This is a genomic window from Bradyrhizobium sp. IAR9 (genome assembly GCF_013408065.1).
Classification (GTDB): Bacteria; Pseudomonadota; Alphaproteobacteria; order Rhizobiales; family Xanthobacteraceae; genus Bradyrhizobium.
Map to the genome: position 1 here is coordinate 226,603 of NZ_JACBZW010000006.1, position 180,048 is coordinate 406,650.

The 180,048-nt window shown below is 63.3% G+C and carries 176 protein-coding genes and 1 tRNA gene (1 of these 177 only partly in view); 88 read left to right on the forward strand and 89 right to left on the reverse strand.

The features are described 5' to 3' along the window. The 3 genes in view from GGD67_RS18515 to GGD67_RS18525 are tightly spaced (at most 2 nt apart) and all read right to left on the reverse strand, a layout consistent with a single transcriptional unit that may run on beyond the window. A protein-coding gene (locus GGD67_RS18515) for a terminase small subunit (RefSeq protein WP_179734825.1) crosses the window boundary here: on the reverse strand, positions 1-287 show its start. 298 nt of this gene lie to the left of the window's left edge; only the first 287 of its 585 coding nucleotides appear in the window; it begins with the start codon at positions 285-287; the stop codon falls past the left edge of the window. A gap of 2 nt (positions 288-289) precedes the next feature. Then, on the reverse strand, positions 290-871 hold the full coding sequence (locus GGD67_RS18520; RefSeq protein ID WP_179734827.1) for a deoxynucleotide monophosphate kinase: 582 nt from the start codon (positions 869-871) through the stop codon (positions 290-292). Next, positions 868-1,437 carry an HNH endonuclease gene (locus GGD67_RS18525; protein WP_179734829.1) on the reverse strand — a complete coding sequence of 190 codons (570 nt, stop codon included), beginning with the start codon at positions 1,435-1,437 and terminating at the stop codon, positions 868-870. The genes GGD67_RS18520 and GGD67_RS18525 overlap by 4 nt, the downstream gene beginning before the upstream one ends. Before the next feature lie 756 nt (positions 1,438-2,193). Between GGD67_RS18525 and GGD67_RS18530 the strand changes: the two genes are divergently transcribed. The 6 genes from GGD67_RS18530 (at position 2,194) to GGD67_RS18555 (ending at position 5,006) form a co-directional block, all read left to right on the forward strand. After that, positions 2,194-2,475, forward strand: a complete 282-nt coding sequence (locus GGD67_RS18530) for a hypothetical protein (RefSeq protein ID WP_179734831.1) — start codon at positions 2,194-2,196, stop codon at positions 2,473-2,475. Between the two features lie 16 nt (positions 2,476-2,491). After that, on the forward strand, positions 2,492-2,902 hold the full coding sequence (locus GGD67_RS18535) for a hypothetical protein (RefSeq protein ID WP_179734833.1): 411 nt from the start codon (positions 2,492-2,494) through the stop codon (positions 2,900-2,902). An 11-nt stretch (positions 2,903-2,913) separates the two neighbouring features. Then, positions 2,914-3,153 carry a hypothetical protein gene (locus GGD67_RS18540; RefSeq protein WP_179734835.1) on the forward strand — a complete coding sequence of 80 codons (240 nt, stop codon included), beginning with the start codon at positions 2,914-2,916 and terminating at the stop codon, positions 3,151-3,153. Between the two features lie 3 nt (positions 3,154-3,156). After that, a complete protein-coding gene (locus GGD67_RS18545; RefSeq protein ID WP_179734837.1) occupies positions 3,157-3,756 on the forward strand; it encodes a hypothetical protein in 600 nt (199 codons plus the stop codon). Next, the gene (locus GGD67_RS39090; RefSeq protein ID WP_210286532.1) at positions 3,756-4,385 is read left to right on the forward strand and encodes a hypothetical protein; all 630 of its coding nucleotides are present in this window, start codon (positions 3,756-3,758) and stop codon (positions 4,383-4,385) included. The genes GGD67_RS18545 and GGD67_RS39090 overlap by 1 nt, the downstream gene beginning before the upstream one ends. 411 nt (positions 4,386-4,796) lie before the next feature. After that, complete coding sequence (locus tag GGD67_RS18555; protein WP_179734839.1) at positions 4,797-5,006, forward strand: hypothetical protein; 210 nt, start codon at positions 4,797-4,799, stop codon at positions 5,004-5,006. Positions 5,007-5,622: 616 nt separating this feature from the next. Here the strand turns inward: GGD67_RS18555 and GGD67_RS18560 are convergent. The 7 genes from GGD67_RS18560 to GGD67_RS18590 form a co-directional block, all read right to left on the reverse strand. Further along, a complete protein-coding gene (locus tag GGD67_RS18560) occupies positions 5,623-5,946 on the reverse strand; it encodes a hypothetical protein (protein WP_179734842.1) in 324 nt (107 codons plus the stop codon). Positions 5,947-6,059: 113 nt separating this feature from the next. Then, a complete protein-coding gene (locus GGD67_RS18565; RefSeq protein ID WP_179734843.1) occupies positions 6,060-6,701 on the reverse strand; it encodes a hypothetical protein in 642 nt (213 codons plus the stop codon). Further along, a complete protein-coding gene (locus GGD67_RS18570) occupies positions 6,701-7,078 on the reverse strand; it encodes a VRR-NUC domain-containing protein (protein WP_179734845.1) in 378 nt (125 codons plus the stop codon). The genes GGD67_RS18565 and GGD67_RS18570 overlap by 1 nt, the downstream gene beginning before the upstream one ends. 145 nt (positions 7,079-7,223) lie before the next feature. Next, positions 7,224-7,451: a hypothetical protein gene (locus tag GGD67_RS18575; protein ID WP_179734484.1), complete on the reverse strand. Its 228-nt coding sequence runs from the start codon at positions 7,449-7,451 to the stop codon at positions 7,224-7,226. A gap of 271 nt (positions 7,452-7,722) precedes the next feature. Next, the gene (locus tag GGD67_RS18580) at positions 7,723-7,893 is read right to left on the reverse strand and encodes a hypothetical protein (RefSeq protein WP_179734486.1); all 171 of its coding nucleotides are present in this window, start codon (positions 7,891-7,893) and stop codon (positions 7,723-7,725) included. A gap of 318 nt (positions 7,894-8,211) precedes the next feature. Then, positions 8,212-8,442, reverse strand: a complete 231-nt coding sequence (locus tag GGD67_RS18585; protein ID WP_179734847.1) for a hypothetical protein — start codon at positions 8,440-8,442, stop codon at positions 8,212-8,214. Between the two features lie 102 nt (positions 8,443-8,544). Beyond that, a complete protein-coding gene (locus tag GGD67_RS18590) occupies positions 8,545-9,396 on the reverse strand; it encodes a hypothetical protein (RefSeq protein ID WP_179734849.1) in 852 nt (283 codons plus the stop codon). 495 nt (positions 9,397-9,891) lie between these two features. Here GGD67_RS18590 and GGD67_RS18595 point away from each other — a divergent pair, with 495 nt between their 5' ends. The 10 genes from GGD67_RS18595 (at position 9,892) to GGD67_RS18640 (ending at position 13,419) form a co-directional block, all read left to right on the forward strand. After that, on the forward strand, positions 9,892-10,278 hold the full coding sequence (locus GGD67_RS18595; protein ID WP_179734851.1) for a hypothetical protein: 387 nt from the start codon (positions 9,892-9,894) through the stop codon (positions 10,276-10,278). 11 nt (positions 10,279-10,289) lie between these two features. After that, the gene (locus tag GGD67_RS18600; RefSeq protein ID WP_179734853.1) at positions 10,290-10,565 is read left to right on the forward strand and encodes a hypothetical protein; all 276 of its coding nucleotides are present in this window, start codon (positions 10,290-10,292) and stop codon (positions 10,563-10,565) included. Positions 10,566-10,610: 45 nt separating this feature from the next. Further along, positions 10,611-11,066 carry a hypothetical protein gene (locus GGD67_RS18605; protein ID WP_179734855.1) on the forward strand — a complete coding sequence of 152 codons (456 nt, stop codon included), beginning with the start codon at positions 10,611-10,613 and terminating at the stop codon, positions 11,064-11,066. 2 nt (positions 11,067-11,068) lie between these two features. Then, the gene (locus GGD67_RS18610) at positions 11,069-11,350 is read left to right on the forward strand and encodes a hypothetical protein (protein WP_179734857.1); all 282 of its coding nucleotides are present in this window, start codon (positions 11,069-11,071) and stop codon (positions 11,348-11,350) included. Continuing rightward, positions 11,347-11,601, forward strand: a complete 255-nt coding sequence (locus tag GGD67_RS18615) for a hypothetical protein (protein ID WP_179734859.1) — start codon at positions 11,347-11,349, stop codon at positions 11,599-11,601. Before GGD67_RS18610 ends, GGD67_RS18615 begins: the two co-directional genes overlap by 4 nt. Then, positions 11,591-11,845: a hypothetical protein gene (locus GGD67_RS18620; RefSeq protein ID WP_179734861.1), complete on the forward strand. Its 255-nt coding sequence runs from the start codon at positions 11,591-11,593 to the stop codon at positions 11,843-11,845. Before GGD67_RS18615 ends, GGD67_RS18620 begins: the two co-directional genes overlap by 11 nt. Continuing rightward, positions 11,845-12,051 carry a hypothetical protein gene (locus tag GGD67_RS18625; RefSeq protein ID WP_179734863.1) on the forward strand — a complete coding sequence of 69 codons (207 nt, stop codon included), beginning with the start codon at positions 11,845-11,847 and terminating at the stop codon, positions 12,049-12,051. Before GGD67_RS18620 ends, GGD67_RS18625 begins: the two co-directional genes overlap by 1 nt. Before the next feature lie 10 nt (positions 12,052-12,061). Next, complete coding sequence (locus GGD67_RS18630) at positions 12,062-12,412, forward strand: HNH endonuclease signature motif containing protein (RefSeq protein ID WP_179734865.1); 351 nt, start codon at positions 12,062-12,064, stop codon at positions 12,410-12,412. Between the two features lie 12 nt (positions 12,413-12,424). Then, positions 12,425-12,844: a transglycosylase SLT domain-containing protein gene (locus GGD67_RS18635; protein WP_179734867.1), complete on the forward strand. Its 420-nt coding sequence runs from the start codon at positions 12,425-12,427 to the stop codon at positions 12,842-12,844. A gap of 278 nt (positions 12,845-13,122) precedes the next feature. Continuing rightward, positions 13,123-13,419, forward strand: a complete 297-nt coding sequence (locus tag GGD67_RS18640; RefSeq protein ID WP_179734869.1) for a hypothetical protein — start codon at positions 13,123-13,125, stop codon at positions 13,417-13,419. Between the two features lie 155 nt (positions 13,420-13,574). On the opposite strand, the gene GGD67_RS18645 is transcribed toward GGD67_RS18640, so the two are convergent. From GGD67_RS18645 to GGD67_RS18690, 10 genes are all read right to left on the reverse strand, one after another. Next, entirely contained in the window at positions 13,575-16,082 is a 2,508-nt protein-coding gene (locus GGD67_RS18645) for a bifunctional DNA primase/polymerase (protein WP_179734871.1), read from the reverse strand. Positions 16,083-16,094: 12 nt separating this feature from the next. Then, positions 16,095-16,445, reverse strand: coding sequence for a DUF6511 domain-containing protein (locus GGD67_RS18650; RefSeq protein ID WP_179734873.1), 351 nt, complete (start codon positions 16,443-16,445; stop codon positions 16,095-16,097). After that, on the reverse strand, positions 16,432-16,698 hold the full coding sequence (locus GGD67_RS18655; protein ID WP_179734875.1) for a hypothetical protein: 267 nt from the start codon (positions 16,696-16,698) through the stop codon (positions 16,432-16,434). The genes GGD67_RS18650 and GGD67_RS18655 overlap by 14 nt, the downstream gene beginning before the upstream one ends. An 11-nt stretch (positions 16,699-16,709) precedes the next feature. Continuing rightward, positions 16,710-18,659: a DEAD/DEAH box helicase gene (locus GGD67_RS18660; RefSeq protein WP_179734877.1), complete on the reverse strand. Its 1,950-nt coding sequence runs from the start codon at positions 18,657-18,659 to the stop codon at positions 16,710-16,712. Beyond that, positions 18,659-19,294 (reverse strand): MT-A70 family methyltransferase, encoded by a 636-nt coding sequence (locus tag GGD67_RS18665; RefSeq protein ID WP_179734879.1) that lies wholly within the window; start codon positions 19,292-19,294, stop codon positions 18,659-18,661. The genes GGD67_RS18660 and GGD67_RS18665 overlap by 1 nt, the downstream gene beginning before the upstream one ends. Next, the gene (locus GGD67_RS18670; RefSeq protein ID WP_179734881.1) at positions 19,291-19,548 is read right to left on the reverse strand and encodes a hypothetical protein; all 258 of its coding nucleotides are present in this window, start codon (positions 19,546-19,548) and stop codon (positions 19,291-19,293) included. Before GGD67_RS18670 ends, GGD67_RS18665 begins: the two co-directional genes overlap by 4 nt. Before the next feature lie 5 nt (positions 19,549-19,553). Beyond that, a complete protein-coding gene (locus GGD67_RS18675) occupies positions 19,554-20,666 on the reverse strand; it encodes a hypothetical protein (RefSeq protein ID WP_179734883.1) in 1,113 nt (370 codons plus the stop codon). A gap of 106 nt (positions 20,667-20,772) precedes the next feature. After that, positions 20,773-21,360: a DUF669 domain-containing protein gene (locus GGD67_RS18680; protein ID WP_179734886.1), complete on the reverse strand. Its 588-nt coding sequence runs from the start codon at positions 21,358-21,360 to the stop codon at positions 20,773-20,775. Between the two features lie 40 nt (positions 21,361-21,400). Beyond that, on the reverse strand, positions 21,401-22,183 hold the full coding sequence (locus GGD67_RS18685) for an ATP-binding protein (RefSeq protein WP_179734888.1): 783 nt from the start codon (positions 22,181-22,183) through the stop codon (positions 21,401-21,403). A 12-nt stretch (positions 22,184-22,195) separates the two neighbouring features. Continuing rightward, positions 22,196-22,597, reverse strand: coding sequence for a helix-turn-helix domain-containing protein (locus tag GGD67_RS18690; protein WP_312013750.1), 402 nt, complete (start codon positions 22,595-22,597; stop codon positions 22,196-22,198). A gap of 200 nt (positions 22,598-22,797) precedes the next feature. On the opposite strand from GGD67_RS18690, the gene GGD67_RS18695 reads away from it, so the two are divergent. From GGD67_RS18695 to GGD67_RS18730, 9 genes are all read left to right on the forward strand, one after another. Next, entirely contained in the window at positions 22,798-23,523 is a 726-nt protein-coding gene (locus tag GGD67_RS18695; protein WP_179734890.1) for a LexA family transcriptional regulator, read from the forward strand. Between the two features lie 90 nt (positions 23,524-23,613). Next, on the forward strand, positions 23,614-24,021 hold the full coding sequence (locus GGD67_RS18700) for a hypothetical protein (protein WP_179734892.1): 408 nt from the start codon (positions 23,614-23,616) through the stop codon (positions 24,019-24,021). Further along, complete coding sequence (locus tag GGD67_RS18705) at positions 24,011-24,292, forward strand: hypothetical protein (RefSeq protein ID WP_179734894.1); 282 nt, start codon at positions 24,011-24,013, stop codon at positions 24,290-24,292. The genes GGD67_RS18700 and GGD67_RS18705 overlap by 11 nt, the downstream gene beginning before the upstream one ends. Next, complete coding sequence (locus GGD67_RS18710) at positions 24,289-25,443, forward strand: DNA-directed DNA polymerase (RefSeq protein ID WP_179734897.1); 1,155 nt, start codon at positions 24,289-24,291, stop codon at positions 25,441-25,443. The genes GGD67_RS18705 and GGD67_RS18710 overlap by 4 nt, the downstream gene beginning before the upstream one ends. Further along, on the forward strand, positions 25,436-25,930 hold the full coding sequence (locus tag GGD67_RS18715) for a hypothetical protein (protein WP_179734899.1): 495 nt from the start codon (positions 25,436-25,438) through the stop codon (positions 25,928-25,930). Before GGD67_RS18710 ends, GGD67_RS18715 begins: the two co-directional genes overlap by 8 nt. After that, positions 25,917-26,123 (forward strand): hypothetical protein, encoded by a 207-nt coding sequence (locus GGD67_RS18720; protein ID WP_179734901.1) that lies wholly within the window; start codon positions 25,917-25,919, stop codon positions 26,121-26,123. Before GGD67_RS18715 ends, GGD67_RS18720 begins: the two co-directional genes overlap by 14 nt. A 158-nt stretch (positions 26,124-26,281) precedes the next feature. Further along, positions 26,282-26,428 (forward strand): hypothetical protein, encoded by a 147-nt coding sequence (locus GGD67_RS18725; protein ID WP_179734903.1) that lies wholly within the window; start codon positions 26,282-26,284, stop codon positions 26,426-26,428. Next, positions 26,425-26,748, forward strand: a complete 324-nt coding sequence (locus GGD67_RS40175; RefSeq protein ID WP_409411367.1) for a helix-turn-helix domain-containing protein — start codon at positions 26,425-26,427, stop codon at positions 26,746-26,748. Before GGD67_RS18725 ends, GGD67_RS40175 begins: the two co-directional genes overlap by 4 nt. Beyond that, positions 26,664-27,800: a tyrosine-type recombinase/integrase gene (locus tag GGD67_RS18730; RefSeq protein ID WP_409411368.1), complete on the forward strand. Its 1,137-nt coding sequence runs from the start codon at positions 26,664-26,666 to the stop codon at positions 27,798-27,800. The genes GGD67_RS40175 and GGD67_RS18730 overlap by 85 nt, the downstream gene beginning before the upstream one ends. 160 nt (positions 27,801-27,960) lie before the next feature. On the opposite strand, the gene GGD67_RS18735 is transcribed toward GGD67_RS18730, so the two are convergent. The 7 genes from GGD67_RS18735 to GGD67_RS18765 all read right to left on the reverse strand — a co-directional run bounded on the left by GGD67_RS18735 (position 27,961) and on the right by GGD67_RS18765 (position 41,505). Then, positions 27,961-30,795 (reverse strand): S1 RNA-binding domain-containing protein, encoded by a 2,835-nt coding sequence (locus tag GGD67_RS18735; RefSeq protein WP_179734907.1) that lies wholly within the window; start codon positions 30,793-30,795, stop codon positions 27,961-27,963. A gap of 328 nt (positions 30,796-31,123) precedes the next feature. Then, on the reverse strand, positions 31,124-31,963 hold the full coding sequence (locus tag GGD67_RS18740; protein ID WP_179734909.1) for a universal stress protein: 840 nt from the start codon (positions 31,961-31,963) through the stop codon (positions 31,124-31,126). A gap of 116 nt (positions 31,964-32,079) precedes the next feature. Continuing rightward, a complete protein-coding gene (locus GGD67_RS18745; protein ID WP_092260790.1) occupies positions 32,080-32,469 on the reverse strand; it encodes a response regulator in 390 nt (129 codons plus the stop codon). Further along, positions 32,466-36,575 carry a GAF domain-containing protein gene (locus tag GGD67_RS18750; protein WP_246784455.1) on the reverse strand — a complete coding sequence of 1,370 codons (4,110 nt, stop codon included), beginning with the start codon at positions 36,573-36,575 and terminating at the stop codon, positions 32,466-32,468. The genes GGD67_RS18745 and GGD67_RS18750 overlap by 4 nt, the downstream gene beginning before the upstream one ends. A gap of 2,183 nt (positions 36,576-38,758) precedes the next feature. Continuing rightward, a complete protein-coding gene (locus GGD67_RS18755; RefSeq protein WP_179734913.1) occupies positions 38,759-39,130 on the reverse strand; it encodes a hypothetical protein in 372 nt (123 codons plus the stop codon). Between the two features lie 579 nt (positions 39,131-39,709). Then, positions 39,710-40,387, reverse strand: a complete 678-nt coding sequence (locus GGD67_RS18760) for a membrane protein (protein WP_026201810.1) — start codon at positions 40,385-40,387, stop codon at positions 39,710-39,712. A gap of 218 nt (positions 40,388-40,605) precedes the next feature. Beyond that, the gene (locus GGD67_RS18765) at positions 40,606-41,505 is read right to left on the reverse strand and encodes a LysR family transcriptional regulator (RefSeq protein WP_179734915.1); all 900 of its coding nucleotides are present in this window, start codon (positions 41,503-41,505) and stop codon (positions 40,606-40,608) included. A gap of 99 nt (positions 41,506-41,604) precedes the next feature. Here GGD67_RS18765 and GGD67_RS18770 point away from each other — a divergent pair, with 99 nt between their 5' ends. The 4 genes from GGD67_RS18770 (at position 41,605) to GGD67_RS18785 (ending at position 44,939) form a co-directional block, all read left to right on the forward strand. Continuing rightward, positions 41,605-42,810 (forward strand): arabinose transporter, encoded by a 1,206-nt coding sequence (locus tag GGD67_RS18770; RefSeq protein WP_246784453.1) that lies wholly within the window; start codon positions 41,605-41,607, stop codon positions 42,808-42,810. Continuing rightward, positions 42,807-43,592: a carboxymuconolactone decarboxylase family protein gene (locus GGD67_RS18775; protein ID WP_179734917.1), complete on the forward strand. Its 786-nt coding sequence runs from the start codon at positions 42,807-42,809 to the stop codon at positions 43,590-43,592. Before GGD67_RS18770 ends, GGD67_RS18775 begins: the two co-directional genes overlap by 4 nt. A gap of 130 nt (positions 43,593-43,722) precedes the next feature. After that, entirely contained in the window at positions 43,723-44,118 is a 396-nt protein-coding gene (locus GGD67_RS18780; RefSeq protein ID WP_198293688.1) for a cupin domain-containing protein, read from the forward strand. 47 nt (positions 44,119-44,165) lie between these two features. Then, a complete protein-coding gene (locus GGD67_RS18785) occupies positions 44,166-44,939 on the forward strand; it encodes an SDR family NAD(P)-dependent oxidoreductase (RefSeq protein ID WP_179734919.1) in 774 nt (257 codons plus the stop codon). A 124-nt stretch (positions 44,940-45,063) separates the two neighbouring features. On the opposite strand, the gene greA is transcribed toward GGD67_RS18785, so the two are convergent. The 3 genes from greA to GGD67_RS18800 form a co-directional block, all read right to left on the reverse strand. Beyond that, positions 45,064-45,546, reverse strand: a complete 483-nt coding sequence (gene greA, locus GGD67_RS18790) for a transcription elongation factor GreA (RefSeq protein ID WP_179734921.1) — start codon at positions 45,544-45,546, stop codon at positions 45,064-45,066. A gap of 60 nt (positions 45,547-45,606) precedes the next feature. Beyond that, positions 45,607-46,092 (reverse strand): hypothetical protein, encoded by a 486-nt coding sequence (locus tag GGD67_RS18795; protein ID WP_179734923.1) that lies wholly within the window; start codon positions 46,090-46,092, stop codon positions 45,607-45,609. 172 nt (positions 46,093-46,264) lie between these two features. Further along, a complete protein-coding gene (locus tag GGD67_RS18800) occupies positions 46,265-46,600 on the reverse strand; it encodes a hypothetical protein (RefSeq protein ID WP_092260770.1) in 336 nt (111 codons plus the stop codon). Positions 46,601-46,857: 257 nt separating this feature from the next. Here GGD67_RS18800 and GGD67_RS18805 point away from each other — a divergent pair, with 257 nt between their 5' ends. Further along, a complete protein-coding gene (locus GGD67_RS18805) occupies positions 46,858-47,091 on the forward strand; it encodes a DUF3551 domain-containing protein (RefSeq protein WP_018317209.1) in 234 nt (77 codons plus the stop codon). A gap of 42 nt (positions 47,092-47,133) precedes the next feature. Here the strand turns inward: GGD67_RS18805 and GGD67_RS18810 are convergent, their stop codons facing one another. Both GGD67_RS18810 and GGD67_RS18815 read right to left on the reverse strand, forming a co-directional pair. Beyond that, the gene (locus GGD67_RS18810; RefSeq protein WP_179734925.1) at positions 47,134-47,652 is read right to left on the reverse strand and encodes a hypothetical protein; all 519 of its coding nucleotides are present in this window, start codon (positions 47,650-47,652) and stop codon (positions 47,134-47,136) included. A 189-nt stretch (positions 47,653-47,841) separates the two neighbouring features. Further along, positions 47,842-49,389, reverse strand: a complete 1,548-nt coding sequence (locus GGD67_RS18815) for an acetolactate synthase large subunit (RefSeq protein ID WP_179734927.1) — start codon at positions 49,387-49,389, stop codon at positions 47,842-47,844. Positions 49,390-49,656: 267 nt separating this feature from the next. On the opposite strand from GGD67_RS18815, the gene GGD67_RS18820 reads away from it, so the two are divergent. Further along, on the forward strand, positions 49,657-50,235 hold the full coding sequence (locus GGD67_RS18820; protein ID WP_179734929.1) for a L,D-transpeptidase: 579 nt from the start codon (positions 49,657-49,659) through the stop codon (positions 50,233-50,235). Between the two features lie 204 nt (positions 50,236-50,439). After that, positions 50,440-51,255, forward strand: coding sequence for a DUF2927 domain-containing protein (locus tag GGD67_RS18825; protein WP_179734931.1), 816 nt, complete (start codon positions 50,440-50,442; stop codon positions 51,253-51,255). 203 nt (positions 51,256-51,458) lie between these two features. On the opposite strand, the gene GGD67_RS18830 is transcribed toward GGD67_RS18825, so the two are convergent. Both GGD67_RS18830 and GGD67_RS18835 read right to left on the reverse strand, forming a co-directional pair. Beyond that, complete coding sequence (locus GGD67_RS18830) at positions 51,459-52,265, reverse strand: class I SAM-dependent methyltransferase (RefSeq protein WP_092260762.1); 807 nt, start codon at positions 52,263-52,265, stop codon at positions 51,459-51,461. Between the two features lie 162 nt (positions 52,266-52,427). Continuing rightward, positions 52,428-53,552, reverse strand: coding sequence for a threonine synthase (locus GGD67_RS18835; RefSeq protein ID WP_179734933.1), 1,125 nt, complete (start codon positions 53,550-53,552; stop codon positions 52,428-52,430). A gap of 261 nt (positions 53,553-53,813) precedes the next feature. Here GGD67_RS18835 and GGD67_RS18840 point away from each other — a divergent pair, with 261 nt between their 5' ends. The 4 genes from GGD67_RS18840 (at position 53,814) to upp (ending at position 58,025) form a co-directional block, all read left to right on the forward strand. Next, the gene (locus tag GGD67_RS18840) at positions 53,814-54,449 is read left to right on the forward strand and encodes a VOC family protein (RefSeq protein ID WP_179734935.1); all 636 of its coding nucleotides are present in this window, start codon (positions 53,814-53,816) and stop codon (positions 54,447-54,449) included. Positions 54,450-54,725: 276 nt separating this feature from the next. Further along, positions 54,726-55,982 carry a GTP cyclohydrolase II gene (locus GGD67_RS18845; protein ID WP_018317216.1) on the forward strand — a complete coding sequence of 419 codons (1,257 nt, stop codon included), beginning with the start codon at positions 54,726-54,728 and terminating at the stop codon, positions 55,980-55,982. 7 nt (positions 55,983-55,989) lie between these two features. Then, positions 55,990-57,228 (forward strand): URC4/urg3 family protein, encoded by a 1,239-nt coding sequence (locus GGD67_RS18850; protein ID WP_179734937.1) that lies wholly within the window; start codon positions 55,990-55,992, stop codon positions 57,226-57,228. A gap of 167 nt (positions 57,229-57,395) precedes the next feature. Beyond that, complete coding sequence (upp, locus tag GGD67_RS18855; protein WP_018317218.1) at positions 57,396-58,025, forward strand: uracil phosphoribosyltransferase; 630 nt, start codon at positions 57,396-57,398, stop codon at positions 58,023-58,025. Between the two features lie 69 nt (positions 58,026-58,094). On the opposite strand, the gene GGD67_RS18860 is transcribed toward upp, so the two are convergent. Together GGD67_RS18860 and GGD67_RS18865 are read right to left on the reverse strand one after the other, a co-directional pair. Then, on the reverse strand, positions 58,095-59,207 hold the full coding sequence (locus GGD67_RS18860; protein ID WP_179734939.1) for a M48 family metallopeptidase: 1,113 nt from the start codon (positions 59,205-59,207) through the stop codon (positions 58,095-58,097). 3 nt (positions 59,208-59,210) lie between these two features. After that, entirely contained in the window at positions 59,211-60,356 is a 1,146-nt protein-coding gene (locus tag GGD67_RS18865; protein ID WP_026201813.1) for a YjgN family protein, read from the reverse strand. A 410-nt stretch (positions 60,357-60,766) separates the two neighbouring features. On the opposite strand from GGD67_RS18865, the gene GGD67_RS18870 reads away from it, so the two are divergent. Both GGD67_RS18870 and GGD67_RS18875 read left to right on the forward strand, forming a co-directional pair. Then, positions 60,767-62,032: a cytochrome P450 gene (locus GGD67_RS18870; protein ID WP_179734941.1), complete on the forward strand. Its 1,266-nt coding sequence runs from the start codon at positions 60,767-60,769 to the stop codon at positions 62,030-62,032. A gap of 175 nt (positions 62,033-62,207) precedes the next feature. Then, complete coding sequence (locus tag GGD67_RS18875; protein ID WP_018317222.1) at positions 62,208-63,482, forward strand: cytochrome P450; 1,275 nt, start codon at positions 62,208-62,210, stop codon at positions 63,480-63,482. A gap of 279 nt (positions 63,483-63,761) precedes the next feature. On the opposite strand, the gene GGD67_RS18880 is transcribed toward GGD67_RS18875, so the two are convergent. Continuing rightward, the gene (locus tag GGD67_RS18880) at positions 63,762-64,682 is read right to left on the reverse strand and encodes a LysR substrate-binding domain-containing protein (protein WP_179734943.1); all 921 of its coding nucleotides are present in this window, start codon (positions 64,680-64,682) and stop codon (positions 63,762-63,764) included. Positions 64,683-64,807: 125 nt separating this feature from the next. Between GGD67_RS18880 and GGD67_RS18885 the strand changes: the two genes are divergently transcribed. The 4 genes from GGD67_RS18885 to mdlC all read left to right on the forward strand — a co-directional run bounded on the left by GGD67_RS18885 (position 64,808) and on the right by mdlC (position 69,770). After that, on the forward strand, positions 64,808-65,977 hold the full coding sequence (locus GGD67_RS18885) for an acyl-CoA dehydrogenase family protein (RefSeq protein WP_018317224.1): 1,170 nt from the start codon (positions 64,808-64,810) through the stop codon (positions 65,975-65,977). 10 nt (positions 65,978-65,987) lie between these two features. Next, positions 65,988-67,091, forward strand: a complete 1,104-nt coding sequence (locus GGD67_RS18890; RefSeq protein WP_179734945.1) for a CaiB/BaiF CoA-transferase family protein — start codon at positions 65,988-65,990, stop codon at positions 67,089-67,091. A 15-nt stretch (positions 67,092-67,106) separates the two neighbouring features. Further along, positions 67,107-67,958, forward strand: a complete 852-nt coding sequence (locus GGD67_RS18895; protein ID WP_179734947.1) for a MaoC family dehydratase N-terminal domain-containing protein — start codon at positions 67,107-67,109, stop codon at positions 67,956-67,958. 177 nt (positions 67,959-68,135) lie between these two features. Beyond that, complete coding sequence (gene mdlC, locus GGD67_RS18900; RefSeq protein ID WP_179734949.1) at positions 68,136-69,770, forward strand: benzoylformate decarboxylase; 1,635 nt, start codon at positions 68,136-68,138, stop codon at positions 69,768-69,770. 210 nt (positions 69,771-69,980) lie between these two features. On the opposite strand, the gene GGD67_RS18905 is transcribed toward mdlC, so the two are convergent. After that, positions 69,981-70,757: an SDR family NAD(P)-dependent oxidoreductase gene (locus tag GGD67_RS18905; RefSeq protein WP_179734951.1), complete on the reverse strand. Its 777-nt coding sequence runs from the start codon at positions 70,755-70,757 to the stop codon at positions 69,981-69,983. A 75-nt stretch (positions 70,758-70,832) separates the two neighbouring features. On the opposite strand from GGD67_RS18905, the gene GGD67_RS18910 reads away from it, so the two are divergent. Then, positions 70,833-71,291, forward strand: a complete 459-nt coding sequence (locus GGD67_RS18910) for a MarR family winged helix-turn-helix transcriptional regulator (protein ID WP_179734953.1) — start codon at positions 70,833-70,835, stop codon at positions 71,289-71,291. Between the two features lie 193 nt (positions 71,292-71,484). On the opposite strand, the gene GGD67_RS18915 is transcribed toward GGD67_RS18910, so the two are convergent. Both GGD67_RS18915 and trhA read right to left on the reverse strand, forming a co-directional pair. Continuing rightward, positions 71,485-72,279, reverse strand: a complete 795-nt coding sequence (locus GGD67_RS18915; RefSeq protein WP_018317230.1) for an SDR family oxidoreductase — start codon at positions 72,277-72,279, stop codon at positions 71,485-71,487. A 54-nt stretch (positions 72,280-72,333) separates the two neighbouring features. Further along, on the reverse strand, positions 72,334-73,029 hold the full coding sequence (trhA, locus tag GGD67_RS18920; RefSeq protein ID WP_092260740.1) for a PAQR family membrane homeostasis protein TrhA: 696 nt from the start codon (positions 73,027-73,029) through the stop codon (positions 72,334-72,336). Between the two features lie 178 nt (positions 73,030-73,207). Between trhA and GGD67_RS18925 the strand changes: the two genes are divergently transcribed. Together GGD67_RS18925 and GGD67_RS18930 are read left to right on the forward strand one after the other, a co-directional pair. Next, on the forward strand, positions 73,208-74,677 hold the full coding sequence (locus GGD67_RS18925; protein ID WP_179734955.1) for a YcjX family protein: 1,470 nt from the start codon (positions 73,208-73,210) through the stop codon (positions 74,675-74,677). Next, positions 74,674-75,702: a YcjF family protein gene (locus GGD67_RS18930; protein WP_179734957.1), complete on the forward strand. Its 1,029-nt coding sequence runs from the start codon at positions 74,674-74,676 to the stop codon at positions 75,700-75,702. Before GGD67_RS18925 ends, GGD67_RS18930 begins: the two co-directional genes overlap by 4 nt. A 155-nt stretch (positions 75,703-75,857) precedes the next feature. On the opposite strand, the gene GGD67_RS18935 is transcribed toward GGD67_RS18930, so the two are convergent. Next, positions 75,858-77,435, reverse strand: a complete 1,578-nt coding sequence (locus tag GGD67_RS18935; protein WP_179735105.1) for a glycosyltransferase family 39 protein — start codon at positions 77,433-77,435, stop codon at positions 75,858-75,860. A 290-nt stretch (positions 77,436-77,725) separates the two neighbouring features. On the opposite strand from GGD67_RS18935, the gene GGD67_RS18940 reads away from it, so the two are divergent. The 4 genes from GGD67_RS18940 to GGD67_RS18955 all read left to right on the forward strand — a co-directional run bounded on the left by GGD67_RS18940 (position 77,726) and on the right by GGD67_RS18955 (position 81,822). Next, on the forward strand, positions 77,726-79,459 hold the full coding sequence (locus tag GGD67_RS18940; RefSeq protein WP_179734959.1) for an adenylate/guanylate cyclase domain-containing protein: 1,734 nt from the start codon (positions 77,726-77,728) through the stop codon (positions 79,457-79,459). Between the two features lie 356 nt (positions 79,460-79,815). Continuing rightward, the gene (locus GGD67_RS18945; protein ID WP_179734961.1) at positions 79,816-81,015 is read left to right on the forward strand and encodes a molybdopterin-dependent oxidoreductase; all 1,200 of its coding nucleotides are present in this window, start codon (positions 79,816-79,818) and stop codon (positions 81,013-81,015) included. Between the two features lie 12 nt (positions 81,016-81,027). Beyond that, positions 81,028-81,336 carry a cytochrome c gene (locus GGD67_RS18950; protein WP_179734964.1) on the forward strand — a complete coding sequence of 103 codons (309 nt, stop codon included), beginning with the start codon at positions 81,028-81,030 and terminating at the stop codon, positions 81,334-81,336. A 285-nt stretch (positions 81,337-81,621) separates the two neighbouring features. Further along, the gene (locus tag GGD67_RS18955; protein WP_008134691.1) at positions 81,622-81,822 is read left to right on the forward strand and encodes a cold-shock protein; all 201 of its coding nucleotides are present in this window, start codon (positions 81,622-81,624) and stop codon (positions 81,820-81,822) included. A gap of 168 nt (positions 81,823-81,990) precedes the next feature. Here the strand turns inward: GGD67_RS18955 and GGD67_RS18960 are convergent, their stop codons facing one another. Next, a complete protein-coding gene (locus GGD67_RS18960) occupies positions 81,991-82,452 on the reverse strand; it encodes an Lrp/AsnC ligand binding domain-containing protein (protein ID WP_018317238.1) in 462 nt (153 codons plus the stop codon). A 113-nt stretch (positions 82,453-82,565) separates the two neighbouring features. Here GGD67_RS18960 and putA point away from each other — a divergent pair, with 113 nt between their 5' ends. The 3 genes from putA to GGD67_RS18975 all read left to right on the forward strand — a co-directional run bounded on the left by putA (position 82,566) and on the right by GGD67_RS18975 (position 87,825). Further along, positions 82,566-85,565: a bifunctional proline dehydrogenase/L-glutamate gamma-semialdehyde dehydrogenase PutA gene (gene putA, locus GGD67_RS18965; protein ID WP_179734966.1), complete on the forward strand. Its 3,000-nt coding sequence runs from the start codon at positions 82,566-82,568 to the stop codon at positions 85,563-85,565. A gap of 328 nt (positions 85,566-85,893) precedes the next feature. Continuing rightward, a complete protein-coding gene (locus tag GGD67_RS18970; protein WP_179734968.1) occupies positions 85,894-87,099 on the forward strand; it encodes a CaiB/BaiF CoA-transferase family protein in 1,206 nt (401 codons plus the stop codon). A 78-nt stretch (positions 87,100-87,177) separates the two neighbouring features. Next, a complete protein-coding gene (locus tag GGD67_RS18975) occupies positions 87,178-87,825 on the forward strand; it encodes a glutathione S-transferase family protein (RefSeq protein ID WP_018317241.1) in 648 nt (215 codons plus the stop codon). Between the two features lie 49 nt (positions 87,826-87,874). Here GGD67_RS18975 and GGD67_RS18980 read toward each other — a convergent pair whose 3' ends face one another. From GGD67_RS18980 to GGD67_RS19005, 6 genes are all read right to left on the reverse strand, one after another. Next, complete coding sequence (locus tag GGD67_RS18980; RefSeq protein WP_018317242.1) at positions 87,875-88,039, reverse strand: hypothetical protein; 165 nt, start codon at positions 88,037-88,039, stop codon at positions 87,875-87,877. Positions 88,040-88,064: 25 nt separating this feature from the next. After that, entirely contained in the window at positions 88,065-89,576 is a 1,512-nt protein-coding gene (locus GGD67_RS18985) for a hypothetical protein (RefSeq protein WP_179734970.1), read from the reverse strand. 92 nt (positions 89,577-89,668) lie between these two features. Continuing rightward, entirely contained in the window at positions 89,669-90,658 is a 990-nt protein-coding gene (locus GGD67_RS18990) for a hypothetical protein (protein ID WP_018317244.1), read from the reverse strand. Between the two features lie 371 nt (positions 90,659-91,029). Next, positions 91,030-91,527: a TPM domain-containing protein gene (locus GGD67_RS18995; RefSeq protein WP_179734972.1), complete on the reverse strand. Its 498-nt coding sequence runs from the start codon at positions 91,525-91,527 to the stop codon at positions 91,030-91,032. A 5-nt stretch (positions 91,528-91,532) separates the two neighbouring features. Further along, positions 91,533-92,429 (reverse strand): YgcG family protein, encoded by an 897-nt coding sequence (locus tag GGD67_RS19000; RefSeq protein WP_179734974.1) that lies wholly within the window; start codon positions 92,427-92,429, stop codon positions 91,533-91,535. Between the two features lie 198 nt (positions 92,430-92,627). Continuing rightward, complete coding sequence (locus tag GGD67_RS19005; RefSeq protein ID WP_018317247.1) at positions 92,628-93,236, reverse strand: LemA family protein; 609 nt, start codon at positions 93,234-93,236, stop codon at positions 92,628-92,630. 270 nt (positions 93,237-93,506) lie between these two features. On the opposite strand from GGD67_RS19005, the gene GGD67_RS19010 reads away from it, so the two are divergent. Genes GGD67_RS19010 through GGD67_RS19020 form a run of 3 tightly spaced genes read left to right on the forward strand, consistent with a single transcriptional unit; the run spans position 93,507 to position 96,718 of the window. Next, on the forward strand, positions 93,507-94,361 hold the full coding sequence (locus GGD67_RS19010) for an enoyl-CoA hydratase (protein WP_179734976.1): 855 nt from the start codon (positions 93,507-93,509) through the stop codon (positions 94,359-94,361). Positions 94,362-94,366: 5 nt separating this feature from the next. Continuing rightward, positions 94,367-95,506: an acyl-CoA dehydrogenase family protein gene (locus tag GGD67_RS19015; protein ID WP_179734978.1), complete on the forward strand. Its 1,140-nt coding sequence runs from the start codon at positions 94,367-94,369 to the stop codon at positions 95,504-95,506. 15 nt (positions 95,507-95,521) lie between these two features. Beyond that, a complete protein-coding gene (locus tag GGD67_RS19020; protein ID WP_018317250.1) occupies positions 95,522-96,718 on the forward strand; it encodes an acyl-CoA dehydrogenase family protein in 1,197 nt (398 codons plus the stop codon). A gap of 222 nt (positions 96,719-96,940) precedes the next feature. Here the strand turns inward: GGD67_RS19020 and GGD67_RS19025 are convergent, their stop codons facing one another. From GGD67_RS19025 to GGD67_RS19040, 4 genes are all read right to left on the reverse strand, one after another. After that, positions 96,941-99,265, reverse strand: a complete 2,325-nt coding sequence (locus GGD67_RS19025; RefSeq protein ID WP_179734979.1) for a xanthine dehydrogenase family protein molybdopterin-binding subunit — start codon at positions 99,263-99,265, stop codon at positions 96,941-96,943. Positions 99,266-99,391: 126 nt separating this feature from the next. Beyond that, on the reverse strand, positions 99,392-100,495 hold the full coding sequence (locus GGD67_RS19030) for a S1C family serine protease (protein WP_018317252.1): 1,104 nt from the start codon (positions 100,493-100,495) through the stop codon (positions 99,392-99,394). A gap of 169 nt (positions 100,496-100,664) precedes the next feature. Next, complete coding sequence (locus tag GGD67_RS19035; protein ID WP_179734981.1) at positions 100,665-101,540, reverse strand: dihydrodipicolinate synthase family protein; 876 nt, start codon at positions 101,538-101,540, stop codon at positions 100,665-100,667. A gap of 56 nt (positions 101,541-101,596) precedes the next feature. Then, entirely contained in the window at positions 101,597-102,562 is a 966-nt protein-coding gene (locus GGD67_RS19040) for a VOC family protein (protein ID WP_179734983.1), read from the reverse strand. A 184-nt stretch (positions 102,563-102,746) separates the two neighbouring features. Between GGD67_RS19040 and GGD67_RS19045 the strand changes: the two genes are divergently transcribed. Beyond that, on the forward strand, positions 102,747-103,613 hold the full coding sequence (locus GGD67_RS19045; protein ID WP_179734985.1) for a S1C family serine protease: 867 nt from the start codon (positions 102,747-102,749) through the stop codon (positions 103,611-103,613). Next, positions 103,610-103,981 carry a response regulator transcription factor gene (locus GGD67_RS19050; protein WP_018317256.1) on the forward strand — a complete coding sequence of 124 codons (372 nt, stop codon included), beginning with the start codon at positions 103,610-103,612 and terminating at the stop codon, positions 103,979-103,981. Before GGD67_RS19045 ends, GGD67_RS19050 begins: the two co-directional genes overlap by 4 nt. Here the strand turns inward: GGD67_RS19050 and GGD67_RS19055 are convergent. The 4 genes from GGD67_RS19055 to GGD67_RS19070 form a co-directional block, all read right to left on the reverse strand. After that, positions 103,976-105,046 (reverse strand): HAMP domain-containing sensor histidine kinase, encoded by a 1,071-nt coding sequence (locus GGD67_RS19055; protein ID WP_179734987.1) that lies wholly within the window; start codon positions 105,044-105,046, stop codon positions 103,976-103,978. The genes GGD67_RS19050 and GGD67_RS19055 overlap by 6 nt on opposite strands. Beyond that, complete coding sequence (locus GGD67_RS19060) at positions 105,033-105,725, reverse strand: response regulator transcription factor (protein ID WP_179734989.1); 693 nt, start codon at positions 105,723-105,725, stop codon at positions 105,033-105,035. Before GGD67_RS19060 ends, GGD67_RS19055 begins: the two co-directional genes overlap by 14 nt. 100 nt (positions 105,726-105,825) lie before the next feature. Continuing rightward, entirely contained in the window at positions 105,826-106,308 is a 483-nt protein-coding gene (locus GGD67_RS19065; protein WP_018317259.1) for a hypothetical protein, read from the reverse strand. Between the two features lie 328 nt (positions 106,309-106,636). Then, positions 106,637-108,973 carry a Tex family protein gene (locus tag GGD67_RS19070; RefSeq protein WP_179734991.1) on the reverse strand — a complete coding sequence of 779 codons (2,337 nt, stop codon included), beginning with the start codon at positions 108,971-108,973 and terminating at the stop codon, positions 106,637-106,639. Between the two features lie 1,211 nt (positions 108,974-110,184). Here GGD67_RS19070 and GGD67_RS19075 point away from each other — a divergent pair. Further along, positions 110,185-111,654 carry an amidase gene (locus tag GGD67_RS19075; RefSeq protein WP_179734994.1) on the forward strand — a complete coding sequence of 490 codons (1,470 nt, stop codon included), beginning with the start codon at positions 110,185-110,187 and terminating at the stop codon, positions 111,652-111,654. Between the two features lie 176 nt (positions 111,655-111,830). On the opposite strand, the gene GGD67_RS19080 is transcribed toward GGD67_RS19075, so the two are convergent. Continuing rightward, positions 111,831-112,151 (reverse strand): hypothetical protein, encoded by a 321-nt coding sequence (locus GGD67_RS19080; RefSeq protein ID WP_018317261.1) that lies wholly within the window; start codon positions 112,149-112,151, stop codon positions 111,831-111,833. Positions 112,152-112,267: 116 nt separating this feature from the next. Here GGD67_RS19080 and GGD67_RS19085 point away from each other — a divergent pair, with 116 nt between their 5' ends. Both GGD67_RS19085 and GGD67_RS19090 read left to right on the forward strand, forming a co-directional pair. Beyond that, positions 112,268-113,176, forward strand: a complete 909-nt coding sequence (locus tag GGD67_RS19085) for a PaaI family thioesterase (RefSeq protein ID WP_179734996.1) — start codon at positions 112,268-112,270, stop codon at positions 113,174-113,176. A 67-nt stretch (positions 113,177-113,243) separates the two neighbouring features. Beyond that, positions 113,244-113,609 (forward strand): hypothetical protein, encoded by a 366-nt coding sequence (locus tag GGD67_RS19090; RefSeq protein ID WP_179734997.1) that lies wholly within the window; start codon positions 113,244-113,246, stop codon positions 113,607-113,609. Here GGD67_RS19090 and poxB read toward each other — a convergent pair. The 3 genes from poxB to GGD67_RS19105 all read right to left on the reverse strand — a co-directional run bounded on the left by poxB (position 113,606) and on the right by GGD67_RS19105 (position 117,013). Then, complete coding sequence (gene poxB, locus GGD67_RS19095) at positions 113,606-115,342, reverse strand: ubiquinone-dependent pyruvate dehydrogenase (protein WP_179735000.1); 1,737 nt, start codon at positions 115,340-115,342, stop codon at positions 113,606-113,608. The two genes, GGD67_RS19090 and poxB, sit on opposite strands and share 4 nt — an antisense overlap. A 110-nt stretch (positions 115,343-115,452) precedes the next feature. Further along, positions 115,453-116,085 carry a 2-dehydro-3-deoxy-6-phosphogalactonate aldolase gene (locus GGD67_RS19100; protein WP_179735002.1) on the reverse strand — a complete coding sequence of 211 codons (633 nt, stop codon included), beginning with the start codon at positions 116,083-116,085 and terminating at the stop codon, positions 115,453-115,455. A 1-nt stretch (position 116,086) separates the two neighbouring features. Next, positions 116,087-117,013 (reverse strand): 2-dehydro-3-deoxygalactonokinase, encoded by a 927-nt coding sequence (locus tag GGD67_RS19105; protein WP_179735004.1) that lies wholly within the window; start codon positions 117,011-117,013, stop codon positions 116,087-116,089. Positions 117,014-117,227: 214 nt separating this feature from the next. Here GGD67_RS19105 and GGD67_RS19110 point away from each other — a divergent pair, with 214 nt between their 5' ends. Continuing rightward, positions 117,228-118,325, forward strand: coding sequence for an LLM class flavin-dependent oxidoreductase (locus GGD67_RS19110; RefSeq protein WP_092260687.1), 1,098 nt, complete (start codon positions 117,228-117,230; stop codon positions 118,323-118,325). A gap of 58 nt (positions 118,326-118,383) precedes the next feature. Then, positions 118,384-118,953: a flavin reductase family protein gene (locus GGD67_RS19115; protein WP_179735006.1), complete on the forward strand. Its 570-nt coding sequence runs from the start codon at positions 118,384-118,386 to the stop codon at positions 118,951-118,953. A gap of 161 nt (positions 118,954-119,114) precedes the next feature. On the opposite strand, the gene GGD67_RS19120 is transcribed toward GGD67_RS19115, so the two are convergent. The 4 genes from GGD67_RS19120 to GGD67_RS19135 form a co-directional block, all read right to left on the reverse strand. After that, positions 119,115-120,983 (reverse strand): sigma-54-dependent Fis family transcriptional regulator, encoded by a 1,869-nt coding sequence (locus tag GGD67_RS19120; protein ID WP_179735008.1) that lies wholly within the window; start codon positions 120,981-120,983, stop codon positions 119,115-119,117. A 226-nt stretch (positions 120,984-121,209) separates the two neighbouring features. Further along, positions 121,210-124,515 carry a carboxyl transferase domain-containing protein gene (locus tag GGD67_RS19125; protein ID WP_179735010.1) on the reverse strand — a complete coding sequence of 1,102 codons (3,306 nt, stop codon included), beginning with the start codon at positions 124,513-124,515 and terminating at the stop codon, positions 121,210-121,212. Between the two features lie 12 nt (positions 124,516-124,527). Next, the gene (locus GGD67_RS19130) at positions 124,528-126,249 is read right to left on the reverse strand and encodes an AMP-binding protein (protein ID WP_179735012.1); all 1,722 of its coding nucleotides are present in this window, start codon (positions 126,247-126,249) and stop codon (positions 124,528-124,530) included. Between the two features lie 160 nt (positions 126,250-126,409). Further along, a complete protein-coding gene (locus GGD67_RS19135; RefSeq protein WP_092260679.1) occupies positions 126,410-128,092 on the reverse strand; it encodes a methyl-accepting chemotaxis protein in 1,683 nt (560 codons plus the stop codon). Between the two features lie 284 nt (positions 128,093-128,376). Between GGD67_RS19135 and GGD67_RS19140 the strand changes: the two genes are divergently transcribed. Next, the gene (locus tag GGD67_RS19140) at positions 128,377-128,877 is read left to right on the forward strand and encodes a hypothetical protein (RefSeq protein ID WP_018317273.1); all 501 of its coding nucleotides are present in this window, start codon (positions 128,377-128,379) and stop codon (positions 128,875-128,877) included. Positions 128,878-128,888: 11 nt separating this feature from the next. Next, positions 128,889-129,356 carry a hypothetical protein gene (locus tag GGD67_RS19145; protein WP_092260675.1) on the forward strand — a complete coding sequence of 156 codons (468 nt, stop codon included), beginning with the start codon at positions 128,889-128,891 and terminating at the stop codon, positions 129,354-129,356. A 60-nt stretch (positions 129,357-129,416) separates the two neighbouring features. Here the strand turns inward: GGD67_RS19145 and GGD67_RS19150 are convergent, their stop codons facing one another. After that, positions 129,417-130,016, reverse strand: a complete 600-nt coding sequence (locus tag GGD67_RS19150; protein ID WP_179735014.1) for a TetR/AcrR family transcriptional regulator — start codon at positions 130,014-130,016, stop codon at positions 129,417-129,419. Positions 130,017-130,176: 160 nt separating this feature from the next. Between GGD67_RS19150 and GGD67_RS19155 the strand changes: the two genes are divergently transcribed. Next, positions 130,177-130,554 carry a tautomerase family protein gene (locus GGD67_RS19155; RefSeq protein WP_092260671.1) on the forward strand — a complete coding sequence of 126 codons (378 nt, stop codon included), beginning with the start codon at positions 130,177-130,179 and terminating at the stop codon, positions 130,552-130,554. A gap of 76 nt (positions 130,555-130,630) precedes the next feature. On the opposite strand, the gene GGD67_RS19160 is transcribed toward GGD67_RS19155, so the two are convergent. Continuing rightward, entirely contained in the window at positions 130,631-131,560 is a 930-nt protein-coding gene (locus GGD67_RS19160; RefSeq protein WP_179735016.1) for a GTP-binding protein, read from the reverse strand. 3 nt (positions 131,561-131,563) lie between these two features. Next, positions 131,564-133,054, reverse strand: a complete 1,491-nt coding sequence (locus tag GGD67_RS19165) for an amidohydrolase family protein (protein ID WP_179735018.1) — start codon at positions 133,052-133,054, stop codon at positions 131,564-131,566. Between the two features lie 868 nt (positions 133,055-133,922). Here GGD67_RS19165 and GGD67_RS19170 point away from each other — a divergent pair. From GGD67_RS19170 to GGD67_RS19190, 5 genes are all read left to right on the forward strand, one after another. Further along, complete coding sequence (locus tag GGD67_RS19170) at positions 133,923-134,186, forward strand: HigA family addiction module antitoxin (RefSeq protein ID WP_179735019.1); 264 nt, start codon at positions 133,923-133,925, stop codon at positions 134,184-134,186. 221 nt (positions 134,187-134,407) lie between these two features. Next, positions 134,408-135,361 (forward strand): alpha/beta hydrolase, encoded by a 954-nt coding sequence (locus tag GGD67_RS19175; RefSeq protein ID WP_179735020.1) that lies wholly within the window; start codon positions 134,408-134,410, stop codon positions 135,359-135,361. 217 nt (positions 135,362-135,578) lie between these two features. After that, positions 135,579-136,049, forward strand: coding sequence for an aminoacyl-tRNA deacylase (locus GGD67_RS19180; protein WP_179735021.1), 471 nt, complete (start codon positions 135,579-135,581; stop codon positions 136,047-136,049). Between the two features lie 182 nt (positions 136,050-136,231). Next, positions 136,232-136,651, forward strand: a complete 420-nt coding sequence (locus GGD67_RS19185) for a CBS domain-containing protein (RefSeq protein ID WP_018317283.1) — start codon at positions 136,232-136,234, stop codon at positions 136,649-136,651. 591 nt (positions 136,652-137,242) lie between these two features. After that, positions 137,243-137,971: a hypothetical protein gene (locus GGD67_RS19190; RefSeq protein WP_179735022.1), complete on the forward strand. Its 729-nt coding sequence runs from the start codon at positions 137,243-137,245 to the stop codon at positions 137,969-137,971. Between the two features lie 250 nt (positions 137,972-138,221). Here the strand turns inward: GGD67_RS19190 and GGD67_RS19195 are convergent, their stop codons facing one another. Beyond that, positions 138,222-138,965: a hypothetical protein gene (locus tag GGD67_RS19195; protein ID WP_179735023.1), complete on the reverse strand. Its 744-nt coding sequence runs from the start codon at positions 138,963-138,965 to the stop codon at positions 138,222-138,224. A gap of 188 nt (positions 138,966-139,153) precedes the next feature. Here GGD67_RS19195 and GGD67_RS19200 point away from each other — a divergent pair, with 188 nt between their 5' ends. Beyond that, entirely contained in the window at positions 139,154-143,578 is a 4,425-nt protein-coding gene (locus GGD67_RS19200; RefSeq protein ID WP_179735024.1) for an NACHT domain-containing NTPase, read from the forward strand. A gap of 440 nt (positions 143,579-144,018) precedes the next feature. Here GGD67_RS19200 and GGD67_RS19205 read toward each other — a convergent pair whose 3' ends face one another. Beyond that, positions 144,019-144,744 (reverse strand): recombinase family protein, encoded by a 726-nt coding sequence (locus GGD67_RS19205; protein ID WP_179735025.1) that lies wholly within the window; start codon positions 144,742-144,744, stop codon positions 144,019-144,021. A 335-nt stretch (positions 144,745-145,079) separates the two neighbouring features. On the opposite strand from GGD67_RS19205, the gene GGD67_RS19210 reads away from it, so the two are divergent. The 4 genes from GGD67_RS19210 (at position 145,080) to GGD67_RS19225 (ending at position 148,560) form a co-directional block, all read left to right on the forward strand. Beyond that, positions 145,080-145,742 carry a hypothetical protein gene (locus GGD67_RS19210; RefSeq protein WP_179735026.1) on the forward strand — a complete coding sequence of 221 codons (663 nt, stop codon included), beginning with the start codon at positions 145,080-145,082 and terminating at the stop codon, positions 145,740-145,742. Positions 145,743-145,909: 167 nt separating this feature from the next. Then, positions 145,910-146,434 (forward strand): RNase H family protein, encoded by a 525-nt coding sequence (locus GGD67_RS19215; protein WP_179735027.1) that lies wholly within the window; start codon positions 145,910-145,912, stop codon positions 146,432-146,434. A gap of 206 nt (positions 146,435-146,640) precedes the next feature. Beyond that, positions 146,641-147,174: a hypothetical protein gene (locus GGD67_RS19220; RefSeq protein ID WP_246790831.1), complete on the forward strand. Its 534-nt coding sequence runs from the start codon at positions 146,641-146,643 to the stop codon at positions 147,172-147,174. Between the two features lie 123 nt (positions 147,175-147,297). Next, positions 147,298-148,560 carry a hypothetical protein gene (locus GGD67_RS19225; protein WP_179735028.1) on the forward strand — a complete coding sequence of 421 codons (1,263 nt, stop codon included), beginning with the start codon at positions 147,298-147,300 and terminating at the stop codon, positions 148,558-148,560. A 610-nt stretch (positions 148,561-149,170) separates the two neighbouring features. On the opposite strand, the gene GGD67_RS19230 is transcribed toward GGD67_RS19225, so the two are convergent. Further along, positions 149,171-150,811: a caspase family protein gene (locus GGD67_RS19230; RefSeq protein ID WP_179735029.1), complete on the reverse strand. Its 1,641-nt coding sequence runs from the start codon at positions 150,809-150,811 to the stop codon at positions 149,171-149,173. A 649-nt stretch (positions 150,812-151,460) separates the two neighbouring features. Beyond that, positions 151,461-151,703, reverse strand: a complete 243-nt coding sequence (locus GGD67_RS19235; RefSeq protein WP_179735030.1) for a hypothetical protein — start codon at positions 151,701-151,703, stop codon at positions 151,461-151,463. Between the two features lie 490 nt (positions 151,704-152,193). Between GGD67_RS19235 and GGD67_RS19240 the strand changes: the two genes are divergently transcribed. Further along, positions 152,194-152,439, forward strand: a complete 246-nt coding sequence (locus GGD67_RS19240) for a hypothetical protein (protein ID WP_179735031.1) — start codon at positions 152,194-152,196, stop codon at positions 152,437-152,439. 1,079 nt (positions 152,440-153,518) lie between these two features. Here GGD67_RS19240 and GGD67_RS19245 read toward each other — a convergent pair. The 7 genes from GGD67_RS19245 to GGD67_RS19275 all read right to left on the reverse strand — a co-directional run bounded on the left by GGD67_RS19245 (position 153,519) and on the right by GGD67_RS19275 (position 158,723). Next, positions 153,519-153,758 (reverse strand): hypothetical protein, encoded by a 240-nt coding sequence (locus tag GGD67_RS19245; protein ID WP_179735032.1) that lies wholly within the window; start codon positions 153,756-153,758, stop codon positions 153,519-153,521. A gap of 227 nt (positions 153,759-153,985) precedes the next feature. Beyond that, entirely contained in the window at positions 153,986-154,195 is a 210-nt protein-coding gene (locus GGD67_RS19250) for a cold-shock protein (protein ID WP_018321049.1), read from the reverse strand. Between the two features lie 268 nt (positions 154,196-154,463). Next, the gene (locus GGD67_RS19255) at positions 154,464-154,805 is read right to left on the reverse strand and encodes a hypothetical protein (protein WP_312013759.1); all 342 of its coding nucleotides are present in this window, start codon (positions 154,803-154,805) and stop codon (positions 154,464-154,466) included. Between the two features lie 38 nt (positions 154,806-154,843). After that, positions 154,844-155,833 carry an HWE histidine kinase domain-containing protein gene (locus tag GGD67_RS19260; protein ID WP_179735033.1) on the reverse strand — a complete coding sequence of 330 codons (990 nt, stop codon included), beginning with the start codon at positions 155,831-155,833 and terminating at the stop codon, positions 154,844-154,846. Positions 155,834-156,314: 481 nt separating this feature from the next. After that, positions 156,315-158,147: a site-specific integrase gene (locus GGD67_RS19265; protein ID WP_179735034.1), complete on the reverse strand. Its 1,833-nt coding sequence runs from the start codon at positions 158,145-158,147 to the stop codon at positions 156,315-156,317. A 99-nt stretch (positions 158,148-158,246) separates the two neighbouring features. Next, positions 158,247-158,321 (reverse strand) — tRNA-Glu (locus tag GGD67_RS19270). 57 nt (positions 158,322-158,378) lie between these two features. Further along, the gene (locus GGD67_RS19275; RefSeq protein WP_179735035.1) at positions 158,379-158,723 is read right to left on the reverse strand and encodes a hypothetical protein; all 345 of its coding nucleotides are present in this window, start codon (positions 158,721-158,723) and stop codon (positions 158,379-158,381) included. Here GGD67_RS19275 and GGD67_RS19280 point away from each other — a divergent pair. From GGD67_RS19280 to GGD67_RS19290, 3 genes are all read left to right on the forward strand, one after another. Then, positions 158,722-159,729 carry an RluA family pseudouridine synthase gene (locus GGD67_RS19280; protein ID WP_179735037.1) on the forward strand — a complete coding sequence of 336 codons (1,008 nt, stop codon included), beginning with the start codon at positions 158,722-158,724 and terminating at the stop codon, positions 159,727-159,729. The two genes, GGD67_RS19275 and GGD67_RS19280, sit on opposite strands and share 2 nt — an antisense overlap. A gap of 217 nt (positions 159,730-159,946) precedes the next feature. Further along, positions 159,947-160,846, forward strand: coding sequence for an RNA polymerase sigma factor RpoH (gene rpoH, locus GGD67_RS19285; RefSeq protein WP_018318222.1), 900 nt, complete (start codon positions 159,947-159,949; stop codon positions 160,844-160,846). Positions 160,847-161,027: 181 nt separating this feature from the next. Further along, positions 161,028-161,369, forward strand: a complete 342-nt coding sequence (locus tag GGD67_RS19290; protein WP_018318223.1) for a hypothetical protein — start codon at positions 161,028-161,030, stop codon at positions 161,367-161,369. Between the two features lie 9 nt (positions 161,370-161,378). On the opposite strand, the gene GGD67_RS19295 is transcribed toward GGD67_RS19290, so the two are convergent. From GGD67_RS19295 to GGD67_RS19310, 4 genes are all read right to left on the reverse strand, one after another. After that, entirely contained in the window at positions 161,379-162,005 is a 627-nt protein-coding gene (locus tag GGD67_RS19295; RefSeq protein WP_179735039.1) for an N-acetylmuramoyl-L-alanine amidase, read from the reverse strand. Between the two features lie 34 nt (positions 162,006-162,039). Next, positions 162,040-163,251 carry a GGDEF domain-containing protein gene (locus GGD67_RS19300; RefSeq protein WP_026201983.1) on the reverse strand — a complete coding sequence of 404 codons (1,212 nt, stop codon included), beginning with the start codon at positions 163,249-163,251 and terminating at the stop codon, positions 162,040-162,042. A 665-nt stretch (positions 163,252-163,916) separates the two neighbouring features. Beyond that, positions 163,917-164,528 (reverse strand): LysE family translocator, encoded by a 612-nt coding sequence (locus GGD67_RS19305; protein ID WP_028140463.1) that lies wholly within the window; start codon positions 164,526-164,528, stop codon positions 163,917-163,919. A gap of 216 nt (positions 164,529-164,744) precedes the next feature. Continuing rightward, on the reverse strand, positions 164,745-165,119 hold the full coding sequence (locus GGD67_RS19310; RefSeq protein ID WP_018318227.1) for a response regulator: 375 nt from the start codon (positions 165,117-165,119) through the stop codon (positions 164,745-164,747). 121 nt (positions 165,120-165,240) lie between these two features. Here GGD67_RS19310 and GGD67_RS19315 point away from each other — a divergent pair, with 121 nt between their 5' ends. Then, positions 165,241-166,071, forward strand: coding sequence for an SDR family oxidoreductase (locus tag GGD67_RS19315; RefSeq protein ID WP_179735041.1), 831 nt, complete (start codon positions 165,241-165,243; stop codon positions 166,069-166,071). Between the two features lie 145 nt (positions 166,072-166,216). Here the strand turns inward: GGD67_RS19315 and GGD67_RS19320 are convergent, their stop codons facing one another. Further along, the gene (locus GGD67_RS19320; protein ID WP_179735111.1) at positions 166,217-167,020 is read right to left on the reverse strand and encodes a lytic murein transglycosylase; all 804 of its coding nucleotides are present in this window, start codon (positions 167,018-167,020) and stop codon (positions 166,217-166,219) included. Positions 167,021-167,288: 268 nt separating this feature from the next. Between GGD67_RS19320 and GGD67_RS19325 the strand changes: the two genes are divergently transcribed. Continuing rightward, on the forward strand, positions 167,289-167,633 hold the full coding sequence (locus GGD67_RS19325) for a hypothetical protein (RefSeq protein ID WP_179735043.1): 345 nt from the start codon (positions 167,289-167,291) through the stop codon (positions 167,631-167,633). Between the two features lie 461 nt (positions 167,634-168,094). Further along, a complete protein-coding gene (locus GGD67_RS19330) occupies positions 168,095-168,331 on the forward strand; it encodes a hypothetical protein (protein ID WP_018318231.1) in 237 nt (78 codons plus the stop codon). A gap of 18 nt (positions 168,332-168,349) precedes the next feature. On the opposite strand, the gene GGD67_RS19335 is transcribed toward GGD67_RS19330, so the two are convergent. The 3 genes from GGD67_RS19335 to dnaG form a co-directional block, all read right to left on the reverse strand. Further along, on the reverse strand, positions 168,350-168,730 hold the full coding sequence (locus tag GGD67_RS19335) for a thiol-disulfide oxidoreductase DCC family protein (protein WP_092260645.1): 381 nt from the start codon (positions 168,728-168,730) through the stop codon (positions 168,350-168,352). A gap of 184 nt (positions 168,731-168,914) precedes the next feature. After that, positions 168,915-171,056, reverse strand: a complete 2,142-nt coding sequence (gene rpoD / locus GGD67_RS19340; RefSeq protein ID WP_092260643.1) for an RNA polymerase sigma factor RpoD — start codon at positions 171,054-171,056, stop codon at positions 168,915-168,917. Between the two features lie 376 nt (positions 171,057-171,432). Beyond that, entirely contained in the window at positions 171,433-173,445 is a 2,013-nt protein-coding gene (dnaG, locus tag GGD67_RS19345; protein ID WP_179735045.1) for a DNA primase, read from the reverse strand. 309 nt (positions 173,446-173,754) lie between these two features. On the opposite strand from dnaG, the gene GGD67_RS19350 reads away from it, so the two are divergent. Continuing rightward, positions 173,755-174,318, forward strand: a complete 564-nt coding sequence (locus GGD67_RS19350) for a chlorite dismutase family protein (RefSeq protein ID WP_179735047.1) — start codon at positions 173,755-173,757, stop codon at positions 174,316-174,318. A gap of 56 nt (positions 174,319-174,374) precedes the next feature. On the opposite strand, the gene GGD67_RS19355 is transcribed toward GGD67_RS19350, so the two are convergent. Continuing rightward, positions 174,375-174,773 (reverse strand): gamma-glutamylcyclotransferase, encoded by a 399-nt coding sequence (locus GGD67_RS19355; RefSeq protein WP_179735049.1) that lies wholly within the window; start codon positions 174,771-174,773, stop codon positions 174,375-174,377. A 75-nt stretch (positions 174,774-174,848) separates the two neighbouring features. Here GGD67_RS19355 and GGD67_RS19360 point away from each other — a divergent pair, with 75 nt between their 5' ends. Continuing rightward, on the forward strand, positions 174,849-175,652 hold the full coding sequence (locus GGD67_RS19360) for an N-formylglutamate amidohydrolase (RefSeq protein WP_179735050.1): 804 nt from the start codon (positions 174,849-174,851) through the stop codon (positions 175,650-175,652). Positions 175,653-175,655: 3 nt separating this feature from the next. Here GGD67_RS19360 and GGD67_RS19365 read toward each other — a convergent pair whose 3' ends face one another. Together GGD67_RS19365 and GGD67_RS19370 are read right to left on the reverse strand one after the other, a co-directional pair. Further along, positions 175,656-176,276, reverse strand: a complete 621-nt coding sequence (locus tag GGD67_RS19365; protein ID WP_018318238.1) for a LysE family translocator — start codon at positions 176,274-176,276, stop codon at positions 175,656-175,658. Positions 176,277-176,532: 256 nt separating this feature from the next. After that, on the reverse strand, positions 176,533-177,978 hold the full coding sequence (locus tag GGD67_RS19370) for an LVIVD repeat-containing protein (protein WP_179735053.1): 1,446 nt from the start codon (positions 177,976-177,978) through the stop codon (positions 176,533-176,535). A gap of 116 nt (positions 177,979-178,094) precedes the next feature. Here GGD67_RS19370 and GGD67_RS19375 point away from each other — a divergent pair, with 116 nt between their 5' ends. The 4 genes from GGD67_RS19375 to GGD67_RS19390 form a co-directional block, all read left to right on the forward strand. Continuing rightward, positions 178,095-178,409 (forward strand): helix-turn-helix transcriptional regulator, encoded by a 315-nt coding sequence (locus tag GGD67_RS19375; protein ID WP_018318240.1) that lies wholly within the window; start codon positions 178,095-178,097, stop codon positions 178,407-178,409. After that, entirely contained in the window at positions 178,402-178,872 is a 471-nt protein-coding gene (locus GGD67_RS19380; RefSeq protein WP_179735055.1) for an SRPBCC family protein, read from the forward strand. Before GGD67_RS19375 ends, GGD67_RS19380 begins: the two co-directional genes overlap by 8 nt. After that, on the forward strand, positions 178,869-179,381 hold the full coding sequence (locus tag GGD67_RS19385) for an SRPBCC family protein (protein WP_018318242.1): 513 nt from the start codon (positions 178,869-178,871) through the stop codon (positions 179,379-179,381). The genes GGD67_RS19380 and GGD67_RS19385 overlap by 4 nt, the downstream gene beginning before the upstream one ends. Positions 179,382-179,480: 99 nt before the next feature. Next, on the forward strand, positions 179,481-180,048 hold a 568-nt coding region (locus GGD67_RS19390), incomplete at its 3' end, for an IS5 family transposase (RefSeq protein ID WP_246790832.1).

Below are 180,048 nucleotides of genomic sequence, written 5' to 3' on the forward strand. Positions count from 1 at the left end.
AACTCCAACTCGGATAGCTTCGCTTTCGCGATCTCATTGCGGAGCCGCGCCTTGTCGATGGTGATCTCTTCGCCGCCTTCCTTCAGCGTCGCGGCCGTATGCGCCTTGCGCTCTGCGCGCTCACGCGCGAGCAGCCACTTCAGCACGTCTTCCGTATCGAACTCGAACTGCTTGCCACGGCCGCCGTGCGACTTGACCGGCATTCCGTTCTCGACCCATGCGGAGATCGTCGGCAGCGAATAGCCGAAGATGTCCGCAAGCTCTTGTCGGTTGACGGTCTTGCCCATGATCAGCCGATCACGTTGCTGCGGTCGGTCCGTGCGATCAGATCGGTGACGACGATGTCCATCTGCCGATAGGTGGACGCCATGTCGCCTTGGTAGTTCATGACCGAGCGATGGGCCTTCACGTCGGCCTGCGCCTTCTCGGTGCGGTGTTCCTGGGGGATCAGGCCGGGGCGGACGATCTCGACCACCCAACCGCCCATGCGGTCGATGCCTTCACCCTCATTGGCGTACCGCACGTCCTCGAAGACGACGCGGGGCGGTGCCTGCATGTAGAGCCGGTCGGTCTCGGTGCCGATGAAGAAGTCCGAGCCCATGTGATCGCGGCCCCAAAGGCCCCCGAGCCCTTCCATGGCGTGTCGGGGTGACTTGCCGCCCAGCCAGGGCGACGGCTGTTCCTTCAGGTCGCCGTCGATCATGCGCTCGATGGTGGCTTCGTCGCAGCGCCGGTAACGCAGGTAGGCGCGCAGCATGTCCTTCAGCGCGCCAGCGAACCGGCCGCGTACAAACCCGTGGTTCTCGATGAGATGGCGGGCCACGGTGGTTTTGCCGGACCCGATAAGACCCTTGAGGCCAATGACGATCATGCTGCGATTGCTCCGATTTGGAGCGATACGGTCTCAGACCGGATGTTGTCGTTCGAGGCCGTTTCGGTATCCCAAGGCTCGAACTGCTCCGCAGAAGGCGTAAGCGTGTGCTCACGTTGCAGGCGGGTCTTGATCATGTGGCAGTTGGCGCAAAGAAGCTGCGCGTTGTCGTCCTCGCCGCGCAAGATGGCGCGATAGAAGTCGAGGTTCTGCCAATTGGTGATCCCGTTGGTGCGCCGATGCACCGGCTTGATGTGATCGACCTCAAGACAGAGCGGTTCGTCGAGACCGCACCATTCGCAACGGCCGCCCAGGCAGTCGATGACAAGATCGCGGAGCTTCCGGCGATGCCGAGCATTCTTGTCTTCGCTCGGCGGGTTCTTCTTGAGGTACGCAGCGATGTTCGCCCTGAACAGGCTCATGATGCGGTTCGCGAGCTTCTGCTTTTCGATCCGATTGGCCTCCGCTGCGGGCTTCCCTGCCCGGTATTTGCGGTGGTGCTCATTCTGGCGTTCGCGATTGGCTCTACGCCACGCGCGCTTGGCTTCAGGGTCCTTGAAGGGCATCTCGGTCGCTCCAAATTGCGACCTGAAGAGAGCGGACCCCAACGGACGTGTCGGGCCCGATCCGATCTCCCATCCGGCGTAAATCCGCCAAAGTTGCCTTCGAGGGCGTTCCGTGAGCAGGCCGGGGTGTTTGGGGCAAAACATCCGCTTAAGCCGGAAAAAATCGCCAATACTTGGTTTTTACAACCGCCTGGGTCCTCCCCCGCCACAACCCATCCGAGAACAGAAACTCACTTTTGAAATTTTGTATCTGGCGGGATCGGGCGGTCGCACGTCACCCGCATGGGGGTGCCGCTCAGAAGGACCCAAATACCGTTGTGCGCCGCAATATCAGAAGAATATTCTAGTGATTGACGTATTTATAGAAGATCGCTTCTGTCCCCTTTCGATTGATATCAAATCGGCTGTAACCATCGGTTGTATTCGGGCCACAACCGAGCACGTGCATAGGCCTGGCCTCACGCTAGATAACGCAATGATATCAACGATTTGAAAGCGCTTTCGCTTTCGATCTCGGCCGCTTTCCCTGCTATTCGAGCGGGCTCAAAACAGCCTGGTGAGTCGAGGTCTAGCGCATTGATATTGCTGCGCTTTCTTTTCAAAAACCGCTTTCTTTTACATTCTTTCCGGCTTTAGACCGGCCTGCCATGGCCCGTCCGTTTTTCATCCGTTGATAGCGATTGACGTCAGCCTGTTTTAATCGGTATGGACTGCCTAACGACGGATGGCCCGTCGCAATCAACGGATGGAAGGCCCATGCTGCACTCAATCAAGACAACCCGATTTAACGTCACGGTCCGCCGTATCGCGACGGGTTGCGACTTTCACATTTCCCTTTTCGCACGGGATGAGGCGACCGCTTGCGAGCGCGCAAAGGATCGCGCGCGCTTCGCGGAGGGTATCAGCCGCGCCAAGCTTGCGACCTTGGAAGCAAACGGCATTGCGGTTTTCCGCGTCGTTTCGAGCGGCATCAGCCCCGACCAATCGCGGCCCGTTGGCAAAGCGCCGCGTCCCCTCGCCTTTCCCCCTCTCAATTAACCCCAGGCATTCAATCATGACGACTCGTGACGACGGCGGACTCTCTCAGGCAATCGCGCAATTCCATTCAATCGTTGAAATGGTCTCTGCGCTCCGCAAAGCCGAAAACAACCGCGACGACGACGCGACCGATAAGGCGCGCCAAGCAATTGAGGATGACGCGCTTAGCGTAGAGGTCCGCACCGGATGGTTTAACCCGTACAGCCGCGACGCGGACCGCGCACCGGCGGAATATTGCATCCTGCTTTGCACCGGCGGACCTGCCGTCCGTATCGTCGGCAATCTATCGGAGCATTGCGAGCCCGAGTCCGCCGTCATCGAATACCAAGATTGGTTCAAGCCTTGGACGCGCTGGATTCCCGGCAACTCGCATAACGTCGAGTCGATCTTGCTCGACTACGCCCGCATTTTCCATTTCGGCGAATGAGGGCGCGACCAATGCGGATTGTTGGCCGCAAGGTGATTGTGTCACGGGCAGAGGTCGCGTCGTTCAACGCGCGATGGCCGTGCAGCACACTCCGCGCAACGCGCGCTTATTGGTTCGAATTTGATGCATCGGGCGACCTTGTCGATACCGACTGCCCCGAACAGGACGACGGTCCCGCCGCGCTCGCAATGTCTCAAGACTGCCACGCACTGCTTTTCGACAACGTTACAGCCGATTGGATGGAAGGCTAACCCATGCCCGAATTTATCTTGGAAATTGGCAGCGTAGAGCATCAGCGCACGTTCAACGCGCTAGACGGTTTCACGCGCGGTTATATTGAGGCGTTGTTTTTCACGGATGAGGAACAACTATGCGACGACAGCGACGGCGCGCGGGAAATGCCGTCTGTTGTGTTCAACATGGCGACCATGGAGTCGCGCTTTGAGGGCGGAAACTCGTTTGGCTTTTCCGACCTCGCGGCCGACACGCTCGAGTCCATCATTCGAGATTGTGAATCATTCCAACGCGACAACGCCGCGCTTTTGGACTCCGCTTATGAGCGCGACAACTACGACTCCGAGCAGGCCGGGCGGGATTATTGGTACACGCGCAACGGCCACGGTTGCGGCTATTGGGACCGCGCGCAACTTGAGAACGACTCCGACGAATACGAGTCGCTAACGGCGGAAATGGTCGCGGCTTCTAAGTCTGGCGACAATGCAGCATGGAACGCCGCATGTGCAAAGCGGTCCGCGCTCAAAGATCAATCACTAGGCGAACAACTGTCTAAGGCCGCGCGCGCGTGCGGCGGACGTGACTCCTATGTTGGCAGCGACGGAAAGGTTTATCTCTAATGGCTATCTCCGCAGAAACCGCGAACGATATCCGCAACCGCCTTTCCGCCTTCAATGATTGGCTTGGCGACCGCACAAGCTATCACCCTTCGGAGGTCCCCTCGCATCTTAACCCGCCCTCGAATGAGGAACGGAGCGCGTTAGAGGTATTCGAGTTTTCGCGCGACAAGCCGGACCGCTATTTCCTTTACATCAGCCGCGACAAGGCAATGGCGACGACTTGGACGGGCGAGGAACTAGGCCGCGTCACGTTCGGCCGCACATACCGCGACAACTTCGGAGGCGAGCGCGTCGCAATCACCGTGCAAGCCGTGTCTGGCGATACCTATCATGGGACCTATTACAAATCGTCTGGCGACTACGCGCGAGTCAAAAAATCCATCAAGCGCGAAACGTTCAAAATGGACGTTGAGTTGACCGATACGTTCGGAGGCGAGGCTAACTATTCATGGGTTAAGCGCGCGACTCTGACGTTCCCGGTTGGCGCTTCCGACCGTGCCATTATGCGCGCTGCAAAGCAGGCAATGGGGCTTAGCGCCGTGCGCGGCCGTCTCGACTCGCATGGAGATGCTTTCGAGTTTCGGCCGTATCGCACCGCGACCGTTATGTTTGTTTCCACCGTCTATTGAGGTCGGCACATGGTCGCAATTTATGCCGGTCAATTGATGCGCCTCGTTTGCGTCGCGCTCTGCACTGGAATCGTCCTCGTCGTCGCGGGCATTGCCTGCACTCCGCTCTAACTCGAAAGGCAATCAGACAATGCGTTATCGCGCGGATTATTCGGAACCCCAAAAAGACGGCGCGACCCTTTGGTTTGCGCGCTGGTTAGGAGGCCCGACGATTAGCAAGGTCCAAAACTGCCATTGGGAGTCGCACGCTGGCGACGTTCTCATAACGGCATTTGTCACGGGCGAGGCTGACACGGCGTTTAGCATCCCGGCCTATTGCAATTATCGCGGCTGCCGCGTGCGCGGCTATCTCACGTCAAGCGACGCTGGCGATATCGTTTTCCGTCACTGCTACTATTGAGGACTCCGACCATGGCAGAGATTTTTTCCGGTCCGGTTATCGGTATCGAATGGCAGCGCGACCCGGTTGAACCGGGTTTCGCTGTTTACACGCGGCACAACGACTCGGCTGATTTCAAGCCCGCTCAATACGTGGACTCGTTCCCTGATGCGACGACGGCCGAACGCGCGGCCATGACGCTAGGCGAGGCTTGTTCCGTTCCCGTGACGCGCGTCGATTAGCGTGACGTTTCCGGCTAGGGTCGCAACGCGGCCCTATGGGAAACGCCCCAGGCGATTCAGTCTCACAACAACGGGAGTGCCATGGCCCTAAAAGGATCTAGGACCGTGCTGATAGACGCATAGGAGAACGGCCGCGCCGCGTTGTGCGGCCGTTTCGCTATGCGCCGCGAGGCGTAGCAACGAAGGGAACCGAATCGTGCGCCGTCATTGGCGCGCGCTTGATCGAACGCGCGATGATTTGCGCGGCGATCGATACCGCGCGCGTGTTCACAAGGCTGTGACAAGTCGTCGCGTTGTCGCGCTTTCGAGCGGCCGCGACGCGGTCGCACGCGTGTTTTGCAGCCGTACGCCAATCGCGATTAGAGGCCCGTGCAGAGGCGCGCCGTTCGGCCGGTGTCGCGTAACTCCCGACTTGAGAACGCGCATAGGCGAGGCGTTTGCGCGCGATGGCGACGCATGCGGAAAGGTCGCGGTCGGTCGCGTCTCGATGACGACGATTAGTTGCAAGATGAAAATTCCCCATCAGATCGGCCGAAATTTTATTGTCGGTGACGACCTAGGGAGGAAAGTTGACACAACGTCGAGGCAGCGGATCGGTTTAAGGAAAAATCGTGGCCTAAAAATTTTTTTCCCCCGCGAATTTTTGGTGGTGGTCCGCGAGGTCCACGCCACACTCCAATAGCTGCCATTGCCTCTGACGACAATACGAGCGAACGCGCTCGATGCGCCATCCACGCATGTAGCGAATGATCGGCGCGACATTGCCTGACACGATCCCGTCGATGACTTCCGCCCCAGCACAGTAATGCGGCGCGCTGATCCTGAGCAGGCCGGGGGTCTTGGTCGAAGGGGCTGACATCGTTGGGATCGCCGTGGTCGTGGTTGTTTGCATTTTCTGCAAAGAAGTCAGTGTCGCTGTGCTGCTCGCCGCCTTGGTCATCGTCGAGGGATCGAGCGAGCGATGGTCTCAAGATCGCGGAGATCGCGAGCGCGAGCAGAACCGTGCGTCGCCTACGTGCGAGGGGGGTGGGAGTCGATTCGCTCATGGACCCTCTATCGCGTCGCTGCATGGACCACCGCCCGATAGAAGTGCTGCGGGAAGCGCGCCTGGACGACGCCGGACACGGTCCCGAGGAAATCCCAATGCTCATTGATCGTGGCGCTGCCCTGAAGCACGGCGAGCGTTTGCAGCGGCAGACGCTTCTTCGTGCGGCGACGAACGATCAGCACCTTGTCGTTGACGACGATCTGGAACGTCTTCCGCTTCTGGCCGTCCACGCGCTTCAACTGACGACGCACCACGGTATGGATCGGGGCGCTGCCAATTGAGCCGTAGGGTTTGATCAGGATGCCGCCGGTCGCGAGACGGCCGCTGCTATTGCGCTTCGAGTGGATCGAGAGCGCGTTGTCGGGATACTTCTCCTTGCCCGCACCGATGACATGGCGCTCCATGTACTTGTCGATGCTGCCGACGACGGCCATCAGGTTGCCGCCGTTCGCCGGGCGAATGCGGATGCCGCTGATCACCCAGGGACGACGCAGGACGAAGATGCCTGGGATTTGCACACGCAACGCTTGCTGCGCATCCTTCGCGGTGAAGGTCAGCGCTTTGGCAGTTGCGGTGTTGATGCTGCGATCACGAAGCTGATCCAGCCGTTCGAGCATTCCCTTCGTGAGCGTGAGCGTGATCTGCACTACAGATAGCTCCGCACGATCCGCTCGACTTCGTCCGCGAGCTCTTCGGGGGTGGGAGCCTTCGCCGTGATGACGGTGAAGCCGAGAGCCTGAAGCTTCGGATGGCGTTCCTTCTGCGCCTTCGAGCGCGATCCCTTCGGCGTCTTCAGTTCGATGCTGAGCAGGATGCCGCCGGTGATATAAACGCGAACGTCGGGCTCGCCCGCCGTAAGGCCCGTTACCTTGGCTTCCATGCGCTCGCGTCGCGAACGCTTGGCTCGGTTCATATCACCGGCACAGGTGATCGGAAGCCCGGCGTCTTCGAGCGCGTGTAGGCGAGCGATGACTTCCGCCTGATAGCGCCACTCGGGAATGGTATCGACGATCCGGGTTTCCACGCGCGAATGGTCGCGCAGATCACCGCATCGAGAGAGACCGATCCGGTAGCCGTCTCGCCGCAGATTGAAGGGTCAGAAATGGGCCACAGGAACTGACATCGCTTTCCTCAGGCGAAAATGAAGAGGCCCCCAAACTGAGGCGACCTCAATTCATCTTGCGGCGCAGCTTCTTGATGATCTCGCGCAAACTCTCAACGTACTCCTCAACGACCCGCCGTGCCTGCTCAAGGCGCGCGCGCTCGGGAGGTGGTTCCTGACCCGGAGATGGTTCGTCGGGCTTGCTCACGGACCGATGTTCGATCCAGTGCCGGCGGCGACCATTGAGGTAAATCAAAATTACTTCGGCGGCTGCAAGCCGGGCGACCGCAGCCATTCGCTCATGTGCGAGCCGGTCTCGGCCTGTCGGGCCTTTCGTAGCAGCTCCTCGCGAGCCGCCCCAGGTGGAAGCAATGCGGCTTTATTACGTAGTCGAGTCGCTTCTTCGGCAAGACGGACCTCTAGGGTGTTTGTCTGTTTGAACCGGCGCCGCTCACTCATCGCTCAACCTCCGAATACGGGTTCCTAACCCGTCAACGGGACTGCCGATATATGCAGATGCGCTGCTGTGGGTTCCAAAGTTGGAGTCAAATAAGCCACGGCGCTTACTAGGGCGGACTTACGCCAAGCTCTTCTATGGCCAAAGCCGACAATTGCTTCGCTTCGCGAACGCCGCGTTGCCCCAGTTCTATGATCTTTTTTGCGATCAGGTCTGCGATTGGGTCGTTGCGGTCAACCAGGCAAAGCGCGTGCAAAGTGCGCTCGTAGGCGTCCGTCAATATGGTTATTTCCTCCGGGCCCAACGGAGAGTTCTGTAACAGGACGGTAGATGGGCATTTTGGGTTCTAGCTCCGGACCCATTGTCGCGCCAAAAATCAAACTAGGACACACCTAAATTCAGCTTGGGACACTCGGGGTAATACGGATATCCCGCAGTGCAAAAAGAACGTTTAGACCTCGCAGCAATGGGTCGGTCATCGACCGGGACCGACGCAATGTCCGCCACGGAGTCACAAGCGCCTCTGGGCTTCACGGCGGGCGACTTCCGATCGACTCTGCACTCCGGATATATCCCTGTGCGGTGGCCCAAAAGCGACCTACCTGCTCAGCTTCGCTGATTTGATCTCATGGATGATGAGGTCACGATGCGCAATGTGCGAAGCCAGCGCAACCCGGAACGTGGCCAACAGTTCTAGCGCCAGTTCAGTCCCACAACCGGCGCGATCCAGGAAAGCTACGCGCTCTTCCTGATCCGCGATGTGTTGCTCGCCTTCGGCTACGTGCCGTTCGGCTTCTCGCAAATGACGCAGGTGCATCTCGCGATCCATCCGCGAAACGTACACGAGTTTCTGCGACCTAACTTGACCAAGATCAACGTTACTTCTCCTTAGCCCTCCCGGAAGCAGAGCAGCAAACTTGGCAACAAAATTTCAAACCATCACGAGCCGCCCGCCCTCACCGATCAACGGCTCACCGAACTTGCTCATGAAGTACCGCGTGCCCTTGCGACCGCGATCCGACGTGCGGACAAGAGCCGAGCGGATCATGCCCATGTTCTCGAACATCTCGCCGATGATGGCAACCCGGTCCCGAGCGATCTTGCCCTTGTTCGCGATCTCATAGGCGGCGATCCCCTGTGCGCCGGCGGCTTCGATGTAGGCGACCATTCGCTCTTCGTCGGTCAGGTTTCTCGAAAGCCGCTGCCGTCCCTTCGGTTGCTCGACGATCTGCTCTGAGCCAGCCATGGCGAGGTCGGGCTGCGTCTCCGCGACGACGGGCATCGTACGCGGCCTATCGAGCCAGAGCGCATCACGGAGCGCCGCAACGGGAATGGCGGGGTGCTTCTTGGCGAACGTCCGGCAGAGCGTCATCAGGTTCGTCGCCTCGACCGCGAGGGCGAACTTGATCTCGGCCTTGGCCGCCTGGTTCTCGTTCCATGCTCCGCCGGGATCGCGACCGAGCAACAGCCGCATCTTCAGGAACGTCGGATGTGCCTGGGTGAGGAAGCCAGCCAGTGTCGGGTCGATCATGGGCGGCTGCTCGACGCCCCTCGCCTTCGGCCTTCCTCGACCGGGACGCATCGCCGCCGGGAAGACCCTGCCGTGCCCAGCGCGCATCGAGAGCCAGATCAGCTTCTTCCGGTGCAGATACCGGGCGATGGTCTCTGCCTCACTAGGATGGCACGGCAAGGCGTTGGCGAAGCCAACGACTGACCATCCATCGTCCGGCACGGTTAGGAACGCCGCCTTGGCGTCCCACTCCGACATGACCTTCCTGCGCATCGGATAATATCCACTTCCATCCGTCGATTTGCGGTTTCCATCCGTCAGAGCGCATAACCTCAACTGACGATTTCGGGGTTTCGCCCCTAAATATAGATGTAACCACCTACACACATATCTTCTACAGAATATATTACAACTATATATTACATCTATATATATAGCAGATACCCTCCAATGGTCCCCCGGCCCCTATCAAAAGCAGGGGTTTAGTTTTGCGGGGGTTATCGCGCAAAACCCAAACCGACCTCAAAAGATAATATGGAGTTGGTGATTTCCATGCGTGGGATCGGCCTGCTCTTAACCGCTCGCCAACCGTCGGCCTGCGGCCATCCGTCAACATCCCTATCAAAACTCTTGCGCGACGGATCATCCATCGTGTATCCGTTGGTTCCAGCGGACCCGGCCTGATTCAGGCCGGAAGGGACGGGAAATCCACACCGCACATCGCCGATCTGAACAACGCCCTTCGGGGCGAACGGGAGAGCTTTGTCTATGTCTCAGAACTATCCGAACAAGCCGGGGTCGAAGGGCGGTGGCGCTTCGAAGGACGCCGCCGAGCAGGTCGTCACGCGAGCCGCCAAGCTGCGCATGGCGATCATCGTCCTGATGCTCAACGGCTACCGCCTGACCGCTGACGAGATCGCGTCGCAACTGAAGGAAAGCGTCCTCGCGATCCGTCCCCGCGTCTCGGAACTCGTCAAGGTCGGCACCCTGATCAAGCTCACGGATCGCCGCAAGAACGTCAGCGGCATGACGGCTCACGTCCTTCGCCACAAGGACAGCCTGACCGCCGTCGATCTCCCCCAGGCGGCCCCCGCAAAGCCGCGTCGCTCCGCGCCGCAGGCAATGCACAACGACCAAAACGCCTTGTTCGGTTGAGGGGGAGCGCCATGACTGACTTCCTGCTCACGCACAACGAAACGATGCTCACGCGCAAGGCGCTCGGGCTCGAACACTGCAACTCGGTCAACCGCAACTTCGTGGCGGCTCACGCCAACGGCGAAGACATCGGCACGGCCGATCGCCTTGTCGGCAAGGGCTACATGGTCCGCAACCCGGATCGCGACTTCGGCTCGATGCGCGTCTTCGCCGTGACGGCCGCCGGGGCCAAGGCCATCGGCAAGAAGCTGCCGCCCGCCCACGTCGTTCTGCCCGCCGCAGCCTGAACCCCTTCCCGAACCTGCAAGCGGTCCTTGCAGGGTCACCCTCTCATGAAAGCCACCACTATGCTTCGTCTCTTCGCCGTGCTCGTCACCGGCGGCTTCGGCCTCGCGCTCGCCCTCGACTCGACCCTCGCTGGCTACGCGCCGACCGCTGCCGTCTTCACCACCGCCGCCATGGTCCTCATGCTCTACGGTTGGTTCGATCTGCGTGCCTCGACCGCGACCAAGGCGCATACCGACATCCTTCGTCAGAACATCGACTGGCTGATCTCGGCGGGCGCTAAGCGCTCGGCCGACGCCGCGCTCTACGTGAAAGCCCTGCAAGAGGTCCGCACGTATCTTCACGCGGAAGCTCCCGACGCAGCAATCGAGATCGTCGAAGACGCGCTCGCCGAGTTTCACGATCCGGCGACCGCTGCGCAGTTCTGCATCGAGTGGCTGAAGTCGATGGGCGTCCCGCCGATGGTCTCCATCCCCGCGACGGTCGGCGGAAAGGCGGTCTGATCATGAACACGATCATCACTGCCGGCGAAACGCCCCCATCCAGCCTGCTCGCGCTTGCTCAGTCGTTCGTTGACCGCATCTATGTGCAGCAAGCCGATGCCCGGCAGAAGTCGATGGGCCTCGCCTACGTCACGGCAGAGCGCACCGACCTCGCTCGCGAGATCGCAGCGTTCACCCAGCGCGCTCAGAACGCGCGGATCGCCGAACTCGAAGCGAAGCTGGCCGAGAGCGAGAAGCGCATCAACGCCCTACGCTCGGCGGTGCGCGCGGAGGGCTTCGCGTGAGGACGCTAGTCCGCCTTCCGATCTCCCAGGCGGCGTTCGCCGAGATCGCCGCCAAGCTGCGCGCCGCTGACTACGGCCACTGCTTTCTGACCACCGGCGAGATCGCGATGGATGGCATCGCGGTCGAGCCCGATCCTAACGCCTTTATGCCGCCCGGCATCGTCGAGGTTGATCCGAGGGACATCAGCCGCGACCGCTTCCGCGAGATCTACAATCTCGACAACCTGGGGAACGACAACAGTGAAGCTTGAGAATTTCCATGCCGTCGCCGAACTGATCAAGGAACGCGACTACCTCGTTGGGCTGCTTATCCGTCTCGGCTCGGAAACGAAGATCACAATCAAAACGTCGATGCAGAGCAACCAAGACCTTCGTCCCGATATCGTCGAGCGCATGCTGCCCGAGATGAAGCTGGTCATCGAGCAGGCCATTGCCGTCGTCGGCGAGAAGCTGGCCGCGTTCGGCGTCACCACCCCTGATAAGGACGCTGCCTAATGGCGCGCATCCTGACCAACGTGGACGTGAAGATCGTCCCGCGCATGGCCACTAACGGCCATCCGTTCACCGAGTTGCTGCATAGCTGGGTCGAGGGCGGACAACGCCGCAACTCCCTCTCGCGCGTGGCGTGGTTCGTCTCCGATACGCCGCACATTCGCGCCTACCAGATCGAGGCGTTCAAGAAGCGCCAGTTGCGCAATTAGGGCGACTGGAATGAGCGCGCGCCGGGACAAGATTCGCGAGAAGGTGATGTCTCGCGTCGAGATCGTCCAAGGGACGGTGCTCGACACACCCTGTCACATTTGGACAGGACCAACGTCGGGAAGCAAAGGCAGAGGGAAGGACTACGCACGCATGTGTCTCGATGGCGGCACCGTGGCCGTCCATATCGTGATGTACGTGCTCGAACACGGTCCGATCCCTCCGCGCAAGCAACTCGATCATCTCTGCCGGTCACGCCGTTGCGTGAACCCGGATCACCTGGAAATGGTGACGCACAAAGAGAACATGCGTCGCCGAGACGAGGCCAAGCGCTTCGAGTGTGAAGCCGTAGCGGCCTTTTAGGAGAACGAATACATGAAGCGCCTTCTGAGCGCGGTCGCAGTCGCGGCCGTGATGGGAACCTCTTTGCCTGCGTTCGGGTCTGACCTTCGTTCCATGATCGACGCCGCCGCAGACGCGCAGGGCATCTCTCGCGCCCTCGCCCATGCCGTGGTCAAGATCGAGAGCAACTACAACTGCGCCCTTCGCGGCAGCGCTGGCGAGCGCGGGATCATGCAGGTCAAGCCTGCCACTGCCCACGCGGTCGGAGTCACCGGAAACCTGTTCGACTGCTCCACCGGCATTCGTGCTGGCATGGCTTACCTCCGCGTCGCGATCTCGCGCGGCGGTCCCGGCTGCGCTGGCGTCTCTCTCTATCAGCGGGGCGTCTACGCTCGACCGAATTGCACGGCCTACGGCCGCAAGGTTATGCGTGCATTTGCCGCGTATCACTGAACGCAATGCCCCGGGGCGTTAGCGCAACTCAGGTTTGATACGGAAACTTTCTACCCAGACTTTAACCGAGTGTTTCATTGACGGATCATCCGTTGGAACATTAAGACATTCAAGCCGCGACTAGAAACGTCGCGACTTGGAGCATCACCAAGGCAAAAGAGTCGGGAGATACCCGACAGAAAAGGACTACGAAAGTGACTAAACGGGGTGATCTGCTAGCGCTGGCTGTAGCGTTGAGCGGCGGGGACGAAGTGACTCTTGGGCCGACCGATAGCGCCATGTGCGCTGAAGCGCTCAAGTTCTACGCGAACGAGCAGTCGAAGGCGGGGATGGTGAAGGCGATGAAGATTCCCGCGATGATCGCCGCGGCCCTCCTGGGGACCGTGGCGCTTGGCGGATCGTCCGCCGTCATCGGCCAAGCCAATATGAAGGTTTCCACGATGGGACTGAGCGATGTGCCGGTCGAGCACTTCGCGACCGTCGTCCGTCGCCACGTCCGACCGGTTCCCTACTCCACGCCCGCGTCGCTAGCGATCCAGCGCTTCGCCACGTCGTTCCCCTTCGTTGACGGATAGCTGCCACTTCACCACTGGAATGAAAAAGCCCGCTTCGCAGCGGGCTTCTTTTTTGTCCTGGGGGAGCGGGACAAACTTTCTTCCCGATGCAAACTCACTAGGAAGGGTAACGCCGTCTCCACCGGAGACGGCCACCTTTTCTTGCGACCGCCCCGTTACAGTGCGAACCACCGATGCGAGGGACGGCCGCCGGTCTTGGTCGAGGCGAACCGCTGCTCGATCATCTTGGACTCGAGAAGCTGTTGGGTGATGTCGTTCAGGCGGCGCAGGTCGAACTCTCCGTTGACCATCTTCTTCAGGGTCGAGCTAGTCACGCCGTCCGATCCAGCTTCCTTAATCCAGCGGCGGACCTTCAGGTACTCGGCCTGCTTATCGTTGAGAGCCAGGCGGTCGCTGACCTCGACGATGCAGTGCCGGGTCGAAAGCTCCATCAGCTTCGCCGCCCAATCGACTAGATCGCGCGTGAGCACCGGCCGGACGGGATCGACGCCAATGGCGACGATATGGGCGATGCGCAGAGCCACTTCCATCGTGCGGGTCCACAGGGCCGCCAGATCGGGCGAGCACGCCTCGCCTCGCCGCTTGAACGCCAACCGCAGCTCCATCCACCGTTCCTTCGCCCCGACACCCCAATCCGCCACGCGAGGCCGCAGGATCGGACGCGACGACGAGTCGCCCAGGTTGCCCGCCCCGTTGTGGGTGATGATCGCGCGGCAATCCTCGATCAGCTTGGTCGGCGGTTCGAGCGACGCCTTCGGCTCAACGCCGTCCGCCGGGTCGCCGGTGACCGTGAGGACAAGCCAGCGCGGCAGGAAGCCGTCCGAGATGCCCTTGCCCGACATGGAAGGCCAAAAGTCGTGAGGCGTGGACGTGCCGTAGACAGAGAAGTTGGGGTTGTAGATCGGCACGGCGCTTTCGGCCGCCGACGCGGTGCCCTTGTAGAGGGAGTCCGCCGAAGTGAACATCTGCATGAGCATCTGACGAATGCTCGACTGATGCGTCCCGGCGCGCCGGTCCATGATCTTCGCGATGAAGGCCCCGAACTCGTCCATGAGCGACAACTGCGACGGGCTGTGCTCGATGGTCTTGCGAAGCGCAGAGTCGGACAGGAAGCCTTCCGGCCCGAGATAGCGATCGAGGCCCGCTTCCACGGCCAGCCGGGACAGTGCCTTGCGAGGATGGTCCTTGCCGTAGCCGGCGGGGGCCAGGGCGACGATGTAGAGGTTGGTGCGCAGGTTGGTCGGTCCCGCGTGATGACGGCCAGCGAGCGTCCCCACGAAGCCCAGAGCAGGTCCCAGGGCGAGCGGGCGCGACGGGCTCGACGTTGACGCGGCGATCCAATCCATGATGTCCCCGACCAATCCCGGCGGATGGCACAGCGCCTCCAATTCCGCCATCGTGGGCGTGACTTCGTTGTGGTCGGCATCCGTAGCAGGATCTTCAGCGACCTCGCCAGCGGGCTCCGCAGCCACCGTAGCGGGCACGCCAGTGATCAGTGCGAGCGACGCCACTTCATGAGGCGTCGGGTTCGTCTTGACCCACGGCGTTAACCCCGCCGACATCTGGCGCTCAACCCAGGACGACGGCTCCATGCTCGGCGCGGCCTCAATGATGGTCTTCTCGCGAGCCGCGATGCGGGCGACGTCACGCTCGGCAGCTTCGGCCATCTGCGCGGCTTCCTTCCGGCGCGAGCGCAGGTCGATCTCGACGCCGAAGTTATAGCCAAGCTGCTCGCCCAGCCATTGCACGGCCGCGTCACGCTGCGCCTCGCCAAGCTCCATCGTCCTCATGACGACGTTGATGGGCGTGAAGGTCTCCATGGTGCCGAAGTCCTGAATGCCGCTCGGATCGAACGACAGGTTCGGATGGCGCTTCGCCATCGAACGACCCGAGCCGGACGAACGCCACGGGGCGACGGCGCGGTACTTGGACCCGAGCCATCGGCCCTTCGGCAGCGCCAGCTTGCCGACCCACGAATGCAGGTTCGCCAGCGCGTCTTCATTCAGCTTGCGGAAGAAGTCCGTCGAATGGGTAAGGCTGACATCAGGGATGTCGGTCGGCGGCTCATAGCGCCGGTCCGCCTGGGGATCATAGCCATACGCCTTCAGGACTTCGCCGATGCGCTCAGCGATGTCATCGGGCAACTCGGTCAGTTGGTCGAGGCGAACGTCGAGCAGCGTGTCATCGGTCCACCAATAGTAAGGCTCGCCGGTGTCGGGGTGGATCGAGGGCGGCAACACGGTCTGCTTACCTTCGGCGAGCAGATCGACAAGGCCGACGCGCTCGGGCGTGCGGAAGTTGCGCGAACGAATGGAGTCGGTGTTGCCGCGATAGAAGAGCGAGATGCCCTTGCGGCCCTTCTTCTGCACGTTCGAGTGCGGCAGCATAGCAAGCAGCGCTTCCATCGCGGGCTCGAAGTCGATGTCGATGCAGATCAGCCCGAGGCCGCAAGCCACGCCGACACCCGCGTTCGGCCACTTAGACCAATAGTTGATCTGCAACTGGCTCGGCCGCGTGGTGCAGTAGTCGTTCCAACCCTTCGCGGGTTTCCAGCTATCGTCGGAGAACGTCCCCGGCAATTTGCTGTTCGGCATAATCGGGATCGGGTTGTAGCCGTTCTCATAGAGCCCCGGTCCGGCTTGGGTGAATGGCGTTTCGATCATCAGTGTGAATCCTTAGAACGGGGCGGTGCCAGCGGTGACACGCTTGCGCATGTTCTCGCCGTATGAGTTGAGGATGGTGGTCAGGAAGTTCGACCATTCCTTCTCGGACAGTTCGGACAGGTTGAACTTGCCCAGGCGTTCGAGGTAGGCGCCGGCATCGGAGCCAGCGTCTTGAAGGGCAAGATTCTCGGTCGCAGTCAGACTCTTCGGCGTCATGTGGAAGACGGCCTTTCCTAGTGAGATGCATTCAAGCTCTTCGCAGAGCCAAAGGATCGGCTTGCCACCCTTCGGGGCGTAGCCAATGCCGGTTGCCTCGCGGCGACACACGCCGCAGCAAATCGGTTCGGGATCAAACACGCGCATTGTTGTCATTGCTCGCTAGACGTTGACGGATCGCGCGCTTCATCTGCGACACGCAGTTGTCGGCTGACCGGACATCACTGGCGCTCGACGGGAAGAAGAACTTGAAGGACTTCCCCTCGCCTAGCTCCACAACAACATACGGATGCTTCCCCGCCATCGACGGCTCGAACGAGTAGCCGTGCTGCGTCAGGTAGGCGCTCAGTTTTTGATATGACTCATTGCGCCGAAGCGCCTTGTTGAAGTTGTTCCCCACCTTCGTCCCCCTCAGAACGGAATGTCATCGTCGAGATCGCCCTTGTCCCAAGGCGCGCGGGTCTGCATCAGCGGCGGCGTGATCTGCGCATTCCACGGAGCAGTGGTGCGAATCTGCGCGACCGGCTTCTGATGCCCAGGCATCACGGCCCGATTGTTGTCGTTCGCCACGGGCGCGTTCGTCGCCCAAGGCTTCGGCCTCGCGGCCACTTGAGCGCGGTACGCTGCCGCCTCATGCGGCTTGCCGTTCAGTTCGTAATTGCGAGCGATCATCTCGTCACGGTTCGGTGGCGGCGCTGCGACGAACGATTGCGACGCGCCTTCCGGCGCGATCTCGCCAAGCTTGCGAGCCGTAATCTCCCAATGTTTGCCGTTTGCGCGGATCATGATCTCGGCGGTCTCGCGAAGCTCTTTTGCGCGAGCGAAAGTGTCTGAGATCGTGAACGGCGCATCGTCCTTGCCGCCGTGCTGCCGCCACCACTTCTCGAACTTGACGCGCGCATAGCCCTGATGCTCGGGACAAATCCATTCCTTGTGAGAGACGGAACCGCACAGGTACTCGACGCGGATGCTCGGCGTTCCACCCGGCTTGTCATGGCGATAGAACGTGCGCCGCTTCACCGGCACCCAATCGGGCTTCGACGTAGACATGATCGGCGTTATGTCGGCGGTCTGCCTGATGTTCTTCTCAACATCGCGCTCGAACTTGTGACCGCAGTCGGGGCACTCGCTAAGACCGGCGAAGATCAACGAATGGCACGTCGGACATTCCTTCACCGGGGCCTCGCCCCCGCCCTTCCCCGGCTTACGAATCGTGACGCGATCAATGGGGCCGTGGCGTCGGACATTGCCGCCGAAGTCGAGAACGAGGCAATCTTCTTTGCCGTTGCGAATGGACTCTTCGTAAGTGTCGCCTAGGAGCCGCGTTCCGCGTCCGCACATCTGGACGTAAAGCTGCGTGCTATCCGTCGCACGCAACAGCGCGATCAGGTCGAGGCGCTTAATGTTGGTGCCGGTCGTGAGCACACCGAAGTTCGTGACAGACGTGAGTTTGCCAGACTTGAGATCATCGAGAATCCGGTTGCGATCACCTTTCTCCATGCCCCCGTGGATCGTTTCACACGAATAGCCGCGTTCGCGGATCGCATCGCGAACATTGAAAGCGTGTTCAACGCCAGCACAGAACAGAAGCCATGACCTTCGCGGCCTCTCGTTGCTGGCCGCGAAGCCAATGATTTCATCGACTGCCGCCTTCGTGATCTCGCCCTGATCGAAGACCGCCTTGAGCGACTTGTCGGTGAACTCGCCGCCAGATCGGCGAAGCTTGCTCAAATCGACCATCGTCTTCGCGGTGGCCGTGGCCTTCGAGACCAGCGGACAAAGGAAGCCCTTTTCGATTAGCTCGCGGATCGATATTTCGTAAACGATCGCGTCGAACAGCGCGTCGTCGCCATCCGTGAGCATGCCGGAGTTGGTCCGATAGGGCGTCGCGGTCAGGCCCAGGATCAACATTTTCGGGTTGATCAACTTCAGAGCGGCGATGAACTTGCCGTACATGGTCTCCGCATCTGGCGGCAGCATGTGCGCTTCGTCGATAATGAGAAGGTCAACGTGACCGATGCGGGCAGCGTGCCGCCACATCGTTTGGATGCCGCCAAAGACGATCTGCGCGTGCGCTTCTCTGCGGCCGAGGCCAGCCGAGAAGATGCCAGCCGGGGCGAACGGCCAAAGCCCCATAAGTTCGGCGTAGTTCTGTTCGATCAATTCGGAGACGTGCGTTGCCATGACAATGCGCGTCTGCGGCTCGAACCCGATCATCTCTTCTGTGATGGTGCCGAGCACCGGCGACTTGCCGCCGCCGGTGGGGATCACGATGAGCGGGTTTCCGTCCGGCTTTTCAGACCAATAGTCATAGACAGCGTCGATTGAGTCGCGCTGATAATAGCGAAGCTTGAAAGCCATCAGAGAACAGCCCCAAACAGTGAGTTGTCGTTGGATGCACGAGCCGGATGGCCCGGAAGGTGGAAAAGGTTCGGGGTGCCGCCGGTCTTGCCGACCTCGTTGCCCCATTGGCTCCAACCGGCGCGAGCGTGGCGCGCGAACAGTTCGATGTACGGGCCATCGAGCAGGCGTTCGATTCGGTTGTAGGCTTCGAGCGGCTTGGCCGAGTGCTCGCCGCGCGGCGCGAGGATCGTGCGATCATTCGGATCGAGATCGAGGATCAGGCGCTCAACGCCCTTCCCGTTGCGCTTCGGCTTCCCGCGTGTGCCGAACAGGCAAATCTCGGGGTTCGCACGAGTCCAATAGCCCATGCCCATGTGCGGGCGCAGAGCACGGCCGACCTTCACGTAGTAGAACAGGACGGTCTTGTAATCGAAGCCCCACTCGTTCAGCACCTTAATGCCTTCGTCGATCATCGTGTCGATGACCCAAAGGCCGCAGGCCGCGTCTTCCGGCACGATCTCGCGCACCGGCAGCGCCTTGATCTCGGGCAGCGGCATGCAGTCATAGTGCTCTTCGGGCGAGCGCTCTTTGCCTTCCTCGCTCCACGTCTCGAACATCCAAGCCGGGTCTGCATAGACGAACGGGAAGCTCATTGAAGAACCTCCGTCAGGTCGGGCTCATGGTCGGTGTCGTCGTCGAGCGATCCCGCCGACAGATCGAAGAAGGTGATCTTCCCCTTCTTGAGCGGCTGATGCGTTGCCTTGTGATGGCAGTCGCAGAACGACTTCTCGTCAGTCGCCGGCGCGCCGCAGACGAAGCCGTACATGCCGGACTGCCCAGGCAGGAAGAACATGCACTGACCGCGCGTCGTCTCGTTGAAGCGGGTCTTGAACGGATAGGCGGACATGCGCGTTATTCCCCTTGCGCTGCGTAGTGATCGGTCAGGCGGATGAACTCGGCGAAGGTGATCTCTTCGCAGAGGGGTTCAGTGTCGCGGGGATCGGGTTCGCCGGGCAGCGTGGCGAACAGGCTGCCGCTTTCGGGGTGGTGCCAGTATTGGCGCTCGGGCTCGGGCTTCACGCCATCGCGCCACTCGCGGCCGTCATGCAGCGTGTAAAGCGCCCACTCTTCTTCATCGCTCGCGTCGATCAGTTCGCCTGGGACAAGCGACGGCAGGAAGAGATGCGCGGGACAGGCTTGCTTCTGCTCGGCGAGCGAGAGCGGCTTATTCCAGCGGGCACACGACCACGCAGCGTCGCCGAACATCTCGGGCGTGGCGTGGATGCAGGTCCGGCAAGACAAGCGAGCGAAGGAATGCTCATGGCAGTTGGCGAGATGGTTGCACATCGTCCGGCACTTGAAGGCCATCTTCGCGTTCGGATCGTCGTGCAGACGCGGCGGCGGGTTCGCGTACTTGATGATGCGCTCGGCGCGAGCGAGCAGCCGGATCGCTTCAGCGTGGTCCGTCTCAATGCGCTCGCTGTAGACTTCGCCGGTGTTCTTGTTCCGGCAGATGTAAAGGCCGCGCTCGAAGCCGAAGAGATGGCAATAGGTGTTCAACTGAACCCAATGCGTGAAGTAACCCTCGCGGACACCGAGCTTCTTCACCTTGTCCCAATAGGTGTCCTTCATCGACTTGGCTTCGACGACGTGCCACGTCGCGGTAGCTTCCGGCAGGCCGAGCACCTTGCCGTCCGTCTTGCCGCGAACGTGGCCCGAGATTGCCGTGGCGCGATACTGCTTGCCGCGCGAGTCGAACTCGTCCACTTCGCAGCCGATCATGCGCAGCGCGTTGAGCAGCCGCGTTTCTTCGATCTCGCCGGTCTCGAACGTGATGGCCTTCAGGCCGTCGACCACTTCGGGCTTCGAGGCCCAGCGGAAGGTGTACCAAAGCGCTCGCTCGCACTCTTCACCGAGCAGCGAGATCGAAATGCCGAGAGAGTCCCAAGCTTGGCTACGCGACTTCGCGTAGGCGGCATAGATGGCTTCGGTCGTGGCGCTATGGGGTCTCGGCAACGGTGCCATCAGACAAGCCTCTATCGTTCGCGCCGAAGCGCGTTTTGCAGACTGGATTGTGAGGGGGAGGAAGAAGGTGCCGAGGCCGAAGCCCCGGCGTTAGTTCAGCGTGCCGTTAGGCGGTACGCTGCCAAGGCATCTGACGGCCGCCGCCGGAAGCTGCCCCGCCGCCGTTCTGCGTCGTGCGAGCGGTCAATGCGTTCGCCTGGGTGGTCGTAGCGGCCGTGGTCTTCTGGTTGTCGTTCGCGGCCGGGGCCTTGCTCGGCGGCGGCTCGTTCGCGTTGCCCGCATGGATGAACTTCTTGATCACCATGCGTTCCTTGTCGCTGCCGTCGCGAGCCTTGTAGGTCTCGACATCGAGATCGGCGTAGAACGGCTGGAAGAGAAGTTGATCGGTGTCGGTCAGGTTGGCCTTGCCGATACCGGTCGCTTCGGCGAGCGCTGCCAACTGAGCCTGACCGATCTTCTGCGCGGTCACGTTCTGATGGGTGACGTTGATGTTGCCGAACACCTTGACGCCAGCGAAGTCGCCCTCGACGACTTCGGTCTTGAACTCGAAGAGATCGCCGGTCTTCTTCGAGTTTTGCTTGACCTCGCCTTCGGTGATGTTGAGCAGATAACGGTCGCGCGGGATGATTACGCCACCGCCGCCTTCCGCGTCCTTTTCGTTCACGTCAGAGAGGTTCACGTTCAGTTGTGCCATGTTTATCTCCTATGGCGTTCGAGTGTTTCGGTGCTGGTGATTAGGCGGCTTCAGCGAGGGGCGCAGGCAGGTACTTGGCGAGCGCCGCGTAGCCTTCACCCTTCTTGAACTGCATCTCGGGCGGCATGCTGAAGCGGTTGCCAGCGATGAAGCCGGGACGCTCTTCAAGGAACATCCAACGAGTGCCGCCGCCTTCAGCGTGCGTAAGCTGCTTGTTGAAGCCCGCATCGACCTTCTTGATCGAAGCCTTGAAGTTGAGGAACGCGATCACGTCGCTGTTCGCCTCGACGATGTCGGCGGCGTCCTTGTGCAGATTGACACGATAGCGCGAGTACGGATCGGTCGTCGGCGATTCGAAGCGGCTGATATCGCAGTGACCGAGTTGCACCACTGCCATCTGCTTTTGCGAGCGCAGCGTCATGACGCCGTCGATGTATTCGAGGAAGATCGTTGCCGCGATCTTGTAGCCCTTGCCGTAGCCGGGCTCCTCGATGGTCTTCCAACCGTTGCGAGCGCAGGCTTCGGCACGGATGATGTTTTCGAGGCCCGTGGTCGAGTCGAAGATCGCCGTGGCGTAGTTGTGCTCTTCGTTGACGAGCGCACCGATGGCCTCGCACAGGTCGCTGTAGTTGCGAACTTCGATAGTGTCCGCGACGATGCCCGCCGGGACGCTTTCGCCTGCGGCCGTCTGAATGAAGACGGGACGCGGAAACTCGGCAGCCAGTGACGACTTGCCGATCTTCGGTACGCCATAGATCGTGATGATCGGTTGGTCTTCGGCAGCAGACTTCTTCTTGACGCTGCCCTTCAGTGAGATTGCCATGTGGCTCCCCGGTTAGTGCTCGACGGCGTCGAGCTTCAAAGTCTTCGTCCACACCAGCCGGTCAACAAGCCGGTAGCCGGTGCGATTGATGGTCTCGATGAGGACGGAATGATCTTCGGTCTTCGACCGGATGCGCGACATGAACACGTCCACGCTATGGGTTGGCCGATCAGCGGTGCCATAGAGAATGAGCATCGCCATCTGCTTCGTGACGATGTCGCTGGAGAGCAGCGCCAGGAACAGGTCCCGCTCCTTCGGCGTCAGCCGCCAGTTCGCCGGAAGAGCGGCGGACGCGAGCATGGATTTGCGCAGATCATCGAATTTACGTTCGAGCACGCCGACCCGCTCGGCCAGCGCTTCCTTCGTTTCGTGAGCCAAATCCATCCGTCGATACCGCTTGACATCCGTCGCCACTCCGGTTTAAAGCCGAATCAGCTGGCAACTTTTCCGTGAAACCGTTGAACTTTATCTAACGGACGGACCCAAGGATGTCAACGGATGGCAACGGACGTAGAACAGAAATCAGCGGACCGTCCGTTGCTGGACATGAGGCAGGGAAATAAGTGTTCGAGTAGCGAACCCCCATCCAATTGTTTAGAAAAGGGTTATTCGAAATGGCGATCATTAGTGGGCGCAAAGGGTTGGGAAGCATGAAGTCGCGAGCAGACGATAAGCGCACAAAGGCGCACCCGGCGCTCGAAACTATAAAGACCCGCGTCGAAGAGCGCGTGAACGCGGCGGGGGTCTCTAAAAACGAAGCGTCACGCCGGGCCGGTCTAGGACTAAGCTACGTTAACGATCTTCTTTCCGGTAAGTCACTAAACCCGACGCGCGAATCGTTGGCGAAGCTCGGACAAGTTTTAGATACCGACGCCGACTATTTCTTCGGCACGCAGAACACCCCGAAAACGAGCGCGCTTCCACCGTCCAACCTTCTCGCGGTGGAGACCCCTCCAATGGCAACGGGCACAATCCCGCTGTTCCGCATCGGCCTGCCCGATCCCGATGGCTTCTTTCCATTGGCCTCAGAGCGTAAAGCTTCGTGGACCTCGCCACTCACGGCAAGCCGAGACGTGTATGCCATCACTGTTCCCGATGATTGCATGGCTCCGCGCTACCGCATGGGTGAGGTCGCCATCGTGAGCGCGAACACGCCGGTGGTTCACGGGGGCTTCGCTGTTGTGAGGCAGACGGATGACCGCGTTGCGATTCGCCAGATCGTCGCGATCACCACTGACAAGATCATCGTGCGCTGCCTGAACGGCGAAACCGATGCCGATCTCCCCAGGGCGAAAGTAAAGGCGCTCGAACGAATTATCGGTTCTTGTGAATTAATCTGATTGTTTTGTCCGTTCCCATCCGTCGCTATCCGTTGACTTAACGGATAGATACCCATATGGTCCGTTGCTGCTCGGGAGAGGCAACGGACCATGCAAATCATCAAATTAGTAGTTTTGGAGTCGCCCTACGCTGGGGCGGTTAACGACAATGTCTCCTATGCGCGGCGTTGTCTGAAGGATTGCGCCCTGCGCGGCGAGAGCGCCCAGGCATCGCACCTTCTTCTCACTCAAGTCCTCGACGACACGAAGCCGGACGAGCGCGCGTTGGGGATCGCGCTCGGTCTCGCTTGGCGCTCCGTCGCCGAATACTCGGTCTTCTACACGGATCGGGGATGGTCGAACGGAATGAGCGCCGCGCTGAAGAGCGCGCTCGAAGAGCGGCGTCCGTTCAAGCTCCGCGCGCTCGACGGCCCGGTGAAATTTCCCAACCCCTACCTGCTGCCGCTCAACCTGTACGAAGCGGTCGATCACTCGAAGGCTCCCGCAAATGATGCGTGAGCCCTCGCCGACCGACAAGCTCGCGCTTCTGCGCGCACACGCCGCGTTGACCGTTGGCGATTCGATGATCGCACGCCGCCATCTCGCGACGCTCGATGCCGTTGCGATCCGTGACGAGATCGACGCGGTGATCCGCGCCGGTCTGCACGACGACGCCATGCATCTGCTGCGTCTCTTCACCCATCCGAAATTTCCGTCCATTGACGACTGCAAGGCGCACGTCGGCAGCGAGCGACACTTTCACACGACCAAGCAAGGGAGCCTTCTGTGAAGTTCAAGATCAACCGTGACACTCTCGCCGACATTGTAACGCGCGGCGTATCCAGCGCACCGAAGAACTCGCCCGCTGTGATCGCGAACAACGCGCGCATCATTGTGCAAGATGGCACGATCTCCATCGCCACGACCGACTTCGAGATGATGGTCGAGGCGACCGGCGCATGCGAGGTCGAGGCCAACGGCGCGACGACCGTCGATGCAACGAAGCTGAAGTCCGTCGTGGATCGTCTGCCCAAGGGCGTCGATGTCACGTTCACCATGGACACGGCGAAGTACGAACTGATCGCCAAGGCAGGCCGGTCGCGGACCACCTTCCCGACGCTCGCCGCCGTAGACTGGCCTGCTCGCGACTACGCCATGGACGGCGCACAGTTCGCGCTCGAAGGCTCCGATCTCGTTCGGCTGCTCGGCCATACCGCCCAAGCGCTTTCGACCGTGCCGAACTCGCCCATGCAGGGCGTCTTCCTTCACGTCGCAGATGACGGCAAGCGGCTCGCCGCCGTTGGCACCACCGGCACGATCCTGTTCAAGGCGACCGTCCCTGCGCCGGACGGTGCCGACGACATGCCGATGAACGACAACCGCCCCGGCGTTATCTTGTCCGCCGAGACGGTCAACTCCGTGTTGCGACTCTTCCGCAGCGCCGACGTTGTGAACGTCGTCGTCAACGCCAACTCGATCTTCTTCTACACCGACGCGACTCGGTTCTGCTCTTCGCTGTTGGTCGGCACCTATCCGAACTACCTGCCTCTCGTCTCGAACCCGGCGGCCGAGAGCGTCGTCGTCAGTCGTGAGTCTTGCGCGAGCACCGTCGCTCTTCTCGAAACCTTCGCGTCGAAGGAATTGGGCCATCGCTTGCAGTGCGCCGGTTCGGACGACGGTTTCGTGATCGCGGTGGGCAGCACGACCGGCGGCAGTGTTGACGTTGTCGAGGCGACCATCAACGGAGAGATCGTTGCCTTCGGCATCAACGGCATGTTCATGAAGACGATGCTCAACTCGTTCCGTGCGAGCAGCATCGCGCTCCATCCCGATCAGCGCAATCGTCGCATCTTGTTCAAGGCGGACGACGAACATCTGACCGGCGTCATCGCTATGATGAACATCGCGACCGATCTCGCGTCGGGGCCGAAGCATGAGTAGTCGCACTCGCGACCGCGCGAACCGACGCACCGTCACGATGCCGGACCGCGTCGGCCCTCATGTGAAGCTCGTCTTCGCAGAGATGGCGCGGCTCCGTGTCACCTATGACGAGACCGAGGAAGGCTCAGGCGTTCGCCGCGCGTCGATCAAGGCGTGGCGGCGCAAGAACAAGCCGGGCCTCGAATCACTCGAAGCGGTGCTCGGCTTCCTGGGGTGGGACTTCGTCGCGGTGCCTCGCGCGAAAGTTCTGCCCGACGAAGTCCGCGCGGAGCTTCAGCCCATCGCCGACAAGCTCGGCTTGACCATGCCGCAGACGGTGACGGCTCTGATCGAGATCGTCACCGGCATCCACGAACGCTTCCCATTCCTGCGCGACCCGACCGCGATCCGGCCGGTGCGCTTCAAAGCGAAGCGAAAAGAACGGCCGACGATCCACCCCGACCAACATTCACTCTTGCAGGAAGCTCCGACCCATGTCGCACACTGACATCCAAGACATCACGACCGAGCGCATGGTCGAAGCGTGCAGATCGCGCAACGCGAAGCCGACCCTCGACTCGGTCGCGCTTGCCCTGCTCGATGCTCGCTTCCGCGCCTTCGAGATCGACATGCGGATCGACGCCGTGATCGCGGCCGTGCGCGGCGTTTCCGGCACCCTCAAAGTAGACGCCGTCGCCTAAATCGCCCCGGTACGAGCCCGAAAATCCCAACGATTCCGGGTTCATACCAACCTCTTGCCCCCGGCGAATAACCGGCTTAAAACCGGATCATCCGTCGACCGACCCTGAATATCCAAATGACCCCGACTTCGAGCACTTCCCTAGAGCACCCCAGCGACGTGACACACAAGGTCGCATTCCGAGACGAACTTCGTCTCCGCGCCACCGATCCCGAGTTTGCCGAAGAGCGTCGCGTGATCATCGCAGCGAAGCAGGCCAAGCGCATGAGCGGCGTCGTCGTCGAGATCAGGCGCAAGCGGGCATGAAGGCCGCCAACGACAACGTGCCGCTCGGCACCATCTCGACCTCGGCCGAAGTCATGGTGCGCCTGCGCGTGTCGCGTAAGACGCTCTACTGTTTGGTGGCGAAGCATCTCCCCGGCGCGGCTCGCGTCGGACGCGACTACCGCTTCGAAGAAGCGGACATCCTCACTATCTGGCGTGGAATGAAATCATGCGACTCTATCTCTGGCAACGAACCCCAGGCAAATCGAACTGGATCATCCGGGGCACGGACGACAAAGGGCAAGAGGTCCACGAGTCTACAAAAACGACTGACAAAAAAACGGCCGAAGCTCTCCGCATAAAGCGCGAGGGCAAGCTGCTCACCGAGGTCGTCCACGGCAAGCAGTCCGTGGTGACATTCCATGAGGCCGTCGAGTCCTACCTCGATAACGGCGGCTCGCCTCGCTTCCTGGGGACGTTCGACGAAGAAACACGCCAGTGGTCCGGCCTGATGAAGGAATTGAACGGCGTCCTATTGAAGGACATCACCCAAGATAAGATGAACGGGATCGCGAAGACTCTCTATCCCAACTGCCAATATGACACGATCAACCGCCAGCTATGGACTCCATTCATCGCGATCTGGCGCAACGCCTGCCGCGCCGAGTGGGCGACACCGAAGCTATGGGTGCGCGCGAAGAAGCCGAAGGGAACGAACGTCGTCTCGATTAAGGCGAAGCGCGTCGGCTCCTATCCAGTCGATTACGCCACCGGCTGGGGCTTCATCCAAGGATTGGGCGTCGCTAACCAGATCATCATGACGATCCTGTTCTATACCGGATTGCGCCCCATCGAGCTTTTCGTGATGGAGACCTCCCAGGTCAACGTGCCCGGCCGGTGGATCACGATCACGAAGTCCAAGATCGGCGAGCCGCGCGGCGTCCCAATCCATGAGGCCATCGTTCCCTTGCTGACCGACATGGTCGAGAACCGGCCCGGTAAGTTGGTCCGCACGTGGGAGAGCGCTCCCTTCACCGTCTACGACGACAACGGCGGCCAGATGAAGAAGGCTATCGCCGCCGCCCGGCTGCGGACCCTTGTCTTCGACGTGGCCCCGTACACCGCTCGGCACTCGGTCTCGACCCAGCTAGTCGTCAACGGGGTGCATCCGCACATTAAGGATCAGATCATGGGGCACGCGGCCGACGACATGAGCCGCCTCTATACCAGCGTGCCGCAACCACCGCTGATCGCCGCCATCAACACGCTGCCGACCTTCCCCGATTGGCTCGCTGCCGATTGGATGAAGACGCCGGTTGCTTTGACCCATCGCCGAGCGAAGACGCTGAAGAAGGCGGAGCGGGCGGCGGGCGAGCGGGCATATGAAGCGTGGCGAGCGCGTCGAACGGCGTAGCGGTGCTCGTCACAAGAGGCTTTGAGCAACGCTAGATTGCAGTACAAATAAAAAGAGCCACACGTCAGTGTGGCCCTCCAGCCCCTCCTACTGCCGACGCCAAAACGGACGACATGGGGTGCATTTCGTGGGGGCGTTCAAGCACCTCGGAGCCAGGGTGTCAACCCGCTGGTGCAACATAGGCCAGCTCCATTCGCCGCCTTGGAGGGTCTGTTGAGACGATTTTGACGTCGATTTCCGCGCCAATGTCGAATTTTTCATTATTTTTGTAGTTCCTCGGCAGCTTCGAAACATGAAGCAAGCCAGTCACGCCGGGCGACATTTCGACAAACAACCCGTACGGTTGAAGGTTAACGATCTGTCCCTTCGTCACGAGGCCGGCAGGATATTTGTCAAAAACATCCGACCACGCTCCGGTCGTCAGGCTGCGTTGCATCTTCTGAATGCCCAGTCGAGCGGTAGACAAATCCGTCAGGCGCTCGAATTGATCTCCTTCGACCACAGCAGTCGTCAACTTGGCAGCTTTGGCGCGATGTGTCTCAAGGTAAGCCACGACATCCCGAGCATTGTATAGAACTGTGTCCGCGTCATACTGACGGGCAATGTCGCCGATGCGCTCTGCTATGTTCTTCGCTGAAAGGTCGTTGTCAAACCATGTATCCTCAGCTATGGCGCCCCAATAGTAGGCGTTCCCGACGAGTTCGAGGTGAACGAAACCGGCAGGAGCCAACCTCAGCAAATCATCCTCGCCGATTTTCTCAGTCCGAAAATCTTCAGTGACTATGCACTTGGCCTTGGCGAGGTATTCCACCTCGCGCCGGATCACCAATGGCTCGAGACCGTACGAGGTAAGTTCCTTTATTAGTGTCCGCAATGGATGGTAACCCTTCAGTCCAGTCGGGCCTGCCTCGGGAAATTTAGTATCCAACCATCGCAAAAGCATTAGCCGGGTGAAATAGGAGGGCCGGGCGTCCTTAATGTCGGCATCGCATAGGTTCTTTAGGTGGCCACGATCACTGTCGTAGAAACGGAAGCTCTTACGCAGCAGGATGGTGAGAACGACACTTAGAGGGAGCGTATAATCGCCCTGGCGTTGTCGGATGTTGACTATGTGGTCTTCGGAAATATGGCCGCTGCTACAGAACTCTTGAAACAGTTCGAACGCAAGGCGCAAATTGCGGCCCGACAGCCCGTCGAGCATCCGGCGTATCTGATAATCATATTCGAAGATCGACCTGACGATTGAGGTGAGATAGTAGGCCTGATCCGCTGCTGCATACTCGACCTTAAATCCGTTCGGCAGATCAAACTTAAGAGACTTAGGCGCGCTTTTTGCCAATTGGTTTAGCGCGAGCTGTATGCGCGTAACGAGCACATGATGAAACGGCGGCGACTCAATGCGGAAGACGAGATCCTTCTGCGCTGTATCCAAGGGAGGCCGATCTCGGAAATTGTCGTAGGTCTCGTCGCGCAGCGGCAGAACCACTAAGGCCCGAAATTCCTTCTGGACCCATTGCGCAGCTTCGAACATCAACAATTGCTCGCTCAGAGTGCGCTTGTCGCAGTTGTCCAGCACCAGAACGACCAGCTTGTTGCGTTCATTGCCCAAATGACGGCAATGGCAGATGGCTTTCGTGTGCAGATTGGTGTCGGCCTCTTTGAGAACCTTGTACAGCTCGTCGTTATATTTTGATGGATCACCTTCGAGGAGCTTTCCGAGGCCCTTTTTAAATCGGTTGGCTTCGACGCTGTAGATTGACTGCAGCGTCGTGAAGTCATCAAAATCCAGGTCTGAGTATGCGGTACGAAGACCAGTTACGATTTCCCGCCGCAAAAAATCATAGACTTCATTTGGGGAAATTGGCGCCGGGTTCATGTTTATGTGAACCCATACTGTGCCCTCCCTCACATCTTTGCTTAGCGAAACTTCTTGGAGGCGATCAATAAAAGTCGTCTTGCCTGCACCGGCTCCGCCAACGATCAAAAGGACCTGATGCTCAAGTTGACGTTGTTTTCCGAATGCGTTGTTGATCTCGTTTGGTGCGCCAGTATCGATGAGCTGAGCTTCAGCTTGTGACCGAGGACTGGAGGCGCGCATCACCTTGTCGATAGGCTCAACGTACCTATCTCGACGAACCGAAGGCACGTAACCTTCCTTCGCGACATATGCACGGTCTTCGCGTCGCACCGGATTAAACACGTGAGCAAAATCAGCCGATATTGTCGCTCCAAAGGAGTTCAACCCGACGACGTCATCTTGGATAGATGCGCCGCCAACAAGTCGTCGCGGCTTCCAATAGCGCGTTGGCTTTATGAGGGCACTGAGCCTTGTGAACTCGGCGTTGAGCGCGTCCCACCCCATGAACGTTTGAAGATCGGAAAACTTCTCGGAGTATGGGTCTATGTCTGCGTAGCTCAGCGAATGGACCGGAGTTCCCTGATCGAAGTGGCCGGCCCACAACTCGTCGCCGTTCGTGGCGATCACTCTGGTGAGCGGGTTCAAGCCCGATGGGAACATGGAGTTCATCTCGGCCGCGTATAGTCGCGCCTCGCGAAACGCTGCGTCGAGGTTGTCCCCGCGCTCTTTCGCTTCGACTACCAGAAGCGGCAGGCTCGCCTTAACGACCAAATAGTCCGGAAAATAGCTCTTCTGCGCCTTCCCCTTATCGATGACGTGCTTTCGAACATTTTGCTTTGTGACGATATTTTCGCTCGGAAATTGAAAGCCGTACGGTTTCTCGGCAACGAGGAGCGGAAAGATGAACTTCTGCTCTACGTCGCTTTCGTTCATCAGCTCCGACAACGATGGCTTCTTGTACGACATGAACCGGTCCCCCTCGACATATGCTATCTCGGCGGTGCTTGGCGACGCAATGATGCCCCTGGTCGTGGCCGTCTTCGGCACCGGCAGCCGATCCGCCTGCCTCGCTTCCCAGCTCGCCTGAGTATGGCTGTAGCGATCGATAAGAGCACGGCACATGCCCGCTTCTTTCACGGTGCAAACGCCGTGCGCGCAAATGCACGCCCCCCATAACACTTTGATAATACTATAGAATTAACATCGACCCGCAGCCTTCACACGGGAGAGGTCCAAGGTTCGATCCCTTGTGCGCCCACCATTCGTTTCCTGAACCCAGCCGGATGCGGACGATCGCCCAAGCCTCACGGCTGTCGGGACCGTCGGTATCAAAAATGTCGAAAACAACCCCATGCACAGTAGCCGGCCCCAGCCGGATCAATGGGTTGCGCCTTTACCGAACCCTGGTTTGGCTCGTCAGGCAAGACAGGAGCAGGACGGCATGATCTGAAGAGAGGCGCGCGTTCTAATGAGCCATCAGGACAGGCAGCTGCGCATGCTCCATGATATAGCTGGTCGCCCCGCCGAATATCATTTGCCGCAACCGGGTGCGGGTGAAGGCTCCCTTGATCAAGAGGTCGCAGCCTTCAGCTCTGCAGGCATCGAGCACTGCCTGTCCGGTATCACGATTCTCCAGTTCAACCGTTCTCGCCTGCGCTGCAATGTCATTGTACCGCAGTTGCTGGAGGATCTGATCGGCAGACGGTCCTGGTACCGCTTGGCCGCCAACGACGGTTAGGACCGATACCCTTTCGGCCAGACGAAGCAACGGCATGGCAAATGCGTTGGCCCGAGCTTGCTCGGTACTCCCGTTCCAGTGGATCATGATGTTTGTTGCGACGCTTCTCGGTGCATTCGATGGCACAAGTAGAACGGGCCTGCCGCTCTCGAACAGCGCGGACTCAATCGCGCGACGGTGAGGGCCCGCAGCATCAATGTCAGACCTTGCCATCACGATCAGGTCGAAGGCGCGCCCGTAACTTCCGACAAAGTCTTCGCCCTCAGGCGCGGTCTCCAGCCAGCCGAAGCACGGTCGACCCGATCCGGCAGGGGATCGAGGAACATCGTGCTTCAGCATGAATGCTTCGAAAAAGTCGCGCATGTCGTTCAATTCGGCTTCGCTCTTCACTTCATACGTATCTAACAGAATGCCGGTGGCCAATTCCGCGGCTAGATATTGCGGGATGCCGAACCGGAGCGGAAAGCCTTCGATATAGGCGCCGGTACGTTGCGCAAGGCGTACGGCGACATCGAGCGTGGATGTCATCATCGGAATATTCTGAAGTGGGACCAAGAGCGTCTTCATTTTCGACCTCCGGTGTTTGCAGTGAGCAGTGACGCAGGATGCCTAGTTTCGCTTGAATTGATGCCTACGATAATTTCACTTCGCCTCGTTCCGGTTGTCATCAACAATGCTTGCGGTCATGCGACCTGCTCAAGCCTCGCATCGATCTCCTGGCGAAGCGCCGCGAAGTCGATTGGCTTGGTCAACAGGTCGGCTGCGCCGTTCGCCAGCGCCTTGCGCCTGGTCTCGGCGTCACCATAGGCCGTGATCATGATGACCGGTACATCGGGGCGGGCCGAGCGCACGATAGGCAGCAGCTCCAGCCCGCTCATTCCGGGCATGTTGATGTCGGACAGGATCAGAATCAGGGTTGCATCCTCTGTCTCGGCCGCGCGCTGCAACGCCAGCGGTGCCGACGGTACAAATTCCATGCGAAAACGACCGCAGCGCAGATCGCGCCGAAACTGCTGGCGGAACAGCACCTCTACATCGGGCTCGTCGTCAACCACCATTATGAAGACGCTCAACTTCTGCCTCCGGTCTGCAATGGCGCCGCCAGCCTACGCGGCAGCCTGATGATGAACTCCGTATAATCGCCGGGCTCGGTATCGACCTCGATGCTGCCGCCGTGCTGTTTCACGATGATGTCGTGGCAGATTGAAAGGCCAAGGCCAGTTCCTTCGCCTGCGGGCTTGGTCGTGAAGAATGGGTTGAATATCTTCTCTCTCACGTCGGCCGGGATGCCGGCGCCATTGTCGCGAATCCGGATCTCGACGGCGCCGCCGAGGTTTGTGGTCGTCGCGCGCAGCCTTGGCTCGAAGCCGTCGCCGGCGGCGTCCTTTTGTTTGCTCGCCGCGTAGAAGCCATTTGAAACGAGATTGAGGAACACCCGCGTGATTTCCTGCGGATACAGATCGAGCGCGCCCGCAGACGGATCGAGGTCCCTTTCAAGCGTGATATTGAAGCCTGCTTTCTCGGCGCGCGCTCCGTGATAAGCAAGGTTGAGGCTTTCCTCGAGGATGGCGTTGATATCGGCCGCGCGGCGTTCGCCAGACCCTTCGCGAGAGTGCAGAAGCATATTCTTGACAATGGAATCGGCGCGCGTTCCGTGCTGCACGATCTTTTCCAGGTTGCCTTGCAGCATGTGTATCAGCGCGTCGATGTCCAGCCTTGCTGCCTCGCCGAGCCCGGCCGAGCGCAGCGCGTCGCCGAGTTCGTCGATGAGTTCGGAGGAAAGCGCAGCGAAATTGTTGACGAAATTGAGCGGGTTCTTGATCTCATGCGCAATGCCGGCGGTGAGTTGCCCGAGCGAGGCAAGCTTCTCGGTCTGGATCAACCGATCCTGCGCATTTCGCAATTCCTCGAGCGATTGCGACAGTTCCATAGTGCGCTCGCGCAGCTCGTTCAGCAGGCGTGCATTCTCGATCGCGATCACGCCCTGGTGCGCGAAATTGGACACGAGCTCGATCTGCTTGTCTGTGAAGGGTTTCACTTCCTGGCGAAAGATCGTGATGGTCCCGATCAGCTCATCTTCCCTGAGCATCGGCACGATGACGAGCGTCCTTGCGCCGGCAAGGTCGGCAAGCGCGCGAACGTTCGGGTTGCCTTCGACATAGGGCGGCTGAGTCCTGATATCGTCGATATGAACCGTCTGATGGGTTTTCTCGACGGTGCCGAGCCCGCTCGCCGGATGTGGGCGGATGCTCTGGTACAGCCGGGTATCAACATAAGCCTGTGGCGCGTTATGCAATGCGACCGTGCGAAAGCCGCCGTCCTCATAGAGATTCATGGTGCCGAAGCCGGCGCCGCAAATTCGCGTCGCGTTCTCCAGCATCTTGTCGAACACCGGAGTCAATGCGCCCGATGAAGCGCTTATGATCTCCAGCACCTCCGACGTTGCCGTCTGCCGCTCCAACGATTCGTTCAACTGCTCGAACAGACGCACGTTGCCGATGGCGATGACAGCTTGATCAGCAAAAGTCTGAAGCAGGGTGATCTGCTTGTCGTCGAATGGGCGTACCTCCATGCGACGCAGTACGATCGCCCCCATGCTCTCGCCTTCGCGCAAGAGCGGCACACTCAAAACAGTCCGAACGTTGGAGCGAACCGCATATTCGCGTCCTATCGGGTATTCCTCTCCATCGGGCCCAAGCAAGTCGCGCACTTGAACGGTGCGACGATCGATAATCGCCCGGCCGGTGGGCGATTTGACACTGATCGCCCGCCGGCTCCACACCACGGGAACTTGTCCATGATGGGCCTGGATCACGATGTCGTCGCCATCCCTCAGAACGACCAGCGCATCATATGCCTCGCAAAGTCCGCATGCGCTTTCCACGATCGCCTTGAGCACTGGACCGACTTCGGTCGGCGAGGAAGCGATAACCCGCAAGATATTGGCGCTGCCGGTCTGGTACGTCAGTGCCTCGGACAGGTCCCGCGTTCTGGTCTGCAATTGTTCGAACAGCCGTACATTCTCGATGGCGATCACGGCCTGGTCGGCAAAGGTCTGCACGATCTCAATCTGTCGCGGGGTAAACGGGCCCGGCTCCGGTCGCGCCAGACTGAGCACCCCGATCGCGGCGCCCTCGCGTACCAGAGGTATGTTGAGGGTCGCGCGATAGCCGCCGATTCTCGCGAGGTCATGCCGCGAGAAGTCGGGGTCTTTCATGAGATCGGCGACATGGTCGACCCGGCCAGTGAGCGCAGCCCGGCCGCTCGGCGTGTCGCGGCTCGGCGCAAGCGGTTGGCTCTTGCGTAGCGCGACCCATTCCGGTGGGTTGTTATGGGCGGCCTCCAGGTGCAGCAGACCATCGCGAATGAGATAGATCGCCGCTCTGGGGTCGCCGCAGAGCCGTGCGGCCGAACTGACAAGCGTTTCGAGAACATTGGGCAAGTCGAACGCCGAACGGCTGATTACCTTGAGTACGTCGGCCGTTGCGGTCTGCTGGCGCAGCGACTCGCTGAGATCCTCACTGCGTTGGCGCAACTCCTTGAGCAACCGCGCATTCTCGATGGCGATCACGGCCTGGTCGGCAAATGTGGCGACCAGCTCGATCTGTTTTTCCGTGAAGGGCTGCACGCGCTTGCGAGCGATCACGAGCGCGCCGATCGGCTCATTTTCGCGCATGAGGGGAACACCGAGCGCCGTGCGCTGACCAGCCATGGTCGTCGACTCGCGCAGTCCGTATTCGGGGTCGGCAGCGACATCGAGGATCTGCACCGGGCGGCGCTCGAGTACGGCCCGGCCTGTAACCGTGCTCCGGCCGGGCGTAATCGGGTGACCCTGCAGGAACGCGATGTATTCCTCGGAAAACCCCACCGCTGCTCCGGCCTGGTATTCATCGCCCTCGCGACGCATGATGAACGCCATCTCCGCTTCGCACAGCCGTGCCGCCGAATCGACCAGCGTGTTGAGCACGGTCTGCAGATCGAAGGTCGAGCGGCTGATCACCTTCAGCACGTCTGCAGTTGCGGTCTGCTGCTGGAGCGATTCGGCGAGATCGCGGGTCTTCGCTTGGACCTCATCGAACAGCCGGACATTCTCAATCGCGATCACGGCCTGATCGGCGAAAGTGGAGACCAGGTCGATCTGCTTGTCCGTGAACGAGTTCACGGCCTTGCGACCCAGGAACAGCACGCCGATCGTTTCTCCGGATCGAAGCAAAGGTACGCCCAGGAGGGTCCGGTAACCGCCGGCCCTCTGCTGCTCGGGATAAGCGTATTCGGGATCGGCCACGACATCCTGGATCTGGACAGCCTTGCCGGACAGCAGGACGCGCCCAACGACGCTGCCGCGTCCAGCATTGAGTCGAATGCCCGCCGAGACCTCGGCCCACTCGGGCGAGAAATTGTACCGAGTTGCATGATAGTAGCCGTCGGCGTCCTGCCGGACGATTGCCGCCATGTCGGCACCACTCAGCCACGCCGCCGATTCCGTGAGCGTGTCGAGGACGGTTTGCAAATCAAACGCGGAGCGGCTGATGACCTTCAACACATCGGCGGTCGCCGTCTGCTGCTGCAGCGATTCCCGCAAGTCGTCAGTGCGCGCCTGCACCTCATCGAACAGCCGCGCATTCTCGATGGCGATAACGGCCTGATCGGCGAAAGTCTGCAGAAGTTGCACATGATGCGGAGCGAAGTTACCGGGCTCGACCCGCGTTACGCTGATCATGCCGATCACCACGCCTCCGGTCGCGAGCGGAACGAACAACATGCTGCGAAAGCCGCGGGCGCGCGCGATGAATTTGATGTCGTTTGTCAGCGCTTCGGTATCGGGGGTCGGCACCACCTTACCGGCCCGCGTCCTTTCAAAACTCTCGAAATCGGCAATCGGCCGCGGAAACATCTGCTGCAAAGCATGATCGGCGGCAGAATTGGTCGGCGTGAAGGCCGCCAAATGGGCAGTGCCGTCGATGAAGCGGAATACGGTCGTCGAAAAGCCGCCGAGCAAGGCATTGGCGCGCCTCGCGATCGCATCGAATACCGGCTTTACCTCCGATGGCGAACTGGCAATGATTTTGAGGATGTCCGCGGTGGCGGTCTCGCGATCTTGTGCGGCGCGCAATTCGGCCAGGAGCCGCGCGTTCTCCTGCTGCAATTCCGCCACAACGCCCTGAGGAAGCGCGGCCATGATGAAAATCCAGGTCGCCAGCCGGTTCGCGGCCGACGTCAAAATCCAATCAAGAAAGCGTCGGAATTATTCCACCATCAGGTGCCTGCGACCAGACGTATCGTTAGTTGATTTTCAATCGACCACGCGTCAATTCGCCTCCTCGATCTACCGAAGCAGCCAGCTCCACAAGTCGCGCTGCTTTGGTCCACATGGTGGCAGATCGCCGGATCCAGGTGCGGCTATTGCGGCGGCTGATTTCGGACCGCCTCTGATCTCCCAATGCGAGATACGGGTTGATTTAATTTTGCGCTAGCTTTTTCCGCACCAATGCTTCAGACTTGCCTTTATTATGGATTTAATTTTAAGGGCGTTCCGATGGGAAAACCTGCCGTTTCCCGCGATGCTTTCCGTGGGCTGTTTGCTTTATATGCTGCGAGGGCGCGTCACGACCGTAAGACCGAGGGCGAACATTGTCTCTTGAAGCTGTTCGGATCTGCGGAAGATTTACCCGATGCTTTACTGCTGCAGTGTTCGGACAGAGCTGAGCTGCTCCGCTCTGAAACCGTTGGTCGCTTGGTGAGCCCGCGCGTCCGTCAAATCACGAACGGCAACGCTCAATATGACCATGCCAGCGACTTTCTGCACTCGCTACTGAGAGACCTTGAGCAAAAAGTGCACTAATCGATACTCGCTGCGCCATCGTCGCTGATCCAGGAGCAATTGAATCTGGTGATGCGAGCCAACTCATGCTGGGCGAAGCGGAGCGATCAATCAGCTGCACCAGATACCCGGAGCATGGCAGGGACGCCTACGGGCCAACGCGACGAGCCAAATGTTATGTCCGTTTACGATCCACTACGAGAAGAGCTACAGCGCACAGGAGCGCAAACGATTCGGCTCACGTTCTCGGAAATTGAAGCAATTCTCGGCAGACCGTTGCCGCCGTCAGCGTACAAGTTCAATGCCTGGTGGGGAAACAGTTTGCGCAAAGCTGGGCACACGCAATCTATGGCTTGGCTCCATGCCGGCTTTGCGGCCAGGGTTTCATTAAGACAGCGAGCCGTGGAGTTCATCGATCTTGAAGAACTTCATCGCGCTGGGCTGTGCGCTGCCCGTACCGACAAGGTCCATCAGAGATCATCTCCAGAAGCGCACGTCAGGAGCGCATCGCGTCAATCGCGTGGGCTATCAGGACCGCAACGCTGACGCCGATAAGAATAACGAGGACCCAGTTCAAAAACACGTTCGCCTCCACCTTTGGAATTGAACGCGAGCAACTGTGCACAGTCAAAAACAACCGGCCAAAATCATTAATTTCGGCTTGGGTTGAGGATTCAATGTAACTGTTGCGTCCGTTGTCGGCCCTATCGATGGAATGCCATGAATAGAAGAACCCCGACAACGCACGCCGCGAGCGAGAGCAAGTAAATACCCACGGCAAATCCCGACTCATCTCGAACTGGAGATTTAAATGGGAACTCGCATTATGCGTCGGTCAAGCCCAAAGCTTACTGGAAACGGTTGATATGACCTTTAAGCTTCCTGCTGCGGCAATCATGGCACGGCAGCCGAAAGTCTCTGCCGCGACACTCCAGCTTAAATGACTGAATTAAAGGCACTTTGCCACGGAAATCAGGTTTGATTTAATTCCGCTCTCACGCGACTGCAACCGGCGCATTCAAAGCAAGAAGCGCGCGATTTGCGTTGCTCGCACACGCCTTGCCGACGCCTTTTTCCACATTTATGACAAGCGACCTCGGTTTGGGGCCGAGGTCGCCAACCTTGGGGAAGGTTTGCTCCCGACGGGGGCTTTTGATTTGGGGACTTGCCGGGAGCTTGGATTCGACTCGGAATTGGGAAAGTCGTTCCGCTTACCGAGCAAATAAAAGCGGCCTCAGCGAACGGGTGCCGGGGCCGCTGCATTTCCGACCATTCATTCAGCTCACCTGTCCTATCGGGGCTCGTCCCAATAGTCATCGGACTTGTAAGCGCTATCGGTCCACAGCAGCCCTGGCCGCGCGCGTTCTTGGAGCAGTCTGGGCGGCTGAGGCCGGCTGGGCTCTGCTCCGGCTTAGAGAGCCCATGGGCCGGAGCAAAACAGCAATCCACACTTCACGGTCGCGTGCACGAAACCGTTTTGGCGGCCAAACGAAGCGACGCTGAAACATCGCCGTCCGATGCTGAGATGGAGTGAGGGAGGATTAAATGCGCAGCCTAATTTTCGGGGTAGTGCTCGTAGCGCTAGCAACGATCGGATCTTCATCGTTTGTTTCGGCCGCTCTTTCGGCAACGCGGGATGCGAAGTCCGCAACGATCTCAACGCGGTTTGCGCCAGCACCAAATGCTGCCACCTGCACTTTCGCCCCCAGGCCGCGGGCGGGTTTGAGCGTGCGTTCTTGAGTCGCTGTTTTCCAAACCATGGAACGGCACTCCGCTGGTCGATCAGAACCTGATTCAATCTCAACGGCTTGAACGAATAACAATTGCAACCAAGGATAATTGCGCATTGTGCGTAGCTTGGGGATACCTGCTACTAGGTCAACGCATCTGCATTTTCCGAATCGACGTTCCATGGTGGCTGGCTCATGCGTCGTATTCGGGGGTGTAGGTGTGAGCCAGTTTCTATCGATGCTGCTTCTTACAACAGCCGTGGTTCTAACCGTCTGCTTCGGGGTGGCGGCCTGGCGCCTCTCTGACGAAAAGGACACCGACATCACTGGCCAGATCGCGCGCCAGTCGTATGGATGGAAAGCGGCACCGGCCAGATAACCCTTTCGCTTGCCTCCTGCGCGCTCTCTGGCCTGAAATGCCGGTTGCGCTTCCCTGGCACGGTCCTTGCCAATCCCGGCCTATCTTTACCGGTCCTGGCAGGGAGCCGTTTCGCGATGAAACAGAAATCTCGAACCCCAAAGCCGCAAAGGCCTACTCTGGCACACATAGCTTCCGATTTGGTGAGATTGCTTAAGGCAATACAGGATCTCGAGGGCCTCAGAGAGAAAGTCCGGCTAGCAGAAGCCGCTCGCGTATTGCACTAAGCCTGGCGGGTAGAGGCGCATTATTAACGTGTGGCTAGATCAGCGCCGTCGTCCTGAAGCCTGTCGATCGCAGGCGATCACGGCGCCCGCCGGCGGAGGTGTAAGACGGAGCAAGCTTCAGGCGACCCGCTCCGGCCGCCAGGCCGCGTAGAGACCAACAAGCGTCCCCATGGCGGCCAGCGCTGCCGCCAGCAGCACCTGCAATTCGCCGTCATCGGTGGGGCCTACCGACGACACCAGTCTGGTCACGATCACGAACAGAATGCCCACGGCGGCCGCTGCACCCACACAGAGATAGGCGAGCTCCCGCGTCAGGCTGCGGCCGAGAAGTCCGAGCGCCGTGAAATACATCGCGCAGGCGTTGGGATGAACGAACAAGGCGATGCGGGCGTAAGCGCCATAGGCGTCGAACAGGGACTCACATCGGCGCAGGGCCGCCTTCGAGGCCACCCGCTGCAGGAACGGCCTGAAGAAACGAGCCTGTCCGTAACTCAAGACGGCGCCCAGGATGATGGCGAGCCACGCCACGACAAAGACGGAGCCATCCGCGGACTTCGGATTGAGCGCCACGGACATCAGGATGAGGGCGGTTCCGGGAAAATAGCCGAAATACGGGAAGACCGCTTCCAGCAGCACGCAGACGAACATGAAGACCAGAAACCATGACGACCCTGTCGCGCCATGGACGATGGCGTTCAGATCGAAAAGGTTCGTCCTGTACAGGACGAGGTACATGCACATGGCCAGTACAGCCAGCGCGTAGAACGGCAACGCTCCCGACAGAAACCGTCTCATCCAACCATCGGGCTTTGTTTCGCGGACACGGCGGAGACCATCGATATCAGGACAAGACAACGGAAACGCATGGCTCATGCTTTAGGCGAATGGGATTGCTCCTGCAATCCTCGTCTCACCCTGCACACCCCATGCAATCGATCAAATCTCCATGTTCTGCGCGCCTGAAGTGCCGGACGCGGGTCATTCCGTTCGACTTGCCGATTCGACTTGCCGTTCTACTTGCCGCGGTATCGCAGCGCCTCTACCAGCAGCGAGAAGGCCGGCGAAGGCTGGCGCCGGCTGGCATAGTAGAGATGGTATCCCGAGAACGGCGGACACCAATCCGAGAGCACGCGGACAAGACGTCCCTCTGACAAATACGGCTGCACATGTCCCTCGGTGAGGTAGGCAAGGCCGAGGCCCTTCAACGCTCCGTTCAAGAGAAGCCCCGCGCTGTTGAACACGAGCTGGCCCTCCACCCGCACATTGAGCTCCCGCCCGTTCTTCTCGAATTCCCAGGCATAGAGGCTGCCGCCGTGCGTGGGCAGGCGCAGATTGAGGCAATTATGCTGGGTCAGATCCTGCGGCGTCTTCGGGCGCTTGCGGCCAGCAAAGTAGGACGGAGAGCCGACGACGGCCATCCGGAGATCGGGGCTGACGCGCACGGCGATCATGTCCTTGGCGACAAGCTCGCCGGGACGGATGCCCGCATCGACCTGCTGCGCGACGATGTTGGTGAGCCCATAGTCGATGATGATCTCGACATGGATGTCGGGGTATTTCGGCAGGAGCTTTCCCAGCGCCGGCAGCAGGATTTCGCTGGCGGCATATTCCGTCGCGGTCAGCCGCACGGTTCCGGCAGGCTTTTCGCGAAACTCGCCGAGGGCAGCGAGATCGTTGTCCATCTCGGTGAACTTGGGGCCGATGCTCTGGAACAGCCGCTCGCCGGCCTGCGTCGGCGTGACGCTCCGCGTCGTTCGATTGAGCAGCCTGACACCCAGCCGCTCCTCCAGATTCCGGATGATCTGGCTCAGCGCGGACTGTGTCATGCCCAGCTTCGCCGCCGCGCGCGTGAAGTTGCGCTCCCGCGCCACGGCCAGGAAGGCAAGAAGGTCGCTCGCGTCGTCCCGATGCATTGATTAGTCACTCTAATAACTTCATTCGAAATCTATCACCTAATCAAGGCACGGCGAAGGTCCTAGGTTCGGAGCAGCCACCAGGAGCCCTGAATCAGCATGCCAGTGACAGCCATGCAGCCCGTCGCCTCGCTTCGCGTCACGGCGAATTTGCTGCCGATCATGGCGGTCGTCTTCGCAGCCTTCCTCGTCATCGGCATGGCGATGCCCGTGCTTCCGCTTCATGTGCACGACGGATTGGGGTTCGGCACGTTCGTGGTCGGCCTGGTCGCCGGCGGCCAGTTCGCGGCATCCCTGGTCTCGCGGCCATGGGCCGGCCACGTCTCGGACAGGAGCGGGGCGAAGCGCGGTGTCATCGCCGGCCTCATCGCGGCCGCGGCGTCCGGGCTGTTCTACCTGCTCTCGCTCGGCTTCACCGAGGCTCCACTGGCCTCGGTGACCATTCTGCTGCTGGGCCGCGGCCTGCTCGGCGCCGCCGAGAGCTTCATCATCACGGCCGCGGTCAGCTGGGGGCTGGTCCTCGTTGAGAGCGGCAACACCGGCAAGGTCATCGCCTGGGTCGGTTCGGCGATGTTCGCCGCCTTCGCTATCGGCGCCCCCGCAGGCTCAGCGCTTTATGCCGCCTACGGCTTTGCCGCGATCGCGCTCGCGACGACGGCAGCGCCGCTGCTGGCTCTGCTGTTCGTGGTGCAGCTTCCCGCGGTGGCGCCGGTGCAGCAAGTCCGCCTGTCGTTCGCCAAAGTGCTCGGCGCGGTATGGGTGCCGGGCCTCGGATCGGCCCTCGGCAGCGTCGGCTTCGGCGCGGTGACGACGTTCGTCGCCTTGCTGTTTGCCAGCCGCGGATGGGCCAATGGATGGCTTGCTTACACGGCCTATGCCCTCGCTTTCATCTTGGCGCGCGTCTTGTTCAGTCATCTGGCCGATGCGATCGGCGGCGCCAGGGTTGCGCTTCTCTGTGCCCTGGTCGAAGCCGCCGGGCAGGCCCTGATCTGGCTTGCGGCACGACCCGAGATGGCGCTGGCCGGTGCCGCGCTCACCGGATTCGGCTTTTCGCTGATCTATCCCGGCTTCGGCGTCGAGGCCGTGCGCCGCGTCCCCGTGCAGAACCGCGGCCTGGCCATGGGCGCCTACACCGCCTTTCTCGACCTGGCCCAGGGGATCGCGAGCCCGGCGCTTGGATTGATCGCCACCGGAGCAAGGCTGAACGTTTTGTTTTTCGCCAGCGCCGTCACCGTGCTCTGCGCCGCGCTGGTCGCCTGGTGGCTGCTGGCGCACCCGTTCACCGTCGAAGGACATCCGCAATGAGAACGCTCGCAACCACCTTGTTGTCATTCTGGCTCATCGCCGGCGGCCCGGTCGCCGCGGACACGGCAGCCGTCAAAGGAGCAAATCCCATGTCGACATCGGAAGTCATCCGCGCCGTTGCGCCGGCGCTCGAAGCCTACGCGCAAAAGTTCGTCATCGGCGATCTCTGGAAGCGTCCCGGTCTTTCGCCGCGAGACCGCAGCATCGTCACGGTCGCGGCGCTGATCGCGCGCAACCAGACCGTGGAGCTGCCCGACTATTTCGCACGCGCGCTCGACAACGGGGTGAAGCCGGCGGAGATATCGGAGATCATCACGCACCTCGCCTTCTACACCGGCTGGGCCAACGCGGTGGATGCGATCCCGGCGGCGCGCGACGTCTTCAAGAGCCGCAACATCGGGGCTGATCAGCTGCCGCCGGCCTCTGGGCCGCAACTGCCGCTCGACGAAGCCGCGGAGAAGCAGCGGGCGACCCGCGTCGGCGAGCAGTTCGGGCAGATCACGCCAAGCCTCGTCCAGTACACGACCGACGTGCTGTTTCGCGATCTCTGGCTGAGGCCGGCGCTGGCGCCACGCGACCGCAGCCTGGTCACCGTGAGCGCTCTCATCGCGACCGGTCAGGTCGCGCAGATCACCTATCATTTGAACCGCGCGATGGACAACGGGTTGACGCGGGAGGAAGCCGGCGAGGTGCTCGGCCATCTCGCCTTCTATGCCGGCTGGCCCAACGCATTCTCCGCGGCGCCGGTGATCAAGGACGTCGTCGAAAAGCGGCCGCGCTGAGCGGAGACGTGCCGTGATCAGGCGCAGGGACGTGCTCATTGGCGGCAGCACCGCCGTTATCATCGGAATTCGCCGCGCGCAGGCGCGCGCGTCGGACGCACAGGAGACGCACATGACCATGGACTTGGACATCGACATCAAGCGAAACGGATCGCGCCCGTCCCAGAAGGGTCCGCAGGACTGGTTCACCGGCACGGTACGCATCGACCCGCTGTTCCAGGCCCCTGATCCGGCTCGGGTCGGCGCGGGACAGGTCACGTTCGAGCCGGGTGCCCGCACCGCCTGGCACACGCATCCGCTCGGACAGACACTCATCGTCACCGCGGGACTGGGTTGGGTTCAGCGCGAAGGCGGAACCATCGAGGAGATCCGGCCGGGCGACGTCGTGTGGTTTCCGCCGGGACTGAAGCATTGGCATGGCGCCTCGCCGACGACGGCGATGACCCATATTGCCATCCAGGAATCCTCCGGCGGCAAGAACGTCGACTGGATGGAGAAAGTGAGCGACGAACAATATCGGAAGTGATGGCGGGCGCTGTAGAGTGCGTCCTGAAACATCCGGAGAAGCACCGCATGGCGATCATCTTCATCACCGGCAGCACGGACGGCCTCGGCCGGGCAGCGGCGCAATCGCTCGTCGATCAAGGTCACCGCGTGGTGCTGCACGCGCGGTCGGCGGATCGCGCCGCCGGTATCGGCGCGTTCGCGTCGCGTTGCGCCGGGATCGTGGTCGGCGATCTCCGCAGTGCCGCAGATGCAAGAAGCATCGCCGACCAAGTCAACGCGATCGGGCGCATGGATGCGATCATCCACAACGCCGGTGTCTACACACGGCCTAGCCGTGGCGCGACGCCGGAAGGCCATGCCGAAACCCTGGCGATCAACACGCTTGCGCCGTACATGCTGACGGCCCTGATCGAGCTGCCCGACCGATTGGTGTATCTCAGCAGCGGATTGCACCGCGGTGGAGAGGGCTCGCTCGACGACCTCGATTGGACAGAGCGGACCTGGGATTCGGCCAAGGCCTATGCCGAGAGCAAGCTGCACGTTGTCGCGCTCGCGTTCGGTCTGGCACGACGCTGGCCCAAGGTCCTGAGCAACGCCGTCGATCCCGGATGGGTACGCACCAAGATGGGCGGCTCGGGCGCCCCGGTCGATCTCCACACCGGACAACAGACGCAAGCCTGGCTCGCGGTGAGCGAGGAGCCCGCCGCTCTGGTCAGCGGGCGCTACTGGCATCATCTCCGGCGGGAGGAGCCGGCCGGTGAGGCGACCGATCCGGATTTTCAGGACGCACTCATCGAAAGATTGGGCAGGCTGACCGGAGTTCCGCTTCCGCAGGCCTAAAGCGCGATGCGATTTGGATGAATCATCGTCACGCTTTGGGTTGACGTTTGCGCATGATCTTTCCGGAAAACCGCTTCGCACTTTTCCGGATCATGCTTCAGGCAGACCGATACCGGCCCCGCCCCTACCCGATCGACAGGATCTCGATCTCCTGCGCACCCGTCCCTACGACGTCACCCGCCGCCTTCCCCATCAGCGATCGCGCCACCGGCGCGACGAACGAGATCGTCCCCGCCTTGGGGTCGGCTTCGTCCTCGCCGACGATGCGGTAGGTCTGCACGCGGCCGTCGGTGCGGCTGAAGGTCACGGTGCTGCCGAAGGCGACTGTTTCGGTCGAGGTCGGATCGGGAACGAGCTGCGCCGTGCGCAGCCGTTCGGTGAGATAGCGGGCGTCGCGCAACGGCACCGCCGACTGCCGGCGCTTTTCGTTGACGTCCTCAATGGCCTGCGCGGCCTCATAGGCCTCGCGGGCTTGCTGAAGCTGCGTCTGCAACGCCTGCAGCCCTGCTTCCGTCACGAGGTTGGGATGCGGCGAGATCGGGCGATCCGGCAACAGCGTCTCGGACGCGGTTTCGGCGCTTTCTTCCTTGGTAAAGGCGACGCTCAATTCAAAGATCCTGTCGAACTGTCCGGAGTGGCGGCGCCGCGCGCCGCCGATTGCCCTGGACTATATCTCAAGTTCGACGAAACGACGGAGCTTGAAGACGAGATCAGGCATGGCCTGGCGGAACCGCGTCGCGTTCTGGAAATTGGTCGAGAACGGGGCGAAGGTGATCATGGCGTTCCAGTGCCTGTAACCGTAGACCGTGACCGAGGCGCCGGTCGCCGGGAAATTCTCCAGCTTGCGGAGCTCGCCAAGCACGAGATCGGCGATCGCTTCTGCCGGCAACAACTGCTTGCCATCCCGGGTCGTGACGATTTTCGCAGGCAGCTCGACCGGTTCCACGGTGGCCGGCGTAGCGTTGACCGCATCCTCCTGCCCGGTCGACGTCGCCTCAGGGACGGGCGCCGCGACGGCGTCCGCTCCGTTCGACGGCACGGTCGGCGGGCCCTCGGTGAGCGGCGGCGGTGCAACACTGTCTGCGCGCTTGTTGCCTCCAAGGATGCTGCTGATCATGGCCACAAGGCCAGCATCCTTCACGTCGTCACTCATCACTCCCCCCGGGATTCGGCCTAATCTAGCACTGCGCTCGCAGATCGCCATCGGGGATGTGACCGGAAGCCGCCCGGCAGAGGCGGTTGGTCGCAGGCCGTTCGTCGAAGCGCCGGTTCTTCGAAAGCACCGGCGGCGCGAAGCTGAGCGTCCCGCGCCGCCATGCGATCCGTCACTGCTTAGCGAACGGAATATATTGCTGGTACTGCTTGGGCACCGAACTGCGATAGCGCGCGGGCACGGTGCCGGTGTCGACGGAGCGATCGATTTCCTGCTGCCGCGTCATCTTCTTCTTCGCCGGCTTCTTCGACGCACTCTTCTTGGAGTCGGTCGGCTGGCTGGAGCTGTCGGTGGTCGCGGCGGGCGCCGCCGTCGTTGCCGGCGCAGCGGTTGTCGCCGCAGGCGCAGCTGTTCCGCCGGCGGCCGGCGCGCTTTGGGCCAGGGCATGCGGCGTTTGCGTCATGAGCGCCAGTGCTGCCACCGCAGCCAGCAAATATGATTTCTGCATGAGAACCTCCAAATGCCTTGATCCGAACGAGGCAAGCCTAGTCCCACCGGATCGAGGCGTGCAAGTTCGCTGAGGATAGGTCGGAACCCGTGTGCGAACTGTGGCCGAGATCACAGTGCAAGGCGCCGGCTGCGTCACGATGGTCCTCGCTTCGAACGCATCCGGCGCCGGGGAGACCAACACAGCATGACCCCGCGTCAGACAAGCCACGGGAACGCCAAGGCTCGGCCGTTCCACCTACCATGAAGGAGATCGAAATGCGTCGCACCATCCTCACGCTTGCATCGTTCGCAACGCTGATCGCCGCGTCGTTGTCGGCGGCCCCGGCCCAGGCCGGAAGCGACAGATACTGCCTGCAAGGCCGCAACTGGGGTTATCCCGGCAACTGCCAGTTCGCCAGCTACCAGCAATGTGCGGCGACCGCCTCCGGCACATCGGCCTATTGCGGCATCAACCCGCGCTACGCCTACTCGCAGCCCTACGCCTACTGACCACGTCGCGGCGTGCGCGGCGATCGCGCACGCCGCACGTCTCTATGCGCGTGCTCCAAGACCGATCTCCTCGAGCCGTAACGCGAACCAGCGCGACAGCGGGTCGTCGACGGCGCCGCTGACATAGACCTCCGACATCGTCACCTGGTCCTTGTCCAGCACCAGCAGCAGGCCGACCCAGTAGGGAAACCAGACGTGGACGTCGGTCAGCGCCCTCAGCTTGTGCTGGTCGTGCTCCAGCGGGGTGTGATTGCTTGCCTTGCGGATCTCCACGCTGAGCAGATTGTTCGGGATCTCGCGCTGATGCACGACGACATCAGGGTAGATCGACTTGCCGAGATGGTCGTCGGTCGAGATGATGGTGCCGTGCGGCAGATGCAGAGTGCGCTCGCCGAGCCGGTCATAGTTGCAGTCGACCGACCAGCCGGAGAACTGCTTTTCCAGATGCACGGCGAAGCGGTGCGTGACCGCGCGTTCGCCGATGTCCTTCTCGAATAGGAAGCCTTCGTGGGCGTAGAAGTCCCGCAGCGCCGCGATTACCTTGTTCAGCTCGGTCTGCATCGTGCCTCCGGGCCCATCTCGCGCACCTGGTTCGGTGTCGTCCCGGCGAACGCCGGGACCCATACCGCGAGGTCTATCGAGTGTACACGGCGCACGTACCGAACTCCGAGTCTTCGCCAAACCTCTCCCTGGGGTGGGTCCCGGCGTTCGCCGGGACGACGTGGGGAGAGAGCTTGTTCAATCAACCCCCTACATCTGGACTTCGATCAGCCGCGGCCCCGGCTCGGCGACGGCTTCGGCCAGCGCCTTGTTGAACTCGTCGGCATTGGTGACGGCACGGCCGGGCACGCCCATGCCCTTGGCCAGCGCGACGAAATCCAGCGTGGGCCGGTCGAGGCGGAGCATGTCGTTGGCGCGCTGGCCGGGCTCGCCGGCGCCGACATTGTCGAACTCGCCGCGCAGGATCTGGTAGATGCGGTTGGCGAACACGATGGTGACGATATCAAGGTTCTCGCGCGCCTGGGTCCACAGCGACTGGATCGTGTACATCGCGCTGCCGTCGCCGACCATGGTGATGACCTTGCGGTCCGGGCAGGCGATCGCAGCGCCGATCGAGAGCGGCGTCGAGAAGCCGATCGAGCCGCCCATGTTCTGCAGCCAGTCGTGCGGCGCGGCAGCGGCCGTCGGCGGGAAGAAGCCACGGCCTGTGGTGAGGGATTCGTCGACCATGATCGCGTTCTCGGGGATCGCACAGGCGATCGCCTGCGCGATCGAGGCGAAGGTGAGCTCGCCGGTCGGCTTGATCAGCTCCTGCACGGCATGCGGCTTGACGTCCTTGGCGCTGGCCTTCACCGCACCCGCAAGCGCCTCGAGCGCTGCGACCGAGTTCTCGCCCCAGGAGGTCATGCGATGGACGTCGCAGCCCTCAGGCTTGAGCATGCTCGGCTTGTTCGGATAGGCGAAGAACGCCACGGGATCGTCAGACTCGACCAGCACGATGTGACGGAACTTGGCCAGCATCGGCAGCGCGTTCTCGATCACGTAATGGATGCGGTCGATCGAGTAGCGGCCGCGGCCGCGCGCCATCTTGGGGCGGAAGGTGGGGCCCATCACGGTGCAGCCGGTTTTGGCGGCGATGCGCTCGGCCAGCGCCAGGCCCTGCTCGCTGAGGGCGCTGCCGGTCATCAGCAGCAGCGTGCCCTCGCCGTCACCGTGCAGGATCTTCGCGGCCCGCTCGACCGCCTGCGGCGAATAGCTCGCGCGCTGCTGCTCGGCCGGAACCTCGGCGATGCCGTCGGCCTCGTTCCAGGCGGTGTCGGCGGGCAGGATCAGGGTCGCGATCTGACCCGGCGCGCTCTTGGCGGCGGCGATCGCGGCGGCGCCGTCGGCGGCCACCGATTTGGAGTTCGGCGAGGTCCGGACCCAGGACGACATCGGCCGGGCCAACCCCTCGATGTCGGAGGTCAGCGGCGCGTTGTAGTCGATGTGATAGACGGCATGCTGACCGACGATGTTGACGATGCCGGAATTGGCCTTCTTGGCGTTGTGCAGGTTGGCAAGACCGTTGGCGAGGCCGGGGCCGAGATGCAGCAGGGTCGAGGCCGGCGTACCCTTCATGCGATAGTAGCCGTCGGCCGCGCCCGTCACCACGCCCTCGAACAGGCCGAGCACGCAGCGCATGCCGGGGACCCGGTCGAGCGCTGCGACAAAATGCATCTCGGAGGTTCCCGGGTTGGAGAAGCAAATGTCCACCCCGCCCTTGACCATCGTCCGCACCAGGCTTTCCGCACCGTTCATTCTTCTTGCTCCCGCAACCGCCGATTTCGAGTGAGGTATCCGACCAATCATTGTTCGCAGGCCCCGTCAAAGCAATAGGGGCCATCGCGGCCCTGCCCCGCGCGAGGATGCGCTGGCTTGGATAACGCTTTTCGTCAAATTGGCGCGGTTGCGGATCTGGTGACGTCAATCGTTAAGCATGGCATCCCTCACGGGGCCGTGGCTTGCGAAAAGCCCGCAAATATGGCCTGTGGCCCTTGTTGAATCGATTTTTTGCTGGGGGAAACAATGATCCGGTTTTTTGCCGCGCCGATTGCCGCCATCGCACTGCTGTCGGCCATGGCGGGCGGCGCGTTCGCCGAAGAGTTCGACTCGCGCGACATCATGGGCGGCGGACCGAACTTCTTCCGTTCCGGCGCCAATCCGATCCCCCGCGCCACCGTCATGTATAACGGCAATTACGCCCCTGGCACGATCGTGGTGAACACCAGCGAGCGGCGGCTGTATCTGGTGCTGCAGAACGGCCAGGCGCTGCGCTACGGCATCGGCGTCGGCCGCGACGGCTTCCGCTGGGGCGGGGTCCACAGGATCACCGCCAAGAAGGAATGGCCGGACTGGACGCCGCCGTCGCAGATGCTGGCCCGCCGGCCGGACCTGCCGCGCCACATGAAGGGCGGCGTCGAGAATCCGCTCGGCGCGCGCGCGATGTATCTGGGCTCGACACTCTACCGCATCCACGGCTCCAACGAGCCGGAGACGATCGGCCAGGCGGTCTCCTCGGGCTGCTTCCGCATGACCAATGACGACGTCAGCGATCTCTACGGCCGCGTCTCGGTCGGTACCACGGTGGTGGTGCTGAACAACTGACGCACGCTTCCGTAGGGTGGGCAAAGCCGGAGGCATGCCCACCACTGACTGCGGTTGCGGCGCGATGGTGGGCACGGCGCTTTCGCGCCTTTGCCCACCCTACGACACTGTAACTCTCTTGTTACAGACAATGCCGGGAACCCGCAGGCCGCGTGAATCTGCGGCCTTGTGCGCGCGACGTGAATACGGCAGCGTCGCACGACGATGAGCGCATTCAATCCGTCCTCGGCTGCCCTTCGCATCGCCCTGCTGGCGCTCGCCGCGCTCACATGCGCGCCCGATCCCGCGACCACGGCGGTGGCGGGCGAGTTGCCCGCGGTCTCCTCGCGCCAGCGCTCCGAGAAGAAGAATTTTACCGACGGAGAGATCGTCGAGGGCTTCCTGAAGACGGCGTTCGGCGCCGAATATCACCTCGCCGGCCGCGTCGACCGCATTCGCAAATTCGACGGACCGGTGCGCGTGTACGCCGAGAGCGACCGCGCCGACCGCAAGACGCAGCTCGCCAAGGTCGTGGCCGACATCGCCCATCGCGTGCAGCATCTCGATATCGCCATGATCGCGACCGCCGAAGCGGCCAATGTGCGGGTGAAGCTGGTGCGCGACCGCGACCTCTTCCGCACCATCTCCAGCTTCTACGGCGCCGAGAAGGCGCGCGAGATCCGTACCTCGCTCGACCCGCAATGCCTGTCCGGCTTCCGCAAGAACGACAATTTCGAGATCGAGCATTCCGACGTCATCCTCACCGTCGACAACGGCGATTTCGTCTTTCTCGACTGCGCCTATGAGGAGCTGTTGCAATCGCTCGGGCCCATCAACGACACCGCGAGCGTGCCGTGGACGATGTTCAACGACAACGTCTCGATGGGCTATTTCGACGTCTACGACCAGTACATCCTCAATCTGCTGTACGATCCCCGCATCAAGCCCGGCATGACCGTGGCCGAGGTCAAGGCGGTGCTGCCCGCGGTGCTCGCCGACGTGCGCAGCTGGGTCAAGCAGGTGAATGATCTGAAGGAGTGAAGGCGCTTGCTCGCTGCACCCTCTCCCCCTGTGGGAGAGGGTGGCTCGCCGCATAGCGGCGAGACGGGTGAGGGGTCTCTCTCCGCAAGCTCAATTTCATTGAGTACGCGGAGAGAGACCCCTCATCCGGCGCTTCGCGCCACCTTCTCCCACAAGGGGAGAAGGAAGAGCACGTGCAATCGCGGCGGCTTATCGCTTCAGCCTCACACCTTGCTTGCCTTCGACATCAGGAACTGCTGGCGCATCACATTGTGGCCGGGGTCGAAATATTCCGAGATCAGCGCCTCGAATTCGGCTCGGAAGCTCTTGAGCTTGTCCGGCTCGTCCTTGTACTGGGCGACGAGCTTGATCAAAGGCCCGATCGTCGTTTCCATGGTGCGGCGGAAATGCTGCGGGCTGAGGGCGGACGGCGTCATCATGTCCATCTCGAAGGAGAGGTCCTTCGCTTTCCCCGCGAGACGCTCGGCGACGATCTTCGGATCGCCCCACAACACCGGCGATGCCACGCCCTCGGGCGGCGGCAGATGGCGGCCGATCAGCGCGAACATCCGCCCGACATACAGATGCGGCGGCCAGGTGGAGAAGGCGATGGTACCGCCGGGCTTCAGCACGCGCAGCATCTCGCCGATCGCGACGTCCGGGCGCGGCGCGAACATGTGGCCGAACTGGCTGAGCACCACGTCGAACTCGTTGTCGCCATAGGGCAGGCTTTCGGCATCGCCGTCCTTGAAGTCGACATCGAGGTTCATCAATTGCGCATGCTCGCGGGCGCGTTCGATCAGGACCGGCGACAGATCGAGACCCCTGACCTTCGCACCGCGGCGCGCCGCCGTGATCGCGACAACGCCGGTGCCGCATCCGACGTCGAGCAGGCGTTGGCCGGCGGCAACGCCGGCAAAACCGACGAGCTTGGCGGCGGTCGGTGTCGTGAAAACTTCCATCGGCGTGAACAGCGACCAGGCTTCCTTCTGGACTGCCTTGAAACCTGCAAACGGATCCTGCGCGGTCATGGAACTCTCCCCTTTGCGTGAGCTGGATCTTCATGAGGCTGGCGACGGGCGCCGAAGGTTCAACGCGGCCGCATGGCTCCGCGGCAACGCGGATGCCCGGGCCTTCTGCAACGCCCTCGTCCCGCGGCGGCCGCGCCGCAACACGGCCCAACAGATCGGACCCTACTGGACGAGATCGGCGACGGTGGTTGCGGCCTTCAGGCCGGTGCCGGTGAGGACGGCGACCGTGGTGTCGGTCGCGTTGATGGCGCCGGTGGCCGAGAGTTTGTCCAGCGCCGCAGCCGCGCTGGCGCTGGTCGGCTCGGCGAACAGGCCCTGCCGGGCCAGTCGCCGCAGGGCGGCGACGATCTCGTCCTCGGTGAGCGCGACGGTGCCGCCGCCGCTCTCGCGCAAGGCCGCGATGATCTCGCGCAGGCGCAGCGGGTGCTTGATGGCGGTGCCTTCGGCGATGGTCTTGTTGACCTCGCGCGCGACAGGCGTATCGACGCCGGCCTGAAAGCTCGCATCGATCGGCGAACAGTTGAGTGGCTGCGCCGCGAACAGCCGCGGCAGCTTCGCGATCTGGCCGGCCCTCAACAGCTCGCGGAAGCCGAAGGCGCACCCTAGAAGAGAGCTGCCGGCGCCAACGGGGACGATGATGTTATCGGGGGCGCGGAAGCCGAGATCTTCCCAGATTTCATAGGCGAGCGACTTGGTGCCTTCGAGGAAGAACGGCTGCCAATTGTGGCTGGCATAGAAGGTCTGTTGCGACTGGCGGATCGCCTCGGCCTCTGACTCCTCGCGCGGGCCCTCGACGAGCTGCACCTCGGCGCCGTAAGCGCGCACCTGCGCGATCTTCGCCGGCGACGTCGAGGCCGGCGCCAAAATCTTCACGCGCATGGCGCCGGCGGCCCCTAACCCCGCCATCGACGAGCCGCCATTGCCGGAAGAATCTTCGAGAATGGCATCGACGCCGATCTGGCGCAGGAAGGACAGCATCACGGCCGAGCCGCGGTCCTTGAAGCTGCCGGTCGGGTTGAACCATTCGAGCTTGAACAACGGCCGCAGATCGCCCCAGTCCTGCTGCACCAGCGGCGTGCACCCCTCGCCGAGCGTGATCGGAGTCTTGATCTCGACCGGCAGCGCCGCGCGGTAGCGCCAGAGCGAGCGCGTGCGGCCGTCGATGTCCTCACGCGAGATCCCCGCCCCCGGCGCCACCAGAAGCGGCGTGCGCTCGTCCGAGCACCAGCGCGGCTGGTCCAGCGCATAGAGCTTTCCGTTGCGGGGGTCGATGTAGCTGGCGGGCATGGGGGTCTCCGGGGCGGTCAACCGATCCAGTCGATATGTCTGAATATATGGGCTTTATCCAGTCACGCGTTTGCAAGGGTGTGGACGCAGCCCGATTTGTGCACGATACGCCGTCTCACTTGCAGGGAGCGCGGACAGGCGATGGCAGTTCGATGGACCAAAGGTTACAGTCAGCGCGAGCTCGACCGTGCGCAGATTCAACCTCGTCGCACGATATGGCCATAGCCTGGAAGAGCTCGAGAAGAAATCGGATCGCTAGCCATGCTTCGTCTTGACCACATCACCATCGCCGCGAACGACCTTGCCGAGGGCGTTGCCTATGTCGAGACCGCGCTCGGCATTGCGCCGCCGGCCGGCGGCGCGCATCCGCTGATGGGCACGCATAATCACCTGCTGCGGTTGAGCGAGACAGCGTTCCTCGAAGTCATCGCGCCGAACCCGTCGGCTCCCGCGCCCACCCGGCCGCGCTGGTTCGCGCTGGACGATGCACGGACGCGCGCGGCGCTCGCGGTTTCGCCGCGGCTCATGACCTGGGTCGTGAGCACGTCCGACATCACGTCCGCGCTCGCGACGATCCCGCATGTCGCAAAACCAGCCATCACGGTGACGCGCGGCCATCTCGAATGGCTGATCTCCGTCCCGCCCGACGGCTCGATGCCGTTCGACGGCGCGTTTCCGACCGTGATCGAGTGGCCGGCCGGACCGCATCCAGCATCGCGCATGGCCGATCTCGGCTGCTCCCTGGTGGAATTCGAGATACGGCACCCCGAGGCGGACACGATCGCCGCGTCGCTGGCGGGCTTTCTGGACGATCCGCGCATCCGCTTCAGTCACGATTCCGCGCCCTCGTTTCGCGCGGTGATCCGGACGCCGGGAGGCGACCGGCAGCTGGTCTAGCCGGCCTCGCCGGCCGGTGGCCCCTTCAAAAACACAAATAACTACATAGATATAGCCTGTATACCGGTGCCGTGCGCCATTCAGCTGGGCATGGCAATGGCTGGTGACCGGCATCGGCAGCGGAGGCCCTGCGCGCGCAGCACGATTAACTTGTCTGTCGCGTCTTGCCGCTACAATATGTTGGATTGAGCTTGCGTCGCCGATGTTCCGCGTCGGCAACGCGACCGAGCCAGGCCCGTCCGAGCGGCGGGCCGTTGGCTTTTTGGGAGTTTGGTCATGAGCCGCGCGAACCGTACCGACCACATCCGCCTGACTTCGCATCCGGAGCCGGGCCGGAAGTCCGCCTTCCCGATCCACTGGGGCGCCGCTGACGCGCGCGCCCGCGGACCGATCATCGGCACGGTCTCGCGCGCCGGGGATCGCAACGTGATCGGCAGCCATGGCGGGTCCTACGCGATGTACCGTGCGCTCGCGGTGTCCGCCGGCGCGCTCGATCCGATTCGCAGGCCCGACCTCACCAATACGTTTCCGGCGGCGACCATCGGACCGTTCGAGCAATGGCGCGATCCCGCCAAGATCGTCGCGCTCGATCCCTGGGGGCATCTGGTCGCGGAGAATTTCGGTAAGGAGATCGCAGAAGGCTCCGACATCCGCCCGAGCATCGCCGTGACGCGGGCGCGGCTCGACCTGCCGGAGATCCGCGAGGCGCTGGCCGCAAAACGGCTACGCGCCGACGGCGAGGTCGTGCATGCCAATGGCAGCGTCTCCGTCGTGAAAATCGCGATCGATCCGGTCTGGTACCTGCCGGGGCTTGCGGCGCGCTTCGGCACCGCCGAGACCGAGCTGCGGCGCACGCTGTTCGAGCAGACCGCCGGCATGTTCCCCGAGCTGGTGACGCGGCCGGACATGAAGGTGTTTTTGCCGCCGATCGGCGGTACCACCGTCTACATGTTCGGCGATGTGACGAAACTGCCGGACCATCGCACCAAGATCACCTGCCGCGTGCATGACGAGTGCAACGGGTCCGATGTGTTCGGCTCCGACATCTGCACCTGCCGTCCGTATCTCATCCACGGCATCGAGGAATCCGCGCGCGGCGCGCAGGAAGGCGGGCTCGGGCTCGTCGTCTACAATCGCAAGGAAGGCCGCGCGCTCGGCGAGGTCACCAAATTCCTGGTCTACAACGCGCGCAAGCGCCAGGAGGACGGCGATGCGGCCGCCGCCTATTTCGAGCGCACCGAATGCGTCGCCGGCGTGCAGGATGCCCGCTTCCAGCAATTGATGCCGGATACGATCCACTGGCTCGGTCTGAAGCGCATCGACCGCTTCCTGTCGATGAGCGACATGAAATACGACGCGCTGACCTCGCAAGGCATCGACATCGTCGAGCGCGTGCCGATCCCGCCGGAGCTGATTCCCGCCGACGCCTATGTCGAGATCGCCGCGAAGAAAGCCGCCGGCTATTACTCGACCGACATCGCGCCCGAGAAGGACGTGGACGGCGTGGTCGGGCGTTCGCTGGAAAAATACTGATCGCGCGATGCCGGAGGCTTTGGAATTGCAAGCACGCTCGCTGCTCACCGCAGATGCGGTGCGCGCGCGGGCCGCGCAGATGCTGGAGATCGGCCTTGCCGGCGGCCTCCGCCACTTCACGATCGATCTCGACCGGATGGATGGTGTCGCGGAGGCCGTGCTCGCGGTGACCCGCAAAGCCTATCCGGCGCTGGAGATTCCATTCCATGCGCGCTGGCGGCATTTTGTGCTTGGCGGCGCCGACCGCTGGGCGAAGCTTGCCGACGCGGCTTCGTGGCCGGACCGCGCCGCGCGGGCGCGCGCGGAGTTCGACCTCGCCATCGTCAGCGTGCTGCTCGATGCCGGCGCGGGCGCCGCGTGGCGCTATCGCGACGCAGTGACGAGACAAGGCATCGGCCGGTCCGAGGGGCTTGCGATCGCCAGCCTCGACATGTTTGCGAGCGGTCTTTTTTCGCGCGACGCCGGCTCGCCATTCAGGGCCGATGCGAACGTGCTCGCGCACCTGCCGCTCGCCGCACTCACCTCCGCTTTTCAGGTCAGCGACACCAATGCGCTGCTCGGGCTCGAGGGGCGCACGGATCTGTTGCGGCGTCTGGGCAAGCTGGTCGCGGAGCGCGCCGAGATTTTCGGCCTGCAAGATACACCGCGGCCGGGCGGGCTGTTTGATCACATCGCGGCGCAGGCGAAGGGCGGCGCCATTGCCGCACCGGCGATCCTGTCGGCGGTGCTGAACCAGCTCGGACCGATCTGGCCGTCGCGGCTGGAGCTTGCAAAGATTCCGCTCGGCGATTGCTGGCGCCATCCGGCGCTTAGGGCGGATGATGCGACCGCGGGCCTCGTGCCGCTGCACAAGCTGTCCCAATGGCTGAGCTATTCGCTGATCGAACCGCTGCAGCGCGCTGGCCTCGACGTCACCGACATCGACGGCCTGACGGGACTTGCGGAATATCGCAACGGCGGACTGTTCGTCGATTACGAGGTGCTGCGCCTGCGCGACGCCGCGGATGCCGAGCGCGCGCATGCGGTGGACTCGCTGCTTGTCGTGGAATGGCGTGCGCTGACGGTCGCGCTGCTGGACCAGCTTGCCGAGCTGGTTCGCGCCAAGCTCGGCCGCACGCCCGAGACATTGCCGCTCGCCAGCATTTTGGAAGGCGGCACCTGGGCCGCCGGCCGCGCCATTGCGTTTGCGCGCCGGCCCGACGGTTCACCGCCGCTCAAGGTGATCAGCGACGGCACGGTTTTCTAAACCCTCTCCCCTTATGGGAGAGGGTGGCTTCGCAAAAGCGAAGCCGGGTGAGGGGTCTCTCTCCGCGGGGGTCTCTCAATTGGAATACGCGGAAAGATACCCCTCATCCGGCGCTTCGCGCCACCTTCTCCCACAAGGGGAGAAGGGAAGAAGAAGAGCATCCCATCATGGAAGGCGTCACGATCGTCGATCATCCGCTGGTGCAGCACAAGCTGACGCTGGTGCGGGACAAATCGATCTCCACAAAGTCATTCAGGGAGCTGATCAAGGAGATCGGCATGCTGCTTTGCTACGAGGTGACGCGCGATTTGCCGCTCGCGGATACCGTGATCGAGACGCCGCTGGCGACGATGCACTCGGCCAAGATCGCCGGCAAGAAGCTGGTGTTCGTGCCGATGCTGCGCGCCGGCACCACCTTTGTCGACGGCATGATGGACCTGGTGCCGACTGCGCGCGTCGCCCATATCGGGCTCTACCGCGAGCCGCACAGCTTTGCGGCGGTGGAGTATTTCTTCAAATCGCCGTCCGACCTCGGCGAGCGCCTGGCAATCGTGGTGACCCCGGTGGTCGCCACCGCCAACACGGCCGTCGCCGCCATCGACCGCCTGAAGGAGCGCGGCGCCAGGGACATCCGCCTCGCCTGCCTGATCGCAGCGCCCGAAGGGCTCGAGCGGCTGCGCGGCTTGCATCCGGACGTGCCGATCTGGACCGCGGCGGTGGACGAAGGTCTCGACGAGAACGGGTTCATCCTGCCGGGCCTTGGCGATGCCGGCGACCGCGCTTACGGGACGCGGTAGGCGCGCTCTAATGCACCTCTCCCGCAAGCGGGAGAGGGAGCGCACCTCCGCCGTTGCAGCGATCAACCTTCAGATCTTCCCGCTGCCGCAGATTCCCTTCAGCGACTGCCATTCCTTGTCCGTCAGCAGCGGCGGGCCGCTGACGGGGCGATCTTCCCTGGTCATGCGGGCGAGGCGGTCCTCGGTCAGCGGGTGGCTGGCGAGGATCGACGTGAGCGTGGAGCCGCCTTCCTTGCCGGTGATGCGGTACATCAGCTCAAAAGCAGGCTTCGGCGAGCGGCCGAGCTTGTGCATGATCTCGATCGCGAACGTATCGGCAGCAGTCTCGGCCTCGCGCGAATAGGAGGCTTCGACGACGGTGCGCGAGGCAAAGATCACGGCGGATGAGCCGGTGACGTCGCCGAACAACAGGCCGATCAGGAATGAGGTGCCGCCGTTGTAGATCAGCCCGCGCATGTTGTCGTAATGCTTGAGATGGCCGAGCTCGTGCGCGAGGATGCCGGCGAGCTCGTCGGGGTTCTGCGCCTTGTCGAGCAGGCCCCTCAGCACGTAGACCTTGCCGCCGGGCAGCGCGAACGCGTTCGGCACCGCGGTTGGCAGCACGCCCGCTGTCATGGAATCGTCGTCGAGGCCGGCGGCATCGCGCAGGCGGTTGACCAGCTTTGTGAACGCGGCCTTGCCCGCGGGGTCTTCGCACACGCTGCGGCCGAAGATGGTCTTCACCTGGACTTCGGAGGCATCGCCGATGCGCCGCTCGATCGGTTTCGGCACCAGCGGTGCAAGCCGGTCGGCGGCGAGCGGCACGCCGAACAGCACGACGCAGACGATGGAGACGGTGGCAGCCACCGACCAGCCGACGATCTTTGCGACGCCGCGGCGCGAGGTTCGGTGCTCGTCGAGATGGGTGCAGCGGACGGTCACGTCCGCCGCGAGTACAGCGTCGCGGATTTCCAGCCGCGCCAATGGCGGCGCGGCGATGCAGGCAAGACGCAGGATTCCCGGCGGACTGTCGGCGCGGCGAATGTCGGCATAGGACCAGCGAACCGGCGTTCCGCCCTCCTCGAGGATCTCGAGCGCATCAGCGAACGTCAGCGTCACCTGCCGCCGGCGGCTCGACGTGCCGTCGAAGAAGATGGTCGGCTTGGCGGCCTGCGCCGGCGCCTCGGCAAATACGTCACTCACAGCTCAGAATCCCGCGACATCGAGCCCGTCAGCAAAACCTTCGCCGAGCGCACTGGCAAGTACGCCGCGCCCCTGCACATCCGACGCCGCGCCGATGTCGTGCACCTTGACCGTCTCCAGCACCTTGGCCCAGAGATCACGCTGAAGATAGACCCGCATGACGATGTTGATCGCAAGCGCCAGCGCGAGATAGCCTGCTACCATCATCACCACCATCGGGATGCTCCTGGCGGCATTGTCGGAGCCGAACACCTGATCGGCCGGAACGCCGCTCAGCTGGACGACCAGCAAGGCGGAGCCGCCGAGATAGGCGGAGAATACCATCGAGAGCAGCGTCCACCAGCCGATCACCTTCCAGTACAGGCCGTAGAAGGCATCGTGCGGCAGGTCCGAGGACAGGCTGACGCCGCCGATGCGGATGCCGTCGAGCCACCAGCGCCATTCGCGCGCCTTGAACTCCGCATAGAAGAACGGCGCGAGCGGGAAGATCACCAGCGCGATCGGGCTGAGCAGCCACAGCCACCAGCCACGCTTGAAGAAGGTCCAGCCGTTGCCCTCGAAATCGCCGCGAAGATCGCCGTAATGGGTGTGCTGCATCTTGTAGCGTTCGAGCGCGGCCTCGCGCCAGGGCAGCGCCAGGCCGAGCGTCAGGAATACGAGCAAGCCCCACGCCATGGCGCGGAACGAATAGGCCCAGCCCGAGCCGTCCATCCAGAATCGGACGCCGCGCCAAACGGTGCGCGTCAACCGGTAACGTCGCGCGCGAAAAATCGCGAACTGGCCGAAGGCGTAGAAGCCGATGAACAGCGGCGTCGAGGCAAAACCCTGCCAGCGCTCGAACTCGATGCCGATCAGGAAGTAGGCGAGATAGATCGGCACCAGAATCGCGAGCGCGAACAGGAAGCCGACCAGCAGCTCCTTGGCACGGCCGGTATATTCGGCGGCATCGCCGTCGATCGCGGTGTTCGCCCACAGATGACGACGGATGTCGGTGACGAGCCAGAACCGGTAGAAGCCGAAGGTGACGAGCTCCAGCATGGCCCCCTTGGTGACCATTTTCCGGAACTCGGAGCGGTCACCGCTGAAATCGACCCGCGTGGGCGGCAGCGGCGGCGGTAAGGGCTCGGAGCCGATGGGGGTCCATTGCATGTCGTTCACGGCGGCAACCTCGGGATGCGGTCTTGATCGGGTCAAACTATAGATCAGAGCTTGGTCGGTCCCCAAGATGGCGGGGTTCGATTTACCTTGATTCCAGTCGGTTTCTGGCACGATTTCACGACAAATGGTGTGCGGCGGGTCACGTTGATCGAGATCCCGTCTTCGCAATCCGGGATCTTGCCCCAAGTGACGCCGGCCCCGGATTACGCGGAGCCTGTCATCGGGCGGCGCTTTGCGCCGACCCGTTGGCTCCATCCGGGCTACGCGCCCGGCCACGCCCAAAGGTTGGTTGTGACAAAACTCTCCCTTGCCCCGGCGCAGACAACCGGCTGTAATTGCAAATCAAATACCGCAGCGCAGAATTCAACGAGAACGCGCGGTTCATGCCAGGGAGAGCGGTCATGCATGGGACCATGGAGAGCGCGGCAAAGCTCGACGCATTGCGCGAGCGCGCCAACTCACTGCCGCTGGAGCAGTACGATCCGGGCGACCCGGAATTGTTCAGGACCGATACGTTCTGGCCGTATTTCGATCGGCTGCGCCGGGAAGATCCCGTGCACTATTGCAAGGACTCGATGTTCGGGCCGTACTGGTCGGTGACGCGCTACAACGACATCATGGAGATCGAGACCAACCATTCGGTGTTCTCCTCGGCCTCCGCGCTCGGCGGCATCACCATCCGCGACATCGATCCGGACCTGCGCCGCGAGAGCTTCATCTCGATGGATCCGCCGCGCCATGCGGCGCAGCGCAAGACCGTGGCGCCGATGTTCACGCCGACGCATCTGGACAATCTCGCCCTCAACATCCGCAAGCGCTCGGCCGAGTGCCTGGACAACCTGCCCCGCGGCGAGGTGTTCGACTGGGTCGACCGCGTCTCGATCGAGCTCACCACGCAGATGCTCGCGGTGCTGTTCGACTTTCCCTGGGAGGACCGCCGCAAGCTGACGCGCTGGTCCGACATCGCCACCACCATCCCCGGCCCCGACGGCCTCGTCGCCACCGAAGACGAGCGTCAGGCCGAGCTGACCGAATGTGCCAGCTATTTCGCGCGGCTGTGGAAGGAGCGCATCGCGCAGCCGCCGAAGAGCGATCTGTTGTCGATGATGGCGCATGGCGCCGCGACGCGCGACATGGACGCCAAGAACTTCCTCGGCAATCTCGTGCTTTTGATCGTCGGCGGCAACGACACGACGCGCAACACCATGTCGGGCTCGCTCCACGCGCTGAGTCAGCATCCGGAACAGTATCGCAAGCTGCGCGAGAACCCCGCACTGCTCGATAGTTTCGTCCCCGAAGTGATCCGCTGGCAGACGCCGCTGGCGCATATGCGGCGCACCGCGCTCACGGACTTCGAGTTCCGGGGCAAAGAGATCAAGAAAGGTGACAAGGTCGTGATGTGGTACGTCTCGGGTAACCGCGACGAGGAGGCGATTGAGAAGCCCTACGACTTCATCATTGACCGCGCCCGCCCGCGCACGCATCTGTCCTTCGGCTTCGGAATCCACCGCTGCGTCGGCCTCAGGCTCGCCGAACTCCAGCTCAAGATTATTTGGGAAGAAATTCTCAGGCGGTTCGACCATATTGATGTGGTCGGCGAACCCAAGCGGGTCTATTCGAGTTTCGTGAAGGGTCTGGAAGAGCTGCCGGTGAAGATCGCGGCGTGAACTGCGAACTATGCCACGACAATGCTGCGCCCCCTCTCCCGCTTGCGGGAGAGGGTTGGGGAGAGGGTATCTCCGCAACGGGACAATCCCCTAGAGGAGAAAACCCTCACCCGCCGCTACGCGCCGACCTCTCCCGCAAGCGGGAGAGGTCCGACAACCAATTGGAGCCACGACGATGAACATCCAAGCGCCGGTTAAAGTGGACAAGGCCGAACGCATGCGCAGGGCCCGCGAGGAGGCCTATGCGACGCCGTTGTCCCAATTCCACCCCGGCGCGCCCCGGCTGTTCCAGGACGACACGCTGTGGCCGTGGTTCGAGCGGCTGCGCAAGGAAGAGCCGGTGCATTACTGCACCAACGCGCCGATCGAACCGTACTGGTCGGTGGTGAAGTACAACGACATCATGCATGTCGACACCAATCACGGCATCTTCTCCTCGGACTCTACGCTCGGCGGCATCTCGATCCGCGACGTGCCGGAAGGCTACGACTATCCGAGCTTCATCGCGATGGACCAGCCCAGGCATTCGTCGCAGCGCAAGACGGTGTCGCCGATGTTCACGCCGACACATCTGGACGAGCTGGCAAAGCTGATCCGCCAGCGCTCGCAGACGGTGCTCGACAATCTGCCGCGCAACGAGACCTTCAATTTCGTCGAGCGCGTCTCGATCGAGCTGACGACGCAGATGCTGGCGACCCTGTTCGACTTCCCCTGGGAGGAGCGGCGCAAGCTGACGCGCTGGTCGGATGTTTCGACCGCGCTGCCCAAGAGCGGCATCGTCGCCTCCGCCGAGGAACGCCGCCGCGAGATGGACGAGTGCTACGCCTACATGTCCAAGCTGTGGAACGAGCGCGTCAACTCGGCGCCGCGCAACGATCTGCTGTCGCTGATGGCCCACAACGACGCCACGCGGCACATGGACCCCGACAACCTCATGGGCAATATCATCCTGCTCATCGTCGGCGGCAACGACACCACGCGCAACACCATGACCGGCTCGGTGCTGGCGCTGAACGAGAACCCGGAGCAATACGACAGGCTACGCGCCAATCCGGAGCTGATCGACTCCATGGTGCCCGAAGTGATCCGCTGGCAGACGCCGCTGGCGCATATGCGCCGCACCGCGTTGCAAGACACCGAGGTCGGCGGCAAGCACATCAGGAAGGGCGACCGCGTCGTGATGTGGTACGTCTCCGGCAACCGCGACGAGGAGATGTTCGACAAGCCGAACGATTTCATCATCGACCGTCCGCGCCCGCGCACCCATCTCTCCTTCGGCTTCGGCATCCACCGCTGCGTCGGCATGCGCCTCGCCGAGCTGCAGCTGCGCATCGTCTGGGAAGAGATGCTGAAACGCTTCGACCGCATCGAGGTGGTCGGCGAGCCCAAGCGGATCTATTCGAGCTTCATCAAGGGATACGAGACGCTGCCGGTCAGGATTCCGGGGTAGGCTGCTAATCGACTGCCCTGGGGCAATCGATCTCCTCAATCTCCACTGTCATGCCCCGCGAAGGCGGGGCATCCAGTACGCCGCGGCTTCTCGATTCTAGCCGCGCGGCCTCTGGAATACTGGATTGCCCGCCTTCGCGGGCAATGACACCGAGTGTGAATAAAGAGCGCGCTCCGAACGCCCCTAGAGCTCGCACCGCAGCTATAAAATTTCGGCATGACAGCTCGCGCCAGATGCGAAGGCAAGGCGGCGCCTGACTGTTCTACGACGTCAGCGCATCTAACTCAATTTGATGTCCCAGACGCCTTCCTTGCGGCAGGCCGCGACTTCCTCGCGCAGCAGCGCCGTGACGGCGAGCGAGGCCGTCGAGACCGGGCGGTCGATCGGAGAAGCGAAAATGAGCTCGCGTGTCATCGGCTTGGATACCGGCGCGGTTTCCAGCCGCCCGTCCGCGACCTCGCCATGGACCGACGATGGCGGCAGCAGCGCGAAGCCGAGGCCCTCCTCGACCAGGCTCGTCAGCACGCGAAACGAATCCGCCTCGAGCTGGACGTCGAGCTTGATCTTGCGCTGGGCGGCCGCGTGCTCGATCAGCGCGCGGAGGCCGTGGGAATGACTGGGCAGCACCAGCCGTTGCCGGAGCAGCCAGCCGATGTCGACGCTCTTCTTGCGCGCGAGGCCGCAGCCGCGCGGGCCGACCGCGACGATGTTGTCGCGGCCGAGACTCTGCACGTTGAGATGCAGATCGGCGGAGCGGCCGTAGAGGATGGCGAGATCCATCTCGCCGCGATGCAGCCATTCGACGAGATGGCCGCTGTAGCTCTCGACGATGCGCAGCGAGATGCCGGGGAATTTTTCGACGCAGCGCCGCGCAAAGCGCGCCGACAGCACGCAGCTCACGGTTGGAACGAGGCCAAGCACGACCTGGCCCGACGGCGGCCCCTTGGACGACTGGATATCGTCGCGGATCTGGTCGATCTGCCGCACGATGCCGGAGGTGCGCGCCAGCAGCAGCCGGCCGGCTTCGGTCAACACCATGCCACGGCCGTTGCGGGTGAAGAGCTCGGTGCGCAGCTCATGTTCCAGCAGCTTGATCTGCCTGGAGAGCGCCGGCTGCGCCACGCGCAGCGTGTCGGAGGCCTTGGAGAGGCTGCCGAGCTCCGCCACGCAACTGAAGGTCCTGAGCTGCCGGAAATCCATGCTTGCCAATCCTGGAAGGCTACTCCATACGCTATAACAAATGAGCATAGGGGGCTGGCGTTGTTTTCACAACGCCTGAGGATCGGCCGGCGTTATCTTAACTGCCGCTGAGAACTGGAAACGCCATGAGTGAAGAACACCACACCGAAGACTACGCCGACATCCGTGAAGCCGTCGCCAAGCTCTGCGCCCAGTTCCCCGGCGAATATTGGCGCAAGCTCGATCGCGAGATGGCCTATCCCAAGGCCTTCGTCGACGCGCTGACAGCGGCCGGTTATCTCTCGGTACTGATCCCCGAGGAATATGGCGGCGCGGGGCTGAAGCTGTCCGCTGCGGCCGCGATCCTCGAAGAGATCCAGCGCGCGGGCTGCAACGGCGGCGGCTGCCACGCCCAGATGTACACGATGGGCACCGTGCTGCGGCACGGCAACGCCGAGCAGAAAGCAAAATATCTGCCGAAGATCGCGAGCGGCGAACTGCGACTTCAGGCCTTCGGCGTCACCGAGCCGACCAGCGGCACCGACACCTCCTCGCTGAAGACCTTCGCGCGCAAGGATGGCAACGACAGCTACATCGTCAACGGCCAGAAGATCTGGACCAGCCGCGCCGAGCATTCAGACCTGATGGTGCTGCTGGCGCGCACCACGCCGAAGGAGCAGGCCAAGAAGCGCACCGACGGTCTTTCAGTGTTCATCGTCGACATGCGCGAGGCCAAGAACAATGGCCTCGAGATCCGCCCGATCCGCACCATGATGAACCATGCCACCACCGAAGTGTTCTTTACCGACATGAAGGTGCCGGCGGAGAACCTGATCGGCGAGGAAGGCAAGGGCTTTCGCTACATCCTCTCCGGCATGAACGCCGAGCGCATTTTGATTGCGGCGGAATGCGTCGGCGACGCCAAATGGTTCATCGCCAAGGCAACGAACTACGCCAAGGAGCGCAGCGTGTTTGGCCGGCCAATCGGCCAGAACCAGGGCATCCAGTTCCCGATCGCCAAGGCCTATGCCTCGATGCGCGCGGCCGAGCTGATGGTGAAGGAAGCCACCCGCAAATACGAGGCCGGGCTCGACTGCGGCGCGGAGGCCAACATGGCCAAGATGCTGGCGGCGGATGCGTCCTGGGAAGCGGCGAACGCCTGCATCCAGACCCATGGCGGCTTCGGCTTTGCCGAGGAATACGACGTCGAGCGCAAATTCCGCGAGACGCGGCTCTATCAGGTGGCGCCGATCTCGACCAACCTCGTGCTGTCCTTCGTCGCCGAGCATGTGCTCGGCATGCCGCGCTCGTACTGAGGCCACCATCATGGGAGCATTGGACGGGATCAGGGTGATTGCGGTCGAGCAGGCGGTGGCGGCACCGTTCTGCTCCTCGCGCCTGGCGGATGCCGGCGCCGAGGTGATCAAGATCGAGCGGCCCGAAGGCGATTTCGCCCGCGGCTATGACGCGGCGGCCAAGGGCCAGAGCAGCTATTTCGTCTGGCTCAACCGCGGCAAGCAATCGGCGGTGGTCGATCTCGCGACGAAAGAAGGCTGTGCCGAGCTGGAGAAGCTGATCGCAAGCGCGGACGTACTGATCCAGAACCTCAAGCCGGGCTCGATGGACAAGCTCGGTTTTTCGCGCGAGCGGCTACTGAAGGACTATCCGAAGCTGATCTCCTGCACGATCACCGGCTATGGCGACGAGGGTCCCTATGCACATCGCAAGGCCTATGATTTGCTGATCCAGGCCGAGAGCGGCCTTGCCTCGATCACCGGCAATCCCGATGGCGCCTCGCGCGTCGGCATGTCGATCGTCGACGTAGCCACTGGCGCCACCGCGCATGCGGCGATCCTGGAAGCGCTGATCGGACGCGGGCGCACCGGCAAGGGCTGTGACATCCGCATCTCCATGTTCGACGTGATGGCGGATTGGTGCACAGTGCCGCTGCTCAACTCCGAGGCCGGCAATCCGCCCAAGCGCATGGGCCTGCGCCATCCCTCGATCGCGCCCTATGGCGTGTTCACCTCGAAGGACGGCAAGGACATCCTGATCTCGATCCAGAGCGAGCGCGAGTGGAAGACGCTGTGCGCGAAGGTGCTGGACCAGCCTGATCTGCCGGCCGATCCCCGCGTCGCCAATATGGTCGAGCGCGTGCGCAACCGCGACTTCACCGATACGACGGTGGCGGATATCTTCGCCAGGATGACGCGCGACGAGCTGCTCAAGCGCCTCTCGGACGCCGATATCGCCTTTGCCGAGGTCAACACCATGGCCGATCTCGCCAAGCATCCGCATCTGCGCCGCATCGAGGTCGACACGCCGAACGGCCGCGTCAGCTATCCCGCACCGGCGCCGATCATCGTCGGCGAGACGCGCGCTTACGGCGCTGTGCCCGCCATCGGCGAAAAGCCAAAGTCCAAGAAGTAAGAAGAGCGAGGCGTCATGACCGAGAAGCTCGACATCGATCATTTGCGGCAATGGATCGGCCGCAGCACCGAGGCTACCGACATCGTCACCGCGCAACTCGTCATGGGCCTGCGCGCGACGCTGTTCCAGGACGTCGGCGAGCCCAAAAAGGGTGACGCCGCGCCGTTCACGGTGCATTGGTGCCTGGCGCAGCCGGTGTTTCCGATGTCGATGCTAGGGCCCGACGGCCACCCGACCCGCGGCGGCTTCCTGCCGCCGGTGCCGCTGCCGCGCCGGATGTGGGCCGGCGGCGAGATCGAGTTCCTGCAGCCGCTGCAGGTCGGCGATGAATCGACGCGGACCTCGCGCATCGCCGACGTACAGGTGAAAACGGGCTCGACCGGCACGCTGTGCTTCGTCTCGGTCGAGCACAGTATCTCCTCGCCGCGCGGCGTTGCCATCCGCGAGCGGCAGGACATCGTCTATCGCGAGATGACGAGCAACGCGCCCGCTGGCGCCAAGGCCCCGCCTCCGCCGCCGACGGCGCAGCATCGCGAGACCCATGTCTCCGATCCCGTGCTGCTGTTTCGTTATTCGGCGCTGACCTTCAACGGCCACCGCATCCATTACGACCGCGACTACGTCACCAAGGTCGAGGGTTATCCGGGCCTGATCTTCCACGGCCCGCTGCAGGCGGCGCTGATCATCGAGATGGCTGCGAAGCTGCACGGCGGCAAGGCGCCGAAGAAGTTTTCGTATCGCGGCCTGCAGCCGCTGTTCGAGGGCACGGAGTTTTCGGTCAACGCCAACGAGACCGCTGGTGGCATGGAGCTGTGGACTGCGAATGCGGAGGGACAGCCGACGATGAAGGGGACGGCGGTGTGGTGACGGCCTCTCCTCGTCATTGCGAATGTAATGACGATGTAGGAAGTTAGACCCTCAGCCTGAGGAGCGCGCCTCTTCGCGCGCGTCTCGAAGGGCGAGGCCACCAGCCGGGCCTTCATCCTTCGAGACGCGCGAAGACGCGCGCTCCTCAGGATGAGGAATTGAGAAGGGACGGAAACCATGGCCAAGAACGGCAAGCCCGGCAGCAAGACCGGCAGCAAGTCCGTCACCGTCAAGCAGGCGACGCTCGACCTGCTGCGCTCGTTCGGCATCAACAGGGTGTTCGGCAACCCTGGTTCAACCGAGCTGCCGTTCCTCAGCGACTGGCCCGATGACATTGACTACGTGCTGGCGCTGCAGGAGGCCTCCGCCGTCGGCATGGCCGACGGCTATGCGCAGGCAACCCGCAATGCCGGCTTCGTCAATCTGCATTCGGCCGCCGGCGTCGGCAATGCGCTCGGCAACATCTACACCGCGCATCGTAACCAGACGCCGCTCGTGATCACCGCGGGCCAGCAGGCGCGATCGATCCTGCCGCTGCAGGCCTTCCTTTATGCCGAGCGCGCATCGGAATTTCCGCGGCCTTACGTGAAATACAGCGTCGAACCGGCGCGGCCCGAGGACGTGCCGGCCGCGATCGCGCGCGCCTATTACACCGCGATGCAGCCGCCCTGCGGGCCGACCTTCGTCTCGATCCCGATCGACGACTGGGCCCATGCCTGCGCGCCGGTCGAGGCGCGCAAGGTCAGCCGCGAGACCGGCCCCGAGCCGGAGGCGATGAAGGCGCTGGCGGCCGCGCTCGGTTCGGCCAAGCACCCTGCCCTCGTCGTCGGTCCCGGCGTCGACCGCGCCGGCGCGGTCGACCTGATGGTGCGCGTCGCCGAGAAGGCCAAGGCCAGCGTCTGGGTCAGCCCGTTCTCGGCGCGATGCTCGTTCCCCGAGCGGCACCCGCAGTTCGCCGGTTTCCTGCATGCCTCGCCGGCGCAGCTCTCCGACGCGCTGCGCGAGCACGACCTCGTCGTCGTCATCGGCGCGCCGGTGTTCACCTTCCATGTCGAGGGCCATGCCGCGATCTTCGATGGCGGCGCGACGATCTTCCAGATCACCGATGATGCGGATGCCGCGGCGGTGACGCCGGTCGGCACCAGCATCATCGCGACGATGAAACCGGCGCTGAGCCTGCTGCTCGACCTGCTGCCGGAGACCAAACGCGCGGCGCCAAAGGGCCGCACGCTGCCGCCGGCGCCGCAGGCCGCCGATCCGCTGCCGGTCGAGTTCCTGCTGCATTCGCTGTCGCAGGCGATGCCCGACGGCACGTCGCTGGTCGAGGAAGTGCCCTCGCACCGGCCGGCGATGCAGAAATTCATGCCGATGCGCGGCCAGGACAGTTTTTACACCATGGCGAGCGGCGGCCTCGGCTATTCCCTGCCCGCCGCCGTCGGCATGGCGCTGGGCAAGCCGAAGCAGCGCACCGTGTGCCTGATCGGCGATGGCTCGGCGATGTACTCGATCCAGGCGCTGTGGACCGCCGCGCAGCGCAAGCTGCCGCTGACCATCATCGTCATCAACAATTCCGGCTACGGCGCGATGCGCTCGTTCAGCCAGGTCATGCAGGTGCGCAACGTGCCGGGGCTGGAGCTGCCGGGGATCGATTTCGTGAAGATCGCCGAAGGCATGGGGTGTCACGCGGTGCGGGTGACGAGGGCAGCCGAGCTCGGCGAGGCGCTCAAGCGCGGGATGGCATTCGAGGGCACGAGCCTGGTCGAGGTCATCGTGGATTCGGCGGTGCCGGTGCTGTACGGGCAGAAGCATTGACGCTGTCGTCCCTGCCTAGTGCGCAATTGCGCACGGGGCGCAGGGACCCATACCGCGTGATCTATCGGTAAGGCGCGGTGTCAGTACCGCGGGCAAAAACACGACCAGTCTTCGCCAAACTTCTCCCTGGGGTTATGGGTCCCCGCGCCCCGTGCGCAATTGCGCACTAGGCGGGGACGACACTGAGTTTGTTGCACCACCGTCCAAAAACTACGACGCCAAAAATCCCCCGTCCGCCGCGAGCACGTGCCCGACCACATAGGACGACGCATCCGACGACAGCCACACCACGGCCTCCGCCACCTCCTCCGGGCTCCCCATCCGCCGCAGCGGCAGGCCGGCGCTGACGGTTGCGACGTCGCCGACGCCGGCGCGCAGCATCATGTCGGTGACGACGCGGCCGGGGGCGATGGCGTTGATGCGGATGCCGCGCGGGGCGTTCTCCAGCGCGGCCGAGCGCGTCAGCGAGATCGCGGCGGCCTTCGAGGCCGAATAGAGCGAGAAGCCGGGGTTGGGATTGCGCACGCCGCTGACGGAAGCGTTGACGACGATGCTGCCGCGGCCCTGCGCCAGCATCGCCGGCAGCTGATGGCGCAGGCACAGGAACAGCGCGCGGACATTGGTGTCGAACACGCTGTCGTAGATATCAGCGCCCTGCTCTTCGAGCGGCGCGCGGCGCTCCTGGAAGCCGGCATTGTTGAAGGCGACGTCGAGCCTGCCGCAACGTTCAATGGCGGTGCCGACGAGGCGCGCGACGTCGTCCTCGCGCGTGATGTCGGTCTTGAGCGGGATCGCCTCCGCGCCGAGTTCGCGGCATGAAGCGGCGGTGGCCTCGATCTCGGCCTCGCGCCGTCCCGCCACGATGATCGCCTCGGCGCCTTCGGTCGCCATCCGCAACGCTGTGGCGCGGCCGATGCCGCTGCCGCCGCCCGTGACGAGGCAGACCTTGCCCCGCATCCGCTGACCTGACGGCAAAGCTCCGCTCATGGCTCACTCCAAAACGCTTGCACGCGCCGCTGCGCGCATATAGTTGTATGATACAACTATATGCCGGGAGTCAAGATGGCCGAGCTTGCGTTGATCGACGACATCCGCGCCGCCTCGCGGTTGATGGTGCGCGAGCTCGGCTTCATGGATGCGACGGTGGCGGCCTCGGACTATCCGCCGTCGGCCGTGCACACCATCCTGGAGATCGGCATCCGCGGTCCGATGACCTCAGCCGAGCTCGGCGATTTCCTGCGGCTGGAGAAGTCCAGCGTCAGCCGCCTGGTGCGCAAGCTGATCGACTGCGGCGAGCTCAGGGAGACGCCGGATGAGAATGATGCCCGCAGCAAGCTATTGTCGCTGACGGCGAAGGGCCGGCGCACGCTGGAGGCGCTGCACGCGTTCGGCCGGCAGCAGGTCCGCGGCGCGCTGGCGGCGTTGACGGCGGCGGAACAGCGCACCGTGCGCGAGGGCATGATGCTCTATGCGCGGGCGTTGCGGGCAAGCCGGGGGGAGGATGAGGCGTTGCCTCCGTAACCACCGGTGTCGTCCCTGCGAACGCAGGGACCGATACCGCGTGATTTATCCGTAAAGCGCAGGTGTCAGTACCGCGCGCAAGAACATCTATCAGTCTTCGCCAAACTTCTCCCTGTGGTTATGGGTCCCTGCTTTCGCAGGGACGACAGCAAGTGTTTGGCGCGAGTGTGCCTCAATCGCACCGACCTCACGGCTACTTCCCGAACTCCTCCCGCATCTTCGCCTGGATCTTGGCCATGCCGCCGATCCAGCGATCGTAATTCTCGGTCTTCTTGCGCATGTAGCCGAGCACCTGCGGATGCGGCAGGATCAGGAACGTCTCCTGCTCGAGGCCGGCGAGCACGTCTTTCGCCACCTGCTCCGGCGTGAGATCGCCGTCGCCGGATTGCGGGCCCTTCGGGATCGAGCGCAGCATGTTGGTGTCGACACCCTGCGGGCAGAGGATCGAGACCTTGATGTTGTCGGCCTTGTGCGAGATCGCGAGATTCTCGGCAAAGCCGACCGCGGCGTGCTTGGTGGTGGAATAAGCGGGGCTGCCGACCTGGGACAGCAGGCCCGCGGCCGAGATGGTGTTGAGGAAATAGCCGCCGCCGCGCGCCTTCATGCGCGGGATCAGATGCCGCGCCGCATAGACATGGGCCATGACGTGGATCGCCCAGCTGCGCTGCCACGGTTCATCCGAGGCGCCGCCGGCATTGACCGACATCGGATCGAAGCCGCCGCCGATGCCGGCGTTGGAGCAGAACAGGGCGATGGGGCCGAACTGCCGCTCGGTCTCCTCGATGACGTGCGAGATGTCTTTCTCCTGCGCGACATCGCATTTGAAGGCCGCGCCATCCACCATGGCCGCGACCGCCCGCGCATTGGCGGCGTCCATATCCGCGACAACGACCTTGGCTGCGCCCGCATTGTAAAACGCCTCGCACAGCGCCTTGCCGATGCCGTTTGCGCCGCCCGTGACGACCACGACCTTGCCGGTCACCTGCATGCGACGTCTCCTCTTGTCTTATACCGCTTCCTGGAAGACCCCTTTGGGTCTTGCTCAGCTCAACATGAGGTCGAGCACCGCAGTATAATGGCACGCCGCGCCGGCCAACACAAAGCCGTGCCAGATCGCATTCTGAAAGCGCAGCCGCCGCCAGGCATGGAAGATCACGCCAAAGCTGTAGAGCAGTCCGCCCGCAAGGATGAAGCCCAGCACCAGCGCGGGCAGCGCCCGGACCACGGCGTCGTAGAGCATCACGCCGCTCCAGCCCATCGCGAGATAGATGCCGACCGAGACGCGGTCGAACCGGCCGGGATAAAAGAGCTTCAGCACGATGCCGAGGATGGCGACACACCAGACGCCGGCGAGCAGCACCAGCGCGAATCCACTGTCCTTCACCTCGAGGATGAACGGCGTATAGGTCGCCGCGATCAGCAGATAGATCGCGGAGTGGTCGAACCGCCGCAGCAGCCATTTGGCTGGCGACACCGGCCAGAGATTATAAGTTGCCGACAGCACCAGCATCGAGAGCAGGCCGGCGACGTAGATCGAGACGCCGACGATGTCGATCGTATTGGCATAGACCACCGTCAGCACCACCAGCACGGTCGCGGCGATGAGGCCGAAGAGGACGCCGATCGCGTGGATGACGCCGTCGGCGATCAGCTCGGCGCGGTCGTAATTCCAGCCGATCACGTCGGCTGCGGCGTGGACGGAGGTGGATGCGAACTCTTTCAGTTGGAAGACGGTCATGGCAATCCGCAAGATGAGGCAATGTCCTCTTGTATGGGTCTTTCGGGATCGGCGCGTCGTTCAAACGGCTGATTTTCCGACAAAGACGGTGGAAGTATGGAGCTTGATTTTCTTCACGCAATTGCCACTTTTGTGATCGGTCACACAGTCCCGCCGCCCCCGATCCATTAACGTTCATATGGCATTCAGTTTCCAGGATATGGTCGAAGAAGCGCGCTTGTCCGCGCAGGCGCTGATCGACTATGGCGAGCACTTCTTCAACCCGACGGTGCGGTTAGGCGTTACCGGCCTGTCGCGGGCCGGCAAGACCGTGTTCATCACCGCGCTGATCCACGGCCTCACCCGCGGCGGCCGGTTTCCGGTGTTCGACGCTTACGCCTCGGGCCGGATCGCGCGCGCGCATCTGGCGCCGCAGCCCGACGACGCCGTGCCGCGTTTTGCATATGAGAGCCATCTGCGCGCGCTGGTCGAGGAGCGACGCTGGCCGAACTCGACCGTCGACATCAGCGAGCTCAGGCTCGTCATCGACTATCAGCGCCCGAACGGCGCCGATCGCACGCTGACCCTCGACATCGTCGACTATCCCGGCGAATGGTTGCTCGACCTGCCGCTGCTGCAGAAGAGCTTTGAGCAATGGTCGGCGGAGAGCCTTGCGCTGTCGCGCGAGGCGCCGCGCGCGCATCTCGCCAGCGAATGGCACGCGCATCTGGCAACGCTCAAGCCCGACGCACGCGAGGACGAGCAGGCGACGCTGACGGCCGCAAGCCTCTTCACCGATTATTTGCGCGCCTGCCGCGACGAGCGCTTTGCGATGAGCCTGTTGCCGCCCGGCCGCTTCCTGATGCCCGGCAATCTCGCAGGCTCCCCGGCACTGACCTTCGCGCCGCTCGACGTGCCGATCGGCGGGCAGGCGCCGGAGGGATCGCTGTGGGCGATGATGGTGCGCCGCTTCGAGGCCTACAAGGACGTCGTGGTGCGGCCGTTCTTTAGGGATCATTTTGCCCGGCTCGATCGCCAGATCGTGCTGGCCGACGCACTGTCCGCGTTCAACTCCGGACCCGAGGCGCTGCACGATCTCGAAGCCGCCCTCGCCGGCATTCTCGATTGCTTCAACATCGGCCGCAGCACGTTTCTCTCCAGCCTGTTCCGCCCGCGCATCGACCGCATCCTGTTCGCGGCGACCAAGGCCGACCATCTGCACCATTCCAGCCACGACCGGCTCGAGGCCGTGCTGCGCCGCGCCGTCTCGGGCGCCGTTGCGCGCGCGGAAAATACCGGCGCGGCGATCGACGTGGTGGCGCTCGCCGCGGTGCGTGCCACACGAGAAGCCCAAGTCGCGCGCGGCCGCGACAAATTGCCGTCGATCCTGGGAACACCGGCCGCGGGCGAAAGCGCCGGCGGTGAATTCTTCGACGGCAACACGGAAGTAGCGACCTTTCCGGGCGATTTGCCACTGGATCCAGAGCCGCTGTTCAACGGCAATGCCGCGTTCCGCGGCCTCGCAACCGAGACCGCCGGGACAAGCGACTTTCGCTTCCTGCGCTTCCGCCCGCCTACACTCGACCGCGAAGGCACGGAGCCGCCGACGCTGCCTCACATTCGCCTCGACCGTGCCTTGCAGTTCCTGATCGGAGACAAGCTCGCATGAACGACCGATCGAAGCCACGGCGGCCGGCAACGTTCCGGCTCGACGATCCCGGCGTCGTCGTCACCGAAGCCGACGAGACGGCACGGCTTGGCCGCGCCACGATCCAGATCACGCCGGAGCACGATCCGCAGGCACTGCCGGTGCCGATCGAGGCCGCGCGGCCGACGCGGCGCGGATTTCCCTGGGGTACGCTGTTCTGGTCAGGCCTCGCCGGGCTGACGCTGCTCGGCACCGGGCTCGGCGTGGTGCATCTGATCGAGGACCTGTTCGCGCGCAGCGAAACGCTCGGCTACTTCGGTCTCGCCTTTGCGCTCGTCACCGCGCTGGCGCTTGCGGTGGTGATCGGCCGCGAGGCACTCGGCCTGGCGCGGCTGGCGACGATCGAGCAGTTGCATGCGCGCGCCGCCGCGGTGCTCGCCAGCGACGACCGCAAGGAAAGCCGCGTCATCGTCCAGGATCTGCTCAAGCTCGCGCACCAGAATCCGCAGCTCGCACGCGCCCGCGCGACGCTGGAGAGCCACACCGGCGAGATCATCGACGGCGCCGACATGATCCGGCTCGCCGAGCGCGAGCTGATGTCGCCGCTGGATGCGGAGGCACGGCGGCTGGTATCGTCGGCGGCGCAAAAGGTTTCGATCGTGACCGCGGTCTCGCCCCGTGCCGCGATCGATGTGATGTTCGTGTTCGTCGCCGCACTGCGCCTGATCCGCCAGCTCGCTTATCTCTACGGCGGCCGCCCCGGCGCGCTCGGCATGATCCGCCTGCTCCGCCACGTCATCGCCCATCTCGCCATCACCGGCGGCATGGCCGCGAGCGACAGCCTGGTGCAGCAGATGCTCGGCCACGGTATCGCGGCAAAGCTGTCGCAGCGCTTGGGCGAAGGCGTGCTGAACGGATTGCTGACGGCACGGCTGGGACTGGCGGCAATCGCCGTCACAAGGCCGCTGCCGTTTGCGGCATTGCCGCCGCCGAAGCTGTCGGACCTCGCGACGGATCTGCTGCGGAAGAAGGACGAGGAAGAGTAGCGGCAAGACGGGTGAGGGCTCTCTCCGCAAGACCGGAATCGTAGGGTGGGCAAAGGCGCGCTTGCGCCGTGCCCACCATCTCTCTCGATCGCAAAGATGCGTGGGCACGCTCGCTTTGCCCACCCTACGATACTGCCCGTGTGGAGAAATCACCCCTACACCGCTCGCGCTGCGCGCACTCGCTTTTCAAACTCCCCCGCCAGCACCTTCCACCAAAACAGCGGCGAATCCTTCGGCGGTGACAACTCCGGCGTCCAATCGGTGAGCTTTTCGATCACATAGGTATCCGCGAGAACACCGCGCCAGCGGCGCTCGACTTCGTCGAGATGCTCGCGGTTCGCGGGGATGTTCTCCCACAGCGAGGAACGATTGTCCGGCTCGCGCCCGACATAGATGCCGGCATGGCCCTTGATCCGGTCCATGCCGGGATCGCGGAAATCCTGGAAGCGGCCGCGCTCGTTGATCTCGATGACGGGCACGCGGCCCCGGAACAGCCAGCGCATCATGGCGTAGGTGCGGTAGTCCGTCGTCGCGATCCAGGTCGCGCCGGTTTCGTCGAGCGCGGCCTGCGCGCGCGCGGCGACCTGCTCGTAGCCGGCTTCCGCGCCGATCGGGTCGATCTTGCCGAGCAGATTCCAGGGCGCGGCGACGTAATAGAGGAACACGATCACGACGAAGGCGATGCCGGAGACGACAGCGGTCTTGGCCCAGAACAGCGACGACCTCAGCATGCGTGGCGACCAATCCTCCTTCATCATCGCCGTGAGGTTCACGGCCGCAGCCGCGAAACCGACCGGCCACATGAACATCGGCCAGGTGTCGCCGACCCGAAGCGTGGTCGACTTAAAGAGGAAATAGGCGAACGGCACCAGCACCGCCGTCGACAAGAGAATTCCAACGGGCTCGCGCGTGCGATAGCCGCGCCATGCCGTCAGCACCAGGCCGGTCAGCACCACCGGCAGCATGACGAAGCCGACCAGGCCGAACTGCAGGCCGATGAAGTCGCCGATGGTCCGCAGCGAGATGCCGTAATTGGCGGTGGCGCGTACCCCCTGGAAACGAAACGAGGCCCAGTCGTGCTGCGCGTTCCAGATCAGCACCGGCGAGAACACGGCGATTGCGACCAGCACCGCGAGATAAGGATAGGGGCTGCGCAACCAGCGCCAGCGCCAATCCGGTACCAGCAGGAAGGCGGCAACCGCCGGAGCGAACATGATCGCGGTGAATTTCGACAGCATCGAGAGGCCGGCGAACAGACCGGCCGCGAGCCACCAGCGTCCGTCGCCGCTCTGCGCCAGCCGCACCAGCGACCACAGCATCGCCACCGCGAACGGGATCATGGCGACATCGGGCGCCACCTTGGCCATCAGCAGGCCGTAGTAAAGTGCAGCTTCCGGCATCAGCACCGCGAACAATACGGCGCGTACATCATGGGTGAGGCGGCGGACAATGTCGGCGAGCAGCAGCTGCGTGACGAGCATCGCGACGATGCCGCCGAAGCGGACCCCGAGCGTGGTGTCGCCGAAGATCGCGGTTCCGAAACGGATCAGCCAGGCGATGCCCGGGGGATGATCGAGGAAGCTCAGCGCCCCCTCCTTCGACCAGGTCCAATAATAGGCCTCGTCGGTGCGCAGCTCGATCGCGGAGGCGTAGACGATGCGCAGCAGCGTCATTGCGGCGATGATCGCTACGGCCATGACGAGGGGACGGCGCGAGGCGCTGCCGGCGGGCATGGTGATGTCAGGGGCTGTCGTCACGGCCGCGCTTTTCGCCAACCTGGGAGGGGGAGTCAATGCGGGGGGATGGGCAAGCGGCGATCCCAGCCTCAACGCGGACGCCGCAAAGCGAAGCGTGCCCACCAGCAGGATATGATAGAAAAACGGTGGGCACGGCGCGCAAGGGCGCGCCTTTGCCCACCCTACGATTTCGTAACCTTACCGCGCATGTGATCCCGCAGCCTGTCCACATCGGGAATTAAACGCTACGCTGGCTGTTCTCCTTCATGAACTGATACAACCGAATCATGGCCACCGCTGCTGCATCCATCTCCGAACTCGTCCGCGGGACCAGCGTGCGGCAGGTGCGACTCGTCTGCGGCGTGATCCTGTTCTGTTATGTGATCAGCCATTTCCTCAACCACGCGCTCGGCAATATCTCGGTCGAGGCCATGGAGGCTGGGGTCTACTACCACACCGCCTTCTGGCAGTTTCTCCCCGTCTCGATCGTGTTCTACACCGCCGCGCTCACGCATATGGGGCTCGGCATCTATGCGCTGTACCAGCGCCGGCAGTTCCGCTGGCGGACGGTCGAGCCGCTGCAGCTCGTGCTGGGCCTCAGCATCCCCGCACTGGTCATGGCGCACGTGGTCGGGGTGCGGCTCGGCTATACGCTGTACGATCACCAGAAGCTCTATCCGCAGGAGCTCTATCTGTTCTTCGTCGCAGCGCCCGGCCGGCTCTGGCAGATGACGATCCTGCTGCTCATTGCCTGGGTGCACGGCTGCATCGGAATTTATTTCTGGCTCCGCCTCAAGCCGTTCTTCACGCGCGCCGCGCCCTATCTGCTTGCCGCCGCGGTGCTGGTCCCGACGCTGTCGCTGCTCGGCATCTACCAGGGCGGCCGCAGCGTCGCGATCGAGGCCGATGATGGGGAATGGCGCACGCACAATCTCACGCGACGCCAGGTCGGCACGGTCGCGGAAGGCAACACGCTTGATCGCATCACCGGCGCCTTCACCATCACCTATTTTGGGCTGCTTGGCCTGGCGCTGGCCGCGCGCGGCGTGCGGGCCTGGCGCGAGCGGCGCGGCGGCATGATCGCGCTGTCCTACGGCAACGGCAGGACGGTGCGGGTTCCCAAGGGCCTCTCCGTGCTGGAAGCGAGCCTGCGCCATAATCTGCCGCATGCCAGCGTCTGCGGCGGCCGCGCCCGCTGCTCGACCTGCCGCATCCGTGTCATCGGCGATCATGGCGTCCTGCCCGAGCCGTCGCAGCGCGAGGCCTTCGTGCTGACCCGCGTCGGCACCAACGACCCCTCGATCAGGCTGGCCTGCCAGCTGCGGCCGACGTCGGATCTCTCCTTCTTCCAGCTGTTCACCCCGCAAACGTCGTCGGCCAACGCGCACGCCTCGGCGCCGGCGCGGATCGGCCAGGAGCGCTATCTCGTCAGCCTGTTCGTGGACATGCGCGGCTCGACCCAGCTCGCCGAGAAGCGGCTGCCGTTCGACACCGTCTTCATCGTCAACCGCTTCCTCGGCGCGGTGTCGCAGGCGGTGATCGAGAATGGCGGCCAGCCGAACCAGTTCGTCGGCGACGGCATGCTGGCGCTGTTCGGGCTCACGGCCGATCCGCAAACCGCCTGCCGGCAGGCGCTGAAGGCTGCCAGCGGCATCGCCACGCATATCGACGAGCTGAACCAGCTGTTGAGCCACGATCTTCGCCAGCCGATCCGCTTCGGCATCGGCATTCACGGCGGCGAGGTCATCATCGGCGACATCGGCTATCGCGATCACATCGTCTTCACGGCGCTGGGCGATGCCGTCAACGTCGCCGCCCGGCTGCAGGACATGACCAAGACGCTGGCCTGCGAGGCGATCGTCTCGGACGAAATCCGCAGCACGGCGGGCCTCGCCGACGATACGCTGCCGCAACAGGAGGTCGCGATCCGCGGCCGCGACGAGCCGATGGCGGTGCGGGTCGTCGCGGATGCGCGGGAGCTGACGGCGCTGGTCGATCGCAGCGAGCGCGTCGCAGCGTGATTTGTGAGCTACGGAGGCGGTGAGCTCCCTCCCCCGCTTGCGGGGGAGGGTTGGGGAGAGGGTGTCTCCGCAATGGGACACTCCCCTAGAGGAGAAAGCCCTCACCCGCGCGCGGGACGATGCTTCGCATCGCCCCGGGGGCGCGACCTCTCCCGCAAGCGGGAGAGGTGCAGCGAGCGCGCGGCGACATTGAGTTAAACGACCAGCCTCGTCCCCGCGTAACACCGGCCTGCTGCAGCGCAGCGGCATGGGCCTGCTGCGAAAGCACGAATTGACTTCGTTCAAATCGTTGCGACAGATGAACGCGGTTCGCGGTGATGACCGCGAGCCATCGAAAAGCTCCGGGAGGGGACCAGATGTTCGATCGACGCGACCTGCTCAAAGGAGCGGGGCTTGCCACACTTGCGGCCACACTCAATTCCACCAGGGCACTGGCACTCGATACCGTGACCCTGCCCTTCGCCAATGGCGAACGGCCGCTGGTGAAATATCCGCAGAAGCGAGCGATGATTGGGCTAACCAGCCGGCCGCCGCAGCTCGAGACGCCGTTCGCGATCTTCAACGACGGTCCGATCACGCCAAACAATGCGTTCTTCGTGCGCTATCACCTCTCGGACCTGCCCTACAATCTCGACCCCGACAAGTTCACGCTCGAGGTCAAGGGCAAGGTCGACAAGCCGCAGAAACTTTCGCTGAAAGACATCAGGAAGATGAAGGCGACCGAGATCGTCGCCGTCAACCAGTGCTCCGGCAACAGCCGCGGCTTCTTCGAGCCGCGCGTTGCCGGCGGCCAGCTCGCCAACGGAGCGATGGGCAATGCGCGCTGGCGCGGCGTGCCGCTGAAAGCGGTGCTGGAGATGGCCGGTGTGCAGAGCGGCGCCAGGCAGGTCACCTTCAACGGCATGGACGGGCCGGTCAGCGACAAGACGCCTGACTTCGTCAAGGCACTCGACATCGATCACGCCAGAGACGGCGAGGCGATGCTGGCCTATGGCATGAACGGCGAAGATTTGCCGTTCCTCAACGGCTTCCCGCTGCGCCTGATCGTGCCGGGCTATTATGGCACCTACTGGGTCAAGCACCTCAACGAGATCACCGTCATCGACAACGTCTATGAAGGCTTCTGGATGAAGTCGGCCTATCGCATTCCGGACACGCCTGATAACGCGATCGAGCCCGGCACTACGCCGAAGGCGACGATCCCGATCAACCGCTTCACCATCCGCTCTTTCATCACCAGCGTGCCTGATGGCGCCAAGCTCAAGGCCGGAGCTACGACCCTGCGCGGCATCGCCTTCGACGGCGGCAAGGGCATCAAGGAGGTCCAGGTCTCCACCGACGGCGGCAAGACCTGGACGAGCGCCAAGCTCGGCAAGGATCTCGGCAAATATTCGTTCCGCGAATGGAAGCTGCCGGTGAAGCTCGCGGCAGGCAGCGTTGAGCTCAAGGTGCGTGCCACCGGCAATGGCGGCGAGACGCAGCCGGATACGCCGCGCTGGAACCCGGCGGGTTATCTACGCAACGTCGTCGAAACCGTCCGCGTCACCGTGGCCTGAAGGAGAATGACCATGCGGCGTACCGTTCTCCTCGCTATCACGCTCGCCCTCGCCACCGGTCTCGGCGCTGTGACCGCGGCCCCCGTCAACTACCAGCTTCCGGACGAGGTCGCCGCATTCAAGCCCGGGCCCAATCTCGAAGTGGTCCAGGGCAATTGCAGCGCCTGCCACTCGGCCGACTACATCAAGACGCAGCCGCCGATGAAGGACAAGAAAAGCTTCTGGCAGGCCGAGGTGACCAAGATGATCAAGGTCTATGGCGCGCCGATCGACGATGCCGATGTCGGCAAGATCGTCGATTACCTGGCCGCGACGTATTGAAGGACCGGAGCGCTTTCTCTTTACCCTCCCCTGGAGGGGGAGGGTAAGGAAGAGTGGCTGCTCGCTCCTTCTGTCTACAGTACATCCGCCGCGCTCCGGCCATTTGACCGCGAAACGGGCAAAACCGGCAAAAACGCCGCGAAGTTGAGCGGAATTCGGCAAAAGGCCGATGTGGTTTGAGCTACCAAGCCGGCCACATTCCGCGTATCCTGTTAGGACCGAACCGGCCGGTTGGCGGGGACTGGCGGTTCGAGATCTCGGAGGAAGACCCGCGGAGAAGTCGTGATGGCTAAAGGTACGGTCAAGTGGTTCAACCCGACGAAGGGTTATGGATTTATCCAGCCTGCGTCGGGCGGCAAGGATGTGTTCGTGCATATCTCGGCAGTGCAGAAAGCCGGTCTGTCGTCCCTGAACGAAGGACAGACGGTGGAATACGAAGAGATCGCAAACCGGGGCAAGACCTCCGCAGAGAACCTCAAAGTATAAGCCCGCCAGCTTTTGCTGCCTCCCGGACCCTTCCGGGAGCCGGGCCAAGAAAATTTTAGAAGACGGCCAGTGCATTCGACGACAGGCGTTGCGACTGCACACGGAGAGCTATTTCCCGCGAGGACCCTCGTTCAACGCCTCAGCAATGACAATCGCGACGGCACTTCGTCAGCCCACCGGTAACGGTGCGTCGCGCTTGATCTCCTCCATCACCGCATAGGTCCGCGTCTCGCGCACGCCCGGCATCGACAGCAGGGTCTCACCGAGGAAGCGTCGATACGCCGCCATGTCGGCTAGCCGCGCCTTCACAAGATAGTCGAAGCCCCCGGCAACCATGTGACACTCCAGCACCTCGGGCGCGAGTTTCACCGCGCGCGCAAAACGTTCGAAATTGTCCGGCGTGGTCTTGTCGAGCAGCACCTCGACGAACACCAACAAACCGAGGCCGAGCCGGTGCGGGTTGAGCCGCGCGCCATAGCCTTCGACAAAGCCCTCGCGCTGCAAGCGCTTCAGCCGCTCGCCGATCGAGGTCGGCGACAGCCCGATGCGCTCGGCAAGCTCGACATTGGCGATGCGCCCATCCTCCTGCAAAATCGAGAGGATCTTCCGGTCGATTCGATCGAGTTCCATAGTTTATCAGGTCAGATCGCTTCCGATCTTCATTTTCTAAGGCAAATCGGCTAGATTGTCTATCGAACCACGGTCATGCGAGCCTTATCCTGGATTGAGCCACAGGACATGCCATGCCGAACATCCCACCGCCCTTCACCGCCGCCTACGCGCCCGATGATGCCGAGATCGCCGCGCGGCTGTTGCCGGCGTCGCATCTGTCCCCGCCACAGGAAGCCCGGATCGACCGCACTGCGACGCGGCTGATCGAGGCGATCCGCAAGCGCGACGACCGGCTCGGTGGGGTCGAGGACATGCTGCGGGAGTTTGCGCTCTCGACCAAGGAAGGGCTCGCGCTGATGGTGCTGGCGGAGGCACTGCTGCGCGTGCCGGATGCGCGCACTGCCGACCAGTTCATCGAGGACAAGCTCGGCGAGGGCGACTTCATCCACCACGAGACCAAGTCCACGGCGTTCCTGGTCAACGCCTCGGCCTGGGCGCTCGGCCTGTCAGCGCGGGTGATCCAGCCCGGCGAGACGCCCGACGGCACCATCGGCCGTCTGGTGAAGCGGCTGGGGGCGCCTGCGGTGCGCACCGCCACGCGCCAGGCGATGCGGCTGATGGGCAATCATTTCGTGCTGGGCGAGACCATCGAGCAGGCGCTGGAGCGGGGCAAGCCGCGCTCCGGCCAGAAGCCGCGCTATTCCTTCGACATGCTCGGCGAAGGCGCGCGCACGGCGGCGGATGCCAAGCGTTACTTCGATGCCTATGCGAGTGCGATCGAGACGATCGGCAAGGCTGCGGGTCCCCATCCCCTGCCCGACCGGCCCGGCATCTCGGTCAAGCTCTCGGCACTGCATCCGCGCTTCGAGGCGATCAGCCACGAGCGCGTGATGGCCGAACTGGTGCCGCTGCTGCTCGATCTCGCGCAGCGCGCCAAGGCACATGACCTCAACTTCACCGTCGATGCCGAGGAGGCCGACCGGCTGGAACTGTCGCTCGACGTGATCGCGGCAACGCTCGCCGATCCCTCGCTGGCCGGCTGGGACGGATTTGGCCTCGCAATCCAAGCCTATCAGAAGCGCGCCAGCGCGGTGATCGACTATGTCGACGCGCTCGCCCGCGCGCATGACCGCAAGCTGATGGTGCGGCTGGTCAAGGGCGCCTATTGGGACACCGAGATCAAGCGCGCGCAGGAACGCGGGCTCGACGGGTATCCCGTGTTCACGCGCAAGGCGATGACGGATCTGAACTACGTCGCCTGCGCGACGAAGCTTTTGAGCTTGCGGCCGCGCATCTTCCCGCAATTCGCTACCCACAATGCGCTGACGGTCGCGACCGTGCTGGAGCTTGCCGGGAAGAGCGGCGGGTTCGAATTCCAGCGCCTGCACGGCATGGGCGAAGCGCTGTACGAGCAGCTCGCCAAGGATCATCCCGAGACCGCCTACCGCACCTATGCCCCGGTCGGCAGCCATCGCGACCTGCTCGCCTATCTGGTGCGGCGCCTGCTGGAGAACGGCGCCAACTCGTCGTTCGTGGCGCAGGCCGCCGATTACCGCGTGCCTGTTACGGCGCTATTGCAGCGTCCGGCGGACGCCATCGTCCGGCCGCAAGCGGCGGCGCATCCGAAAATCCCATTGCCGGGCGATCTGTTCGCGCCGGAGCGGCGCAATTCGCGCGGCGTCGAATTCGGCGCGCGCGTCGCGCTCGACCGGTTGCTCGCTGACGTCAAAGCCGAGGCGACCGATCTCGAGCCGATTGCGGACGCCACTCCGGATCAAGCCAATGCGGCGGTGGCCGCGGTACGCGCTGGCTTCGCCGCCTGGAGCCGGACGCCGGCGGCCACGCGCGCGGCGGCGCTGGAGCAAGCCGCGCATCTCCTGGAGAGCCGCAGCGCCCGCTTCATCGCGCTGCTGCAAAGCGAGGGCGGCAAGACGCTCGACGATTCGCTGTCGGAGCTGCGCGAGGCCGCCGATTTCTGCCGCTATTACGCTGCGCAAGGCCGCAAGCTGTTTGGCGGTGATGCCGCGATGCCGGGCCCGACCGGTGAGAGCAACGCGCTCGCGATGCGCGGCCGCGGCGTCTTCGTCGCGATCTCGCCGTGGAATTTTCCGCTGGCGATCTTCCTCGGCCAGGTCACGGCGGCGCTGATGGCCGGCAACAGCGTGGTGGCAAAGCCCGCCGAGCAGACCCCGCGCATCGCGCGCGAAGCTGTCGCCCTGCTGCACGAAGCCGGCATCCCGAAAGATGCGCTGCATCTCGTTGTCGGCGACGGCAAGATCGGTGCAGCCTTGACCGCGCACGTTGATATTGCCGGTGTCGTCTTCACCGGCTCGACCGAGGTCGCCCGCAGCATCAACCGGACGCTCGCCGCCAAGGATGGGCCGATCGTGCCGCTGATCGCGGAGACCGGCGGCATCAATGCCATGATCGCGGATGCGACCGCGCTGCCCGAACAGGTCGCCGACGACGTCGTGACCTCGGCGTTCCGCTCCGCCGGCCAGCGTTGCTCGGCGCTACGACTCTTGTTCGTGCAGGAGGACGTCGCCGACCGCATGATCGAGATGATCGCGGGCGCCGCGCGCGAGTTGAAAATCGGCGATCCCTGTGACGCCGCGACCCATGTCGGCCCTGTGATCGACGCGGAGGCCAAGCAGCGCCTCGTTGCCCATATTGCGCGGATGAAGAGTGAGGCGCGGCTGCACTTTGCCGGCCATGCGCCGCGAGGCTGCTTCGTGGCACCGCACATCTTCGAGCTCAGGGACGCCGGCCAGCTCACCGAGGAGGTGTTCGGCCCGATCCTCCACGTCGTGCGCTACCGCGCCGAAAACCTCGAACGCGTGCTGCAGGCGATCGAGCGCTCCGGTTACGGGCTCACCCTCGGCGTCCATTCCCGCATCGACGACACCATCGAAGCCATCATCGACCGCGTGCAGGTCGGCAACATCTACGTCAACCGCAACATGATCGGCGCCGTCGTCGGCGTGCAGCCGTTCGGCGGCAACGGCCTGTCCGGAACCGGCCCCAAGGCCGGCGGCCCGCACTACCTCGCCCGCTTCGCGACCGAGCAGACCGTGACGATCAACACGGCCGCGGCGGGCGGCAACGCGGCGTTGCTTGCGGGGGAGGAGTGAGCGGCAAGTCCGGATTCGGATCTCACAGTATCGCAATAGCAGTTCCGTCATCCTGAGGCGCGAGTGGCGCGATGCCAGGCATCGCGCCGGGAGCCTCGAAGGATGAACGGCCCCGATACAGCCGGGCCGTTCGAGGGCCGCTGAAGAAGCGGCCACCTCAGGGTGACGGGGATGGAATTAGCGCCCACCGGACGCACGCCGACCGCCGCAATGGGCCCTGCGCCGGGCGCCGTTGCATCCCGGCAAAACATCAGTCTAATTGCTCCATCACCTGCCCGCGCCAATTCCAGCGCGCGGGAAACGACAAGAGCGAGGGAGCAACGCCGCGATGGAAAAAGGCATTTTTGCGGGCCTGAAGGTTTTGGACTGCGCGAGCTTTATCGCAGCGCCCGCGGCCGCGACCGTGCTGTCGGATTTCGGCGCCGATGTCATCAAGATCGAGCCGCCCGGCGCCGGCGATCCCTACCGCAATCTGCCGAACCTGCCTGGCTATCCCACCGGCGAGCACAATTTCGCCTGGCTGCTGGAGGCCCGCAACAAGAAGAGCATCGCGCTCGACCTCGCCAAGCCGGAAGCGCAGGCCGTGCTCTACAAGCTGGTCGCAGAGGCCGACGTCTTCATCACCAACATGCCGCCGCCGGTGCGCGCCAAGCTCGGCATCACCCACGATCACCTGGCCCATCTCAACGACCGGCTGATCTACGCCTCCTTCACCGGCTATGGCGAGAAGGGCGAGGAGGCCAACAAGCCCGGCTTCGACAGCAACGCCTATTGGGCGCGCTCCGGCCTGATGGACCTGGTTCGTGCCGACACCGACACCACGCCGGCCCGCTCGGTCGCCGGCATGGGCGACCACCCCTGCGCCATGGCGTTCTACGGCGCCATCGTCACTGCGCTCTATCAGCGCGAGAAGACCGGCAAGGGCTCGCACGTCGCCTCCAATCTGATGGCGAACGGCGTGTGGGCCGCGAGCGTGCTGGCGCAGGCAAAACTCTGCGGCGCCAAGTTCGGCGAGCGGCGTCCGCGTGAGCGCGCGCTGAACGCGGTCGCCAACCACTATCAATGCAGGGACGGCCGCTGGCTGATCCTGTCGCTGCTGAGCGAGGAGAAGCAGTTTCCGACGCTGGCGAAGTGCCTGGGACGCGAAGACCTCATCACCGATCCGCGCTTCGCCACCAAACCCGACCGTCACGCCCGCTCGGTGGAGCTGATCAAGATCCTCGACGAGACCTTCGCGACCAGGGACCTGGCCGAATGGCGCAAGATTCTCGACGGCAACGGCCTCGTGTTCGGCGTCGTCGCCATTCTTGATGACATCCCCAACGACAAGCAGATGCTCGACAACGAGGTGCTGGTGCCGTTCGAGAACGACACCATGCTCACCATCTCCAGCCCGATCTGGATCGACGGCACCAAGAAGGTCCAGCCGCGCAAGCCGCCCGCTGTAGGCGAGCACAGTGACGAGATTTTGCGCGAGGCGGGATACGACGAGACCGCGATCAAGCAACTGCGGTCGTCGGGGGCTGTGGGATAGGAGCGCGCTAGATACTCGCAATGACGATGCCGGGCGATCTCGCTATAAGCTACCGGCAAAACAACGCCGCGAGGTCCCATGCCCAGCTACCGCCTGCACTACTTCCCCGAATCCGGCAACAGTTACAAGCTGGCGCTGATGCTGACGCTTTGCGGCGAGAGGTTCGAGCCGGTCTGGACCGATTTCGGCGGCGGCGTCACGCGCACGGCGGAATGGCGCAAGGCCGTCAACGAGATGGGCGAGATTCCGGTGCTCGAAGTCGACGGCGTGAAGATGACGCAGACCGCGCCGCTGCTCTTGAAGCTCGGCGAGCAATATGGGCGTTTCGGTGCCGACACGGAGGACGAGAAGTTCGAGCTGCTGCGCTGGCTGTTCTGGGACAACCACAAGCTCACCGGCTACATGGCGACCTATCGCTTCATGCGCGCCTTCACCGAGAAGAACGATCCGCAGGTGCTGAAGCACTTTCGCCGCCGGCTCGAGGACTTCCTTGGCATCCTCGACGGACATCTCCAGCACAACGAATTCGCGATCGGCGCAAAGCCGACGGTCGCTGATATCTCGATGATGGCCTATCTGCATTATCCGAGCGACGAGCACGGCTTCGATTTCGCGGCGAGCCATCCGGCCATCCACGCCTGGCTCGGCCGCATGGCCGCGCTACCTGGCTGGAAGCCGGCGTATGAGCTGCTGCCGGGCAAGCGGATGACGAATTACGCGAAGTGAAGACTCCTTCTTTCCCCTCTCCCCGCACGCGGGGAGAGGCGAAGGGAAACTACCTCAACGACAGCCAGCCGAGCGTGAACAGGATGCCGCCGACGATCACGGCCATCGCGATTGCCCAGATGCTGACGCGGGCGCTGCCGGTGACCTGCTTGACTTCCTCATTGCGCGCAATCTCGCGATTGCGCTCCTTGTTGGCGTCGCCAGTATTCGTCATGAATCATCCAAATCGCTTTGCGGGCTCAACGCGTCTTGATGAAGCACATGCCGATGCGGCGCGAGGCCGCGGCAGCCTGACAGGTGAGACCGTTAGCACAGCTCCATGACGTAAAACTCTCATCCCGCGTTCCCGATCCCGCCTCCTGCAGGGAACAATGCGCGCCCCAGCCGTCCTGATACTCGCTCCCGGCGAGCTCCCGGCTGCCGCGGGTCTGCGGCCGGCCGGCAAATCCGCGGGAGAAATCAGGGCGTTTGCCCGCGGCGAATGCGGTCAGGATGTCGCGGCGGCGGGGCTGGTCGCCGAGAAAGTGCGGCGAGGCCGGCACGATGGCGGAATTCGACGGCCTGTCCGCCAGCCAATCGACGCCCGGAAAGTGAAAGCCGCCGATGCCGCGGGTCTGGTGGCAGCCTGAGCAGGTGACGTCGTTGAGACGGCGCTGGAAGCCCGCGACCGATCGGATGTTCTGCAGGTCGCCGCGCGCGGCCGCCTGCTTCAACGCACCGACCACGTCGTTGTCGGTGAAGACCGCTTTGCCCTCCCCTTCAGCCTGCATCATGCCGAACTCCGGCTGCAGCACTGATGCATCGAGGCCGGCCGGCGTCGGCACCACCGCACTCCTGGCCAGGAATTTCTCGGGGATCAGCACGGTGCCGCGATCGAACTCGCGAAGATGCTCTGGTGCGAGCAGCCAATCCTTGAAGTCGCGCCGAAGCGCATCGTCAGCCATGATCCGGTCGCGGTCGATCTGGTTCTCCAGCGTCGATTCCTCGAAGGCCTTCGTGGCGGAATTGTACTTGAACACCTTGAGCAGATAGTCGGAGCGGAAATCATGCAGCGCCGACTTCGCCGCGACCGAGAGCTGGATGTTGGTCTCGATGCGGTCGAGCATGGCGTCGTCCCGGCTGCCGATCAGCTCCTGCCAATTGCCGTTGTCGAGCCAGCGCCGCGCGAGTTCAGCGCAGCTGATCGGCTTGCCGTTCGCGTCCGTCTGGCGCGCATCCCGTGCCTTCATCACCAGATTGAGCGTCATCGGCATCCGCGTCGCGGTTGTGCCGTCGAAGCGCGCCAGCCGATAGATCAGCCGGATCTCGCCGCAGGACTCCTCCGAGGCGTAGGCGCGGTCCATGCGGTTGACGATGCCGGCCAGCACGAAGCGCGTGTCGCGAGAATTCAGCACGGCCCGATCGAACAGCTGCACGTCAAAGCCCTCGCCGACGCCGATGGTCTCGCTCGGATAGGCCGCCTTTTGCCCTTTGACGTAGCGGTCGACCTCCGCATCGATCGCCGACGGAATGTCCTTGAGCTGGGACAGCTCTGAAAACAGCCGGTCGGTCGTCAGCGGCGCATCCGCCTTGCGCTCCGGCGCCAACAGGCGCTGGAGCGTGAGAGCGTCACCCTCATCGAGCCTGCGCAGGAGATCGGGATCGGTGATGGCGGTGCCGCGCGTCAGCGGCGCGGTCTCCGCGGCCGATAGCGCGGCGGTGCCGCCAAACAAGACGGCGGCAGCAAGGAGAATTCGCAACGCGCGGCTCATGCCTGAGGTAACACCGCGGCGGTCCGCCTATTCAAGCAAAAAGGCGCTTCACATGGTGGTGAAGCGCCTTTCGAAAGTCGTATCTGGGCCGCTCAGCGCGCGACGATCAGGCCCTTGCTGGTGACGACCACCCAGCGGCCGTCCTGGCGACGGATCGCATCGACGCGGCCGAGGCCGGGAATGGGATCGCCGGGATAGACCTCGTAGAGGCCGTCACGGCCCTCGATCAGCGCGCCGCCATTGGCGGCGTTGCGCAGCCGCCAGCCTTCGACCGTCGGCAGGCGGCCGACCTCGGTCTTGGGCGCGGCAGCCACTGGGGCCGGTGCGGCGGCGGCGGTCGCGACCTGGGTCGGCGCGATCGAGCCGGTGGTCTCCTTGGGCACCGCTGCTGCGGCCTGCGCAGGGGCGGCAGGCGGCGCGGCGCGGAGCTTGTCGACGGTCTCGGACAGCTTTGCGATTTTGGCCATCGGCTCGGCCTGCGCCTTCTCGAGCTTGTCGAGGCGGTCGTTGGCGCGGTTGAACTGGGTGACACCGGTTTTCGAGCTGTGCTCGACATTGGCCTTGAGCGCGACGAGGTCGGCATCGATCCGGGCGACCGACGCATCGAGCGCGCTGGTGTCGGCGACCTGCACCGGCGCCTGAGCCGGGGCGGCGAAATGCATCATGCCCGCGGTCGCGAGCGCGCCGCTGATGGCGCCGACGCTCGCCGCGATCGCCACCACCGCGGCCATCGCCGACAGGCGGCGCTTGCTGCCGGTCTCACGCGGCTCTTCCGCCTTCACATGCGGGGCAAAATCCTCACGGTCCCAGGAGCGTTCCGACGGCGCCATGACGATGAGCTTGCCGGGCTTCGGCTCAGGCTTGGCTTCGGCTTTGGCTTCGAGCTTCGGCACCTCGATCCGGGATGCCTCGATCTTTGGCGGCTCGACCTTGATCGGATCGGGCTTGACCGGATCAGGTTTGGGCGGCGCCTCATGGTCCGGGGCAATCGAGGGAGCCTCGATCCCAGCGGCCTCGACGGCCTGCGGCGCGGTCGCAGCAGCCTCGACGACGCCGGTGTCCTGGGCAGCCTGCTCGGGCATTGGTTCGCTCACGGCTCAAATACTCCAGTCTGGGTTGACCTTTTGGTAACTTTCATTGCTTGCGAAATCCTTACCTGCGGACCCGCTTACCGAAATTTTAGGAAGTTATCCGGGGCCGAATTTGGCCGGGAAAGTGGAACCGGTGTGGCGGGCATCAAACAATTCGTAATCGGGTGAAGATGAACGGCCGCGGAATGAGCGCCTCTGTCGCTACCGTCATCCTGAGGTGCGAGGCTTGCGATGCGATGCATCGCAAGTGGAGCCTCGAAGGATGAACGGCCGAGCTGCAGCAGCCGGGCCGTCGCCCTTCGAGGCTCGCCGAAGAGGCGAGCACCTCAGGGTGACGGTGCGAGAGTTGACCTAGCTCCTCGTCACATCACGACCGGCGCATCCGGCAGCTCGTTCGCATGCGATGCGCCGGGCGGAAAATGCCGCGCCAGTTCGCGCGACACCGCCGTGATGCCGGCGATGACGCCGCGCTCGAACTGGCCGGAGCCGAACTCGGCCTCCATCGCGCGGCAGATGCTTTCCCATCCTTCGGCACCAACCTTCGCGTGGATGCCGCGGTCGGCCACGATCTCGACGTCACGGTCGGCGAGCAGGAGATAGATCAGGACACCGTTGTTGTGTGCGGTGTCCCAGATGCGCTGATGCGCGAACACGTCGAGCGCGCGCTCGCGGGCCGGCTGGTTGCGGAACAGCGGCGCGCCGTCGAGTGCGCCTTCGACCACGAAGCGGACCTGACCGGAATGGGTGGTCTCGCCCTGCTTGATCGCCTGCTCGATGCGGGCGAGCACGGCCGACGGAAAGATCTGCTTTGCGCGCCAATGATGCTGCACGAGATGTCTGGCAATGCGCTTGATGCTCATGACCGCTACCAGCTCCCCGAGGCGCCGCCGCCGCCGAAACTGCCGCCACCGCCGCTGAAGCTGCCGCTGTCACTGGAAGACGACCCGCTGCTCCAGCCACCCGACGAAGAGCCGCTCGACCACGAGCCGCCGCGCGAACGGCCAGTGCCCGGCGCGATCGCCGAAAACAGATCGGCGACGAATCCGATGACGAAGCCGAGGACTCCGACAGCGATGGCGAGCGCGAAGGAGCCGAGAATGAGCCAGGTCAGCCCTGCGATGATGCCGCCGGTCACCAGGGATCCGAGCAGCCGCCCCAGCATGGCCCGGAAGAACCCGCCGACCCCGATCGAGGCGAACAGCGTCACGATGAATACCGGCGCGAGGTCGTCCAGATGACCGAAGCTCACCGTGGGTGACGGAACCGGCAGCGGCTCGCCGTCGATGACCCGGATCATGCGATCGACGCCATCCGAGATGCCGCCGCCGAAATCGCCTGCCCGGAATTTCGGTGTAATGATCTCATCGATGATCCGCCGCGAGGTGACGTCGGTGAGCGCGCCTTCGAGACCATAGCCGACCTCGATGCGCAAATGCCGGTCATTCTTGGCGACGACGAGGATCGCGCCGTCGTCGACCTTCTTGCGACCGATCTTCCAGGCCTCCGCAACCCGGATCGAGAATTGCTCGATCGTCTCCGGCTGCGTGGTCGGCACGATCAGGACGGCGATCTGGCTGCCCTTGCGCGTCTCGAAGTCGCGCAGCCTTTGCGACAACGCGGCGAGGCTACTGCTGGACAGCGTCCCGGTCTGGTCGACTACGCGGCCGGTGAGCTCGGGGATGGCGACGTCGGCTGAGGCGGGGAGCGCGAAGGCGAGGACGAGCGCCGCAACGAAAGCCGCGCGCCACACCCTCAGTGTCATCGCCCGGCTTGCCGTCTTCGCTGACGCTTCGCCGGCCCAATACCGCTGTGCCCGGCGAAGCCCTTGGCGTAGCCGGGACCGGGCGATCCAGTATTCCAGAGACGCCAGAGGCCTACGGAGAGGCCGCGGCGTACTGGATCCCCCGCCTTCGCGGGGAATGACGGCAGAGGGCGTGGCGCGCATCGGGATCTGGGGCGCTTACTTCGACGGCGCCGGCGCCGGGTTGAAATCGACCTTCGGCGCGGTCGAGATTTCCTTCTCGTTTGCGACCGAGAAGTTCGGCTTCTCCTTGTAGCCGAACATCATCGCGGTGAGGTTGCTCGGGAACGAGCGGATGGTAACGTTATAATCCTGCACCGCCTTGATGTAACGGTTGCGCGCCACCGTGATGCGGTTCTCGGTGCCCTCGAGCTGCGACATCAAATCCTTGAACAGTGCGTCCGACTTGAGCTGCGGGTAGTTCTCGGTGACGACCAGCAGCCGCGACAGCGCGCTGGAGAGCTCGCCCTGCGCAGCCTGGAACTTCTGGAAGGCGGCCGGATCGTTCAGCACCTCGGGCGTCGCCTGGATGCTGCCGACCTTGGCGCGCGCATTGGTGACGCCCAGCAGCACATCCTTCTCCTGCTGGGCAAAGCCCTTCACCGAGTTGACGAGATTGGGCACGAGATCGGCGCGGCGCTGATACTGGTTCACGACCTCGGACCAGTTGGACTTGATCTGCTCGTCCTCGCTCTGGATCGCGTTGTAGCCGCAATTGGTGAGACTCAGCGAGGCCAGCGCCGCCAGCACGGTCAGGATCTTGCGCATTAAATTTCTCCCGGTGGAATCCTGTAACTCAATATCAGATAGCGATAACGCGGTACCAGCTTTTCGGGTTCATTCCGGGGCGCGAAGCGAGCTATGGTGCGCCCTTGCGCACCTGAAAATCTCGAGATTCCAGGTCTGGTCCTTCGGACCATCCCGGAATGACTGCGCCGGATGAGCGCATCTCAGCCGACTGACGCAAGCCTCTTGCCTATCCCTGACCGACATAGTCAACTCGACGAAACAATAAGACAGAACACCGGGGGAAACGCGATGACCTCGTTCGAGACCATCCTCGTGGAGAGGCCGGATCCGGCGATCACCCGGATCGTGATGAACCGGCCCGAGGCGCGTAACGCGCAGAACCTGCAAATGACCTACGACCTCAACGCCGCCTTCGACGCGGCGGTGCAGGACGATACGGTCAAGGTGATCATCCTCGCCGGCAACGGTCCGCACTTCTCCTCCGGCCATGACCTGCGTCCCGGCAGCAAGAATACCGCCGGCGTCGATTTTCCACCGATCGGAAATTGGGGCGGCTTTGCCGAGCCGAATGCCCATGGCCGCTTCGCGCGCGAGCAGGAAATCTATCTCCAGATCACCCGGCGCTGGCGCAATCTCGCAAAACCGACCATTGCCGAGGTGCACGGCAAGTGTATCGCCGGCGGGCTGATGCTGGCCTGGGCCTGCGACCTCATCGTGGCCAGCGACGATGCGCAGTTCTGCGATCCCGTGGTGACCATGGGCGTCTGCGGCGTCGAATGGTTCGTGCATCCCTGGGAGCTCGGCGCGCGCAAGGCCAAGGAATTCCTGTTCACCGCCGACAATTGGGGCGCCGAAGTGGCGCATCAGCTCGGCATGGTCAACCAAGTGGTGCCGCGCGCAGAGCTTTCTGCGCGCACGCTGGAGCTGGCGCGCAGGATTGCGGCAAAGCCGGCCTTCGCGCTGAAGATGACCAAGGAAGCGGTGAACCGCTCGGTCGATGTGATGGGCCAGCCCGCCGCAATCGACCAGGCCTTTGCGCTGCATCAGCTCTGCCACGCGCACAATCTTCAGGAGTTCGGCATGATCGTCGATCCCTCGGGCCTGCATCCCTCCGTGCGCAAGCCGCCGGCGGCCGCGGAGTAATTGCGATGGATCTCAATCTCAGCGACGAACAAAGGCTGCTGCGCGAGAGCGCGGAGCGCTTCGTGGCCGGAAGCTACGATGCCGATCACCGCCGCAAGATGGCGAACGATCCGCTCGGCTTTAGCCCGGCGGTGTGGAAGCAGTTCGCCGAGCTCGGCTGGCTGGCTCTGCCGATCGCAGAAGAGTTCGGGGGGCTCGGCGGCGGCGCCGTCGAGATCGGCATCCTGATGGAGGCGTTCGGCCGTGGGCTGGTGACGGAGCCCTATGTCGCGACCGTGGTGCTGGGTGCTGCACTGATCGACTGCTGCGGCACCAATGAGCAGAAGCAGGAGAGCCTGCCGAAGATCGCGGATGGATCCTTGAAGCTTGCGTTTGCGCATTCCGAGCGCGCGGCGAGGTTCGATCTCGCCAAGGTCGCAACCGCCGCCGACCGGACCGCACAGGGCTGGCGCCTTGCGGGCAGCAAGATCGCCGTGCTCGACGGCCATGCCGCCGATGAGATCATCGTCTCCGCGCACATTCATGATCATCAGAGGCCTTCGGGACGGACCGGCCTGTTCCTCGTCCCCGCGACGACGCCTGGCCTCGTCGTCAGCGACTTTCCGCGCCTCGGCGGCGGGCGCGCCTGCAACCTCGAGCTATGCGACGTGCATCTGCCCGAGGACGCCCTGCTCGGCGACGGCAGCGACGCACTGCCGGCGATCGAATGGGCGGTCGATCGCGCCATGGCCGCGCTCGGCGCAGAAGCCGTCGGCATCATGCAGACGCTGCTGGACACCACGCTCGAATACACCAAGATCCGAAAGCAGTTCGGACGGCCGCTGTCGGCCAACCAGGTGATCCGCCATCGCCTCGCCGACATGGCGATGCAGGTCGACGAGGCGCGCTCGATGGCACTGCGCGCTGCGCTCAAGGCAGATGCCGCGCCAGTCGAGCGGGCACGGGCCGCGTCCGGCGCCAAAGCCAAGATCGGCAAATGCGCGCGCTTCGTCGGCGAGCAGTCGATCCAGCTCCACGGCGGCATGGGCGTCACCGAGGAGCTCGAGGTCGGCGCCTATTTCAAGCGCCTCGCCGCCTTCGACACGCTGTTCGGCGGCAGCGCGCACCACTATGCCCGTCACGCCGAACTTGGCCGCAAGGCCTGATACCGGGAGAGCCTCATGGACCTGTCGTTCAATGCCGAAGAGCGCGCCTTCCAGGACGAGGTACGCAGCTTCATTGCCAAGAATCTCACCGAGGAGATGAAGCGCGCGACCGCGCTGACGCCCTCGGTGTTCTCCGACCCTGATATCGGCATGGCCTGGCAGCGCGCGCTACACAGGCAGGGCTGGGGCGCGCCGGGCTGGCCGGTCGAGCATGGCGGGCCGGCCTGGACGCCGGCGCAGCGCTGGATCTTCGAGACAGAGTCCGCGCGGGCCGGCGTGCCCAATGTGAATGTCATGGGCGTGAAGATGGTCGGGCCGGTCATCATCGGCTTCGGCTCGCCCGAGCAGAAGAACTTCTACCTGCCGCGGATTCTCTCCGGCGAGGATTACTGGTGCCAGGGCTATTCCGAGCCGGGCTCCGGCTCCGACCTCTCTTCGCTGAAGACGCGCGCGGTGCGCGACGGCGACGACTACATCATCAACGGCACAAAAATCTGGACCACGCATGCGCATCACGCCAATCGCATGTTCGCGCTGGTGCGCACCAGCGACGGGCCGCGGCAGCAGGACGGCATCAGCTTCATCCTGATCGACATGAAGACGCCTGGCATCACCACGCGTCCCATCCTCACCATCGGCGGCGACCACGAGGTCAACCAGGTGTTCTTCGACGACGTCCGCGTGCCCGTGGCCAACCGGGTCGGCGAGGAAGGCAAGGGCTGGACCTACGGCAAATATCTGCTCGAGTTCGAGCGCGGCTCGGGCATTGCCTCGGCCAAGCTGCGCGAGGGCTTGAAGGCGATCGCCGACCTCGCCGAGTCCGACCTGACCGGCCGCGCCATCGACAGTCCCGATATCGCCGCGCGCATCTCGGAGGTGGAAGTCGATATCGACGCGCTTGAAATGACCGAGCTGCGCGTGCTCTCCGCGCTGCAGACCGGACAAAACCCCGGCGCGGTGTCGTCGATCCTGAAGCTGCGCAACAGCGAAATCCGCCAGGCCGTGACGCGGCTCGGCGTCGACGTCATCGGCCACGACGCCCTCGCCGTCGAGCCGATGCGCCCGCTCTACAAGCTCAACCACGAGCCGCCGACGCCGGAGGAGATGCTGACAATGGTGCCGGAATATCTCAACGGCCGCGCCTACACCATCTTCGGCGGCACCTCGGAGATCCAGCGCGACATTATTGCGAAGATGATGCTGGGGATTTGAGGTCTAGGACTTCAGCTCGAGTTGGCGCGGCATCCTCCGCTGTCGTCCCCGCGAAGGCGGGGACCCATAACCACAGGGAGATGTGGTTGCGGGGACTCGGAATTACCAGTTTTGCGCCAAACTCCTCCCTGTGGTGATGGGTCCCGGATCGGCGCGCGCTTGGGCGCGCTTGTCCGGGACGACAGCGGAGTGTGTGGCAGCAGCTAGCGCAATAACTCGACGCTAACCCGCCGCCTTCGCCTCCCGGATCGCCTGCCAGATCTTCTGCGGTGTCAGCGGCGTATTGAGCTGGGTGACGCCGAGCTCGGCGAGCGCGTCCATCACGCCGTTGGTGACGCAAGGCGGGCCGCCGATGGCGCCGGACTCGCCGCAGCCCTTGGCCCCGAGCGGATTGGTGCGGCAGGGCGCGGAATCATCCAGCGTCACCACGATCGGCGGCACGTCGTCGGCGCGCGGGATGCAATAGTCCTGATAGCTCGCGGTGAGGAGCTGCCCGTCGGCATCATACGAGACGCCTTCATACAGCGCCTGACCGATGCCCTGCGCGACGCCGCCATGGATCTGACCCGTCACCAGCATCGGGTTCACGGCGACTCCGACATCGTCGACCGTGGTGTAGCGCACGACCTTGGAGACGCCGGTTTCGGGATCGATCTCGACCTCGCAGATATGCGTGCCGTTCGGCCAGCTCGGACCATCGACCTCGCCCTCGGAATCGACGCTGAGCTTGGCGCCGCTCTCCTTTTCGGCGATGTCGAACAGGCTGATACGGCGGTCGGTGCCGACCACGGTCAGCATGCCGCCCTGATATTCGATGTCGTCGACCGAGGTCTCCAGCACGTTCGCCGCCTTCTCGCGTGCCTTCTGGATCAGGTCGTTGGAGGAGACCGCGACCGCCGTGCCGCCGACGAACAGCGAGCGCGAGCCGACGCTGCCAAAGCCCATCGCGAGATCGGTGTCGCCTTGCACGACATCGATCTTGTCCATGGCAATGCCGAGCGTGTCGGAGATCATCTGGGTGTAGGTGGTCTGCAGCCCCTGCCCCATCGCCATGGTGCCGGAATGCAACACGACGCGCCCTTGAGAGGTCGCGTGCAGGCTGACCTTCTCGGTATGAGCGCGGCCGCCGGTCCATTCGATGTAGGAGGTGAGGCCGCGGCCGTAGAGCAAGCCCTTCTTCTTCGCCGCCTTCTTGCGCGCGGCAAAGCCGTCCCAGTCGGCCAGCTTCACGGCGCGGTCGAGCATATGCGCGAAGGCGCCGGAATCGTAAACCTGGCCCGCCGCATTGGTATAAGGCAGCTGCGCCGGCTTGATGTAGTTGGCTTTGCGGATCGCGCGCGGATCGATGCCGATCTTTCGCGCGGCGGCGTCGAACAGGCGCTCGACGATGAAGACCGCTTCGGGCCGGCCGGCGCCGCGATAGGCACCGACGGGCGCGGTGTGGGTCATCACTGATTGCACCTCGAAATGCACCAGCGGCAGGTCGTAGACGCCGGTCTGCACGAACGGGCCGAGCACCAGCGGGATGATGTTCGCCGCGCCCGAGGAATAGGCGCCGGTGCAGCCGATCGACTTGACGCGATAGGCCAGCACCTTGCCCTTCTCGTCCAGCGCAAAGGACGCAGTCGAGGTGAGATCGCGGCCGTGGGTGCCACCGACGAATTCGTCGGTGCGATCGCCGCGCCAGCGGATCTTCTTGCTCAGCTTGGTCGCGGCATAAGCGACGATGCCGTCCTCTGGATAGAGATTGGTCTTCTGGCCAAAGCCGCCGCCGATATCGCCGACCAGCACACGCACACTGTCCTTGGGACGCTTCAGCACGGCCTCGGCGAGCACGTCGCGGGTCGAGGCCGGGGTCTGCGATTGCACATGCAGCAGCAGACGGCCGGTCTTCTTGTCGATCTCGGCAATGGTCGAGCGCGGCTCCATCGCCGACGGCACGAGGCGCTGGCTGACGAGATCGAGCTCGACGGTGTGCGCGGCCTTGGCGAACGCCTCGTCCACCTTGGCGGCATCGCCGTAAGCCATCGCGCCGACGATGTTGTCGGGCGCCTCCGGCCACACCACGGGCGCGCCGGGCTTGACGGCCTCGACAGGGTCGACCACCGCAGGCTGCACGTCATACTCGACCACGATCGCCTCGGCTGCGCTCTGCGCCTCGACGCGGGACGACGCCACAACGGCAGCCACGGCCTCGCCGGCGTAGCGGACGACCTCATGGGCGAGCAGCCGGCGCGGCGGCACCGTCATCGGCTTGCCGTCGGGGCGCTTGAAGATGCTCAGCGTCGGGATGCTGCCGACATCGTCCTTGACGAGGTCGGCGCCGGTGTAGATCGCGGCAACGCCCGGCATCGCGGCAGCCCCGCTGGTGTCGATCGAGACGATGTTGGCGTGGGCATGCGGCGAGCGCAGCACGTACAACCACAGGGCGCCGTCGCCTGGCTTGTCGTCGATGAATTGCCCCTTCCCGGTCAGCAGCCGCTGGTCTTCCAAACGCTTGACGGGCTGCCCCGCTCCGAAACGCAAATTGCCGGGAAGAATGTTCATTCCGTGGGGTCCTCGAAATCCGCAAAAACGACCGCGGCGGTTTTAACCGATTTTGCGCGCCAGACAACCGAGCCGCGACACATCTGCAATGCGCGTCTGCCCCCCTTGCGGGCGCGGAATTCGCCGTCAGGAACGCTCGATATCGATGATGCCTACATTGACGTCGCGGCTGTCCGAGCCGCGTTTGACCGTGAGGCGAACGGTCTTGCCCGCTCCGGCCTGCTCGAGCGCATCGGTCAAATCGGAGAGGCGCCGCACCGGCTTCCCTTCCACCGCGGTGATGATGTCTCCGACCGCTCCCGTCGAAAAGTTGACGCCGCGAATCCCCGCCCGCTCGGCGGGGCTGCCGGGGGCCGTCCGCACCACGATGACGCCTTCGACGCCAAGCCGCGTCGACACATCCTCGCCGGCGGCGACGATGCCGATGCCGGGCGTCGGCACGCGGCCGTTGCGGATGAGCTCGGGGACAATCCGGTTCACAACATCGACCGGCACGGCGAAGCCGATGCCGGCATTCGAGCCGGACGGCGATATGATCGCCGTAGTCACGCCGATCAGCCGGCCGGCGGAGTCCAGCAGCGGCCCGCCTGAATTGCCCGGATTGATCGCAGCATCGGTCTGGATGACGTTGGCGATCTCCCGGCCGCCATGGGTTGGAAGCCGGCGCTTGAGCGCGCTGATGATGCCAGAGGTCATCGATTGATCGAGCCCGAAGGGGTTGCCGATCGCAAAGGCGGATTGGCCGACCTTCAGGTCGTTCGAACTGCCGAGCGCCACCGGCTGCGGGAGCTCGCGCACGCTGCGGATCCTCAGCACCGCGAGGTCGTAATTGGGCGCCGTGCCGACGAGGTCGACCTGCGCGACTTCACCTGAGGCGAAGCGCACCGCGATCTCGCCACCATTGGCCACGACGTGATTGTTCGTCACGAGATGGCCCTCGCGGTCCCAGACGAATCCCGTTCCGGACGCGCCGCCGCCCTGGCCTTCCTCGCCCATGAGCGGACTCGCCGCCGATTTCACCGCCACCTGAACGACCGAGGGCGACACGCGTTCAAAGATGTCGATGGTCGCCTTTTCGCCATCGGACAGCGGGCCGCGCTGCTCGACGGCGCGTGCGGAGGGTGCCGCCCATGGGGCATAGGAGACCGGGACATGCAGGATTTTCGCGGCCGTGACGGCGAGCAGCAGGGCGGCGAAGGCTGCCGCGGCAATCGCGTAGCGACGATTCATGGGTGATCACCGTGTCTTGTGCTGAATGCGGGCTCTGAGATGCACATTGCATGGACAGAAATCGCTCACGCGGCAACGTCGCAAACGCCCGGAAGTTTCTCGATTGCGCAGGTTGGGACTTTTGGGGCTCCCGCACGAGCGCCGGGGCATATTGCCGCGTGACAACGAGCTATGTCAGCTCGCGCAGCGCCGCCTCCACCACCTTGCGCGCATCAGCCGTCAGCGCCGCCTGCGGCGGGACGGGGTCGCCTACGTCGTAGCCCTGGATCGAAAGCCCCGCCTTGATGCAGGCTGCGAGGTTGAAGCGGGCGAAGGCTTCGTTGATGCGCCACAGCCTGCGCTGCAGCGCCATGGCCTCGTCCCAGCGGCCGGCCTTGCAGAGGTCGTAGAGCGCGACACTCTGGCGCGGGATGATGCAGGCCGGTCCCGCCATCCAGCCAAGCCCGCCGATCAGCATCACCGCGGCCGGGATGTGGGCGGAGGCCGAGAACACCCGCAAGGCATCGCCGCAGCGGTTCATGATCGAGAGCAGCCGGCCGGTGTTGGTCGAGGCGTCCTTGATGTAGCCGATGCGCGGGTGCTCGGCGAGGCGCGCGATGGTGTCGAGGGTGAGGTCGGAGCGCTGGAATTGCGGGTTGGTGTAGATGACGACGGGAATGTCGACGGCGTCAGCGATGGCCCGGAAGTAGGATTCGATTTGGCCGTCAGTGAGCGGAAAATACGCTTCCAGGATCGCGAGGATGCCGTCGGCCCCACATTTCTGGTAGGCCCTCGCCTGCGCCACCGCATCCGCCGTCGAGGTCGAGGCGACGCCAGCGACAACAGGCACGCGGCCCTGCGCGGCTTCGATCGTGGTCTGCACGACCGCGGTGCGCTGCGCGGCATTGAGATAGGCGAACTCGCCGGTCGAACCCAGCGGCGTCAGCCCGTGCACGCCGGCGCCGATCAGATCGTCACAGAGCTTTGCGAGCACGTTCGTCCGCACTGTGCCGTCCGCAGCGACGGGCGAGACGAGATAGGGGAAGACGCCGTGGAATTCGGACATGTCGGGGGCTCCGGAAGCTGGCACCCGACGGGTCTTAGCAATGCCCGCCCCCGCGATCAAACCTTGAGCAAGCGTACTCGCGTGCCCCAGGGATCAATCGCCTCCACGCCGTCGGCAAGCGCCGTGACCTTCGCACCGCCTTTGCGCAGGCGCTCTTCCTGCGCGGCGAGCAGCTCCGGCTTGGCCATGACCAGCGAGAACCAGGCGAGACCCGTCATCTGGTCGTCGCGCTGGCCCGCGCCCTGGCTCTGCCAGACGTTGATGCCGAGGTGATGATGATAGCGGCCCGACGACAGGAACGCGGCGCCGCTGCGGCTGCGGGTCGGATCGAGGCCAATCGCGCCATGATAGAAGCCTCCGGCCTGCGCGAGATCGCCGACCCGCAGATGCATGTGGCCGATGCGCATTCCGTCCGGCGCCCTGGCGTAATCAGGCACGCGCGTATTGGTCAGCGACAACAGGTCGGGGATGTTGAGCTCGTCGGACGCCATCTTCACGCTGCCCTCGCTCCATTGCCATTGCGAGGGATCGCGGTCGGCATAGACCTCGATGCCGTTGCCTTCGGGATCGTCGAGATAGACGGATTCGCTGACGAGGTGATCGGCAAAGCCCGACAGCTTCACGCGGTGCGAGGCCGCGTGCACAAGCCAGCGCGCCAGGTCCTTGCGGGTCGGCATCAGGAAGGCGGTGTGGTAAAGGCCGGCGGCATTGCGCGGCTCGATTTCCGCATTGGGGCGGGCCTCCAGCACCAGCAGCGTGACGCCTGATGTGCCGAGCTTCGCCGCAGTCGCCGAGCGTTCCATCACCGTGAGGCCGATCACATCGCGGTAATAGTCGGCGACCTTGTCGAGATTCTTCACCCGCAGCGTCACCATGCCGACCCGCATCGGCGTTCGGCTGGCATAGGTCGGCCCGCCGCCCTGCGGGGTGCCCTCGGCCCGTGCGGCAGCTGCGGCGGCTATGGCAAGCGAGGTCGCGCCGGCGAGTTGCAGCAGGGTGCGGCGGGTGAGGTCGATGGTCATCGGTCAGGGCTCGCTGAAACTGGTTGAGGCCGTGCGGCGCAATGTCGGGCCGATTGCTACACGTTCCCGTGAGCGGCTCCCAATCACATGTTCGTCGGCCGTAACAGGCGGTGTCCTGACCACCCGGCCAGTTTCGCGATTCCCCGCGACATCCCAGATTGAGGGCAGCTTATAGGAGCCAGCTATGACTGACCCAACTCCCCTGTCCTCACTATCGTCCGCCCTCGCGGATGTGGTGGCGCGCACTGCGCCCGCAATCGTCTCTGTGCACTCGCATCGCTCCCGTGCGACCGGCTTCGTCTGGAAAGGGGGGCTGATCGTCACCGCCGACGAGGCGCTGGCCGACGAGGGCGAGGTCGAGATCGGCCTTGCCGACGGCAGCCGCGTGGCTGCCACGATCGCCGGCCGCGACCACACCACCGACATCGCGCTGCTGCGCACTGAGGCCGCTGCTACGCCGGTCAAGCTCGCCGCGACCGTTCCGCCGCTGGGCACGTTGTCGATCGTGGTCGCCACCAACCGCGAGACGCCGAGTGCCGCGCTGGGGATGGTATCGGCGTCCGGCAGTGGCTGGCGCTTCTTGCGCGGCGGCGAGATCGATGCGCGGATCGAGCTCGATGTCCGCCTGCGCGGCAGCCAGCAGGGCGGCCTTGCGCTCGATGCATCGGGCGAAGCCTTTGGCATGGCCGTGCTCGGGCCGCGGCGCGTGCTGGTGATCCCGACGGCGACGATCGAGCGCGTCGCGGCGCAACTCGATACGCGCGGCCGCATCGCGCGCGGATATCTCGGCCTCGGGCTCCAGCCGGTCCGGCTCGACGATGGCATCGGCGCCATGGTGATGAATGTCGACAAGGCCGGCCCTTCGGCCGCGGCCGGCATCCGCCAGGGCGACGTCATTGTGGCAGTTAACGACCAGAAGCTGTCAGGCGTGCGCGCGCTGTCGCGAACGCTGGGTCCTTCGAGCGTCGGCGCGGTGGTCGACGTCGCGGCGCGCCGCGGCGGCGAGCCGATCAGCTTCAAGGTCACGGTCGGCGAGAGGCCGGAGGCGTGAGCGAGGACCGGACGCCGGAGATCGTGCTTGCCCTGGAGATTGACGATCCCGCCCTCGCCGATCGCCTGGCGGCCTTGCTCGGCAGCGTCGCCGGGCTTCGCCTTGCCGCGCCCGGCGAGGCTGCCACGGCGACCGTTGTCGCCCGTGATCCGCGCGTGATGCCCGCCGACATCGCGCTGACGCAGCGCGAGCTCGACGTGCTGGCGCTGATGGCCGAGGGTGCCTCCAACAAGATGATAGCCCGCCGGCTCGGCATCTCCGTGCACACCGTCAAATTCCATGTCGGCTCGCTGCTCGACAAGCTGGACGCCACCGGCCGTACCGACGCGGTGGCGCATGCGGCACGCCGCGGCGTGATCGAGCTATGATGTCACGGGGAAGCGGAGCTCGACCGTCAGGCCCGGCGCATTGTCATGCAGCGCTACGCCCGCGCCGTGAAGGCGCGCGACCGCGGCGACGAGGCTGAGGCCAAGGCCGTTGCCCGGCGTGTAGCGGCTCTGCTCGAGCCGGTAGAAGCGCTTGAAGACGTGATCGCGCTCCTCAGTGGGAATGCCCGGACCATCGTCGGCGATGGCGATCACCGCACCGCCATCGGCGCTGCGGCACGTCACGGTCACCTGCCCACCTTTGCAGCCGTGCTTGATCGAATTGTCGACGAGATTGGCGATGGCATCGAACAGCAGGTCGCGATCGCCGGTGATCGGCACCTCGCGGTCTCCGGCGAGGCTGAGGCGCGTTGAGACCTGCTCGGCGGCGGCGTCGTAGAGCTCGACGACTTCTCCCGCGATCTCGGCGAGGTCGAGCGCGCGGAAGGCGCCGGTGCGGGCGCGGGTCTCGATCTCGGAGATCCGGGTGATGGAGGCGAACATGCCGAGCACGGCGTCGAGATCGGCGATGGTGTCGCCGATCAGCGCGGCATCCGCCTCGCTGTTGCGTTGGTGGTGATAGGCCTTCTCCAGCCGGCCGCGCATCCGCGTCAGCGGCGTGCGCAGATCATGGGCGACGTTGTCGCTGACCTGCTTGACCTCACCCATCAGCGTCTCGATGCGGTCGAGCATCTGGTTGAGGTTCTCGGCGACGCGGTCCCATTCGTCATGGCTGCCGCGCAAGGGGATGCGCTGGTCGAGGCCTGAGAGCATGATGGCGCGGCTGGTGGCGTTGATCTCCTCGATCCGCCCGACCGTGCGCCGGGTCACCAGCACGGCGGCAAGCCCGGCGAGCACCAGCAGCAGCACGGCAACCGCCGCCATTGCAAGCTCGATCATCGCGGTGAAACCGCTGTGATCGCCGGCGTCGCCGACCCGGCTCTCCACATAGGCCAGCGTGCCGAAATAGACATAGGCCATGATCGCCGCGACGATCAGCCCGAACGCCGCGATCGCGATCAGCGCCAGGCGGAAAGTCGAGGAGCGGAGCGTCTTAACCAGGAGCACGGAGGCAATATCCGATGCCGCGGATGGTGTGGATCAGCGGATAGGCCTGGGCATCATCGACCTTGCGACGGATGCGCCCGACATAGACGTCGATGATGTTGGTGGAGGGGTCGAAATGCAGGTCCCAGACGTGCTGGAGCAGCATCGCGCGGGAGACGACGCGGCCCTCGTTGCGGACGAGATATTCGAGCAGCTGGAACTCGCGCGGCAGCAGCGGGATCTTGCGGCCGCGGCGGCTGGCGTTGCGCGCGATCAGGTCGATGGCGAGATCGCCGACCCGCAGCAGCGTCTCCTTGGCGATGGTCTCGCTGCGGCGGCCCAGCGCCTCGAGCCGCGCCAGCAATTCGGTGAAGGAGAACGGCTTGACGAGATAGTCGTCGCCGCCGGCGCGCAGGCCGCGCACGCGATCATCGACCTCGCCGAGCGCGGAGATGATCAGGAACGGCGCGGCAACGCCGTCGTCCCGCAATTGCCGCATCACGCTGATGCCGTCGATATCGGGCAGCATCCGGTCGATCGTAATCACGGCATAGTCGCGCGCGGCGCCGTGGCTGAGGGCTTCGCGGCCGCTGGCTGCGAGATCGACGTCGTAGCCGGAGGTCGTCAATTCCTCGACGAGCTGGCCTGCGGTTTCCGGATCGTCCTCGACGACCAGGATGCGACGGTGACCTCCGGTCATGCAAAACTCCGCGCGACAATCGCCACCAGACTATCCCGTTCCGGGGCTGGACGGAACCGCCCGGTGGCGATCGCGACAATGGTGCGGTACGGCGATGCGACTACCAATAGTCTCCGCACACATTGACCCATTGCCATCCATAGGGCGTCCAGCTCCTGCGCCAGCAGCCATCGTTGTAGCCGGCGTAAATGAAGGGCGCGCCGAAGACGGCGAAACGACGGAAATGGTGATGATGGTGGAAGCCGCGATGGCCGTGCCAGCCGGCCCCGGCGAAACGCGGCCCGATCGCCGCATGGGCGAAGCGTGCGCCGCCAAAAGCGGGACCGCCGGCATGGGCGAAGCGTGCACCGCCAAAGGCAGGACCGCCGACATGGGCGAAGCGCGCACCGCCCATCCCGCCGGCGCGCATGCCGCCGAAGCCGCCTGCGTGCATGCCGCCACCGAAATGTCCACCGCCGCCGAAATGACCGCCGCCGCCGAAGCCGCCATGTCCGCCGCCGCCACGGGCGAGCACCGGTGAAGCGAGCGCCATCGCCGCGGCGATCGTCACCGCGGTGAGGCCTTTGAGAAGCCTGTTGTTCATCGAAGCATCCTCCTTGCAGTGCGGCGGTTAGCGCGTCGCACGAGGATGATCAGATGAGAGCAAGAGATCGGCGCCTTCAACTTACAAACGCGCCAGATTCTGACGCGAGTGTTAGGGAGGCGACGCTCTATCACTTCCTCTCCCCGTTCTTACGGGGAGAGGGTGGGGTGAGGGGCTGCTTCCGCGAATGCGATTTGAATTGAGGGCGTGTGCGGGAGCCGGGGGGGACCATCGATTCGGCGCGCAGGTTGCCACGCCCCTCACCCGAAATCCGCGCTACGCGCGAATTCCGACCTCTCCCCGCAAAGGGCGGGGAGAGGTCAAGATGTCACGCCCGCTTGCCGTTGTTCTTCTCCGCCGCGCGGCGCAGCGCTTCGGCGAGGGCGCCGCCGCCGGAGGATTCCTGCTTGCGCGGTGCGGCCGAGGTCATGCGCGAGGGATTGCGCGCGCTGTTGTCGCGCTGCATGCCGGGGGCGTCCTTCTTGGCACCGACCTCGTCGTCGAGACGTAAGGTCAGCGAGATGCGCTTGCGGGCGACCTCGAAGTCCAGCACCTTGACCTTGACGATGTCGCCGGGCTTCACCACCTCGCGCGGGTCCTTGATGTAGGTCTTGGACATCGCGGAGATGTGCACGAGGCCGTCCTGGTGCACGCCGATATCGACGAAGGCGCCGAAGGCGGCGACGTTGGTCACGGTGCCCTCGAGGATCATGCCCTTCTGGAGATGCTTGATCTCCTCGACGCCCTCCTTGAACACGGCGGCCTTGAACGCCGGACGCGGATCGCGGCCGGGCTTCTCCAATTCCTTCAAGATGTCGGTGACGGTCGGCAGACCGAAGGTCTCGTCGACGAAATCCTTCGGCTTCAAGGTGCGCACGATCTCGCTGCTGCCGATCAGCGCCTTGATGTCGCTCTTGGTGGCGCTGAGGATCCGGCGCACCACCGGATAGGCTTCCGGATGCACGCCGGAGGCGTCGAGCGGGTCCTCGCCGCCGAGAATGCGCAGGAAGCCGGCGCACTGCTCGAACGCTTTCGGTCCGAGCCGCGGCACGTCCTTGAGTGCCTTGCGCGACTTGAACGGGCCGTTGGCGTCACGATGCGCCACGATGCTCTGCGCCAGGCCTGAGCCGACGCCCGACACGCGGGCAAGCAGCGGTGCGGACGCGGTGTTGACGTCGACACCGACGGCGTTCACGCAGTCCTCGACCACGGCATCGAGCGATTTTGCGAGCTTGGCCTGGCCGAGATCGTGCTGATACTGGCCGACGCCGATCGCCTTGGGCTCGATCTTGACGAGCTCGGCGAGCGGATCCTGCAGACGCCGCGCGATCGAGACCGCGCCGCGCAGGGTGACGTCGAGACCGGGCAATTCCTCCGAGGCGAAAGCCGAGGCCGAATAGACCGACGCGCCGGCTTCCGACACCACGATCTTGGTCATCTTCAGCTCGGCCAGCCCCTTGACGAGATCACCTGCGAGCTTGTCGGTCTCGCGCGAGGCGGTGCCGTTGCCGATCGCGATCAGCTCGACGCGATGCTTCAATGCGAGCTTGCCGAGGATCGCAAGCGACTCGTTCCATTGCCGCTGCGGCTCGTGCGGATAGATCACGGCAGTATCGACGACCTTGCCGGTGGCATCGGTGACGGCAACCTTGACGCCGGTGCGATAGCCGGGGTCGAGCCCCATGGTGACGCGGGTGCCGGCCGGCGCGGCCAGCAGGAGATCGCGCAAATTGGAGGCGAACACGCGCACGGCCTCGGTCTCGGCGGCGTTCCACAGCCGCATGCGCAGGTCGATGTTGAGATGCACCTGGATCTTGGTGCGCCAGGCCCAGCGCACAGTGTCGATCAGCCAGCGGTCGCCGGCGCGCTTGAGGTCGGCGATGCCGAACCGCTTCATGATCTTCAGTTCATAGGCGCTGGGCACGCCCGGCGGCGGCGCCTCGGCCTCGGCCTGGATCTGCAGGTCGAGAATCTCCTCCTTCTCGCCGCGGAACATCGCGAGGATGCGGTGCGAGGGCAGCTTGGTCAGCGGCTCGGAGAACTCGAAATAGTCGGCGAACTTCTCGCCCTCGGTCTTCTTGCCGTCGCGCACCTTGGAGGCCATGCGCGCATTGGTCCACATCTCCTCGCGAAGCGCGCCGATCAGGTCGGCGTCCTCGTCGAAGCGTTCGACCAGGATGGCGCGGGCGCCGTCGAGCGCGGCGGCGGCATCCGCAACGCCCTTCTCGGCGTTGATGAAGCCTTCGGCCACCACCTTCGGATCGTTGGTGGGCTCCGCCATCAGCTGGTTGGCGAGCGGCTCGAGGCCGGCCTCCTTGGCGATCTCCGCCTTGGTGCGGCGCTTCGGCTTGAACGGCAGATAGATGTCTTCGAGACGGGCCTTGCTGTCGGCGGCGAGAATGGAGGCCTCGAGCGCCGCATCGAGCTTGCCTTGCTCGCGGACTGATTCGAGGATGGCCTTGCGGCGATCCTCGAGCTCGCGCAGGTAACCCAGGCGCTCCTCCAGGGTGCGCAATTGCGCGTCGTCGAGCGCACCGGTCGCTTCCTTGCGGTAGCGGGCGATGAAGGGAACCGTGGCGCCGCCATCGAGCAGCGTCACCGTCGCCTCGACCTGCTCCGCCCGAACCCCAAGCTCCTGCGCAATTTTCTGGTTGATATTTGCCACGCGAGAATTCCTCTATCCAAGCACGCAACGCGGGGGCGAACCACCGGCCACGGGACGCCGCTTATGGACCAACCGGGGTTGATTCATCAAGGTACTGCGGCGGACCGTCGACAGGGGATTTTTTGTCGAACCGATGCGATCTCGCCACATTCGTGGGGACGGCGCGCGAACACCCTCGCGGATCCCGGATGCGCCTGCGCGGGCGATGACACCGAGTGTATGCGGCAGACACGGTGCCGTAGGGTAGGCAAAGGCGCACCGCGCCGTGCCCACCAAATTCAAACGCGGCACGAGATGCGTGGGCACGCTTCCGCCGTCGCTCTTTGAGCTATGGCGGACAAGTCGCTTTGCCCACCCTACGACGCCGGTTGTGTGTTGCAGACATGCCTTCACCTCCTCGCGGCACTTCCGCCCGAGCTTTGCGCTCCGCATCGCGCCCTCAACGAAAGGGCGCAGGGAAGGCCGGGCGCCGGCTGGCACCCGCGGGTCCGTCGTGCGATGAGATGCACACGCAATGCACAACGGATCAACAGGTGAAGCCGAAACGTCCGGCCTTCCCTGCGCGATGTTTGACGGCCTATGGCGCGCTCTCCCCGGAGACGAGTTCCTGCTTGCCTCCGTCACCTCACGGATGGCGGCGCGCTTCGCCCGGTCGGGCTCGGCGCACCTCCGCAAGGCTTGGCTGTAGCAACGACAGCCAGGACCACGCGATTTGGCCGTACGCTTGAAGCGCCGTTCGTCCGCACGAAGCCTGGACCTCACGGGGGTCATCCCGCCCTGCTCCCGCCTCTCGTGCACGACGCTGCGCGTCCACCGCTCCCCGATCCGCGGCTCGTGACGACGTACGACCGCCCCTTTCGCCGGATCAGGATGGCCGACACATACGCCGAAACCGAATTTCGGTAAAGTGGAATATTTTTGTGCGCGGCAATTGACAGCGGGCGACACAGCAACGATGGCGTAGCCCGGATGGAGCGCCAGCGTAATCCGGGACGGTGCCAGATGCCGGGCGAGCGGCCCCGGATTACGCTAACGCTCCATCCGGGCTACAGGCTCCTCCGGGTTGCAACGATCGGACAACTGCCGGATTGGGATGACGCCGCCTTGCGACCTCTCCGCCCCGTGCAACCCTGCCCCTCGTGCCGGCTCAGTTGATTCAAGCGGTCCCTTGCGAAAAAGGTGGCGCCGCATCTTAAGGAGATCAGGACTTCATGACGTTGCCGATGAGCTGGACGGAATGGGCGCAGCACGATGGCATCGCGCTGGCGGGGCGTGTCCGCAAGGGCGAGCTGACGGCAAAGGAGCTGGCGCGCCAGGCTGCCGCGGGTGTCGCCAAGGTCAATCCGGCGCTGTCGGGCGTGGTCGAGCTGTTCGAGGACGTGATCGCCGATCCGGCCAAGGACGGCGCCAATCTCGCAGGTCCGTTCGCCGGCCTGCCGTTCCTGATGAAGGACCTCGGGCCGACCATGAAGGGCCGGCTGCAGGAAATGGGCTCGCTGCTGATGCGCGGCAATCGCGCCGCGGCCGATACGTTCCTCACCGGTAAATTCCGCCAGGCCGGGCTCAATTTGATCGGGCGCACCACGACGCCGGAGTTCGGCGTGTGCTCCTCGGCCGATAATCCCGCAGTCTACGTCACCCGCAATCCCTGGAATACCGACTACACCACCTGCGGCTCCTCGGCAGGCAGCGCCGCGATGGTCGCGGCGGGCGTGGTGCCGATCGCGCATGCGACCGACGGCGGCGGCTCGATCCGCATTCCCGCCGGCGTCAACGGCAATATCGGGCTGAAAGTCTCGCGCGGCGTGTTCTCGCTGGCCCCGCACATGTCCGACCTCACCGGCCTCGTCTCGATCCAGGGCTGCCAGTCGCGCAGCGTGCGCGACACCGCCGCCTTCGTCGATCATGCGCGGGGGCCCGCGCCCGGCGAGTTCATGCCGTTCTGGACCACGGCGCAGCCTTATTCCGAGATGATCAAGCGCGATCCCTCGAAGCTGCGCATCGCGTTGTCCCATACATGGGGCAACTACACCGCGACGCCCGAGATCGCAGCCGAGTTGGAGAAGGCCGGACGCTTCCTCGAAGGCCTCGGCCATCACGTCGACTATGCGCTGCCGGAGATCGACCTTCCCGCTGCATTCGAGGCGCAGACCACCTGCTACATTTCGAATTTCGCCGTGGTGATCTCCAACATGCTCGCCGCCCGCGGGCTGGAAAAGCCGCCGGAAGATCTGATCGAGCCGATGAACATCCGGATCTGGGAAGCCGGCCGGCACACCAGTTTCGCCGAGCGTGCCAAGATGCAGGGCGTATTCAACACCACATCGCGCGGCTTCGGCGCCTTCTTCGAGCAGTGGGACGTGATCCTGACGCCGATCACGGCGCTGCCGACACCGAAGGTCGGCACCAGGGAATATCTCACCATTTCCGATAATCCTGATGTGCGCGACTGGTTCGACAATCTCTGGCGCTTCTTCGCCTTCACGCCGCTGGCCAATCTCTGCGGCATGCCGGCGATCTCGATGCCGATGGCGACGCAAGACCACGGCCTGCCGCTGGGCATCCAGGCCATCGCCAAGCAGGCCAATGACGGCCTGCTGCTGCAACTCGCCGCCCAGATCGAGCGCGCGCTCGACGGCAAGTGGAACGGCGGCAAGAAGCCGAAGGTGCATGTAGGCTGAGGCTTGGCTGTTTGTTTCAGCCTTGCGCTTGCGGCCATCCTTCGAGACGCCCGCCGTTGGCGGGCTCCTCAGGATGAGGTCTGATTTCGCAGCGATATCTTAGACCCTCATGGTGAGGAGCGCCGCATTGCGGCGCGTCTCGAACCATGAAGGCCGACGCAGTCGCACCACCAGCTTCAATTCTTCACCGCCGGGATCTCCTCCGTCACCGGCTGCTGCTGGCCCTGCCGGTACATCGCCAGCGCCTTGTCGAGGGCTTCGCGCAGCGCCAGCGCGGCGGCCACGCTGCAGCGCAGGTGCGCGGTCTGGATCACGTCGACCCTGACCGCGGCGCCGACCGGCATCAGGAGGTTCGCGGCGAGCTCGATCTGGATCGCGCCGTTGTGATGACCGAAGCAGGACGCGCCGTCGAAATAGATGATCGGCGCCCGCTCCGAGCTGGAGCTCGAAATGGTGACGGGCCCCTGATTGTTGGCAGGCGTTTCGGGGTCGGCCATGGGCGCTCCTTGCGGCTAGTCGGCGAACGGAGCGCCCACCATCGGTGCTTCGGCCCGCTCTGTCGAGGCCAATTCGGGGTTTTGCGCGGCGCCCGACACTGGTCTAGAACGTCCCCATGAGCACCATACCGACCACGCTCCCATTCGAGGAACTCGCCGACGCCATCAAGGGCCGCCGCTCCGATTACGGCCATATCAGCGGGCTCCAGCTCGATCGCTTTGCACCAGCTGAGGCCTGGTCGAGCCTGCCCTACCGGCCCGTCTTCGTCGGCGACACCGAGACCGGCGTGCTGCATGGCGGTGTCGTCACCGCGATGCTGGACGAGAGCTGCGGCATGGCGGTGCAACTTGCGCTCGACGGCACGCGCGCGATCGCCACCCTCGACCTGCGCATCGACTATCAGAAGCCGGCGACGCCGGGCCTCGACATCAAGGCGCATTCGGTGTGCTACCGCACCACGCGCTCGATCGCCTTCGTGCGCTCCACCGCCTATCAGGAGTCCGAGGACGATCCGGTAGCGACTGCGACCGCCTGCTTCATGATCGGCGCCAACCGCACCAACATGCTCGCCGACCGCAGGATGGATGCGCGCAGCATCCCGGTGCTGGAGGCGCCGGAAGATCCGGATGGCCCGTTCGCGCGCAGCCCGTTCGCGCGCGCGCTCGGCATCCGCGTCAATGACGACGGCACGCTAACGATGCCGTTCTCGCCAATAATCATCGGCAACCCGATCCTGCCCGCGATCCACGGCGGCATGACTGGGGCCTTCCTCGAGACCACGGCCATCATCGGCGTCGCGCGCGAGCTCGGCGCCGCCGCGCCGCCGAAGCCGATCGGGCTCACCGTCAACTATCTGCGCTCCGGCCGTGCGCTCGATACGTTTGCCAACGTTTCGATCGTCAAGCAGGGCCGGCGCATCGTCGCCTTCGAGGCGCGCGCCTGGCAGGACGATGCGGACAAGCCGATCGCCACCGCCTTCGGCCATTTCATGCTGCGCCCGACGCCCGGAAGTGACGAGGAATAAGCGCATTTTGACTTGACGGCCGCAGCCCCGGCCACAACGATAGCACGTCCCCGCGAGAGGTATTGGATTGCGGCATCCGCTCGACATCGTCGCCATGTTCGCCGCACTCTGGCTGCTGGCCTCGATGATGCTCGACGCGTTGACGCCGAAGGAGCTGACCGCGATCATGATCGGCGTGGCGATCGGACCCGCGATCGTCATCACCGCCGTGTTCTACTACCTGCGCTGCCCGCGAACGGACTTTGCGGTGATGTTCGCGGCGCTCTGGCTGATCTCGGACATCGCCATCGCCTTCGTCTCGCCGAAGGAGCTGCCGCACTTCCTGATCGTGCTCGGCTTCGTGCCGGCCCTGCTGATCGGCTCAGTGATGCACTGGCAACGCTTCCAGAACCGCCACGAGCGACTGCCCGCGCCTTCGGTGAAGCGGGGCTAACGCGGCAATAGGTTCGTCTTCGCGAGATCGAGCACCTCGTCGCCGCGGCCGTTCATCACCGCGCGCAGAACCCAGAGGCTGAAACCCTTGATCTGTTCGGGCGTGATGGTCGGCGGCATCGACAGCTCCTGCTTGGCGGTGACGACGTCGAGCAGCGCCGGGCCGTTATGGGCCAGCATCTCCTTCGCCGCGCCCGGAAGCTCGCCGGGGTCCTCGACGCGTTTGGCGAAGATGCCCATTGCGCGCGCCATCGCCGCGAAATCGGGATTCTCCAGGTCGACATTGGTGTCGACGAAACCCGCCGCCTTCATCTCCAGCGCGACGAAGCCGAGCACGCCGTTGTTGAAGATCACGACCTTCACCGGTAGCTTCATTTGCGTCAGCGTGATGAGATCGCCCATCAGCATGGAGAAACCGCCGTCGCCCGACAGCGAGATCACCTGGCGGCCGGGCTGGGCGGCCTGCGCACCGATCGCCTGCGGCATGGCGTTGGCCATCGAGCCGTGCACGAAGGAGCCGACCAGCCGGCGGCGGCCGTTCATGTCGAGATAGCGCGCGGCCCACACCGTGGGCGTGCCGACATCGGCGGTGAAGACCGCATCGTCGGATGCGTGGTCGCTGATGACTTTTGCGAGATATTGCGGGTGGATCGGCTTGCTTCCCGGCGTGCCTTTGGCCAGCGAATCCAGGCCCTCGCGCGCCTTCTTGTAGTGCGCGACGGCGTCGTCGAGATGCTTGCGCTGCGTCTTTGCCTTCAGCAAGGGCAGCAGCGCCTCGATGGTCAGCTTGACGTCGCCGACGAGGCCGAGATCGATCTTGCAGCGTCGTCCCAGATTTTCCGGGCGGATGTCGACCTGCGCGATCTTCGCATCGGTCGGAAAGAATTGCTTGTAGGGAAAATCGGTGCCGAGCATCACCAGGGCGTCGCAGGCGTGCATGGCCGCATAGCCCGAGGAGAAGCCGATGAAGCCGGTCATGCCGACGTCATAGGGATTGTCGTACTCGACATGCTCCTTGCCGCCGAGCGCATGCACGATCGGACTCTTCAGCGCTTCGGCGAGCTGCATCAGGGGCGCATGCGCGCCGGCGCAGCCGCGGCCGCAGAACAGGGTGACGCGCTCGGTGCCGTTGAGGAGTTCGGCGAGCGCCTGCAGCTCATCGGCCTGCGGCACCACCTTCGGCGCCGACAGCGCGAGTCCGCGCGTCGTCGACAGCGCGCGCTTGGGCGGGCTACGGAATGCGACGTCGCCGGGCATGGCGACGACGGCGACGCCGCGCAGGCCCACCGCCGCGCGGATGGCATTCTCCAGCACGTAAGGAAGCTGGCTCGGGTCGGACACCAGCTCGCAATAATGGCTGCACTCACGGAACAGGTTTTGCGGATGGGTCTCCTGGAAATAACCGCCGCCGATCTCGGCGGTCGGGATCTGCGCCGCGATCGCCAGCACGGGAACGCGGCTGCGATGCGCGTCGAACAGGCCGTTGATCAGATGCAGATTGCCGGGACCGCAGGAGCCCGCGCACACCGCAAGGCTTCCGGTCATCTCGGCTTCGCCGGCGGCGGCGAACGCGGCGACCTCCTCGTGGCGGACATGGATCCATTCGATCGTGCCGCGGCGGCGCAGCGATTCGGTCAAGGCGTTCAAGCTGTCGCCGACGATACCGTAGATGCGCTTGACGCCGGCCTGCTCGAGCGTTGCCACGAACAGATCGGCCACGTTGTTGATCGCCATGTCGGTCTCCTGATTCAGCCAGTCACATAATACGATGCGCAAAACGTCAGCATCGCGACACTATGTGGCACAATAGGCCATGTCAGGATCACGGCTAGTTTATTGTCCGTTCAATCTTTCTGAATTGCCCGATCGTAAGCCGCGATCGTTGCCTTCGCTCGGCCTGCGACATCGGCCGCGCTCATGCCGGGCTTGTAGAGGCTGGAGCCGAGCCCGAAGGCGGTGACGCCGCCCCCGATGTACTCCGCAAAATTCTGATCGGAGACGCCGCCGACCGCGGCGATCATGACGCCTGGCGGCAGCACGGCGCGGATCGCTGCAATGCCGGATGCGCCGAGCACGTTGGCCGGAAAGAATTTCAGGCCCGATGCGCCCGAGCGCGCCGCGAGCAGCGCCTCGGTCGGCGAGAACACGCCAGGCAAGGTCACCATGCCGTGCTGATGCGCACGCGCGAGCACCTGCGTGTCCACATTCGGCGAGACCATCAGCCTGCCGCCGACGTCGTTGAGACGATCGACATCCGCGGTGGTCAGCACCGTGCCGGCGCCGATCAGCACGCCTGAAGGCGCCTGCTTCACGGCCGTTGCGATGGAGCGGAACGGATCGGGCGAGTTCAGGGGAATTTCGATCGCGGTCATGCCGGCCTCGATCAGCACGGCGACGATCGCCTCGGTCTCCTCCGGCTTGACGCCGCGCAGGATCGCAACCAGCGGCCGCTTCATCGGCGGAAAGGGAACGCTCATCTCAAAAGTCCTTCTGCTTCGTCCAGATCGCGGCAGCCGCCATCGACAGGCCGCGGCGGACGGCCTCATCCGCGTCGACCGGAATTGCGTTGACCGACAGCGCCTCGAACGCCAGCCGGTACAGCATCGCAAGCCGCCCCGATGCAATCAGCTCGACGCCCGCTTGGGGAACGGGGCCGGAGAGCCCCGCCGCCAGCTCGGCGCCGATCAACGTGCCCGACAGCGTCTCGCGCGCCGCGGCCGGCGTGCCGCCGAACAGCAGCTGGCGCGAGCGCGCGCCGAACAAGTGATTGGCGACAAAGGCGGGCGCCTCATACGCGGCTTTCACCGCCGCCTTGAAGCTCGCGACATCCTCGGCCTCGTCGGCGCCGGCGACCGCGAGCGACAGGATGGTCTCGCGCGAGACGGCGCTGAACAGCTCGCCTGTCATGAAGGTGGAGAAGCGTTCGACCACGCCGTCCTTCACGCGCACCCATTTCGAATGCGTGCCGGGCATGCAGACCAACGCCTCGCCCGCGGCCTTGAGGCCGAGCGCGCCGAGCAGCTGCGTTTCCTCGCCGCGCATCACGTCCGGCGCTTTTGTCTCGCGCTGCGCGATGCCGGGCAGGATGCGGATGTCGCGCGCTTCGCCGGGGACGCGCACGGCCTGTTTCAGGATGGCGGCCAGCGGCGCCGGCGTGTCGACATAGCCGGCTTCGACCCAGCCGTTCCTGGCGCCGGCCATGCCGCAGACGAGAACCGGCAGATGATCCGGCGCCTCGACCGCGGCAAGATGCGATTGCAGCACGGCGGGAAAGCCGGTCTTCGCCGCGGCGAGCATGCCCTCGCCGCTGCGGCGCTCAGTCAGTACCTGGCCGGCACGATCGACCAGCCACAGCCGGAAGCTGCTGGTGCCCCAGTCCACCGCGACATAAGCGGGTTCGGTCATGCGAAACTGTCCTCGTCTCACGGCTGGGACGCCGTCTCGCGACAGTGAGACGACGTCTTGCAAGTCTGTGCCGAGATACCGGCTATTGCGCGGGCAAACCAGCCCTTTCTCCGCAATTCGAGGCTCCGCCGTGCTGGCACAGCGCTTGCTGAAGCTTCGGCGCTCAACTTCGTCAACGCGCGACAAGACGCGTCAACATCAGATGAGGAAACCCATGGAGATCGGCTATTTCACGATGCCTTCGCATCCGCCGGAGTGCGGCCTGAAGGAAGGGAACGACTGGGACCTGCAGGTCATGCGCTGGCTCGACGAGCTCGGCTATCAGGAAGCCTGGGTCGGCGAGCACCACACCGCGCCCTGGGAACCCAATCCCACGCCGGACCTCCTGATCGCGCAGGCCCTGATGCAGACCAAAAAGCTGCGCATCGGACCCGGCGGCTTCCTGCTGCCCTATCACCATCCGGCCGAGCTCGCCAACCGCGTCGCGATGCTCGACCATCTCTCCGAGGGCCGGCTCAATTTCGGCGTCGCAGCTTCGGGGCTACCGAGCGACTGGGCGATGTTCAACGTTGACGGCATGAGCGGGCAGAACCGCGACATGACCCGCGAGGCGCTGGAGATCATCCTGAAGCTGTGGACCGAGCCGGCACCCTTTACTCACAAGGGCAAATTCTGGACGGTGACCAAGCCGGACACGATGTTCGACTTCCTCAAGCCCCACATCAAGCCGTTGCAGGCGCCGCATCCGCCGATCGGCGTTGCCGGGCTGTCGAAGAACTCGGACACGCTGAAGCTCGCCGGCGAGCGCGGCTTCATCCCGATGAGCCTCAACCTCAACCCGGCCTATGTCTCCAGCCATTGGGACTCGGTCGAGATCGGCGCCGCCAAGACCGGGCGCAAGCCGAACCGGCAGGACTGGCGCCTGGTGCGCGAGGTGTTCGTCGCCGACACCGACGAGGAAGCCTGGAAGCTCTCGACCGGCGACATGATGGGCCGGATGATGAGCGAGTACTTCCTGCCGCTGCTCGGCCATTTCGGCTTCAAGGATTATCTCAAGCACGCCCCTGATGTCCCCGACAGCGACGTCACGGTCGAATATTGCGCCAAGCGGAACTGGATCGTCGGCTCGCCCGCGACCGTCGCCGAGAAGATCGAGAAGATCTACGACGAGGTCGGCGGCTTCGGCGTGCTGCTGGTGTTCGGCTTCGACTACAAGCACAAGGCGGAAGCCTGGCACCACTCGCTCTCGCTGCTGAAGAACGAGGTGATGCCGCGCCTTGCGCATCTCGGCTCCGCGAAGAAGGCGGCTTGACGCTCAGCGGGTGCGGCGCGATCGTGTCGCACCCGCTTCTGTTTTCGGAGATTTCCGCGTGACGGTCGACGCCAATCCTCTCGACGCAAAGGATTTCAAGCAGGCGATGCGCCAATGTGCCGGCGCTGTCGCGCTGGTCACGGTCGGCGCCGAGCACGGCAAGCGCACGGGATTGACGGTGACCTCGGCCTGCTCGCTGTCGGATAGCCCGCCCTCGCTGATCGTCTGCGTCAACCGCAACGCCAGCGCACATGCGCGCATCCGCGAGGAAGGCGCGTTCGCGATCAACTTCCTGCACGAGGACCACGCCCTGCTCGCGCTGACCTTCAGCGGCCAGAAGGGCGTCAACGGCGACGACCGTTTTGCGTTCGGGCAATGGACGCGCGGCGCGACTGGAGCGCCGGTGCTGACGGATGCGGTGGCCGCGTTCGACTGCGTGCTGGCCCAGGAGTTCGAGACCAGGACGCATTCGATCTTCGTCGGCGAGGTGCGCGGCGTCTCGCATTCGGATGCGGCCGGGCCGCTGGTGTACTTGCGCAGCAGTTTTCACACGCCGCATGAGATGCGCGAAACGGTGACGGTCGGCGACCTCGATTCACGGCATCTGAGCTGGACGGATTTTTCTTAATCGTCACTCTCGCTGCGAATACAGTATCGTAGGGTGGGCAAAGCGAAGCGTGCCCACGTACTGCAACATTCGGTTAGAGATGGTGGGCACGGCGCAAGCGCGCCTTTGCCCACCCTACGATTCCGAGCCAGCGGAGAACGCGCGCCACGTGCAGCTGATCCCTACTGCGCCGTCTCGATCTTCAGCTGCTTGATCTTGCGATACAGCGTGGCGCGGCTGAGCTTCAGCGCGCGGGCCGCCGCCGTCACGCGGCCGCCATGCTGGCGCAAGGCTTCCACGACCGTGGCGCGTTCGGCCGCTGCAAGATCAGGCTCCGCCGCCCTCCCTCCGAACGGCGGCAGATCCAGATCCGCCTCGGTGATGACCCCGTTCTCCGCCGTGCAGCCGGCGAGCCGCAGCACGTGGCGGAGCTGGCGCATGTTGCCGGGATAGGAATAGGCCGCAAGCAGCGCCCAAGCCTCGTCCGACAGGCGGCAGTCCGGCGCCTCCTCGCGTGCGATCTGGCGGACGATGTCGTCGCGGTCGGCGCGCTCGCGGAGCGCCGGTAGCCGCACCTCCATGCCGCGCAGGCGGAAATAGAGGTCGGCGCGGAAGCCGCCTTCTTCGGCCATGCGGCCGAGATCGCGGTGGGTGGCGCTGATGAGGCGGATGTCGACGGCCACAGGCTTGAGCGCGCCAAGCGGCCAGACCTCGCGGTTTTCCAGCACGCGCAACAAGCGAGTCTGCAGCGCGATCGGCATATCGCCGATTTCGTCGAGGAACAGCGTGCCGCCGTCGGCCTGCACGATCAGGCCCTTCGAGCCGTCGCGCCGCGCGCCGGTGAAGGCGCCGGCCTCGTAGCCGAACAGCTCGGCGTCGATCAGGCTCTCCGGCATCGCCGCGCAGTTCAGCGCCACATAATTGCTGCGCGCGCGGTTGCTGGCGGCGTGAATGGCGCGCGCGAACACATCCTTGCCGACGCCGGTCTCGCCATGGAGCAGCACCGGCAGATTGTGATCGCCGATGCTTCGGAGCCGCTTCACGCTTCTGATCAGCCCGGGATCGCGGCCGGCGAGCCGATGCAGGGCATCGAAGCGATCGACAGGTGCATCGCGGCGCGGTGCGAGCGGGCGCGCCGATGATCTCGCCCGCAGCGGCGGCGCAACATGCCCTCGCCCTAACGCACTGCCATCGGCGCGGCGCAACTCGACCGTCTCGTCCGCGCCGCGGCCGGCATGATGATCGAACTTGACGTAGCGCGACAGATCGATGCCGGATGCGATCAGGCCGTCGGTGAGACCCAGCAGTGCGCGCGCCGAACGGCAGGCGCCGACGATGCGGCGATCGTCGTCATAGGCGAGCAGACCGCTGCCGCCGTCGCCCGGCACAGTCGCGATCCAGGCGTTGCGGAAATGACCGCGGAAGATCGCACCCTCCATGCGCCGCGTCGCCTCCATCGTCACCGCGAGCGCGAGCTGATGCGCGGCGCGCTCGAGATCCTCGCGGCATGAGGTGATGTTCACGGCACCGGCGAGGCGACCGGCCTGGTCGAACAGCGGCGCCACGGCGCACGAGAACATGTGCCACTGCGCGCGAAAATGCTCGTCACGATGCACCAGAATCGGCTTCTGCTCCGCAAGTGCGGTGCCGAGCCCGTTGGTGCCCTCAAAAGCCTCGGAAAAATTCGAGCCGGTATAGACCTTCCAGCGCATGAATATTTCAGTATCGGCCGGGCCGGGCAGTCGGCTCCACAGCATCGTGGCGCTAGGGTCGGCGAGATTGACGCAATAGCCGGCCTCGCGCAGCACCCGCGCGAGGTCTTCGAGCTCCGGCGTCGCCAGCCGGATCAGCTGCTCCATCGGTTCGGCGACATGCCGGACCTCGGCTTCAGTCAGCGTCTGCGGCGGTCCCTGGCGGGCGGGGTCGAGCTTGTGGCTGATCAGGCAGCGCCGCCAGGAATCGGCAATGCGCGAGGAGGCATCGACGTCGGCCAATTGATTGGCGACGGACAAGACACGGGCGACATGGTTCGAGGCCGACAGGCTGGCCATCGCGGACGTCTCCACCCTGTATTATTGTGCAAAGTCTGGCACCACAGGCGGGGATGTCAATCGGGAACCGGGAACGGCTTGGAGGCACGCGGCCTCTTCTCGTCATCCCGGGGGCGATGCGAGGCATCGAACCAGGGTGCGCCCTTGCGCACCCGAGAATCTCGAGATTCCGGGTTCGCGCTGCGCGCGCCCCGGAATGACGGGCTCAGCTATTGCTGCACCGCCCTCACCACGTATCGATGCATGGCCGCTTCTTCCCGACCCTGGCCGCCGGCTTCGGCACCGAGCGCAGGCCGGCCATGATCCAGCGGCGCGTCTCGGCGGGATCGATGACGTTGTCGATCTCGAACACCGATGCGATCGAGACCGCCTTGCCGTTGGCATAGAGCTCGGCGACCTTGTTGCGGTAATAGGTCTCGCGCTCCTCGGGATCAGTGATCGCCTCCATCTCCTTGCGGAAGCCGAGGCGGACGTAGCCCTCCAGGCCCATGCCGCCGAATTCGCCGGTCGGCCAGGCCGCGGTGAAGAACGAGGCGTGGAAGCCGCCGCCGATCATCGACTGCGCGCCGAGACCGTAGCCCTTGCGCAGCACGATGCCGAACAGCGGCACAGTGAGGCTCGCGCCCGTCACGAACATGCGCGAGACGTGACGCACGATCGCGGTCTTCTCGGCTTCCGGGCCGACCATGAAGCCGGGCGTGTCGCAGAGCGAAACGACGGGCAGGTCGAACGCGTCGCAGAGCTGGAGGAAGCGGGCAGCCTTATCGCCGGCATCGGCATCGATCGCGCCGCCGAGATGGCGCGGATTGTTGGCGATCAGGCCGAACGGCTTTCCTTCGATGCGGATCAGCGCGGTGATCATGCCGACGCCGTAGTCGCGGCGCAGCTCCAGCACGGAATCCTTGTCGGCGACGAGATCGATGACGCTGCGGATGTCGTAGACGCGCAGCCGGTTCTCGGGGATGGCGCGTCGGAGCAGGCGCTGGTCGGCGGCCTCCCACTCCGTCACCGCGCCCTGGAAATAGGACAGATACTTTTGCGCGACGGATGTCGCCTCCTCCTCGTCTTCGACGAGGATGTCGATGACGCCGTTCGGCGACTGGAACGAGACCGGGCCGACCTCGGCCGGATGATAGACGCCGAGACCGCCGCCTTCGATCATCGCAGGGCCGCCCATTCCGATCGAGGCGTTCTTGGTGGCGATGATCACGTCGCAGCAGCCAAGCATCGCGGCGTTGCCGGCGAAGCAATAGCCGGAGACGACACCAATCACGGGCACGAGGCCGGAGAGCCTTGCGAATTGCACGAAGGACGGACCGTCGAGCCCGGTCATACCGAGCCGGTCGGTGTCGCCGGGCCGGCCGCCGCCGCCTTCGGCATAGAACACCAGCGGCACGCGCCAGTCTTCCGCAAGGGTCAGCATGCGGTCGATCTTCTTGTGGTTCATGTGGCCCTGCGTGCCCGCGAGCACGGTGTAGTCATAGGCCACAACGATGCAGCGCGCGCCCTCGGGTCCGAACTTCTCGCCATTCACCGTGGCGACGCCCATGACGAGGCCGTCGGCCGGCGTGTTCTTGATGAGATCGTCGAGTTTGCGCCGGCGGCGCTGCGCCGCGATGGCGAGGCTGCCATATTCCATGAACGAACCGTCGTCGACGAGCTGGGCGACGTTCTCGCGCGCGGTGCGCTGGTTGGTGTTGCGGCGGCGCTCGACCGAGGCGGGGCGATTCCCATCCAGCGTGTTGGCCTGGCGGGCGATCAGCTCGGCGAGGTCGGGGCGGACGTGGTCGAGATCGATGTCGGCTTCCGCCGCTGTGCTGTCGGCCGCAACGTCGAGCGGCTCCAGATAGAGGATTGCCTCGCCATGCATCAGCGTGGCGCCATCACTGGCAACGAGCGTCATGATCCGGCCGCCCTGCTCGGCCATCACCAGATGCTCCATCTTCATGGACTCGATCACGGCGAGCTGCTGGCCGGGGCGCACGATCTCGCCCTCCTTCACCTGAATGGTGACGATGGTCCCCTGCAACGGTGCGGCGACCATCACCGTGCCTTCAGGCACCACTTGCGCGACGTGCGTCTCGGCACCGTGAACGCCACTTCCTTCGGTTGGCGCAAAGTAAAGCGGCTTGGCCGCGCCATCGGCGGCATCGACGAGCTTTGCGATATTACGATCGATGAAATCGGTCGCGATGTGGTTGGTCCTGAAATCAGGATGCGCCAGCACCGCCTGGAGGAAGGCGATGTTGGTGACCACGCCGTCGATCCGGAACTCGCGCAGGGCACGCGATGCCTTCGCGACCACATCATGCCAGGCTTCGCCCGGCGTATGCACGATGACTTTTGCGAGTAGCGAGTCAAAGGCCGCGCTGGTCTTGTAGCCGGCGTAACCAAAACTATCGACACGAACTCCGGGGCCTGACGGGGGTTCGAAAACGGCGAGCACGCCGCCGGTCGGATGCGTCGCGCCCGTCTCGTCCAGCGTTTCCATGTTGACGCGGAGCTGCATGGCATGGCCGCGCGGCTTCGGGATCGATCCCTGCGCAAGGTCGAGCGAGGCGAGCGTGCTGCCCGCCGCGACCGCGAGCTGGGCGCGGACGAGGTCGAGCCCGAGCACTTCTTCGGTGACGGTGTGCTCGACCTGCAGCCGCGGATTGGCCTCGATGAAGGCAAAACTGTCCTCGGCCGTGCCGTCGACCAGGAACTCGAACGTGCCGAGATTGTCGTAAGCCGCCGCCGCCGCAAGTTGCTTGGCCGCCTCGATGATGCGGCCGCGCAAGGGATCACTCAGCGACGGGCTCGGCGCCACCTCGATCAGCTTCTGGTGCCGGCGCTGGATGGTGCATTCACGCTCCCAGAGATGAGAGATCGCGCCGTGACGATCGCCGATGATCTGCACCTCGATATGGCGCGCCTGCCGGATCAGCCGCTCGGCATAGACGCCGTCGAAGCCGAAGGCCGCCTTGGCCTCGGACTGGCAGCGTGCATAGGCTTCCGCGAGATCGGCCGCGTTCTCGACCACGCGCATGCCGCGCCCACCGCCGCCGGCCATGGCCTTGATCACGATCGCAGCATGGCTGCCGAGCGAAGCGAAGAACGCCGTGATCTCCTCCAACGAGGACGGCCCGCTGGTGCCGGCAATGATCGGCACGCCGCAACGCTTTGCCAGTTGCCGCGCCGCGACCTTGTCGCCGAACAATTCGAGCGCCGCCGGCTTCGGCCCGACGAAGGTGAGGCCCACGTCCGCGCACGCCTCGGCGAATGCGGCGTTCTCGCTGAGGAAGCCGTAGCCGGGATGCACGGCATCGCACCCGACGCTTTTCGCCGCCGTCACCACCGCATCGATGTCGAGATAGGCCCGGGCGCCGCGGCCGGGGATTTCGACCGCCTCGTCGGCCACGCGCACGTGCAGCGACAGCGCATCATCAATGGGTTGGATCGCAACGGTCGCGATGCCGGCATCGGCCGCCGCGCGCGCGATGCGGATGGCGATCTCGCCGCGATTGGCGATCAGGAGTTTCTTGAACGACATCGTCTCTCTCATTCAGACAGCAGCAGGAAGATTCGGATCGAGGTCCTGCTTCTTCACCTTGCCCGTCGCCGTCAGCGGCAGGGCATCGATAATACGCACTTCCGGGATCTTGTAGACGGCCATGCGCTCGGCGCACCAGGCGCGCAGATCTTCCGCAGAGATGGTGCCGACCGCCTCCGGCTTGAGCTGGATATAGGCCACCGGCACCTGCCCCTTGTCAGGATCGTCGCGCCCGACCACGCCCGATCCCAGCACTTTCGGATGCTGGCCGAGCAGCGCCTCGATCTCCGGCGGAAACACGCTCATGCCCTTGACCTTCAGCATCTCCTTGCGGCGGCCGAGGAAGTGCAGAAAACCGTCCTTGTCGATGTTGCCGATATCGCCGGTGCGCAGCCAACCGTCGACGAGCGACTCGGCGGTCGCCTCCGGCTTGTTCCAGTAGCTCTTCAGCAACGAGGGCGTCCGCACGCGGATCTCGCCTTCCGCGCCGAGCGGCAGCAATGCGCCGGTCTCGAAATCGGTGATCTTGAACTCGGCGCCGGGGACCGGCAGGCCGACGAAGATCGGCTGATTGTTGAGGTCGAAATCGTCATCCTGGAAGCCCGCCGTGAAGGTGTTGGAGGTGTGGGTCTCGGTCATGCCCCATGCCGCCTCCATCAGGATCGTGCCGGTGAGATCCTTCCAGCGCTTGCGATAATCGGCGTTGAGCTTCTTGACGAAGGAGACGACGCGGACCTGTTGCAGCGACGACAGGTCGAACTCGCTCCAGCGCGGATGATCCATCAGCTCGACCGCGCCGTCGACCGGCATCGCGGTGATGGTGACCTTGTACTTGTCGATCGCCGCCATCGCGCCGACGGCATCCCAGCGCGCCAGCAGCACCAGCGTCGCGCCGGAGAACAGCGGGAAGATCAGGCCAAAGTTCTCGCCGGCGATCCAGAACTCCGGAAAGAACGACAGGAACACGCTGCTCTCGTCCGACAGCACCGAGATGCCGTAATTGGCCGCGGCCGTGTAGACCATGTCGCGATGGGTATGGACGCAGCCCTTGGGCATGCCCGTGGTGCCACCGGTGTAGTTGAGCGCGGCCACATCATCGAGCCCAGGCGGCGGCAGCGGCAGAGGTGTGGGCATTGCCGCCAGCGTCGGCAGCAGATCGGTCGCGTCCGGGACCGCAACGCGCGGCGCGCGGATCGAGTCCGGCGTGGGGAACGCGGGCGTTACCGGAATGACGTCGGCGAAGCTGGTGACGATGATTTGGCGCAGGCGCACCTCGCCGCGGACCTGCTCGACGACGGGGACGAGCTGGTCGAGCGCCACGATCACATCGGCCTGGGTGTCGTTCAGTTCGTAGGACAGCTCGAACGCGCGCGACAGCGGGCTGACGGGGACATGGATCGCGCCGAGCTTCAAAATGCCGAAGAACACGATGTGGAATTGCGGGCAGTTCGGCAGGAACACGGCGACGCGGTCACCCTTGCTGACGCCCTTGGCTTGCAGCAGCGCCGCAAACCGGTCGCTCTGCCGGTCGAGCTCCGCGTAGGTGGTGACGTGGCCGTAGAAGATGATTGCGGGCCGCTCCGGGCTGCGCTTCGCCCAGGCGCGCAGATATTCCGTCAAGGGAACTTCGCCGTGCAGATAATTCGGCGAACGCGGCATGCCGTTCGGCCAGGCCTTCTCCCACAGGCCACGCAATGTGGCGAGATAATCCTTCTCGTTGAGGCCCGCGCTCATGACGTCTTTCCCGTGTTGCTTTTCTTTTCGAAGGCACGCACGTGCCGTCAATCGACATCGCTACACGTCGAGCACGGCGGAGGTCATGTCAAGAAAAACAGCATCGGCTCGCGGCCGATGCCGCGACGCGGAAAAAGAAAGTCTCTCGCAGCGCGTTTCGTTACGCTGCGCGCACGCCCGCGACGAAAGCGCTGACCTCGTTTTCGAGCGATTGCAGCTTCTGCGTCAGCCGGCCGCTCGATTGCAGCACGAGGCCTGCGGCTTGGCCGGTCGCCGCGGTCGCGTCGGTGACGCCGGAGATGTTCTGCGAGACCTGATCGGTGCCGGAGGCCGCCTCCTGCACGCTGTGTGCGATCGCCTGCGTCGCGGCGCCCTGCTCCTCGACCGCGGCGGCGATCGACGAGGAGATCTCGTTGACCTCCATGATGGTGGCGCGGATGCTCTCGATGTTGCCGACGACCTGGTTGGTCTCGGCCTGGATCGCGGTGATCTGCGCACCGATCTCGTCGGTCGCCTTCGCGGTCTGGCTCGCCAGCGACTTCACTTCGCTCGCGACCACCGCAAAGCCCTTGCCGGCTTCGCCGGCGCGCGCCGCCTCGATCGTGGCGTTGAGCGCGAGCAGATTGGTCTGCGAGGCGATCTGGTTGATGAGGTCGATGACCTCGCCGATCTTGTGCGCGGCCGCTGCCAGCCCCTGCACGGTGTCGTTGGTGCGCTGGCCGTCGGCGGCGGCCTTGTCGGCCACCGTCGCGGCCTGTGCGACGCGCTGGCTGATCTCCGAGATCGAGGACGACAGCTGGCCGGCGGCGGAGGCCACCGTCTGCACGTTGCTCGAGGCCTGCTGGCAGGCGGAGGCGACGAAGCTCGCGCGGTCGGTCGCCTTGTCCGCGGTTTCCGACATGCCCTGCGCGGCCTGCTGCATCGCGCGCGCCTCGTTGAAGACGTCGCGGACGACGGCCTGGACGCTCGCCTCGAACTTGCCGGCGAGGTCAGTCATGGCCTTGCGCTTCTCGTCGTCGGCCCTCTGCTTCAGTTCCTGCTGCTCGGCATGCATGCGGCCGACGGCCGAGGCATTGTCCTTGAACACGGCCAGCGCCTTGGCGAGCGCGCCGACCTCGTTGTTGCGGTCGGTATAGGGCACCTCGAACGCGCTGTCGCCGGCGGCAAGCCGCTCGGTCAGCGCGGTGATTTTTGCCAGCGGCCGGGTCACGCTGCGGCCGATCACGAAGGACGCGCCGAGGACCAGGACCAGCACGGCCAGACAGACATAGCCGAACGTCGTCGCGGCCTGGCGGAAGACGGCGTCGACATCGTCGAGATAGATGCCGGTGCCGATGATCCAGCCCCAGGGCGCAAAGCCCTTCACATAGGAGATTTTCCCGACCGGCTGGTCGAAGCCGGGCTTCGGCCAGAGGTAGCCGTAGAAGCCCGCGCCCTGCTTCTTGACGACGTCGACGAAGCCCATGAACAGCGCGTTGCCGGCGGGATCCTTCATCCCGGAGAGATCCTTGCCGTCGAGCTCCGGCTTGATCGGATGCATGACCATCTTGGGGGCCATGTCGTTGATCCAGAAATACTCGACCTTGTCGTAGCGCAGGCTCTTGATCTCGGCGATCGCGGCGGCCTGGGCCTGCTCGCGCGGGAGTTTCCCCTCGCTCTCGAGCTTTTGGTAGTGGGCGAGAATGCCGTAGCCGACATCGACCATCTGCTGCGTCTTGGCCTGGCGATCGGCGACCATCTGCGTGCGCAGCGTCGACAGGGCGATCGGTGCCAGCGCGATCATGCCGAGGAGGCTGATGCCGACAATCAGGACCAGCTTGAAACTGATGCGGGAGAAAATCATCGGAGCTCACGAAATTTGGCGGGACAGACATGCCAGATTATCCCGATCCCCTTAGCAAAGCTTTAAGCATTCGGGTTCCCAGGCGGCCGCCGAAGCCCGGCGGCCGCGCACGGTTTTCGCACCCTCGCGGCGCCGCGCCCGTCTTCGAATATAAACCTCTTCAAAACTAGAAGACCTCGATATCGCCCCTGCGAGCGTTGACTTGGAGAGGGCTCCGGCAGAACGATCGATGCAGACAATCAGCGCCAGCTGTGGCGTGAGCGCAGCCAAGGGCCAGAGGTTTCATGCATCAATCGACATCATCAGGATCTCTCGACCTTCCCGCGCTCAGTGCGGCGGAACGGCTCTTCATCTGGGGATTCCGGGCCAAGGCACGCAGCGGAGGCGCCGTTCCGACTGCAGCCGATATCCAGGAAGTGTACGACCATTTCCGCGTGGGCGATGCCGTGCTCTCGCTGGAATCCATCATCGAGATCTTCGCCTGCACGGCCCATACCGCGATCGAAGTGCACTGCCCGACCTGTCCGCGCATGTCGGACAGCGAGCGCGGGATTCTGCAGGCCATCGCCGCGGCCCAACAGGATCGCATCGACATCGTGCGCGAACGATTCGAGAGCTGGCTGCCGCCGGTTGGCGCCGATTGGGCGCTGGCGCCCGTGCGGGGGCTCGCCACGATCTTCCGCATGGCAGGCCTCATCCTGCCCGACCGGCAGGTGCGATCCCTCGACCATGACCGCACCATGGCGATGAAGAGCTGGCTGGTCGGAAGCCCGACATTGCACTGACGAGATCGGTCATGACCCCAGCTATTTGCGCCTCGGTGCCGGAAGCCGGCCCATCGCGGCTCTGTCCGCTCCAGGCCGCGCTTGGAGCGCGCCCCTGCGTCGACAGCTATGATGATTTCTGCCGCGTCGCGCTGTCGCTGTTCCGCTTCATCGGGGCGGCCTACACCACCGGCGCCTCCGATTGCTGGGAAGCCGCCTATCGCTTTGCCGACGAGGCGACTGGCGTTGCCGACAGTCCGCTGCTGGTCGCGCGCGTGGCAGCGCTGGTCAGGATCCTGCGCAGCGGCCGGCCATGCGAACTGTGCTTCATGCCGCCGTCCTGCCGTCGGCTGTCGAAGGACGAGACGGAATTGATGCGATTGCTGGCGGTCGCGCGAAGCAAGCAGCCGGGCGAGCTCGAATCCATCGTCTGCGCGTTCGTCGGCTCCGGCAAGGAAGCTGCGGCGACGCGGGCGGTCAACGCGCTCGCCTTGTGCTGAGGGTTGTTGTTTGCGCATGATCTTTCCGGAAAACCGCTTCACACTTTTCCGGATCATGCGCTAGCCGCCTTTCCTGCCGAGCACGAGATCGATGGTGTGCGCGGCGATCTTGCGCAATTGCGGCTCGTCGCCGAAGGCACGTTCGAGCACGGCGAGACCGCGCGTCACGGTGACGATGTGCAGCGCCGCGGCCGCGGCATTGCCGTTGAACTCGCCGCGCTCGGCGCCTGCCGACAACGTGTCCTGAACCAGTGCTGTGATGCGCGAGATAAGGCCCGCAAAAGCCTGGCGCGCTTCTTCGTCCAACCCCTCGCCTTCCGCGGCGCCGAGCTCCATCAGGCCGCGCGTGGTCGGACATCCGCGCGGCGGCGTGCCGGAGCGAAAGTTGGTGATGGTCAGATCGAAGAAAGCGGTGAGGCGCTTTCGCAGGCTGCCCGTCCCGAGCGCCTTCTGCAGCGCGAGGAGATAATCCCCCGCATAGCGTTCATAGGCCTGCAGGAACAGCGCTTCCTTGCTGCCGAAGGCGTTGTAAAGGCTGCCGCGCTGGACGCCGGCATCGCGCGCGATGTCCGACAGCGAGGTGCCGCGCACGCCCTTGCGCCAGAACTGGTCGAACGCAATGCGCAGGACATCGTCATGGTCGAATTCGCGCGGCCGCAAGCTCGGCTCCTTTGGGAAGTATTTGACACGACGTCAAGAACATGCTTTCTCGACATCGTGTCAAAAACCAATTGGAATTGATAGCCCGTTTCAACACTGGACCGAACAGCGGCGTACGCATTCGCCTTGCTGGTCGGACCCGCATGCAAAGGGACGCGCGATGCCTCTGCTCCACATCTCGATGCGCGCCGGCAAGCCGCAAGCCTACCGGCAGGCGATTCTCGACGGCCTCTACCGCGCCATGCGCGAGGCGCTGAATGTGCCCGTGGACGACGCGTTCATGGCCATCACCGAGCATGAGCCGGCGAATTTCCGCTGCGGCAATGCCTACGGCGTCGAGCGCAGCGACGACGCGGTGCTGATCCAGATCACCGTGTTCGCCTCGCGCACTCCCGAGCAGAAGAAGGCATTGTATCGCCGGATCGCGGACCTTCTCGGCGAAAGCCCGGGTATCCGGCCCGAGGACGTGTTCGTGAACGTGCTCGATGCCCCCAAGGAGAACTGGTCCGTCGGTCATGGGCTGGCGCAGTTCGCGTGAGCTGGGCGGACCTGCCGGTGCCCTGCCGATCGAGGATTGAGGCGCCTGATACGCCCTGCGATCGGCGCGGATTGCCCTACTCGCCAGCAACGCACGCTTCCATGATGCCGTCGAGCTCGGCTTTCGACAGCACCCCGAGCTCGGCGATGAAGACGATCCGTGCGCGCGGCGCCCCCGGCGCGGGCGCATCGCCGGGGGCGAGCGTGGCGCGGCCGGCGGCGAATTGAAACACCATCTGGCGGCCGGGCTGCTCGACCGTCTCGAACAGGCCTTTCGCACGCGCCAGCTTCGGCGCGAGACGGCCGATGGCCTGCTGCAGGCGCGGCAGCGAGATCGGGCGGTCCGAGGTCCAGCTCAGCGTCTCGAAGCGCTCTTCTGCCGGTCGTTTCGGGCCCGGATCACGCGGCGCGGGCGCACGCTCGACGTTCGCGGGGAACAGCAGCGCGGACGGAATCTCGCCATGTGGCGCATCGACCACCACGGCGGGAAGGCGCAAGGCGCGGATGGCTTGACGCATCCGCGCCCCCGCGCCCTCGTCCGCCAGATCCAGCTTGGTCAAGGCCACGATATCGGCGACGCGCAATTGCGAGCGCTGGAGAGCGTCGTCCAGTGCGGCCGGCGGTGTCGCGGCGTCGATCACGCACAGCACCGTCTCCAGCGGCGCCTCGCGCAGGATCACGGGGTCCATCAGATTGCGGACGATGTCGGCGGGATCAGCAACGCCGCTGGTCTCGATGACGATATGCTCGGGCTTCGGCTCTCGCCGCAGCAGCGTCGAGAGCGTGCGCAGCAGATCGCCTTCGAGCGAGCAGCAGATGCAGCCATTGGCGAGGCTGACCACGCCGTCGCTGGCGCCCGCGATCAGTTCCGCATCGATGTTGATGGCGCCGAAATCGTTGACGATCGCGGCGATCCGCCGCCCCTCCGCATGCGCCAGGAGATGGTTCACGACCGTGGTCTTGCCCGCCCCCAGAAAGCCCGTCACCAGGAGAATGGGGACCGGCACGGGTCAACCCCCGACGACGGGGCGGCGCACCGGCTGACCCGGCCGCACCGCGAGGTCCAGCACGCCGTCGCTGATCAGCACCTGGCCGCTGACCACGAGATGCCGCACGCCTTCGGACGGACGGTTCATCGCCGTGAAGGTCGCGCGGTCCGAGAGTTTTTCGTAGTCGAACACGACGATGTCGGCGTCCGCGCCCTTCGTTAGCCGGCCCTTGGCGCGCATCGCCGGCGTGCTCTGCGACAGGATTTCCGCCGGGATCAGCGCGCATTTGCGCACGCCTTCGAGCAGCGACACGGTCTTGCGCTCGCGCACCCATTCGCGGATGAAGCGGGTGAAGCAGCCGGCCGAGCGCGGATGCGAGGTGGCATCGTCAGGCAGCGGCCAGGCATCGCCGGTGTAGGTCTTGCCGTCCGACGTCGTCCACGGCATCGCATCGGACGCGATCGCGCCGCCGGGATACAGCACCGACATGTCGAGCAGGTCGCGGTGATGCGAATTGTTCTCGATGTCGAGGATGTGCCAGAGCACCAGCGAGGACGGCTCTTCGGCCTGCGCCTTCAGGAGCTCCTCGCGGTCGTGGAAGCGATAGCCGTCGGTCACGCGCTGCACCGAGTCGTAGCCGGTGCCGTTGCGTTCGACGAATTCGGGGTCGCTGAAGAAGGCGGCGGCCAGCACGGTCGAGCCGGTGCCATAAGGATAGGCCTCGACCGTGATGGGCAGGCCCTGCGCCTGCGCCTTCGCGATCAGCACGCGGCAACGCTCGACGTCGGTCTTGCTCGACGAGTTGAAATGGCAGATGTGCATGTGCGCGCCGGTGGCGCCGGCATAGCCGATCAGACGGATATAGGCTTCCACCGCACTCTCGGGGTCGATGCGCGACATGAAGGCGACGTGGGTGAAGGTCGGCACGTCCTTGGCGGCGGCGAGCTGGCAGACCGCGGTCAGCTCCTGCACGCCGGCGCCCGGCGCGTAGGCATTGAGGATGCCGATACCGATGCCGCCTTCGTCGAGACCGCGCCCGAGACGCTCGAGAATGCCGGCGACCTCCGCATCGCTCGCCACGTTGTCCATCCAGCGGCGGTCGCGCATGGCGTTGCCGAACGCCTCCAGCGAGCTCTCCGCATTGGAGCCGGTCATTGCGCCGATGCGCGCAAACGCCCAGTTGGTGGCGGCGCCGTAGTTCAGCACGCGGCCTTTTCTCGCCTGGCGCTCGTACCAGGACCCGACCGGCAGCACGCCGGCCTCGAGATCGAGCGTCGTCGTCACCCCATCGAACGCCTGCATGCGGTCCGCCGGGATCGATTGGCCGTGGGCGTGCAGGTCGATGAAGCCGGGGGCGACCACGAGCCCGGTCGCGTCGATCACGCGCTCGGCGCCGCCAAGGCCCGTGCCGACCGCGGCGATCCTGCCATCCACCACCGCCACGTCGCCGACGGCGTCCATCCCACCCGCGGGATCTACCACCCGGCCGCCAGAGATCACCAAGCCGCTCATATCGTCACTCCCTCCACCTCGAAATCGCATCAAGGCAGATTCCGGAAGCGACGACCACCTCCACTGAAGCCGACGCAGCATGCTCGCACGGAAGGTCATTTCGCAGGCAACCTGCGGACGCGCGCCCGCGTCCTCGCGGCATGTTTTGCCCGAGTGATGCTGCTCTCCTCACCCTCTCGAAGGAAAGGGCGCAGGGAAGGCCGGGCGCCAGCTGGCACCCGTAAAGACCCCCGTGCTGAACAGATTGCACACGCAATGCACAGGGGAGACACAGGGCAGCCGAAACCAGGCCTTCCCTGCGCGATGGTCTGACGGCCAATATGCCGCGCTCTCCCGGGAGCCGAACTTTCCTTCTGGCCTCCCTCGCCCCGCGAATTGGATGATGCAGTCTGCCCGGTTGGGCTCGCTCGCATCTCCGCGAAAGGCTTGACCGTAGCAACGACGGCCAGGACCACACGGTTTTGCCGTACGCAGGCCATCCGGCTTCGCCAAGAGGCTCCGCCGGACATGGGCGCCGTTCGTCTTCGCAGGTCACACATGCTCACGAGGTTCTCTCGCCCTGCACACGCAAGCTCCGCCTTAACGCCGCCCGCGTCCACCGCAACTCCCAGCCCGCGCTCGAAACGACGTACGACCGCCCCTTTGGTGGGCTGGAATGGCCGACACATACGACAAATCCGAATTTCGGTAAAGTGGAATATTTTTGTGGAGAGGGGTTGACAGAACTTTGGCCTGTTTCGCTTGACGGGCGCCGATCGATCTGTGGCACGCCTCGAATGCACGGTCCCGTCTTGAGAAGCAAACGGCCGGCGAGTAACCTCCGTGGTCTCCGGTCGGCCGCCCGTGGCCGACCAAAAGGAGTACGCAGATGGCAAGGAAACTCCCGCCGATTCATCCGGGAGAAATCCTACGGAAAGAATTTCTCGTTCCGCTGAAGTTGACGCCCTACGCGGTCGCGGCGGCTCTGAACGTGCCACGCACTCGGATCGAGCGCCTTGCGCGCGAAGAAAAACCCGTCACGGCCGACACTGCGCTGCGGCTCGGAAAGTTCTTCAAGACAGGCGCCGCGCTCTGGATGAACATTCAGACCCGCTTCGACCTCGAAACGGCAGAGGACGTGCTCGCACCTTAGATCTAGAAAATTACGTCCTACGAGGCCGTTTGAGAGTGCGCCATGACTTGAACCCGCCGCGAACCGGCTCCGCCGTCTTCTCGCCTGCATTGTCATTCAGTGAGCTAGGCGGGGCGGCGTGAGGTGGGCAAAGTTCCCAAAGGTTCCCAGTGATCGTCCGACGTCCTCTGCAACGCGACTCCCGTCATTCCGTTTCGCGCCGCGCTTTCCTCGGCGGACTTATGTCGGCAGGGAGCGCCCTCGCGCTCGGCGGATGCGCCGGCCTTGGTGCGACCGGCGCGCGCTTCGACGCCTCGTCCCTCTCCGTTGACCCGACCGTGCTTGTCACCACCACGCGCAAGCCCGTCAACGGCGCCCGTGCCAAACCCTGGTTTGGGCCGGAACGCGCGACGGCCATGACGGTCGCGCGGGCCAAGCTTGCGGCGCCGGACGAGAGCCGTCTTTCCCTCGCCTCCGTTGGACTTGGCGATTGGCGCCTTGATCGGGTCGAACCGGTGCCGGCCGACGCTGGCGATCTTGCTGCGCAGGCCGGGACAGGAGACGTGCTGATCTATGTGCACGGCTTCAAGCAGACATTCGAGACGGCCGTGCTGGACGGCGCCCATCTCTCTGACGGGATCAAGTTCCGCGGCCGGACCATGGTGTTCTCCTGGCCCTCCAAGGCCGGCCTGTTCGACTACGCCTATGACCGCGACAGCGCGATGTGGTCGCGCGACGATTTCGAACGCGTACTCTCTGCGCTGGTGTCGGCGCCAAGCGCCGGCCGCGTGCACATCGTCGCCCACAGCATGGGAACCATGCTGACGCTCGAAAGCCTGCGGCAGCTCCACGCTCGTTACGGCGACACGGTCACGAGCAAGATCGGCGCCGTGGTGTTTGCCGCGCCTGATATCGACATGGACGTGTTCTCGTCGGCGATCCAGCGCATCGGCCCGCTGGCCGGCAAGATCACAGTGATCGCCGCGACGAACGATCGCGCACTCGCGCTGTCGGGACAGCTCGCAGGTGGCATGACGCGGGTCGGCGCGGCCGAGAAAGCGGTCATCGCGCGGCTCGGTGTGCGTGTGGTCGATGCCTCCCAGGAAGGCTGGGGCATCATCAACCACGATCTGTTCCTGTCGAATTCGGAGGTGCAGAAAGTGATCCGCCGCTCGATCGACGGCACGACGGCGTGAGAGAGTGGCTGTGCCGAGCCATGCGCGAAGCTTGCCCCTGAGTGCCAGTCTCGACCGATGGCGCTCCGCGCAGAAGAAAACCGCGAACGCTGAATTGCAGCTTGCGGATGGAAGACCTATGTTGGGTCTCTAGTCAGGCAGCCGCCCATCGTATGGCGAGAGTCTGCAGGGTCGACCTCGCGGTGGATGGTTTGCATTCCGCATCGGAGGTGATGCCATGGCCATTGCTCCCACGCTCCAGAAATACCTCGCCGCTGAGAACATCCAGTACGAGGTGATCCCGCACGAACTCAGCATGACGTCCGCTCGAACGGCCGAGGCATGCCATATCTCGGGCGACCGCCTCGCCAAGGGCATCGTGTTGCGGCGCGACGGCGGATACATGCTGGCCATCCTGCCCGCATCGCATCACCTCCGCCTGTCGGACCTGAGGACAAGCCTCGGCGACAATGTCCAAATGGCCAATGAAACCGAGGTCAATCGGCTGTTCAGCGACTGTGCACACGGTGCGGTTCCCGCCGTCGGCAAATGCTACGGATTGGACATGATCGTCGAGGACAGCATCGAGGCACAGCCAGACATCTATATGGAAGCCGGCGATCATGAGACGCTGCTCCATATGGGTCACGCGCAGTTTGCGCGCCTGACGGCCAACGCACCGCACGGGCGCTTCAGCGCGCATGACTGAGGTTTTGTAGACCGCCGATTGCCGTTGCGATCCTGGGCGGGAACTCTGGCCGTGAGGTTGCCGTCATACTGTTCCGCAGGGTGGCGGCGAGAGTGTCTGCGCTTGTCTGGTCGGAGTTCGGAAGATTGGGGGTGCCGTTGCATTGCATCAACGCACTTGAAACCCACGAACGGAGGCTCGCCATGAAAGTCAAAGACGTGATGCACAAGGGTGTCGACTGGGTCAGCCCCAACACCCCAATCACCGAGATTGCCAAACTGATGCGGGCGCATGACATCGGCTGCATTCCGATTGGCGAGGATGACAAGCTGGTCGGAATGGTGACCGACCGCGATATCGTCTGCAAAGGGCTCGCGAGCCACAGCTTCGATGCCGGCCGCGCGACGGCAAGCGACGTGATGACCGAGGGCATCCATTGCTGCCGCGAGGACGATGACCTCGCCAAGGCGATGCATCACATGGAGAAGCTGCAGGTCCGCAGGCTGCCGGTGATCAACAAGAGCAAGCGGATGGTCGGCATCATCAGCCTGGGCGACGTCGGCCATTCCGCGTCCGGTGATATGCTCACCGAGACCGTCAGGAGCATTTCGGCGCATCACTGAACTTGCGGCCAAGGCTTACGGCCAGGGCTTGCGGTCAGGGCTCTCTCGCGATCGCCGCTCAAACGGGCGTTGAGGGGAGCCCGAGCCACGCGCTCGTCATCCAACCATCGCGCGGCACAGAAGCGACGGCGCGATGTGGCTTACTTTGCGCCGGCGTGAATGTCAGGGGCGGGTTCACTCGACCGCTTCATCAGCGTCGACGCTGCGGCGCGCAACTATGACCAAGCGAGATCGCGCGGCCGGACCGGGCCGCCGTCGGATGGGGTCGCAGCAAAAAGTCGAGGAATATCGCGGATTTGGCGCTCCCTAGGGGAAACACCCATCCTCACCATAAGCAATTGAAAAATCTGACCTATTGAGCGACCCGCAAGGCTCATGTGTAGCAGCATCCGCGCCGAGGGTCGAGAACCATGATTGACCAAAGGCGGATCGAAATCCGCAACATCTCCAACGTTGCGAATAGCGACCGATCCACTGCTCGTTGTTGCCCGCCCAATCGGCGCTGCGGAAGTCTCGGCAGTACCGCGCCGGTTGGGGAAGGTATCCAACGGATCGGCTGAACTTCGTCGGAGATTCAGCTAATCTCTTCCCGTGAAAATCGTCTATCTCGACCAAAACAAATGGATTGAGCTGGCCCGTGCGGTGAAGTCTCCTAATGATTTCCCGGCGTATTACGCCGTGCTCCAATCTCTGGTGACCGAAGCCAACGCCGGCCGCCTTCTTGTCCCACTCACTTCAACTAATCTGTACGAAACGCAGAAGATCGCCATCCCGGAACGGCGCGAGCATCTGGCATGGGTCCAATCGACCTTGAGCCAGGGCATGGTTTTTCGTGGCCGCCATAAACGACTTGAGGTCGAAGTCATTGACCACCTCCGGGCACAATACGGGCTTGATGCATTGCCGCGCGATCCGCGATGGTTTCTCTCGAACGTGTTTTTTGAGTCAACGGCGGAGATTGGCGATGACCGTATCCCTCAGCCGTCAGCGAGCGTTCTTGAAGCCATTCGCGGCAATCCACCGCGCTTCATGTTCGAGTATCTCACAAAATTGCCGGAAGACCTCCGAGCCGTGGCCGTGTCGAATTTCTCCGGGGGCTCCGAAAAGCTTCGACTGTCCATCGAGGAAAAGCGCACTCGGGACGCAAGCGAGACTGAAGCCATGCGGCGGCGTCTTGCCGGCGCTCGCCTCATGATCAGTGAACTTGATCTGATCCTGTCATTCATCCGCCTTGCGGCGGCTGCCAGAGTTCGAAGAGAGCGCAATACTTCGGAGGTTTTCCCCAAGCATTATCAACGAATGTCCGACCTATTTTATTGAGCGCGAGATCGGCATTCGCATCGAACAGCAGGTCCGCCCCATCGAAGAGAATGACTTCAGGGACATGCAGTCGTTTTGCGCGGTCGTCGCTTATGCCGACATCGTGGTGGCCGAGAATATGTTCTCAAACCTCGCGACGCAGTCCAGCCTGCACAAAAAATATCGAACGCTCATCACTACGAAGCTGGCCGACATCCCAAACGCATTGCGAGTGGCGTAACCAGACTCTGGGCGACCAAAACTCGCCGCGCTATGTCGATCCCGCTGACTTTAAACCCTCGGCAATTGTGTAGATTGCTGAAAGTGCCGTGAGTGCCGTTGCTCTGCTGCATGTTGCACCGGAACGTGTCGCCTTTCCGGGGTGAATCAGGTTACGGGCATCTTTGGCCAGATCAGCTAGTTGCTTACATTCCGGTGTGATCAAACCACGCTTGCTGGCCTCGGAGATCAAATCGTGCAAGTGAAGCTCATCCGGCGGCTTTTTGAATGGCACATCTCCACCCCTCTTCTTCACGGCCCATAGCAGGAGGGCCTCGATAACATGCCCGGCGATGATGGTTGCCCCCATCCATTCACGCACATTGAAATCGGTCCATGCCGCTTGAATCCGATCTTCGAGGCCCAGGCGTACATCGTCCTCTGCGATGAATGGCAGTTCGGGCTCCGGTGGCGGAAGCTGATCTCGGCATTTCAGCATCAGGCGTCGGATGCGCTCGATCACGTCCTTTCCGCCCACACTGTTCGCTGGCGCAATATCGCCGAGATTCCAAGCCGGTAGTTTCGTGGCCAAGACGGCGCGGCACTGGCTATATTCTAGATAGTCCTGCGCGTTAAGATCGATGAGTGCTGGGGGCACCTCATTGAGCATGGTAAGCAGCGCGTGCACCTGCACTTTATGAATGTGCTTGACCGCTCGACCGTCTATCTCGTTTCGATCGACTCCAAACATGCTGTCGATCGCAGCGACAATTTGGCTCGGAAGGATGGACGGCATTGGGCTCCAAAGTGACGTGAGGTCGGCACACCACGATGGGCGCGAGCTTATGGCGGATATTGACTTCGGCGCTTGAAGAACAAATGCAGAATAAGCATATTCCGGCCCGGTTACTACAACGACTTTGCCTGAATCGCAGGCAATCACGTAGTATCAGATGAAACAACCGTTCCCGAATCGGGCAACACGTGCGCGATGACTTTCTAAAACAGACTGTTACCGAGATTGCGAAGGGTGTGGGCTACCGATGCTCAAACCCCAATTGTTCACGACCCACGGTTGCCGCGAATGCCGAGCAGACGGGCACCGTTGTCATCGGGGTAGCAGCACATATTTGCGCTGCTTCGCCTGGCGGCCCCCGCTACAATCCCGTTCAGACCCGTGATGCCCGGCGCAGCAAAGAGAATGGCATCTGGCTTTGCCAGAATTGCGGGCGGCTGATCGACGCTGATCCAAGTAAATTCACGGTGGAACTGTTGGTAGGGTGGAAGCGCTCCGGCCAAGAACGTGCGTTCCGCGAACTCGTATCACCAGGCATTCCAGCACCGACGGAAGAAGCAACGCGCATTGGCCTGCTGGCGGCGTCCGACAATGCTGGCGCGACCGACACCGAATTCGGTGCACGCTTCCGGAGAGTTCACGCTGCGGCTGCTGATGATCTGGTTACGTACACCCGCGGGCCGCTGTGGGACCGAACGCAGGTTGAGTTGACGTTGAAGCTGCTCGATGAGGCCGGCGCACCACCTTTCAGTATCGGCAAGCTTCCCCCGGCTTTAGAGGTCGCACCGGAGATTACGCTTGTCGCGCCGCCGGGCACAGGAAAGACAACCACCGTGCTGCAGCTCGCCCGCTATGTTCTCGCGAGCAACACGATTGTGCCTTTGTATTTCCGATTGAGCGACGTACTGGACGGAAACAGTGACCTGTTCGCTTCGCTGTCGCGGCGAGCCGCATTTAAAGATGTCGGCCACGATGATCTTGTGGCACTTGCCGAACGTGGGCGCCTGTTACTGGCGCTGGACGGTTGGAACGAGCTTGACGCAGCGGCCCGCAAGCGAATCCGGCTCGACCTCGACCGTATTCGGCTTGACTGGCCTCATGTTCGTGTCGTGGTGACAACCCGCCGACAGGCGCTCGACGTGCCGATTGGGGGTCCACGCATCGCCATTGACTCGCTATCGGAAGATCAGCAAATGGCCATTGCGAGAGCCCAGTCCGGCGACGCAGGAGCAAAGATCGTCGATGATGCATGGCGCACCGGCGGCGTGCGCCAGCTCATCGCCACACCGCTGTATCTTTCTGCCCTGCTCGGGGGCGCTTCGCGCGGCATACGTCCGATCACGAAAGAAGAAGTCTTGCGATTGTTCGTGGAGCAACACGAGCATGCAACCGAGCACGCCGAAGCGCTGAACGCGATATTGTTGGGTTGCCATGCTTCGGTTCTAAGGGCGTTGGCGCATCAACTGAACGCTGCGTCATCGACGGCCATGGCTGAGTCTCAAGCCCGCCGAGTAGTAGTTGGGGCCCTAAACGAACTTCGCCAGCAAGGTCAGATGACCGGACAATTGGAGCCATCGGCAGCTCTGGACGTCCTAACGAGCCACCACGTCTTGATACGGTCTGGTTCAGGCAACGGCACGATTTCATTTCAGCATCAACAATTCCAAGAGTGGTTCGCCAGCTACGATGTGGAAGACCTCATGCGCAGGAGCGTAGGCGGTGAAGCGGGCACGCAAGTTCGATTGCGCGCGGCTGTTCTCGATCAACCAGCATGGGAGGAGTCGGTCCTTTTTGCGGTTGAACGAGTTTCGCGGGAAACGGATGGAGCTGCCATCATCGCGCATGCTGTTCGTCTGGCGCTCGCGATTGACCCAATGCTTGCAGCAGAAATCATTTATCGCTCGGGCGCTGGGGTCTGGGAGCTGGTTCGCACCGATGTAATGGCCTTTGTCGATCGTTGGCATAAACCAGGAGACGTAGATCGGGCAGTCCGCTTTATGATTATCACAGGGCAACCTGAATTCGCGCCGCGCATATGGCCGTTGGCTTCCAGCACGAATTCTCAAATTCAGCTTCCGACGTTGCGCATAGCTCCGCGCTTCCGGCCTTCCGTGCTTGGGGCTGATCTCGCGTCCAAGGTGGCGGCGCTGCCCGACGAGACTCGTGAGCACCTTCTCGCCTTGATCGCATCCGAAAGCGGCGTCGATGGCATGGAACTGGCGACGGAGCTTGGCAAGGTGGATCCAAGCCCGAAAGTGCAAGCTGAGGTCGTTCAATACTTGCTATTTCGCCGTGCCGAAAGGCATGCCTCTGCTCTGCTTGCAGCAGCGCACGAGGAAACTTGGGCACTAGTCGCTTCTCGTGGTTATGACGATGAAGTGAGCGATCCGGTGACAGCCAAGCGACTTGCGCAAGAGCGCGCCAAACTAATTGCAGCTGCAAAGACGCCAAGCGAACGATTGCGCTTCTTGCTGGATGATTCGGTGAACGATCCCGATCGCGATGCGAAGATTGCAGCGACTATCTCCGATCCTGAATTCTCTGTGAAGTACGGGCAAAGTAGTTCATCATCATTGTACTTCGCGCAGGAGCGGGCACCTGCGGCCGTGCTGCAAGGATTGAGGCAGCGCATCGAGGCTGGGCTCGAACTCCCTCTTCATGCCGACGACTTCCTTGATCAACTTGGCGTAGTCGATGATGGCCCCTCCGCCGCTGTTATCCTCGACACGCGTCAGGACAACCGCGCTAACGACAAGCTTGCGGCTTTTGCCGGGCCCAAGACGACGGGTACATTGATCGACAGGTACCTGGAATGCACGAGAGCGCTCCGAGCCGATCGCAACAACAGACAATTGAGCGACGAGCATTACCGCATCAGGACCCGCATCAGAGCCACGCGACCATCCGCCTTTGTCGAAGCGTTCATCGCGCGTGCAGACACGGACGATCTGACGCTGATTCACGACCTTTGCGACCTCGCTGCGGCGCACGGCGACACAAATGGAAAATGCCAGACCATTCCACTCGATCCGGAAGCGAGAACGGCGTTGGTTGGCATTTTGCGGCGCTGGGTGGACGCTGTCGCTACGTTACCGAAATCGAGGCGCGAAGACCTATGCGAGGTATCGAATGCAATAGGCCGTTTCGGCCTTCATGAGCTCTTGCCCGAGCAAATCCGGCTGCTTGACGAGGAACTGGTGAGGCTCACGAAAGCGCGTGATGGCTTTCTTATGGCGCAGCAGCGAGGCGATATTGAAGCAACCTCCGAAGCACGCATGCGATACGGCAATCAGTATCAGCGCGCTTTTTCGCTCATCGGGAGCGGCGATGTCGCACGCGCGGTCGTCAAGTATTTGGAGCATCCGGAGTTTGGATTGGAGGCCGCACTTGTTATTAAGAGCGTCTCGGACAAGCAGCTAAGAGTCCCAGAGCCAGATTTATTCCAGCGTTGGCCATGGTTTGATGAGGTGGCAGCGGCACGTTCGGCAAGGAGCGCGGCACCGGCTGAACTCGCGAATAGCTACGGCGATCCGATTTGGGCCGCGATTGATCGCCTTGCTCACCTCGAAAACCAGAAGCCCCAACACGCCCTAGCCATCACGATATCTCGGGTCGCACTCGCGATGCCGCACCGCAATCAGGACGCTTTGATCGCTCGGGTGATTGCTCTACCGCAACCGCTGACATCGAAGCGAGAATTGTTGGCTGCGGTGGCGATGGACGGACAAGTCCTCGATGCCCACCTTGTCATGCGGGCTATTGACGATTGGATCGCGGACGCCGGGGCCGATCAGACCAAGGCGTGGCACAAGCGGCAAAATACATGGGAAATAGAACCGTGGCTGGAACTTCTGCCTTACACGGACAATCCTGATGCGGTGATCGAGGGCCTAACCAAGGTCAAAGCGTTTTATCAGAGTGGTTGGGCACAACCCTGGGAACGGGTTTTGACCGCGGTTTCAGTTGTGCCAGGACCGGCCGGCGACACTCTACTGGCCAATCTTGCGCGTGCGCACAGAGACATCGCAACCGAATTTGATTGGATGAGGCGTATTCTCCGACGCAACACTGCATCATCCGCGCTCTTATACGTTGATCTGTTCTTAGAGGGCGTCCTGGGAACCGAGCGGGAAGCGCCTGACCCCTGGTCGATTGGCCGCGAGTTGGCACAGTATGCAGAAGAGTTCTCAGAGTTGAAGACTGAACTCAAGAGGCGTTACGAAACAGCCTCTGGAAAGGGGCGAACGATGCTTGAACACCTTTTCGGCGAAATCGGAGACGAAGCCGACCTTATGACAATGATCGAGAAGTATGCTGCCGAAGGACGGCCGTACGACCAACGCATGGGCCAAGTCGTCTATGCCGTTACAGTTCGGGAAGTTCCCGTATCGGAGGGCTCCAATAGCTACAACATTTACCCTGCATCGGTGGGTGCTGTGCGGAAGACGCTATTTAGCATGCTGGATGGAGAAGCCAGCAAGGCCGCGCTGGCGAAGCAGTGCCTTTCGGCAATCGATCACCATCGAGACGCCTATGGCATCGCAGCAAACGATCCACGCCATCCCGACGTAATGTCGGACAAGCCATGGCCGGAAGAAGCAGCATCAGTTTAGTGAGAGTGGCTTTTTCGTCCGCTTGAGTTCTCCGCGTGCCATTCGGACGCGAAACAGGCCGCCGCGCACTCTCGGGAAAGCTATTAAAAGAAGCCTTTGCTTGTCCAAGCTGAGCCGACAATGCCTCACGGAAGCTGGCAATCATTGCGAATGTTCAGCACTGGTTACGGCCACAGATGAGCTTGCCGGGAAGCCATGCACGAAGATAAAGGAAGGTCTTATTTGAGAAGGCGATGGCCTTCATTGAGCGACATGGGACACGTAACGACGATCTTCGGCCTCAGGCCATATCACAACACGCGGAGTTCGACGGGGGAAGATGGTGCGGTCCAAGGCTCGGACCCCGGGCAGAAAATGGTTGTGGGTTACAAATGTAAGACGTGATCTCGGGGCGGCGACGTGAGATTCTTCCCCCCGTGGCAGGGCTGAAGACCCACCAGTTAGAGCACTTTTAGACGGCTCTCCAGATTTGCGACGGACGAAGCATGCCATTTCCGGCCGCGTGCGGTTACGATCTCACGCCGATTGAGTTCATGTGCCACAGCAGCTAACGTTGCAGCGCCGCCTGCGCGGATGGCTTCGATCTCCGATGCGAGGTCTTTGGCCCGTTGGTCGGCCCGACGACGTATCTGGATCACCGCCGCCGAGTTACCCCTCTGAGCCCGCCGCAGCGCTTCCGCACCATTAGGATTGCCGAGACGTTTGATCTCCGGACGTGATCGCTGACCCGTCTCGGCTATCCGCTTACGGGCCGCCCCCAGTGCATCACGTGTCCGCCGCGAGATAGCCTCCGCTTCCGCCTGCGCAACCACGGCCAGCACGCCAATGGTCAGGTCGTTGGCCTCCGGCATATCGCAGCAGAGGAACCTCACCCCGCTATCGCGCAAAGTCAGCGTAAATGAAGCCGAGCGGGAAAGCCGGTCAAGCTTAGCGATCACCAGCACTGCTCCGGTGATCTTGGCATAGCGGATGGCCTTCAATAGTTCGCCACGGTCGCTATTCTTGCCGCTTTCCACTTCGGTAAATTCGGCAACGATCCTTCCGCCCCTCGCCAGCGCGAAGTTCTCTATGTCAGCCTTCTGGGCTTCAAGTCCTAATCCGCTGCGCCCCTGCTTCTGTGTGGACACGCGCGTGTAGGCAACAAGTTTCAATTCTTTCGCTTCCATCCATCCTCGCGCAATGGTCGTTAGGCGATTATGTAATTTGGGGCCCTAGCCTAAAATTGACAACTGCGTCACCTTGACTCGCCCCCCAAACTGGGCGCCACCCACTTCAGCACAATCGAACTCGAATGCCCCCCACGCGCAGAATAGGAAAGCCACCGCCATACACTGAGTGGCATGGCAACCATTACAGAGCAAAACTGCGCATCCCCGAGCAGCTCCGTTTTCGCTTCCCACTCGACGGGTCCGGCACTCGATTCAAAAAGTTCGTTTACAAAAACCTCCGAACCGATGATCCCAGAGAAGCAGCTCCAGCTGCTCAAGCTTTCGTTGACCAAATGCAAAGACGGTTCAGGAGATTCGCGCGTCGAGATCGAACTCCGCCGGGGCTGCTATCGGAGGCGCAACGTTGGCGAAACAACATCCCCGCCGAAGACAATCCGCTAACCGCAAGTGGATCGCCTGCGTCCGGCCAACCAATAAATGCAGAAGACCTACACGCACTTGGCCTCGAACAGCGGTACTCCGAATTCGATGCTCTGGTCGATCGGGCATACGAGCTTGACGATAAAATAGGCAACGCCCGCGCCCTGCGGTTTTTCAATCTGGCCTCGGGCCGAACGACATCTATAGCTGCCAGTGCAGAGAGTTGGCTGCGATCCGAATCGTATTCTGCGGCCACCCGTGACCGATATCGCAGAACCGTTGAAGACTTGATCAACTGGTGCCGCTCCTGTCGAATTCCGGCTGAAATGGAAGCAATCAACGCCCGACGAGCACGTCGCTTCCTGTCGCGTCGCATCAATCGAGATCAGAAGGCTATCGTCAACGAGAAGGCGACCTTAAGCCGCTTTTGGGACTGGTCCAACTTTCATCTCGTGGCCGATTTGATGTCTCGCACTGGCGACCTCGAAGCCTGGTCGGGGGACCGCGGTGACAATCCATGGCGCGATGTTGGGGCACACGTTTCCTCCAACAAAAAAAAGCGATCAGGTAAATAGTGCATTGTTGGCCTGTACTTCCAGATTGTGCGATCAATGTAAAAGCTGCGAAAGGAAGGAGCATAGCTTCTCCTGATCGTTCGTTACGACTTGCACCGCGCCCTGAAGAGTTCAAATGTCTCTTGCCGCTGCTTTTGGCGGCGTCGCAAAGCTAATCAGGAGCCAACGTGAAAGCCGCCTCGCAGAGTACGCCTGCACTTCCCTTACCGAGAAACGAACCTTTCTTGCCAACTGCTGACTACGTCATCTTTTTGGATTCTTCTGATCTCCCAAATGAAGACGGATCGGGGCCTTCCGCATGTGTCTGGCAAATTCGGACAATGGACGGGAGGATAGTCAATGACAGCGAAGCTAAGCAGAGCCGTACCAAATGTAGCGATGAGAAACGTGCCCTGGTTGCAGCCCTGGTCGGAGCTTTGGAAGCGGTAGGCGATGGATCTTTTTGCCTCGTCTATGCGACGGGCACGTACATCACGGATGGCGTGAAGCATGCATGCAATTGGAAAGCTCGCGGCTGGCGAAACAGTCACAACGAGCCAGTTGCAAGTCCCGACATTTGGGACCGTTATTTGGAGCTTTTAGACAATCGCGATCTCGAAGTCCGTGCGCGGAGTTGGAAGAAGGAATATTGCACTGAGCTTCGGCGTCATCTGAACGAACGAGCAAAAGGAGCCTGCGGGGATAGAAACTGATGCCCAGCGGCGAAAGACGGCTCAAGGCAAGGATATCCAAGATTGCCTTTGTTGACCGTTGCACAATACCTGGTTGTCGCAACTCCACGATGGGAGCGACTGGAGCTGGCCTTGCCGCCTTCCATTGCCGCAAACATGTCGAGCACAAAGCCCGGCATGGATCGCACTGGCACGGGACATACAGCGCCGCGGAGTTGAGGCCTTACTTGGCGGCTGCTGCTTCGTATCTCCGGCCCCGAGCCAAATCCGATCGGTTCTTCAAGGCGGCTCTTAGCGCCATCGCGCTGCTCCTCGAAGAAGCCGGCCCAACGGAGATCGCCACTCGGCTGCGCGGCATGTCCCCAAGTAGACGGGCGCGGATCGCCTTAGCGCGGCTCCGTGTCGCAGGCATCAAACCAGAGCGCTTCGTCGCCATCGTGCTGGCTGTCACAGCATTAATTGAGGAAGACCCCGGCTCACATCGGACCGAAGAGTTTCGCACGGTCCAAATCGCAAAGGCCCTGCATCGCCTTGCGAGTGGCACCCATAAGCGCTGGCCATTCGTGGACCATCAAGGCAGACAGAGCCAAACCGAACTCCACGCCTTTCCCAGGTCGTCTGGGCCGGTGTTGCGCCTGATCGGACGGACCGTCGAGCAACCGTGCGAATGGGTGGTGGAAAAGCACCTTCCCGCAGTCCTCGCCCTGAAGGTTAAAAGGTATGGACGCCATCCCGTGCTTCGGGCAGCAGGCCTTGGATAATTTGCAGTAACAGGCTCTCGCACGGCATATCTGGTGGGCGGATAAAGGTACGCACATGTTGGGACATCAAGCCGGTCATTTTGAGCACAGATTCTTCGGACCATGGCACTAAGTAATCAGCACATGCGTTTCGATCCGCAGTTGCGGGCGAGAACCCCGGAGCTAAGGGCAGCCATCGGCCGGCTCACACAGCATCTGATCACCCAGGAAGATAGGCTCTGTCTTCGCTCTCGCGCCCGCAAGGATGAAGACCGACGCAAATTCATCATCGCTATTGAGGCTGTTGCCTGCAATCTGCTGATTCAGGGCCTCCTTCGCGAAGATGCGGCGCTCGCCGTTCCGCTCGACAACAACATGATGTGGGGTGCAAACCGCTACCGGAACCCTGTCTACGGCCAGCACTTCCTTGGCTTGATCGACCTGTTGGAGCGGCTGAAGCTGCTCAAGCCCATCACGAAAGGCTACCGGTTCTCGAAAACGGCTAAAGCCCCGTCTCTCTTCAGCACGACAACCCGCCTCCGGAAGCACCTTCCGAAAGTGGCGCCGAACTCCTTCCGTCGCGAGCAAGAGCCGGAAGTCCTCATCCTTAAGTCCGGCAGGGACGATGACGGCAACGCGACCTTAATCGACTACTCAGAGAGCAAGAAAACGCGGACGTTACGCAGACAAGTCCAACGAATCAATGATTGGCTCCTCGACGCTGACATCGAATTGGTCGGCACTCGCGATGCAGCCCGACTCGGCAGGGAGGGCGAAGTCATCGCCTCCTATCGCCGGACGCTCCGCAGGACGTTCAACAATAAGAGCTGGCAACAGGGCGGCAGGCTTTCGGGCGGCTTCTGGATGACGATGCCTCGCGAGAATCGCTTCCGGCAGATACGCATGAACGGCATGCCGGTGGCCGATGTCGACTACCAACAACTCTTTCCCCGTCTCGCCTACGTCCGCGCCAGAGCACCGCAGCCTACCGGAGATCTTTACGATGCGATGGGAGACGGCACCGGGCGAGATGGCTTTAAGCTACTGCTCAACGCCTTGCTATTCACGCGAGGTCCTCTGATGCGTTGGCCCCGCGATTGCAGTCCATTGCTTCCCCAGTTGAACCTTAAGCAAGCGCTTGCCCGGCTAGAGCAAAAGCACGAGCCGATTGCCCATCTGTTCGGAACCGGCATCGGTTTTGAACTCATGTTCCTCGAAAGCGAACTGCTGATTGCCGTGGTCACGCACCTCTTTGAGAGCGGCATCCCGGCGCTGCCCCTTCATGACGCCGTACTCGTGGCGGAGCCGAATGCCGAAGCTGCCAAGGCCGCTATGAAGCATGCCTTTTGCGCTGGCTCGGCCCAGTCGCGCGCGTTCATAAAAGTCGAGTTTAGCCCTACAAAATAGACCTTTTCCGTCTTACGCCTCTGCTAAAGGACTAGGAGGTCTGGGAGGACTGGGAGGACTGGAGGACTTGGAGGGAGGAACTTGGCGGGGGACTGCCTTACGGTGCGCTTGGCGCTGATCCCTCCAAAGCGGCGAAGCCTGCCAGACCATCATCAGCCGGGCCTTCCCTAGTAGAGGACCTATAGGGGGGAGAGCGCGGTGGGCACACGACTTTCACCATCCCTACCCTTGAAGGTAGACCTCCATGCCCGCCACGACACGCCCTAGGGTAACCTTCGAGCGATGATGCCAACCCGGCCATCACCACCACTAGGTCCCCTGACGGAGCACCTTGAAGAGATAAGCAGGAGCCCCGCTACCTACCGCCCCCAAAGGGATGACCTTCAGGCCCCCGGGGGCTTTGGCGGCATGCTCGGAATGGCGGAAGACCAAGAAGGTCATCATCACCCTAACGCCTGCTCTTACGGCGACTGCAGGGGTCTGAGGACGAGCGTCCTTAGCGAGGAGGGAGTACACGGGCTATCAACGGCCTTAGAGGCTTTCCCTTGGCTATCAGAAGCGCATCAGGATCCCACCTTAGTGCTCAAAGCTCCCGGCTCGGCACCGAACGCTACGTTCTGCCGGCTCGGAGTTGGCACCGAACAAACGCCTCATTGGGTGGATCACTCGTGTGGCGCTTCGACCACCAACTTTTGCCATCCGGCGAGAGTCCGCCTCCGTTTTGGACCGCGCAGAGACAACCTAGCCGGTCACGCATCCTGTCGCATCGAGAGTCCCCGCTAGGCTGTTGCGCTTGTTTCGCCGCTCGCGTCTGATCTTCGCGATTAACACTTGAAGACGGGGCGCTGGTGTCCCTTGGCTTTTGGGAGCGCTCTTTATTGTTCGACGGGTCGCCAACCACAGGTGCTGGCTTATTCAGTTGCCACACCGGGTAGAGGTCGATCGTGGGCCTCTCAGTCGGATGGTCGGGATTAGAGTTCGACAATCTGATCACGTTCTTCCCGTCCAGCTTTACGGCAATCGTCTCGCGGAAATTCAGTGAGAAGCCGTTCCCTTCAATGTACTCGGCAAATTTGGAGTAACCGGCCGGCGTTTGCTGCCAAGACGCCTTTGTAGGCGGGCCCCAGAGCCAGTACCCACTGGCCAAGCCGGTTGCTGAAACAGCCGTAATAATCAACATCCCGTGACGGCCTCTGCCTTTCTCCCAGCCTTGCTTGCTAGACCACACGCCGACGAACCTCGCATTCGCTCCAGATGAGGCTGACCTATCGGCTGAGATGGTGAACTCGGGCATTTTCAATTGCTGCTTGGTCCCTATTGCCGCTACCCGCTGACTGTCCTCAGGCGTGAATTCACGGTGATCAGTCGCTATCGCGCTCGCCGTCGCTGCTTCCTTCGGGGCGCTAGTGTCTGTGTTAAGTGTGGACACGGTGGGCGCTGGCACAACGGGCGATGTGGGGACGCTAGAAGTGGGAGCACTCGGAGGACTTACAGTCGGTCCTTTAAGGTAGATCTCCTCCTTTGACAGCGACCCATACACAAAGGGCTGCTGTCCGCGCTTTGTCGCGGTCATGACATCATCACGCACTCGACGAAATAGAAATGACACTTCCAACCCGGGTGTCTCGATGTGCCGAAGGAGCGCGGTCGTGAATGGACTGTTTCTTCCGTCACCGTCGCTGGCAGTTGTCCCATCACGAGCCGCATATGCAACGAGTACATTATCCGTTGGTTCTGTAGCAGCCAATCCACGGGCTACCGCGCGGGTGGCCAAGGAACGCTTCATTTTTGCTTCAAATGGGTTGTTGCGGCACGCGTCCAGAATGACCAATCCTAGCTGTCGCGCCTTGCCGACCTGAAGATTGACCGACCTCAGACTGACTGCTTCGCTCTCAACATCTGTGTCGCTCCTCAACTCAGCGTCCGTTGGAATCAGCCAGTTTTCTCCTCCGGCTTCCATTCCATGTCCGGCATAGAAAACAACCGCCATCATTGAGCCTTCTGCGGAACGGCCAAACTCGACTAGCGCCTTGCGCATATCGGCAGCGGTCCCATTGCTCAACTGAGTGACCTTAAAGTCTAGACGTTCCAATGCACGAGCGACGTCGGTCGCATCTCGTGTAGGGTTCGGGAGGATAGGCACGCGTAAGTATGCACCATTACCAATGACCAGCGCGACTCGCTCGGCAGCAAGTGCCGGCGCCGCGGCCAGAAGTAAAACGAACATCATGAAAATGAAGCGCGGTCGCATCGCTGCCCCCTAGGCTGCACCTTAGGTAATCGACTTCTGAAACGCTGAGCAGACTAAACGATGATTCGAAACGGCGCCACCAAAGGGGAACCGGACGACCGGCTGTGCACCAGGAGACCTCCCGCGACGGTTCGCCGTAATGTTGGCGGCCAAGGGGTCGCCACCCGGCAATCCGGCCAGGACAGTGATCGTGCGTTACGGGTGCACTGCTCGACTTGGCTCACGTAGGTGCGATCCGGCCCGCTCCAGAGCCAAATCCTGTTGATCAGCCCAAGTCCCTTGCAGACTGGACCATGCCTGCTCACTGTGAGAGGTCCGCTCGTGACCCATTTGCGGGCCTCGCCTGTGGCTAACCTGATGCCGCTCTTGGCAGCCGGAGAAACCGTGAGCAATTAGATCGGGCGGCAATTAGCGCCTGTCTACCGTTTGACCGTTGGCCTTCTTCTCGAGTTCATCGATTCTGTCGAGCGCCTTGCTGAGGAGCTCGCCTAACACCAGCAGTGTTGAGTAGAGCTGCTGCGACATACCGGGTGTTGCAGCATGTATTACTCGCTTTATTTCCTCTCGCATTGCCATGGCCGTTCTCGTTGTGCATTTCGTGATCGGAACAAAGATAGACGCGACTTCATCGGCTCTGTGCAAGTCGAAGTCACTTGCGGCGATCCTGCTCCATCCGGTTAGCAGTCGCGAGTTTTCTCGCGATGTACTGCTTTAGATCACCGACCTCTTTCTCCAGAGCCTCTCGCGAGATGTTTTGAGTCTTGGCCCCTTCAATGAGGCGGCCAACCAATTCGTCCACGCTTTGTGAAGCCCCCGGCGTCCCATATTGCTCCGAGGGGTGAACGCTGTTCTCGACCCAAAAATCAATGTACTCGCCTGTCGTCGTTGGCATGTGAAGTTTCTGCCAGTATCGGATTGAGTCTCCGCGTGGAGAGTAACCAGTGGAGAGTAACCAGTGGAGAGTAACCAGTGGAGAGTAATTATATGCAGAGCTGGGGGCAAGGCGGCGGGCGCACAGCGGTGCTTAGCTATCGGACATTCCAGTTGTGGGCCTGTGTCTCCCTCGGCTCACCGGCTATCCTGCTTCCATCGTCAGCGGCCTAGTTCTATTTTCGCAGTGGCCTGTTTCGCCTTTTGAGCGCATAAACCGGGATGCCCGATTCCCACTACCGAACCTGCCAGTGTGGAGCGGTCTATAGCCGAACCGAGGCGATGGCCCCAAGTCGGCAGATCGCCAGCTTCGAGTGCTCGGTTTGCGGTGCGACCATGGAATCGTGGAACACTGCTTGGGTGCCCATCTATCGATTAATTGCTGGCCCCATCCGTCTTCCGCGACCCAGCTAGTTATTGCAACTTTTGGCAATTCCGCGGATTGGCCACGGATGGCAGAGTCGTTCGGCACTTCATTCACTATCGTTGAGGTGACCTCGGACGGCGCTTCGCAGCCAACGAAGCAGATGTGGCTCGCCTTAGCCAAGCCTAATCAGGCATTGACTCTAGTCCTTGCTGCCGTTTCCGAAGGCTGGACTGCGGAAGTTGTACCAGCGGTCCTCACTGAGAAGCAGCAGAGGATGTTCGAGGAACTCAACCTCAAACCCGGCGATGTTTACAGGATCGCTCCTGAGTAAGACATGCTCGGTCAGGCGGGCGGCTCTGCTATTTGCTCCAAGCCGAAACACGGCGCAACGGGGTTCCCTTTTCGGCGGCCTTCCTACATAGTTCGGCATGGCAAAAATAAAAGTGAATTTCAGACCAGTTCGTAAATCCGAGGGCGACTGGGCGATCATCGCCGAATACCCGGGCGCAGAAGCGCGAGAGATTTCCGGCTTCACGAGCAAAGCCGAAATTGACGATTGGATGAATGGAGAGCGTCGGATCGCTTGGCTCCGGTCACAGGGTTATGCGAAGTGACTGGATGATCCCTTCAGGCGTACGTCCGGTGCTTCTGGCGTGCCCTTCCAGCTCCACAACCGAAGCGCCATTCTCGCGGGCGACGAGACTCTCTGGCGGCAAGCGAGGTGCTGAACGCTGACCCCTTTGACAATTCCCAGCGGCCGGTAGCCCGACGTGTCGACCTATAAAGAAGTGTCGAGCTTGCTTTCAGGCTGGAGGCGGCCTTGAAGCGGACCATCAGCGTTGTTACGCGAGTCGGCCATGATCGATGAGAGTAAGAGTCCTATGCAAACGGCGGGATATCGACCAGCGTTCCGATCAATCGCAACAATGCTTGCTGTTCTGGTCCTTTCCCGTCACGCAAGAACTCGCCCAACTCGATGTGAGATAGCCGGCCGCCAGAGGGCGCATTGGGCTGGTGGATTATAAAAGCGTAACCGTTTGTAGGCTCGCGCGCGATGAACCATGCGTCCCCGTTTGGGCTCCGATAGAGCTCCCGGCGATCTGACATTTTTTCCTCCCTGCTGCCTACACACTGTCTGACGGACGCTTGCGGGAAAGATGCAGAGATCAGTGAAAATACGAAAGCTGATCTTCCGTGACGACGCGCTCAATGTTCTCGGACCTGCACTTGATGCGATACCTTACTCGTCCATCGGACTCGATCGGCATGCATTGTACGATCGTGTAGATCCTCGGCAATTCAGTTGCTGCGCGTCCTTGCGGACCTTGAGCGTGGTGCCGAACCTCTTCATTTAGCTTATAGGCGTATAACATATTTTCCTCCTCGTTTACGGCTCTATCGATGCCCTTGCTAGTCTTCAAGAATGGATTTTGTAGCTTCGAATATCTGTTCCGCCGTGCCCTTGATCGTGCCCTTTGCCCAAGCTTGGAACACTGTGACATATGCGTTCTTGTAAGCCGCTTCGTCCGCGGAGAAGTAGACTTCGTCTGTGGCAGTATCCAGGACAAGCGCCCCTGTATCGATGCAGATTTCCTCGATCAGGACCATGCGTTCTTCTTGCTCGGCTAGATGACGTCTAACGATGCTCATTGGGTCTCCTGCTTGGCACCGAGGAGTCTCGTTCCCGATGCGGTTGGTGAACATGCTGACGTAGTCCACCGGACACAGGCGCAACAGGAAGCCGCAGTGGCGCCCGCTTTTCGATCGTCTTACCTGCTTGAATGAAAAACCCCGCCCCGATAACTCGAGAGCGGGGCAGGACCACAAGCTCTGCCAGTACATCCGTGGCTAGAGCGACAGGTCTGTCGTGCTCTTAACTAAGCAGCACGAAGATTTTCGGCAGCGGACTTGCCAGTACGACGGTCCGCAACGACATCGTAAGATAGCGTCTGACCTTCCGTCAGAGTTCCCATACCGGCGCGTTCGACCGCGCTGATGTGAACAAAGACGTCATTGGTGCCGTTTGATGGCTGGATAAAGCCGAAGCCCTTTTGGGTATTAAACCACTTCACTGTACCGGTGTTCATCAGGTTTCCTTCTTATGCGCGCAGGACCTAGCCCGCAGAGTTGCGGCCAGCCGTCCGATTAGTCGATGATGGAGAATGTCTGAAACGTGCGCGCCATCAGGATCTGAGGCGAAAGCGGAACAGTTGTTCGGCCAGTATCGATATGCGCGATAGTACACTAGCGGTTGACAGATTTCAAGAAGAAAGCCAGCCGCGTGCACCGATTGAAGCGACTAGCGTGAAGCACCCGCAAGTGACGATATAGGCCGGAGCGACCAAGTAAACATCCTTACGTTTCCCCCAGGGCGCTCCGAAGGGTCTTGAGTAGATACTCCCGCCTCCATGACTTTCCGACATTGACCGCGTCTCGCAGGGCGGGATGAGCTTGGAGGTCGGCGGCAACGTAGCCGCTGGCGAGTATGAACGGGACTGCCATCGCCCGGAGTGTCTCCGCGACCGGGGTAATCCATTGTCCAGCTAAGTTGACGTCGAGGATGGCGGCGTCAGGCCGGTCTACCTTCAATAGCTGCAGAGCGCCCTCGATGTCAGCGACCGGACCGACTACGCGGTACCCAGCAGTCCTCAACTCGGCGTCTAGCTCCAACGCGATAAGGTACTCGTCCTCGACCACCAGTATTCGGGGAGTTTCCGGCACAATTGTCCCCGTGTTCAAGACTCCACAGGCGCAGTGATGTGAACCCTTAAACCGGTTGGCTCATAATTCAGTTCCACCGCGCCGCGTAAGCCTTGCACGGCGCTAAGATCGATCAGTCTGGAGCCGAAGCCGGAGCGAGTTGGCGCAGTCACCGGCGGGCCATTTTCCTCGCGCCAGTCTATGTGCAGGAAGGTGTTGCCCCGCTCTTCCGACGTGCGCCAGCTCAGGTGGACTAGCCCTTCAGTGTTGGAGAACGCTCCGTACTTCCAAGCGTTGGTGACCAGTTCGTGCAGAATGAGGCTCATCGGCATGATCTGCCGTGGGCTGAGACGCACCGCTGGTCCGGGGGTGATCCGGTATCGCTCCGCGCTCGCGGCCGCCAACGACTGCTCCACAAGGGCACTCAGATTGACTTCAGCGCTGCCGGCAAGCGCGATCGTCTCGGCTTCGGCCACGGCCTGGAACCTTCCCAAGAAGGCGTCGCGATATTCCTTGGCTGTGCGGCCCTCCACATCTGTCTGATTGGCAAGCGACCGTACAATCCCCAGAAGGTTCTTCATCCGGTGGCGCGTTTCAGCGAGGAGAATGTCCTTCTGGACGTCTCGTTGCCGCCTGTCGGTCACATCCTCAAAAAGGATCAGGAGGCTGGTGCTGTTATTGTCGGGGTGGACGAGACGACGTGCGCTGACCAGCATTGTGCGCGGACCAATGATCGGGAACTCGGCTGTCACCTCATATCCGACGACGGCGGCAGACCGGGGAATGATCTCGCCGACGAGGCGTCTGAGTTCGGGTATGTCCCATTGACCTCCGCCCAGGTCGAACAGGCTGCGCCCAACCGTCTCATCCCGAACCACTCTGAAGGTTTCGTAGAATCCGCGGTTGGCCGTAAGGACGCAGCCCGCCTGGTCAAGTACCAGAAGGGGCTCCTCAAGCGTGTCAACGATCCCTTGCGCTTGGACATGCTCGCTGCGCAGAAGCCGGTACAAGTCTTCGAGATTCATCTGCCCGCTCACTTAGAAGGTTCCTCATAAGCTAATACGGGGCGCGGTCGTTCACAAAGGAAATTGGCCAGTGTGCTGGTAACAATGTCCGCACTTGAGCGCAGACCCGCAACAGCTAGACACAATGAATGTAGCCAAAGCTTCCCTTTAGTTCGTTCAGGGCACCTGTGAGCGCTTCCGCTGAATGCCTCGGCGCGATCCCGCTTGTCAGAGGATGTCTCCTCCTGGCCGGCCCTTACCGGACCTATGTTCGCCCGAAGGGTTTGTCAGCTATCGGTGAGTGATGCGATCTCGATGGCGGGAAATTTCGCGATGGCGTTCGCCTTTGCCTTAATGGTCACATCACCGTAGCCCTCCTACCGCTAATACTGAGAACATGCTGGATGGCAATAATCGACCGCGACTTCTACGAACGGGTGCGGAAGATCAATGGACGGCAGTATCAGATCGACGAGGCTGAAGCTCAGAGGTATCGCGCGGCCTAAGCTCGGGCGGCGTTCGGTCTGGACCAACTCAGTTGGCGCAGGTCGGTGGGAGCTTGAACCTCATCTATAGCCTTCGCGAGTGGCTTCAGCGAAAAGCCCTTGCCGTACGAACGGCCAACCCCACCGCTGGAGTGACCTGTGAGGGCATCATGCATTTCTTCGGGAATGCCAGCGTCACGGGTCATCCGCTTAAAGGTATGACGGAAGGAATGAAAAACCTTAGCGGTATCCGCCACGCCGCATGTCGATCGCAGATAGCGACCGAACCACTTTGACCATGCTGATGAACGTGTCCGCTCACCCTCGGCATTGACCTCCGGCCACAGCGGGCTCTCCAAGCTGGCACCTTGCTTTAGCAGCGCCTCCCGGTACTTCAGCAACCCGATGCGCTTCAATTCCCTGTGCAGCGGCACATGGCGGATGGATGAGTTGGTCTTCGTGGAGCGTCCGCCAGTCCGGTCGATGTCGAAATACCACCGCTTCGTGTCTTCGTCCTTCCGGAGATCGCATATCCGCAACTGTGCGATTTCGTCGAGGCGCATCCCGGAGAGGAGACCGATGAGCGGAAACCAGAAAGCTGCTTCCCCGCCACCACCGGTAGGACGATCATTATTCGCATATACAGGTGATGCGAAGATTGTCTTCAGGTCGAGCTTCTCGAAATGCTTGCGCCGCGTCTGGTGGTTGTCGACTGACAACCGAATGGCCTTCCCAAACGGATTTACAAAGCCTGTCACCTTATCAAGGAAGCCTTCGCGTTCAGCCCGAGAGATAATCCCACCAAGCACCTGAACGATCTTATTCACGGTGGTTGCCTCTCGGGGCTTGAACCCGGATAGGTCCCGCTTGAGCAACTCGGGCAGGGGCAGCCTGCGGAAATCGCGCGGCAATGCGGCGGGCACCATGGCGACCGCATCACGAAATTCGCGGGCCTTCTCGCGGGTAATCTCGCCAAGCCGCAGATCGCCGTGCAGTTCCTTGAAGTACCGGATGGCTTGCTCCGCCTCCGTCACCGTGTTGGCATTCGGCTTCTTAGTATTGTGCGCCGAACCACCGGCAGCCCATGACGCCAGCGCCTCGGAGAGCTTTGGCCCCCGCTCATCGGTAGACGGCTCGGCCACTATCGGAGTCGGTATGATTTCCCCGCGCTGCCGTTTCCTCATGGCATCGTAAGCCCGCACATGGGCTTCAAGGACCACGAGAGCGGCCTTTTGAAACTCCGGCGAGGATTTGCTCAGGTAGATGCCACGCGCTTTCAGGGCGACGTTGGTCTCGGGATAGACGATCTTCGGATCACGTCGGGCGTAGGCGGCTCGGAACTCGTCTTCAAACACCGGCAGCAGTTCACCGTACATGTGAGCATGATCAGCGGACATTCCCATCTGTGTGCTGGGCGGCACCGCCACGAGGTCGGGCCACTCTGCTCGCTGCTCAGAAGTTTGCAGATGTCGCCGGTCATCGCCCTCCGTCCGCTCGACTTCGTCCTCCGCAAGCAAGGCAGCAAAGACACCCTCGCCTAATTGCTTCAGATCGAACTTTACCGGCTGCTCCGTGACAGTGGACGGTGTAAGGGCTTCCATTGCCGCGTCGAACAACTGGGTTGCCTTCAAGGCCTCCTGATGGTCGCGCCGTTTCGCCTGCTTCAATTCCTTCGTCCCGAGCGAGCGAACAAGTTCACGCTTGAAGCAACGCGTTTTCTGATTGACGAGGTCCGGGAAAGCATCGCGCATATGAGAAGGCACAGGCTTTCCGGCCAGCGCTTCAGGCAGCCTTCTGCGAAACTCGTAGGTGCCGGATGCACGCCGTTGCATGTAAGTCAGAGCCGCCATTGTGGACCACCCTTGTGGGCTACGATTGTGTAGCAGGGCGGCCTCTCTAAGCTCATGATTGCTTAGAGTTTTCAGCTTTTCAATGGCTTAGGATTTGGCTGGCGCTCCCTAGGGGAATCGAACCCCTGTTTCAGCCTTGAGAGGGCCGCGTCCTAACCGCTAGACGAAGGGAGCGTGAGGGCTAGCCAATAGCCTCGAAATTTGTCCGCCGCAAGGACCCCGAGGAGCCTTTTACGGCTCATTGGCGAATTTCAGCCGTCCGGCCGGCTTGAGGGTATGGGCGTCGAAGGTGCGGATCTCGATGATGCCGCCGACATCCAGGCTGACCACGAGGCGGTCGCCGGCGAGGCCGGTGGAGACGATTTTGGCGCCCTTCGGCAGGATGGCGGTGACGTCACTGGCCGCCTCGGCCGCCCTTCCCTCCGACTTGAAAAGGCGGTAGCCCACCGCGATCAGCACGGCGCAGATCGCCAGCGCCGTGGTCAACCCCGCGATCAGCATCATCCGCCGCACCCGCGCGAACAGCGCGGCCTGCTCGGGGCTCGGTTCGGGAACAGCGGTATCAGTCGTCGTCATGGAAAATTTTGGCTCTGCGCAAAGGTTGGAGGTTGTCGTCGCCGGCAACGAGGGGTCGGCCCGGCTCGACCGCGTGCTGGCGGCACACCTCACCGACCTGTCGCGATCGCGGCTGAAAGCCCTGATCCTGGCGGGCGCGGTGAGCCTGAAGGCCTCCGCGGTCCGCGACCCCGCTTATCACGTCACATCCGGCGATACGATCATAATCGACGTGCCGGAGGCGGCCCCGCCGGAGCCGAAGGGGGAGGATATCGCCCTCGATATCGTGTTCGAGGACGATGACATCGTCGTCCTCAACAAGCCGAAGGGGCTGGTGGTGCACCCCGCGGCCGGCCACGAGACCGGTACGCTGGTGAACGCGCTGATCGCCCATTGCGGCTCTTCGCTGTCGGGCATCGGCGGGGTGCGCCGGCCCGGCATCGTGCACCGACTCGACAAGGACACCACAGGGCTGATGGTGGTCGCCAAGAACGACCTCGCCCATGCCTCGCTGACCGCGCAATTCGCCGACCACGGCCGCACCGGCGCGATGCGCCGCGGCTACGTGGCCTTTGCCTGGGGTGTGCCGGGCCGCCATCGCGGCACCGTCGACGCGCCGATCGACCGCCATCCGCATGCACGCGAGAAGATGGCGGTGCGCCAGGGCGGCCGCGAGGCGGTGACGCATTGGGAGATTCTGGAGACTTTTAACGGACGCGACGGCAAGCCGATCGCGACGCTGCTCGCCTGCGAGCTCGAGACCGGGCGCACCCACCAGATCCGCGTCCACCTCGCTCATATCGGCCATCCCCTGATGGGCGATGCCGTCTATGGCCCGCATTTCAAGACCAAGGCGAACCAGCTGGCGCCCTCGTCGCAGGCCGCTCTGGCCGCGCTTGGGCGGCAGGCCCTGCATGCGTATTTGCTGGTATTGGAGCACCCGAGGACCGGAGAATTACTCCACTGGGAGGCGCCTTTGCCGGAGGATTTGCTTCTCCTCCAGAGCTCCCTGAAAGCGGCGGTATGACGCAGGCCCTTTAAGAAAAGCGTTACATTACAAAAGATTATAGCTGCCACACGGGGTCGTGACGTCAGCAATCCTTCCCTTTTTGCCCCCCCATGGGGTATATTGCGGCTGCGTTGGAAATGACCAACGGAACATCGCAGCTACGGCCGGCTTTAACACAGCGGTCGTCTGCCTGGCCCGCCGCTATCGGGGGCCTGAACCTTTGGAGGGCTTCAGTATGGCCCGTACCGCTGCTTTGCCGGTCCTCAATGGAGAATCCGGCCTTTCCCGTTACCTCGCCGAGATCCGCAAGTTCCCGATGCTGGAACCCCAGCAGGAATACATGCTCGCCAAGCGTTGGCGCGAGCATGACGATCGCGACGCGGCGCACCAACTCGTCACCAGCCACCTCCGGCTCGTGGCCAAGATCGCCATGGGCTATCGCGGCTACGGCCTGCCGATCTCCGAGGTCGTCTCGGAAGGCAATGTCGGCCTGATGCAGGCGGTGAAACGTTTCGAACCCGAGAAGGGGTTCCGTCTCGCCACCTATGCGATGTGGTGGATCAAGGCGTCGATTCAAGAGTACATTCTGCGTTCCTGGTCGCTCGTGAAGATGGGCACCACCGCGAACCAGAAGAAGCTGTTCTTCAACCTGCGCAAGGCGAAGAGCAAGATCAACGCGCTGGACGAGGGCGATCTGCGTCCCGACCAGGTGAAGATCATTGCCAAGCGCCTCGGCGTCACCGATCAGGACGTGATCGACATGAACCGCCGCCTCGGTGGCGACGCGTCGCTCAACGCACCGATCCGCGACGACGGCGAAGCCGGCGAATGGCAGGACTGGCTGGTCGACAATACGCCCAACCAGGAAGCCATGCTGGCCGAGCACGAGGAGTACGACGAACGCCGCGACGCGCTGAACGGCGCCATGGGCGTGCTCAACCCGCGCGAACGCCGCATCTTCGAGGCTCGCCGCCTCGCCGATGAGCCGATGACGCTGGAAGACCTTGCTGCCGAGTTCGGCGTGTCGCGCGAGCGCGTCCGCCAGATCGAGGTCCGCGCCTTTGAGAAGGTGCAGTCCGCGGTCAAGGGCACGATCGCAAGGGCCGAACAGGCCGCGCTGGAAGCCGCGCACTAAGCGGGGCGTTGCCGCGGCAAGAGATTGGCGGATCGAGAAAGAGAAAAAGCCGGCGGCAACGCCGGCTTTTTTGTTGGGTGAGCTGCGGCAGCTTCGCGAAGCTGGCGGGGCACCTTGAACGCCTATGACGGGTCGCCCGACACATGATGGTCGGATCACATCACAAGAACGGACACGCACCGTGTCGATCATCCTGCAATCCACCGTCGGCGGCTTCTCTCCCCAGTTCATGCGCAAGCTGCCGCTGGTCGAGCAGGCGATGCGCGAGCACGGGCTCGAGCCGTCGGAGTTCGTGATCTCCAAGGACTATGCAGGCACGGCGACGATCCCGCTGATGGGGCCGTTCTTCTTCAGTTACAGCGTGTTCTTCGGCGAGGAGACATTCACCGTCACCGAGCCGAACGACATGGTGTTTCTGGATTACTTCTTCAAACGCGTGCTGGCGGTCGATGATCCGCCGGAATTGCCGCAGCGGCCGGGGTTGATGCGACGGTTCTTCGGTTGGATGGCGCAGGCGGTTTAACGCCTGCCGTCACTCCCCCCACATCCTCGCCAGCGTCGCGAGCCAGCAGCCTTCGCAATAGCGCGCGTCCTTGTAGTCGATCCAGTTGTGGGCATAGACGCGGTCGAGCGGGATGTCGTAGCGCGCGCGCAGGACCTGAACGAGCACGCGCCACGCCGCGACCTGCGCGTCGGTCGGACCGGTCGTCACATCAGGATAATTGCCGGCGAACTCGACGCCGATCGAATTGTCGCGCACCACTTGCCGATAGGTCGCGCTGTTGTCGATGTACTTGTTGTCGTTGCGGTTGGCGCCGTCGCCATGGGTCGGCACCAGGTTTTCCGCGACCGCCCAATAGACCGTGCCGTCGGTTTCCACCCACACGGTGACGCCGCGCCGCGTCGGGGTCTTCGCTTGCGCTTGCGCGCCGCCGCGCGCCGAGCCCGCCGGTCCTTCGGTCTGGTGCACGATGATGTTGCGCCAGGGTCTTGCGCTCCGGACGTCACCCCATGGCGCCAGCCAGACCAGCTTCAGGCCGGGAATGTCGGGCGTGCCGGAGGCGCGTGCGAGCTTTGCGAGCTCGGCATCCTCGGCAGCGGCGGGGGCGATCAGAAAGAAAGCGGCCAGAACGGCCGCGAGCAGGCGAGCGATCATCATGCGGGTCCAACGGTGACCGCAACCTAGCATGGCCTCAGGCGAAATGGCGCGCGGTCTCGCCCCGGCCGATCGGCTCAGGCGAGAGCGGCGGCGACGGATCGTAGACGGCAAAATCGTTCTTGCCGTTCTTCTTGGCGGCATAGAGGGCGTGGTCGGCATTGGCCATCAGGCGATCCGGGAATTCGCCGATGCCGCGATCCCACTGCGCGACGCCGATCGAGATCGCGATCGGGATCTCGCTGCCGGTGCAGGCCTCGGCATCCTGACGGCAGACCTCGAGCACGCGGCGGGCGATCGCGGCGGCCTCGCGCAAGGACGAGGACGGCAGCACGACGCAGAACTCGTCGCCACCGGTGCGGGCCAGCATGTCGCCGGGCCGCAGCCGCGTCTGCGCCATCAGTGTGAAGTGCTGCAGGCAGGCATCGCCGGCGGCATGGCCGTGGGTGTCGTTGATGGTCTTGAAGCCGTCGAGATCGATCACTAGCAGCGAGAACGGCGCGCCGCTGCGCTCCGAGCGGGCGCATTCCTCGGTCAGGCGCTGCAACAGATGCCGCCGGTTGGCGACGCCGGTGAGATCGTCGAGCAGCGCGAGGTCGGCGACCTCGCCCCGCAGCCGGTCCATCGCCATCAGCAGGAAGCCGAAATTGAGCGTCATCGACAGGAACAGCAGCCCCAGCACCATCACGGCATGGGTCTGGCCGCCGGCTTTTGCCGACAGATCGTGGCCGAGCAGATTGCCGATCGTGCGGGCAATGAGGATCGCGATGATGGTGAGGATGACGATGCCGGACAGCCGCGCGCCCGGGCTGACGCGCCCTTCCGGCGGCGACAGCAGCAGACGCAGCGCCAGCATCAGCGGCAGGGCCTGACCGAGCGTGTAGCTGAGCATCCGCAGCTGCATGTGCTCGAAGCCGACCATGAAGACCACGACGCCGGCAAGGCTCAAGCCTCCCGTCGCCGTCATCAGGCGCCAAGAGACCGGCCGGCCATAGAAGCGCTGAATGCCCATCGCGGCGAGGCAGCTCGCGGCGATGACACCGGCCGCGCCGAGCAGAAGCGGGAGGGGAGACGCGACGAACAGGCGCACCAGCGCCGTCATCGCTCCGATCGCGCCGACGAAGGACGATGCCATCCAGAACCGCGCGGCGGCGAATTTCGGATAGGAGCGCGTCACGTAGGCCCAGATCACGCCGAGCGCCAGGAAGTTGACGACGAAGACGGTCCAGAGCGTCGGTACGTTCAGCATGACGCGTGCGGCATGCGCAGCGTCGCGCCCCCCGTCCCTGGCAGCCGTCCGTCCATGACCCATCCCCGTTTTCTTGCGGAGAAGAATGCGGCCTTCGCGCTTAATGGAGTCTCACCGCGTTCCGGCAAAACGCGCCTTTGGTTTTGGATTCATGAACGGCGCCGCTCCGTTGTCGGATCGTTAGGGATGTCGGCGGCGACGCCGCTTCGACGCTGCGATGCGGATTCGCGCACCAAAATCACCCGAAAATGCATCTGAGCTGTGGATAACGCGATGACACGGATGTGACAGCGCGGGGCAGGAAGGCGCGAATCTGCTGAGTTTGTCGTCGAGGATGTTGCGAGGCTGGCCCTCCGCCGAGCATCCCTCGTGTCGCGTTCCACCATTAACCCTTAAGAGGATCCTATGGCTAAGAAAGCGAAGAAGGCGACGAAGAAGAAGGCGAAGAAGGCCAAGAAGGCGAAGAAGAAGTAACGAGGCTTGTTCTTTGCCCGGGTGGAGCTTGCTCCGCCCGGGCGTCGGGTAAGTTTGAAGGTGGCGGGCGCGAGGCCCGCTTTTTTATTGGGTGGTGTTGAGAACGCTGCCCCTCCTGGACGCCGCATCAAGAACGTGGATGCCCGGGACAAGCCCGGGCATGACGAACCTTTCAAAAGGTGAAGGAGAAACTACCTTTCCGCAAAGGCCAGCTTGGCGCCGAGCGCGGCGAAACCAGCGGCGAAGCTGCGGCGCAGCCAGGCCATGATGCGCGGGCGGGAGATGACGTGCTCGCGCACCGAGGCGGCGCAGAGGCCGTAGACCACGAACACCGCAAGGGTCATCGCCATGAAGGCACCGCTCAATTCCAGCATGCGCGCCAGCACATGGGCTTCGTCCGCCGCGATGAACTGCGGCAAGAAGGCGAGAAAGAAGATCGACAGTTTTGGATTGAGGATGTTGATCAGAAAGCCGGTGACGATGACGCGGCCGACCGAACGCTCGCGGATCTCGCCCTCCACCGCCAGCGCACCTTGCTCGCGCAGCGCCTGCCAGGACATGTAGAGCAGATAGAGCACCCCGCCCCATTTCAGCGCGGCAAAGGCGAGCGCGCTGGTGTGGAGCACGGCGGCGAGCCCGAGCATGGCCGCCATCATGTGCGGCACGATCCCGAGCGTGCAGCCGAAGGCGGCGGCGAGACTGGCACGCGAGCCGCGCGTCAGCGCCGCAGCCAGGGTGTAGAGCACGCCGGTGCCGGGCGAGGCGACGACGATGAGCGAGGTGAGCAGGAAGGACCAGGACATGGGCGGACGCTAGCACCCGGCATCGCGGCGGGGAAGCCAGGTCTCGGGCCTTCAGTCTCTGACCGTCACCCTGAGGTGCTCGTCCGCTTGGGCGAGCCTCGAAGGGCGACGGCCCGGCTGCGTCTCGGCCGTGCATCCTTCGAGGCTTCCCATCGGGCGCTTTGCGCCCGATGCCTCGCACCTCAGGATGACGGATTTGATAGCGAAACCTTCGCTTCACGCCAGCTGCGCGAGCTCGGCTTCGCGCAGCACATCGAGCGGCGCCCAGGGTTTGGCCCAGAACTTTGCGCCGTCGGGCAAGGGCTGCATCAGGGGGCGGCCGGAGGTGACGACGACGTCGAGCTTGGGATTGCGGTCCTTGGCGACGTGCGCGAGCTCGACGCCGTTCATGCGCCCCGCGAGCTGGACGTCGGTCATCATCAGGCAGAGCGCGCCGGCGCTCTTGTCGAGGACGCGCTCGGCGGCCTCGGCGCTTTCGCACTGGATGACCTGGTAGCCGCTCTCCTCCAGCAGCAGGCTCAGCATCTCCCGCTGCATGACGTCGTCTTCAACGATCAGCGCAGTTGCACGAAATGGCTGTGCCTGTCCCATCAGCGTCTCCCAATGATCGCTTGCGTAACGTATGTTAAGGAGCCAGGGCGCCTGCGGTTCAGTTCCATTCTGAAAAAATGTAAATCATGGTTCCACGCGCAGGGACTTGACGGGGGGATTCATGACCACGATTCGCGGCGCCGCCGCCATCACGGGAGCCGCCAGCGGCATCGGCCGGGCGCTGGCGATCGAGCTTGCACAGCGCGGCTGCGATCTTGCGCTGGCCGATCGAGACGAGGCCGGGCTGAAGACGCTCGCGGCCGAGATCGGCGCGGGACGCAAGGTCAGCGTGCACCGCGTCGACGTCGGCGAGCCCGACGACATCGCGCAGTTCGCGAACGAGGCGACCTCCTCCCATCCCGCGCTCGGCATCGTCGTCAACAATGCCGGCGTGGCGCTGATGGGCTCGTTCGAGGAGATCGACCAGGCGCAGATGGACTGGCTGTTCGACATCAATTTCTGGGGCGTGGTGCACGGCACGCGCGCCTTCCTGCCGCATCTGAAGACGCTGGCAGAGGCGCACATCGTCAACCTCTCCTCGATCTTCGGCATCATCGCGCCGCCGGGGCAATCGGCCTATGCGGCGGCGAAATTCGCGGTGCGCGGCTTCTCCGAGAGCGTGCGGCACGAGCTTGCGGTGGCGGGCAGCCCGGTCAGACTGTCGGTCGTGCATCCCGGCGGCGTCGCTACCGCCATCGCGCGCAACTCCCGCACCGGGGTCGGCGTCACCGACAATGCCCGCCGCGCGCAATCGATCGAGCGGTTCGAGACCGCGGCGAAGACCACGCCGAAAAACGCCGCGCTGCGCATCATCAAGGGTATCGAGAAGAACGAGCCCCGCATCCTGATCGGCAACGACGCCCGCTTCATGGACCTGTTGCAGCGGTTTCGGCCGGCAACGTATTGGGCGCCGCTGCAGCGGCGGCTGGAGAAAATGGCGAAGGGGACGTGAGGTCGGGGACGCGATGGCGTTGCTTCGCCCTCCGCTGTCGTAGGGTGGGCAAAGGCGCCCTTGCGCCGTGCCCACGATCTCTTTGCCGCCGACAGAAGTCGTGGGCACGCTACGCTTTGCCCACCCTACGAGACTGAGTATGTGGTCACTGCCCCGCCAGCCGGTCCGCAAAATAGCCGATCGTCTTCCTGTAGATCACCGCCCTGTTCCACTCGCGCATCGCCTCGAAGTTCGGCGTGCCTTCGCCGTAGGGCTGGCCCAGCTTGAAGCCGCTGGTGTGGAGCAAATTCGCGGTCGAGGCGAGCACGTCGGGGACGCTGTGACGGAGGTCGACATGGCCGTCGCCGTCGAAATCGACGCCGTATTTGATGTAGGACGACGGCAGGAACTGGGTCTGGCCGATCTCGCCGGCGAAGGCGCCGATCAGGTCGCGCAGCGGCAGGTCGCCGCGTTGCACGATCTTCAGCGCAGCGAGCAGCTCGCCCTGGAACAGATCGGTGCGGCGGCAATCATGCGCGAGGGTTGCGAGCGTGCGGACCACCGGCATCTTGCCGATGTCGCCCTTGCCGAAATCGCTCTCCAGCCCCCAGATCGCGACCAGGATATAGCGGGGCACGCCGAACTGCTGCTCGATGCGCGAGAGCAGCGCGGCGTGGCGCTGCAGCAGCGCTCGGCCGCCGTTGATGCGGCCGGGACCGACGCGGGTCGAGACATACTGCTCAAAGCTCTTGTTGAAGGTGTGGCGCTGGCGCCGGTCGAAGGCGAGCACCGCGCCATCGGGGGTGACGCCGCTGAGCGCCGCGCTGGTCACGCTTGCCGAAACGCCGGCCGCTTGCGCTTCCTGGGCCATGGTGGCGACGAAACTGTTGAAGTCCCCGCCGCAGCGCGCGGCCTGCGCCCCGCCGGCCAGACAAATGACGGACGCGGCGGCGAGAAGCAGTTTCAGCATGTCGAGCAATCCCCTTAAAAATCTCAAGCTGCGAAGCAGCGCGCGGATCATGCCCGGGAACGCAGCGAGCGTCAAAGCAGCAAGCTTGATCCGCATCAAACTGTCTCACGCCCTGCTGTCTAGATTGCAGATACACGGGAGCCGCCGAGGAGAAGCGTCCGTGACCGGCCGGGTTGACGAATGAGAGAGCTGGCGCTGTGACAATGTTGCTTGCGCCACACCACTGCGCGATCGACGACGACGTTGAGCCAGGATGAAGCGATCAACCATGTCCAACCATCAACATCCTCACCGGCCAGCCCGCTCCCTCCTCCGCATTCCCCTGTTCCGCCTGCTCGCCATCAACCTCGCGATCGGCACCTGCGCCGCGACGCTCCTCGTCGGCGGGCTGCTCTGGCTCAACCCCGGACATCTGCGCGAGCTGATCTTCGCCGACAGCTCACCCGGCATCGCGCTCGCGCTGCTGGTGGCTTCGTTCCTCATCACCTTCGGCTCGGCTGCGATGGGCAGCGCGATCATGGCGCAGGGACTTAAAGAGCACAGCGGCAAGGGCGGCGGACACGGGTCGCGGCTGGCGGTGCAGGAGACGGCGCGGCGCACGCGCACGCATTGAGACATCAGCCACGACGATGGAACTCGCTTTTACAAATCGAGATCACACTGTCTGCACGCAGGCGGGAAGAGGTGCAGGCTGGCACGCCTTCCGATACAGCGCGCCACGCGCGTTGCATTGCGAAGGCCGGCAAGATGAACAAACTGGTTTGACGCTCTAAACAATTGCTTCGATGTGAATCGAAACCAGATGTCGCGACCATCGCATATCTGATCCGCTCGCTGCGACATCAACGCCGCCACGATTTGCCTTGCCATCGCAGGGCGTCTTCTATAGCCTTCTATTTTAGGTTGTCACCCTGCCAGCCCCGGGTGACGCTGAAGACCAAAAATAAGCGGCGGGCTTCGGCCCGCCGTTTATTGAGGCAAGGATCCCTTGCGCAGCGGGCCCACGGCTCCGTACCGACCCCGGCGACGCGCGAAGTCATTTGACTATGACGCGGCTATCGACGACAAGCCGCCATGGCTAAAAAACCCGGAACCAATCCCAAAGGCGAATTCGCCTTTTTCAACGTCTTCTATGAAGACGATTCCCAGCGCTCCAACCGCCGCGTGCCGAGCGAGCTGCTCGGCGGCCTCGACGGCGACGAACCCGCCCGCGCCTTCATCATGGAGCAGGACCGCGAGATCGCCGAAAAGAGCGGCCGCCCCGCGCTCGAGATCAAGCGGATCGAGCGGGTCGGGGTGAAGAAGAAGTAGGACGACATAAGCAGGCGCTCACCAGCGCCCGCTCCTTTTATTCCAGGCAAACAGCAGATCGGCAAACCGGTCGTAGCCGAACCGCGTGAATGGCAGCGCCACGCGATTGCCGAACAGCGCAGCAAGCCAGCCCTCCCCCGGCGTCAGCCTCCACAACGCAATCGCGACATCCGCACCGACGATGAGCCGCCCCGCTTCATCGGTCGCATGCAGGCGCCGCCTGATGTCGTCGAGCGAAGCACCAAAGTGCGCCAGCGCGTCGGGCTGCTCGTTGATGTCCCTGAACTCGACCGTACCCGCGCGCACCAGCGCCAGCAGCTTGTTGCGCTGCCAGTCGATGCCGGCGTCGCAAACGGGGCAGCGGGTGTTGTACCAGACGGTGAGGTGATAGTCGGGCATAGCTGGCGGGGTTGAAAAAAGCGGAAGAGCAACGGAGATGGAATGAGCAAACCAACGGCATCCGCCTCGCAATTTACTATCCGACGCAATCCAGGCGCTAGCACAAAGAAAAACGGCGGGCTTTTCGGCCCGCCGTCTTCGTTACGATGGATGCCCGGGTCGGGCCCGGGCATTACAATCCCGATCAATTATCCAAGAAGCTCCGCAGCTTCCGCGACCGCGACGGATGCTTCAGCTTCCGCAGCGCCTTGGCCTCGATCTGACGAATACGCTCGCGCGTCACCGAGAACTGCTGCCCCACTTCTTCCAGCGTGTGGTCGGTGTTCATGCCGATGCCGAAGCGCATGCGCAGCACGCGCTCTTCGCGCGGGGTGAGCGAGGCGAGCACGCGCGTGGTGGTCTCGCGCAGATTGGACTGGATCGCGGCGTCGATCGGCAGGATCGCGTTCTTGTCCTCGATGAAATCGCCGAGGTGTGAATCCTCTTCGTCACCGACGGGCGTTTCGAGCGAGAGCGGCTCCTTGGCGATCTTCAGGACCTTGCGGACCTTCTCCAAGGGCATGCCGAGCTTTTCGGCGAGCTCTTCCGGGGTCGGCTCGCGGCCGATCTCGTTGAGCATCTGGCGGCTCGTGCGCACGATCTTGTTGATCGTCTCGATCATGTGCACGGGGATGCGGATGGTGCGGGCCTGGTCCGCAATCGAGCGGGTGATCGCCTGCCGGATCCACCACGTCGCGTAGGTCGAGAACTTGTAGCCGCGGCGGTACTCGAACTTGTCGACCGCCTTCATCAGGCCGATGTTGCCTTCCTGGATCAGGTCGAGGAATTGCAGGCCGCGGTTGGTGTATTTCTTCGCGATCGAGATCACGAGACGGAGGTTGGCTTCCACCATCTCCTTCTTGGCCTGGCGTGCTTCGCGCTCGCCCTTCTGCACGGAGTGCACGATCTTGCGGAACTCGACGATCTCGAGGCCGGTCAGGGCTGCGAGCTGATGCACCTCGTGACGCAGGTCCTTGATGCGGTCCTTCTCGTGATGGACGAAGTTCTTCCAGCCCTTGGCCGAGAGCTTCGAGACGCGGTTGAGCCAGCGCGGATCGAGCTCCGAGCCGGTGTAGTTGCGCAAGAAGTCCTCGCGCGCGACGCCGTGGCTGTCGGCAAGGCGCATCAGGCGGCCCTCGTGCGAGACGAGGCGCTTATTGATGTCGTAGAGCTGCTCGACGAGCGAGTCGATACGCGCCTGGTTGAGGCGCAGCGACTTCACCTCGACGATGATCTCGTCCTTCAGCTTCTTGTACTTGCGCTCCTGGTGCGGCGAGAGCGACTCGTTCTGGAGCTGGTTCTGGATGTCCTGCTCCTGAAGCTTGCGCAGCTTCTTGTAGCTGTCGGCGATCTTGTCGAAGATCTCGACCACCTTCGGCTTGAGCTCGGCCTCGATGGCCGCGAGCGACATCTGGTTCTCGAACTCGTCGTCGTCCATGTCGGACTCGGCCGCAGCCTCGCCCGGATCCTTTTCCTCGCCGGCTTCCGTGCCGCCCGGCGCAGGCGCGGCCCGGAACGGGGTCGGCGACGGCGGCGCGGCGGGCGGGGCGACATGCGCGGGCGCGCCGGTCGCGGCGGCCTGGCCGCCCTCGGCAGGCGCTTCACCGTTCTCGCCGGTGGGACCTGCGATCATCGCATTGTTCATCCCGGCCTTGGCGTCGGGGCCGGCATAGGTGGCTTCGAGATCGATGATGTCGCGGAGGAAGATCTTGCCTTCGTTGAGCTCGTCGCGCCAGATGATGATGGCCTGAAAGGTCAGCGGGCTTTCGCACAGCCCTGCGATCATCGCCTCGCGGCCGGCCTCGATGCGCTTGGCGATGGCGATTTCGCCTTCGCGGGAGAGCAGCTCGACCGTGCCCATCTCGCGCAGATACATGCGCACGGGATCGTCGGTGCGCTCGCCCGGCTCGCTCTTCTTGACCTCGGTGACGGCCTTCTGGGTGACCTCGACGAGCTCGTTGTCGGTCTCGTCCTCGCCGCCCTCGTCCTTGTCCTCCTCGCCTTCGCTATCGTCGGCTTCGGTGACGTTGATGCCCATGTCGGAGAGCATCGACATGATGTCCTCGATCTGTTCGGGCGAGGTTTGGTCGGACGGCAAGACTTCGTTGAGCTGATCGAAGGTCACGAAGCCGCGCTTCTTGGCCTGCTTGATCATCTTCTTTACGGCGGCGTCGGACAGGTCGAGCAACGGCGAGGGCGCGTCCTGGGAATCCTTTTCCGGCGCGTCCGCTGCCTTGTCGTCTTTTTCCTTGTCCTTCGCCTGCAGCGTCTTTGCCTTGGTGGCCATCCATTGCTCCTAAACGCGCTTCAATGCAGTCGGCTCGCCGCGTCTGCCTGAATTCACATGAACCTGTTGCCCGACGCTCTCGCTTCGGCAGCTCTCGACACGGAAAGGGCGGCGCACATATCTCTCGCCACCCCCAACTCTCTCTCGCCGGAAATGCCTAACGCTTCGTCAGCCTCTTTGTCGCAGCGGATGCAGGTGTAGTGCCAACAGCAATTGCGCGGATTCATTCCTGACGCGTCTGTTCTGCCTGCGGCCGCCTGGTGGCCAAAGTGCTACAAGACCGTTAAGCCTCGATTAACCCTGTTTTTGCCGCCAAACCTTGGATTTGGCGAGTCTTTTAGCGGTTCCGGCTCCGGCCGTCCGCATGATTCTTTCATCACACGCTCTTCTGGAACCGACCCGACAGCTCGCCAAAACCCTCGATCAGGGCTTCGGTGCCATCGACCTCGGCCATCCGGGCCTTGACGTCACGCAGCCACGCCAAATTGGCCTCGCTGGGGTCCTCCCCCAAGGCCAGCTCGGCGTCTTTCAGCTCTCTAAGTAGTGAATGCCATTGCCGATGCAAGGCAACCAGCTGATGCCAGGTGGCGAGAACGTCGTCGGGGGCGGCGCCTTCGCGGGCGCCCCACACCGCCGCGGTGGTGATGCCGTTCTCAACCCGTTGAAGGATTTGCGAAAATCCGCCTTTGGCGAGATCGCCGCGCATCTTTTCGGCCTGCTCGCCGGGGTCCGGGGAATGGTGGTGGTCGTTGGCAAAGGCGGCGATGATGCCGGCCCTGAGCTTGTGGGCCTCGGGATGGGCGAGCTCCAGGGCCGCGACCTCCTCGAGGTGGTCGTGCAGCAGCCAGGGGTGGTTGATCAGGCATTGCAGGATCAGCGCCTCCCGGCGGGAGATGGCGCTGCGCTGGCCGCGCATGATCGGGCTGGCCGCCAGCTGCGGGCTCGCCGCCTGGTAGGGGCCTGACGGTAGCGGGATGGGACCGGGGGGACCGCGGCGGCCGCCGCCGAACCCTTGCCCCCCGAATCGATTCGCGCCTCCTCCCGCGGCCCGGGGCTGGAATTGGCGGCCGGAATTACCTTGGAGATTGCCCCGGCCGGCAAAGCCGCCGCGGCCACCCTCGGGCGCGAAAGTGCGCCGCAGCCGCTCGGCAAAATCATCGCGGTAATAGCGCCGCACCACCTCGTCGCGGATGCCGTTCGCGAGCTCCTTGATGCGCGCCTCCAGCGCGGCGCGGCGCTCGGGGGTGGCAAAATTGCCGCCTTCGAGCTCGCGCGACCAGATCATCTCGGCAAGCGGCTTCGCCGCCGCGATGACTTCCTCGATGGCGCCACGACCGCCGGAGCGCGCGAGATCGTCGGGGTCCTGGCCTTCCGGCAGCAGCGCGAAACGAAGACTCTTTCCGGGCGCGAGGAATGGCAGCGCGAGATCGGCGGCACGATACGCCGCCTTCTGGCCGGCGCGGTCGCCGTCGAAGCAGAGGATCGGCTCGTCCGCCATCTTCCACAACAGCGCCAGCTGGCTTTCGGTGAGCGCGGTGCCGAGCGGCGCGACGGCGCCGGCAAAGCCCGCGGTGACCATGGCGATGACGTCGACATAGCCTTCGACCACGATCAGCGCGCTGCCGTCATGGGTGGCTTTGCGCGCGGTCTGGTGATTGTAGAGATTGTCGCCCTTGTGGAAGAGCGGCGTCTCCGGCGAGTTGAGATATTTGGCCGGAACGTCCTTCTCCAGCGCGCGCCCGCCGAAGGCGATGACGCGGCCGCGTAAGTCCGTGATCGGAAACATCACGCGGTCGCGGAAGCGGTCGTAGGGAACGGGAATGTCGTCTCCGGCGACCAGCAGGCCGGTCTCGACCATGTCGTCGACGGAGACACCGAGCTTGCCGAGATGCTCCTTCAACGCGAAGCGATCGGGCGAGGCATAGCCGAGGCGGAACTGCAATTGCGTCGCCGGCGAGATCCCGCGGTCGGCGAGATAGCCGCGCGCCTTGGCGCCGACGCGCGAGGCCAGCGTCTCCGCGAAATAGGTCGCGGCGAGATCCATGACGTCATGGAGCGTGCGGCGGCGCTGCTCCTGCCGCGCCGCATCCGGCGTCACCGCCGGCAGCGCCAGGCCCGCCATGCTGGCGAGCCGCTCGACGGCCTCCGCGAACGGCAGGCCGTCGGTCTCCATCACGAAGGAGATGATGTCGCCGTGCTTGCCGGAGGAGAAGTCGTGGTAAAAACCCTTCTGGTCGTTGACGTAGAAGGACGGCGTCTTCTCCTGCTGGAACGGCGACAGCCCCTTCCACTCCCGCCCGGCCTTCTTCAGCTTGACGCGCTTGCCCACGACTTCGGAGACCGAAAGCCGGGCACGAAGCTCGTCGAGGAATTGGGGCGTGAAGCGCATGGGCCTCTGTAGCGCGAACCGGGGTGAGTCGGGCGAAAGATCAGGGATATAGGGGCGGCGGGCCTAAAAGTCAGGTTTGTCAGGATTATACGCGCTGTTCACAGGCCTTTGGTCCCGTCACCCTGAGGTGCTCGCCTCTTCGGCGAGCCTCGAAGGGCGACGGCCCGGCTCTAACCCTCGGCCGTTCATTCTTCGGGGCTCCCGGCGCGATGCATGGCATCGCGCCACTCGCGCCTCAGGATGACGGGACCGTAGTGCCGAAATGACGAGCCCCTTGAACCTAACCCGGTTCCACGCTTCCATATCCCCATGTTCAGGACCTTTCGGGGCGGCCACAGCGGGGGCTGGCGCGTGATCTCGATCGCACCCGTGACCGGCGAGCCCCTGCCCTTCATGCCGGCGCTGTCGGTGACCGACAGCGAGGCCGTCTCATTGCCGCTGGTGCCCTCGCGCAATGCGTGGCGGCTGGTCGGCGCCCCGAGCAATTTGCGCTACACCGAGCGGCCCGAGAAGCAGCAGCTTGTGGCCGTGCAGGCCGGGCTCGGCCGGATGGAAGCAACCAGCGCGGCGCTGATCCCGATCCGCAAATCGCAGGCCTGGTGGGAGCTGACGCAGGAAGAGCGCCGCCAGATCTTCGAGGACAAGTCGCACCACATCGCGAGCAGCCTTCGTTTCCTGCCCGCGATCGCGCGCCAGCTCTATCATTGCCGCGACCTCGGCGAGCCCTTCGATTTCCTGACCTGGTTCGAATTCGCCCCCGCGCATGCCTCGCTGTTCGAGGAGCTGGTGGCGATGCTCCGGGAAACCGAGGAATGGAGTTACGTCGAGCGCGAGGTCGACGTGCGCGTGGTGAAGGAAGTGCTGTCGGCTTAGAGCATGATCCGGAAAAGTGCGAAGCGGTTTTCCGAGAAGATCATGCTCGAAAACAACTAGTGCGCCAAGAACCGCCCGGACTCGATGAGCGGCAAACCCGTGACGGGCCAGTTGTAGACATAGGTCCAGGCCTTCTCCGTGGCGCCATCAGGCAGCGTCACGTCGATCAGCCGGCGCAGATATTCGGTCGGCTCCGGAAAACCCTCGCCGCAGGCCTCGTACATGTCGAGCTCGCCCAGGATCTCGTCTGGCACGCGCATCCGGAAGAGCTCGCCATGAACGATGTCGGAGGCAGCATTCGACAGCAGCAATCCCGGATAATGCTTCACCAGGACGAGGCGGCCGCGGCAGGTCGCTTCACCGAGGAAATCCGCGTGTCCCGCCAGCAGCCGCGCCATCGGATGGTCGAAGCCGCGCATCAGGGTGCCGTAGACGAAAAGGCGATCGGAGGTCATGCTGCTCTAAAGTTGCGACGTCGGTGCAATATCGTTACTCCGTTTAGACACGTAATCGTTTCATAGGCAATCAGGATGGATCTGCACACGGCCGAGGCCGCCGATCAACTGCTCGGCGAGGGCGATATTTTGCCCGTGCATGAGGTGAATGCCGAAGGGACTTCGCCCTTTCTGCTCACCTCGGATCATTACGGACGGGTGCTGCCGCGCGCGCTCGGCGATCTCGGCATCGCGGAAAGCGAGCTTGCCAGGCACATCGGCTGGGACATCGGCATTGCTGGCGTCGCCGAGCGGCTCGCAAGGTTGCTGGATGCGCATCTGATCGCGCAGCGCTATTCGCGGCTCGTGATCGACTGCAACCGCCCGCCTTCTGCTGCAAGCTCGATCCCCGTGATCTCCGAAGCCACCGCGATCCCGCGCAACGAAGGGATATCGGATGGGGAGCGGGAGGCGCGGCGGCGCGAGATTTTCGAGCCCTATCATGATCGCATCGATGCCGCGATCGACGCCCGCCTGCACGACAAGCGGCCGACGGTGCTGGTGTCGCTGCACAGCTTCACGCCCGTCTATGCCGGCGTCGCGCGGCCCTGGCACATCGCCGCGCTGTACAACCGCGACACCGTGCTGCCGCAACTGCTGTTGAAACATCTGCGCGCAGAGGGCGATCTCGTTGTCGGCGACAACGAGCCTTACGCGGTCAGCGACCTCACCGACTACACCATCCCCGTCCACGGCGAAGGGCGGGGCCTCGTCAACACCGGCATCGAGATCCGGCAGGATCTGATCACCGACCACACCGGCCAGCAGCAATGGGCCGAACGGCTGGCAAGGATCCTTGCCGAGGTCGAGATGGAGCTGAAGGTGGAGCTGTTGGCGTAAGCCTCACTTCGCCCTGGTCAGCGCCAGCCAGATGCCGCCGCCGATCATGAAGCCGCCGGAGATGCGCGACATCATCCGCGTGCGGCGCGCCGAGAAGAATTTTCGCGCGCGGCCTGCGGCGACGGCGTAGAGCGCATCGGTCACCACGGCGGTGACCATGAAGGTCGCGCCCAGCAGCGCCACTTGCGGAAAGTGCGGCTGGCTCATGTCCATGAACTGCGGGATGAAGGCGCCGAAAAACACCAGCACCTTCGGATTTGACAGCAGTACCAGGAAACCCTGCAGGAAGAAGCCGCCGCGCGGCGGCGGTGGCGGTGTGTCGACATCGACGCCCTCGACCGGCGCCCAGATCAGCTTGATGCCGAGCCAGACGAGATAAGCGGCGCCGGCAAAGCGCACCCAGTCGAACCAGTAGCCCATGGTCGCCATCAGCGAGGTCAGGCCGACCGCGACGATGCCGATGACGATGGCAAGGCCGGCCTGCGCGCCGGCCACGTTGGTCAGCGCAGCACGCGTGCCGTGGCGCAGGCCGTTGGCGATGACGAGGGTGACGATCGGCCCCGGCAGCAGCGCCAGCGCAATGCAGGCGGCGACGAAGGCGAAATAGGCTTGCATGGACATCATGGGGGAGACTCGGCTCGGAGCGTTGGGCCGTATTAATGCATGGGACGGGCGCAGAGGGAAGTGAGATGAGCGCAAGGTGCGCGCTCAACCAACGGTGTCATCCCCCGCGAAAGCGGGGGATCCAGTACGCCGCGACGCCTCCGCACTTCACCAACGTCTCTGGAATACTGGATTCCCCGCCTGCGCGGGGAATGACAGCGGAGAATGTGGAAGCGACGTACCAACATCGACGCCGACATCGGTCCGCGCCGCATCATCAGTTCTTCGGCAGGCCGGCGACATTGCGGGCCGGGCCGGTCAGCTCCAGGATATGCAGGCCGGTATTGGCGCGGTCGACGATGTAGATGTAGCCGCGATCATCGGTCTCGACATTGTTGGTCTGGATCGCGACCTTGCAGCGCTCGCCGCCCTCGATCGGGATGCAGCGCTTGTCGGTCGCGCTGGTGATCGACGGAATGAAGTAGCCGACTTCCTTCGGGTGATAGGGATCGCGGATGTCGAGCGCGCGCACGCCGGCATTGAAGAAGGCGATGAAGGCCATCTTCTTGTAGTAGACCGGCGCCATGCTCTCGTTGGAGGAATGCGCGCCGAAGCGCCCGCCGCGCTGACAGAACTGCCCGCTCGCCTCCGGCACGGTGTAGCTCGAGATCATCATCGGCCGCATCTCGGTGGTGACGTCGGCGAACCACACCATCTGCCGCGCCTCGCCGCATTCGTTGAGGATCGCTTCATTCACGATCATGACGATGTCGCGGGTCTTGCCGTCCTTGTCCTCGGCGAATTCCGCGATGGGCATGTCGAGCATCGGAAACGTCGTGTGCGCGCCGTTGAAGGCGGACATCGGCATGCGCGCAATCTCGGGATAGCGCAGATTGTCCGGCGTCGGCTCCTTTGCCCCGCTCAAGAGCTTGTCGCGATCGACGATCTGCAAAATGCCGCCCTTGTTGGTGCCGTAACCGAAATAGACGCGGTTGCCGTCGGGCCCGGTCGAGATCGGCCCGTGCAATTCGGTCGGCAGCGCGCCGGTCGAACCGGGCTCCTGACCGGGCAGACCGAAATCGCGGATCTTCTGCGGGCGCGCGGGATCGGAGAGATCGTAGATCTGCGTCATGCGCCGCGTGCGCCAGTCCGGCGCGCCCGAGACGAGATAGGCAATGCCGGTGTCGCATTCCCACCAGCTCTTGTGGGTGTCCTTCAGGCCGCCGATGCGCGTGATGAGCACGGGGCTCGCGGGATCGGTGACGTTCCAGATCTCGTGCGCCTCGCCGCCGAACGTCCGCAGCATGTAGACCGCGTTGGGATCGCCCTTCGGCAAGGTCTTGCCGTCGCAGACCCGCACCATCTGCGCGCCGCCGGATTCGTACTTGCCCTCCTGCCCCGGCAGATGCCGCAGATATTTTGGACGCGCGGGATCGGTGACGTCGACGATCGAGGTTCCGTTCGGCTCGGCCTTGCCCGTCATCGGATTGACGGGCGCGGGCACATCATCAGTGCCGCCGTGATGGCCGATATAGGCGATCCAGCGATCGCCCTGGTGATGGATGGTCGGCTGATAGGCGCTGCGGGCCTGGAGATCGTTGCTCCCGACGATCTTCATGTTGGAGGCTTCAGGCGGCGCGCCGATGGTCTGCTTCTGCGCCTGGGCCGCGGTGCTGCACGCGAAAAGGACGAGAGCGGCAACACGTGAAACGCGACGGAACATCAAAATCCTCCCGGAACCAATCTGCGTTGGCTGAGCGTCGAGGCTAGCACGGCCGACTGCGCGCGCCAAAGACTCCATCTTGACATGCAACCATTTGGTTGCCTATTATCGACACCATGGATGAGGTCTTCAAAGCGCTCGCCGATGCGTCACGACGGTCGCTGCTCGACAGGCTTCATGCCAGGAACGGCCAGACGCTGAACGAGCTCTGCGAGGGCCTCGCGATGACGCGGCAGGCCGTGACCAAGCACCTTGCGATCCTGGAAGAGGCCAATCTCGTCACCGCCATCAGGCATGGCCGCGAGAAGCTGCACTATCTCAATCCGGTGCCGATCCATCAGATCGGCGAACGCTGGATCAAAAAATTCGAGCGCGGCAAGCTCGCCGCACTCAGCGAGTTGAAACGCCAGTTGGAGAAGCGCGATGAGTAAGCCGGAGTTCGTCTACGTGACCTATATCGAGACCACGCCGGAAAAGCTGTGGGAGGCGTTGACGTCGAGCGAATTCACCAGGCAGTACTGGTTCGGCGCCGAGGTCCGCTCCGACTGGCAGATCGGCTCGCCTTTTGCGCTTACGCTCGACGGCGAGATCACCGATTCCGGCGAGATCCTGGAATCCGATCCGCCGCGCCGCCTGTCCTACAGCTTCAAGCACCAGAAATTCGAAGAGCTGCGCGGCGAGCCAATCTCACGCGTCGTCTTCACCATCGAACCGTTCGGCGCGCTCGTGCGTTTGACCGTGTTGCATGACGGCTTCGTCGAGGGCGGCAAATATCTCGGCGCCGTCTCCAATGGCTGGCCGGCGATCCTGTCCGGGCTCAAGAGCCTGCTGGAGAGAGGCAAAGTGCTCGCCATTCCCCGCACGGCGCTCAACAAGGGATTCGACGCAAAATGAACCTCGATCAATTCAAGCCGCTGACGGTCTACACCATCTACATCGCTTCGACGCCGGAGAAAGTGTGGGAGGCGCTGACCTCGGCCGAGTTCAGCAAGCAATATTTCTTCGGCAATGCCGTGGAGGTCGAGCCGCGCCTTGGCGGCGCGTTCACCGTGCGCACGCCCGATGGCGCGTTACACATCAGCGGCGAGGTTCTCGCCTACGATCCGCCGCGAAAGCTCTCGGTCACATTCAACGTGAACTGGCCCGAGCTGATCGAGAAGCTCGGCCCGACGCTCGTCACCTACGAGATCGAACAGGCCGGCGATGCGGTCCGGCTTACCATGTGCGAAGGCCACGACCGCCCGCTTAGCGACGACATCCTCGCCGGTGGCCGTTCGGGCTGGCCCGCGATCCTGTCCAGCCTCAAGAGCCTGTTGGAAACCGGCAAGCCGCTGGCGGTGAAGATGGGCCCACCGCAGCGGATGCTGGATGCGCTGAAGGCGATGGGGATCAAGACGCCTTAATTGATGAAGAACAAGCAGCGGTCGCTTCTTCCCCTCTCCCCTTGTGGGCCTGTTGCGTAATTCGCCAGTTGTGATTCCCTAGGGCAAAGCCTTGGGGGAATGACGATGGCGGTGAAGCGGACAGGACAGCCGAGCTTTGTGGAAGCGCTGATGCCGAAGGGCGCCGGCGCCAATGCGGCGCTGGATCGGTTGGCTGGCCTGGTCAAGTGGTACCGGTTCGAGAAGCTGATCGGCCATTTGCGGGATGAAGGGAGTCCCGGTCGTCCAGGCTATCCGGTGCTTGTGCTGTTTCGCGCGGTGCTGCTGCAGTCGCTCTACGGTCTTTCGGAGCGCGAACTGGAGGAGGCGCTGGGCGACCGGTTGTCATTCAAGCGCTTCGTTGGTTTGAGCCTCGAGGATGCCACCCCCGATCATACGGTCCTGAACCGCTTCCGGAACCAGCTCGTTGAACAAGGCCTGCTGGAGAAGCTGTTTGGCGAACTGGATCGCCAGCTTGAGAATGCCGGCGTCATCCTCAAGCGCGGCACGATGCTGGATGCAACCTTGATCCAGGCGGTGTCAGCTCCTCCGAGGGAGGATCGTCCCTCAAACGATCCCGACGCCCGCTTCACCAAGCGGCAGGGCAAGAGCGGCTCGACCTTCGGTTACAAGGCCCATGTGGGGGTCG

Bases quoted from the DNA above. Each gene is read 5' to 3' on its own strand.
- GGD67_RS18520 (WP_179734827.1), bottom strand. From the start codon at position 871: ATGATCGTCATTGGCCTCAAGGGTCTTATCGGGTCCGGCAAAACCACC.
- GGD67_RS18525 (WP_179734829.1), bottom strand. From the start codon at position 1,437: ATGCCCTTCAAGGACCCTGAAGCCAAGCGCGCGTGGCGTAGAGCCAAT.
- GGD67_RS18530 (WP_179734831.1), top strand. From the start codon at position 2,194: ATGCTGCACTCAATCAAGACAACCCGATTTAACGTCACGGTCCGCCGT.
- GGD67_RS18535 (WP_179734833.1), top strand. From the start codon at position 2,492: ATGACGACTCGTGACGACGGCGGACTCTCTCAGGCAATCGCGCAATTC.
- GGD67_RS18540 (WP_179734835.1), top strand. From the start codon at position 2,914: ATGCGGATTGTTGGCCGCAAGGTGATTGTGTCACGGGCAGAGGTCGCG.
- GGD67_RS18545 (WP_179734837.1), top strand. From the start codon at position 3,157: ATGCCCGAATTTATCTTGGAAATTGGCAGCGTAGAGCATCAGCGCACG.
- GGD67_RS39090 (WP_210286532.1), top strand. From the start codon at position 3,756: ATGGCTATCTCCGCAGAAACCGCGAACGATATCCGCAACCGCCTTTCC.
- GGD67_RS18555 (WP_179734839.1), top strand. From the start codon at position 4,797: ATGGCAGAGATTTTTTCCGGTCCGGTTATCGGTATCGAATGGCAGCGC.
- GGD67_RS18560 (WP_179734842.1), bottom strand. From the start codon at position 5,946: ATGACCAAGGCGGCGAGCAGCACAGCGACACTGACTTCTTTGCAGAAA.
- GGD67_RS18575 (WP_179734484.1), bottom strand. From the start codon at position 7,451: ATGGCTGCGGTCGCCCGGCTTGCAGCCGCCGAAGTAATTTTGATTTAC.
- GGD67_RS18585 (WP_179734847.1), bottom strand. From the start codon at position 8,442: ATGGATCGCGAGATGCACCTGCGTCATTTGCGAGAAGCCGAACGGCAC.
- GGD67_RS18590 (WP_179734849.1), bottom strand. From the start codon at position 9,396: ATGCGCAGGAAGGTCATGTCGGAGTGGGACGCCAAGGCGGCGTTCCTA.
- GGD67_RS18595 (WP_179734851.1), top strand. From the start codon at position 9,892: ATGTCTCAGAACTATCCGAACAAGCCGGGGTCGAAGGGCGGTGGCGCT.
- GGD67_RS18600 (WP_179734853.1), top strand. From the start codon at position 10,290: ATGACTGACTTCCTGCTCACGCACAACGAAACGATGCTCACGCGCAAG.
- GGD67_RS18605 (WP_179734855.1), top strand. From the start codon at position 10,611: ATGAAAGCCACCACTATGCTTCGTCTCTTCGCCGTGCTCGTCACCGGC.
- GGD67_RS18610 (WP_179734857.1), top strand. From the start codon at position 11,069: ATGAACACGATCATCACTGCCGGCGAAACGCCCCCATCCAGCCTGCTC.
- GGD67_RS18625 (WP_179734863.1), top strand. From the start codon at position 11,845: ATGGCGCGCATCCTGACCAACGTGGACGTGAAGATCGTCCCGCGCATG.
- GGD67_RS18630 (WP_179734865.1), top strand. From the start codon at position 12,062: ATGAGCGCGCGCCGGGACAAGATTCGCGAGAAGGTGATGTCTCGCGTC.
- GGD67_RS18635 (WP_179734867.1), top strand. From the start codon at position 12,425: ATGAAGCGCCTTCTGAGCGCGGTCGCAGTCGCGGCCGTGATGGGAACC.
- GGD67_RS18640 (WP_179734869.1), top strand. From the start codon at position 13,123: ATGTGCGCTGAAGCGCTCAAGTTCTACGCGAACGAGCAGTCGAAGGCG.
- GGD67_RS18645 (WP_179734871.1), bottom strand. From the start codon at position 16,082: ATGATCGAAACGCCATTCACCCAAGCCGGACCGGGGCTCTATGAGAAC.
- GGD67_RS18650 (WP_179734873.1), bottom strand. From the start codon at position 16,445: ATGCGCGTGTTTGATCCCGAACCGATTTGCTGCGGCGTGTGTCGCCGC.
- GGD67_RS18660 (WP_179734877.1), bottom strand. From the start codon at position 18,659: ATGGCTTTCAAGCTTCGCTATTATCAGCGCGACTCAATCGACGCTGTC.
- GGD67_RS18665 (WP_179734879.1), bottom strand. From the start codon at position 19,294: ATGAGCTTCCCGTTCGTCTATGCAGACCCGGCTTGGATGTTCGAGACG.
- GGD67_RS18670 (WP_179734881.1), bottom strand. From the start codon at position 19,548: ATGTCCGCCTATCCGTTCAAGACCCGCTTCAACGAGACGACGCGCGGT.
- GGD67_RS18675 (WP_179734883.1), bottom strand. From the start codon at position 20,666: ATGGCACCGTTGCCGAGACCCCATAGCGCCACGACCGAAGCCATCTAT.
- GGD67_RS18680 (WP_179734886.1), bottom strand. From the start codon at position 21,360: ATGGCACAACTGAACGTGAACCTCTCTGACGTGAACGAAAAGGACGCG.
- GGD67_RS18685 (WP_179734888.1), bottom strand. From the start codon at position 22,183: ATGGCAATCTCACTGAAGGGCAGCGTCAAGAAGAAGTCTGCTGCCGAA.
- GGD67_RS18695 (WP_179734890.1), top strand. From the start codon at position 22,798: ATGGCGATCATTAGTGGGCGCAAAGGGTTGGGAAGCATGAAGTCGCGA.
- GGD67_RS18700 (WP_179734892.1), top strand. From the start codon at position 23,614: ATGCAAATCATCAAATTAGTAGTTTTGGAGTCGCCCTACGCTGGGGCG.
- GGD67_RS18705 (WP_179734894.1), top strand. From the start codon at position 24,011: ATGATGCGTGAGCCCTCGCCGACCGACAAGCTCGCGCTTCTGCGCGCA.
- GGD67_RS18715 (WP_179734899.1), top strand. From the start codon at position 25,436: ATGAGTAGTCGCACTCGCGACCGCGCGAACCGACGCACCGTCACGATG.
- GGD67_RS18720 (WP_179734901.1), top strand. From the start codon at position 25,917: ATGTCGCACACTGACATCCAAGACATCACGACCGAGCGCATGGTCGAA.
- GGD67_RS40175 (WP_409411367.1), top strand. From the start codon at position 26,425: ATGAAGGCCGCCAACGACAACGTGCCGCTCGGCACCATCTCGACCTCG.
- GGD67_RS18740 (WP_179734909.1), bottom strand. From the start codon at position 31,963: ATGAAGACGCTCTTGGTCCCACTTCAGAATATTCCGATGATGACATCC.
- GGD67_RS18750 (WP_246784455.1), bottom strand. From the start codon at position 36,575: ATGGCCGCGCTTCCTCAGGGCGTTGTGGCGGAATTGCAGCAGGAGAAC.
- GGD67_RS18755 (WP_179734913.1), bottom strand. From the start codon at position 39,130: ATGGAACGTCGATTCGGAAAATGCAGATGCGTTGACCTAGTAGCAGGT.
- GGD67_RS18760 (WP_026201810.1), bottom strand. From the start codon at position 40,387: ATGAGACGGTTTCTGTCGGGAGCGTTGCCGTTCTACGCGCTGGCTGTA.
- GGD67_RS18765 (WP_179734915.1), bottom strand. From the start codon at position 41,505: ATGCATCGGGACGACGCGAGCGACCTTCTTGCCTTCCTGGCCGTGGCG.
- GGD67_RS18770 (WP_246784453.1), top strand. From the start codon at position 41,605: ATGCCAGTGACAGCCATGCAGCCCGTCGCCTCGCTTCGCGTCACGGCG.
- GGD67_RS18775 (WP_179734917.1), top strand. From the start codon at position 42,807: ATGAGAACGCTCGCAACCACCTTGTTGTCATTCTGGCTCATCGCCGGC.
- GGD67_RS18785 (WP_179734919.1), top strand. From the start codon at position 44,166: ATGGCGATCATCTTCATCACCGGCAGCACGGACGGCCTCGGCCGGGCA.
- GGD67_RS18795 (WP_179734923.1), bottom strand. From the start codon at position 46,092: ATGAGTGACGACGTGAAGGATGCTGGCCTTGTGGCCATGATCAGCAGC.
- GGD67_RS18800 (WP_092260770.1), bottom strand. From the start codon at position 46,600: ATGCAGAAATCATATTTGCTGGCTGCGGTGGCAGCACTGGCGCTCATG.
- GGD67_RS18805 (WP_018317209.1), top strand. From the start codon at position 46,858: ATGCGTCGCACCATCCTCACGCTTGCATCGTTCGCAACGCTGATCGCC.
- GGD67_RS18810 (WP_179734925.1), bottom strand. From the start codon at position 47,652: ATGCAGACCGAGCTGAACAAGGTAATCGCGGCGCTGCGGGACTTCTAC.
- GGD67_RS18815 (WP_179734927.1), bottom strand. From the start codon at position 49,389: ATGAACGGTGCGGAAAGCCTGGTGCGGACGATGGTCAAGGGCGGGGTG.
- GGD67_RS18820 (WP_179734929.1), top strand. From the start codon at position 49,657: ATGATCCGGTTTTTTGCCGCGCCGATTGCCGCCATCGCACTGCTGTCG.
- GGD67_RS18825 (WP_179734931.1), top strand. From the start codon at position 50,440: ATGAGCGCATTCAATCCGTCCTCGGCTGCCCTTCGCATCGCCCTGCTG.
- GGD67_RS18830 (WP_092260762.1), bottom strand. From the start codon at position 52,265: ATGACCGCGCAGGATCCGTTTGCAGGTTTCAAGGCAGTCCAGAAGGAA.
- GGD67_RS18835 (WP_179734933.1), bottom strand. From the start codon at position 53,552: ATGCCCGCCAGCTACATCGACCCCCGCAACGGAAAGCTCTATGCGCTG.
- GGD67_RS18840 (WP_179734935.1), top strand. From the start codon at position 53,814: ATGCTTCGTCTTGACCACATCACCATCGCCGCGAACGACCTTGCCGAG.
- GGD67_RS18845 (WP_018317216.1), top strand. From the start codon at position 54,726: ATGAGCCGCGCGAACCGTACCGACCACATCCGCCTGACTTCGCATCCG.
- GGD67_RS18850 (WP_179734937.1), top strand. From the start codon at position 55,990: ATGCCGGAGGCTTTGGAATTGCAAGCACGCTCGCTGCTCACCGCAGAT.
- upp (WP_018317218.1), top strand. From the start codon at position 57,396: ATGGAAGGCGTCACGATCGTCGATCATCCGCTGGTGCAGCACAAGCTG.
- GGD67_RS18865 (WP_026201813.1), bottom strand. From the start codon at position 60,356: ATGCAATGGACCCCCATCGGCTCCGAGCCCTTACCGCCGCCGCTGCCG.
- GGD67_RS18870 (WP_179734941.1), top strand. From the start codon at position 60,767: ATGCATGGGACCATGGAGAGCGCGGCAAAGCTCGACGCATTGCGCGAG.
- GGD67_RS18875 (WP_018317222.1), top strand. From the start codon at position 62,208: ATGAACATCCAAGCGCCGGTTAAAGTGGACAAGGCCGAACGCATGCGC.
- GGD67_RS18880 (WP_179734943.1), bottom strand. From the start codon at position 64,682: ATGGATTTCCGGCAGCTCAGGACCTTCAGTTGCGTGGCGGAGCTCGGC.
- GGD67_RS18885 (WP_018317224.1), top strand. From the start codon at position 64,808: ATGAGTGAAGAACACCACACCGAAGACTACGCCGACATCCGTGAAGCC.
- GGD67_RS18890 (WP_179734945.1), top strand. From the start codon at position 65,988: ATGGGAGCATTGGACGGGATCAGGGTGATTGCGGTCGAGCAGGCGGTG.
- GGD67_RS18895 (WP_179734947.1), top strand. From the start codon at position 67,107: ATGACCGAGAAGCTCGACATCGATCATTTGCGGCAATGGATCGGCCGC.
- mdlC (WP_179734949.1), top strand. From the start codon at position 68,136: ATGGCCAAGAACGGCAAGCCCGGCAGCAAGACCGGCAGCAAGTCCGTC.
- GGD67_RS18905 (WP_179734951.1), bottom strand. From the start codon at position 70,757: ATGAGCGGAGCTTTGCCGTCAGGTCAGCGGATGCGGGGCAAGGTCTGC.
- GGD67_RS18910 (WP_179734953.1), top strand. From the start codon at position 70,833: ATGGCCGAGCTTGCGTTGATCGACGACATCCGCGCCGCCTCGCGGTTG.
- GGD67_RS18915 (WP_018317230.1), bottom strand. From the start codon at position 72,279: ATGCAGGTGACCGGCAAGGTCGTGGTCGTCACGGGCGGCGCAAACGGC.
- trhA (WP_092260740.1), bottom strand. From the start codon at position 73,029: ATGACCGTCTTCCAACTGAAAGAGTTCGCATCCACCTCCGTCCACGCC.
- GGD67_RS18925 (WP_179734955.1), top strand. From the start codon at position 73,208: ATGGCATTCAGTTTCCAGGATATGGTCGAAGAAGCGCGCTTGTCCGCG.
- GGD67_RS18930 (WP_179734957.1), top strand. From the start codon at position 74,674: ATGAACGACCGATCGAAGCCACGGCGGCCGGCAACGTTCCGGCTCGAC.
- GGD67_RS18935 (WP_179735105.1), bottom strand. From the start codon at position 77,435: ATGCCCGCCGGCAGCGCCTCGCGCCGTCCCCTCGTCATGGCCGTAGCG.
- GGD67_RS18940 (WP_179734959.1), top strand. From the start codon at position 77,726: ATGGCCACCGCTGCTGCATCCATCTCCGAACTCGTCCGCGGGACCAGC.
- GGD67_RS18945 (WP_179734961.1), top strand. From the start codon at position 79,816: ATGTTCGATCGACGCGACCTGCTCAAAGGAGCGGGGCTTGCCACACTT.
- GGD67_RS18950 (WP_179734964.1), top strand. From the start codon at position 81,028: ATGCGGCGTACCGTTCTCCTCGCTATCACGCTCGCCCTCGCCACCGGT.
- GGD67_RS18955 (WP_008134691.1), top strand. From the start codon at position 81,622: ATGGCTAAAGGTACGGTCAAGTGGTTCAACCCGACGAAGGGTTATGGA.
- GGD67_RS18960 (WP_018317238.1), bottom strand. From the start codon at position 82,452: ATGGAACTCGATCGAATCGACCGGAAGATCCTCTCGATTTTGCAGGAG.
- putA (WP_179734966.1), top strand. From the start codon at position 82,566: ATGCCGAACATCCCACCGCCCTTCACCGCCGCCTACGCGCCCGATGAT.
- GGD67_RS18970 (WP_179734968.1), top strand. From the start codon at position 85,894: ATGGAAAAAGGCATTTTTGCGGGCCTGAAGGTTTTGGACTGCGCGAGC.
- GGD67_RS18975 (WP_018317241.1), top strand. From the start codon at position 87,178: ATGCCCAGCTACCGCCTGCACTACTTCCCCGAATCCGGCAACAGTTAC.
- GGD67_RS18980 (WP_018317242.1), bottom strand. From the start codon at position 88,039: ATGACGAATACTGGCGACGCCAACAAGGAGCGCAATCGCGAGATTGCG.
- GGD67_RS18985 (WP_179734970.1), bottom strand. From the start codon at position 89,576: ATGAGCCGCGCGTTGCGAATTCTCCTTGCTGCCGCCGTCTTGTTTGGC.
- GGD67_RS18990 (WP_018317244.1), bottom strand. From the start codon at position 90,658: ATGCCCGAGCAGGCTGCCCAGGACACCGGCGTCGTCGAGGCTGCTGCG.
- GGD67_RS18995 (WP_179734972.1), bottom strand. From the start codon at position 91,527: ATGAGCATCAAGCGCATTGCCAGACATCTCGTGCAGCATCATTGGCGC.
- GGD67_RS19000 (WP_179734974.1), bottom strand. From the start codon at position 92,429: ATGACACTGAGGGTGTGGCGCGCGGCTTTCGTTGCGGCGCTCGTCCTC.
- GGD67_RS19005 (WP_018317247.1), bottom strand. From the start codon at position 93,236: ATGCGCAAGATCCTGACCGTGCTGGCGGCGCTGGCCTCGCTGAGTCTC.
- GGD67_RS19010 (WP_179734976.1), top strand. From the start codon at position 93,507: ATGACCTCGTTCGAGACCATCCTCGTGGAGAGGCCGGATCCGGCGATC.
- GGD67_RS19015 (WP_179734978.1), top strand. From the start codon at position 94,367: ATGGATCTCAATCTCAGCGACGAACAAAGGCTGCTGCGCGAGAGCGCG.
- GGD67_RS19020 (WP_018317250.1), top strand. From the start codon at position 95,522: ATGGACCTGTCGTTCAATGCCGAAGAGCGCGCCTTCCAGGACGAGGTA.
- GGD67_RS19025 (WP_179734979.1), bottom strand. From the start codon at position 99,265: ATGAACATTCTTCCCGGCAATTTGCGTTTCGGAGCGGGGCAGCCCGTC.
- GGD67_RS19030 (WP_018317252.1), bottom strand. From the start codon at position 100,495: ATGAATCGTCGCTACGCGATTGCCGCGGCAGCCTTCGCCGCCCTGCTG.
- GGD67_RS19035 (WP_179734981.1), bottom strand. From the start codon at position 101,540: ATGTCCGAATTCCACGGCGTCTTCCCCTATCTCGTCTCGCCCGTCGCT.
- GGD67_RS19040 (WP_179734983.1), bottom strand. From the start codon at position 102,562: ATGACCATCGACCTCACCCGCCGCACCCTGCTGCAACTCGCCGGCGCG.
- GGD67_RS19045 (WP_179734985.1), top strand. From the start codon at position 102,747: ATGACTGACCCAACTCCCCTGTCCTCACTATCGTCCGCCCTCGCGGAT.
- GGD67_RS19060 (WP_179734989.1), bottom strand. From the start codon at position 105,725: ATGACCGGAGGTCACCGTCGCATCCTGGTCGTCGAGGACGATCCGGAA.
- GGD67_RS19065 (WP_018317259.1), bottom strand. From the start codon at position 106,308: ATGAACAACAGGCTTCTCAAAGGCCTCACCGCGGTGACGATCGCCGCG.
- GGD67_RS19075 (WP_179734994.1), top strand. From the start codon at position 110,185: ATGACGTTGCCGATGAGCTGGACGGAATGGGCGCAGCACGATGGCATC.
- GGD67_RS19080 (WP_018317261.1), bottom strand. From the start codon at position 112,151: ATGGCCGACCCCGAAACGCCTGCCAACAATCAGGGGCCCGTCACCATT.
- GGD67_RS19085 (WP_179734996.1), top strand. From the start codon at position 112,268: ATGAGCACCATACCGACCACGCTCCCATTCGAGGAACTCGCCGACGCC.
- poxB (WP_179735000.1), bottom strand. From the start codon at position 115,342: ATGGCGATCAACAACGTGGCCGATCTGTTCGTGGCAACGCTCGAGCAG.
- GGD67_RS19100 (WP_179735002.1), bottom strand. From the start codon at position 116,085: ATGAGCGTTCCCTTTCCGCCGATGAAGCGGCCGCTGGTTGCGATCCTG.
- GGD67_RS19105 (WP_179735004.1), bottom strand. From the start codon at position 117,013: ATGACCGAACCCGCTTATGTCGCGGTGGACTGGGGCACCAGCAGCTTC.
- GGD67_RS19110 (WP_092260687.1), top strand. From the start codon at position 117,228: ATGGAGATCGGCTATTTCACGATGCCTTCGCATCCGCCGGAGTGCGGC.
- GGD67_RS19120 (WP_179735008.1), bottom strand. From the start codon at position 120,983: ATGGCCAGCCTGTCGGCCTCGAACCATGTCGCCCGTGTCTTGTCCGTC.
- GGD67_RS19125 (WP_179735010.1), bottom strand. From the start codon at position 124,515: ATGTCGTTCAAGAAACTCCTGATCGCCAATCGCGGCGAGATCGCCATC.
- GGD67_RS19130 (WP_179735012.1), bottom strand. From the start codon at position 126,249: ATGAGCGCGGGCCTCAACGAGAAGGATTATCTCGCCACATTGCGTGGC.
- GGD67_RS19135 (WP_092260679.1), bottom strand. From the start codon at position 128,092: ATGATTTTCTCCCGCATCAGTTTCAAGCTGGTCCTGATTGTCGGCATC.
- GGD67_RS19140 (WP_018317273.1), top strand. From the start codon at position 128,377: ATGCATCAATCGACATCATCAGGATCTCTCGACCTTCCCGCGCTCAGT.
- GGD67_RS19145 (WP_092260675.1), top strand. From the start codon at position 128,889: ATGACCCCAGCTATTTGCGCCTCGGTGCCGGAAGCCGGCCCATCGCGG.
- GGD67_RS19155 (WP_092260671.1), top strand. From the start codon at position 130,177: ATGCCTCTGCTCCACATCTCGATGCGCGCCGGCAAGCCGCAAGCCTAC.
- GGD67_RS19165 (WP_179735018.1), bottom strand. From the start codon at position 133,054: ATGAGCGGCTTGGTGATCTCTGGCGGCCGGGTGGTAGATCCCGCGGGT.
- GGD67_RS19170 (WP_179735019.1), top strand. From the start codon at position 133,923: ATGGCAAGGAAACTCCCGCCGATTCATCCGGGAGAAATCCTACGGAAA.
- GGD67_RS19175 (WP_179735020.1), top strand. From the start codon at position 134,408: ATGTCGGCAGGGAGCGCCCTCGCGCTCGGCGGATGCGCCGGCCTTGGT.
- GGD67_RS19180 (WP_179735021.1), top strand. From the start codon at position 135,579: ATGGCCATTGCTCCCACGCTCCAGAAATACCTCGCCGCTGAGAACATC.
- GGD67_RS19185 (WP_018317283.1), top strand. From the start codon at position 136,232: ATGAAAGTCAAAGACGTGATGCACAAGGGTGTCGACTGGGTCAGCCCC.
- GGD67_RS19195 (WP_179735023.1), bottom strand. From the start codon at position 138,965: ATGCCGTCCATCCTTCCGAGCCAAATTGTCGCTGCGATCGACAGCATG.
- GGD67_RS19205 (WP_179735025.1), bottom strand. From the start codon at position 144,744: ATGGAAGCGAAAGAATTGAAACTTGTTGCCTACACGCGCGTGTCCACA.
- GGD67_RS19210 (WP_179735026.1), top strand. From the start codon at position 145,080: ATGCAAAGACGGTTCAGGAGATTCGCGCGTCGAGATCGAACTCCGCCG.
- GGD67_RS19225 (WP_179735028.1), top strand. From the start codon at position 147,298: ATGCGTTTCGATCCGCAGTTGCGGGCGAGAACCCCGGAGCTAAGGGCA.
- GGD67_RS19230 (WP_179735029.1), bottom strand. From the start codon at position 150,811: ATGCGACCGCGCTTCATTTTCATGATGTTCGTTTTACTTCTGGCCGCG.
- GGD67_RS19235 (WP_179735030.1), bottom strand. From the start codon at position 151,703: ATGCCAACGACGACAGGCGAGTACATTGATTTTTGGGTCGAGAACAGC.
- GGD67_RS19240 (WP_179735031.1), top strand. From the start codon at position 152,194: ATGGCAGAGTCGTTCGGCACTTCATTCACTATCGTTGAGGTGACCTCG.
- GGD67_RS19245 (WP_179735032.1), bottom strand. From the start codon at position 153,758: ATGAGCATCGTTAGACGTCATCTAGCCGAGCAAGAAGAACGCATGGTC.
- GGD67_RS19250 (WP_018321049.1), bottom strand. From the start codon at position 154,195: ATGAACACCGGTACAGTGAAGTGGTTTAATACCCAAAAGGGCTTCGGC.
- GGD67_RS19260 (WP_179735033.1), bottom strand. From the start codon at position 155,833: ATGAATCTCGAAGACTTGTACCGGCTTCTGCGCAGCGAGCATGTCCAA.
- GGD67_RS19265 (WP_179735034.1), bottom strand. From the start codon at position 158,147: ATGGCGGCTCTGACTTACATGCAACGGCGTGCATCCGGCACCTACGAG.
- GGD67_RS19280 (WP_179735037.1), top strand. From the start codon at position 158,722: ATGGAAAATTTTGGCTCTGCGCAAAGGTTGGAGGTTGTCGTCGCCGGC.
- GGD67_RS19275 (WP_179735035.1), bottom strand. From the start codon at position 158,723: ATGACGACGACTGATACCGCTGTTCCCGAACCGAGCCCCGAGCAGGCC.
- rpoH (WP_018318222.1), top strand. From the start codon at position 159,947: ATGGCCCGTACCGCTGCTTTGCCGGTCCTCAATGGAGAATCCGGCCTT.
- GGD67_RS19295 (WP_179735039.1), bottom strand. From the start codon at position 162,005: ATGATGATCGCTCGCCTGCTCGCGGCCGTTCTGGCCGCTTTCTTTCTG.
- GGD67_RS19300 (WP_026201983.1), bottom strand. From the start codon at position 163,251: ATGCTGAACGTACCGACGCTCTGGACCGTCTTCGTCGTCAACTTCCTG.
- GGD67_RS19305 (WP_028140463.1), bottom strand. From the start codon at position 164,528: ATGTCCTGGTCCTTCCTGCTCACCTCGCTCATCGTCGTCGCCTCGCCC.
- GGD67_RS19310 (WP_018318227.1), bottom strand. From the start codon at position 165,119: ATGGGACAGGCACAGCCATTTCGTGCAACTGCGCTGATCGTTGAAGAC.
- GGD67_RS19315 (WP_179735041.1), top strand. From the start codon at position 165,241: ATGACCACGATTCGCGGCGCCGCCGCCATCACGGGAGCCGCCAGCGGC.
- GGD67_RS19320 (WP_179735111.1), bottom strand. From the start codon at position 167,020: ATGCTGAAACTGCTTCTCGCCGCCGCGTCCGTCATTTGTCTGGCCGGC.
- GGD67_RS19325 (WP_179735043.1), top strand. From the start codon at position 167,289: ATGTCCAACCATCAACATCCTCACCGGCCAGCCCGCTCCCTCCTCCGC.
- GGD67_RS19330 (WP_018318231.1), top strand. From the start codon at position 168,095: ATGGCTAAAAAACCCGGAACCAATCCCAAAGGCGAATTCGCCTTTTTC.
- GGD67_RS19335 (WP_092260645.1), bottom strand. From the start codon at position 168,730: ATGCCCGACTATCACCTCACCGTCTGGTACAACACCCGCTGCCCCGTT.
- rpoD (WP_092260643.1), bottom strand. From the start codon at position 171,056: ATGGCCACCAAGGCAAAGACGCTGCAGGCGAAGGACAAGGAAAAAGAC.
- dnaG (WP_179735045.1), bottom strand. From the start codon at position 173,445: ATGCGCTTCACGCCCCAATTCCTCGACGAGCTTCGTGCCCGGCTTTCG.
- GGD67_RS19350 (WP_179735047.1), top strand. From the start codon at position 173,755: ATGTTCAGGACCTTTCGGGGCGGCCACAGCGGGGGCTGGCGCGTGATC.
- GGD67_RS19355 (WP_179735049.1), bottom strand. From the start codon at position 174,773: ATGACCTCCGATCGCCTTTTCGTCTACGGCACCCTGATGCGCGGCTTC.
- GGD67_RS19360 (WP_179735050.1), top strand. From the start codon at position 174,849: ATGGATCTGCACACGGCCGAGGCCGCCGATCAACTGCTCGGCGAGGGC.
- GGD67_RS19365 (WP_018318238.1), bottom strand. From the start codon at position 176,276: ATGATGTCCATGCAAGCCTATTTCGCCTTCGTCGCCGCCTGCATTGCG.
- GGD67_RS19370 (WP_179735053.1), bottom strand. From the start codon at position 177,978: ATGTTCCGTCGCGTTTCACGTGTTGCCGCTCTCGTCCTTTTCGCGTGC.
- GGD67_RS19375 (WP_018318240.1), top strand. From the start codon at position 178,095: ATGGATGAGGTCTTCAAAGCGCTCGCCGATGCGTCACGACGGTCGCTG.
- GGD67_RS19380 (WP_179735055.1), top strand. From the start codon at position 178,402: ATGAGTAAGCCGGAGTTCGTCTACGTGACCTATATCGAGACCACGCCG.
- GGD67_RS19385 (WP_018318242.1), top strand. From the start codon at position 178,869: ATGAACCTCGATCAATTCAAGCCGCTGACGGTCTACACCATCTACATC.